At 53.4% G+C, this 230686-nt stretch carries 177 protein-coding genes (2 of these 177 only partly in view); 83 read left to right on the top strand and 94 right to left on the bottom strand.

The window, feature by feature from the left end; translation table 11 throughout:
* Together FH871_RS10780 and FH871_RS10775 are read right to left on the bottom strand one after the other, a co-directional pair.
* A protein-coding gene (locus tag FH871_RS10780; protein WP_171062819.1) for a gliding motility-associated C-terminal domain-containing protein crosses the window boundary here: on the bottom strand, nucleotides 1-13 show its start. It extends 872 nt beyond the left edge of the window; the window shows 13 of its 885 coding nt (coding positions 1-13); it begins with the start codon at nucleotides 11-13; its stop codon lies off the left edge, out of view.
* A 547-nt stretch (nucleotides 14-560) separates the two neighbouring features.
* Nucleotides 561-2030, bottom strand: coding sequence for a class A beta-lactamase-related serine hydrolase (locus FH871_RS10775; protein WP_229317189.1), 1470 nt, complete (start codon nucleotides 2028-2030; stop codon nucleotides 561-563).
* A 241-nt stretch (nucleotides 2031-2271) separates the two neighbouring features.
* Between FH871_RS10775 and FH871_RS10770 the strand changes: the two genes are divergently transcribed.
* Nucleotides 2272-3207 (top strand): ring-cleaving dioxygenase, encoded by a 936-nt coding sequence (locus tag FH871_RS10770; protein WP_138991430.1) that lies wholly within the window; start codon nucleotides 2272-2274, stop codon nucleotides 3205-3207.
* On the opposite strand, the gene FH871_RS10765 is transcribed toward FH871_RS10770, so the two are convergent.
* From FH871_RS10765 to kdpB, 7 genes are all read right to left on the bottom strand, one after another.
* Nucleotides 3202-3930: an esterase family protein gene (locus FH871_RS10765; RefSeq protein WP_114408390.1), complete on the bottom strand. Its 729-nt coding sequence runs from the start codon at nucleotides 3928-3930 to the stop codon at nucleotides 3202-3204. The genes FH871_RS10770 and FH871_RS10765 overlap by 6 nt on opposite strands.
* A gap of 72 nt (nucleotides 3931-4002) precedes the next feature.
* Complete coding sequence (locus FH871_RS10760) at nucleotides 4003-4596, bottom strand: SGNH/GDSL hydrolase family protein (RefSeq protein ID WP_138991429.1); 594 nt, start codon at nucleotides 4594-4596, stop codon at nucleotides 4003-4005.
* Nucleotides 4597-4655: 59 nt separating this feature from the next.
* Nucleotides 4656-6395: an ATP-binding protein gene (locus tag FH871_RS10755; RefSeq protein ID WP_138991428.1), complete on the bottom strand. Its 1740-nt coding sequence runs from the start codon at nucleotides 6393-6395 to the stop codon at nucleotides 4656-4658.
* Nucleotides 6392-7519 carry a sensor protein KdpD gene (locus FH871_RS10750; protein WP_138991427.1) on the bottom strand — a complete coding sequence of 376 codons (1128 nt, stop codon included), beginning with the start codon at nucleotides 7517-7519 and terminating at the stop codon, nucleotides 6392-6394. The genes FH871_RS10755 and FH871_RS10750 overlap by 4 nt, the downstream gene beginning before the upstream one ends.
* 99 nt (nucleotides 7520-7618) lie before the next feature.
* Nucleotides 7619-8758 carry a porin gene (locus FH871_RS10745; RefSeq protein ID WP_138991426.1) on the bottom strand — a complete coding sequence of 380 codons (1140 nt, stop codon included), beginning with the start codon at nucleotides 8756-8758 and terminating at the stop codon, nucleotides 7619-7621.
* A gap of 56 nt (nucleotides 8759-8814) precedes the next feature.
* Nucleotides 8815-9378 carry a K(+)-transporting ATPase subunit C gene (locus tag FH871_RS10740; protein WP_138991425.1) on the bottom strand — a complete coding sequence of 188 codons (564 nt, stop codon included), beginning with the start codon at nucleotides 9376-9378 and terminating at the stop codon, nucleotides 8815-8817.
* Between the two features lie 12 nt (nucleotides 9379-9390).
* Nucleotides 9391-11454 (bottom strand): potassium-transporting ATPase subunit KdpB, encoded by a 2064-nt coding sequence (gene kdpB, locus FH871_RS10735; protein WP_138991424.1) that lies wholly within the window; start codon nucleotides 11452-11454, stop codon nucleotides 9391-9393.
* A 31-nt stretch (nucleotides 11455-11485) separates the two neighbouring features.
* Between kdpB and FH871_RS10730 the strand changes: the two genes are divergently transcribed.
* Complete coding sequence (locus FH871_RS10730) at nucleotides 11486-11794, top strand: hypothetical protein (protein ID WP_138991423.1); 309 nt, start codon at nucleotides 11486-11488, stop codon at nucleotides 11792-11794.
* Nucleotides 11781-12137, top strand: a complete 357-nt coding sequence (locus FH871_RS10725) for a DUF6516 family protein (protein ID WP_138991422.1) — start codon at nucleotides 11781-11783, stop codon at nucleotides 12135-12137. The genes FH871_RS10730 and FH871_RS10725 overlap by 14 nt, the downstream gene beginning before the upstream one ends.
* Here FH871_RS10725 and kdpA read toward each other — a convergent pair.
* The 6 genes from kdpA to FH871_RS10695 form a co-directional block, all read right to left on the bottom strand.
* Nucleotides 12126-13841, bottom strand: a complete 1716-nt coding sequence (gene kdpA, locus FH871_RS10720) for a potassium-transporting ATPase subunit KdpA (RefSeq protein WP_138991421.1) — start codon at nucleotides 13839-13841, stop codon at nucleotides 12126-12128. The two genes, FH871_RS10725 and kdpA, sit on opposite strands and share 12 nt — an antisense overlap.
* Nucleotides 13842-13852: 11 nt before the next feature.
* Complete coding sequence (locus FH871_RS10715) at nucleotides 13853-13933, bottom strand: potassium-transporting ATPase subunit F (protein WP_138991478.1); 81 nt, start codon at nucleotides 13931-13933, stop codon at nucleotides 13853-13855.
* Between the two features lie 444 nt (nucleotides 13934-14377).
* Nucleotides 14378-14719 carry an L-rhamnose mutarotase gene (locus FH871_RS10710; protein ID WP_138991420.1) on the bottom strand — a complete coding sequence of 114 codons (342 nt, stop codon included), beginning with the start codon at nucleotides 14717-14719 and terminating at the stop codon, nucleotides 14378-14380.
* A 115-nt stretch (nucleotides 14720-14834) separates the two neighbouring features.
* Nucleotides 14835-15647, bottom strand: a complete 813-nt coding sequence (locus FH871_RS10705) for a sugar phosphate isomerase/epimerase family protein (RefSeq protein WP_138991419.1) — start codon at nucleotides 15645-15647, stop codon at nucleotides 14835-14837.
* Entirely contained in the window at nucleotides 15647-16684 is a 1038-nt protein-coding gene (locus FH871_RS10700) for a zinc-binding alcohol dehydrogenase family protein (protein WP_138991418.1), read from the bottom strand. The genes FH871_RS10705 and FH871_RS10700 overlap by 1 nt, the downstream gene beginning before the upstream one ends.
* Nucleotides 16677-17633, bottom strand: a complete 957-nt coding sequence (locus FH871_RS10695) for an aldo/keto reductase (RefSeq protein WP_138991417.1) — start codon at nucleotides 17631-17633, stop codon at nucleotides 16677-16679. Before FH871_RS10695 ends, FH871_RS10700 begins: the two co-directional genes overlap by 8 nt.
* A gap of 245 nt (nucleotides 17634-17878) precedes the next feature.
* On the opposite strand from FH871_RS10695, the gene FH871_RS10690 reads away from it, so the two are divergent.
* From FH871_RS10690 to FH871_RS10620, 15 genes are all read left to right on the top strand, one after another.
* The gene (locus tag FH871_RS10690; RefSeq protein ID WP_138991416.1) at nucleotides 17879-18502 is read left to right on the top strand and encodes a TetR/AcrR family transcriptional regulator; all 624 of its coding nucleotides are present in this window, start codon (nucleotides 17879-17881) and stop codon (nucleotides 18500-18502) included.
* Between the two features lie 92 nt (nucleotides 18503-18594).
* Nucleotides 18595-19365, top strand: a complete 771-nt coding sequence (cmoA, locus tag FH871_RS10685) for a carboxy-S-adenosyl-L-methionine synthase CmoA (protein ID WP_138991415.1) — start codon at nucleotides 18595-18597, stop codon at nucleotides 19363-19365.
* On the top strand, nucleotides 19362-20078 hold the full coding sequence (locus FH871_RS10680) for an isoprenylcysteine carboxylmethyltransferase family protein (protein WP_138991414.1): 717 nt from the start codon (nucleotides 19362-19364) through the stop codon (nucleotides 20076-20078). Before cmoA ends, FH871_RS10680 begins: the two co-directional genes overlap by 4 nt.
* A 155-nt stretch (nucleotides 20079-20233) precedes the next feature.
* On the top strand, nucleotides 20234-20857 hold the full coding sequence (locus tag FH871_RS10675) for a TetR/AcrR family transcriptional regulator (protein WP_138991413.1): 624 nt from the start codon (nucleotides 20234-20236) through the stop codon (nucleotides 20855-20857).
* Between the two features lie 102 nt (nucleotides 20858-20959).
* Complete coding sequence (locus tag FH871_RS10670; RefSeq protein ID WP_138991412.1) at nucleotides 20960-22279, top strand: TolC family protein; 1320 nt, start codon at nucleotides 20960-20962, stop codon at nucleotides 22277-22279.
* Between the two features lie 19 nt (nucleotides 22280-22298).
* The gene (locus tag FH871_RS10665) at nucleotides 22299-23348 is read left to right on the top strand and encodes an efflux RND transporter periplasmic adaptor subunit (RefSeq protein WP_138991411.1); all 1050 of its coding nucleotides are present in this window, start codon (nucleotides 22299-22301) and stop codon (nucleotides 23346-23348) included.
* Nucleotides 23349-23446: 98 nt separating this feature from the next.
* Nucleotides 23447-26593: an efflux RND transporter permease subunit gene (locus FH871_RS10660; RefSeq protein ID WP_138991410.1), complete on the top strand. Its 3147-nt coding sequence runs from the start codon at nucleotides 23447-23449 to the stop codon at nucleotides 26591-26593.
* Nucleotides 26594-26672: 79 nt separating this feature from the next.
* Complete coding sequence (locus FH871_RS10655) at nucleotides 26673-26918, top strand: acyl carrier protein (protein ID WP_114408411.1); 246 nt, start codon at nucleotides 26673-26675, stop codon at nucleotides 26916-26918.
* A gap of 72 nt (nucleotides 26919-26990) precedes the next feature.
* The gene (locus tag FH871_RS10650) at nucleotides 26991-27959 is read left to right on the top strand and encodes an NAD-dependent epimerase/dehydratase family protein (RefSeq protein WP_138991409.1); all 969 of its coding nucleotides are present in this window, start codon (nucleotides 26991-26993) and stop codon (nucleotides 27957-27959) included.
* A 26-nt stretch (nucleotides 27960-27985) separates the two neighbouring features.
* Nucleotides 27986-29527, top strand: a complete 1542-nt coding sequence (locus FH871_RS10645) for a glycosyltransferase family 39 protein (RefSeq protein WP_138991408.1) — start codon at nucleotides 27986-27988, stop codon at nucleotides 29525-29527.
* Between the two features lie 149 nt (nucleotides 29528-29676).
* Nucleotides 29677-32016: a GAF domain-containing protein gene (locus FH871_RS10640; protein ID WP_138991407.1), complete on the top strand. Its 2340-nt coding sequence runs from the start codon at nucleotides 29677-29679 to the stop codon at nucleotides 32014-32016.
* A 10-nt stretch (nucleotides 32017-32026) separates the two neighbouring features.
* Nucleotides 32027-32587 (top strand): Pycsar system effector family protein, encoded by a 561-nt coding sequence (locus tag FH871_RS10635; protein WP_306439232.1) that lies wholly within the window; start codon nucleotides 32027-32029, stop codon nucleotides 32585-32587.
* 125 nt (nucleotides 32588-32712) lie between these two features.
* On the top strand, nucleotides 32713-34971 hold the full coding sequence (locus FH871_RS10630; RefSeq protein ID WP_138991406.1) for a TonB-dependent receptor: 2259 nt from the start codon (nucleotides 32713-32715) through the stop codon (nucleotides 34969-34971).
* Between the two features lie 211 nt (nucleotides 34972-35182).
* Nucleotides 35183-35428 (top strand): hypothetical protein, encoded by a 246-nt coding sequence (locus FH871_RS10625; RefSeq protein WP_138991405.1) that lies wholly within the window; start codon nucleotides 35183-35185, stop codon nucleotides 35426-35428.
* Between the two features lie 245 nt (nucleotides 35429-35673).
* The gene (locus tag FH871_RS10620) at nucleotides 35674-36729 is read left to right on the top strand and encodes a serine hydrolase (RefSeq protein WP_138991404.1); all 1056 of its coding nucleotides are present in this window, start codon (nucleotides 35674-35676) and stop codon (nucleotides 36727-36729) included.
* A 14-nt stretch (nucleotides 36730-36743) separates the two neighbouring features.
* On the opposite strand, the gene FH871_RS10615 is transcribed toward FH871_RS10620, so the two are convergent.
* The gene (locus FH871_RS10615) at nucleotides 36744-38111 is read right to left on the bottom strand and encodes a HAMP domain-containing sensor histidine kinase (protein ID WP_138991403.1); all 1368 of its coding nucleotides are present in this window, start codon (nucleotides 38109-38111) and stop codon (nucleotides 36744-36746) included.
* Complete coding sequence (locus tag FH871_RS10610) at nucleotides 38108-38785, bottom strand: response regulator transcription factor (protein ID WP_138991402.1); 678 nt, start codon at nucleotides 38783-38785, stop codon at nucleotides 38108-38110. The genes FH871_RS10615 and FH871_RS10610 overlap by 4 nt, the downstream gene beginning before the upstream one ends.
* 178 nt (nucleotides 38786-38963) lie before the next feature.
* On the opposite strand from FH871_RS10610, the gene FH871_RS10605 reads away from it, so the two are divergent.
* From FH871_RS10605 to FH871_RS10580, 6 genes are all read left to right on the top strand, one after another.
* On the top strand, nucleotides 38964-40334 hold the full coding sequence (locus tag FH871_RS10605) for a TolC family protein (RefSeq protein ID WP_171062818.1): 1371 nt from the start codon (nucleotides 38964-38966) through the stop codon (nucleotides 40332-40334).
* Between the two features lie 21 nt (nucleotides 40335-40355).
* Nucleotides 40356-43541: an efflux RND transporter permease subunit gene (locus FH871_RS10600; protein ID WP_138991400.1), complete on the top strand. Its 3186-nt coding sequence runs from the start codon at nucleotides 40356-40358 to the stop codon at nucleotides 43539-43541.
* 4 nt (nucleotides 43542-43545) lie between these two features.
* A complete protein-coding gene (locus FH871_RS10595; RefSeq protein WP_171062817.1) occupies nucleotides 43546-44652 on the top strand; it encodes an efflux RND transporter periplasmic adaptor subunit in 1107 nt (368 codons plus the stop codon).
* A gap of 71 nt (nucleotides 44653-44723) precedes the next feature.
* Nucleotides 44724-45008, top strand: coding sequence for a hypothetical protein (locus FH871_RS10590; RefSeq protein ID WP_138991398.1), 285 nt, complete (start codon nucleotides 44724-44726; stop codon nucleotides 45006-45008).
* A gap of 90 nt (nucleotides 45009-45098) precedes the next feature.
* On the top strand, nucleotides 45099-46229 hold the full coding sequence (locus FH871_RS10585; RefSeq protein ID WP_138991397.1) for a sodium:proton exchanger: 1131 nt from the start codon (nucleotides 45099-45101) through the stop codon (nucleotides 46227-46229).
* A 3-nt stretch (nucleotides 46230-46232) separates the two neighbouring features.
* A complete protein-coding gene (locus FH871_RS10580) occupies nucleotides 46233-46649 on the top strand; it encodes a YidH family protein (protein ID WP_212768213.1) in 417 nt (138 codons plus the stop codon).
* A gap of 13 nt (nucleotides 46650-46662) precedes the next feature.
* Here the strand turns inward: FH871_RS10580 and FH871_RS10575 are convergent, their stop codons facing one another.
* Nucleotides 46663-47373: a TetR/AcrR family transcriptional regulator gene (locus FH871_RS10575; protein ID WP_138991396.1), complete on the bottom strand. Its 711-nt coding sequence runs from the start codon at nucleotides 47371-47373 to the stop codon at nucleotides 46663-46665.
* A 116-nt stretch (nucleotides 47374-47489) separates the two neighbouring features.
* Between FH871_RS10575 and FH871_RS10570 the strand changes: the two genes are divergently transcribed.
* The 3 genes from FH871_RS10570 to FH871_RS10560 are packed head-to-tail and all read left to right on the top strand — an operon-like array spanning nucleotide 47490 to nucleotide 51296.
* Nucleotides 47490-48494, top strand: a complete 1005-nt coding sequence (locus FH871_RS10570; protein WP_138991395.1) for an ABC transporter transmembrane domain-containing protein — start codon at nucleotides 47490-47492, stop codon at nucleotides 48492-48494.
* On the top strand, nucleotides 48487-49839 hold the full coding sequence (locus FH871_RS10565; RefSeq protein ID WP_138991394.1) for an HlyD family secretion protein: 1353 nt from the start codon (nucleotides 48487-48489) through the stop codon (nucleotides 49837-49839). Before FH871_RS10570 ends, FH871_RS10565 begins: the two co-directional genes overlap by 8 nt.
* A complete protein-coding gene (locus FH871_RS10560; RefSeq protein ID WP_138991393.1) occupies nucleotides 49836-51296 on the top strand; it encodes a TolC family protein in 1461 nt (486 codons plus the stop codon). Before FH871_RS10565 ends, FH871_RS10560 begins: the two co-directional genes overlap by 4 nt.
* A gap of 210 nt (nucleotides 51297-51506) precedes the next feature.
* Here FH871_RS10560 and FH871_RS10555 read toward each other — a convergent pair whose 3' ends face one another.
* The 7 genes from FH871_RS10555 to FH871_RS10520 form a co-directional block, all read right to left on the bottom strand.
* Nucleotides 51507-54926 (bottom strand): VCBS repeat-containing protein, encoded by a 3420-nt coding sequence (locus tag FH871_RS10555; protein ID WP_138991392.1) that lies wholly within the window; start codon nucleotides 54924-54926, stop codon nucleotides 51507-51509.
* A gap of 111 nt (nucleotides 54927-55037) precedes the next feature.
* Entirely contained in the window at nucleotides 55038-56570 is a 1533-nt protein-coding gene (locus FH871_RS10550) for a RagB/SusD family nutrient uptake outer membrane protein (RefSeq protein WP_138991391.1), read from the bottom strand.
* A 46-nt stretch (nucleotides 56571-56616) separates the two neighbouring features.
* Nucleotides 56617-60138 (bottom strand): SusC/RagA family TonB-linked outer membrane protein, encoded by a 3522-nt coding sequence (locus tag FH871_RS10545; RefSeq protein WP_138991390.1) that lies wholly within the window; start codon nucleotides 60136-60138, stop codon nucleotides 56617-56619.
* 11 nt (nucleotides 60139-60149) lie between these two features.
* The gene (locus tag FH871_RS10540; protein WP_138991389.1) at nucleotides 60150-61142 is read right to left on the bottom strand and encodes a FecR domain-containing protein; all 993 of its coding nucleotides are present in this window, start codon (nucleotides 61140-61142) and stop codon (nucleotides 60150-60152) included.
* A gap of 91 nt (nucleotides 61143-61233) precedes the next feature.
* Nucleotides 61234-61851 carry an RNA polymerase sigma-70 factor gene (locus FH871_RS10535; RefSeq protein ID WP_138991388.1) on the bottom strand — a complete coding sequence of 206 codons (618 nt, stop codon included), beginning with the start codon at nucleotides 61849-61851 and terminating at the stop codon, nucleotides 61234-61236.
* Nucleotides 61852-62193: 342 nt separating this feature from the next.
* A complete protein-coding gene (locus FH871_RS10530) occupies nucleotides 62194-65514 on the bottom strand; it encodes a glycosyl hydrolase (protein WP_138991387.1) in 3321 nt (1106 codons plus the stop codon).
* A 548-nt stretch (nucleotides 65515-66062) separates the two neighbouring features.
* Nucleotides 66063-66758: a lipid-binding SYLF domain-containing protein gene (locus FH871_RS10520; protein ID WP_212768212.1), complete on the bottom strand. Its 696-nt coding sequence runs from the start codon at nucleotides 66756-66758 to the stop codon at nucleotides 66063-66065.
* 303 nt (nucleotides 66759-67061) lie between these two features.
* Between FH871_RS10520 and FH871_RS10515 the strand changes: the two genes are divergently transcribed.
* A complete protein-coding gene (locus FH871_RS10515; RefSeq protein ID WP_138991386.1) occupies nucleotides 67062-70898 on the top strand; it encodes a PVC-type heme-binding CxxCH protein in 3837 nt (1278 codons plus the stop codon).
* Between the two features lie 266 nt (nucleotides 70899-71164).
* On the opposite strand, the gene gatA is transcribed toward FH871_RS10515, so the two are convergent.
* The 3 genes from gatA to FH871_RS10500 form a co-directional block, all read right to left on the bottom strand.
* The gene (gatA, locus tag FH871_RS10510) at nucleotides 71165-72607 is read right to left on the bottom strand and encodes an Asp-tRNA(Asn)/Glu-tRNA(Gln) amidotransferase subunit GatA (protein WP_138991385.1); all 1443 of its coding nucleotides are present in this window, start codon (nucleotides 72605-72607) and stop codon (nucleotides 71165-71167) included.
* Between the two features lie 219 nt (nucleotides 72608-72826).
* On the bottom strand, nucleotides 72827-73036 hold the full coding sequence (locus FH871_RS10505) for a twin-arginine translocase TatA/TatE family subunit (protein WP_114408458.1): 210 nt from the start codon (nucleotides 73034-73036) through the stop codon (nucleotides 72827-72829).
* 85 nt (nucleotides 73037-73121) lie between these two features.
* Entirely contained in the window at nucleotides 73122-73556 is a 435-nt protein-coding gene (locus FH871_RS10500) for a YkvA family protein (protein WP_138991384.1), read from the bottom strand.
* 170 nt (nucleotides 73557-73726) lie between these two features.
* Between FH871_RS10500 and mdh the strand changes: the two genes are divergently transcribed.
* The gene (mdh, locus tag FH871_RS10495; RefSeq protein ID WP_138991383.1) at nucleotides 73727-74662 is read left to right on the top strand and encodes a malate dehydrogenase; all 936 of its coding nucleotides are present in this window, start codon (nucleotides 73727-73729) and stop codon (nucleotides 74660-74662) included.
* A gap of 80 nt (nucleotides 74663-74742) precedes the next feature.
* Here the strand turns inward: mdh and FH871_RS10490 are convergent, their stop codons facing one another.
* The gene (locus FH871_RS10490) at nucleotides 74743-76128 is read right to left on the bottom strand and encodes a sialidase family protein (RefSeq protein WP_138991382.1); all 1386 of its coding nucleotides are present in this window, start codon (nucleotides 76126-76128) and stop codon (nucleotides 74743-74745) included.
* Nucleotides 76129-76371: 243 nt separating this feature from the next.
* Between FH871_RS10490 and FH871_RS10485 the strand changes: the two genes are divergently transcribed.
* Together FH871_RS10485 and FH871_RS10480 are read left to right on the top strand one after the other, a co-directional pair.
* Entirely contained in the window at nucleotides 76372-77385 is a 1014-nt protein-coding gene (locus FH871_RS10485; protein WP_138991381.1) for a two-component regulator propeller domain-containing protein, read from the top strand.
* A gap of 51 nt (nucleotides 77386-77436) precedes the next feature.
* On the top strand, nucleotides 77437-78078 hold the full coding sequence (locus tag FH871_RS10480; protein ID WP_138991380.1) for a YceI family protein: 642 nt from the start codon (nucleotides 77437-77439) through the stop codon (nucleotides 78076-78078).
* A 79-nt stretch (nucleotides 78079-78157) separates the two neighbouring features.
* On the opposite strand, the gene FH871_RS10475 is transcribed toward FH871_RS10480, so the two are convergent.
* The 3 genes from FH871_RS10475 to FH871_RS10465 form a co-directional block, all read right to left on the bottom strand.
* A complete protein-coding gene (locus tag FH871_RS10475) occupies nucleotides 78158-79573 on the bottom strand; it encodes a hypothetical protein (protein WP_229317187.1) in 1416 nt (471 codons plus the stop codon).
* 192 nt (nucleotides 79574-79765) lie between these two features.
* The gene (locus FH871_RS10470) at nucleotides 79766-82249 is read right to left on the bottom strand and encodes a zinc-dependent metalloprotease (RefSeq protein ID WP_138991379.1); all 2484 of its coding nucleotides are present in this window, start codon (nucleotides 82247-82249) and stop codon (nucleotides 79766-79768) included.
* Between the two features lie 112 nt (nucleotides 82250-82361).
* Nucleotides 82362-83078, bottom strand: coding sequence for an SIMPL domain-containing protein (locus FH871_RS10465; RefSeq protein ID WP_138991378.1), 717 nt, complete (start codon nucleotides 83076-83078; stop codon nucleotides 82362-82364).
* A 120-nt stretch (nucleotides 83079-83198) separates the two neighbouring features.
* On the opposite strand from FH871_RS10465, the gene FH871_RS10460 reads away from it, so the two are divergent.
* Nucleotides 83199-83783, top strand: a complete 585-nt coding sequence (locus FH871_RS10460; protein WP_138991377.1) for a hypothetical protein — start codon at nucleotides 83199-83201, stop codon at nucleotides 83781-83783.
* On the opposite strand, the gene FH871_RS10455 is transcribed toward FH871_RS10460, so the two are convergent.
* Nucleotides 83784-84425, bottom strand: a complete 642-nt coding sequence (locus tag FH871_RS10455; RefSeq protein WP_138991376.1) for a peptidoglycan DD-metalloendopeptidase family protein — start codon at nucleotides 84423-84425, stop codon at nucleotides 83784-83786.
* A gap of 137 nt (nucleotides 84426-84562) precedes the next feature.
* On the opposite strand from FH871_RS10455, the gene FH871_RS10450 reads away from it, so the two are divergent.
* Entirely contained in the window at nucleotides 84563-86053 is a 1491-nt protein-coding gene (locus FH871_RS10450; RefSeq protein WP_138991375.1) for a peptide MFS transporter, read from the top strand.
* A gap of 82 nt (nucleotides 86054-86135) precedes the next feature.
* Here FH871_RS10450 and FH871_RS10445 read toward each other — a convergent pair whose 3' ends face one another.
* Together FH871_RS10445 and FH871_RS10440 are read right to left on the bottom strand one after the other, a co-directional pair.
* Nucleotides 86136-86483: a translation initiation factor gene (locus tag FH871_RS10445; RefSeq protein WP_114408469.1), complete on the bottom strand. Its 348-nt coding sequence runs from the start codon at nucleotides 86481-86483 to the stop codon at nucleotides 86136-86138.
* Between the two features lie 111 nt (nucleotides 86484-86594).
* The gene (locus FH871_RS10440) at nucleotides 86595-87470 is read right to left on the bottom strand and encodes a diacylglycerol kinase family protein (protein WP_138991374.1); all 876 of its coding nucleotides are present in this window, start codon (nucleotides 87468-87470) and stop codon (nucleotides 86595-86597) included.
* A gap of 157 nt (nucleotides 87471-87627) precedes the next feature.
* On the opposite strand from FH871_RS10440, the gene FH871_RS10435 reads away from it, so the two are divergent.
* Nucleotides 87628-88059, top strand: a complete 432-nt coding sequence (locus FH871_RS10435; RefSeq protein ID WP_138991373.1) for a DUF4440 domain-containing protein — start codon at nucleotides 87628-87630, stop codon at nucleotides 88057-88059.
* A gap of 16 nt (nucleotides 88060-88075) precedes the next feature.
* The gene (locus FH871_RS10430) at nucleotides 88076-88483 is read left to right on the top strand and encodes a MaoC family dehydratase (RefSeq protein WP_138991372.1); all 408 of its coding nucleotides are present in this window, start codon (nucleotides 88076-88078) and stop codon (nucleotides 88481-88483) included.
* A 79-nt stretch (nucleotides 88484-88562) separates the two neighbouring features.
* On the opposite strand, the gene FH871_RS10425 is transcribed toward FH871_RS10430, so the two are convergent.
* Entirely contained in the window at nucleotides 88563-88742 is a 180-nt protein-coding gene (locus tag FH871_RS10425) for a histone H1 (protein WP_114408473.1), read from the bottom strand.
* A 158-nt stretch (nucleotides 88743-88900) separates the two neighbouring features.
* Nucleotides 88901-90211 carry a pyridoxal phosphate-dependent aminotransferase family protein gene (locus FH871_RS10420; protein ID WP_138991371.1) on the bottom strand — a complete coding sequence of 437 codons (1311 nt, stop codon included), beginning with the start codon at nucleotides 90209-90211 and terminating at the stop codon, nucleotides 88901-88903.
* A 225-nt stretch (nucleotides 90212-90436) separates the two neighbouring features.
* Between FH871_RS10420 and FH871_RS10415 the strand changes: the two genes are divergently transcribed.
* The 6 genes from FH871_RS10415 to meaB all read left to right on the top strand — a co-directional run bounded on the left by FH871_RS10415 (nucleotide 90437) and on the right by meaB (nucleotide 96388).
* Nucleotides 90437-91936: an acetyl/propionyl/methylcrotonyl-CoA carboxylase subunit alpha gene (locus FH871_RS10415; protein WP_138991370.1), complete on the top strand. Its 1500-nt coding sequence runs from the start codon at nucleotides 90437-90439 to the stop codon at nucleotides 91934-91936.
* A gap of 227 nt (nucleotides 91937-92163) precedes the next feature.
* Nucleotides 92164-92832, top strand: coding sequence for a DUF1080 domain-containing protein (locus FH871_RS10410; RefSeq protein WP_138991369.1), 669 nt, complete (start codon nucleotides 92164-92166; stop codon nucleotides 92830-92832).
* Between the two features lie 130 nt (nucleotides 92833-92962).
* Nucleotides 92963-93334, top strand: coding sequence for a hypothetical protein (locus tag FH871_RS10405; protein ID WP_138991368.1), 372 nt, complete (start codon nucleotides 92963-92965; stop codon nucleotides 93332-93334).
* 187 nt (nucleotides 93335-93521) lie between these two features.
* Complete coding sequence (gene queA, locus FH871_RS10400; RefSeq protein WP_138991367.1) at nucleotides 93522-94565, top strand: tRNA preQ1(34) S-adenosylmethionine ribosyltransferase-isomerase QueA; 1044 nt, start codon at nucleotides 93522-93524, stop codon at nucleotides 94563-94565.
* A gap of 82 nt (nucleotides 94566-94647) precedes the next feature.
* Nucleotides 94648-95328, top strand: a complete 681-nt coding sequence (locus tag FH871_RS10395; protein WP_138991366.1) for a 2-C-methyl-D-erythritol 4-phosphate cytidylyltransferase — start codon at nucleotides 94648-94650, stop codon at nucleotides 95326-95328.
* Nucleotides 95329-95413: 85 nt separating this feature from the next.
* Nucleotides 95414-96388, top strand: a complete 975-nt coding sequence (meaB, locus tag FH871_RS10390; protein WP_138991365.1) for a methylmalonyl Co-A mutase-associated GTPase MeaB — start codon at nucleotides 95414-95416, stop codon at nucleotides 96386-96388.
* Here the strand turns inward: meaB and FH871_RS10385 are convergent, their stop codons facing one another.
* Both FH871_RS10385 and FH871_RS10380 read right to left on the bottom strand, forming a co-directional pair.
* Nucleotides 96389-96949: a hypothetical protein gene (locus FH871_RS10385; RefSeq protein ID WP_138991364.1), complete on the bottom strand. Its 561-nt coding sequence runs from the start codon at nucleotides 96947-96949 to the stop codon at nucleotides 96389-96391. It lies immediately after the preceding gene.
* A 118-nt stretch (nucleotides 96950-97067) separates the two neighbouring features.
* A complete protein-coding gene (locus FH871_RS10380; protein ID WP_138991363.1) occupies nucleotides 97068-97682 on the bottom strand; it encodes a hypothetical protein in 615 nt (204 codons plus the stop codon).
* Between the two features lie 170 nt (nucleotides 97683-97852).
* Here FH871_RS10380 and FH871_RS10375 point away from each other — a divergent pair, with 170 nt between their 5' ends.
* A complete protein-coding gene (locus FH871_RS10375; protein WP_138991362.1) occupies nucleotides 97853-98956 on the top strand; it encodes a hypothetical protein in 1104 nt (367 codons plus the stop codon).
* 68 nt (nucleotides 98957-99024) lie between these two features.
* On the opposite strand, the gene FH871_RS10370 is transcribed toward FH871_RS10375, so the two are convergent.
* Complete coding sequence (locus FH871_RS10370) at nucleotides 99025-100800, bottom strand: RagB/SusD family nutrient uptake outer membrane protein (RefSeq protein WP_138991361.1); 1776 nt, start codon at nucleotides 100798-100800, stop codon at nucleotides 99025-99027.
* A gap of 22 nt (nucleotides 100801-100822) precedes the next feature.
* A complete protein-coding gene (locus tag FH871_RS10365) occupies nucleotides 100823-104011 on the bottom strand; it encodes a TonB-dependent receptor (RefSeq protein ID WP_138991360.1) in 3189 nt (1062 codons plus the stop codon).
* A gap of 403 nt (nucleotides 104012-104414) precedes the next feature.
* Here FH871_RS10365 and FH871_RS34075 point away from each other — a divergent pair, with 403 nt between their 5' ends.
* Nucleotides 104415-104999: a collagen-like protein gene (locus FH871_RS34075; RefSeq protein WP_138991359.1), complete on the top strand. Its 585-nt coding sequence runs from the start codon at nucleotides 104415-104417 to the stop codon at nucleotides 104997-104999.
* An 18-nt stretch (nucleotides 105000-105017) separates the two neighbouring features.
* On the opposite strand, the gene FH871_RS10355 is transcribed toward FH871_RS34075, so the two are convergent.
* Nucleotides 105018-105272, bottom strand: coding sequence for a hypothetical protein (locus FH871_RS10355; RefSeq protein ID WP_114410123.1), 255 nt, complete (start codon nucleotides 105270-105272; stop codon nucleotides 105018-105020).
* A gap of 89 nt (nucleotides 105273-105361) precedes the next feature.
* On the opposite strand from FH871_RS10355, the gene FH871_RS10350 reads away from it, so the two are divergent.
* The gene (locus FH871_RS10350; protein ID WP_138991358.1) at nucleotides 105362-107326 is read left to right on the top strand and encodes a sialate O-acetylesterase; all 1965 of its coding nucleotides are present in this window, start codon (nucleotides 105362-105364) and stop codon (nucleotides 107324-107326) included.
* A gap of 8 nt (nucleotides 107327-107334) precedes the next feature.
* Here the strand turns inward: FH871_RS10350 and FH871_RS10345 are convergent, their stop codons facing one another.
* The 6 genes from FH871_RS10345 to FH871_RS10320 form a co-directional block, all read right to left on the bottom strand.
* On the bottom strand, nucleotides 107335-108777 hold the full coding sequence (locus tag FH871_RS10345) for a glycosyl hydrolase (RefSeq protein WP_229317186.1): 1443 nt from the start codon (nucleotides 108775-108777) through the stop codon (nucleotides 107335-107337).
* Nucleotides 108778-108962: 185 nt separating this feature from the next.
* A complete protein-coding gene (locus tag FH871_RS10340; RefSeq protein ID WP_138991357.1) occupies nucleotides 108963-110045 on the bottom strand; it encodes an IPT/TIG domain-containing protein in 1083 nt (360 codons plus the stop codon).
* A gap of 90 nt (nucleotides 110046-110135) precedes the next feature.
* Nucleotides 110136-111704 carry a RagB/SusD family nutrient uptake outer membrane protein gene (locus FH871_RS10335; RefSeq protein WP_138991356.1) on the bottom strand — a complete coding sequence of 523 codons (1569 nt, stop codon included), beginning with the start codon at nucleotides 111702-111704 and terminating at the stop codon, nucleotides 110136-110138.
* A 94-nt stretch (nucleotides 111705-111798) separates the two neighbouring features.
* The gene (locus tag FH871_RS10330; RefSeq protein WP_138991355.1) at nucleotides 111799-115017 is read right to left on the bottom strand and encodes a TonB-dependent receptor; all 3219 of its coding nucleotides are present in this window, start codon (nucleotides 115015-115017) and stop codon (nucleotides 111799-111801) included.
* Nucleotides 115018-115204: 187 nt separating this feature from the next.
* Nucleotides 115205-116968: a sensor histidine kinase gene (locus FH871_RS10325; RefSeq protein WP_229317185.1), complete on the bottom strand. Its 1764-nt coding sequence runs from the start codon at nucleotides 116966-116968 to the stop codon at nucleotides 115205-115207.
* Nucleotides 116969-117051: 83 nt separating this feature from the next.
* A complete protein-coding gene (locus FH871_RS10320; RefSeq protein ID WP_138991353.1) occupies nucleotides 117052-117699 on the bottom strand; it encodes a response regulator transcription factor in 648 nt (215 codons plus the stop codon).
* 410 nt (nucleotides 117700-118109) lie between these two features.
* On the opposite strand from FH871_RS10320, the gene FH871_RS33110 reads away from it, so the two are divergent.
* The 8 genes from FH871_RS33110 to FH871_RS10290 all read left to right on the top strand — a co-directional run bounded on the left by FH871_RS33110 (nucleotide 118110) and on the right by FH871_RS10290 (nucleotide 131346).
* Complete coding sequence (locus FH871_RS33110; protein WP_165841074.1) at nucleotides 118110-118259, top strand: class I lanthipeptide; 150 nt, start codon at nucleotides 118110-118112, stop codon at nucleotides 118257-118259.
* A gap of 145 nt (nucleotides 118260-118404) precedes the next feature.
* The gene (locus tag FH871_RS10315) at nucleotides 118405-119337 is read left to right on the top strand and encodes an LLM class flavin-dependent oxidoreductase (RefSeq protein ID WP_138991352.1); all 933 of its coding nucleotides are present in this window, start codon (nucleotides 118405-118407) and stop codon (nucleotides 119335-119337) included.
* 153 nt (nucleotides 119338-119490) lie between these two features.
* A complete protein-coding gene (locus tag FH871_RS33105) occupies nucleotides 119491-119628 on the top strand; it encodes a class I lanthipeptide (protein ID WP_171062816.1) in 138 nt (45 codons plus the stop codon).
* Between the two features lie 153 nt (nucleotides 119629-119781).
* Nucleotides 119782-122976 carry a lantibiotic dehydratase gene (locus FH871_RS10310; protein WP_138991351.1) on the top strand — a complete coding sequence of 1065 codons (3195 nt, stop codon included), beginning with the start codon at nucleotides 119782-119784 and terminating at the stop codon, nucleotides 122974-122976.
* A 117-nt stretch (nucleotides 122977-123093) separates the two neighbouring features.
* Nucleotides 123094-125328: a peptidase domain-containing ABC transporter gene (locus FH871_RS10305; RefSeq protein WP_138991350.1), complete on the top strand. Its 2235-nt coding sequence runs from the start codon at nucleotides 123094-123096 to the stop codon at nucleotides 125326-125328.
* Between the two features lie 3 nt (nucleotides 125329-125331).
* Nucleotides 125332-126603, top strand: a complete 1272-nt coding sequence (locus FH871_RS10300) for an HlyD family secretion protein (protein ID WP_138991349.1) — start codon at nucleotides 125332-125334, stop codon at nucleotides 126601-126603.
* Nucleotides 126604-126612: 9 nt separating this feature from the next.
* Nucleotides 126613-127818 carry a lanthionine synthetase C family protein gene (locus FH871_RS10295; protein WP_138991348.1) on the top strand — a complete coding sequence of 402 codons (1206 nt, stop codon included), beginning with the start codon at nucleotides 126613-126615 and terminating at the stop codon, nucleotides 127816-127818.
* Nucleotides 127819-127923: 105 nt separating this feature from the next.
* Nucleotides 127924-131346: a HEAT repeat domain-containing protein gene (locus tag FH871_RS10290; RefSeq protein WP_138991347.1), complete on the top strand. Its 3423-nt coding sequence runs from the start codon at nucleotides 127924-127926 to the stop codon at nucleotides 131344-131346.
* A gap of 20 nt (nucleotides 131347-131366) precedes the next feature.
* On the opposite strand, the gene FH871_RS10285 is transcribed toward FH871_RS10290, so the two are convergent.
* Nucleotides 131367-134378, bottom strand: coding sequence for an amidohydrolase family protein (locus FH871_RS10285; RefSeq protein WP_138991346.1), 3012 nt, complete (start codon nucleotides 134376-134378; stop codon nucleotides 131367-131369).
* A 712-nt stretch (nucleotides 134379-135090) separates the two neighbouring features.
* Between FH871_RS10285 and FH871_RS10280 the strand changes: the two genes are divergently transcribed.
* The 8 genes from FH871_RS10280 (at nucleotide 135091) to FH871_RS10245 (ending at nucleotide 148608) form a co-directional block, all read left to right on the top strand.
* On the top strand, nucleotides 135091-138336 hold the full coding sequence (locus FH871_RS10280) for a SusC/RagA family TonB-linked outer membrane protein (protein ID WP_138991345.1): 3246 nt from the start codon (nucleotides 135091-135093) through the stop codon (nucleotides 138334-138336).
* Nucleotides 138337-138393: 57 nt separating this feature from the next.
* Nucleotides 138394-139845 (top strand): SusD/RagB family nutrient-binding outer membrane lipoprotein, encoded by a 1452-nt coding sequence (locus FH871_RS10275; protein ID WP_138991344.1) that lies wholly within the window; start codon nucleotides 138394-138396, stop codon nucleotides 139843-139845.
* 28 nt (nucleotides 139846-139873) lie between these two features.
* Nucleotides 139874-143134: a hypothetical protein gene (locus FH871_RS10270; RefSeq protein WP_138991343.1), complete on the top strand. Its 3261-nt coding sequence runs from the start codon at nucleotides 139874-139876 to the stop codon at nucleotides 143132-143134.
* Between the two features lie 220 nt (nucleotides 143135-143354).
* On the top strand, nucleotides 143355-144260 hold the full coding sequence (locus FH871_RS10265; RefSeq protein WP_138991342.1) for a LysR substrate-binding domain-containing protein: 906 nt from the start codon (nucleotides 143355-143357) through the stop codon (nucleotides 144258-144260).
* 66 nt (nucleotides 144261-144326) lie between these two features.
* Nucleotides 144327-145526 carry a threonine synthase gene (locus FH871_RS10260; protein WP_138991341.1) on the top strand — a complete coding sequence of 400 codons (1200 nt, stop codon included), beginning with the start codon at nucleotides 144327-144329 and terminating at the stop codon, nucleotides 145524-145526.
* Nucleotides 145527-145758: 232 nt separating this feature from the next.
* Nucleotides 145759-146859 (top strand): serine hydrolase, encoded by a 1101-nt coding sequence (locus FH871_RS10255; protein WP_138991340.1) that lies wholly within the window; start codon nucleotides 145759-145761, stop codon nucleotides 146857-146859.
* Nucleotides 146856-147938 carry a sensor histidine kinase gene (locus FH871_RS10250; RefSeq protein WP_138991339.1) on the top strand — a complete coding sequence of 361 codons (1083 nt, stop codon included), beginning with the start codon at nucleotides 146856-146858 and terminating at the stop codon, nucleotides 147936-147938. The genes FH871_RS10255 and FH871_RS10250 overlap by 4 nt, the downstream gene beginning before the upstream one ends.
* Nucleotides 147919-148608 (top strand): LytTR family DNA-binding domain-containing protein, encoded by a 690-nt coding sequence (locus FH871_RS10245; protein ID WP_138991338.1) that lies wholly within the window; start codon nucleotides 147919-147921, stop codon nucleotides 148606-148608. The genes FH871_RS10250 and FH871_RS10245 overlap by 20 nt, the downstream gene beginning before the upstream one ends.
* Nucleotides 148609-148641: 33 nt before the next feature.
* On the opposite strand, the gene FH871_RS10240 is transcribed toward FH871_RS10245, so the two are convergent.
* Nucleotides 148642-152448 (bottom strand): CotH kinase family protein, encoded by a 3807-nt coding sequence (locus FH871_RS10240; RefSeq protein ID WP_138991337.1) that lies wholly within the window; start codon nucleotides 152446-152448, stop codon nucleotides 148642-148644.
* A gap of 323 nt (nucleotides 152449-152771) precedes the next feature.
* On the opposite strand from FH871_RS10240, the gene FH871_RS10235 reads away from it, so the two are divergent.
* Nucleotides 152772-155573, top strand: a complete 2802-nt coding sequence (locus FH871_RS10235) for a DUF1553 domain-containing protein (protein ID WP_138991336.1) — start codon at nucleotides 152772-152774, stop codon at nucleotides 155571-155573.
* Nucleotides 155574-155705: 132 nt separating this feature from the next.
* Here the strand turns inward: FH871_RS10235 and FH871_RS10230 are convergent, their stop codons facing one another.
* Genes FH871_RS10230 through FH871_RS10210 form a run of 5 tightly spaced genes read right to left on the bottom strand, consistent with a single transcriptional unit; the run spans nucleotide 155706 to nucleotide 159585 of the window.
* A complete protein-coding gene (locus FH871_RS10230) occupies nucleotides 155706-156440 on the bottom strand; it encodes a LytTR family DNA-binding domain-containing protein (RefSeq protein ID WP_138991335.1) in 735 nt (244 codons plus the stop codon).
* A gap of 13 nt (nucleotides 156441-156453) precedes the next feature.
* Nucleotides 156454-156963 carry a copper resistance protein NlpE N-terminal domain-containing protein gene (locus tag FH871_RS10225; RefSeq protein ID WP_171062815.1) on the bottom strand — a complete coding sequence of 170 codons (510 nt, stop codon included), beginning with the start codon at nucleotides 156961-156963 and terminating at the stop codon, nucleotides 156454-156456.
* Nucleotides 156964-156974: 11 nt separating this feature from the next.
* Nucleotides 156975-157442, bottom strand: coding sequence for a hypothetical protein (locus tag FH871_RS10220; RefSeq protein ID WP_138991333.1), 468 nt, complete (start codon nucleotides 157440-157442; stop codon nucleotides 156975-156977).
* Nucleotides 157443-157468: 26 nt separating this feature from the next.
* Complete coding sequence (locus tag FH871_RS10215; RefSeq protein ID WP_171062814.1) at nucleotides 157469-158455, bottom strand: hypothetical protein; 987 nt, start codon at nucleotides 158453-158455, stop codon at nucleotides 157469-157471.
* 56 nt (nucleotides 158456-158511) lie between these two features.
* On the bottom strand, nucleotides 158512-159585 hold the full coding sequence (locus FH871_RS10210) for a sensor histidine kinase (protein ID WP_138991331.1): 1074 nt from the start codon (nucleotides 159583-159585) through the stop codon (nucleotides 158512-158514).
* A gap of 249 nt (nucleotides 159586-159834) precedes the next feature.
* On the opposite strand from FH871_RS10210, the gene FH871_RS10205 reads away from it, so the two are divergent.
* Nucleotides 159835-160470 carry an intradiol ring-cleavage dioxygenase gene (locus tag FH871_RS10205; RefSeq protein ID WP_138991330.1) on the top strand — a complete coding sequence of 212 codons (636 nt, stop codon included), beginning with the start codon at nucleotides 159835-159837 and terminating at the stop codon, nucleotides 160468-160470.
* Here the strand turns inward: FH871_RS10205 and FH871_RS10200 are convergent, their stop codons facing one another.
* The 17 genes from FH871_RS10200 to galE all read right to left on the bottom strand — a co-directional run bounded on the left by FH871_RS10200 (nucleotide 160471) and on the right by galE (nucleotide 181780).
* Nucleotides 160471-162279, bottom strand: a complete 1809-nt coding sequence (locus tag FH871_RS10200) for an SGNH/GDSL hydrolase family protein (RefSeq protein WP_138991329.1) — start codon at nucleotides 162277-162279, stop codon at nucleotides 160471-160473.
* A 107-nt stretch (nucleotides 162280-162386) separates the two neighbouring features.
* Complete coding sequence (locus tag FH871_RS10195; protein WP_138991328.1) at nucleotides 162387-163970, bottom strand: carbohydrate-binding domain-containing protein; 1584 nt, start codon at nucleotides 163968-163970, stop codon at nucleotides 162387-162389.
* Between the two features lie 224 nt (nucleotides 163971-164194).
* Nucleotides 164195-165556 carry a M28 family peptidase gene (locus FH871_RS10190; protein ID WP_138991327.1) on the bottom strand — a complete coding sequence of 454 codons (1362 nt, stop codon included), beginning with the start codon at nucleotides 165554-165556 and terminating at the stop codon, nucleotides 164195-164197.
* A 98-nt stretch (nucleotides 165557-165654) separates the two neighbouring features.
* On the bottom strand, nucleotides 165655-166824 hold the full coding sequence (locus FH871_RS10185; protein ID WP_138991326.1) for a DUF4932 domain-containing protein: 1170 nt from the start codon (nucleotides 166822-166824) through the stop codon (nucleotides 165655-165657).
* 139 nt (nucleotides 166825-166963) lie between these two features.
* Nucleotides 166964-168052 (bottom strand): AraC family transcriptional regulator, encoded by a 1089-nt coding sequence (locus tag FH871_RS10180; protein WP_138991325.1) that lies wholly within the window; start codon nucleotides 168050-168052, stop codon nucleotides 166964-166966.
* A complete protein-coding gene (gene lpdA, locus FH871_RS10175; RefSeq protein ID WP_138991324.1) occupies nucleotides 168052-169452 on the bottom strand; it encodes a dihydrolipoyl dehydrogenase in 1401 nt (466 codons plus the stop codon). Before lpdA ends, FH871_RS10180 begins: the two co-directional genes overlap by 1 nt.
* A gap of 124 nt (nucleotides 169453-169576) precedes the next feature.
* Nucleotides 169577-171211, bottom strand: coding sequence for a 2-oxoglutarate dehydrogenase complex dihydrolipoyllysine-residue succinyltransferase (odhB, locus tag FH871_RS10170; RefSeq protein WP_138991323.1), 1635 nt, complete (start codon nucleotides 171209-171211; stop codon nucleotides 169577-169579).
* Between the two features lie 51 nt (nucleotides 171212-171262).
* Complete coding sequence (locus FH871_RS10165; RefSeq protein WP_138991322.1) at nucleotides 171263-174022, bottom strand: 2-oxoglutarate dehydrogenase E1 component; 2760 nt, start codon at nucleotides 174020-174022, stop codon at nucleotides 171263-171265.
* 234 nt (nucleotides 174023-174256) lie between these two features.
* A complete protein-coding gene (locus FH871_RS10160) occupies nucleotides 174257-174925 on the bottom strand; it encodes a response regulator transcription factor (RefSeq protein ID WP_114407305.1) in 669 nt (222 codons plus the stop codon).
* Nucleotides 174926-175035: 110 nt separating this feature from the next.
* Entirely contained in the window at nucleotides 175036-175845 is an 810-nt protein-coding gene (locus tag FH871_RS10155) for a sensor histidine kinase (RefSeq protein WP_114407306.1), read from the bottom strand.
* Nucleotides 175846-175954: 109 nt separating this feature from the next.
* Nucleotides 175955-176404: a hypothetical protein gene (locus FH871_RS10150; protein ID WP_138991321.1), complete on the bottom strand. Its 450-nt coding sequence runs from the start codon at nucleotides 176402-176404 to the stop codon at nucleotides 175955-175957.
* A gap of 260 nt (nucleotides 176405-176664) precedes the next feature.
* On the bottom strand, nucleotides 176665-177051 hold the full coding sequence (locus FH871_RS10145) for a hypothetical protein (RefSeq protein ID WP_138991320.1): 387 nt from the start codon (nucleotides 177049-177051) through the stop codon (nucleotides 176665-176667).
* Between the two features lie 171 nt (nucleotides 177052-177222).
* On the bottom strand, nucleotides 177223-177894 hold the full coding sequence (locus FH871_RS10140; RefSeq protein WP_138991319.1) for a hypothetical protein: 672 nt from the start codon (nucleotides 177892-177894) through the stop codon (nucleotides 177223-177225).
* Nucleotides 177895-177916: 22 nt separating this feature from the next.
* Nucleotides 177917-178321 (bottom strand): hypothetical protein, encoded by a 405-nt coding sequence (locus FH871_RS10135; RefSeq protein WP_138991318.1) that lies wholly within the window; start codon nucleotides 178319-178321, stop codon nucleotides 177917-177919.
* Between the two features lie 395 nt (nucleotides 178322-178716).
* Nucleotides 178717-179577, bottom strand: coding sequence for a glucose-1-phosphate thymidylyltransferase RfbA (rfbA, locus tag FH871_RS10130; RefSeq protein WP_138991317.1), 861 nt, complete (start codon nucleotides 179575-179577; stop codon nucleotides 178717-178719).
* A gap of 103 nt (nucleotides 179578-179680) precedes the next feature.
* Nucleotides 179681-180739 carry a dTDP-glucose 4,6-dehydratase gene (gene rfbB, locus FH871_RS10125; protein ID WP_138991316.1) on the bottom strand — a complete coding sequence of 353 codons (1059 nt, stop codon included), beginning with the start codon at nucleotides 180737-180739 and terminating at the stop codon, nucleotides 179681-179683.
* Nucleotides 180740-180745: 6 nt separating this feature from the next.
* Nucleotides 180746-181780 (bottom strand): UDP-glucose 4-epimerase GalE, encoded by a 1035-nt coding sequence (gene galE / locus FH871_RS10120; protein ID WP_138991315.1) that lies wholly within the window; start codon nucleotides 181778-181780, stop codon nucleotides 180746-180748.
* Between the two features lie 279 nt (nucleotides 181781-182059).
* On the opposite strand from galE, the gene FH871_RS10115 reads away from it, so the two are divergent.
* Together FH871_RS10115 and FH871_RS10110 are read left to right on the top strand one after the other, a co-directional pair.
* On the top strand, nucleotides 182060-182932 hold the full coding sequence (locus tag FH871_RS10115; protein WP_114407449.1) for a transglutaminase-like domain-containing protein: 873 nt from the start codon (nucleotides 182060-182062) through the stop codon (nucleotides 182930-182932).
* 52 nt (nucleotides 182933-182984) lie between these two features.
* The gene (locus tag FH871_RS10110) at nucleotides 182985-183194 is read left to right on the top strand and encodes a DUF4177 domain-containing protein (protein WP_138991314.1); all 210 of its coding nucleotides are present in this window, start codon (nucleotides 182985-182987) and stop codon (nucleotides 183192-183194) included.
* Here the strand turns inward: FH871_RS10110 and FH871_RS10105 are convergent.
* On the bottom strand, nucleotides 183191-183820 hold the full coding sequence (locus FH871_RS10105; RefSeq protein ID WP_138991313.1) for a 4'-phosphopantetheinyl transferase superfamily protein: 630 nt from the start codon (nucleotides 183818-183820) through the stop codon (nucleotides 183191-183193). The two genes, FH871_RS10110 and FH871_RS10105, sit on opposite strands and share 4 nt — an antisense overlap.
* A 147-nt stretch (nucleotides 183821-183967) precedes the next feature.
* Between FH871_RS10105 and FH871_RS10100 the strand changes: the two genes are divergently transcribed.
* From FH871_RS10100 to folB, 3 genes are all read left to right on the top strand, one after another.
* Nucleotides 183968-184870 carry a WD40 repeat domain-containing protein gene (locus FH871_RS10100; RefSeq protein WP_138991312.1) on the top strand — a complete coding sequence of 301 codons (903 nt, stop codon included), beginning with the start codon at nucleotides 183968-183970 and terminating at the stop codon, nucleotides 184868-184870.
* 123 nt (nucleotides 184871-184993) lie between these two features.
* On the top strand, nucleotides 184994-185887 hold the full coding sequence (locus tag FH871_RS10095) for a DivIVA domain-containing protein (protein ID WP_138991311.1): 894 nt from the start codon (nucleotides 184994-184996) through the stop codon (nucleotides 185885-185887).
* 93 nt (nucleotides 185888-185980) lie between these two features.
* The gene (folB, locus tag FH871_RS10090) at nucleotides 185981-186331 is read left to right on the top strand and encodes a dihydroneopterin aldolase (protein WP_114407317.1); all 351 of its coding nucleotides are present in this window, start codon (nucleotides 185981-185983) and stop codon (nucleotides 186329-186331) included.
* Between the two features lie 120 nt (nucleotides 186332-186451).
* Here folB and FH871_RS10085 read toward each other — a convergent pair whose 3' ends face one another.
* Nucleotides 186452-187585: a DUF692 family multinuclear iron-containing protein gene (locus FH871_RS10085; protein ID WP_138991310.1), complete on the bottom strand. Its 1134-nt coding sequence runs from the start codon at nucleotides 187583-187585 to the stop codon at nucleotides 186452-186454.
* Between the two features lie 14 nt (nucleotides 187586-187599).
* Nucleotides 187600-187752, bottom strand: a complete 153-nt coding sequence (locus FH871_RS33100) for a hypothetical protein (RefSeq protein ID WP_171062813.1) — start codon at nucleotides 187750-187752, stop codon at nucleotides 187600-187602.
* 307 nt (nucleotides 187753-188059) lie between these two features.
* On the opposite strand from FH871_RS33100, the gene FH871_RS10080 reads away from it, so the two are divergent.
* From FH871_RS10080 to FH871_RS10045, 8 genes are all read left to right on the top strand, one after another.
* Complete coding sequence (locus FH871_RS10080; RefSeq protein WP_138991309.1) at nucleotides 188060-189319, top strand: MFS transporter; 1260 nt, start codon at nucleotides 188060-188062, stop codon at nucleotides 189317-189319.
* A 140-nt stretch (nucleotides 189320-189459) separates the two neighbouring features.
* Nucleotides 189460-190950, top strand: a complete 1491-nt coding sequence (locus FH871_RS10075; RefSeq protein WP_138991308.1) for an L-fucose/L-arabinose isomerase family protein — start codon at nucleotides 189460-189462, stop codon at nucleotides 190948-190950.
* 37 nt (nucleotides 190951-190987) lie between these two features.
* A complete protein-coding gene (locus FH871_RS10070) occupies nucleotides 190988-194185 on the top strand; it encodes a TonB-dependent receptor (RefSeq protein WP_138991307.1) in 3198 nt (1065 codons plus the stop codon).
* 20 nt (nucleotides 194186-194205) lie between these two features.
* A complete protein-coding gene (locus tag FH871_RS10065) occupies nucleotides 194206-195645 on the top strand; it encodes a RagB/SusD family nutrient uptake outer membrane protein (RefSeq protein WP_138991306.1) in 1440 nt (479 codons plus the stop codon).
* A gap of 109 nt (nucleotides 195646-195754) precedes the next feature.
* Nucleotides 195755-198274: a hypothetical protein gene (locus tag FH871_RS10060; protein WP_138991305.1), complete on the top strand. Its 2520-nt coding sequence runs from the start codon at nucleotides 195755-195757 to the stop codon at nucleotides 198272-198274.
* Nucleotides 198275-198334: 60 nt separating this feature from the next.
* On the top strand, nucleotides 198335-201178 hold the full coding sequence (locus tag FH871_RS10055) for a glycosyl hydrolase (protein ID WP_138991304.1): 2844 nt from the start codon (nucleotides 198335-198337) through the stop codon (nucleotides 201176-201178).
* Between the two features lie 4 nt (nucleotides 201179-201182).
* Nucleotides 201183-204005 (top strand): glycosyl hydrolase, encoded by a 2823-nt coding sequence (locus tag FH871_RS10050; protein ID WP_138991303.1) that lies wholly within the window; start codon nucleotides 201183-201185, stop codon nucleotides 204003-204005.
* Entirely contained in the window at nucleotides 204002-204721 is a 720-nt protein-coding gene (locus FH871_RS10045; protein WP_138991302.1) for a GDSL-type esterase/lipase family protein, read from the top strand. Before FH871_RS10050 ends, FH871_RS10045 begins: the two co-directional genes overlap by 4 nt.
* On the opposite strand, the gene FH871_RS10040 is transcribed toward FH871_RS10045, so the two are convergent.
* The 3 genes from FH871_RS10040 to FH871_RS10030 all read right to left on the bottom strand — a co-directional run bounded on the left by FH871_RS10040 (nucleotide 204711) and on the right by FH871_RS10030 (nucleotide 206398).
* Nucleotides 204711-205475: a GntR family transcriptional regulator gene (locus FH871_RS10040; RefSeq protein WP_138991301.1), complete on the bottom strand. Its 765-nt coding sequence runs from the start codon at nucleotides 205473-205475 to the stop codon at nucleotides 204711-204713. The two genes, FH871_RS10045 and FH871_RS10040, sit on opposite strands and share 11 nt — an antisense overlap.
* Before the next feature lie 219 nt (nucleotides 205476-205694).
* Nucleotides 205695-206033 carry a bacillithiol system redox-active protein YtxJ gene (ytxJ, locus tag FH871_RS10035; RefSeq protein ID WP_138991300.1) on the bottom strand — a complete coding sequence of 113 codons (339 nt, stop codon included), beginning with the start codon at nucleotides 206031-206033 and terminating at the stop codon, nucleotides 205695-205697.
* A 65-nt stretch (nucleotides 206034-206098) separates the two neighbouring features.
* Nucleotides 206099-206398, bottom strand: a complete 300-nt coding sequence (locus tag FH871_RS10030; RefSeq protein ID WP_138991299.1) for a phosphoribosylpyrophosphate synthetase — start codon at nucleotides 206396-206398, stop codon at nucleotides 206099-206101.
* A gap of 66 nt (nucleotides 206399-206464) precedes the next feature.
* Here FH871_RS10030 and FH871_RS10025 point away from each other — a divergent pair, with 66 nt between their 5' ends.
* From FH871_RS10025 to rsgA, 3 genes are all read left to right on the top strand, one after another.
* Nucleotides 206465-207715 carry a 3-deoxy-D-manno-octulosonic acid transferase gene (locus FH871_RS10025; RefSeq protein WP_138991298.1) on the top strand — a complete coding sequence of 417 codons (1251 nt, stop codon included), beginning with the start codon at nucleotides 206465-206467 and terminating at the stop codon, nucleotides 207713-207715.
* 89 nt (nucleotides 207716-207804) lie between these two features.
* Entirely contained in the window at nucleotides 207805-208017 is a 213-nt protein-coding gene (locus tag FH871_RS10020) for a GxxExxY protein (RefSeq protein WP_138991474.1), read from the top strand.
* A gap of 31 nt (nucleotides 208018-208048) precedes the next feature.
* Nucleotides 208049-208975, top strand: coding sequence for a ribosome small subunit-dependent GTPase A (rsgA, locus tag FH871_RS10015; RefSeq protein WP_138991297.1), 927 nt, complete (start codon nucleotides 208049-208051; stop codon nucleotides 208973-208975).
* 82 nt (nucleotides 208976-209057) lie between these two features.
* Here the strand turns inward: rsgA and FH871_RS10010 are convergent, their stop codons facing one another.
* From FH871_RS10010 to mce, 5 genes are all read right to left on the bottom strand, one after another.
* Nucleotides 209058-209987 carry a sugar phosphate isomerase/epimerase gene (locus FH871_RS10010; protein WP_229317184.1) on the bottom strand — a complete coding sequence of 310 codons (930 nt, stop codon included), beginning with the start codon at nucleotides 209985-209987 and terminating at the stop codon, nucleotides 209058-209060.
* A gap of 10 nt (nucleotides 209988-209997) precedes the next feature.
* On the bottom strand, nucleotides 209998-211374 hold the full coding sequence (locus FH871_RS10005; RefSeq protein ID WP_138991296.1) for a cystathionine beta-synthase: 1377 nt from the start codon (nucleotides 211372-211374) through the stop codon (nucleotides 209998-210000).
* Complete coding sequence (locus FH871_RS10000) at nucleotides 211371-211994, bottom strand: DUF4276 family protein (protein WP_138991295.1); 624 nt, start codon at nucleotides 211992-211994, stop codon at nucleotides 211371-211373. Before FH871_RS10000 ends, FH871_RS10005 begins: the two co-directional genes overlap by 4 nt.
* Nucleotides 211991-213109: an AAA family ATPase gene (locus tag FH871_RS09995; RefSeq protein ID WP_138991294.1), complete on the bottom strand. Its 1119-nt coding sequence runs from the start codon at nucleotides 213107-213109 to the stop codon at nucleotides 211991-211993. The genes FH871_RS10000 and FH871_RS09995 overlap by 4 nt, the downstream gene beginning before the upstream one ends.
* A 92-nt stretch (nucleotides 213110-213201) precedes the next feature.
* Nucleotides 213202-213609 carry a methylmalonyl-CoA epimerase gene (gene mce / locus FH871_RS09990; RefSeq protein ID WP_138991293.1) on the bottom strand — a complete coding sequence of 136 codons (408 nt, stop codon included), beginning with the start codon at nucleotides 213607-213609 and terminating at the stop codon, nucleotides 213202-213204.
* Nucleotides 213610-213781: 172 nt separating this feature from the next.
* Here mce and FH871_RS09985 point away from each other — a divergent pair, with 172 nt between their 5' ends.
* Nucleotides 213782-214108, top strand: coding sequence for an iron-sulfur cluster assembly accessory protein (locus FH871_RS09985; RefSeq protein WP_124879477.1), 327 nt, complete (start codon nucleotides 213782-213784; stop codon nucleotides 214106-214108).
* A gap of 68 nt (nucleotides 214109-214176) precedes the next feature.
* Here FH871_RS09985 and FH871_RS09980 read toward each other — a convergent pair whose 3' ends face one another.
* Nucleotides 214177-214590 carry an energy transducer TonB gene (locus tag FH871_RS09980; RefSeq protein ID WP_138991292.1) on the bottom strand — a complete coding sequence of 138 codons (414 nt, stop codon included), beginning with the start codon at nucleotides 214588-214590 and terminating at the stop codon, nucleotides 214177-214179.
* A gap of 41 nt (nucleotides 214591-214631) precedes the next feature.
* On the opposite strand from FH871_RS09980, the gene FH871_RS09975 reads away from it, so the two are divergent.
* On the top strand, nucleotides 214632-215186 hold the full coding sequence (locus tag FH871_RS09975; protein ID WP_138991291.1) for an acyl-CoA thioesterase: 555 nt from the start codon (nucleotides 214632-214634) through the stop codon (nucleotides 215184-215186).
* A 635-nt stretch (nucleotides 215187-215821) separates the two neighbouring features.
* Here FH871_RS09975 and FH871_RS09970 read toward each other — a convergent pair.
* The 3 genes from FH871_RS09970 to FH871_RS09960 form a co-directional block, all read right to left on the bottom strand.
* On the bottom strand, nucleotides 215822-216253 hold the full coding sequence (locus FH871_RS09970; RefSeq protein WP_138991290.1) for a nuclear transport factor 2 family protein: 432 nt from the start codon (nucleotides 216251-216253) through the stop codon (nucleotides 215822-215824).
* A gap of 66 nt (nucleotides 216254-216319) precedes the next feature.
* Complete coding sequence (gene metF / locus FH871_RS09965; RefSeq protein ID WP_138991289.1) at nucleotides 216320-217279, bottom strand: methylenetetrahydrofolate reductase [NAD(P)H]; 960 nt, start codon at nucleotides 217277-217279, stop codon at nucleotides 216320-216322.
* Nucleotides 217280-217405: 126 nt separating this feature from the next.
* Nucleotides 217406-218071, bottom strand: a complete 666-nt coding sequence (locus FH871_RS09960) for a response regulator transcription factor (protein ID WP_229317182.1) — start codon at nucleotides 218069-218071, stop codon at nucleotides 217406-217408.
* Nucleotides 218072-218664: 593 nt separating this feature from the next.
* Here FH871_RS09960 and FH871_RS09955 point away from each other — a divergent pair.
* On the top strand, nucleotides 218665-219765 hold the full coding sequence (locus tag FH871_RS09955) for a ScyD/ScyE family protein (RefSeq protein ID WP_138991288.1): 1101 nt from the start codon (nucleotides 218665-218667) through the stop codon (nucleotides 219763-219765).
* An 89-nt stretch (nucleotides 219766-219854) separates the two neighbouring features.
* Here the strand turns inward: FH871_RS09955 and FH871_RS09950 are convergent, their stop codons facing one another.
* Genes FH871_RS09950 through FH871_RS09935 form a run of 4 tightly spaced genes read right to left on the bottom strand, consistent with a single transcriptional unit; the run spans nucleotide 219855 to nucleotide 224332 of the window.
* On the bottom strand, nucleotides 219855-220604 hold the full coding sequence (locus FH871_RS09950; RefSeq protein ID WP_138991287.1) for a hypothetical protein: 750 nt from the start codon (nucleotides 220602-220604) through the stop codon (nucleotides 219855-219857).
* A gap of 57 nt (nucleotides 220605-220661) precedes the next feature.
* Nucleotides 220662-221822, bottom strand: a complete 1161-nt coding sequence (locus tag FH871_RS09945; RefSeq protein ID WP_138991286.1) for an NAD(P)-binding domain-containing protein — start codon at nucleotides 221820-221822, stop codon at nucleotides 220662-220664.
* Between the two features lie 34 nt (nucleotides 221823-221856).
* Nucleotides 221857-223140 (bottom strand): M20/M25/M40 family metallo-hydrolase, encoded by a 1284-nt coding sequence (locus tag FH871_RS09940; RefSeq protein ID WP_138991285.1) that lies wholly within the window; start codon nucleotides 223138-223140, stop codon nucleotides 221857-221859.
* Nucleotides 223141-223183: 43 nt separating this feature from the next.
* Nucleotides 223184-224332: an acyl-CoA desaturase gene (locus tag FH871_RS09935; RefSeq protein ID WP_138991284.1), complete on the bottom strand. Its 1149-nt coding sequence runs from the start codon at nucleotides 224330-224332 to the stop codon at nucleotides 223184-223186.
* Nucleotides 224333-224660: 328 nt separating this feature from the next.
* Between FH871_RS09935 and FH871_RS09930 the strand changes: the two genes are divergently transcribed.
* Together FH871_RS09930 and FH871_RS09925 are read left to right on the top strand one after the other, a co-directional pair.
* Nucleotides 224661-225680: a zinc-binding alcohol dehydrogenase family protein gene (locus tag FH871_RS09930; protein ID WP_138991283.1), complete on the top strand. Its 1020-nt coding sequence runs from the start codon at nucleotides 224661-224663 to the stop codon at nucleotides 225678-225680.
* Nucleotides 225681-225766: 86 nt separating this feature from the next.
* Nucleotides 225767-226357, top strand: coding sequence for a PepSY-associated TM helix domain-containing protein (locus tag FH871_RS09925; protein ID WP_138991282.1), 591 nt, complete (start codon nucleotides 225767-225769; stop codon nucleotides 226355-226357).
* A 124-nt stretch (nucleotides 226358-226481) separates the two neighbouring features.
* Here FH871_RS09925 and FH871_RS09920 read toward each other — a convergent pair whose 3' ends face one another.
* The 3 genes from FH871_RS09920 to FH871_RS09910 form a co-directional block, all read right to left on the bottom strand.
* Nucleotides 226482-228887: a TonB-dependent receptor gene (locus FH871_RS09920; RefSeq protein ID WP_138991281.1), complete on the bottom strand. Its 2406-nt coding sequence runs from the start codon at nucleotides 228885-228887 to the stop codon at nucleotides 226482-226484.
* Nucleotides 228888-229047: 160 nt separating this feature from the next.
* Nucleotides 229048-229596 (bottom strand): hypothetical protein, encoded by a 549-nt coding sequence (locus FH871_RS09915; protein WP_138991280.1) that lies wholly within the window; start codon nucleotides 229594-229596, stop codon nucleotides 229048-229050.
* A 124-nt stretch (nucleotides 229597-229720) separates the two neighbouring features.
* Nucleotides 229721-230686: the final stretch of a glycosyl hydrolase gene (locus FH871_RS09910; RefSeq protein ID WP_138991279.1), read on the bottom strand. 2106 nt of this gene lie beyond the right edge of the window; only the last 966 of its 3072 coding nucleotides appear in the window; its start codon lies beyond the right edge, outside the window; the stop codon is at nucleotides 229721-229723.

The following is a 230686-nucleotide window of genomic DNA, read 5'->3' as shown; positions in this document are numbered from 1 at the left end:
AAAACCGTTTCATATCCATTGGTTTTACGGAAAATAGAATTCAAACTTCAAAGTTGGATCAAGGAAGGTCCGGTGGCCGAAACCGCTGAACCTTCCATTCATGTCAGTATGGCACTTTGGAATAGCGTCCACTATTTTTCTTCCACAACACGCTGTCGACAAAGTTTACACCGACATCCATGCTGAAGTCGCCATAGCCATACTGATCAAAAATACCGCTCTCGTCCTTCCACAGTTTAGGAAATCGGCTGCGGCATCGGGGTGCCAGACGATGGCCAACACCGCTAACAGAAATTGACCCGCAAGGAGGAAGATTTTTTTTATACTCATCAACGACTCACTACGACAAGTGCTATGACTTCAACTGGTTTTTCAACAATACATTTCATCAAAAACCGGCTCGGCCATGTTTCCGGCCCTTTCGGGATTAACATTCGTTAATGTAGACTTGGTATTGCAGAAAAAGTCACACTAAATATTTGTATGTATACACAATATTTTGCAGGTAAAAACGGCCCTATCCGTCAAGCTTAAAATGAGACCCACAACGGCTTTCCGGCTTACGGCGTTTTCAAAATCCGCTCCAGCATCTGTTTTCCGCCTTGGTTATCGGCATTCAGTTCAATCGATTTCCGGTACATCGCAATGGCTTCTTCTTTCCGGCCATTCCTGAACAGCGCTTCGCCGTAGCTGTCATACACATTCCAGCTTGCCGGAAACAGGGTCACATTGAGTTTAAAAATGCTGAGGGCTTCGGTTAGTTGCCCCCGGCCCATCATCCGATACGCCCAGTCGTTCAGATCGGCTTCAGATGGCTGGAAAGCCGCGTTCTTTGCTTTTTCTTCCTGAAATGCCGCCTGGGCCTGCTCAAAACCGCGTTTCCGCAACTGCATGTGGAGCGTGGTGATGGGATCGGATTTCGGGATTTCCGGGTTGTAAAAACCCGCCAGTTCATCGACAAATTCTTCCGGAGAAGAACCGGCCAGGTTGGTTAAAACAATGATCGCCAGGTCGTCTTCGGGATAAACAAACAAGGCCGAGCGGCCACCACCGGTGGTAATCATGGCCCGGTGGCGGGGTCGCGGTTTGGTTACCCAACCCATCGCCCACTGCGTCGGCGTTCCGTCCTTGTAGTTTCCCGGCGTCCAGAGGGTTGCGAGGGTGGTTGGGGTTCGGAAAAGTTTGCCCTGTTGCAGCGCCATGACCCAATGGGCCAGATCCTCCGCCGTGCTGTTCATGCCCGAAGCCGTCCGGCGGAAGGCCGGAAAAATTTCGTACGAATTGGTGACTTTGCCCTCCGGAAAGGCTTGTCCATCCATTCGGGTCACGTACCCGTACGACTGCGTTTTGTTGGGAATCACATCGCGGGAGTCGCCAAAACCGGTGTTGGGCATCCCTGCCACCTGAAACTGTCGCTCCCGGAAGACCTCCGCGAAGGGTTTCCCCCGGAACTGATCGATGATCTTCCCCAGTAAGGCGTAGTTTGTCTGGTTATACAGAAATTGCGTTCCGGTCGGAAAATCCATGGGCATGGCTTTCGTTTTCGCCCAGGCCGTTTCCTCATCCATCACCCGGCCCATCGGCGCAGACTCGATCACCCGGAGAATGTCCGGCAATCCGGAAACGTGCGTCAGCAGTTGCCGGATCGTGACGGGCTGCCAGCTGGCCGGCAGGTCGGCGAGGTAGCGCGATACCGGAGCCGCCAGGTCCACTTTCCCTTCTTCCACCAACTGCATAATGGCAACACCGGTAAAAGCTTTCGTGCAGGAATTGATCGAAAAAACGCTCTGGCTGGTCACCGGTGTCCCATACTGGAGATTACCGATCCCATACGATTGGAGCAGAACGAGTTTACCCCGCTGAACCACCGCCACCTGAAGACCGGGAATCCGGCGTTCCTGCATTTCGCGCCGGATCAGGGTTTCCACCTGGTCGGTTTGGGCCAGCGAGGCCGTGTTGATGAACAGGCTGATAAGTAGTAAAGTCATGACTGCCATCTGCCGAAGCCAGAGATCAAGTTTGTCGTTCATAGTTTTTGTTGTCTTTTCGTGGGGCGTATCGTTCAACGGTGCAAAGACCAGCGATCCGCCACTGCGTTGCGCGGGAAACTCCCGAAACGACCAAAGGTTACACGCAGATGCCCGTTTTTATGTCCAACGCCCGTGTATTCGGAGATGCCTTCAAGAAAGTGAAATAAAGGAGTCAACGCAGGTGTCAGGCAAACGAGTTTTTCCTAACTTCCCGGCTCGTGCTTTTCAAGACCCTATTCACATGGAAGACCAACTCTTAGGCCTGCACCACATCACAGCCATCGCCGGGAATGCCCAGCGGAATTTCAATTTTTATACGAAAATCCTCGGCCTCCGGTTTATTAAAAAAACCGTCAATTTCGACGATCCGAATACCTATCATTTCTACTTTGGCGACGAAGGAGGTTCGCCGGGAACCATCCTGACGTTCTTTCCGTGGGGAACCGTTCAGCCGGGCCGCAGAGGCACCGGAATGGCAACCGAAATCGGCTATTCCGTTCCCGAAGGAAGCCTGGAATTCTGGCAAAAGCGCTTCATGGATCACAACGTGATTTACAACAAACCGACGCAGCGATTCGGCGAAACCTACCTCCCCTTTCTCGACCCCGATGGCCTGAAACTCGAACTGATCGTTTCCAAAACCGCCGATGACCGGACACCGTGGGAGACGAACGACGTCAGCGCAGCCGTAGCCACGAAAGGATTTCACAACGTGACGCTGACGCTGGAAAACATCAAAGGCACCGCCGATATCTTAACCGATGTCTTTGGTTATCAGCTCATCGACCAGCACGTTAATCGCTACCGGTTTGCCACCGGTGCGGTCGACAATGCCAATCTGGTGGATCTGGTGGAGGTTCCGGGCGAAGCGCGCGGGCATGTGGCCGGTGGCACCATTCACTACGTCGCTTTCCGGGTTAAAGACGAAGCCGTTGAGAAACACTTTCAGGAAAAAATTGCCGCCAGGGGTTTGCAGGTTACCGATCAGATCGACCGGAATTATTTTCATTCCGTCTATTTCCGTGAACCGGGCGGAGTGCTGTTTGAAATCGCAACCGACAACCCCGGTTTTACAGTGGACGAACCGCTGAACGAATTGGGGATGCACCTCAAACTCCCCGCCCAGTATGAACCCCGCCGGGCGCAAATCGAGGGACAGTTGCCAGCTTTGCTATAAATACACCCTCACCATTTGCTGCCAGTATTCGGCCCGGTGTGCCCGGCCTTCCCAGACATACAAATCGTGCGGAATTTGCTTTTCGCCCAGTGAAAAGCTCAAGGCCCGGTTGTTGTCGAAGAAGGGATCCTGCTGACCGATGGCGATCAGGAAATGCATCCGGCGCAGCAACGCCAGCGTACCTTCGTCGTGGAGGTTGGGCAAAAAATGCGTGGGGGTGTTGAAGTAAATGGTTTCGTCGTAGTAGGAATCGAACAATCCGCGAAAGCTCTCCACCGGTGCCGACAAGTCATACCGCCCGCTCAGGGCGACCACTTTCCCGAACCAGGCAGGATGCCGAAGTGCAATGTTCACCGCGTGAAAAGCGCCAAAGCTACAGCCCAGGGCGATCATGAACGGCTGGGGGTTTTTCATCCGGGTGAAGGGCAACACTTCTTCCAGGATGTAATTTTCGTAGTGCAGATGGCGTTGTACACGCTCGTGCGGAGGAATCCACTTGCTGTATAAACTCTCGGCATCGATGCTATCGACGCAAAACAGTTGCAGATTGCCGCTTTCGAGTTTGTCGGCCAGCGCATCGACCAGGCCAATGTTTTCAAACTCGTAGAACCGCCCCCGCCGGGTCGGAAACACCAGTACCCGCGCGCCGGCATGACCAAACACTAAAAGCTCCATGTCGCGGTTCAGCCGGGGGCTAAACCATTTTTGGTATTCGCGATGCATACAACTCCTTTATTCGGCTGGCAAGATGCATCCTTTTTTAGTTACCGAACAGCTTTTTAGTTAAACAATTTGTTAAAAAATCTCAGGATGCTGCAACAACGTCTGTTGCCACAACGCATACCCTTTCCGGTTCAGGTGCAGACCGTCGCTATCGAACAGTTCCCAGCGCGGGCGCCCTCCCCCATCAAGCATCGGTGTGAAGACATCCACAAAGTGATAACCGGGCAGGGTTTCGATCTTCTGCTGAATCAGGTGATTGGCAAACCGGATGCGATCGATGATGTGCCAGCGGGCGGGGCTGGGCTTGATGGCCACAAAGGTAAACGGCGTTTCCGGCATGTATTGCTGCATTTTACTGGTCAGCGCGCAGAAGAACAGATACACTTCCTCCGGATGACGTCCATCGCCCAGATCGTTATCGCCGGCATAAAACACGATGGAACGCGGTTGGACCGGTAGTACCAGCCGTTCAAAAAACCAGCCACAGGCCGCCAGTGTCGAGCCACCAAAACCGATATTCAACACCTGTTCTTCGGAAAAATCGTGGTCCAGCGTTTTCCACAGGCGAATGGAGGAACTGCCGTAAAAAACCGTGCGGTTGGTAACTTCTGCGGTGGATCGAACCTTTTTTTCAAGTTGATGGACTTCTTCTTCGTACCAGAACATAGGGGTTTGGGAAATAGATACGCAAAAATACAGCTTTGAGCTGAACGTACCTACGGACTTCAGGCAATAGCCAGCCGAAAGTAAAAAGCCGCCCCCGGTTCAATTCCATCCTTCAACCCGATTTCTCCTCCCATTGTCTGAATAAATTCCCGGGATATGGCCAGGCCCAGGCCCGTGCCGCTCACCGAACCGTTCTGGCCGGGTGCGCGAAAATACCGGTCGAAAACCCGCGCCCGGTGTTCGGGGCGCAAACCGGGGCCGTAGTCCCGAACCACAAATTCCACCTGATTGCCAAGTTGTTGAGCCGAAATATGAACCACATTTTCTTCGGGACTGTGCCGGATGGCATTCGACAACAGGTTGACCAACACCCAGGTGGCTTTGTCGGGATCGGCTTTGATCGCGGGCAAATCCGAAAAACCCGACACCTCAAAGCGCACCTGCCGCTGCTGAGCCGCCACTTCCAGCGCGCGGGTCGCATACTGAACCAGATCCGACGGATTGACGGCCTTGATCGTCAGTTGAATCTGACCCGATTCCACCTGCGCCAGATTCAACAGCTCGCCGGTGATGTTCAACAACCGGTCGGCGTCGTTGCGAACGTGATCGACCAGTTGTTTTTGTTCTTCGTTCAACGCACCCACCCGCTGATCATCCAGCAGTTTCAAACTCATCTTGATGGCCGAAATCGGCGTTTTCAACTCGTGGGAAACCGTTGCGATGAAATTCGTTTTGGCCAGATCGCGCTCCTGGTAAGCGGTTATGTTTTCCAGCACAATCACCCAACCGGCGGCCACCGGCTGGTCTTCGCCGGTACGCGTCAGGGTGACGACGTGCGTCTGCCGGTTAAAATAGCTTTCTTTTCCTTCGTCGACAATTTTGAGTAAACCACCCGCTACCTGGGGTTCCTTCGCCGTTTCCACCAGATTCTGGAGCAGGGTCCGCAGCAGATCGTTGGTCAGGGCCGCATCCGGCGCGTATTTCCCGATTAGGTCGGCTTCCTGAACGCCCAGCAACCGGCAGGCAACGGGGTTCACAAACCGGATTGTCTTTTTCTCGTCCAGTCCGATAATCCCGTTTTCCATCAATTGAATAAGCGTATCGATGCGCTTCTTTTCAAACAGCACGTCGGCCAGTTTGGTGTGCTCATATTCGTCGAGTTTGTGCGCCATCGAATTGAACGCCCGCGCCAGATCACCAAATTCGTCGTTGGATTTAAAATGCAGTCGTTCCTCAAAATTTCGACTGGCCACTTCCTGAATACCGCGTGTCAGTTCGCGCAGTGGATTGGCGATGTAGCCGGGAAAATTGATGATGAACGAAAACAGAATCAGGAAACTGAAGGTGCCGGTGACAGCCAGCCAGATCAGCGCATCTTTGGCGGTTTGCTCGGCCACGGTATTTTTCCGAAACATGGCCTGCTGGTTGATGGCTCCCAGTTGAAGCAGGTTCTGTTGAATCCGGGCCACCGTCAGGGAGTCATTCCGACTTCCCGATTTCAAGCGGTCGAAGTCCACGCGCACAGATTCCACCAGTTCTTTTTCGCCTTCTTCCGTCAGATTGTTTTCCTGCCGACGCAAAGACGCTTCGAACGCCTTCATGGAATTGGGGTCTGAATTGCGCGTCAGCAACGCTTTCTGCATGCCGCCAACGAATTGAAGGGAGGTGTAATTATCCTTCAGAATGGCCCGGGCGTCGTCCGATAATTGGTTCAGGTAATACATTCCCAAACCGCCCAGCAACAGCATGACGGCAAACAAAAATCCGAGGGCCAGCGATAGTTTTAGTTTAATCGTCATGACAGAATAACTAAATCAATGTCCGATTCCGATAACATAGTAAGCAACCGATTGAACGCATGGGTCCGCAGAATCACCTGAAACAGGTTGAAACGCGGTTTGCCGATGCAGACCGTGGTAATCTTGCGCTTTTCGCACTCCTCGACCAGCGCATTAAAGATACTCGTGTTTTTTACCCGGATCACCTCAGCCCCCAATTCCGTCGCCAGTTTTAAATTATTGATCAAATGCCGTTGCACATCCAGCTTGATGCGGTTGGGATCTTCGGCAGGTGTCTGCACATACAGTACACACCACCGGGCCTGGTAATAAGCCGCCAGCCGGGCGGTTTTGCGTATCACCCGACGGGCCACGACGTGGTTGGTGCTGATGGACGCCATCAGCCGCTCGTGCCGAAACTGGGTGTTGACGGGCAGCGTGGTTTCCACTTTCCGTTCCACCGCTGTCACCACTTCCTTGAGCGCCAGTTCGCGAAGTTGCAGGATTTTTTCGGCCTGAAAGAAGTTTCGCAGGGCGGTTTCTACCTTGGCCGGCTCATAGATTTTCCCTTCTTTCAGGCGCGTAATCAGTTCGTCGGCTGGCAAATCGATGTTCACGACTTCGTCAGCTGCCTGCAACACCCGGTCGGGAACGCGCTCGGCGACCTCGATTCCGGTGATGTCGTGAACCTCGTCATACAGACTTTCGATGTGCTGAATGTTCACGGCGCTGACCACGTTGATACCCGCGTCGAGAATGTCGAGCACATCCTGCCACCGCTTTTCATTTTTCGAACCGGGAATGTTGGTGTGCGCCAGTTCGTCCACAATGACCAGTTCGGGATGTCCGTTCAGAATCGTTTGCAGATCCATTTCTTCCAGCTCGCGACCTTTGTAAAACACCTTCCGTCTTGGAATCATCGGCAAACCCGCGATCAGTGCCTGGGTTTCGGCCCGGTTGTGGGTTTCCACGTACCCGATTTTCACGTCGATTCCTCCCCGCAGCAAGGCGTGCGCTTCCTGCAACATGCGGTAGGTTTTGCCCACGCCCGCACTCATCCCGATGTAAATCTTGAATTTCCCCCGTCTCGACGCCTGGATGAGCCGGAGAAAGTGTTCGGCGGATTGATCGCGGTCGTTTTCCATTGTTTTCTGAGAGGATAGAGGATAGACAAGAGCGTAAAGACGCAATTTCCTCACTAAGAACTTTTGTCTTTACGCTCTTGTCTATCCTCTCACTTCTAATTAAAAACTAATTGCCACTGAGGTTGTCAACGCGTTATTTGTTCGTTTGGCCGGACCGGATGCGGTTTCAGCAAAAATGGCATCCTTGCTGTTGAAACCCCGGTATTCGATTCGCCAGACCGCATTTGGCAGAATCTGGTAGTCATAATTGACCGAATAGCCCCAGGTTTTAAAACCGTTGGGCCGTTCCGCCGATAGCGTATTGATAATCACTCCATTCGGATCATTATAATACTCAACCCGTCCGGCAACGTAGCTTTTTGAACTGGTGGCATACCGGGCAATGATCACCGGCGAATACCAGACGTATCGCTTCAGTATTCCCTCATCTACGAGCGGTTTTCGCTCGGCTCCGATGTCGAAGCCCAGTGTAAGTCCGAACTTGCCGGCTGGGTTGATGATGGCGTAGACGTTATTGAAAAACCGGGGCTGCTTCAACGAATCCGGGCGGTCGGCACCCAGAAACGAACTCCAGTTCAGGACCACTTTTGAACTCGGCTTAAACTGTACCTGCGTACTGAAAGCCGGTTTGGTATAGCCCGGCAAGCGATTGATCCGCTGCCAGCCGTTGAGCACCGACCCCAGCAGCGTCCATTTTCCGTTCGGCGTGTTATATGTCAGCTTGGCTCCGGCCAGGTAATACGGTGAGTTTTCGGCCAACATACTGCGTGTCAGCGTCCAGCAATCCCTGGAAACCGCACTTTCAAAACCAATGTGCGACGAAAAAACACCGGCATCGAGCCACAAATCGCGGTTTTTGCTGAGCTTCACGCCCGCATTCGCTTCGTAAATATTGCGGAGCAGCGGCTGTTCGGCGGCATAATTATACTGGGCATACGTCCCGACCTGGAGGGCCAGATTGGCACGAACCCGCTCATTCACATAAGCCGCCTTGAGGAACGCCAGGTTCACATTGACTTCCCGGTTTCGCTTGTGATTGTACAGAAAACCGGGTCGTTCCTGTGCCCTGGGCTGGTCCAGATCCTGAACGTAATACAGTTCGGCGTATCCGGAAAAAGTCAATTCTGAAACCGGTTTTGCCGTCGTATCTGCCGGTTGGATCAAATTCACTTTGGCGAATGACGGTCCACTGCAAAAGACCATCGTTAAAACCGTGGTCGTTACTAACAACTTTTTCATGTTTGAAGCGACTTTTTGATAGAGCCGCCGTTTTGTTGTACTCACTTTGTTACTTTTTACTTGAGAGCATTCAGCGCGATGTTTAACCGAAGCACATTTACTGTGGCCGGGCCAAAAAGCCCCCAAAGCGGCCCTTCGGTTTGGCTATCAACCAGTTGGTTCAGTTTTTCAACGGTAATCCCGCGTACTTTGGCAATGCGCGCCACCTGAATTTTGGCCGCTGCGGGCGACAGATCCGGGTCAAGACCGGAGCCGGAAGCCGTCACCAGTTCGGCCGGAATGTCGGCTTTCTGAACACCCGGATTATGCACCAGAAACGTATCGATCCGCGCCTGAACGGTTGTCAGATAGTCCGGATTACTCGGGCCTTTGTTGGAACCCGCCGAACCGGCGGCATTGTAATCCACTGCCGACGGGCGGCTGTTGAAATACCGGTCTTCGGTAAACGACTGGCCAATCCGGGAATATCCGACCACTTTTCCGTTGACAACAACGGTTTCACCCTGGCCACCGCCGGGTGCCAACCGGGAAAGACCGGCTACGAGCAAGGGATAAATGACCGTTAACAAAACCAGCATGACGAGGGTCAGTCGAATAGCCGGAGAGAGATGAGTTTTCATTTTTGTGTTTGATTAGACGAATAAACCGACTACTAAATCCAAAGCTTTGATGCCGATAAACGGCGCGACAAGTCCGCCAAAACCGTAGATGAACAGATTCCGCCGAAGCAGCGCACTGGCCCCGATCGGTTTGTATTCGACGCCCCGTAGCGCGAGCGGAATCAGCATCGGGATGATGATGGCGTTGAAAATAACCGCCGACAAAATGGCCGACTCCGCGCTGTGCAACCGCATGATGTTCAGGCTTTGCAGGGCCGGTATCGAAACCGTAAACAAGGCCGGAACGATGGCGAAATATTTGGCGACGTCGTTGGCAATCGAAAACGTCGTCAGCGTTCCACGGGTGATGAGCAACTGTTTGCCAATCTCCACGACCTCGATCAGCTTCGTCGGGTCGTTGTCCAGATCGACCATGTTCCCGGCTTCTTTGGCGGCTTGGGTTCCGCTGTTCATCGCCACGCCCACGTCGGCCTGGGCCAGGGCCGGGGCGTCGTTGGTTCCATCGCCCATCATGGCCACCAACTTACCGCCGGTTTGCTCGTTGCGGATGTAGTTCATTTTGTCCTCCGGTTTGGCTTCGGCGATGTAGTCATCGACCCCCGCCTTATCGGCGATAAACCTGGCCGTCAAGGGGTTATCACCCGTCACCATGACGGTTTTGACGCCCATTTTCCGCAACCGGTCGAAGCGTTCGGCAATGCCGGGTTTGATAATATCCTGCAACTCGATGACGCCCATGACGCTATCGTTTTGCGACACCACCAGGGGCGTTCCGCCGTTTGCCGCAATCTTTTTGGCCTGTTCTTCAATCTCTTCCGGAAACGCATGGCCCGCGCGTCTGACCATCGTCCGAATGGAATCCGTCGCGCCTTTGCGAATCCGAAGCAGGCCGTTGCTGCGATCCGGCAGGTCGATGCCCGACGAGCGGGTTTCAGCCGTAAACTTGATCAGCGTCGCGCCGGTGGTGCTCAGATTACGCGTGACATCGGTTCCGGCCAGTTCCACGATCGACTTCCCTTCCGGCGTTTCATCGGCCAGCGAACTCAGCGCACTTGACCGGATCATATCGGTTTTGGAGACGCCCGGCGCGGGATAAAAGTGGGTAGCCTTCCGGTTTCCAATCGTGATCGTCCCGGTTTTATCGAGCAGCAGTGTATCGATGTCACCCGCCGTTTCAACCGCCCGACCCGACTTCGCAATCACATTGGCCCGCAACGCCCGGTCCATCCCGGCAATCCCGATGGCCGACAGCAACCCGCCAATCGTCGTTGGAATCAGACAGACAAAAAGTGAAATCAGGGCGGCAATCGTGATCGGCGTGTTGGCGTAATCCGCAAACGGTTTCAGGGCGACGCAGACGATGATGAAGATCAGCGTAAAACCGGCCAGCAGAATCGTTAGGGCAATTTCGTTCGGTGTTTTCTGGCGACTGGCGCCTTCCACGAGTGCAATCATTTTGTCCAGAAACGATTCGCCCGGCTGGGTGGTCACCTGCACTTTGATCCGGTCGGAAAGCACTTTCGTACCACCGGTTACGGATGATTTATCCCCACCGGCTTCGCGAATCACCGGCGCCGATTCACCCGTGATGGCCGACTCATCGATGGTGGCCAGGCCTTCAATAATCTCGCCGTCGGACGGAATGATGTCGCCGGTTTCGCAGACAAACACGTCGCCCTTCACCAATTGTGACGACGGAATGGTCTGGACTTCATTGACCTTCATGTTTCCTACGGCGCGGATGACTTTGGCGGGGGTCTCCTGCCGGGTTTTCCGCAGCGATTCGGCCTGGGCTTTCCCCCGCGCTTCGGCAATGGCTTCGGCGAAGTTGGCAAACAGGACGGTGACGAGCAGAATCAGGGTGATGACCAGGTTGTAGCCCAGTGTTCCCTGCGACGTATCGCCCGACAGGGCAATGTAAGCCGTGACCAGCACCATGATCAGCATGCCGATTTCGACGGTAAACATGACCGGGTTCTTGATCAGAACCGCCGGATTTAATTTGATAAACGACTCCCGAATGGCTTTTCCAACGAGCTCGCGCTGAAAGAGGGAGGATTGTTTTGGCTGTGCCATAATGTTATCTTTGAAAAAAATGTCTTGTGTTATGACCGTTCATCAGGCTGCTATTGAATTGGCCGTTCAGGAAATTGGTTATGAGTCTGTTTATGATTACGCTGCTGAAAAGCTTCGGGACTCCTTATTGGCCGAGATAAAGATTAGTTTAGATGCCGTCGCCGTCTTTGAGAAGAAGTATGGGATGGATTATATCCGTTTCCGCTCGCAGTTTTTCGAATTGACTCAGTTTGCTTTGTTCGAACGGGAAGACGATAGTATGGACTGGTCTGCCGAACTGGAACAATTACGTTTACTCGAGAAACGTTTAGCACAACTGCTCCCCAATGCGATTTCCTGATATCTCCTCTTTCCATTCCATTATTAAGAATCAGGAAGTCGTTCAGGTAAAACTGCGCCCGGACCTGGTGCATTTTAAGCTTAAAATCACGTTTATCGACGATTCGATACTTCATGTTCGGGAGAATCATTTACCGGTTTCAAACTGGCATGAATATTCTTACCAGTGGCAAGACGATGTGAATCAGCTCATTCACAGATGGGACAACTCCCATGAACGTCACCTGCTGTCAGTCCCACCCCACCATCAGCACGTTGGTTCTGAAGAAAATATTCAGACTTCGGAACCGATGACGCTGGAAAAGGTGCTTGCGTATATTGCCAGTCAGCTATCACCGCAGTGAAAAATACTCCGCCAGAGGCCCCAGGGCCAGAGCCGGGAAGAACGACAGCGCGGTGATGATGAAAATGACCGCAAAAATCATTAATCCAAACGTGGCCGTATCGACCGGCAAGGTTCCCGAAGATTCGGGGACGTACTTCTTCTTCGCCAGCAAACCGGCAATCGCGACAGGACCGATGATGGGCAAAAACCGGCCCAGCAACAGCACAATTCCCGTTGAATAATTCCAGAAGAAGTTGTTATCGCCCAGCCCTTCGAAGCCCGACCCGTTGTTGGCGTTGGACGAGGTGAATTCGTACAGAATCTCCGAAAAACCGTGAAAACCGGGGTTGTTCAACCAGGCCGAGGGCTGAACGGCCCATTCTGCCGTGCCGTATCTCATAAAAATCCAGGCTCCCAACGCCGTTCCGCCTTTCACCAGCAACGCACTCATCAGGGCCACAATGGAGGCAATCTTGATCTCCCGTGCTTCGACCTTCCGGCCAAACAGTTCGGGCGTCCGGCCCACCATCAGTCCCGACACGAAAACCGCGATGATCAGGAAGTAGTAAAAGTTGAGCAAACCCGCCCCAGCACCACCGTAGAACGCGTTGACCATCATGCCCAGCAGTTGCATCGCGCCCGAAAGCGCCATCGAACTGTCGTGCATCGAATTGACCGAACCGGTGGAAATAATCGTGGTCAAGATGCTCCAGTAGCCTGACGCCAGAGCACCAAACCGAACTTCCTTGCCTTCCATCGCGCCCGTCAGTTGCGAGATGCCCATCCGGGCAATGGCCGGGTTGCCGCCCAGTTCCGAACTGATCGTGGGAATAAGCAGACCGAGCATCCCGATCGTCATGACGCTGTAGACGACCCAGGCGAATTTCCGGCGGTTGATGTAGAACCCCATTGCAAAAATCATCGCGACCGGAATCAGCACCTGCGCGATCATTTCGACCATGTTGGTCAGGTAATTGGGGTTTTCCAGTGGGTGCGCCGAGTTCGCGCCGAAATAGCCGCCCCCGTTGGTTCCCAGGTGCTTAATGGCGATCATAGCAGCCGCCGGTCCCCGCGAAACACCCACGGTGTCGCCCTGCAACGAAACGATGGTGTCTTTGCCATCAAACGAAGCCGGGGTGCCGTTGAACGCCAGAATCAGGGCGACAACCAGCGATCCGGGCAACAATAAGCGCGTGATGGCTTGCGTGAAGAGGACGTAAAAGTTGCCGACGGTTTCGACGCTTTTGGGCATGAAGGAGCGGAACAATAAAACCGCTGCGGCAATTCCGGTGGCCGCAGAAACAAACATCAGGAACAGGATGACACCGATCTGCGTCAGGTAGGTCAGGCCCGTCTCGCCCGAATAGTGCTGCAAGTCGCAGTTCACCAGGAAACTAATGGCAGTATTGAACGCCAGATCCGGGCTTTGCGACGGGTTGCCATCGGGATTGAGCGGGAGGCTCCCCTGATTCAGCAACATCACAAATGCGTACACCAGCCAGACGGCGTTGATCGTCAGCAGGGCTACCAGATTTTCTTTCCAGTTCATGTCCCGATGGGGGTCGATACCGCCCAACCGGTAAATCAAACGCTCCAGCGGAGCCATAAAGTCGAGCCCGGTGGGTTCTCCTTTGAACACCTTGGCAAGGTATTTTCCAAGCGGAATTGCCAGCAAGACGGTCAGTCCGTACATGACAATTACACCGATCCATTCCGTTAACATGGCTGTATGGGTTAAAATTTTTCCGGTTTAATCAGCACGTACAGCATGTACGCGAAAACCAGCAGTGCGACAATGAAAATGAGGGTAATCATGAGTGTGACGATTAGATTTTTTCAAACCATTCGATGGTTTTGTAAAAAATAACAAAGCTCAGGAGTGCGGTAACGATGAGCAAAAGAAGCGTAGCCATACATTGATTAGTTAGTGTTGCTAATCCGTTGGCAAAAAGGTGTCCGGGGGTTTGATAATTTAATTACCACAAGTCAACCATCTGTTATGCAGACACTTGCTATCTGTAAATAGTTTTGCAGCGAAGAATACAGAAAAACAAACCCTACCAAAATGGTATGATTGTTTTTCAGAACGGGAAAGATTAGCAGGCTGCGGAATCAGGGAAGGTCTATGGTCCGATAAACCTAAAATTGGTGAGGGGAATTGATAGTGGGTGGGAATCAATACGTCCTTTTATTCAGGTAAATCTTTCTCTCGTCGAGAGAAAGATTTACCTGAATAGAAGGACGTGTCAACCAAGGTGCTTACTTCTCGAACTGAAAAATCTGATCCATTAAAATCCACTTCTGGCCTTCTTTGGCCCAGGGCAGCGGTTCCTGAAATTTCCACATCAGTTCCTCCCACCGCTGAACGTGCGGGTTGACCGCATCCAGCGCGGCTTTCTTTTCGAAAGTAAAATCATCGTCTGTTTCCAGAATCATCACCATGCGGTTTCCGGTGCGGTAAATTTGCAGATCCAGAATGCCGGATGCCAGGTCATTCGCCCGGACTTCCGCCCAGCCGCGGCCTTTGGCGTGCCACTGTTCGTATTCGGCGATTAATTCGGGGTCATCTTTCAGGTCGAGGGCGAGGCAGAATCGTTGCATGGTTTTTAGATCAGGCTGTCCCCGGATTATATCCGGGGTTATTCATAACAAGCCCTTTGGGCTTTGTTGACAAAGTTATCAATCGTATTCATTTATTACCCATACATCCAAAGCCCTAGCCGAAATACTGCTTAAACGCCGTAATCGTTTGCTTTGCGGCTGCATCGGGGTCGGGCCAGGGGAAGGCTTCGGCAGAAACATAACCTTGATAATCAATAGTTTGCAAAGCAGTTGCAATGGCCGTCATCTCGGTATGCCCCAGGCCAATCGGCCGGCGGTTGCTGTCGGCAAAATGGACGTGGCCGATGTGTGAACCAGCCGACCGGATGCTGTCGGCCAGCGACACCTCTTCGATGTTCATGTGGAAGAGATCGGCCAGCAGCACCACACGCCGGGTTTCCAGCGATTTCAGGAAGGTAACGCCGGTTTCAAGCTGGTTGATCAGGTTGGTTTCGTAGCGGTTTAGCGGTTCGTAAATCAGGTTGACGCCTTGCTCCTCCGCTCGTTTTCCCAGAATGTTCAAACTCTGGGCCAGCCACGCCAGTGCCTGTTCTTTTTCGACGCCCGGAACCGCATTACCCTGCATCGACCCGATAATGGCCGGAGCGCCAAAACGGGCACCGAAGGTTATCAGGTCCGAAATGAACGCAACAGCTTTTGATCGAACCGTTGGATCGGGGTCGGTCAGCGTCAGGCCGTGCAACACTTTCCCGGCTCCGGTGCCGACGGCGGCAATGTCCAGCCCGAATTGATTGCTCAGCGCCATCAGCCGGTCAATGCTGACAGCATCCGCCGAAGGCGTGAACAGTTCGACGGCATCGAATCCCAGATCTGCGGCTTTGGCCATGCTGGTCGATAAATCGTGCCAGTAAATCCAGGGGCCGGTTTGGATCGAAGGAACCAGGGCAATGGTGACGCAGGATTTCATCAATTCACACTGTTATCAAAATCAACCATAATTTTCGTAATCGGCCCCGGATTTTCCGACCAGTCGGCCAGGGCAGCACCGGCTTCGTCCAGCGACACCACCCGGCTGATGACGGCATCGACCGGAAATTTACCCGCTTCCAGGTACGCAATCACATCCGGAAAATCGCCGAGACAGTTGCGGGAACCCAGAATCTCAATTTCTTTCCGGACAAACGTTCCGGTGTTGTAATCGACCGGTTTTTTGGCGTAGCCGATGTACACCACCCGACCAGTGTAGGCTACTTCCTCTACGGCCGCACGATACGTCATGGCATTGCCCACCGCTTCGATGATCACATCCGGGCCATCGCCGTCGGTGATGGCCATCAGAACCTCGTGCAAATCGACCTTTGTGGTGTTAATCGTATGAGCCGCCCCGGCCAGTTTGGCAATCCGCATTTTGGAATCGTCGATGTCGATGGCAATCACCTCGGCCCCGCGGTGGACCGAAGCCGCAATGGCGCCCATCCCGACGATGCCGCAACCGATCACGGCGACTTTCTCACCCGCCGAAACCCGCCCCCGCGCGGCCGCATGAAAACCGACCGTCAGCGGCTCGACCAACGCCAGCTCCCTGACCGACAAGGCCGAAGACGAATGCAGCTTCTGATACGGCACGCTGATAAACCGGGTCATGGCCCCCGGACGACGGACACCCATCGTTTTGTTATCCTGACAGGCATTCGGTCGGCCTTTCCGGCACGAAACGCAATGGCCGCAGTTCAAATAGGGATTGAGCGTCACTTTCATGCCCGGTTTGAATGCGTCGGGAACCCGATTGCCGGTTTCCAGAATGGTGGCTCCCACTTCATGGCCCAGCACATTCGGGTATTCCTGCAACTCGAACAACCCGCGAAAACCGTTCAGGTCGCCCCCGCAGAAGCCGACCATATTGACCTGTAAGAGAACCTCTTCCGGCCCAAAATCCGGTATTTCAATGGCCCGAACTTCCGTTTTTCCGGGTTCGACCAGCACCAGGGCGCGTTGATTAGTCATGTTGAAAAGTGGGCTTAGGAAGGTTGTTTTCCGGTTTTCCCTCAAACCATAGCTGGTTTTTAACCGGGGCCACCAGCGTTTCGATCCGGTGAAGAAGTTCATCGGGAATCGTCAACCCGAGTGCCCGGATGTTCTGTTCCAGTTGCCGCTGCTCCGACATGCCGACGATGGTCGTGGCAATCACCGGATGGCTGACTGCGTATTTCAAGGCCACATCGCTCAGCGCCAGCCCGTATTCCCGGCAAAGGGCCAGGAGTTTCGGCTGCAAATCTTTCACGGCTTGCGGGGAACTTTGCCAGGCCGGAATCGGTGCATCCGACAGAATCCGCTGCATGAGCGGGGCCGCGTTCAGCAAACCAAAGCCCTTTTCCAGCGAAAGCGGCACCAGTTCGTCGTTGATTTCGTCGGCGAGCAGCGTGTAATGGCCCCATGACAAGACGGTATCGGCCTCGACCTCACGGGCGACTTTTGCCAGATACCGAACCGGCAGACCCGAAAATCCGACGTAGCGGGCTTTCCCGCTTTCCTTTATTTTCTGCACCGCCGGAAACGCTTCCCGGATCACCTGATCGTGGTCGCCAAACTCGATGTCGTGGACGGTTAGCAAATCGACATAATCCGTTTGTAGCCGTTCCAGCGATTCGTCGATGCTGCGCAGGATGCGATCATACGAAAAATCGAACACGCCATTTCCGTAGCGACCGCATTTTGTGGCCAGAAAAACCGAATTCCGTTTCGTTTTCAGGGCTTTTCCCAGCCGGGTTTCGGCCAGGGTATCGCCGTAAAACGGGGCGACATCGAAAAAATTAATCCCGTGATCAATGGCCGCGTGAACGGCCCGAAACCCCTCTTCCTCGTTTGTTTCATCAAAAACATTGCCCAACGGCGACGCCCCGAAACTCAGAAGCGAGACGGTTAGATCAGTTTTACCCAGTTTACGATATTCCATAGTTACTTTTACGAACCGCTCTTCCCAACATTGGCGCTTATCTTAAAAGCGTCCAAAACGATCCGAATCCAGCTTCTGTAAGTCCTGAAAGCCCTCTTTCTACTTTTGTATCATCCGAAATGACTCCCATTCAGGCGGTTTTCATTCTCCTATTTTTATTTTAATCAAATGATTAAACTTTTTGATTAACGCATTTGTTTGTTAATTTTACAGAGTCTACATTTGAACCACTAATCAACAGGACAATGAAGTGCATCTCAGAATCAACCGAAGAACGCATCAAGGAAGCGGCCAAAACCGTGTTTCTTGAAAAGGGCTTTGATGGTACGACGACGCGGGATATTGCCAAAGCGGCTGGGATTAACAGTGCGTTGATGAATTATTATTTCCGCAGCAAAGAGAAGCTGTTTCAGTCGATTTTCAATGACATGTGTACGCTGATGTTCGAGGGCATGCTCGATCTGGTCAATCGGCCCATCAGTCTGCGCGATAAAATATCGAAACTGATGGATCACCAGTTTCAGATGATGATGCAGAATCCGAATCTGACCATCTTCATCATGAATGAACTGCACCGGAATCCGGAACGGCTGTATGCCACCGTCGGCATGGCCAAAAAGCTACCGGAGTCGATTTTCCACCAGCAGATTGAAGATGCCATTGCGCAGGGAATCATCACCCCGATCGATTCGCACCACATCATGACGATGATCATTGCCAACATCCAGTTTCTGTTCGTTTCCAAACCGATGACGATGCTGGCGCAGGGACTGGACGAGGCCGGTTTCAACGCTTTTGCCACCCGCCACATGGAATACGTCAAAGACATGATCTGCGAGTATCTTTTCAAACCCGAACTGAGCTCGTAATTTTTTTGTTCGCGCCTTAATCAGATGATTAAACCGGTCGATTTAATCACTCACAAAATCTTTTTTAATCAATGGCTTAACTACCCAATGACATGACACAGGCCAATTCTCATCTACAGGCGTTCAGGCACGACACCGTTTTTAAGGAAGAAATCAGTAAAGTATCCGATTTTAAGTTTGGACAAACCGTAGCGAATGTTTTCGACGACATGGTCAACCGCTCGGTTCCGTTCTACGAAGAAATTCAGCGAATGATCGGTGAACTGGCGGTCGATTATACCCAACCCGGCACTGATGTCTACGACCTCGGTTGTTCGACCGGCACGACGCTCATCAACATGAACCGCCTGATTCCCAACGACATTCGCTTCATCGGCATCGATGATTCGGCGGAGATGCTGAAAAAATGTGCGGTAAAACTCCAGGAACTCGGCATTTCCCGCCCCTATGAGCTTCTGGCTGGCGATATTCAGCAGGATGTTGCCATCAGCAATGCCTCGGTGGTGGTACTGTGTCTGACGCTCCAGTTCATCCGGCCGATTCACCGGCAGAAGGTTCTGAAGAAAATATTCGATGGGCTCGTGCCGGGGGGTGCGCTGATCCTGGTGGAAAAAATCCTCACGGAAGACCACCAGTTTAACCGCGACTACATCACTTATTACTACGACTACAAACGGCGGCAACACTACAGCGACCTGGAAATTTCCCAGAAACGGGAAGCCCTGGAAAACGTTCTGATTCCTTATAAACTGTCGGAAAACCGCCTTCTGTTGCAGGAGACGGGCTTTTCACACGTCGAAACCTTTTTTCAATGGTATAATTTCGCCGGCATCATTGCGGTTAAAAACCAGGCAGCGTCATGATCGGAATCGGAAACTTCTTCTTCAAATACCGGAATCTGATTTTTATTTTTCTGTATTTAGCCCTGTTTATTCCGTCGCCCCCGATTTTTTCGCCGGCGGTTTTTGGCCCCTCATTTTATGTCTGGCCCATCGGTTTGGGCCTGCTCATTACGGTCAGTGGTCAGCTCATTCGGGGCGCCACCATCGGGCTGGCGTACATCGTCCGGGGTGGAAAAGACAAAAAGGTCTACGCCGAAACGCTGGTGACGCAGGGGATCTTCAACCACTGCCGGAATCCGTTGTATGTGGGCAATGTCCTGATGCTGCTGGGCGTTGGCATTCTGGCCAATTCGCTGCTGTTCACGGGCGTTTTCATGCCGCTTTTTCTGTTCATTTACCAGGCCATCGTTATCGCCGAAGAGACTTTTCTGCGCAACAAATTCGGCACCGCGTTCGAGCAATATTCCCACCAGGTCAACCGCTGGATTCCGGACCTGCGCGGCATCGGGCGAACCTTTTCCAGCATGCAGTTCAACTGGGTGCGGTGGATGCTGAAAGAATACAATACCCAGTATGTCTGGCTTACCGGCATCACCCTCATTCTGTTTCTAAAGTACCCCGTTTTATTCCAGACCGATCACCGGTACACCCTGATGGGTTTTCTTCTGTCCTTTTGGCTGGTGTTGTACCTGTTCGTACGGTATTTGAAAAAATCCGGCCGGATGCAGGCCTAGCCCGATGTCGATACGATTTAAACCCGTTAAAAACCGCTCAAGGAAGCCCAAAACCGCTAATCAAGCGTTTTGATCAATTGATTAAATTTTCTGATTAAAATGTTTGCTTATCCCATTTCGGGACTTTACCTTTGACCTGTCATTCTACCAATACCATGAAATGTCTTACTGACTCAACCGAAGAACGCATCAAGGAAGCAGCCAAAATGGTGTTTCTTGAAAAGGGTTTTGATGGTACGACGACGCGGGATATTGCGCAGGCAGCGGGCATTAACAGTGCGCTGATGAACTATTATTTCCGCAGCAAAGAGAAGTTGTTTCAGTCGATTTTCAACGATGTATGTACGCTGATGTTCAAAGGCATGCTCGAACTGATCAACCAGCCCATCAGTCTGCGCGATAAAATATCGAAACTGATGGATCACCAGTTTCAGATGATGATGCAGAATCCGAATCTGACCATTTTCATCATGAATGAACTGCGCCTGAATCCGGAACGGCTTTACGGAACGATCGGGATGGCCAAACAGGTACCGGAATCGATTTTCCACCAGCAAATTGAAGATGCCATTGCGCAGGGGATCATCACCCCGATCGATTCGCACCATATTCTAACCATGATCATTGCCAACATCCAGTTTCTGTTTGTGTCCAAACCGATGACGATGCTGGCGCAGGGACTGGACGAGGCCGGTTTCAACGCTTTTGCCACCCGCCACATGGAATACGTCAAAGACATGATCTGCGAGTATCTTTTTAAACCTGAACCGGTTACCTGATATTTTTTTGCATCGAATTTAATCAATTGATTAAAACAAACAATTTAATCATCCGAAAATCCAGTTTTTAGTTCACCATCCGCTTTACTTACACTTTTTGATATGAAACGCACACCATGGTATCTCGGCCTGATACTCGCTTTCACCAGCACACTCACGCAGGCTCAGGACCTTACACTCCAGCAACTGATCGACAAGGCCCTCACCAGCAACCTCAGCGTGCAGTCGGCCCAGTTTGACGAAACCAAAACGGAAGCCCGCATTGCCGAAGTAAAAGCCGGGGCAAGACCTTCTGTCAACCTGACCGGTGATTACAAACGGTATCTAAAAATTCCGGGACAGGTCGTTCCCACATCGGCCTTCGGTGGCCCCGAGGGTTCATACCAAACCCTGGCATTCGGTCTTCCCTACAACCTTTCAACTTCGGTACAGGCTTCCCAGGCGTTGTATAACCCGTCGGTGATGATTGGGTTGAAAGCCGCCAAAACCAGCCGCGAAGTGTCGGCGCTGCAAACCCGGCAGGTGAAAGAAGACGTCGCCTATAACGTGGCCGCCACGTATTACAACCTGCAAACGACGGCCCAGCAAATGGCTTTTCTGCGCCGGAACATCGTTTCGTCCGACAAGATGATTCAGATTACCGATCTCCAGCGGCAGAATCAACTGGCGAAAGGCGTGGATGTCGACCGGTTGCGGTTGAGCAAAACGGCATCGGAAACGCAGATCGAATCGTTGCAGGCAACCTATAATCAACTGCTGAACCTGCTGAAATACCTGACCGGAACCCCGCAAAGCGAGCCGCTGGCGGTGCTGACCCAGATCGATGAAACAGCGCCGACGGTGACATTCGACGCGCCCGCCATCAACCGCACCGATCTGTTGCTCCTCGACCGTCAGAAAGCCCTCAACGCGTTGGATCTCCAAAACATCAAAGCCGGTTTTTTACCCACGGTTTCGGCTTACGGCGTCGCCAACAGTACGGTGTATGCCATCGGTGGAGATAATTCCTACCTCAAGAATGTGCCGGGGTATTGGGTGGGTCTGCAACTGAACTGGAACGTGTTCGACGGGCTGGCCCGCAAATCCAGAGTGACGCAGAAGAAACTCGACAACCAGAAACTCGAAACCCAACTCCAGCAAACCCGCGAGTCGATTACGATGGACGTGACCAACGCCCAAAACAAACTGCTGGTGGAACAACGGAATCTCACCACCAACCGCGCTCAGGTAACGCTCGCCGAAAAAATCTACACCCAAACGCAACTTCAATTTAAGGAGGGCACGGTGGGCATCAGCGAAGTCATCCAGACGGAAGACGAGCTGCGCAACGCCCAGAACACCTACCTCAGCACGCTGGTCGCCTTTCGGTCGGCCGAACTCGACTGGAAAAAAGCAACCGGAAATCTCATTGTCAATCCATAACACACAACCTGTTAACACCATGAAACGCATCATCATTGTACTGGTTCTCGTTGGCACCCTCGGGCTGACCGCCTGGACGCTCCTCGACAACAAAGAAAAAGTAGAAGCCAAAGTCTATAAACCCGACGCCGACCTGAAAGTGGGCGTGCGGACGGCCGTAGCCGAACTCCGCAACCTGTCGGAAGAAACCCTGTTTCTGGGTTCGTTTCTGCCCAACCGCGAAGTCGAAATCCGGCCCCAGGCCGGTGGCCAAATCACCCAGTTGCCGATTGAAGAAGGCCAACTGGTTGGCGCAAACCGCCTGATTGCCAAACTGGACGACGAACAGCTTCACTACCAGATCGAAGCCCTGCAAGTGACCCTGGAAGGGTATCAGAACGACGTTCGGCGGTATGACGCGCTGGTGAAAGGCGACGCCACCCCGGCCATCAACCTCGAACGGGCGCAACTGAACATCCGGGCCACCGAGGCACAGATCAAGCAACTCAGAAAACAGATTGCCAACACCACCGTCACCGCTCCTTTCTCGGGCATCGTAACCCAGAAAATGGTGGAAAAAGGGTCGGTCGTTTCCGTCGGCTCGCCGATTGCCAAAATCACCGATATTTCGTCGCTGAAACTGGTGGTCGATGTACCGGAAAAAGCCATTAACCAGTTCCGCGTTGGTCAGTCGCTGCCAATTGAAACCGAGGTGTATCCCAACGTCCGGTTTACGGGACGCGTCACGATGATCGGTGCTGAAGGCGATGCCGCTCACAACTACCCGGTTCAGATTACGGTGAACAACTCCGGTGCCAATCCGCTGAAAGCCGGGATGTACGGTTCCATTGCCAACCAGAACAAGCTGAAAACGCAAACGCTGGCCATTCCCCGTCAGGCCATTTTGGGTTCCGCCAAGGCTCCGCAGGTATACGTCATTGAAAACGGCAAAGCGGTTCTCAAAACGGTAGAAATTGGTGCGACCACCAACCAGTATTACGAAATCACAAAGGGTCTCAAAGCCGGCGATCAGGTGGTCACCAGCGGTCAGATCAACTTACAGAACGGCACGTTAGTCAATGCACAATGAGATTATTGAGTGATTTGTGATTGAGCGATTGAGTGAAAAATCACGCATTCGCTCCTCACTCAATCGCTCAATCACTAACTCACTCAATAAAAAAGTCTATGAACTTCTTCGAAACCATCATCAAGCGCCCCTCGATGATTATCGTGCTCTTCGCGATATTGACCATCGGCGGCATATTTTCCTACCGGATGTTGAGTTATGAGTTGTTGCCGGAATTTTCGGTACCCACCATCACCATCACCACGGTTTATCCCGGAGCGGCTCCATCGGAAGTCGAAACGGAAGTCAGCAAAAAGCTGGAAGACGCCATTTCCGGGCTCGATAACCTCGACGATGTAAAGGCCAATTCGTTCGAGAATGCCTCCGTTATTATCGTCGGTTTTAAACCCGGTACCGATGTCGATAAGGCGCTGGAAGACGCCCAGCGGGCCATCAACAAAATGGTGAGCGATTTGCCCGAGGATGTGGAAACCCCCTCGCTGTCGAAAATCTCGCCCAGCGATCAGCCCATCATGCAGTTGCTGGCGACTTCTTCCCTGCCGAACGAAGTATTCTATCAGCAGATGGAAGACAAATACCTGCCGGTGATGCAGCAAATCAAAGGTGTGGCTGAAATTACGATGGTGGGGGGCGAAAAACGGGAAATCCGCGTCAATGTCGATGACGACAAGCTGAATTACTACGGCTTATCGCTGCTGCAAGTCACGCAGGCTATTAACCAGGCCAACCTCGACTTCCCGACGGGAAAGGTAAAAAACACGTCGGAAAACATGACGCTGCGGCTGGCGGGCAAATTCAATTCGCTGGACGACATCCGGAAGCTGGTAATCGTGACGCCCAAAGACGGCAGCCCGATTCGGGTGGGTGATGTCGCCAACGTGACCGACGGTTTGACCGAGACCTCCAGCATCAGCCGCTACAACGGACAGAACGGGATCGGGTTGTTCATTAAGAAACAGTCCGACGCCAATGCGGTTGAGATCAGCCGGTTGATGCAGGAGAAACTGGCGCAGATCGAAAAAGACAACGCCAAAGACAAGGTTCATTTTGCAATTGCCTACGACAGCAGCGTGTTTACGCTCGAATCCGTGGAAGCCGTGACGCACGACTTGATTCTGGCCGTGGGGCTGGTGGCCGTGGTGATGCTGCTCTTCTTGCACAGCTTCCGGAACGCCTTCATCGTCATGGTGTCGGTACCGGCCTCGCTGGTGTCGGCGTTCCTGTTCATGTTCGTGATGGGCTATTCGCTCAATTTGATGACGCTGCTGGCCCTGTCGCTGGTAATCGGGATTCTGGTCGATGACTCGATTGTGGTGCTGGAAAACATCCAGCGACACCTGGAAATGGGCAAAGACCGCTGGCAAGCCACGCTCGACGGCATGAAAGAAATCGGGTTTGCCGCCGTTGCCATCACGCTCGTGATTGTGGTGGTGTTCGTGCCAATTACGTTCGTGGATTCGGTGATCGCCGACCTGCTCCGTCAGTTCTCGCTGACCGTCGCTTTTGCCACCATGACCAGTCTGGTCGCCAGTTTCACGCTGACGCCCTGGATGACGTCCCGAATGGCAAAACTGGAGCACCTGAATCCGAAAAATCCGTTCCAGGCATTTCTGCTCTGGTTTGAAAACGGGTTGACGGGCTTAACCAACTGGTACCACGGCAGCCTGAAATGGGTGCTGACCCACAAGCTGGCCTTCACCGGTATTCTGGTGGCACTGTTCGTTTTCACCGGCTGGGTGATGAGTCTGGGGATTATCGGGTCGCAGTTTGTGGCGCAGGGCGATCAGGGTAAATTCCTGCTAACGATGAAAGTCGACAAGAGTGCGTCGCTGCAACACAACAACCTGACTACCCGGCAGATTGAAGATTACCTCCGTAAAAAACCGGAAGTGGAAACCATTTTCGCCAACGTGGCCGGTGCCAGCACGGGCATGAACAGCACCGGACAAGGCGAAACCAACCGCAGTGAGTTGACCATTCAACTGGCGGAGGCTTCGGAACGGCCCGGTCACCAGCCTACGGAAGCGTACATGATTTCGCTGCGGAAAGAACTGGAACAGCGTTTTCCGGCCATCGAATTCAAATCCTCCGTAGTCGGTATGGTCAATTCCGGTACGGCTCCGATCGAGATTTTCCTGAGTGGCGACAACCTGGATCTTCTGTTGTCGGCAGCCAATGACCTGGGAAACCGCATTCGGAAAACCCCCGGTGCCAACGACGTCAACGTGTCCATCGAATCGGGAAACCCGGAGGTGCGTGTGGAAATCGACCGCGAGAAAATGGCCAAATTAGGGCTTGATATTCAAACCGTTGGAGCCACGTTACAGAACGCCTTCGCGGGGAACGATGACTCCAAATTCCGCGATGGCGGTGAAGATTACGACATCCGTGTGATGCTCGATGCCTTCGACCGGAAAAACCCGGACGATGTCAAAAACATCAATTTTGTCAGTCCACAGGCCGGTCGTACGGTTCGGTTGGCGGAGTTTGCCAACGTGAGCCTGAGCAATGGGCCTTCGCTGCTGGAACGCAAAAACCGCCGGTCGTCCGTGACGGTAACAGCCAACGTGTTAGGCACTGGTTCGGGAACGCTGACGGCTACGATTCAGGCCGATCTGGCGAAAAACCCACTACCCGCTGGCGTAGCGCTCAGTTGGGGTGGCGACGCCAAGAACCAGAGCGAAGGCTTCGGTTCGCTCGGAATCGCGATGCTGGCCGGTTTGATGCTGGTGTATTTTATCATGGTGCTGCTCTACGACAGCTTTATCTACCCGCTGGTGGTATTGACGTCGGTTCCGGTTGCGGTGGTGGGAGCCTTGCTGGCCCTGGCCCTGAGCTCGTCGGACATCGGTATTTTCGCCCTGCTGGGGATGCTGATGCTGATCGGTCTGGTGGTGAAGAACGCCATTCTGATCGTCGACTTTGCCAATCAGCAGAAGGCACAGGGTGTGCCGTACCGGCAGGCGATTCTGCACGCGGGAGAAGAACGGCTGCGCCCGATTCTGATGACGACCATCGCCATGGTGATCGGGATGATTCCGATTGCGATCGCCAGCGGAGCCGGTTCGGAGTGGAAAAACTCGCTGGCCTGGGTGTTGATCGGCGGGCTGACCAGTTCGATGATCCTGACGGTTTTTCTGGTTCCGATGGTTTATTACCTCGTCGACCGGACGCAGGAGTGGTTTTCAAACCGCTTCAGCAAAACCAAAGCGACCAAAGAGGTGGCCGAAACCGCTGTTTACTAATTGCATGACGATTGCCTGCACCGCTCCCAAGGGCGGTGCAAGCACTAAAAAATTGATTTCCTACTTTCCTTTTACAGTTATGATCGCTGAACAAATTGACAACCGCCTGCATGACCTGCTCGTCGGCATGGGCATCAACCAAACCGCGCTGACGGATCACACGAATTTCAGCAAGGATCTGGGGCTGGATTCGCTGGACATTACCGACCTGTTGCTACAGGTCGAAATCAATTTCGGCATTCGCATTCCGGACCAGGAATGGTGGAAGCTTGAAACGTTTGGGCAATTGAAAGAGTACCTGGCTCAGGAAACGCAATTCGACTAGACCCGGCTTGACCACACCATTTTAATTTACGTATAGACCATACCGTCGTCTACCTGTCGGCGATGAAAACCTATGAACATTCTCTTAACCGGTGGAGCGGGTTTTATTGGAACCCATCTCACTAAAAAACTGCTCGATGAAGGGCACATTGTCCTGGCGGTCGACAACTTTGGTTCCAATTACGACCCCGCTTTGAAACGCCGGAACGTGGCCTCTTTCGAAGGCCGACCGGGCTACTACCTGTTTGAAGGCGACATTCGGGAGTCCAGTTTTCTGCATTTGTTGTTCGGCACCTACGCCATCGACGTGGTGGTGCATCTGGCCGGACTGGCCGGAGTGCGCCCGTCGCTGCAACAACCGGCTTCTTATTTCGACACCAACGTAACCGGGACGGTAACGCTGCTGCAAACGATGCGGGATTTCAAGGTCAGCAAAATTGTGTTTGCCTCCTCGTCGTCGGTCTACGGCGAGCGCAACGAAATCCCGTTTCGGGAAACGGATCGTATCGAATCACTGGCTTCTCCCTACGCCATTTCCAAGCGAACCGGCGAGATGCTTCTTCAGAATTACCACCAGCTTTTCGGTCTGAACGCCTATTGCCTGCGGTTTTTTACGGTCTTTGGCCCCAACCAGCGGCCCGATATGGCGATTTCCCGGTTCATCCAGCGGTTGTTCGACGGCGAAAGGATTCAGCTTTTTGGCAACGGACAAAGCCTGCGCGACTATACCTACGTGAACGACATCGTAGCCGGTATTGTGCGGGCCATCGAACGGGTCAAGGGATTTGAAATCATCAACCTGGGCGGTGCCCGCCCCGTTGCCCTGATTGATCTGGTCCGAAAACTCGAACAGTATACCGGCCGCAAAGCCCGGCTCGATTACCGGCCCGAGCAGCCCGGCGACGTCAGCCAAACCGCTGCCGATCTGACCAAAGCTGCGCATTTGCTGGGCTACCAGCCGCGTGTTTCGCTGGAGGAAGGCTTGCAGCGCATGGTGAACTGGTTCCAGGCGGAACATACGTCGTTGCTGGAAGAAAAGTAAAGTACCACACCGTCTAGTCGATAGCCATGTCAACGGCGCCCGTCTTTAATTCCAATCCCTTTCACGCGCTCTACAGCCGCTCACTGGGCATCACCCGGTTCTGGAGTCTGATGGGAATCATTACGCTGGTGAAAGGCGTCTATGTCTATTTTGGCCCTGATCTGTTCACGGAAGAAGCCCAATACTGGCTCTGGTCGCGGCACCTGGACTGGGCCTATTACTCCAAACCGCCCCTGATCGCCTACGTCAACTCCCTCAGTTCGGATCTGTTCGGAATTTCGGCCCCGGTGGTCCGGCTGAATGCGGTTTTGTGCGGACTGGGAATTTCGTATTTCGTTTTCCGGCTGGGTGTCGAGCGTTTTCGCAGCCACCGGGTCGCGGTGCTGGGCGTGGTGTTGCTGAACGTCAGTCCGTTTTTTGTAACCGCAACGCTGTTTTTCACGACAGATTCGTTGCTGATGCTGGCCTGGGCCGGTGCCTTGCGGTATTTTCTGCGCTACGCCGATACGGGTCAGTCCGGCGACGGCTGGCGAACGGCCGCCTTTGTGGTTTTCGGGATGCTCGCCAAACCGACGATGGTGCTTTTCGGCTTCGTGGTGCTGGCGGGCAGTGGCCGGGATATCGCCTTGATTACCCGTCGGTTACTCGCCTTCGCACTACCGGTTTTGGTGGGCCTGCTGCCTTCCCTGATCTGGAACTACCAGCACGATTGGGTGACGTTCCGGCATATTTTCACGCTGGCGGGCGGCTCCGGGGCTTCTTTCCTTCATCGCAACGCCCTTGGTCAACTGCTGGAATTTGTGGGTGGTCAACTGGCCTACGGTTCGATTTTTATCGTCGTCGGCCTGCTGCTGGCCCGACCCTGGAAACTTCCGACGGTCGACCACGCCCGGCTTTTGCCGTTGTGGCTGGCGCCGGCACTGATTCTGTCGGGCTTTGCGGCTCTGTCGGTTCACAAGCGCGTGGAAGTCAACTGGCCGTCGGCCACGCTGGTGGCCTGGCCGCTGGTGGTTTCGTACCTGTTGCACCTGCGCTACCGCCGTTGGTCGGAAACGCCCCGGGTGGCCTGGCCCGTGGGGCTGTCGGCGGCTACGCTCCTGCTGATTCTGCAACCCGGCTGGCTCGATGCCGTTGCCGGACGCCCGGTTTTACCGGTCAAAGCCGATCCGCTGTACCGGCTGGCGGGCTGGCGGCAAATCGGCCAAACCGTCGACGAATTCGTCAAAAACCTGCCGCCGGGTCATTTTGCAATTGTGAGTGACAGTTACCACACGGCGTCCGAACTGGCATTTTACGTCGAAGGGCACCCGGATACCTATTGCCTGCCCAATGAAAACCGACGCATGAACCAGTTTGATTTCTGGCCACCGCCCCCCGTTTCGCAGCGGCAGAACGTCGTGTATGTGAGCGAAGATCCCCTGTCGCCGGACGCCCGGGCGCAGTTGGGGCCGGTGTTGCGGCAGGAGGTCTGGCCGGTATACTACCGAAACGTGCGTGTCCGGACCATGTACCTCTACCACGCGCAGGGGTATTATCCCAGAACCGTCAGAAAACCGGTACTGTATTGAGAATTAATACTGCCACAACGCAACTCACGGATTGGCTTCGTTGTTCAATAAACAAAAACATCCACCTTGCTTTTGCCCTTGCTTTTGCCCTTGGTATCCATCCGAACTCAAGCGTTAAGCGTGCTATTTGCTGAAAATTATACAAAATCATGGAAACGACCCTTTCTGTTTCCCCATCTGTCTCTTTTCCGTTCGAAGTGAAGTTGTCTTTTCAGCCCTTCGTTGCTTTTTTAAAGGCGCAACAGGAAAAAAATGCCACCAATACCGCTCTATCTAGTCTCTACGACCACCTCCTGGAGCAGTTTGAAAACATACCCACGGCAGAGGAAACACCGCTCGAAGAGATCCTCGGACCGGACCGGTTAGCGAACCTTTTTCAGTTGGCGTCGCTGGCGGTGATGCCGTTGTCTGCCACCGGTCAGAACATTGCCTACACCTTTGGTTTGCCCGTGCCGATGAAAATCCTGTACCAGTCGGCCCGGTTTACGCACCTGATCGAACAGTTTCCGGATTTGTTGTCGGAACTGCCCGAGGACATTTGCGCGGAAGACAAGCTCCGCTTTCTGTACCAGCTCGTTCTGGAAAAGTGCTACAAGGTACCGCCTGTCAAAAATGTGAACCCCAGCTTTCGGTTTCAAAAACACAAAAACGGACTCACCCGGTATTTTCGGATCGACATCAACAACACGTTCATTGAGCCGCATCTGAACCGTTCCCTGCCAGCCCTGCAATCGTCCTGGATTGATTTTGCCAACGGAACCGGCCCCTTGCCGGAGGCTGAAGAGCAGTTACCGCTTGGCGAATTTACGTCCGAAGGCTTTGCTTTTTTTGTGGTAGAAGACATTACGGAGGCCGAAACCGTTCAGCAGTTGCAGGCGGTTTTCACCCATTTGCATTCAGACGCCGAACCGGTTATTTACCGTCGTTTCGAAACCGCCCTGCGCAATCTGGTCGGCCAGACCGATCTCCAGATCAGCATCGTTCCGTTTTCGCAGGTGAACGGTTTTTACGTCCATCAACCGGAGGTGAGCGCGCGGAGCGTTTTCTTCCGGCATTCGAGCACGGTCATCGACGGCTACGATCCGGCCACGCAGGCCATCATTCACAACCTGATTCTGAATCCGGCTCCGCTCCTGTTTCCGGATCTGAAAGGACTGCCCGGCAACGAGCAACAGCTCCTGACAAAAAAAGGGATTCGCAGTTTCGCTTTTTACCCGGTCGTCAACGGAAACGAGATGCTGGGCGTACTGGAAATGGCCAGCCCGCATTCGACAGCGTTCGGAAACAACGTTCTGGAGACGATTCAGCGGGTGATTCCGCTCGTGCAGGAATTGCTGCGGTATCAACTGCATCAGTTCAAACAAAATCTGGAACGACTGATCAAAACCAAGTTTACGCCCCTGCAACCCGCCGTTGAATGGAAGTTTAATGAGGTGGCCTGGGAATACCTGCGGCTCGACAACAAGGAGTCGTTCAACAGCGAGGCTACGCAGGTACGGTTTCCGCAGGTCTATCCGCTCTATGGCGCGATCGACATCCGCAATTCGTCGAACGAACGCTACAGGGCTGTGCGCCAGGATTTCGCCGACCAGTTGACGGCCATTCAAACGCTGCTGGGTCAGGCCGATTTACCGGACGAACTGGCCGTGCCGAATCAGCTCCTGGCCAGGGCGTATTCCTGGCAAAACAAACTCACCACCGGGCTGAATCCGGAAGACGAGCTGGGAATTTCGGACTTCCTGGCGCTGGAAGTCAATCCGTATTTGCAACACCTGCGGCTGCATGATCCGCAACTGGAAACGCCGATCCAGCGGTATTTTAAGCGCACGAATGCCACCAACGGGCACTTCAATCAGGCGTTGCAGGTCTACGAGCGAAGCGTCGAATGGCTCAATACCGCCGTCAATACGTTTATCGAAAATGAGGAGAAACAGCTTCAGACCATTTATCCGCATTATTTCGAGCGCTACCGGACCGACGGAATGGAATATACGATCTACGTCGGCCAGTCCATTGCGCCCCAAACGCCCTTCGAACCGGATTTCCTGCGGCATCTGTATGCGTGGCAACTGAAGTCGATGGTGGAACTGGCCTCCCTGACCCACCTGCTGTTGCCCCGCCTGCCCCTGGCGTTGCAAACCACCCAACTGATTCTGGCCCATTCGCAGCCGGTAGACATCAGTTTCCGGCAGGACGAACACCGGTTCGACGTGGAAGGCTCCTACAGCATCCGGTATGAAGTATTGAAAAAGCGGATCGACAAGGCGTATATCGCCGGAACCGAGGAACGGCTGACACAGCCCAATACGATTGCGCTGGTGTATTCCAACCGCCGGGAAGTGGCAGATTATCTGCCATTTATCATGGCTTTGCAGGAGCAGAAGAAGCTGACATCCGAAATCGAATACCTCGATCTCGAACCGTTGCAGGGTGTTGCCCGGCTGAAAGCCATCCGTCTGCACCTCAACTACCCGGAACCGGCCTGTTAACGCTACGAACGTGAAAGACAACCAACCGGTGCGGGGCATTGAAACCATGTTTCGCACTACCTCGGCCAACCACGTCTACCTGAGCGACATTGCCGACAACAAAGCCAACATCCTCATTTCGGTCAACTCGATCATGGTCTCCGTCATTGTTTCGGTGCTGGCCCTTCGGATCGACGAAAACCCGACCCTGCTGGTGCCGATGGTGCTGATTCTGACCACCTCGCTGCTGACCATCGTCTTCGCCATTCTGGCCACCCGTCCCAACGTGACCAAAGGCACGTTCAAGCGGGAAGACATCAAAAGGAAGAAAGGCAACCTGCTCTTTTTCGGTAACTTTCACCGCATGAGTCTGGAAGACTTTGAATGGGGAATGAGCGAACTGATGAAGGACAGTCCCTACCTGTACGGTACCATGACCCGCGACATTTACTACCTCGGGCGCGTGCTCGCTAAAAAATACCGCCGGTTATGGATTGCCTACAACATCTTTATGTTTGGCTTCGGCATTTCGATTCTGGCCTTTTTGATCGTTTTTCTACGAACCATGCTCATTGCCGCCCTGAGTTATTGACCATCCCGGAATGGGTTTCGTCCAGGCGTTTGCAGAAGGCAATTTACGCGATTTCCGACCCAAAAAAGAAGCTTAAATAGCCCGGCCAATACGTTGCAAACGCATCTGATTGCTACTTTTGCGTCATGAAACGAACGCTTTACGCTCTCCTGTTGACCTTCATCAGCCTTCAGACGTTTGCCCATCTCGGCGGCATTTCCGGTACGGTTCTCGACCAGACGACCCGCTTGCCCCTGCGTGGTGTCGTCGTGCAACTCACCGGGTCGGGCAAAGGCACGGTGACAAATGAGTTGGGGCAATACCGTTTCACCGGGCTGGTGGCGGCTCCCTACAAAATCGAAATTTCGCACATCGGTTTTAAGTCACTGGTTCTCACGGTAAGCATCAAAGACGATGAAATGATCACGCTGAATACGGTTTTGAGCCGGTCCGCCATCGAGTTGCGGGAAATCGTCGTTTCTTCCCAGCAGGCGCATGACCAGCCGCTGATCAGCAGTCTCGACATCCGGATGCGGCCCATCACCAACTCGCAGGAAATTCTCCGAATGGTGCCGGGTTTGTTCATCGGCCAGCACGCGGGAGGTGGAAAAGCCGAGCAGATTTTTTTGCGGGGATTCGATATTGACCACGGCACCGACATTCGTCTGACGGTGGACGGGATGCCGGTCAACATGGTTTCGCACGCCCACGGACAGGGTTACGCGGATTTGCACTTCGTCATTCCGGAACTGATCGAAGGCGTCGATTTCAGAAAAGGCCCTTACAACGCAGAAAAAGGCAATTTTACGACGGCAGGCTGGGCCGATTTTCGTACACGCACCACACTCGACAAAAGTTTTGCCAAGCTGGAAGTCGGACAGTTCAACACATACCGGGCTGTCGCCGGGCTGGATCTGCTGGGCGAAAAGGGGCGTACCAAAAATCAGTCGGCTTATCTGGCGTCCGAATATTCGTATTCCGATTCGTACTTCGACCATCCGCAAAACTTCAAGCGGCTGAATGGGGTTGGCAAATACCACGGTCACCTGTCGGATCAGACCAACCTGACGCTGACGGGATCCACGTTCTGGAGCCGGTGGAACCATTCCGGCCAGATTCCCGACCGGGCGGTGGCGTCGGGCTTAGTCGGTTTTTTCGGCTCCGTCGACCCAACCGAAGGGGGCGAAACGAGCCGCACCAACGTCAATGCCGAGCTGGTGACGGTGACACCCAGCCAGTACACCATCAAAAACCAGGTCTTCTACAGCAACTACAACTTCGAGCTGTATTCCAACTTCACTTTTTTCCGGGACGATTCGCTCAACGGCGACCAGATCCGGCAGAAAGAACACCGGAATCTGTTTGGTTACAATGGCAGTGTTTCACGAACGGATTTTGTCGGCAAAACCCGGTTTGTGTCCACGGCGGGTCTCCAATACCGCCAGGATCTGACGCACCACACCGAACTTTCGCACACCCGCAACCGGACCGAAACCCTCGAACGGCGGCAATTTGGCAATATCAATGAACGGAATGCCAGTGCATACGTGGATGAACTCATTCAGTTTTCCGATCATTTCTCGCTCAATGCCGGGATGCGGTTTGATTATTTCCGGAGCCAATACGACGATTTGCTTCTGCCAGCGGACGGTTTGCAACGGGCGAATGCGGCCCTGGTTTCGCCCAAACTCAATCTGTATTACACGGTGAATCCCCGGCTTCAGGTCTATCTCAACACCGGAAAAGGATTTCACTCCAACGACACCCGCGTGGTGGTTCCGCAGAATGGCAGGGAAATTTTACCGCCGGCCTACGGTTCTGATTTAGGGGTCATTTTCAAACCGTTTCCCCGCTTGCTCATCAACGCGGCAGGCTGGTATTTATGGATGCAACAGGAGTTCGTGTATGTTGGGGACGAAGGCGTGGTGGAACCAAGCGGGAAGTCGCGCCGACACGGGGTCGATCTGTCGGTCCGCTACCAGTTGACCCACCACCTGTATGCCGACCTGGATCTGAATACCGCCAAACCCCGCGCCATCGGTGCAGAAGCGGGACAGCGTTACCTGCCACTGGCTCCGACGTTTACATCAACTGGGGGTTTAACGCTCCAGAATGCAGGGCGGTGGAGTGGTTCATGGCGGTATCGCTACCTGGGAAACCGGCCGGCCAACGAAGACAATTCCATTGTGGCCCAATCCTATTTTGTGACGGATTTACAGGTCAATTATACACGGCCCCGCTACCAGGTCGGATTGTCGGTACAGAACCTGCTCAATACGCGCTGGAAAGAAACGCAGTTTGCCACCGAAAGCCGCCTGCGTGGCGAAACCGCTCCGGTCAACGAAATTCACTTTACGCCCGGAACCCCCTTTTTCGCCCGCCTGAGCTGGACTTTTTTCTGGTAAAAAATCACTCCGCTAAACCCCTTTATCTACGCCAACTGGCCTGATATTTGCTATTTTTTTGCCATACCCACATGGGTTAGACAGAATTAACATACAGCCCGGCCAATCGAGTCGGGTTTTGTTTTGACTTTTAGTATACTTGCACAAACATACCCATTGATTGAGTTTTTTTGTAAAAAAGTGAGATGTACCTTTAAAAATAGTTGTGTGTATGACTAACTTATTCAGTAAAACGAGAGAAACCGTCATCGCGGGTCAATTCAAAAGCCACACCACCCTCTTTTCGATGACGCCATCGACCCGGTTCGAGCGGAGATGCCACATCCTGTACGAATCGTACAGCCGCTTTATCGACGATGGCGAAAAACTCCTCGCGGCCGATATTCTGAGCATCATGAAAGACGTGCTCGATGATGAAATCAAGGCCCTGAATACCCCGGCAATTTCCAATAAATAATCCAGGTCGGCGACAGGGGCGGTTTTCCGGAAAACCGTGTTCTACCCTTATCCCTGCGCAATCGATGGGAATAGAAAAGTTTTTTGATTATCGTGAATTTCACTCACCGTCCGGATTGACCGAATCACCCGGCAATCCGGACGGTTTACTTCGTTTTTTCAGTTGACCAGTCCGGCAAACGGTTTCTTTGTTTCGTTCAACCAGACCTTCTGACGTCTGGCTCTTCATCCAACCAAAACGAAACCATGAAAACCGTCTTTCTGCTGAGTGCCATTCTGATCGCCTTTCTGGCCTGTAACGACGCCGTTACGCCCAACACCCCACCCAAAACCTACGATTTTTCGGCTGTAGACAAATACCTTGAGGAGAACCTCGGCGTCTATCAGGATAGCGTACTGGTGCTGGTTTCTCAAAACGGGCAGGTGATTTACCAGAAAGAAGTGAACCTGACCACGGGGACAAACCGGCTGATTGCATCGGCCTCCAAATGGCTGTCGGGCGCGGTGATCATGAGTCTGGTCGACGAAAAGAAACTGGCGTTGACCGATACCGTTGGCAAATTCCTGCCCATTTTTACAAAATACGGCAAGGGTAACATCACCATCCGGCAGTTGTTTTCGCACACCTCCGGTTTTCCGGGCGACTCCCCCGAGAAGTTTGAATACCGGCGCGACCTGACCCTGGCGCAAGCCGTTGATTCGCTGGCGGTCTATACCAAACTGACCAACCCGCCCGGCAAAGCCTTCAATTACGGCAGTGCGAGCATGCACGTTGCCGGACGAATTGCCGAACTGGTTTCCGGCCAATCCTGGCAGGTGCTGTTCAATGAGAAAGTGGCGGTTCCCTGCGGGATGCAGGCGACGTATCTGCTGACAAGCCTGAAAAACCCGCTGATCGCCGGTGGTGCCCGAACCTCCGCCCGCGATTACCTGAATTTTCTGGAAATGATCAACCAGAAAGGGGTGTTCAGAGGCAAGCGGGTTTTGAGCGAGCAAGCCATCACGGAGATGCTCAGCGACCAAACCGCTGGTGCGACGATTCAGGGAACGCCCTACCCCACCAACCCGTATTCGCCCCATCCGACGACCGGCGTTCGCTACGGCATCGGAAACTGGCGGGATGTGGTGGATGCCTCCGGAAAGGCCCTCGAAACCAGCAGCCCCGGCCTGTTTGGCGCGCACCCCTGGCAGGATTCCAAAAACAACGTGACCGGTATTATTTTCACGCGCACCACGACCCGGCAAAGCGCCACCACGAGTTTAAAAATCAGGGAGATGATCCGGACTATTGTTGAGAAATAAAGGAAACCCCGGTTTTAAAACGGCAGCGCAGGCAAACGGACAGAAACCGTGGTACCCTGATGAGGCACGGACTGAATCTGAAGAACGCCCTGGTGCAGGCTGACAATCTTTTCCGCCAGTGTGAGTCCCAGACCAAACCCCTGAATACCGCCCACGTTACCGGCCCGCATCATCGGCAGAAACACATCGGACAACTGCGCTTCGGGAATGCCGATGCCCTGATCGATGACATCGATAACGACCCAGGAAGGCTGGTAGGTCACCTGAACCTGCACCGGCTGGTGGCTGGAATATTTACAGGCGTTGTCGATGATGTTGATCAGGGCCGTGCGGAGCAGGCTGTTGTTGCCGACTACCTTGATCACCGAACTGCTCTCCGTAAAAATATCGGTCAGTTGGAGTTCAATGGCCTGTTCGGGGTATTTTTCCTGGAAATAGGTAACGGTATCTAAAATGGTGTCTACCAGATTGATGTCTTCCAGCAGCCGCGACGGATTCAGTCCTTCCACTTCGGTTAACCGCAGCAGGGAGTTGGCCAGGTCAATGGCACCATCCAATCGAAACAGGGCTTTCTCGATGCTCTGGTGGGTGGCTTCCAGCGTCTGATCATAGGCCAAACTCGTTTCCAGCATGCCTTTGACCACCGTCAGGGGCGTCCGAATTTCGTGGGAAGCATAGCCGATAAAATGCTCGTGGCTCAACGCCAGTTGCTGCAACTGGCTCAACAGGTCGTTGAACGAACCGGCCAGATAGCTGGCTTCGTCGGGCTGGGGTTCGTGAATCAGCCGAAACGAGAAATCATTGACGGTAGCCGCGTTGATCTGGCGAATGAGCTGGTCGAACGGGTACATGGCCCGGCTGGCAAATAAAAAACCGGCCAGCACAATCACCACCAGCGAAAGGAAATTGCCGCCGATCAGGATGGCCACCAGATTCCGGCTGGTCTGCCGCCCGCTCAGGTCATAGGCCGTCACAATGGCAACGTAAACCTGATTTTGATGTCGGAACGAGAGCGCAACCCCTTCCTTCGGGGCCTCCCATTCCGGGCTTTTATAGGTAAAATACACTTCGTCGCGCCGGGCCTCCTCAAGCAATTCGGGCGGTGGCGGGTAATCGTCGGGGCCGGTCGAGGCATAGATCCGCTGGTTTTGGTCGTCAAAAAGCGTTTCGTGCTGCTCGGGTAAGGTCAGGTAGGTCGATTGCTGAAATTCGCTGCGGTTCAGAAAATAGGTTTGAGCCGCCAGGGCCCGGCGCTGCAACCGGGTCTTCATCAGCGAACTCCGGTAGGATTCGTAGGCCTGAAAAATAAACACGGAGAACAGAATGAGCAAAGCCGCCACCAGCAGACCAAACGCAATGGTTATTTTCTGCTTGATGCTCATGGTTCAGCGCCGATCATATACCCGACCCCAAAGACGGTATGCAAAAGCTTCGGTTCTACGGTGTCGATTTTCCGGCGCAGGTAGTTGATGTACACATCCACGACGTTGGTGTTGGTGTTAAAATGCACATCCCAGACATTTTCCTGAATGCTCACCCGGCTCACCACCCGCCCCTGATTGGCGAGCAGATACTCCAGCAGAGCATATTCGCGCGCCGTCAGGCTAATGCGCTGTCCCGCCCGCCAGACCTGGTGCGACTGCGTATCGAGTTCCAGATCCAAAAGTTGAAGCCGCTGGGGCAGCAACGGGCGGGGCGAATTCCGCCGGGCGAGGGCTTTCAGCCGAAAAAGCAGCTCTTTAAATGCGAACGGTTTGGTCAGGTAATCGTCGGCTCCCGATTCAAATCCCAGCACTTTGTTGTCCAGACTCCCCAGCGCCGTTAGCAGAATAACGGGAATGGCCGGCCAGTTCTGCTTTATATACCGGCACAGATCGTAGCCATTCATGCCGGGAATATTGACGTCCAGCACGACCACATCAAACCGGTGTTCGTTGACCAGACTCCGGCCAATAACGCCGTCGAACGCCATCGAAACCGAGATTCCTTCAGACTGCAATCCTTTCTGGATGAACTGCGCCAGTTCAACATCATCTTCTACAAGTAAGACATTCATAGGCTGTCTACCGTCTTTTTTAGGCTAAATGTAGCAACAAAGTAACCAATTCAGGGGGTTGGCCCGGACTCTAACCAAATTCTAATAAGTCACTAATCAGCCTTTAATGGAAGGGGTGGTTATTTTGAAAAGGAATTGTTGCGACCCGTACAGCCTGATTCTTATTTTGAAACGCACTATGATTCAACGTCATCTGCTTGCCTTTGTATTTTTGCTGGGAAGTTCTCCCCAGTTGTTTTCCCAGACGCTCACGCTGGAGGGAGCGGTTGAAGCCTCCTTTGCCCAATATCCCACGCTGGCGGCCCAGCGATCAGCACTGGAAGCCATCCGCGCCAACGTCCGGGTGGTCCGCGACAACCGACTGCCCAATGTCCGGCTGCACGATCAGATCAACATCGGAACGGCCAACGGGATTTCGGGCTCTTATTTTTCCCTGGGTCTGATCGTGCCGACCTCGGGCGGACGCCGGGCCGAAAACCGCCCGGATCTGGCGTCGGGCAATGTGGCGCTGGCCACCGCCGACTGGGAAATCTACAACTTTGGCCGGTTTTCGGCGGAAGACAAGCTCGTTCGCAGCGATGTCGCCGTCAGCGAAGCGAACCTCCAGCGCGAGCAGTTCGGATTGCGCCAGACGGTCATCAGCAGTTACCTCGATTTATACTGGACGGAGCAGAATCTGCTCATCGAAGAGCAGAACCTGGCCCGGGTCGATACCGTGCGCCGGATCATCGTCAACCTGGTTCGCAACGGCGTCAAGCCCGGCCTGGATTCTTCCCTGGCCAACGTCGCGCTTTCCCGCGCCCGGCTCGCCTACCTCCGGATGCAGGAAGAACGCCAGCGCGCGCGGGTTCAACTGGCCACGCTGACGGGTCGACCGGCCGAAGAGGTAAAAATCGATACCGCCTTCCGGGTGGGGCCTTTGCTGGTTCCGCTTTCAACTTCGCTCACCCCGCCGACGCATCCGCTCCTGCGGGTTCAGGAACGACTCGTCACCCGGCAAACCGCCGAAATCGACCTCATTCGAAAATCGGCGCTTCCGCGAATCTCGCTGCTGGCGGCCACCTGGGCGCGGGGTTCCAGTCTGGACGTCGAAAACAACTTTGGCCCGGTGGCGAAAGGGCTGGCCTATAGCCGCACGAACTACCTGCTCGGCATTGCCGGAACAGTCAATCTGATGGATTTCCGACGGGCCTCTCACCGCATCAAGCTCCAGCAATTCCGGATTGAGGAAGCCCGCAACCAGTTGGCCGTTGCGAAGCTGCAACTTCAGAATGCGGTGGGGATTGCCGACGCCCAGCTTTCCGTCGTCCAGAGCGAACTGACCGAACTCCCCTACACGCTGCGCTCGGCCCAGGATGCGTACAACCAGCGGTTTTCGCTCTACAACAATGGACTGGAAACCATTTTGAGCCTGACCGACGCCCTGACGCTGCTCACGGCGGTGGAGAAAGAAGCCGTGCAGACCCGCGCCCAGGCCGTACAACTCCGGTTGCAGCGCGCCCAGGCGACCGACAATTTTGAGGAATTCTATTCGCTGTTCCGGCGCTAACCCAACCTAAATTTTCTGCTTATGTCTTTATTAGCAACGTCGTTGAAACGCCCGATTGCGGTTTTGGTACTTGTTACCGGAGTCGTTGTGTTTTCGATTCTGTCGGCAATGCGGATTCCCATCGATATTTTCCCGCGCCTGAACTCCCCGACCATTTACGTGATCGAACCCTATGGCGGGATGTCACCGGCGCAGATGGAGGGTTTCTTTGCCACCCGGATGCAGGACCAGTTTCTGTACATCGGCGGTATTCGGGAAATTCAGAGCCGCAGTGTGCAGGGGCTAACCATCGTAAAGCTGGCTTTTTATGAAGGTTCCGACATGGCCCAGGCAGCCGCCGAAGTGGCCATCCAGGTAAACCGGGCCATGAAGTTCTTCCCGCCGGGCGCACTGCCCCCGCAGGTGGTGCGCTACGATGCGTCGTCGGTGCCGATCGGCGATCTGGTGTTTTCGAGTAAAACCCGTTCACTCGCGGAAATTCACGAACTGGCCGTAACGCGCATCCGACCCCTCTTTTCCACCGTGCCGGGCCTGACGGCTCCGCCCCCGATTGGAACCAACTCCCGCACGATTGTCATCAACCTGAACCCCGACAAAGTCCGGAGCCTGAACCTCTCGCCCGATGAAGTGGTGGAAGCGCTGGCGGCCAACAACGCCATGACACCTTCCGGCAACATCCGGATCGACAACACGACCTACATCACCACGCTGAATTCGCTGGAAGACCAGGTGGCCGATTTCAGCCGGATTCCGGTCGTGACGCAGGGACACCGCACCGTGTTTCTGGGCGACGTGGCCACCGTGCTCGACGGCTCGGACGTCACGGCCGGGTATGCGCTCGTCAACGGCAGCCGCTCGTCGTACATCCCGGTTGTTAAAACCGCCGATGCCTCGACCTGGGATGTGGTTACGCGGCTGAAGGCCAAACTGCCCGAAATGCGCGGTCTGCTCCCGGACGATATTGAGGTGAATTACGAATTCGATCAGTCTGTGTTTGTAATCAATGCCGTTGAAAGTCTGCTGTTTGAAGGCGGGCTTGGGGCTATTCTGACGGGTCTGATGGTGTTGCTCTTTCTGGGCGACTGGCGCTCGTCGGTCATCGTCATCATCACGATTCCGGTTTCCATCATTGCCGCCGTATTGGGATTAAGTCTGGCCGGACAAACGATCAACATCATGACGTTGTCGGGGCTGGCTTTGGCCATCGGGGTGCTGGTGGATCAGGCCACGGTGACGATTGAGAACATTCACCAGCATTTGGAAATGGGGAAAACCCGCAAGCAGGCGATTTTCGATGCCTGTAAGGAAGTTGCCCTGCCGTTATTGCTGATCCTGCTGTGTATTCTGGCGGTATTTGCCCCCTCGTTCATCATGACGGGCGTTCCCCGGGCCATGTTCCTGCCCCTGTCGCTGTCCATCGGTTTTGCCATGACGGTTTCCTATTTTCTGGCCCAGAGTCTGGTGCCGGTACTGGCCAACTGGCTCATGAAAGACCACGTTCACAAACCGGATCACGAAGCGAAAAAACCTGGCTTTTTCGAGCGGGTTCGTGTCGGTTTCGTGGGGCAGACGGGGCGGCTGCTTCGGCGCAACGGACTCATTCTCACCTTGTATTTCGTCGGCGTTCTGGCCCTGGCCGGCGTCGGTTTCGTATTGATCGGGAAAGACATGCTGCCCGTGACCAACTCCGGCCAGATGGTGATCCGGATGAAAACGCCCGACGGCACCCGGCTCGAACGCACCGAAGAACGCGTGGGTGAACTCCTGGCGCTGGTCGATGAGGTGTCGGGGGGAAACCTGGCGGTTTCGTCGGCTTACGTTGGGGTGGTGCCGACCAACTACGCCACCTCCAACCTCTATGTGAATACCAGCGGAACCAACGATGCGGTTATTAAAGTCGGACTGACCAAGGGCTTTCACACCAACATGCAGGACCTGAAAGAGCGCATCCGGCTGGCGGTTCAGGACCAGCTTCCCGACCTCACACTCTCATTCGAACCCGCCGATCTGACCGAAAAGCTCATGAGCGGGGGCGCCAGCACGCCCATCGAGGTGATGGTGGCCGGGCGTAACATGAAACAAATTGCGGGATATGCCAACCAGTTGGTCGACAGCCTGGCCGAGGTGCCGTATCTGCGCGACGTCCGCATTCTTCAGCCGCTGAAATTTCCGGTCATCAACATCACGCTCGACCGGCAGAAACTGGCCATGATGGGATTGAACCTCCAGCAAGCCGCCCGGTCCATTACCGCGTCTACTTCGTCAAGCCGGTATACCGAAAAAAACCAGTGGCTCGATAAACAGTCGGCGTACACCTACCAGGTGCAGGTACAGATTCCGGAATATGACATGCGCAACATGACGCAGTTGGAGTCAATTCCGCTGGTATCGGGTCAGACACGGCCTGTTCTGGGCGATGTCGCCACGTTTTCCATCGACACCCTGCCCGGCGAATATGACCGCATCGGCCCCCGCCGGTTCGTAACGGTTTCGGCCAATGTACACCACCGCGACCTGGGTACGGCCACGCAGGCCGTGGAAGCCACCATTGCCAAACTGGGCGAAACCCCGAATGGACTCATCACGGAGGTGAAAGGGATGTCGTCGCTGCTGACCGAAACGCTCGACAGCCTGCAACTGGGGTTGGGCATTGCGGTGCTGGTCATCTTTCTGCTGCTGGCGGCCAACTACCAATCCTTCAAGCTGTCGTTTGTGGTACTCAGCACCGTACCTGCCGTCATCGTGGGGTCCATTGGACTGCTGCTGTTGACGGGCAGTACGCTCAACCTGCAATCGTACATGGGCATCATTATGTCGACCGGTATTTCCGTCGCCAACGCCATTCTGATCGTCACCAATGCGGAGCGGCTGCGGTGGGAATACCGCAACGTGACGCGGGCCGCCATCGACAGCGTGGGCCTGCGACTCCGGCCTGTTCTGATGACCTCGTTTGCGATGGTGGCCGGTATGGTGCCCATGGCGATGGGTACGGGCGAGGCTGGGGAGCAGGTGGCTCCGCTGGGCCGGGCCGTGATTGGCGGACTGATCGCATCGACCCTGGCCGCGCTGTACATCGTGCCGCAGGTCTACGTCTGGTTGCAGCGAAACACAAATTATGTTGACCCATCCCTGTTGCCCGACGACACGACTGCCGATCATCCTGACGTTGAGACTCCCGATTTTGAACCCCAAACCGTTCATCCTTAAGCGTATGAAAATCATCGAATATAGTCGTCTGCTGGCCTTGCTGGGCCTTTGTACACTGAGTAGCTGTAACTCGTCGGACTCGGGGCAGACGGTTCTGAAAAAGAAGAAGACCACCAAACCCGTGGCCGAAACCCAATACCGCATTGGTGCCGTGTCGCGGCAGCCGGTGGGGCAAACCGTGCAACTGCCGGGCGAATTTCACCCCTACCAGGAAGTTACCATCTATCCCCGCGCTACGGGTTTTGTGGATCGGGTGCTGGTCGACCGGGGTTCGGCGGTTCGCAAGGGTCAGGTGCTGATGACGATCGATGCGCCTGAAACCGAAGAGCGGCTGGCGGCTACCCGTTCCAATTCGCTCAAGGCCCAGGCCCTGCTGGTGGCCAGTCGTGAGCACTACCGGCGGCTGGTGGCCAGTAACAAGGTCCCCGGTTCCGTATCGGCCCTGGATCTGGAAACCGCCCTGGCGCGGGTGCAGGCCGACAGTGCATCGTTGCTGGGCGAAGAAGCCAATTACCGCGCCATGGCCAAGCTCAAATCCTATCTGACCGTTGCGGCTCCGTTCGATGGGTTCATCACCGAGCGGAACGTTCACCCGGGGGCGTTGGTCGGAACCGGTGCGCGGCAAGACCGGCCCATGCTGGTGCTGCAACAGCAAAACCGCCTGCGGCTGGTTTTCGATGTTCCCGAGACCTACAGCAGCCAGCTTCGGAAAGGTGAAGCGCTGGCGTTTACGGTCAGTGCCATGCCGGGGAAGGTCTTCAAAGGAAAAATCAGCCGCCGGTCGGGTACGATGAATCAACAGTTCCGCTCCGAAACGGTGGAAATCGACGTAGACAACCAAAACCGCCAGCTTCAGCCCGGCATGTTTGCCGACATCAGCCTGTCGGCCACCGGAACGCCCGGTGCGCTGGCGGTTCCCACGTCGGCGGTTGTTGCCTCTACGGAGGGGCAATACGTCATCAAAGTTGAGGACGGCCGGGCCAAGCGCGTAGCGATTCGGCGGGGCCAGAAATCCGGCGACATGATTGAAATTTTTGGTGATTTACGCGACAACGACAAAGTCATTTTCAACGCCCGGGAAACCATCAAAGAGGGAACGGCGATTCAGTAGAATGAGTGGTCCGGCAATTTACCGGACCGACCTACGCCAGCGAATACGGTTTTGGTAAACCTTTTCAGGCCATGATCCTTTTTATCCTTTTAACCACACTGGCCGTAGGCATTTTTTGCTTCATGGTGGGGCAATATTGGGAACGAAAAAGGGATAAACGCCTGAAAAACAAAATCCACCTCGGAAATACCGGGATGGATGCCGGTTACCGCCGAATCAAGAAAGAGCTGGATCAGTTGCTGCAGCTTTATAAACAGGGTGCCCTGTCGGAAGAAGAGTATTTTCTTCGGACGGATGCGTTGATCGATGAACTGGCCCGTTTACTGGACGCCGGTTCAACGTCCAGTCGTCCGTGAGACGGCGTTCAAAATCCAGTCGTTATGCGCAACACGCATTTTATCATTTTACTATGTCTAGCCGTTCTGCTTTCATATGTATTTGACCTGTTGAGCCGCCGATACCGGATTCCGTCGGTGCTGTTGCTGCTCGGCACCGGAATGCTGCTTCGTCAACTGGCCGACTACACCGGTTTCCAGATCCCGTTGCAGAACCGGCTTCTCCCGGTTCTGGGTACGCTGGGATTGATTCTGATCGTGCTGGAAGGGGCGCTGGAACTGGAACTGTCGCCCGACCGGCTGCCCCTGGTTCGGCGGGCGTTTCGGGCCACCGTGCTCACCATCGTAGTTTCTACGCTTGCCATTGGCCTGTTTCTGAGCCAATGGCTTCAGCAACCGCTTGTCAACGGCATTCTGGCCGCCGTTCCCTTTTCGGTCATCAGCAGCGCCGTAGCCATTCCCAGCGTCCGGATCTTCCCGGCATTCAGCCGCGAGTTCGTTATCTACGAATCCTCGTTATCGGACATCATCGGGGTGATGGTTTTTAATTTTATCATCTACAACATTCCGGGGGGCTGGTGGTCGATGCTCGCCTTTGTGAAGGATACGGCCATCATGTGCGGATTGTCGGTGGTCTGCTGTTTTCTGTTGCTGTATCTCATCAGCAAGATCAGCCACCCGGTCAAATATTTCCCCATCGTTGCCTCGCTGGTGCTGTTCTACGCCATTGGCAAACTCTACCACCTTTCGTCCCTCCTGCTGGTACTGGTGTTCGGGCTGTTTATGAACAACACGGAATTATTCGTCCGGGGCCGTCTCAAGCGACTGCTCCACAACGAGTTGTTTGAACAGGAACTGACCCAGATCAAAAACCTGACCGGCGAAACCGCTTTTCTGGTCCGCACCTTTTTCTTCCTCCTGTTTGGCTACGTGACGGATTTGCCTTCGCTCTTCGACACAACGGCCCTGCTGGGCAGTCTGGGCCTGATTACGATCATTTTCAGTCTGCGGTTCTTTCTGTTCAGAACCCTGGGCGATCGACGCCTTTTTGCGGTGATCCCGGTTGCACCCCGGGGCCTGATTACGGTGCTGCTGTTTCTGAGCATTCCGGGATCGCTGCGTCTCAAAGGTCTTCCTCCCGGAATGCTCATGCTAACCGTTATTCTGTCGGTGCTGATGATGACCGGGGGCATGTTGCACTACCACTGGCAGACCGGGAAACCACTCGAACCGAAACTTTAAAAGATGCGTCAGGTTATACGAAGTACGATGGAACAACCCAACAAACTTCCCACCAAAACGCCGGGACCCGCCGATTACCTGGCCAACGAACGAACCTTTCTGGCCTGGATACGGACCAGCGTAGCCCTGATGGGCTTCGGGTTTGTCATTGTCAAATTTGCTCTTTTTATTCGCCAGCTCAGTGTTGCCCTCGGCGAAGGAACGGTTTTGCCTTCAAAAGGGTATTCGGCGGTTATCGGTGTGCTGATGGTAGCTCTGGGGGCCGTCCTGGCACTGCTGGCTTTCTTCCGGTACCGATCGGTCGAAAAACAACTCAACGAAAACGTTTTCTTCCCCTCGCAACGGCTTTCACTCCTGCTGACCCTGAGCATCGTGATCGGGGCGATTCTCCTGATACTGTATCTTTTACCCGGTATTTAACCCCGGCTGCCGTTCAAAACCGGGCAGTGTCCAGCGACGAGAACAACAGGTGCCGCAGAAAGGTCAACAAGGGATCTTTGCTTTCAATCCGGCCAGGCGGCTCAACCCCGAAATCGGTCAGCGCTGGCAGGTGTTGCATAAAAAACGCCTGATAATGAGCGGTTTCAATCAGGGAGCTGGCGCGCGACCGGGCGTAGGGATAGCCGGGACGGTATTCCAGAATGATGCCGGCAATGCGGCTGCATAAATCTTTGTACGGTTTGAACAGTTGCTCCCGGTTGTCTTCCGTCACATGGTGGGTCAGATACGCCTTGCTCGCTTCCTGAATCACGATGCTGTGCAAAGCCGGAATATCCATGTCGTCTACCGCTGTCGATATATGAAGTTGCGACAGGTCTTTCAGCAGCAGCAGCTTCAGAATCCGTTCCAGTTTCTCCCGCGAATCGGTCAGGTTGTTGGTCTGAAACAACACCTGATATTCCAGCCATTGCCAGTACCAGGCCACCAGATAGACCAGCAACCGGTGTTTGTTTTCAAAATACCGGTAAATACTGGACTCTTTGGTGCCGATCCTGTCCGCCAGCTTGCGGAAGGTCATCTCTTCAAACCCAATTTCGGCCATCAACTGAATGCCCTGCCGAACAATCCGGCGACCCAGTTCCGAGCCCTCCGGATCGCGCAGAAAAAGCTTCTCGTTCATCCGAACCACTACAGTATATTCCATTTAGCGCGTCTATTTACTGTGTAACAGAAAATAACTTCACAAAGAAACAAACTTTCAGGAATAAAAGTTATGTTTGCAAGAATGATAGTTTTACTATCAGTTAAGAAAGCAATTTTATGGCAACTATAAATTCATATCAACAACCTCCACCAACCCCCACCCAACGGCTTCTCCGGCTGCTCGGAACTGAAAAAAAAGACATTGGGTACATTTATCTCTATGCCCTGATTACGGGCTTAATCAGCCTTTCCCTGCCGCTCGGTATTCAGGCGGTTTTCAATCTGGTGTCCAGCGGGCTGGTTTTCAGTTCGGTTTATGTCCTGATCGGTCTAGTGGTGGTGGGTGTGCTGGCGGCCGGGCTGCTGGTGGTGGGTCAAATGACGCTGGTGGAAGTGCTGCAACAACGCATTTTTGCCAAAGCAGCTTTTGAGTTTGCCTACCGGCTCCCCCGAATTGAGCCCGAAGCACTCTCGGCTTACTACCCCCCCGAGCTAATGAACCGATTTTTCGATGTGCTGACGCTTCAGAAAGGATTGCCCAAATTATTGATTGACCTGACAGCGGCCGCCATGCAGATTTTGTTCGGGATCATCCTGCTGTCGTTTTACCACCCGGTTTTCCTCGGATTTGGGCTGTTCACCCTGCTGGTCATTTTAGGCGTTAGCTGGATCTACGGCCCCCGGGGCATTCGCACGAGCCTGGATGAATCCAAATACAAATACAAGGTGGTTAGTTGTCTGGAAGAATTCGCCCGCGATCTCCCCCGCTACCGCCACCAGAATGACCCGGAGCCAATCGACCGAATCGACGAATTGGTGGCTAATTATGTATCCAACCGCAATTCACACTTTAGCGTCCTGAAACGGTTCTTTTACAGCGCCATCGCCTTCCGGACGCTGATCACCGGTGGTCTGCTCATTCTGGGAACTTCGCTGGTCATCAGCCGGGAAATGACGCTGGGCCAGTTTGTAGCCGCCGAACTGGTGATCGTCCTGATTTCCGGATCGGTAGAGAAACTGATTTCGGGCATCGACACGGTTTTCGACATGCTGACCGCCGTCGAAAAAATTGCCAACGTAACGGATTTACCACTCGAAACCGAACCCGCGCCCCATGCTTAACTTATCCAACCAGCGGGTTGATGAGGCACTGTTCACCCATTACCCGCTCAAAACCCTCCGAACACTTCCCCAGCCCGACAGCGGTCGGCGGCTGGGTCGCTGGATGCTGGGCATGTTACTCGTAGGCCTGTGCGTCATGTTTCTGCCCTGGCAGCAGAACCTCAACGGCGAAGGAACCGTCACGGCACTGACGCCCCAGGATCGCCCGCAAACCATCCAGAACGCCATCGCCGGCCGGATTGAACGCTGGAAAATTCAGGAAGGCCAGTACGTTAAAAAAGGGGATACGATGCTGGTCATCTCCGAAATCAAAGACGAATATTTCGATCCCAGACTTCCCCAGCGGCTCGACGAACAACTCGACGCCAAACAAGGCAGTCTGGAAGCCACCGATGCCAAAATCTCCGCCCTCGACGGACAGATTACCGCCCTCAAAACCGGGTTACAGGTCAAACTGGCGTCGGCCCGGAACAAGATTCGCCAGAGCGAATTCAAAGTGACCAGCGACAGCACGGACCTGCTCGCCGAACGGAAGAATTACCAGATTGCCCTCGACCGGCTGGAGCGTTACGAGAAAGGTTACAAAAACGGTCTGTTTTCACTCACTGACCTCGAATCCCGGCGGCTGAAAGTGCAGCAGGACTACGCCAAGGTGATTGCGTGGGAGAACAAACTCAACGTCTCGCGGCAGGAACTGGTCAACGCCCGGCTCGACCTGAACACAATTCAGGCCGATTACCAGGAAAAAATTGCCAAAGCCCTCTCGGATCGCAGTTCGGCGGTTTCATACCGGGCTGAAGCCGACGGTGAGATTTCCAAAATCCGGAATAAAATCAGCAGTGTGGACGTTCGGCGGGGGCTCTATGTGGTGCGCGCTCCGCAGGATGGCTACGTGGTTCGCTCGTTGAAATTCGGGATTGGCGAGACCATCAAGGAAGGCGAATCCATTGCCAGTCTGCAACCCGCCAACCCCTCCATCGCCGTCGAACTCTACGTTCGGGCGATGGACGTGCCGCTGATTCAGCGCGGGCGCGAAGTCCGGATTCAGTTCGATGGCTGGCCAGCCATTCAGTTTTCAGGCTGGCCGACGGTGGCCGTCGGTACGTTCGGGGGTGAGGTGGCCGTGATCGATGCCGTCAGCAGTGTCAATGGCAAATACCGCCTGCTGGTGCGGCCCAAAGCCCGGCCCAGCGACCAGCCCTGGCCCAAACAGTTGCGCGTTGGCTCCGGTGTGTATGGCTGGGTGATGCTCGACGACGTACCGATCTGGTATGAAATCTGGCGGCAGCTGAACGGTTTTCCGCCCAGTTTGAAAGAAGAACCTAAAGAGGAAAAGAAGGCATGAAACGTCTCATCCTACTCTATGGGCTCTTGCTGGGTGGCGCGGTGTCCGGCACAACATTCGGGCAAACTCCGACGCCCTCCCCGGATACGACGGTTTTTTCGGCAGCCGATTTCTACCGGGTCGTTTCGCAGCACCACCCGATTGTCCGGCAGGCGGCTTTGCTGAATGAGGAAGCCCGGCAGGAAATCCGCCAGGCGCAGGGTGCGTTCGATCCGAAGCTGTTTTCGGCCTATGACCGCAAGGAATTCGGCAATAATCTGTATTACGACAAGTGGCAGTCCGGGTTGGCGGTACCGATTTTGCCGGGCGGCATCGACGTCAAGATGACCTACGACCGCAACCGGGGGGAGTATCTGAATCCGGAATACCTGGTGCCGTCTTCCGGATTGGCGGCTGTGGGTCTAAGCGTCCCGATCGGGCAGGGTTTGCTGATCGACGCCCGGCGCAATGCCTTGCGTCAGGCGCAGTTGGCGGTCAATCTGGCGGATGCCGATCGGTTGAAACTGATTAACAAAACGCTGTTCGATGCGGCCAAAACCTATTGGGACTGGTATATGACCTATCAGCAGTATCAGTTGATCCGGCAGGGATACCAACTGGCCGACACCCGGTTTCGGGCGATGCGGGAACGGGCCGCCCTGGGCGATGTCGCTCCCATCGATACCACTGAAGCCCTGATTACGGTGCAGGACCGGCTGGTGCAACTCCAACAGGCGGAAGTCGACTGGCAGAACGCCCGCTTGCGGCTGACGGCTTTTCTGTGGATCAGCGATGATGCGAATACCCCGCCCAAACCGGTTGACCTGCCCCTGGCGGTAGTGCCGCAGACCGCTCCGCTTGATCGGACCACCGAAGCCCAACTGCAAAACCTGCTGAGTCGGGCGGCAGAACAGCACCCTGAATTGCTGAGTCTGGCGGCCAAAGGGCAGCAGCTGGCGGTGGAAGAGCGGTTTCGGCGGTCGTTGCTGCAACCCCAGATCACACTGAATGCGAGTCTGTTGAGCCGTACACCTTTGCCGGGACTGGGTTACGATGGCCCCAGCTACTACGCTTTTCGGCCCGAAAACCACAAAATCGGTCTGGATTTGACGTTTCCGCTCTTCCTGCGCAAAGAGCGCGGCAAGCTTCGGCAGGTGCAGATCAAAAGCCAGCAGTTGAACCTCGAACGGCAGCAAACCGGCCGTGACATTGCCAACGATGTACAGGCCGCCTGGAACGAACTGAAAACGCTGGAGGGGCTGATTGCCGTTCAGCAACAGACGGTTACCAACCAGCAAACGTTGGTGCGGGCCGAGCAGCAGAAGTTCGACATCGGTGAAAGTTCGCTGTTTCTGATCAACAGCCGGGAAACCAAACTGATCGATTTGCAGGTCAAACTGGAAGAACTGCGGGCCAAATACCAGAAAGCCGTAGCCGCCCTTTGGTACGCAGCCGGAACCAACTCGGGATCGTTGTAATGATAGATCACGACGGGATTCATTAATTGCGGGTTTGATCAATTTTAGCCCTACAATATGATTCATCCCTACGGGATTGGCCAATCCCGTAGGGATGAATCATATTGTGGCACCCGGTTTCGACCGGGGGAAAGGTTGAAATGACCTTAAGATCAATCCCGTAGGGATGACTCATCTTGTAGCCCCCGGTTATCTACATGAAACGTGAACCTACCGCACATACCGGTTGAACTGCAATCCCTGCCCATACACGGCCGTGACCAGCAATGGGTCCACGCCTTCGCCGGAAAGCACCAGCGATTTCCGGGCGTCGCCGGTAATGCGCAAACCACTTTCGCGGGGCATGAGCGGTTGGAAATTTCCGTGTCCGTCACCCAGCAACACCAGCCCGAACGAAGCATCCTGGCGCCCCATGTTGACTTCGTTCGGGTAAAAATTGCCGGTCAATACCGCATCCAGCTTGCCATCGTGGTTCACATCCTGCGGAATAATTTCAAAAACCGGCGATTGCTGCGCCAGGCGCGGCAGGGGCGTTACTTTAAATTCGCCATTGCCCAGATTCTCGATATAAGCACTTTCCAGATCAGTAGCCTCCACCTGATAAGCTCCGTCGAGGTCGTCGCGGGTCAGTAACTCGTCAAACGTCACCTTCGCATAATCGGCATACCGCTGGTATTTACGCCGGAACTGAATCACCTGCTGGTTGAGCGCGTCGCGGGGAATGGCCGGATATTGAACGCCCTTGATGAAATACCCCATCAGCGGATCGAACGTGCCGTCTTTGTTAAAGTCTTTCGCGATCATCCTGATCGGCTCTTTCTCCGACGCCCGGTAAAGCGTATTCAGCCCTTCGTTGCCGGCCATGTAGTCCAGATCACCGTCGTTGTCGAAATCGCCCTGCGCGAGGGAATTCCACCAGCCGGTACAATGGGTGAATGACGGTCCGCCGTTGCGGTGAATGAGCGAATGAGTGAATGTTTTGCCAGTGCTATTTTTTAACAGAGTTAGGGGCATCCATTCGCCGGAGAGGAGCAGGTCGGGCCACTGGTCGTTGTTGGTGTCGGTCCAGAGGGCGGTGCAGACCAAACCGGCTTTCAGTAAATCGGGGCAAAGCTGGGCGGTGACGTCCGTAAACTTGCCTGAACCGTTTTTGGTGTCGTTGCGGAGCAGATAACTGCGGGCCGGAAGCGGGTACTGACCGGGAATCTGCCGCCCGCCGACGAACAGATCAAGATCGCCATCGCGATCGTAATCAGCCGCCACCACGCAGGAACCGCTGCCCGACACATCCGGCAAAGCAGTCGCCGGGGCCGGGCTGAAACCGCCTTTACCGTCGTTCACGTACAACCGATCCTGGTAAAAGAGTTTGTCGGACGCAGGCCGTTCAGCTCCTCCGCCCACTACGTACAAATCCAGGTCTTTGTCGCCATCAACATCGAACAACAGGGCGGCAGTATCGTCGTGATTGGGGTGAATCGGAAACGTTTTTTTGGTAAAACCGCCGGTCTGGGTCCGAATCAGAAAACAGGCTTCGCTGCCCCGGTAGGTGCCGCCCACAAAGCAATCGTCCAGACCATCGCCGTTGATGTCGCCGGAGGCCAGCGCAAAACCGGTGCGCGACAGCATTTTGTGCAAAGCCGCCGTCTGTTTGAAATCCACAAATCCCGAAGACCGGTGCTGAAAATCCAGCGAAATCTGATCCGTCACGTTCGCAAAAAACGGGTTGCCGGTTTTCGGAGTAGCTTCAATGACGCCTTTTTGGGCCTGACTGAACCGAAGCCTCAGGCGTTGGTTCGCCGGAATCCGGTACTGCTTTTCGGACGAGCCGCCCGGCCATTCCACCAGCAACGAATCGATCATCGCCGATTTTCCGAGTCCAAAATGCAACAGCGGCTCGACGGAGGACTGAAAACCGCGCACCACCGAGAGTTCGGCGTATTGCAGTTGTCCACCCGCCCAAAGCGTTACTTTGGTGCCAATGCCCTGCCGGTTTCCTGGTCGGCCTTCCAGATTGATGGATACATAGTGCGCCGGATTCTGCTGCTGCGCCCGGTTTTGGTAGACCAACGCTTCGGAATCAATGGTGTTGACGACCAGATCCAGATCGCCGTCGCCGTCCAGATCGGCATAAGCCGCGCCGTTGGAATACGACAGATCGGCCAGGCCCCAGGCCTTCGAGACATCTGTAAAGGCCAGATCACCAGCGTTTTGGTACGCGTAATTCGGCACCTTCACCTCCGGCACTTTCTGGATCAATTCCTCGCGTTTGTCCTTCTGAAACTCCGCCGTACCGAATCCGGAAAACTCCTCGGTAAACTGAATAAAATCGCGGTCGGTGACATCCCGGCGGTAGCCGTTGGTAATGTAGAGATCCTTGCGACCGTCGTTGTCATAATCGGCCATCAGCGCGGCCCAGCTCCAGTCGGTTTTGGCAACGCCCGCCAACAGCCCGATTTCACTGAACAGCGGCACCGTATTTTTCCCCGCTTCGCTCCTGTCAACGCCCAGATTCAGTTGCAGTGAATTGCGCATGTACTGCATCTGATACCGGTACGGTTCCGAAATGCTGAGTTCCTTGCGGTCGTAATCCTGCCCGGCCAGCATCGTTTTCTGCCGCGCGTTTTCTTCCGGCAACATGTCGAGCTGGAAAATATCGGGCAAACCGTCGTTGTTAAAATCGGCCACATCGACGCCCATGCCGTACAGGCTCGTATGCGCCGTGGCCTGTCGAATCACATTGGTAAAAGCGGGGTTCCGGGGGGCGGTTTTTCCCGTATTCAGATACAGAATGTCGCTGCTGATGAAGTCGTTTGAACAGTAAATATCGGGATACCCGTCTTTATTGAGGTCGCTGATGGCCAGGCCCAACCCCAGTCCTTCGTAGACAATACCGGCCTCGCGGGAAATATCCTTGAAAACCGGGTGGCCCTGCGGACCACCGCCGTCGTTGCGGTACAGTTTGCCGGTGCTGGGATACGAACCGTCGTTGATGGTGGGCCGCAAATAGTTTGGATTTTGCAGATCGGGGCCGGTATTGAGCAGATAGGCATCGAGATCGCCGTCGAGGTCGTAGTCGAAAAAGGCGGTTTGGGTTGTAAAGTTAGCATCCGCCAGACCGTAGGCTGCGGCCATTTCCCTGAAAACCGGGTGGCCATTCTGAACACCCTGATTGATGAACAGCAGGTTCTCCAAATGCGGCATGGCCGGGTGTTTGGCCACGCTGACGTAGATATCCAGCCAGCCATCGTCATTTACGTCGGCCATGGAAATACCGGTACACCAGCGGTTGGTGGTCAACCCGGCGGCTTCGGTAACATCTTCAAATTTCCAGTCGTGCGTCGTCGAATCGATGCGGTTCAGATACAGCTTGCAACTGACCTGATTGCCGCCGAAAAACACATCCGGTTTGCCGTCGTTATCCACATCGCCGACGCCGACGCCCCCGCCGTTGTAGAAATTGGTGAATGAAAACGCGTTTAACGAATCGGTGGGCTTCAGGGTATTGGCAAAGGAAATCCCGGTCTGACCGGTCGGCATTTGTTCAAAAAGCGTCGGCTCCGACTGTCGGCAGGCCGTACATCCGATGATCAGCAGAAGAAAAAGCCGGTATAAAAGAGAGGAAAAACGCATGGATTTCACGGGCAATAACGACGGGCTGAAAGCGAATAAAGCGAGGAGCAAGCGGTTATTTACCGTTGCCCCCCGCCTTCTATACTACTTCATCAGGTTAACTCTCAAAAATCAATACCCCGGGTTTTGATCAGTTGGCTCAATTTTCGGGTTATTGTCCACTTCCTGCTGCGGAATGGGCAGCAATTCGTGCTTATTTTTCTGGAAATACGTAAATGGCTCGGTTTTCAGTTTACCCGCCTTCCGCCAGCGCAGAATGTCGCGGTTGCGAATTTGCTCACCACTCAGTTCAACGCGTCGTTCGTGCATGATGGCCGCAAAAACCTGATCTTTCGTGCTCACCGGATAAGCCGCCGTCGGATAAGCTGGCATCGCCACACTCTTGCGGGCGCGAACCATGTTCAGGTATTTGACCGCTTCCGTGATGGACCCGATTTCGTTTTCTACCTCGGCCATCGCCAGCAGGGTTTCGGCATAGCGCATGATCCGCTGGTTGATGCCGCCGGTCAGAAACGTCTGATCGGTTTTATACATCAGCGAGAATTTCCGCCAGCTTACCTTCATCGTTTTGCCGTCGACCACCGACGAGTTACCGTTTTGGGCGGCATCCGTCAGCACGTTTTTGTCCAGATTGTACTTGTCACCGGTTACGTAAAACGATTTGGCAAACCGGGGATCGGTTCCGGTAGCGGTTTTCTCGAATTCATTCAACAGGCTGTTGGATGGAATCACGTTCCGCCAGCCGATGGCCGAATACTCCTGCGTCCGCACGGTTTCGGTGCCGGCGGTCGCACCGTTTCCGTCGGCATCCCAGTTGTAGTTTCCACCCGCCGGGAAGAAATTGATTTCGAAGATAGACTCCTTGTTGAACTCGGTTTCCTCGATAAAATTATCCGAAAACTCATCCACCAGACTGTACGTACCTGAGGTGATGACTTTTTGCAGTTCGACCTTCGCATTCGTATAATCAGCCTGTTGCAGATACACCCGGGCCAGCAGCATCTGAGCGGCTCCCTTGGTGGCCCGGCCCTGGTTGTCGGCATTGTAGGTGGCCGGCAGGGCTTCAGCGGCTGCTTTCAGGTCGGCGATGATAAAATCATACACCTCTTTTTCGGTCGAGCGGGGCAAAGAGCCTTCCACCGATGTCACGTAGCTTTTGTACAGTGGAACACCGCCCCACATCGTTACGAGGTCGAAGTATGACCAGGCACGCAGGAAGCGGGCTTCGGCCAGCAACCGGGCTTTGTCGGCCGCCGGGATGTCGGTCACTTTTTCCGACAAATCCAGCACGACGTTGGCCCGGTGAATCAGCCGGTAAAACCCCTGCCAAACCGCTCCCATGACGGAATTGCCGGTATCGTGGCTTCCGAGCAACAACTGGTTGCGGGGCGTTTCGAGTTGGCCGCCACCGGCAGCGACGTCGTCGCTGCGCAAGTCCTGGAGGAAAAACCACTCCCGCGAGGTGAGCGCATTGGCCTTCGCCATGGCATACACGGCGTTGACCGCACTGCTCAGTTCGGCGCCGTTTTTATAGAAGGTGTCGACCGTGACACCATTCGGGTTCAGTTTGTCCAAATCACTTTCCTGACAGCCTGCCATCAGACCCAGAAAAAGCACCCCGGATAAAAGAAATTTATTTTTCATCAGAATCTTTCGTTTAAATCTATTCACTGAAACATCGCCGGTTGGATCAGAAACCGATATTCAAACCGATCAGGAGCGTCCGGGGCTGCGGATACTGGCCGTAGTCGATCCCGTTTGTCAACAACTTGGTATTGTCACCCGCCGTTCCGTTGATCCCGATTTCCGGGTCCAGACCGCTGTATTTGGTAAAGGTCAGCAGGTTGGTCGACGAAACGTAGACCCGGGCTTTTGTCAACGTATTCATGGTGAGTTTACCCAGGATCGTTGCCGGAATGGTATAACCGATGCTGATGTTTTTCACCCGCATGTACGAACCGCTTTCGATAAAACGATCGGATGTCCGGCTGTTATTGTTCGGATCACCACTGATGGCCCGGGGCACATCGGTACCGGTGTTGGTCGGGGTCCAGGCATCCAGCACACCTTTCCCGGCGTTGAACAACCGCAGCATTCCTTCTTCAATCACTTTCGTTCCGTTGTAGATTTTATTCCCCTGAACGCCTTGCAGATAAACCGTTACGTCAAAGTTTTTGTAATTGGCTCCCAGATTGACTCCGTAGCTAAACTTCGGAATGTAACTACCCAGGTAGGTTCGGTCATTGGCATCGATAATTCCATCGCCATTGATGTCCTTAAACCGAATATCACCGGGAGAGGTGTGTTTGGTCGCATCGTATGCTTCCCGGGAGTCGGGACGGTTTTGACGGGGCGCATTGAATACCTCATCGACGGTCTGGAAAATACCGTCAACCTGCCAGCCATAGAACGATTGGATGGGCTGCCCAGCTTCGGTTTTTGTAATATCGAAACCACCAAAATCATCGTTTTTACCGGAATAGAGCGTGGCACTCGGCGTCGCCAGATTGGTGATCTGGTTACGAGTTACGTCCATATTGGCCGATACATTCCAGCGGAAATCACCTTCGTTCTGGCTATAGCCCACCTGGAACTCGTAACCCCAGTTTTTCATGCTCCCGATGTTGGCCAGTGGTGGAGACGAATACCCGATGGAATTGGGAATCGGGACATTCAGCAACAGTCCGTCGGTTTTCCGGTTGTATACTTCCGCCGTGAAGGTCAGTTTGTTGCTCAGCAGACCCAGATCGACCCCAACGTTGGTCATGGTCGTGGTTTCCCACTTCAGGTTTGTGTTGCCCAGAGCACTAAAATACGAACCCAGAACCTTGTTGGCACCAAAGACGTAGTTGGTGTTGTCGGCCGAAATCAGTGATTGCCAGGCGTAACTTCCGATGCCGTTGAAACCGGTCTGCCCGATGCTACCCCGGATTTTTAGTTCCGAGATGGCGGGAACCGATTTCATAAACGCTTCTTCGCTCACCCGCCAGCCCAGGGAAGCCGAAGGGAAGGTACCCCATTTGTTGCCCGGCGCAAAACGCGACGAACCATCCCGCCGAACCGAGGCACTGATCAGGTATTTACCGGCAAAATCGTAATTGACCCGGCCGATGTAGGAAATCAGGCTGCTTTCGTCGCGGGTACTCGTCACACCCGGATTGGAAATACCCTGCAACACATCGATGTCGTTGTTCGGGCGGAAACCGTTTCCGTTCAGATTTGAGCTCCGGAAGTTCTGTTTTTCAGCGACGGCGGTCACGTTGACGTAGTGTTTGCCAAACGTTTTGTCGAAGGTCAACTGGTTGGTCAGGATGGGTGAATAATAGGAAGAGCGATTGTCCTGAATTTCATTTTGGACCCGACTCTTATACCCATCGTTGTAAATCGGAAAGATGTTGGTACCGATATTGGTAACGACATCCGCTCCAAAGCTGAACCGGTATTTCAGGAAACTGGTGAATTTGATTTCCGTAAACAGGGTTCCCAGCAACTTGACGCGCTGCGTATAACTTTTATCCTGCAAGGCAATCCGAACCGGGTTGTCAGGGTCAGTCCCATCGGCCGCGGTTGGCGAACTGTAGCCGCCCACTTTCGTCGGATCAGAAACCGGCCAGTAGGGCAGATTCCGGATGGCCTGCATGATTGCCGTACGACCGCCACCGAATCCCTGCTCACCGCGCATCTTGTCGTAGGAGAACATCAACGTCTGACCAAACGTCAGGAACTTAGTCACCTGGTGATCTGAGTTCAGACGAACATTGGCCCGCTTGTAGTTGGTCCCGATCAGAATCCCTTCCTGATCGAAATACCCGGCGGAAGTAAAGAACCGGGATACATTGTTACCACCCGATACCGAGAGCTGGTGTTGCTGAATCGGTGCCGTACGGAGCAGTACATCCTGCCAGTTGGTGGCCGTTTGAGCAAAAGTCTGTGTTGCGCCCGTATAAATCGGTGTGTTCAGGTTGCTCAGGCGGCTGGGCATGGCAATCCCGGCATTGCCCAACAGTGCCGTGGCATATTGGGTATATTCCTGTGTATTAAGCAGATCGAGTTTTTTCCAGGCGCTCTGGGTCCCAAAATAGGTATCCAGACTCACGTGCAGTTTACCGTCTTTCGAGCCTTTTTTGGTCGAAATGATCACGACCCCGTTCGACGCCCGCGAACCGTAGATGGCCGCAGCACTGGCGTCTTTCAACACTTCCAATGATTCGATGTCTTTCGGGTCGAGGTTGTTCAGATCACCCGATGGCACGCCGTCGATCACATACAACGGCCCGGATGCGTAGTTGATGGAACCGACCCCCCGGATGCGCACGATCGGCGACTGGCCGGGGCTCCCGTTGTTGACGACCCGAACCCCCGGCACCCGGCCCTGCATGGCCGACTCGGCACTGATCACGGGCAAAGCCGTTAGTTCTTTGGGCGTTACAGACGAAACCGCGCCGGTTACCGAAGCCCGTTTCTGAGTTCCGTACCCTACAACGATCACCTCTTCCAGTGCCCGCTCATCCTGCACCAGCGACACATTCAGCATGGTCTGTCCGTTCACCTGCATTTCTTTGGACGCGTACCCGACAAAGCTGAAAACCAGCGTGGCATTGGCGGGGGCATTGATGGAAAATTCACCCTGCCCGTTGGTAGTGGTTCCCCGCGTCGATCCTTTGATCACCACACTCACGCCCGGCAATCCTTCGCCGGCAGCATCCGTCACTTTCCCGCGAATGTCTTCCAAAGCCCGCTCCGCCGAAAGAACCGAATATCCGATTCGCTCCAGCTTGGTGATGTTCAGGTCGGCCGACGTTACGGGTTCTGTACCGGTTTGTGGTTCGAAGACTTTCTTTTCAATCTGATTAATTTTTCGAAAAAACCGGGTACCTTTTTCTTTCGTTGCGACAATGACGTAGAAGTTGGACTGAATCTTCTCGAAAGTCAACCCTTTGTCCGACAGCAAATTCGTTAACGCTTCTTCCACCGTCCGATCCCGCCGGCCGGTCATCACCACCTTCGTATCGACCAGATCCGTCCGGTAGATAAACGAAACCCGGTAGTGCTTTTCCAGTTCCGACAAAGCCGCCTTGAGTGTAACCACCGGCGCGGCAATGTCTTTCTCCTGTTGTCTTACCCGCTGCCCGTTCGATGCAATCAGTTGAGCGTAGGTCGGCAGGGTTCCGACCACTAGCACTCCCCACAGAAACAAGACTATTTTTTTCATGCGTATATAGGTTATTCAATTAGAATATAGTTGGATTTTCGGGTAATTTTTAAGTCAAAGAGGCCGGAAAGCCCTTTCAGAATCGTGTCGGCATTTTGGCCCGGAATGGTGCCGGAAAACTTTTGTTGCAGCAAGTCCCGGTCCCGGATTTCGACCTCCAGACCGTAGGTATCTTTCAGAAGCTGGGCAATTTCGGCCAGGGTGGTTCCGTCAAAAATCAGCTTGCTGGTGCGCCAGGACGACTGGGCCACCGCATTGACGGGCTTTTTATAAAAGTCCTTTGTTTGCGTATCCGCGTAGAACATTTCCCCGGGCTTCATTTCCAGGTGGTTGCCGGGTTTATCAGAAACCCGCATCTCGATACGGCCTTCGTTCAGCACCACCTTCGTCCGTGATTTGCGGGTGTAGACATTGAAACGCGTCCCCAGCACTTCGACGTTCATCTGGCTGGGCAGATGCACCTGAAACCGCTGGTGATTTTGGGTGTGAACGACTTCGAAAAAAGCTTCCCCTTCTACCCAGACTTCGCGGGGGCGGTCGGCCTGCCAGTGGTCGGCAAAGCGGATGGAGGAGTTTCCGTTCATCGTCACGACCGACTGGTCGGGCAACACCACCCGGCGGGTCTGGCCGAAATCGGTATGCAGGGAAAGCAGTTCGGGGGTGGCGGTTTTGCGGTAGAAGAAGAGCGAGCCGGTGGCCAACAGGAGCACGCCAATGGTAGCCGCAGCCATCCAGGTCCAGCGCGGTCTCATTCGGCGAAAGGGGGATTCGGTCCGGGAGCTGGCTGCGTTGCGCTTCGTCGACTGGATCCGGCTAAACAACCGCTGGGCGTCGAGTCGCTCGGCGGCATTGAGCGGAATCGCAGCCGGTTCGGTCAGGTCAGCGTCGAGCAGTTGCTGCAACTGGCGTTGTCCGTTAACTGTTGCCAGATGCAACAAAACGATCCGAGCTTCCTCCGGAGTACACTCATTCCGTACGTACTTCTGTAGAAGTTGTGTATCCATTAAGTATTAATAGCGATTAGGAAATGTTCTATCCATTCCTAATTAGATACACATAAGCAGACCGGAAGTATTACTGATCGGAGAAAAAATATTAATTGAATAAAAGAAAAAGGAAAACCGGAAGAATTCCTTCCAGGTCGGCGTGTTTGTTGAGGTAGTCTTTTAAAAACCGGGTAGCCTGTGTAAATTGCGACTTAACGGTATTAACCGAGATGGATAATTGTCTGGCAACCTGCTCATTGTCCAGGCCACTGAACACCCGCAACCGGAACACTTTTTCCCGTTGGGGCGGTAGTTTCTGCATCCCTTGCTCCAGAATAGTCCCATATTCCTGCAATTGAAACGCGTCGCTGGTGGTATCTTCCCCGTTGAGTTCTTCCATTTCGGCAGAAAGATATTCCCAGATTGACTGGTGGTTGTCGCGAATCACGTTCAGGACGTGGTTCTTCATGGAAACCGACAGGAAGTTTTTAATGGAATACGACTCATTCAGGGTGTCGCGGTGGTCCCAGAGTTTGAGGAAGATGTCCTGAACGGCATCTTCGGCCAGGTCCGGATTCTTCAAAAACTTGATTCCAATCGCGAGCAGGTGTTTGTAATAGCGATAGAAAATTTCCTCAAAAGCATTTTCGTCACCCGTTTTTAACCGAAGGGTGATCTCCTTTTCAGCGTCTTGACCCAACCGGATGGGTAGTTTTCGAATCCGCATGAACTGACCTTTTGGCTATTTTCGATAAAAGAGATGGAATGCTTTGTAACCAATAGCTAAAGTAGGCATTAAAACCGTACTATTCCAATAAAAAATTCTCTTTAAGCCAAGTATATTGTCAATTTAACACTTATTTTTTCAAGAATAATTCAACTGGTAATTACTTAATCGAATAAGCAGGGGTGTGTCTGGAAACGGCACGCCGTGAATGGCATTAAGCCTGAACAGGGCTGGACTTCCTTCCCTCCTTCAAAGGTGGTTTTCAGGCAGAGGAAATCAGGAAGCTTGTCCGAACTGACGGAGCCTTCCTGATAGTCGTTTTGGGTTCCCCAGCGTTTCTCTCTACCGCTTCACCGTTGCAGCGGCCGGCGTTGCTTCCAGCACGCGAACCGGTCCCAGCAGCCCCGACGGCAACAGGGGCGAATCGGCCCGGTAAAAGGGCATGGTCGTGAACGTAATCTTGCTGGTCACAGCGGCTTGAGCCTCACCGATCAGGCGATTTACCCAGAGGTTCGTAACCTTAATCTGTACGGTATTGCGACCGGTTTTCAGCGCCTGCGTGATGTCGATGCGGAACGGTTTTTTCCAGACAGTACCCACGGTTTTGCCGTTAACAATCACCTCGGCGATGTTCTTCACTTCGCCCAGATCCAGGAAGTACGATGCGTTTTTCGTCACTTTCGGCACATCGAATGCGTTTTCGTAGGTCGCCGTACCGGAGAAGTATTTAACGCCCGGATCGGTATTTTCCGTTAACGACGCCAGTGTGTTGAACGTAGCCTGCGCGGGAGCGCCCCGCCCCTCCTGAAAGGCAACTTTCCAGGCACCCGCCACGCTGACAACGGGTGATTCCGTGACGGCGGGTTTGGTGTAAGAAGTTTCCGTCGCCTTGTCGCGGAAAACGATGAAATATGCTTGCCACGACTCGAATTGGAGCGGTACAATGGTACGTCCGTACTTGATCTGGTACGACACTTTTTCCGTTTTGCCCGTCTCGGGATTCCACAATTCCGGCACTTTGCCCGCTATCCGGAAGCTGACGGTGGCCGCGTTCGGGTTGTCGCTGCGGTTGTCGAGCCAGTAGAGGTCAACGTCGGCGGTTTGGCGGTGTACATAGAGAATGCGGGCCCTGGCTCCGGAAATGTCTACATCTTTCGGAACGTTCATCGCGCTTAACACCGCATCCACCGGTTTGGTCGAGACATTCGGATGGGTCCAGATCTGGTTCACCAGCGCGGTAAATTCCGCCGGGTTGTCGCTCAGACTCGGGGAACGCTCGGGCTTGACACCCGCCACGTGCATACCGGCTTTAACCAGTTCACCGAGTTTTTTCAACACGGGCAACGTCATGGTTCTTGCCGACGAATCCAGCACCATCAGGCGGTATGGCTGACCGCTTGGCGTCACCATCTTTCCGCCCTCCACCCGCAGCGCGCTCTTCACCACCGTGGCATTGGCAAAATCAAAGGCATAACCGTCCGGAATGGTGGGCAGTTTCTGGGTACATAGCTGGGTGATGTTGTTGTTCTCGCCATAATAATACAATACATCCACGACCGGTTTACCCTGCTGGAGCAGGAAGCAACTCCGGCCCAGGTACCTCATCCAGACGTTGGCCTGTTCGGCCCAGGTTTCCTGCCGGGTAAAGTATTGCCCGAAAGGCCCGAGCGAAAGGCCGGGCTTTTTATCATCCAGCGGCTGATGCACCGACGTGTGTACCACGAAGCGGTTTAATCCCGACGCCATTTCCAGATCGGCGGTGCGCTTCAGTTTCTCAGGATGCCAGCTAAACGCATTGCCAACGGAGGTCATCGACTCGGCAGCGACCAGATTCTGTCCATAAATATGCGCCACCGAAGCCGCTTCCCGAATGTCAGCTTCGCTGCGAACTTCTTCGTCGGCGCCACCGGCCAGACTACCCGGCGTCCACATGGCCGACATCGGTACCTCGGCTTTACGCTTCACGTCCATGCCGTCGGCTAAATAAATCCGGCCGCCTTCGTGCGACTCGGTATACCGTTTCATGCCCCGGGCTTTCAGCGCTTCGCCAATGACTTCGTAGTGGTTTTCGACGATCAGTTCACCGATGGTTTTCCGGAAATCCCACAGAAATTTCTCGCTGGCTTCGGCACTATTCACCACCCGGCCCGTCAGCACCGGAAGCCAGGGTTTGAGGTCGTATCCGCGTCGTTTCAGAAACTCGTCCGGCATGGCTTTGGTCCAGGTCATGTGACCCGCTTCGTAGCTATCCAGCACCATGTATTGCAGCCCCTGCGCGCCCAGCTGGCCCCCGGTGGCCTCTTTATACATATCCAGATAGGCATCGATGTATTTCCGAACGGCCACGTTGTCGAGCTTGTCCACTTCCAGTCCGGTGGCTTCCGGCGAAGCGGGGTGGTTGTTGCGGCCCGTCAGTGAATAGCCCAGTCGCATGACCACCCAGTCTCCACCGGCCGGAGGGGTCCAGTTCAGCGTTCCGTCGGTACTCATTTTGGCGGTCAGATCCACCACATCCTGGGTCGGAATGGCGTCGGCGTCGGTTTTTATGAGCGAGTGTGTACTTTCTTTCCACGGATAAAAACCGGCTTTTTCTTCAAACAGGTCCACACGGTCGGTGTTGTGCAGCACCAGTTCCGCCACCGGCACCCCCTCCGGTTTACCCGGAGCCGCACTTCCGCCCATCATGGCCGCAAACGGATTGCCCTGCGGTTCCAGGGTTTTAAACGTAACCCGGAAGTACTTGGCAGTGGTGGGCCGAATGTTCATCGTGTTCTGGGGAACCGTACTGCCCCGGATCACCACCACATCCCGGAAATTGACACCGTCGTCGCTTACTTTCAGCGTCCGGTTGTCGGGTGCCCCTCTGAATTCGGCCAATGCTCCCCCGCTGGTAGCGCCCACAATCGTAAACGCCTTGACCGTCTGCAGGCTGTCAAATGCATACTGAATCCACATGTCCTGACCCACTTCCATCGGTGGCAGCATCGTGGTTTTTGCCAGATCACCGTCGGTCAGGTCGGCGAGGCTGAACGTTCCGCCACTGGCGGTGATTTTTGGATTGAGCGAAGCCAACAATTTCTCAGCCGCAGGCAGGCGATAGGCGATAACCGCAGCATCGGCGTAATAGCTTTGCGGTTTTCCCGCCGAACCCCCGAGCATGGCGGCACCGAGCGGTACGTTCTGGAAATTGCCGGTGGTGTTCGGCGGTTGGGGAAGTTTCCCCGAAAAGGGCTGGCCACCCGGAACGCGGGTTTCCGTCCAGACGTATTTTTTCATGCCGTCGCTGGCGGGCACCCACGGGCCACCCGTCACGCTCCAGCCCGGCGAACCGGCAATGGCCATCTCCAACTGGAGTTTCTGGGCCAGATCGGTGGTGTGTTTGAAGGCGTCTTTCCAATCGGGGGTCATGAACACCAGTTTTTTAGGCGTTACAGCGGGCGTAAACAGACTGGCGTCGAAGTTTTGAAAACCGCCGATGCCGACGCGGCTCATCCACTCCAGGTCTTTGGTAATGCCTTCTTTGGTGATGTTGCCATTCATCCAGTGCCACCACACGCGGGGTTTGGCGGTATTGGGCGGGGTTTGAAAGCCTTTTTGGAGCGCTGAAGGCTGCGCAAACGCCAAAGCCGGGAGCAGCCAGGCCAGAACCGTCATTTTTTTCATAGAGATTGGTCGTTGGGTGATCAGGCGGTGAGCCATACGGACTCTTCCCGGTGCGAAAAGTCAACAAGGGTTCATTATTACTTGATCATTTCCAGGACTTTCGCTTTTTGCCCCGTTCCCTTCATTGATAGCGGTTTTGGCGAATCGCCCCCATTGCGTGGTGCAAACTGGCTCCCAGGTGCTTCAGAAACAGCGGTTCCGAAAAGCTGGCGCAGGCACAAAGTGCCCGGGAGTTTATCGAAAAAAATGGTCTCGTTGTTGACGACGACAACTGGCTGTTCGAACGAACGTTGTCGATTGGTTATTTTGCTCTGGTGAATATTGAAAAGGTGTGGCTAGGAACTGGACCAGCAGAATTTTGCAAAAAAGCTCGTGAGTTTGGGGCTGATCAGGAAACGGGCGGAACAGCGGGCTATTGGTCCTCACCGGCATCTGTATCAATTTGAGAAGGAAGCCTATGAGGAGGCCCTGAAACTGGGGATCGTGCATACCTACCAAGAGCGAATGCGCCGGGCGTACGTCCCTTCGCAGGTATGCCGACCGTTTTTTTACTTCAGACTTTTCAGGGTATTTTTCAAATCCTGCACTTCTCTGGACGTATTATCGAAGCGGTTAAACAGGGTGTTGGCGTTTTCAAACTCCTCATAAAAGGCGGTGTTGGCATCCCTATCCACTGATAATGCCGCCCCGTTGAGGGTGATGCCCGCAAACAGCCCTTTGCTGCGTGAATACGAATAGACTTCGGCTTCCAGTTTAGAATCCGTGCTGGCGGTTGAACTTCTTCCCATCGGCCCGGCCGCGACTGACAAATCACCGCCGAGCGTGAAACTCCCGCTGCTCATGTCGAGCAACGTCTTGCTGCTTTTAAAAACCAGCACTAAATCCACCGCCTGAACGCCGATCTGGAAGCCAAAGCTTCCGCCCGTTAAGGTTACAAAAACCGGGTCACTCCAGTCGCCCTGCTTATTCCTGACCAGCGCAATGCCTTTGCCCCTTTTCCCACCCACCACAAAACCGGCATTGATCAGTTTGGGAATAATGACAATTCCTTCCGAAAGGTCCAGAAGTTGCCGGGGTATGGCTTCCTTCATCTGGCTAAATTCCGTTACGATTGTATTGGCCGCTTCGAGTTTGGCGGACTCTTTCTGAGCGGGAGTTCCAGAATTCGGCTGGGCCATCGACGGGATCGATGCGATACTGAACCCACTCATCAAAACGGCGAGAACGGATGCTTTTAAATTCATGATGCTTTCAAGTGTAAAGTTTACGGTTTGCCTTGATCCTGAAACGGATTATCCGGCAACCGATCGGTGGTTGTATACAAAGAGATCCTTTTTTGTAGTCAACGAATCACAACCGGACGCTAGTACCCGGTTTTCTTTTTTAACGGAATTTAAGAACCGAAGTGAGGCCCACTGGTTGATGACCCGGCTGGACGGCAATGGGCAGGTCGGAAGAGAATCTTCGAATTGCTCGCTTATTGTGCAATTTTTAACGGCTTTCGTACTAAATTGGGCCGTTAACTGCCCTGTGGCTCCTAAACCGTCATGAAATCCGTTTTCTTATTCCTAATTCTTATCGTTTTCTCTTCTGCCAGCTTTTTTCAACGATCCCAAACGGGGTCGTCCAGGCAACCGCCCGGCACAGGCAAACCATTGCGCATTAAACAGGATGCCAAATCCGGTACGATTTCTGTTTTTCGAAGCGACGGCCAAAAGCCGATCGTGGTTCAGAATGCGAAGCCCGATTTCCGGCCTTACCTCCACCCCATCACCGCGCCCGATGGCAAAGGCATTCTGACCGAATACAGCCCCGGCCATCACAAGCACCAGACCGGTTTGTACTGGGGCTTTACCCGCGTCAATGGCCGGGATTATTTTCACCACCCGCAGGGCGACTACTGGCGCCGGGTTTCGGCCACGGTGACCAAAGCCACCGGAACCGACGTCAAATGGCAGACGGTGTATGATTTGCTGGACGAAAAAGGCGAAGCCGTTCTGCGGGAAACCCAGAACTGGACAATGCGCGAAAAAAACGGAAAATTTCTGCTGGATCTGGAATGGAAAGGCAAAGCCATCACCGATATTACGATTGGCAAATACGATTACGGCGGGCTGTTTCTGCGGATGCCCTGGCGCGAGGGCATCAAGGGCGAAGTGATTAATGCGGCCCGGCAACGCAACGAAAAAGCGGAAGGCCAGCGCGCCATGTGGGTCGATGCCGGGATGCAGGTGGAAGGCCGGACCGACCTGGCCCACATCGCCATTTTCGACCATCCGGAAAACAAAGGCTATCCCCAAACCTGGCGGGTCGACAACCAACTCGGCATTGGCCCCGCCCGCGCCCGAACCGGCGACTGGAAAATCGAAAAAGGTGATACGGAAACCATCCGCCATCAGGTCGTCGTTTACACCGGTGAACTGAACGATGTGGAACTGACCAAAACCTGGAGTGAGTTCAGCGGCAATACTTCCATGTATAATACCTCGACGTTGTGGGGCCTTGCTCAGAAAGAAGGTCTGGAAGCCAAATTCCTGACTCCGCAGGCAGCGGTCGAAAGCATGACGATGCCGGAAGGATACAAGGCCAACGTCTGGGCGTCGGAGCCGATGATGACCCAACCCATGGCCTTCTGCTGGGATGACCGCGGACGACTCTGGGTGGCCGAAAACCGCGATTACGAATCACGCGGACACGGTTTTTCCAAAGCCGGGAACAGCCGCATTCTGATTCTGGAAGACACCAACGGCGACGGCGTGGCGGATAAACAAAAGGTTTTTCTGGATAGCATCGCGTTTCCCTCAGCCATAGCCGTGGGGTTCGACGGCCTGTTTCTGGGTGCGCCCCCCAACCTGCTCTTTGTGCCGGATCGCAACGGCGACGATCGGGCCGATCAGAAAGACATTGAGGTTCGGCTGACGGGCTGGGGCATCCGCGACCGGCACGAAACGCTGAACAGCCTGCACTGGGGGCCGGACGGCTGGCTCTACGGTTTGCAGGGATTTGCCACCCCGTCGAAGGTTCGGAAACCGAACGGCAAGGGGAAACTGTATAAACACAACGATCCGTTTCCCGAAGACATTCTGGAGGGCGAAGGCGTCGACATCAACGGGGGCGTCTGGCGGTATCACCCCACCAAAGACCGGTTTGAGGTCGTGGCGCACGGCTTCAGCAATCCGTGGGGCATCGACTACGACGCGAAGGGCCAGCTTATTATGACGGCCTGCGTCATTCCGCACCTCTGGCACGTCGTTCCGGGCGGTATTTACCACCGGCAAGGCGGGCAGCATTTCAACCCGTACGTCTACAATGACATCAAAACCATCGCCGACCACAGCCACCGTTCAGCGCACGGCGGGGCGCGGGTGTACCAGTCCGATGCCTTTCCGGCCTCGCAGCAGGGCCGGATTTTCATGGCGAATATCCACGAGCACGCCATTCTGGCGGATGTGCTGGAACCCAAAGGATCGGGCTTCGTCGGGCATCACGGGGCCGATTTTTTGCAGGCCAACAACGCGCAGTGGGTGGGTTTCAGCATGGAAGTCGGACCGGATGGCGGGCTTTATGTGCTGGATTGGCACGATGCAGACATTTGTGGGAAAGAAGTTCTGAACAGCGAAACCGGTCGGATTTTCCGGATTATGCCCAAAAACTCATTGGCTGAAAACTGGACGGGGCGGTATTCGGACCTAACCAAAATGACCGATCAGCAGTTGGTCAATCTACAAACTGTTAAAAGCGACTGGCACGCCCGCCGGGCGCGGGTTATTCTACAAAACCGGGCCGCAAAGGGGAAACTCGACGGGCAAACCCACGCGCAACTTCGCCAGCTCTTCGAGACGAATGCCAACGCCGACTGGCGGCTCCGGGCCCTCTGGTCACTGCACATCACCGGCGGTTTTGATGAAAAAGCACTCACGAAAGTCCTGGACGACAAGGACGCCTACGTTCGGGCCTGGGCCGTTCAGTTGTTGTGCGAAGACAAGGCTCCATCAGCGGGTGTTCAGGACAAAATGGTTCGGATGGCCCGCGAAGACCCATCGGCAGTGGTACGGCTTTATCTGGCGTCGGCCCTGCAACGGGTTGACACGGAATCGCAGTGGAAAATCGCCGGGGAACTGATGGCCCACGGTGAAGACAAGAACGATCACAACCTGCCCAAAATGATCTGGTTCGGTTTTGAACCGCTCGTCAAATCAAATCCGGCCCGGGCGTTAGACCTCGCGGCCCGTTGCGAAATTCCGATGGTGGCCCGGTTTATTGCCCGTCGAATCGTGGATGCCGACCAAACGCCAACGTTGATTACGGCGCTCGGAAAATCGCCCAAAACGCAGGTGAGCCTGCTGGAAGGCATGCGCGACGGTCTGGAAGGACGCACGGATCTGGCAACCCCGGCCAACTGGAAAGCCGTTTACACTAAACTAAAAGCCAACCCTAAAACCGCCCCGCTCGCCCAGCAGGTGGCCCAGCAATTTGGCGATACGGAAACCGCCCGGAAGTCGCTGGTGACGCTGAAAGACCGGAAAGCGCCCCTCGACCAACGGCTCAAAGCCTTGAAATCCATTGCGGGCCAGCAGCGGCCCGAACTCATGGCCGAATTGCCCGCGTTGCTGAACGAGCCAACTCTGCGCAGCGAAACCATCCGGGCCATTGCCGGTTACGACCGCGAACCGCTGGGCGAACTGCTGCTGGCCCGGTATGCGGATTTCAGTCCCGCCGATAAACTTCAGGTGGTACAAACGATGTCGTCCCGCCCGAAATACGGCTGGCAACTGGCGCAGGCGTTGAAAAACAACAAGATTCCGAAACGGGATGTACCGACCTATGCCGCCCGGCAGTTGCTGCGGGTGGTGGGCAGCGGTTTTGTCGAAATCTGGGGACCGATCGAGCAGCACGGTATCGACGAAAAAGCCTATAACCGCTACCAGAAATTGCTGAGTGACCGGGCATTGCTGAGTGCCAACACCGTTAAAGGTCGTCTGGTTTTTCAGCGAACCTGTGGTCCTTGCCACAAGATGTACGGCGAAGGCGGCAGCATTGGGCCGGATATTACGGGCTCAAACCGGGGCAATGTGGATTATCTGCTCAGCAATATTCTCAATCCGAGTGGCGAAATTCAGGACGACTACAAGATGGTGGTGGTGACGACCCGCGACGGGCGCACGTATTCCGGAAATGTGGCCGGCGAAAACGAACGGCAACTCACCCTGCGCGTGGTGGGTCAGGATGCGGTGGTCTTGAACAAATCCGATGTGCAATCGCGCGAAGTGACGCCCAATTCCATGATGCCCACCGGTTTGCTCGATGCCCTGACGGAAGATGAAGTCATCGACCTCGTGGCTTTCCTGCGGACGACCACGCCGGTGAAACAGGCGAAAAAGTAACGTCATCCAGGGGTCCTTCATGGGGTTTTCCAAACGAATGGTTCATTTTATCCCGAAGGGATCAAACAGCGCTGCGTCGGTAGGTAGCGATGGGCATTTCGACCGCTGCGTGCCTTTGGGTACGCGACCGATGTTGGGAATTGTTGCGTGCCCATAGGCACGCGGGGAACGCGGAACAACCTAGCTGGCTACCGACGCTGCGCTGTTCAGCCCCTGACGGGGCAAAATGCCCTGGTTACTAAAAGACGTTACCCGAAAAAAATAGATTACGCTTCGACCGCCTGTAGTTTTGTCAACTGGTTGGCAGCCGCCAGCATATCGACTTCGCGAAAGGGGGCCGCCATGAACTGAAAACCGATGGACAACCCGTTCTCGTCGGTGCCGTTCGGAATGGAAATAGCCGGGCAACCCACGACGTTGGCCTGCACCGTAAAGATGTCGGCCAGGTACATTTGCAGCGGATCGCTGGCTTTCTCCCCAATCCGGAATGCCGTTGTGGGCGTTACGGGGGAAGCGATCAGATCATAATGGGCAAACAGGGCGTCGGTTTCATCCTTGATCAACCGGCGAACCTGCTGGGCTTTGGTGTAATACGCGTCGTAGTAACTGGAACTGAGGGCAAAGGTGCCGAGGATAATCCGGCGACGGACCTCATCGCCAAAACCGTCGGTCCGGGATTTTTTGTAGAGTGACTCCAGATCCGTGACGTCGGGGCTGCGGTAGCCAAACCGGACGCCGTCGAAACGGGAAAGGTTGGAACTGGCCTCGGCGGTGGTCAGAATGTAATACGTAGGCAAAATGTGTTTCAACAGCGGAAAATCCACCGGTTCGACGGTGTGCCCCAGCTCGCGCAAACGATCCAGAGCTTCCTGCGTTTTCTGCCGAATGATGGGATCGACGCCTTCGCTTTCAACCCCTTCACGCAGGTAGCCAATCCGCAGGGTGCGGTTTATCGTCAGTTGCTGGCTATACGCCGGGATGTCATGCCGGCTCACGGTGCTGTCGAAGTCGTCGGCGCCGGCCATGATTTCCAGCAGCAAAGCCGCATCTTCGACGGTATGGGTAATCGGGCCGATGCAATCGAAGGACGACGCGTAGGCAATCAGCCCCCAGCGCGACACCCGGGCGTAGGTGGGTTTCAGCCCCACCGTGCCGCAAAAGGCCGAAGGCTGACGAACCGAACCGCCGGTATCGGACCCCAGCGACGCCAGACACAACCCCGCCTGAACCGCCACCGCCGAACCGCCCGACGAACCACCCGGCACCCGGTCGGGATCATCCGCATTCCGGACCGGCCCAAAGGCCGAATTCTCGTTGGACGAGCCCATGGCAAATTCGTCGCAGTTCTGACGGCCAATGATGATGACGTCCTCGTCGATGACCCGCTGCACGGCAGTGGCCGTAAACTGCGACACAAAACCGTCCAGAATCCGGCTCCCCGCCTGAACACCATGCTGGTTGTAACAGAGTACATCCTTGATGCCCAACACCATGCCGGCCAGCCGACCCGCCTTTCCCTCTTTCAATTTCGCATCTACTTCATCCGCCCGCTGCCGCGCTTCGTCGGCATACACTGCCACAAACGCATTCAGGTGCTGGTGGTCGTCAATTCGCTGGAGGTAATGCTCCACCAATTGGCGGCAGGTAATTGATCCAGTGGCCAGATCGCGCTGGATGTCAGAGAGGGAATCGTACGGTTTTACGGGCATAACAAAGTACGGCTGGTAGAAAAAAAGAGACAACAGAACGACCGTTCAGGCCGAGCTGTTGTCTGAATTTCTTTTGAAATGATAAAAAGGAACGTAAACCGGGTCGCCGGAGCGATATTAAATGATGAATGTAAAATGTAAAAGTAGATTGCATTCCGAAACTTTTACATTCATCATTTAGCATTTTACATTTAAGATTCCTTTACAGGGTACCATTCCTTATTTCACATTCGTATCGCGAAGTCCTTCTTCGATGTTTTCGCGAACGTCTTTGGTAGCGTCTTTAAATTCTTTAATGCCTTTGCCAAGGCCCTTCATCAGGTCAGGAATCCGTTTTGCACCGAAGAATAACAGGATCACCAGACCGATCAAAAGAAGTTCTGTTCCGCCGAGTGAGCCTAAAAATGCATAAATTGTGAGTAATGCCATGATAGTATGAGTTATGAGTGTATGCAGAAACTCTTTACAAAAGTAACGATTATTACGAAATTATTGTGTACTAAAAAAAACGATTTCACCCAATTTTAATCGATGACGCATGATTGCGCTCCCACTCGGTAAACCGGTTGATATCGTCGGATATGGAACTGACCAGCCACAGAATCAGGGCAATGTCGTCGGTCATGCCCAGCACCGGCAACACGTCCGGAATAAAGTCGAGTGGCGACACAAAATACACCAGCACCGCCACCATGCGCAGCAGCGTTTTTCCGGAAATGGCCCGGTATTCGCCTTTGGCATACGCCCGCACCATCCGGACCAGAATGTTGATCTGGTCTTTGGCCGCCGAATAACTGGCCCCTACGCCCAAAACGCGGGTTTTCTCGGCCACACGGTGCAACAAATCTAGCATACTCTTCCCACTTCGGGTATACCGGGACGCTTTTGCGGTGGAGCGCCGGAAGAAAAATGAACTCAGGATGGCCGTTAATAAGCGACGGTTTGCCATAGTTTGATGTTATCTAAAGTCCCTGGATAGCTGGACACCCTAATAACACATTTTCTACCCCAATTGTCTTATTCTGTAAAAAAAAGCTTCTATTTACAGTACCAGTGTCCCCCGGCTCTCCTATTTTTGTACCGTTCAAAACAGTTGTCAGTTAATAAACCATTAACTCTATGAAAATTACCGTAGTAGGTGCCGGGGCCGTCGGAGCGACCTGTGCCGATAACATCGCCCGACGTGAATTAGCCGAGGAGGTTGTGCTCCTGGACATCAAAGAGGGTCTTAGCGAAGGCAAAGGTTTAGACATGCTTCAGGCGTCTACGTTGTTGGACTGTGACGTCAAAATCACCGGTTCCTCCAATAATTACGAATTAACCGCCAATTCGGATGTTGTCGTGATTACATCGGGGATTCCGCGCAAGCCGGGAATGACCCGTGAAGACCTGATTGGTACCAACGCCAACATCGTGAAAGGCGTTACCGAAAATATCTTAAAACACTCTCCAGACGCTATTTTCGTCATCATTTCCAATCCTATGGACACGATGACGTACCTGGCGCTGAAGGCATCCGGACTCCCCAAAAACCGTATAATCGGATTAGGAGGAATTTTGGATTCGGCCCGTTTTAAAACGTATCTGTCGCTGGCGCTGAAGTGTTCGCCCAACGATTTGCAGGGCGTGGTGATCGGCGGACACGGCGATACGACCATGATTCCGCTGACGCGTCTGGCGACGTATTCGGGGGTTCCGGTCAGCCAGTTTCTGGATGCCGAAACGCTGCAAAAAGTAGCCGCCGACACGATGGTGGGCGGAGCGACGCTGACCAAACTGATCGGCACTTCGGCCTGGTATGCACCCGGAGCAGCCGGTGCGGCCCTGGTCGAAAGCATCGTTCGCGACCAGAAACGCGTCATTCCGTGCTGCGTTCTGCTGGAAGGCGAATACGGCCAGTCGGATATCTGCCTCGGTGTGCCGGTGGTCATCGGCCGCAATGGCTGGGAAAGCATCGTGGATTTCGACCTCAACGAAGACGAGCAGGCGGCTTTCAACAAGTCGGCCGACGCTGTTCGGAACATGAACGACATTCTGAAAACGCTGGACCTGTAAAAAATCCCGATAGTCGATATGAAAAAAGGACACCATCACGGGTGTCCTTTTTTCATATCGACTATCGACTTCTGCCAAACTCAGGATTTGATCGTTATTTCCAGGGTACGCCCGACGGCATTTCGCGGGCTTTTTCCCCAGGCTCCCAGGTCATAGGCTACATACACTTTATTATCGGTCTTCATCTCCTCGATGGCCATATAATGGGTGGTCATGACACCGGAGGTCATCCGGACCACGTTAGGCCAGGTTTTTCCATGATCCTGACTGAACGCCAGGTAGTTGCCATTCCAGGAATGCTCCGGGTACTTCCAGCACGCTTTCTGGGGGACGCGAATGCCGAATGCCGCCACCAGCAAGCCACTTCGAAGCTCAATCAGGTCAGGGTCCACCACCGCGCCCCGGAGTTCGTCAGGATTACCCTCATCAAGCGGTTTTCCTTTGGAGTCGGTTTTGTTTCGGAGCCAGTCGACCCAGAGTTCCGTTCGGTAAATATCCAGCCCGGCAAAAATCCGGGGCTGGTGGGGGCTCCAGGTGGCTCCGTTGTCATCCGAAAATGACTCCCGCAGTTCACGACCGGTCCGCATGAAACAGAGCAGTCGCCCGGCATTGGGTCCCTTGCTGATCCGGGCAATGACGGGTTCATCGAGTCCTTCCGTGCCGATGTCGGGGCCAACGGCGATGGTGGCGACCTGTTTCCAATGCTTTCCTTGATCGGTTGAACGCACCAGCAAAACCCGGGTCTTCATCATACTCGGCATGTACGTCGAAGGCGTCCGGTCTTCTTTGGTCCACCCGTAAAAAGTGGTCAGCAGATCCCCGTTGGGCATTTCCAGGATCCGGCGGTGCAGTCGCTGCGCTTCGTGCGGGTGGCCGCCGTCGTCTTTGGAAGCGTAAAAATCAGCGCCGGGCAGATCGAACGGAACATCCACGGGTCCTGTTAGCGTCTGCCAGTCATCCCGGGAGGTATACAGTTGGCCCAGCCCCTGCCCTTCTTTTTTTCCCGGTACAATGTACGTATCCAGCGCGACCAGCGTCCCGTCCTTCAATTGAATACCGCCCCCTTCCAGATTCACCCCATTTTCACCGGGCTTCAGCGGAATGTTCGTCCAGGTTTTGGCGTCATCGCGGGAAATGTACGTTCCCATTGCCCGTTCGTAGTGCATCCGGGGCGAGGGAAACGGTTTTTCCGGCAGTTGCGCCTGAACGATGATCGCGCCGGTTTTGGTCACCAGCATGAATGGCTGCAATCCTTTCGGGACAATCACCTTTTCTTCACCAAAGCTCAGCCGTAACCGACCGTCCGCTTCCACCATTTCCGGGACATTTTCGCCAGGCTCGGCCAGACGAACGGGTTCCGTTTCAGCAGCAGACCGTCCCCATTGCTTCGGCGTTAAAGCGGCCAGCAAAGCGGTTTTTTGCAGAAAATTCCTCCGCGATGAGCTTCCGGTAGCGTTTATTTCCATCGTGTTCGTGTTTCTAAAATGCTTTCATGGACAAAGTTAGATGCCACTCTCTCAGCGTTCTACTACTTTTATTTTCAATTGTGATATTATTCTTCTTTTTTGAATCAGGCCTGTACTGGATAGCTTTTGGGAAGCAGCTCACCAACAACTTTAACATTTCTTTAACCTTCTTTTACAGGCTCTTGACAGACGCCAGGGTAACGGTCTTTAGCTTTGCTGAAATCCTTGAAAACAAGAATAGCAATGACTAAACCCGTATACGTTTGCACTTTATTGATGCTTGTTTTTTGCGCTTCCTGTAAAGGAAAAGACAAAACTGACCTATCAACTGACCTATCAAAAGATACGATCAAATCCGAAACCAAAGACACAGTCACTTCCCGGGTGCCTAATAGTATGGTTCGGAATATAAAGCAAGCTAGAAACGGAGACATTTTGATTGCCTCATGGAAGGGTGTTTTTCGATACGATGGAAAATCATTTACCAATATAACAAGTAACATACCTTCGCCCAGCTTCTGGGATGTCCTGGAAGATCGAAAAGGAAATCTTTGGTTTGCTACCAGAGATTCAGGTGTCTATTATTACGATGGGAAATCCTTTCAGCATTTTACAACAAAGGATGGGCTTGCCAGTAATCAAGCTCTTCATATTTATGAAGATAAAACCGGTAATATTTGGTTCGGAGCAAGCCGTTACGATGGGAAATCCTTTCGAAATCTTACCACAAAAGATGGATTTCCCAGTAACAGTATTCGTTTACTCCTCGAAGACAAAACCGGCAAGCTTTGGTTTGGTGCACAAGGAGAAAACATGTTCGTTTATGATGGAAAAACATTTACCGTTTTAAAAAACAAAGATGGCAAGGCGTTTAACAACGTTTGGTCAATAATCGAAGATAAAAAAGGAAGCATTTGGTTTGGTGACGTTGATGGTCTTTGGCGCTATGACGGCAGAACCTTTACCAAGGTATCGCAGAGGGGGGCTTATGCAATAATCGAAGATAAAAAAGGAAACATCTGGACTACCGGTGAAGTGAATCCGCAGGTCTGGGCACTATCACGTTATGATGCAAAGTCCTTGTACGATAAAGTGCCCACTGTAACCGAAATAGTGTCAGGAGGACCAGCTCTTTTGGGGATTTTGGAGGCTAACGATGGAAGTATTTGGTTTGGCGGTCTGGGGGCCATGAGTGGCGTGTATCGTTATGATGGAAAGACCATCACGGACTTTAAAAGTAAAGAGGATCAGAAATAATGTGTCTTGCTGATTTTAAAATCATTTGTCAATTATTATCATTTCTGGAGTATGAACTACAAGTTATCAATCACTTACTTAGTTTTAAGTATTGCCCCTTTTTTCTTCGGTTGCGGTGGAACTGTAAAAGAGGATAATAAAAACAATGCATCCGTAAGCTCCGTATCCCGGGGACAAAAATATAGTATAGATACGACAGAAAGTGTTATAACATGGAAAGGTTCAATGCTATTTGATATTGACGAAGAACACGTAGGGTATATCCATCTATCAAAAGGAGAGTTGATGATTGAAAACGACCAGCTTATGGGTGGTACAGCTGAAATAGACATGCATTCAATAGAATATAAAGACAAGGCAAGTAAAAACACGCCTGTTAAACACTTAAAATCGCCTGACTATTTTGATGTCGAAAAATTCCCCGTTTCTACAATCGCCATTAGCAGGATTGAATCATTGAGAGGTCACACTATAGTTAAAGGTGATCTGACCATTAAAGGGGTCACACAACCGGTTACTTTTCCGGCCAGAATGGAAGTTCAGGATGGAATTGTAAAAGCGAATGGCAAGTTGATTATTGATCGGACAAATTGGGGTATCCGTTACAGATCAGGAAAGTTTTACGATAATTTAGCGGATCAAACGGTTTCGGATGATATCGAACTCCATATAAAGATCGTAGCACGAAAATAAACACCTGAATCCTTTTTTGCCGTCGCATCAAAAAGAGCGGTCTTTCGAGCCGCTCTTTTTGATTTTTATCCTTGGTCGCTTAAATGAAGACCTGGTATTGCAAAACGAGCTGACCACGCCGTCCCTGCGCGTCGAGCTGGCCGGTGGCCGGAAGCGCGATGTAGTACGGGCGGTTTTGATAGTCGAGCGTGATTTTGGAGTTGTGGCCCTTGATCAGCCAGTTCAGGCCGAGGTTATAAACACCCATGCTTTGGTTCACCCGGTCGTAGTTGCCAATTTGGGCCTGCGCGTAAGGCATCAGCGTTCCGTGGTTGCCCAGCAAATCCTGCCGGAACAGATACCCGACCTGCGAATAAATCACACTACCCGTCCCGAACATCGGAAACGCATTGCCCTGCGTCCCGCCCAATCCGCCAACCGACTGCGTGGTGCCGCTGGCGGGGTTCATGATGCCGTTGTAGCGCAGGTAATTTTTGCCGTAATCGAGGTTGAAATACCCGAGGTACGCACTGATGGCGGAACCCTTCGCGCGATTGACCGGCATGTCCAGAAAAGCTGCTACGGACCACAGATTCAGGTTCTGGTAAACCGTATCGGTCGCCGTGGCGCCGGTATGCCAGACGGCGTTTTTCTGCGAAATAAAACCGGCTTCGAGGTTGACAATTTTCTTTTTCCCTAAATACGTACCCGTCATGTAGCCCGGCGTCTGGTTGGCCTCTTTGTCGAAAAACTGGTACAGCAACAGGCCCTGAAACTGCTTGGTGTGGCCTTTCAGCGCAAAATTGGCGTTGGGCCCCAGCGCCGGAGGTGCCGCCCCGTTGGTCTGAATCGGGAACGGATCGCTGATGGCCACCCGGTAGTCGAACCGACCGACCTGACCCCGGGCGTACAGACTCAGTTTCCGGGCAAACTCGTCGGTTTGATCAACGGTTGCCTGGGCAAAAACCGGCACATCCATCGACAGGATCGAACTGACGCCGGGCTGCGTGAAGCGCGACAAGCCGTTCACAATGGTTAAACCGCCCCCGATTTTCAGGTAATCCCTATCCTTGAAAACCAGGTATTCTGCCACGGCATCGTGAAAAAATGCCTGCACTTTCCGGTTTGAAACCGTTCCGGTGGTGTTGAAAGCGGGAGATGCATTCAGAAAATTGAAGTTGTTCATCCCAAACTGAAAATACACCAGAACCCGGTCGTTGATTTGCCCGAATAGCTGAATCCGGGTCCGGCGCAAGCCAATATCGAACGTCTGGTCTTTGGGGTCACCGACAACCGTCGTGCCGGGGTTGCTCTGGTTAAGCCGCAACCAGGTCTGGTTCAGAAAAGTGACTTTAAAAAAATGGGAACCCGACTCGTTCAGGTTGTATTTCAACTCATTTTTCTCCGGTACCGGTTTGGGTGGGGCGGTTTTGGCCGAAACCAGCGAATCGGCGGATGGTTGGGCGAAAATCGAATGACTGCTTACAAAACAAAGAATAGCTAGTATTTTTCTCATCAGGAGGTGGTGTAAAGGATGTGAGAGCTGAGACAAGAGAGAAAAGACTCTTCTCTGTACTTGGTCTTTTCTCTCTTGTCTCAGCTCTCTTTTCCGAAAAAAACAAAGACCGAACCCCCAAAAGTAGGCGGTTCGGTCTTTAATTTCTGCTAAAATGTGATTTAATACGGCTGAAACCGTACTAAAATGCGTTTAACGCACCCACTCGCAGGCGGGTTCGCCCAGCAACGACTCCAGCCACTCCTGACCGGAATCGATGGGCGCTCCATCCGGCGCAGCCAGGACGGACGGGGCAGGCACCTCCGCTGGGTTCTGCTCATACTGTTGAATCAGGTGCAAGATCAGGCTATAGGAAGTGGCGCTTGTCTGGGCAGGTCTGTCCAGCGTTTTGATGCGCAACACCGACCGATGGGCCAGATCCCGAACCGCTCCGTTGGCCTCTTTGTTCTGGGCCAACGCGATGAGTTGTTCCGCTACCTTCAAACTAGTCATGTGGTTAATTTCTCCAACATAGCCTTTATCAAAGGGTCGTTTGTAAACCGCTTTAAGGAGCTGATCAAGAACCTCTTCCAAACCAAGTTGGGCCGGATCGAAGGCATTCTGGTGAACCAGCCGGGCGCAGCGTTCCGGATTGAGCATCATCCGCAATGTCATTGAAACAGCCGCTTCGGGTGGAGCCAGCGGATCGAATGTCATGCCCGTCCGGCGTTTGAACACCTCCCGCGAATTGGGACTGTACCGGAACGGCCTTGGTGGAATGGATTTTAACAGGAAGGGCGGTACTGACAAAACCTGTGGGTTAAGCGTAGACAGCAGGGCATCCAGCGCCCGGCGTTGTTCGCTCGCCGGAACCACCGACAGAACCGGTTGGCCATCGCCCCGCAACGCATTGGTATACGTTTGTCCACCCAGCACCTTGGCAGTCGCTTCGACCTGGTACCGGTGGAACAGATACATCGGCACAAAAACTTCTTCCAGCGTTGCCATCGGCGTTCCCGCCGGAATTTTCTTTTCGTTAAAATGATCCAGCGCCACCCGCCGAACCTCCATGGTGCGCTTCAGTTCATCGACCGCATTGCCGCCATTGTCCCACAAGTGCGTGGCCGGGTGGGCGCTGCTTTCGGGCCGGGCGTCCTGATCCGTCAGAAATGTCAGCCCTTTGGCGTGCATCTGCTGAACGATTTTGTTCAACTCCTGCTTCTCGTTGGTTCCCGCCGGAAAATCCTGGTAGCCCCAGATGATGCTCCATTTGTCGTAGTCGCCAATGCTCAGCGTGTAGGCATCCGACAGGTCGATGGCCGCGCCTTTCACTTTGGCCACCATCGTTGGATAATCCATCACCGACGCTCGATTTTGGGTGCTGGCAATGTAGTTGTGCGGCAGTCCCAGCGTATGCCCCACTTCGTGGGCGGCCAGTTGCCGCAGCCGGTTGAGCGACATCTGCATCATTTCGGATACGTGCGACGTATCGGTGTCGAAGTTGCCGACCAGTCCCTGCGCAATCAGGTAATCCTGCCGAACCCGCAGCGAGCCCAGCGTCACTTTTCCCTTGATGATTTCACCCGTTCGCGGGTCGATGATGCTCGCTCCGTAAGACCAGCCCCGCGTGGAGCGATGCACCCACTGAATCAGGTTGTAGCGAATGTCCATCGGATCGGCATCGGCCGGCAGCAATTTCACCTGAAACGCATCCTTGTACCCGGCGGCTTCAAACGCCTGATTCCACCAGGCCGTGCCTTCCATCAAGGCCGTGCGGATGGGCTCCGGGGTACCCGGATCGAGGTAATAGACAATAGGCTTAACGGCTTCGCTGACAGCCGCTTTCGGGTCTTTCTTTTCCAGCCGGTGCCGCGAAATATACCGCTTGATGATCGGCTGGCTGACGGGCGTTGCGTAATCGAAATATTCAATACCGCCGTAGCCGATGCGCGGATCGAACTCCCGGGCTTTATAACCCGCTTCCGGCAACTGAACGAAGGAATGGTGCTGCCGCATCGTTACGGCAGTTGGCGTCGGCACCACCGAGCGCAGGTACGCACCGGGCGTGTCGCCGGTCAGCGTAATGGTTACTTCAAACTCGGTATTTTGCGGAAACGATTTGGAATGCGGCAGGTACATCGCGCAACGGCTTGCATCGAGCCGGAAATTTCCCTGGCGGGTCTGGCTGATGGCCTGCACCGCTCCCACCGCATCGAGCATCAGAAACGGCGTCAGATCGACCAGCACCCGCCGACCCGTCGGACCGCTTTCCTCTTCGGCCACAATGTCAAATCCCCAGTGCACCGACTGCGCAAACGACTCTTCGACCGCCCGGCGTTCCAGAGCGTCGCTGGTGATGGCGCGGTATTGGTAATTCGGTTCGACCATCAGCACCTTGGGACCGGTGCGCTGAAATTTGACGATGTGTTCCTGGCCCAGCCGCCCCCGATCGAGACCGATGTCGTTGGAACCGATGCCCGACGCCAGGGTCGGGTAGTAGAGGAGTTCCGTATCGAACTTGTCGATTTCCAGCCAGATCTTCCCTTTTTTGGCATCCCAGTAAAACGTCATAAAACCGGGTTGCTTTTCCATGCCTGATGTATAGGAAGCAATGGTGGGCGGAGTGCCGGTCGAAGCGGTCTGGGCAACCGCCGAAGTAGTGAGGAAAATGGTTAATGCGAGGAGTAGTTTGTTCATAAAGTGCAGGTTCGTATTCTTGCACTAAATATAGAAAAGGGATGGCTCTGAACCCAGAACCACCCCTTTTTTTAACCACTTTATTCAAATACCGGCGATATTTCTCCTTTTTTTACTTCAATTCAAACGTCACTTTCACCTGTGCCGGTATCCGGATCGTCTGAGGAATATCGAGTAAGTTGCCGCCATAACCGACGCGTACAACTTCGTCCATCGCACTAAGTCCAAACCCTCGCTGCAAAACCGGGTCGGTTTCCTCCGTATCGCGCACACTCAAAACCGCGCCCAAGGTCCGTCCGGCTGCTTTGGCCAGAATGACCGCTTTTTCGCGGGCCACTTCAACAGCTTTTTCGAGCACCAGATTTTTGCTGGTCTCCTGTTTGGTCGAACGATAACCGGCCTGAAACCGGTTGAATCCGCCATTGATCAGCGCCAGTTGCAAATCCGGATACCGTTCCGGTTTATTCAACTCAAAAATGATTTGCTGATTGGTGATGACCTCCGGCTTCTGTTGGCCATTCTGGTAGATCGTCACGTCATTTTTCTGAACCTGCAGTAAGGTATACCGAATCTCTTTCTCGTCAATCTGGTAATCTTTCAGTAACTTCACTAGCCGTTTTTCGGCAGCCTGGTGTGCAACATACGCTTTCCGGGCGTCGGACGGGTCCGAAAATTGCAACGTGACCGTGATGCGAACCTGATCGGCCGGTAATTCAAGCTCCGCATCGCCCAACACCACAATCCGGTTTACGGGCAAGTCCGGCGTTTGTGCAACGGCCGAAGAAAAAAGACTCAACACGCTCAATACAAAAAAACTAAGTTTCCGCATGGTTATAAAAGATTACTTGTTGTTAACCGTTTTTGAATAAGTGATCATTTAGTTATTTTTGATTGCCCAAAACCATTCACACCTCACACTCGTTTTAAGATTCTCTGGATCAACCTGGTAATGCGTTATTTTATTCTTTTGATGTTCCTGGGCCTGATTGGTCTGCACGGTTGCAAGGTTCCTTCGGGAAAACCGGATGATCCGACTACGCCCGTCACCACCGTGTACAAAATCAAAGCCGGTGGCAATTACGCCGATCACAACGACTTTTCGTATACCGCCAAAACGACCTTGTCGTTCAGCGTCATTTTCGACAGTTCCGCCGTTTATACCAACAAAATCCCCGAAAACCAGCACGACATCAACAAACTATACGGTTTTTCGGACTGTAATGTTCAACACAACACCTCCAGCGCCCGGTTTGGCTGGAACTGGCGGGACAAAGCCCTCCGGATTTATGCCTATTGCTACCGCAACGGCGAACGCGTTTCGCAGGAACTCGGCACCGCTGAGCTTAACAAGCCTGCTGATTACCAGATTAGCATCGTCGGCGGCAACTATGTCTTCACCTTCAAAGGAAAGGAAACCACCATTGCGCGGGGCTGCAACATTGTGCAAAGCAATCAACGCTACCGGCTCTATCCCTATTTTGGTGGTGACGAACCGGCTCCCCACGACATAATCATTTCAATTACCGAAAAGTAATCATTCCAATCCCGGTATTTGCAGCAAACGGTTCGGATCCGGGCAGATCGCCAGGTACCGTTCCCGATCCGCCAGCGAACAAACACCCGGAAAGTCTCCCGTATGACCCCATAAATCGGTCATCAGTTGGAAGTGCAGGTGCGGAGGCCAGTCGCCGTTCTCCGGATACGGGCCAATTTCAGCGATTTTCTCCCCGGCCCTGACAGGCTTTCCTACCCTTAAACCCCGCAGCGACGAACGGCTGAGATGCCCGTAAAGCGCAAAAAGCGGTTTTTCATCCAGCCGGTGTTCGAGAATGATCGTAGGGCCGTAGTCGCCGAAATGATTGTTATCCTGAAAACTGTGTACCACGCCATCGAGCGGGGCAAAAACCGGCGTTCCGGCTTCGGCCCAGAGGTCGATTCCCAAATGGATGCAGCGGGATGCTTCAGCCTGGTTAAAGTGCGGACTGCGCCGGTAAATAACCCGGTGTTCGTTGTAACCGCCCACGCCCACCACGGCACCCTGTCGGCGAAGTTTCCCAAAAACGTAATCGGTAAAAACCGCCGTATTGGTGAGATCAATACCGTCCAGTTCAGGATTGTAGGCGGTAAAATCCAGAATCAGATACGGATCGGTGCGAAAATCGAAGGGCAGAATCATAGCGCAAAGTTGGTCAGTTTCGGCAATAACCGTACAACTTTTGGGAGATTCCAGCGTATCCTCTATATTTAATGTCCTGAATCCTGAAAAATACCCGATTTTCGTTCTCATACTCACTCATCAACCTAAACCACCGAATGCAAGCCACCGCATCCCCTGCCGCCACCTCCGCCAAACATCCTACGGGCCTGTATGTCCTGTTTTTCACCGAAATGTGGGAGCGGTTTAGCTACTACGGTATGCGGGCCATCCTGCTGCTCTTTTTGATCGACAACGTCCGGGGCGGCATGGGTCTCAGTGAAATGGAAGGAGCGGCCATCTATGGTTTGTACACGGCTTCGGGTTATCTCCTTTCACTCCCCGGTGGCTGGATTGCCGACAACATTCTGGGACAGCGAAAATCCATCTGGTACGGCGGTTTCGTCATCATGTTCGGGCATGTTCTGCTGGCCATTCCGGCCGGGAGTGCCTTGTTTTACATCGGTTTAGCCACGGTTGCCATCGGAACGGGTTTGCTGAAACCCAACATCAGCTCCATCGTTGGTGAACTCTATCCCGAAGGTGGTGCCCGGCGCGATGCGGCTTTTTCCATTTTCTACATGGGCATCAACATGGGCTCGTTTCTGGGAATCACCATCGTGGGTTATCTGGGACAGAAAGTGGGCTGGCACTACGGTTTTGGTGCAGCTGCTGTCGGCATGTTGTTCGGCCTGGTGGTGTTCCGGATTTTCGGTCAGAAATACCTCAGCGACTACGGAAACGTCCCGGTCAAAGCGGAAGCGTCTACCGATACGACCAACCAAAACCGCAGTCTGTTTTTTGTGGTGGGCCTTGCAGCCATCCTCACCCTTTTGCAGTTTACGGGCATTCTGGATCTGACCACCGCACAGGGCCTGGCCAAAGGAGCGGGGGTTATCATTACACTGACGGCGGTCGGCTATTTTCTGTTCATTCTGCTGGCGGGCGGATTGACACTCGTCGAGAAGAAGCGGGTGGGGGTTCTGTTCGTATTCTTCCTGGGTTCTGCCGTCTTTTGGGCGGGTTTTGAACAGCAGGGATCATCGCTCCAGATTTTCTCCGACCGCTATACGGATTTGAATCTTTTTGGCTGGCAAATGCCGTCGAGCTGGTTCCAGAATTTCAATCCGGCGTTCATTCTTATCTTCTCCCCGATTCTGGCCGCGCTCTGGATTTATCTGGGAAACCGCAACCAGAATCCGGCGCCCCACCTCAAGTTTGCCGTCGCGCTGCTTCTGCTGGGACTGGGGTATTTGGTGATGGTGGTAGCTTCTAAAATTGCCTTGACTGGCCAGCTTACCTCCCCCATCTTCCTGACATTTACCTATTTGTTCCATACGCTCGGCGAGCTTTGCCTGAGTCCGGTGGGGCTGAGTTCGTTCACCAAACTGGCTCCCAAACGCTACCTCAGTCAGTTGATGGGCATCTGGTTTGTGGGCACCTCATTGGGCAACCTGATCGCCGGTTTGTTTGCGGGCGGTTTCGACGAAGGGAACGTCCAGCAGATGCCCGAAATGTTCATGAGCGTCGTCTATTTCAGCTTCGGTTTCGCCCTGCTGATCCTGATTTTCTCCCGCCCCCTGAAGAAATGGATGGGTGGAATTCAGTAAAGAATGATGGATTAGGGATGATGAACAATGAATGGGCTGACGCGTACATTCATCGTTCATCATCCCTAATCCATCATTCCTTTTACCCCCCCGCTTTCTTCCCCTTATACCCCTTTGCCGTGAGCCAGGCCAGGACTTTGTCGCGGTGATCGCCCTGAATCAGGATCTCGCCGTCTTTGGCCGAGCCGCCGGAGCCGCATACGGTTTTTAGCTGTTTGGCCACTTCGGTCAGGTCGGCGTCGGTGCCGATGAAGTCCCGGACGGCCGTCACGACCTTCCCGCCCCCCTTGCGATCGAGCCAGATTTTTAGGTTCTGCTGTTCCGGTTTCAGCGTTTTCGCGTTGGAAGCGCCGGATTGGTACGCATAATTCGGGTCCGTCGAATAGACGATTCCGAAGCGGGATTTATCGTTGTTATTTTTCTTACTCATCGTTTTTTTAATCCTTTTTAGTTCGATCGCTACGCGACCGATAGAGGAAATAGAGCTATTTTTCTACAAACATTCGGTCGCTATGCGACCAAAAAGCGAGGACGAAACCGTCTACCGTATCACCAGCAAACTCGACGGCACCACCTGCACCGTTGCTGTGTCGGTGTCCAACAGCAACGGTTCTCCGTCGACATGGATCAACAGCGGCTCTGTTCCTTTCACCACCACCGACCGGGCGGGTCGCAACGTCAGGTAGTTCGACTGGTCGAGGTTTTTGTTAAATAGCCGCCATACCAGCAGGCCCACCGCGCTGCGGGGAAACGGTTTTAGCAGACAGACATCCAGCAACCCGTCAGCGACGTTGGCCTGGGGGGCAATCCAGGCATTGTTGCCAAACTGCCCGGCATTGGCCACAGTCAGGGAGAAGAGCGACTGCGGTTGCCCGTCAATTTCATAAGTCGCCGGCTGGTAGTTCCAGAACGCCCGGTAGGTGGTTCGGATGTAGGTGGGCAACCCCCGAATGGGCTGCCGGGCAAATTCCCGGGCCACATACGCATCGAAACCTATTCCCGTGGTGCAAAAAAAAGCGTGCTCATTGATCCGCCCGCTGTCGATCACCACCGGGCGGCCCTGAATGGCCCGTTCGATGGCTTTTTTCGGATTCAGCGGCAACTTCAAATGCCGCGCCAGCCCGTTTCCCGAACCCACCGGAACGATGCCCAGGGCGGTCTGCGTGTTCAAGAGTGCGCGGGCGGTTTCATTCATCGTGCCATCGCCCCCGATGATCACCACCCGGCGGATGCCCTGCCGGACGGCGTCGGTGGCCAATTCGGTGGCGTGTCCAGGATGCGTTGTAAAACGTGCTTCGGGTGTAAAACCAGCATTGACGGCTATTTTCAACAGAAATTCAATCCATTGCTGCTTTTTATGTACCGAAGCCGTCCCCGACAGGGGATTGACAATCGCCAGCAAAGTTGTTTGCGCCACGGTCAGGAAAAGAAAATAAACAGGATCAGGATGAACACGATGATAAAAATATAATACCAGCCATCCGAAAAGATGTAGGGCTTATATTCCTCGTAAAATTTGCGAATTTTATTCATTAGTATTGGGGAAATTATAGTTCATCAAAGTACGGGATAAAATGAAAAAACTAGTCGGCTTCTTTCTTTTTTTGTTCGTCATCACCGGTTCTCAGGCCCAGACGCCCGCCGACCGCAAAGCGATTCTGGCTATTCTGGATCGCCAAACCGCCGACTGGAATGCCGGTAATACCACGGCTTTCATGAACGGCTACTGGAAATCGGACTCGCTGACATTTATTGGCAAAGTGGGCATTACGTACGGCTACGAGGCTACGCTGAGCAATTACAAACGCCGGTATCCGGACCGGGCGGCCATGGGAACGCTGAAGTTTACCATTCTGAAACTGGAGTTCCAGGCCAGCAATGTGGCCTACGTAATCGGGAAATTTCACCTGACCCGCCCGAAAGTCGGCGATGCGGAAGGACATTTTACGTTACTTTGGCGAAAAATTAAGGGACAATGGGTGATCGTCAGCGACCATTCCAGCTAATCACGTTTTCGTTTTTATGACTCCTTTTGAATTAAACGCCGTTCACCGGCATGCCTTCCGCTTTTCGCAAGCCGACGTCGAAGCGTTTGCGCGCGTTACCGGCGACGATAACCCATTGCACCTCGATGCGGAGTTTGCCAGCCAGACACCCTTCAAACGACCCATTATTCACGGCATGCTGGGTGCCAGCGTGTTCACCAAAATCCTGGGAACGCAATTTCCCGGACATGGTTCGGTGTATTTGAAACAAACACTGGACTTTCTGCGCCCCATGTTTGTCGATACAGACTATGAAGCGGTTTTTACGGTGGTTTCCACCAATCCGGACAAACACATCGCGGAAGTATCGACCGACATTAAAGATGCCCAAACCGGCAAGCTAACGACGCGGGGCGTGGCGACCTTGATGTATAAGAAGTCCTGAATGCCGGATTCATTCCTCTCCAAAAACCAAACAAGCCCGACGAATCGCCGGGCTTGTTTGGTTTGGAGTAAGTTGTTGTTTACTCTTTTGCATTTTTCTGACCTTGCACTTCAGAGCGAATCTCCTGAGCCAGTGTCTTCAGATCCTGCATGCCTTTCCGTACGCGGGTACCGGCAGCCTGATTGCCTTTTTCGTAGAATTTCTCGAAATCGCCTTCCAAAGACATGACCAGATTTTTTATTTCATCGAAACGTGCCATAACAGTTCGTATGGGGGTTAAATAGTTGTGAAAAATGCCCTAAAACGCTCAAAAACCGCGTTTTTGACGAAATATACGCATTCTATGATTCAGCGCAAGAAAACCGTCAAAAAAAACGTTGGAAAAATCCAAATAAAGCACGTTTCCTTACTAAACGGTCATTCTGCCACCGTTTTTGCCACTTCTGAGGGCACCAGGGCAGAATCAATCAGGACCTGATGGGCATTTTCACGATAAAATCCCCGGTTTAGTTTTTCGGACACTTCACTGAAGGCTTTCAGCGTGTACTCAACATCTTCGAGCGAGTGGGCGGCTGTTGGAATGATCCGCAACATGATCACGCCCTTTGGAACCACCGGATAGACAACAATGGAACAGAAGACGCCCATGTTTTCGCGCAGGTCACGAACCAGCACCCCCGCTTCCTGAACACCGCCTTCGCTGTGCAGGAAAACCGGCGTCACCGGCGAGGTCGTATCCCCGATGTTGAGCCCGCGCGCCCGCAGACCGTCCTGCATCGCCCGTACGTTCTGCCACAGTTTTTCGCGGAGTTCCGGTTGGGTTTTGATGAGTTCGAGCCGCTTCATGGCCCCAACGACGTAGGGCATCGGCAAAGCTTTGGCATACGTTTGGGAACGCATGTTATACTTCAGGTACATAATGATATCGTGGTCACCGGCAATGAACGCGCCAATGGCCGCCATCGACTTGGCGAAGGTCGAGAAATACAGGTCGATGCCATCCTGACACCCCTGCAACTCACCCACACCAGCCCCCGTCGGCCCCATGGTTCCGAAACCGTGGGCGTCGTCGACCAGCAATTTAAAATCATATTTTTCCTTGAGAGCCACGATTTCTTTCAGAATGCCGACTTTACCCGACATGCCGAATACGCCTTCGGTAATGACCAGAATACCGCCCCCTTTTTCAGCGGCTTTTTTGGTGGCCCGTTGCAGGTTTTTCTCCAGACTATCGATATCGTTGTGATTGAACTTGTAGTATTCGCCCATCTTGGCCTTATGTAACCGAATACCATCGATCAGACACGCGTGACATTCGGCGTCATAGACGATCACATCCCGGTAATCGACCACGGCTTCGATGGCCGACATCACCCCCTGGTAGCCATAATTGAGCAGGAAAGAGTCTTCCTTGCCGACAAACTCCGCCAATTGTTTCTCCAGTTCTTCGTGCAGATCCGAATTACCCGACATCATCCGGGCACCCATCGGGTACGCAAGACCCCAATCCTTAGCCGCTTCCGCATCGATTTTCCGGACTTCGGGATGGTTGGCCAGACCCAAATAATTATTCAAACTCCAATTGAGCATCTTCCTCCCCCGAAACACCATGTGCGGCCCTAACTCGCCTTCCAGCTTGGGAAATGCAAAATAATGGTGCGCGTTATACTCCCGCGATGACGAACCGATGGGTCCGAGGTTGGTGCGTAATTTCTCAAATAAATCCACTTTATTGCGCTATTTACCGGTTTATAATGAGTTTGTTAACCACATTAGTACAAAAGTAAATTAAAATCTGTCAACCACAAAGCGGGGGTTGGTTTTAGAAATTACCGTCGGAAATTAGGAGCAGGCAGCGAGAAGTATATTTTTGCAGGGGCATTCCTGTTCGGTTATCTGCTGCAACAAGGCCCTTCTGCCACCGAAATCCGAATGACCAACGATTCACATTCAATGGCTAAAATTCAGAAATTACTCGTCGCCAACCGCGGTGAAATTGCCCTGCGAATCATGCGAACCGCCCGCGAAATGGGCATTCGAACCGTAGCCATCTACAGCGAAGCCGACCGCCAGTCGCTCCATGTCCGGTATGCCGACGAAGCCGTGTGTGTGGGGCCGCCCCCCTCCTCCGAGTCGTATCTGCGGGCCGATGCCATCATTGAAGCCTGCCGACAGACCGGCGCGGATGCCATTCACCCGGGCTACGGTTTTTTGTCGGAGAACGCCGGTTTTGCACGCGCCGTCCGCAACGCCGGGCTGATCTTTGTCGGGCCCTCACCGGAATCCATCGAAGTGATGGGCAGTAAGCTGGCGGCCAAAGCCGCCGTAGCTTACTATAATATCCCGATGGTTCCGGGCACGCCCGAAGCCATCACGGATCGCGACGACGCCCGGAAAACGGCCGCCCGGATCGGTTATCCGATTCTGATCAAAGCCAGTGCGGGCGGAGGAGGCAAAGGAATGCGGATCGTGGAAAATGATGAAGAGTTTGACGAAGGCATGAACCGCGCCGTCAGCGAAGCCACATCGGCCTTTGGCGACGGGTCGGTTTTTATCGAAAAATACGTTACGTCACCCCGGCACGTGGAAATTCAGGTGCTGGGCGATCAACACGGCAACATCATTCACCTCTTCGAGCGCGAATGTTCGGTTCAGCGTCGTCACCAGAAAGTGGTGGAAGAAGCACCATCGTCGGTGTTGATACCGGCCATTCGGGCCGAGATGGGGCGTTGCGCGGTCGAAGTGGCGCGGGCCTGTGGCTATTACGGGGCCGGAACGGTGGAATTTATCGTCGACGACCAACTGAATTTCTATTTTCTGGAAATGAACACCCGGCTTCAGGTCGAACACCCCGTGACGGAACAGATTACGGGCATCGATCTGGTGAAACAGATGATTTACATTGCCGAAGGTAAACCGTTGGAAATCAAGCAGGAAGATTTAAAAATCAACGGTCACGCCATCGAAATCCGCGTGTATGCCGAAGATCCGGCCAACAACTTTCTGCCCGATGTCGGAACGCTGGAAACCTACGTGCGCCCCCAAGGCAACGGCGTTCGGGTCGACGACGGTTTCGAACAGGGCATGGCCATTCCGATTTATTATGACCCCATGATTGCCAAACTGGTGACAACGGGCGCCACCCGCGCCGAAGCCATCGAGAAAATGATCCGCGCCATCGACGAATACCGCATTACGGGTGTGCAAACGACGCTGCCGTTTTGCCGGTTTGTGATGCAGCACGACGCCTTCCGGTCGGGGCAGTTCGACACCCATTTTGTCAACCATTATTTTACGCCCGATAAACTGACGCCCGAAACCAGTCTGGAAGAAACCCAACTGGCGGGGGTTTTGGCGGCCTGGCTGTTTCAGAACCGCCAGCCGAAAACCGCCCCGGAGGTTGCTGTCACCGAGCCGAAACGAAGTCAGTGGAAGGAACGTCGGTTGAGATAGACCAGACTTCGGAAATTTCAAATGTTAAATGATGAATGTTAAATGTAAAAGTATTTCGAGAGCGCTTAGCTATTTTTACATTTAACATTCATCATTTTACATTTAAAATTCTTTTCATTTCCTCTTCTGTTTCTAAAAAATCCGAACAATCGCCGGACAGGAAATGAAGTAATTACAACGGTTGTGTAACTTAGCGCAGAAAACTAATTCTTTTTCCAATAAACCCTATGAAAAACCTTTTGGTATTTTGCAGTGCAGTGCTTCTGTTGGGAGCCTGCTCAAAATCATCCATGACCGCGTCCAAATCGGCCTCATCGCCGAAAGCCGAGAAAGGCTGGGTCAGCCTTTTCGATGGAAAAACGTTCGACGGCTGGAAAGTGGGCAAAAATGCCGATTCCTTCAAAATCGAGGATGGAGCCATTGCCGTGAATGGTCCCGTTGGACACCTTTTCTACATGGGGCCGGTGAACGATCACAACTTCAAAAATTTCCAGTTCAAGGCGAAGGTGATGACCCTGCCCGGTTCCAATTCCGGGATGTATTTCCATACGCAGTATCAGGAAGAAAGCTGGCCTAAAAAAGGATTCGAGGTGCAGGTAAACAATTCACACACCGACTGGCGCCGGACCGCCAGCCTGTATGCCATTCAGGATGTGAAAGAGACGTATGTCAAAGACAATGAGTGGTATACCGAAGAAATCATGGTTCAGGGTAAAAAAGTGACCATCAAAATCAACGACAAGGTGGTCAACGAATACACCGAACCGGAAGGCGTCGACCGTCCCAAAGACATGGCCGACCGCAAAATCGGCAGCGGCACCTTCGCCCTGCAGGCCCACGATCCCAAGAGCAAGGTCTATTACAAGGATATTATGGTAAAAGTGTTGCCGGACTAAAAAGAATGATGAATGATGAACGACAGACTGGCGGAAGCACACAATCCATCGTTCATCATTCATAATTCATCATTTAAAAAACATCTTCCGCGCTTCCGGGTTTCTTAGGTATCAAATAACGAGAAACACCATGCATCATTTTGAAACCCTGACGGAAGCGATGGAAAGTCTGCGCGAGCGCGGCTACACGCACGATTTTGAGCCAAAACGCGATTATCTGGAAGAAAGTGGTTCTGGCTTAAAAATAAAAAGCGACGAAATTACCGTCGATGAATTTCACCGTTTTGAAGGCACCTCCGATCCCGGCGATGAAATGACCCTGTACGCCATTTCGACGGCCAACGGTATGAAAGGCGTTTTTGTGTCGCCCCAAGGCACTTATTCCAACGAGGTGACGCCCGAGTTGATGCAAAAATTTTCGCTTACCGAGCGGCCGGAAACCAATCTGGAAGGCTCCGTAAAGCCCATTCATGGGGTCGGACTGGGGTCAAACGGGCAGTAGACAGGAAGCCGTTTACACGATATACTTGCAATCGCCCCCCCGCGCAACGTATATTTGCTGACGACCCGGCGGCATTTATCATATTTTTTTAAAAATAGAGAGCAATCGCAACGGGCTCATCGTCAACTGCTAACTGTTTTTTGCTAATTTTGCGCTCTTTTGAGAGAGATGCTCTTTTCTTGACCGTATGAAGCTGTCCGAATTTAGGTTTGACTTACCCCAAAGTCTTGTTGCCTTGTATCCGCCCGAACGTGGGGAAGCGCGGCTGATGGTTGTTGACCGTAAAACGAAAACCATTGAACACAAACAGTTCTCCGACATCCTGTCCTATTTTGGAGACGGAGATGTGATGGTGATCAACAACACCAAGGTGTTCCCCGCACGGCTTTACGGTAATAAAGAAAAAACCGGTGCTAAAATTGAAGTTTTTCTGCTGCGCGAATTGAACCGTGAAATGCGGTTGTGGGACGTTCTGGTGGATCCGGCCCGGAAAATCCGGGTAGGGAACAAATTATATTTCGGTGATAGTGACCTGGTGGCGGAAGTAATCGACAACACGACTTCCCGTGGCCGAACCATCCGGTTTCTGTTTGAAGGCTCGCACGAAGAATTCATGAAAGCCATTGATGAACTGGGCGAAACACCGTTGCCCCGCGAAATCAAACGCAAAACCGAAGACTCCGACCGCGACCGGTACCAGACGATTTTCGCCCAGCATGTGGGCGCCGTGGCCGCTCCGACGGCCGGTTTGCACTTCACGAAAACCATCATGAAACGGATGGAAATCAAAGGCATCCACTTCGCACCGATTACGCTGCACGTGGGCCTGGGAACCTTCCGGACGGTCGACGTGGAAGATCTGACGAAACACAAAACCGACTCCGAGAACTACGCGATTACGGATTCGGCTGCGAGCATCGTCAACACGGCACTGGACAACAACCGGCGCGTCTGCGCCGTCGGAACCACCTCATTGAAAGCCATCGAGTCGTCGGTGTCGGCCAACGGTCGGCTGAAATCGGTCGAAGGCTGGACAGACCGGTTCATTTTTCCGCCCTACGATTTCAAAATCGCCAATGCCCTGCTGACCAATTTTCATCTGCCGGAATCCATTCTGATCATGATGACCAGCGCTTTTGGCGGATATGATCTGATTAAACAAGCCTACGATGTAGCCATCCAGGAGAAATATAAATTCTTCAGCTACGGCGACGCGATGTTGATTCTTTGATAGACCAGAGACGTGAGACAAGAGAGTAAAGACTTGACAGATAGGTCTTTATGCTCTTGTCTTTTTTCTTTATTCTCGTTCCATGCGTAACCATTACGTCATCATTGTCGCCGGAGGGAGTGGCAGCCGGATGGGCGTGAATATGCCGAAGCAGTTTCTGCCGATTGGCGGTTTGCCCATTCTGATGCACACCATCCGGCGGTTTCGTGTTTATTCTTCTGCTGTACACATTCTGGTGGTTTTACCGGCCGAACAGATTCCGGTTTGGGAAGACCTCTGCCGTCACTATCAATTTGACGAAGCGGTTTTAGTCATTCCGGGCGGAAAGACACGGTTTCAGTCGGTTCGGAACGGGCTGGAACAAATTCGGGCAGCCGACGGTCTGGTGGCCGTTCACGACGGCGTTCGTCCTTTTGTGACGCCAGAACTGATCCGTTCCGGTTTCGAAACCGCCGAACGAACGGGGAGCGCCGTTGCCTGTGTCCCCTTGAAAGATTCGGTTCGGCTGGTTCAGCCCGATGGCAGCAGCCAGGCCGTCGACCGGACGAGTTACCGGCTGATTCAGACGCCCCAAACGTTTCAACTGGCTCTTTTCAGAGACGCTTTCCGGGCCTCGGAACAGTCTTTTTTTACCGACTGCGCCAGTGTGGTGGAGTATGCCGGGTATCCGATTACGCTCATCGACGGTTCTTACGACAACATCAAGATCACAACGCCCGAAGATTTGGAGATTTCAGAACTGAAAATACGCTCAATGGCGTAGACTTGAGACGAAAGACAAGAGAGTAAAGACGCTCTTGTCCGGTTTCTCTCTATTCTCACTTCTCTACTCTTTATACTTTACCACCATGCGCCGACTCCCGCCCGATCACTACATTGCCGGCATTCGCGCTGGCGACCGACTGGTTCTCAGCCGTGCCATTACGCTGGTGGAGAGTCAGTTGGAGAGCGATCAGGCTTTGGCATTGGCAGTTTTGGAGCAGGTGTTGCCGCAAACGGGGCAGTCGGTGCGGATCGGGATTACGGGCGTGCCGGGCGTCGGCAAAAGTACCTTCATCGAAGCCTTTGGCAAGCACCTCACGGATTCCGGTAAAAAAGTGGCGGTTTTGGCCATCGACCCAACCAGTCAACGGTCGCACGGCAGCATTCTGGGCGACAAGACCCGCATGGAAACGCTGTCGATGGACCCACGGGCCTACATCCGTCCGACGCCTTCGGGCGGTTCGCTGGGCGGTGTCGCCAACAAAACCCGGGAGACGATGCTGCTCTGCGAAGCGGCTGGTTTTGAGGTAATTCTGATCGAAACCGTGGGCGTGGGGCAATCCGAGACGCTGGTACACGGCATGGTCGATTTCTTTCTGCTGCTCATGCTGGCCGGTGCGGGCGACGAACTGCAGGGCATGAAACGCGGCATCATGGAACTCGCCGACGCCATTGCGATCACCAAAGCCGACGGCGACAACGCAGCCGCAGCCGAACGCGCCCGACTCGACTACCAGAACGCCCTTCACCTCTTCCCGCCCGCTTCCACCAGTTGGACGCCACCGGTTTTGACCTGTTCAGCCCTCCAGAATCAGGGAATTGCCGACCTCTGGACTATCATCACCGATCATCAAACGCGGCTCACCCAAAACGGCCACCGCGACCAAAACCGGCAACAGCAGAACCTCGACTGGCTGCACAGCACCATCCGCCAGCAGTTGGAAAACCGGTTTTACAACCAGCCGGGGCTGCGTGAACGACTGGCCGACGTGGAAGATGCCGTTCGGAAAGGGGCGGTTTTGCCACTGCAAGGCGCCCGGCTGCTGTTGGATCAACCTTGACTACGCATTCGATTTCCCTCCAAACGTCAGCTTCAAGCCAAAGTCTTTGCCTTTGGAAACATCCGTCAGCGTGATCCGGTTTCCGGCAGCACTCCAGGTTTGCTGAACCGGAGTACCGTATTTTTGGGTGAAATAGGCCGTCAATTCCTTCAGATGCGTATCGACCGACGTCCGGTTATTGAGATAAATGTCGACGTCGATGCGGATGACTTTTTTATCTTTATCCAGAAAATACTGAATATCCGTCGATTCCAGATTCGGATAGTCGAGGGTGTAGCCAACGTGGGCAGCATCTTCTTCGAAAGGCTCCAGCGTTTCCTTTTCTTTCACCACGGACACGGCATCGCCCAGGTTGACGCCCCGAAACAGCCCGTCTTCCGGCCCCACAAGCTTTTCCAGCCAGTCGCTCACCGGCACTTCCAGTTGCGAATCGGCCCGGTTCGGGAGAATTTCGGAGGTATCGGCCGGGGTGGTTGCCTCCGACGTTTGTTGTTGACTCTGACAGGCGTTTAAAGAAAGCACTGTCGCCAACAGCGCACTGTAGATAAACGTTTTTTTCATAGAATTCAGGTTGTGATTCATCAAAGGGAAGAGAGAAAAGACAAGAGAATAGAGACCCCGCAAAAGGAGCATCCGCTTTCTTTATTCTTTTGTCTCTCTTCTTTCCTCGTTTTCCTAATTACGATGACGCTCCGCGTGAACGACCACCGCCGAAAAAGCCGCTGCGGCCACCAGATGGGCGGCTGATTCGCGAGCTGGTTATGGTGCTGCCGACCCGGTTGGCGCGTTCGTAGGTCTGCGGACTGTTGTAGACGCCGGAGCGGTATTGTTGTTCGTTGGAAAACCGGGGCGTCGTCGACCGGCCAAGCATGTAGCCCAGACTGCCCCAGAGCAAGACGCTGGACAAACCGCTGCCGTGGTGGTAGGTCGATGGGTTGTTAAAATACCGGCTCGTCGACGAATCGGACTGTACCAGCCGCTTGGCCGCCTGAACGCTCAGGGTGTCGCGATGACCATCGGCGTAATTGACAATGGCACCGGCCTGTTTCGGATCGACCTGAACCTCATCCGTAATTTTGAAATTACCCGGACTGGTTTCGGTGATATACGTCCGAACGCCTTTTCCGAACTGGTCCGAAGACTCCACCCGGTCGGATTGTTCCGTTTCCGAGTCATTGGAACCACCACAACTTTGCAAAAGCACCGTGCCGTTCAGCAATGCAATGCTCAGAGTGGTGCTGAGGGTGATGTCTTTCACCCGGCGTAAAATGCTGTGTTTTCGAAATGGTGTCATGAGCTGGAAAGCGCTATCGTATAGACGAAACTACGGAGAAGGCCGGGTGGTTGCAAGAAGTTACCGGATGAAAGGAAAAAAGAATGTAAGAGGCTCCTTTTCTGAATTATGAACAGAACCCGAACCATCAGCTCGTAAATTTGATGGGAGTTGCCGTATTTTTGTGAATCATGCCTGACCGCGACGCCCTGATTGAACACCTACTCCACCGGATTTCGGCCCTTCAGTCGGAAAACAATCCGTTTTTTCCACCGGGACTTTTGCCTTCTTACCGGCGAAACCCGCTGCTGATGGGCTACAACCGACCGGATACCAACGTGTTTTTTACGGCCATTACGGTGTTTACCCTGCAACAGATCCGGCCGAAGCTCGCAGCGGTTTCTCAGGAAAAAGTGGACGGCATCGTTCAAGAAGCCATTCAGCACTATCCTGATTTTCAGAACAAAGACGGTTTAAAAACCTACAATTTTTACAAAACACCGAAACGAGGACAACCGTCGGGACACTTTCCCAACGGGCACCTGCTCCACCGCATCGACCACTTCCGGCTGCCCGACGATGCCGACGATACGGCGATGGTCTACCTCACCAGCAATCCGTCGCGCGAGGATTTGCTTTGGCTGAAACACAAACTGACGGAACACGCCAACCTGGCAACCCGGCAAGTGGAAGACACCTACGCCGATTATGTCAACCTCCGGGCCTATTCGACCTGGTTTGGTAAAAATATGCCCGTTGAGTTCGACGCGAGTGTGTTGTGCAACCTGCTTTTCTGCATTTTTCAATACCAGTTGCCGCTCAACCAGCACGATGACGACAGCCTGGCATTCATCCGGTCGGTCATCGAAACGGGGCGGTACCGGCAGGAGCCGTTCCGGTGTTCGCATTCGTATCCGCGCGCCACGCTCATTCTGTACCACGTAGCCGGTTTGCTGGCGGCTTTTCGACCGGAATCGCTGGAGTCGATTCGAGAACCGCTCATTCGGGATGCCTACCAGATGCTGGAAGACGGTTTGCCGGTGATGGATCAGGTCATTGTCTCGACTTCCCTACTGCAACTGGGCGAAAAACCGCCCCGCATCGACGTTCAGACCATTCCCGAAACCGACATCCGGGATTATTCCTTTTTCATTGCCGGGATGTTGACGGCCTCCCAAAACCCGCTTCTCAACCGCATGGCGCAATCCCGGCTGGTTCGGATGGACTGGACCTGTGAAGCGCATTCGCTGGCGTTGCTCATCGAGTATCTGGTCTATTCGGGCGGGAAGGCCTGACGAGCAACCGGCCGGGCGTCTGATCAGACGCCCGGCCGGTTGCTCGTATTGCGATCAAATAAGCCCGCTTACCAGCCCGGATTTTGCTTGATGGCCGGGTTCTGGGCCAGGGTGTTCAGCGGTATGGGCCACAAATAGTGCTTGGTTTCGTCGAAAACCGGGTTGGCCCAATCCGTTCCCTGATACACATCGATGTAGGTTTTTTTGGAGACCGGATCAACGGCGGTTTTGATGTTGGCCTTTGGATAGCGGGCAATCGCGGCAGCGTCCCAGCGGATTCCCAGCGTCGGAATGAGCAGTTTTTTGCCCTGTTTCCAGCGTTTGAGGTCATTGTAGCGGAAGCCTTCCATGAACAGTTCGATGCGCCGTTCCCGCCGGATTTCGGCAATCAGCGGAGAGATTCCGTCCGCCGTGTAACGCGGGTCGACGGGCACTTTTCCCATTTCCAGGTGCGCCATGCCCACACGGTCGCGCAGTTTGTTGATGCTGAGGTCGAGGTCGGCCTGGGTGATTTTCCCCAGTTCGGCCTGGGCTTCGGCGTAGTTCAGCAAGGCTTCGGCAAAACGCAGAATAATGGCGGGCGATTCGGCAGTATCGAACGCTTTTCCGATCATGTCATCCGCATTGTAATGCTTGATGATGTGGTAGCCCGTCGTCGACACATACCCGCCTTCCATGCCCTGAATTCGGGGATACGGACGCCCGTCGGCCAAATGGTATTTGTATTTGGCTGCGTCTTCCGGGTGCAAGACGGTCTGGCGCAGACGCGGGTCCCGGTTTTCGAAAACGTCTTCAATTTTATCGTCGCCTTTGTAGAGCGGAGAGAGCGTGATGGGCAGCCCATCCGTACAGAGATAGTCTTCCACCAGGCTTTTGGTGGCTCCCCCGGCGTATTCAAAATACGACTGCACGTGGTTGGTAAACACCCCCAACTGGTATTTCCGCCAGTACATCACTTCCGGATTGCCCGCCAGATTCAGCACGCGGTGGTAGGCGTTGTAGTCGGTTTGCGGGTTGCCCGTGCTATACAACCGGTACGGGCCTTTGTCCATTAATTCTTTCGACGCATTGGCCGCTTCCTGGAGCCATTTGGTGGGGTCGGTGCCGCCGTGGTATTTGCGCCAGGTGCCTTCGAACAAACAAACCCGCGACTTCACCAGCAACGCACACCAGCGGTTCAGACGACCCGGCGCGTTGCCGTCGCCCCAGCTATCGGGCAGTTTAGTAGAAGCAAAATTGAGGTCTTCCAGCACTTTGTTCATCACCTCTTCGCGGGGTGTTCGGGCGGCATTCAGTTCGGGGGAGTCTACGTTGAGTTCTTTGTCCACAAACGGCGCATCCCCAAATTTCGACACTTTCTCGGCGTAAAACCACCCTCTAAAAAGCCGGGCCTCGGCAATGTAGCGGTCTTTAATCGCCTGAGCAACCGCAGCTTTGTCATAATTGGCCAAACCGACGTTGATGGCCCGCACGAAATTCCAGCCTTTGTAGCCAAACTGCTGGGGGTCGGTCGGAATGGTGTGTTTTCCGGAGCGCACCTGCTGGAAAAGATTGTGCCGGGCATGTCGGGGTGCCATGTTGTCGGCAAATTCATCCTGGAACCAGATGCTCGCCCAGTGGCTGTCGAAGCCGTTGTAATGACCGTGTAAAATCGGGACGTTGTCGTCGTTCCGCGCCAGGTCATACAGGCTGTTGTTGTAGACCCGCAGGTCATTTTCGGTGTTCCAGAACGTCTGGTTCGTGATGCGATCCAGTGGATATCGTTCAAGAAACTCGTCATTGCAACCGCTGAACAGAAAGGCGGCAACCACGAAAAAGCCGGATAAAATGCTATATTTTTTCATATTGATCGTCGTTTATCGGTCATTAAAAGGAAACATTGAGCCCCAGCGTAGAAATGCGCTGCATCGGATATTCGATGGCGGCTGACTGAATCGTCTCGGGATCGAGCGGTTTCCGCATTTTGGTGTATTCCCACAAGTTCATGCCCGTTGCAAAAATCTGGGCCCTCCCAACGCCGATTTTCTTCATCAGGCCCTGGGGTAAATCGTAGCTCAACGTGATGTTTTTCAGACGGACGTAGGCTGCACTTTGCAAATACCGCGACTGCACCTGCACGTTCTTTTTGTCATTGGTCGAAATGTGTGCCGCCGGAAAATACGCATCCCGGTTGTCTTCCGTCCAGGTGTCGGTGATGTAGTATTTCTCAACGTGTCCGGCGTTGTAGGGAAAAAACCAGGTCCAGTTGTCGGACGTTGGCCAGTGGTCTTTTTTGCCAATGCCCTGGAAGAACAGCGTCAGCCGAACGCCCTTGTAACCAATCCCGCCGTTGAGCCCGAACGAATACCGGGGCGTGGTGTTCCCGATCACTTTTCGGTCGCCGGGATCACCGAGTGTATTCTTTCCAAATGTGATGTTGCCGTCGCCGTTCAGATCCTGGTAGCGAATGTCGCCCGGACGCCAGTTGGCCCCGATGTTGGTCTGCTTGGGAGCCTGTGCTACCTCGTCCGTTGTCTGGAAAATACCGGCGGTTTCAAAGCCCCAGATTTCGCCCAGCTTCTGACCGACGTAGTAAATGTTGCTGTTGTTGGGCAGGGCGCCGGTGGGGTTATTGAACCGGGTAATCTCCGCCGTCCAGTCCGACAACGCCAGCGTAACATCGTAGCTCCAGTCGCTTTTGAACTTATCCCGCCAGGTCAGCGACAACTCCCAGCCGTTGGTCCGCAGATCGGCCGCATTTTCTTTCGGGGCCGCGGTTCCCAGAATCGCCGGGTACGACACATCCATCAGCATGTCTTTCGTGTCGCGGGTATACACGTCCAGGGACGCATCCAGCCGTCCGCGTAGCATCGTCACATCCAGACCGATGTTCTTGGAGATAACGGTTTCCCACGTCAGCGACGGGCTGACCAGGCCGGCCGCCGACACAAACGGAATCAGGGCATTGGTAAACATGTACGGCGACTGTCCGGTCCCCATCGTGGCCACATACGGGTAGTAGTTGGTGCCCAGCAACTGATTACCCAGCGTTCCGTATGAAGCGCGCAGTTTCAGGTTGTCGAGCCAGCTTCCGGTTCCGGCCATGAATTTTTCGTTGCTGATCCGCCAGCCCGCCGACACGGAGGGAAAAAAGCCAAACCGGCTGTCTTTCGGAAACCGGGAGGTGCCGTCGTAGCGCCCATTGAATTCGATCAGGTATTTCTCTTTGTAATTGTAATTCAGCCGGTAAAAAGCACCCCGCAAGGCTACGTGCGACTTGCTGCCGAAGGTCTGCTGCGTTCCCGTCGTCGCATTCAGATCAATAACCTGGGGCGTAATCAGGGCCCGGGCCTGCGCTCCGGTGTAGCGGTTGATCCCCCGTTCCTGGTTAAAGCCGACCATCGTCGTCAGGTTGTGATTGGTCGGCAACGGGACTTTGTATTCGGCATACGCGTTGAAGACGTAATACTGGTTGTATTCATTCTCGTTCCGAATCCAGTCGTCACCGCTAAAACCGTTGCTGAGCAGGTTGGCCGCCAGCAGGTTGGCATCCACAATGTCGACCTTGCTCTGTACGTCCTGGTAGTTGCGGCTAAAAATGTTGTAGGAAAAATCGGACCGGATTTTGAGGCCCCGCAAAGGCGTCAGGGTGACGCCCTGGGTCAGCCAGAGATCGTTGTTGGTGAAGGTCGTCCGTCCGCCGTCGAGCAGATACGGAAAGAAGTTGGTCCCTCCGAAATACTTCCCGATGTAGGGTGCGTATTTCTCACGGTCGCCCGGCGTGATGTAATACTCCAGATCGGGAAATTGGATGGCCGCAATGGGGTTGACCCGCGCCAGCGAGTTGATGTTGACGTCCCAGTTGTAGAAGTGCGGTTTGTCGCTGTTTTGGGAGTTGAAGATCACCTTGCTGTCCAGTTTCAGCCACTCGTTGACTTCAAAATCCGCCTTCATCAACATATTGTAGCGTTTGAACTTCTCGTTGTTGTAGCGCAGATACCCGTCTTTGGAAAAGTAGCCGAGCGACACCAGGTACCGCGCCTTGTCCGTACCGCCCGAAACCGACAGATCGTGCTGGCTGGTAGGCGCATAATCGGTCATGATGCTGTTCTGGTAATCATTGTAGCCATAAAACCGGAGAACGCCGTTGACCACTTTCCACTGGGGTGCCGTGGCCGGATTTTCCGAAAAGGCTTTCGTTCCGGCCACCATGTCGTCATCGTAGGCGGGAACCCCGCTTGAACGAATGTTGGCCTGGTTCCGGGCCTGCACAAACTGGTAGGGATCGGTGACGACATCCATGTTAAAAATGGGTTTTGCCAGCGAAAACTGCGTGTTCAGCGAGACATTGATCTTGCCGCTTTTCCCGCTTTTGGTCGTCACCAGCACCACCCCGAAGGCCGCCCGCGCGCCATAAACGGCGGCCGCAGACGCATCTTTCAATACACTGATGCTCTCGATGTCGTTGGGGTTGACCCGGTTCAGGTCCATCGGAACGTTGTCGACCAGGATGAGGGGAGAACCGCCGTTGATCGACTCGTAGCCCCGGATGTTGAAGGTGATGGGCTGGGCCGGGTCGCCATTGCGAACGCCAATGTTCAGGTTGGGAATCACGCCCTGCAACCCCTCACCCACCGAGGCAATCGGCCGGTTTTGAAGCCGTTTGCTGTCGGCAATCCCGACAGCTCCGGTCAGGTTCACTTTTTCCTGCGTACCATACCCCACGACAACCACTTCTTCCAGGGCTTTGGTATCGACTTCCAGGGCAATGTCGAGGGTCGAGCGCCCTCCCACGGCAATTTCCTGTTTGAGGTATCCAATGAAACTCACCACCAGGGTAGCGTTGGCACCGGGCAGTTTGAGGGTGTATTTCCCCGCATTGTCCGTTGTGGTGCCTTGCGTCGTGCCTTTAATCACCACACTGACACCCGGCAGGGCTTCCCCGGTTTCAGTCGCTGTGATGCGCCCCGAAATAGTCTGACTCCTGGCTTCGTTTGCCAAACAAGCCAGTCCGAAAATACCGATAAACAGTATCACGCGCCTGGCCTGACTACTCAATTGTAGAAGCTTGTTCATAAAAAATGGAGATTAGAGATGGTAAAGTGAACGAAATAAAAAAGCTAAGGAGACTTAAAATGAACCAAAAGAATGGTAAAACGACCGAAATAAACCGCTAAAGAATCTGACTACCCGAAACAGGATTTTTCACGCAATAAAATAAAATTTACCCAATGCGCTACTTATTTATTTCATACAACATCAAAGTAAAACCTAATTTAAACCTACTGAATCGGAGCTATATAAATCCGTCGATGCAAAGATTGCCTCCCTTCCTGCTGCCCGTCCACATTTTTTGAATAATTTGCCAGGCGTTGGCTCTATCCGAAACCGGATACCAGCATCCGGTCCGGCTGGCTTCGTCCGACAAAGACCTGCCGGTTTTCCATTTATTCATTCTACAACCTAGTCCGAATTCTGTATGAAAAAAGTTTTGCGCGTGATGACAAAGTTCCTCATGATGGGGTGTGTGGCGATTAGTTCCTGCCAGGGTCTCGAAGGACCCGAGGGACCGCAGGGGCCGCAAGGGGTAGCCGGAGCAACCGGCCCGAAAGGCGATAAGGGAGACACGGGAGCAAAAGGGGCAGACGGCAGTTCGAACGTGCAACAGATCAATTATACCGCCCGCAACCATGAAGGAATGACCGATTTACTGTTGCCGTTGCCCCAGGCCATCAACCGGGACATTGTTGACCGGAGCGTGTTTTATGTCTACGTCAAACAATCGGTTCCGAAAGCCAACAACGAAGAAGACTCCTTCTGGTTTTCCATTCCGGGCGAAACCATCAAAGGCAATGCCTATACGCATTTTGTTTTTCCCGGCAATAGCCAGACACTGGCTGCGGTTTTTCTGCGTCGAACCTCCGACTTCCAGACCGGGAACGAGCACTTTGAAGCTATTCGCGTGGTGATTGTGACGGCCGACAAACAGAGCAACGGCCGAAAAGCCGCCATCGATTACACCAATTACGAAGAAGTCCGGAAAGCGTACGATTTGCCGGAGTGAAAGGGTGGTAGTCGGTAATTACCCCAACTCCGCCAGCAAATCATCCGGCAGCAGGGGCAGGTACGGCGTCAGGGGTTCGGTGGAGGTGAAAGCCGACAAGCGGAGCAGCCGACTGCCCGCAGCATCGTATTGTAACTCGACGTAAAACAAATCCAGGGCGTAGAGGAGGTAGATATTCGTTTCCTCGTAGCGATTGGCCAGCACCGAACCCCGGAACCACAATTGTTCCTGCTGGTGTCCGTGGGGGAGTCTCAGAAAATCTTCTAGCTTCATCAAGGTCAATTGCACGTTGGGCTAAATATCTGTATTTTTCTCGCCTATACAAGTCTTTTGTCAAAAAAACCGTTCCTAAACCTCTTTTTATGCGATTCAAATTTCGTTACGCAGCCGCGATCGGATGTCTCCTGATGGCGCTGCAAACCTGGGCCGATGTCCATTTGCCCAAGATTTTCGGTTCTCATATGGTGTTGCAGCGCCGGAAACCCGTCCCGGTTTGGGGCTGGTCCGACCCGAACGAGAAGATAACGGTCCAGTTCAATAATCAGACCAAAACTACGAAGGCCGACAAATCCGGAAAATGGATGGTCCGGCTGGACCCAACCGAAGCCGGTGGCCCTTTCGCCCTGTCGGTGGCCGGGAAAAAGAATACCGTGGCCTTCGACGACGTGCTGGTGGGCGAAGTCTGGATTTGCTCGGGGCAGTCGAACATGGAATGGGTGGTCAAATCTTCGACCAATGCCGCCCAGGAAATTCAGGAAGCCAACTATCCGCTCATCCGCCATTTCAAGGTGCCGCACGACCTGAGCCTGTCGCCGAAAGACGATGTGCTGGGTGGAACCTGGCAACCTGCCACGCCCGAAACCGTCGGTAATTTTACGGCGGTCGGTTACTTTTTCGCCCGCGAATTGCTGAAAGAACTCAACAACGTACCCATCGGTTTGCTCAACACCTCCTGGGGCGGCACCCAGTCCGAGTCGTGGACCAGCCGGGAAGCGATGGACAGTTTCGAGGAGTTCAAACCCGTTGTCGCCACCATGCCGAAGACGCTCGAAGAGTTTGCCAGCAAACGGCTGGAGCAGTTGCAGAATCAGGTCAAGTCGGCACAGGGTGATTTGCCCGGTGCGGCCGACGTTCAGCAGTGGTCGGGAGCGGATTTCAACGATGCCAACTGGCAGACGCTGCGGTTACCCGACCTGTTCGACCGGAAAGCCCTTCCCGGTTTCGACGGTGTGGTGTGGTTCCGGCGCGAAATGACCGTTCCGGCCGAACTGGCAGGCAAAGAAATGACCTTGACGCTGGGACCGGTTTTCGATGCCGATGAAACCTACCTCAACGGTGTCAAAGTGGGAACTACGACGCAGACGGGTCAGGCCCGAACGTATACCGTTCCGGGCGGCACGTTAAAACCGGGTCGGAACGTCATCGCTGTTCGCGTGGACGACCAGAACGGAACGGGCGGTTTTACGGCCAAAGAAGACCAGTTTAAACTGTCGGGCAATGGACAGGAAATTTCACTGGTCGGCGACTGGAAATACCGCATTGCCGATTACAACCGGAATCCGGCACTGGTGAACCCGAACATGACCGGCACGATTTTGTACAACGCCATGATTCACCCGCTGATTCCCTACGCCATCCAGGGCGCGATCTGGTACCAGGGCGAGTCGAACGCCGGGCGGGCTTACCAGTACCGCAAGACCTTTCCGCTCATGATTACCGACTGGCGAACCCGCTGGGGCCAGGGCGATTTCCCGTTTCTGTTCGTGCAACTCGCCAGTTTCAACGCGGCCAACGGTACCAGTGCCACCGGCAGCACCTGGGGTGAACTCCGTGAAGCCCAAACCATGACGCTGGCTCTGCCCAACACCGGCATGGCCGTGACCTCCGACATTGGCGAGAGCAAGGACATTCACCCAAAAAACAAACAGGACGTGGGCAAACGACTGGCCCTGAATGCCTTAAAAACCGTTTACGGTCAGAACCGCGTGTATTCGGGACCGGTTTTCAAAGCGATGGAAGTAACCGGCAACAAAGCCGTGCTGACGTTCGACCACGTGGGCGGAGGGCTGCAATCGTCCGACAAATACGGGTATCTGAAAGGGTTTGAAGTGGCCGGAGCCGACCAGAAGTTTCACTGGGCCAAAGCCGAAATTCAGGGCGACAAAGTCATCGTGTTCTCCAGCGAAGTCGCAACGCCCGTTTCGGTGCATTACGGCTGGGCCGACGACAATGGCGAAGTCAATCTCTACAACAAAGAGGGGCTTCCGGCGGTGCCGTTCCGAACCGATACCTGGCCGGGAAAAACGGAAGCCGGACGGTTTAAGTAAGGATTGGTTTAGGGAGTCTGTCGCCAGTTGGGCAACTCATCGCGGGTGATGACGTCTTTGTCGGTATAGACCGCCTTGAGTTGTTCCACCGGTTGTTTTTTGATGAAATCGACACCAGTCCAGACGGAAAACCACGACCACCAGGTGCCCAAACTCCGGATCTGATCCGGGTTCGGCAGATTGCCGGTTTCGGACAAAGTGACCAGTTTTTTGCCGGAAAAAGCCCCCTGCGCATGGGTCCAGTTGCCACTCAGCGACGCCGTTGGGTCGGTGTAAATATCGAGCCCGACCACATCGACGTACGAATCGCCGGGATACCAGTCCGGGTGGATCGAGTCGGTGGCGGTATACACCCAGATCAGGTTGTGCAACTGGTGATGGTTCGTCAGTCGGTCATGCAGCAGCCGCCACAGTTCCTTGAATGGCCCGGCACCCCTGGCTCCCCACCAGAACCAGCCGCCGGATGCTTCGTGCAGTGGTCGCCACAACACGGGAATGTCGGCGGTCTGAAACTTTTTGAGTTCACCGGCAATCGCGTCGATGTCCCGGATCAAAAGCTGGTACCGTTCGCCCTGCGGATCGGCCAGGGTGGCCGCCAGATCAAAGGTTGTCGCCCGGGTGTAAAAACCGCTCCACCAGAGCTTATCGGGCGCCTGATCGATCAAATCGGCGGGGGCGTTCCAGTGCCAGAGCAGGCTGATGATGCCGTGCCCCTCCCCTTTCCGCGCCCAGGCCAGGCACGCTTCGCTGGACCGCTGGGGAGTGGCTCCGTGCAGAACCCGGCTCGGCGAATAGTCCATCAGGTCGAAGGAACCGATGGCCGGTTCCTTGCCGGTTTTTTCCAGAATATACTCGACATCGTCCTGCTGCCCCGCAATCACTTTGCTGCCATACTGATCGACCAGATACGAAAACAAGGCTTTGGTTGAAGCCGTCGCCTGCGGATCAACAAGGGTTTTGGACGGTTTCAACGGCAATCCGACGGTCGTCGGTGTCAGTTGCAGGTAATCGATACTGAAATACCCCCAGCCCCGGAAAATAGTTACGGTGTTTCGCCCTTCGCGCACCTGGAATTTACCGGTTTTTGCCAGACCAAAACCGCCATTCTGCGTGAGCGTATTGCTGGCCTTTTCGTCATTTACCTGGAAATCAACCGCTTTATCACCGGAAGGCGCTGAATACCCGATGGACAATTCATACATGCCCGCCGTGGCATTAAACATCAGTGTTAGTTTATCAGTGGCATCATCGAAACCGGTTACGTAGCCGGTTCCCGAAAAACCGGGTAGCGATTTGGCAATTTCCACCCCGGACAGTTGGCCGGATTCCGCTTCGATCTGAATGATTTTCGGCGCAGTTTGGACAGGGACAGGCTCCGGTTTAGACGCCGGGGCACAGCCTAACAAACCGATTAGTAAAAGTGATAGCATCCGTTTGCGTAAACTCAGCATGAGGCAATAACGTAGAGTTCGGCGGGTTATAACATGGTTCATCCCTCCGGGATTTTTGGATTCAATAAATCCGGGAGGGATGAACCCTATTGTAGCCCCCGGTTGAAACCGGGGGTTAGATGAATGAGGTGTTTCTAAAATCCCGTAGGGACGGCCGATAGAATACCCAGAAACTAGTAAGTACGTTATTTAATCAGCATCAGGTCATCGAAATAGAAGGTTTCATCCTTCGCATCCGGCCCCTGAATCCGAAAACCGACCTGCGTCAGCTTCTTGCCCGCCGACCAGAAATCCACATCCGAGAGTTTGATTTTGAAATACGTCCAGACCCCGGCTTTCACGTCGATCTTGTTTTTGTCGTCAAAACCGCCAAAACCGGCTTTGCTGGCGTCGGTAGTCAGGTAGAGCGAATAGTCGGCGGAAGCGCCTTTGATCCAGCCTGAGACGTAGGTATAATCGGCGGAATAGGAAATGGCCGAAGCCGACCAGTTGGCAAAGGCGATCAGGTGCCAGTTGCCTTTCTGGAAGTTTTTGCCAACCGACGCCGTGCCTGATTTAAATTCTTTGGTCGAAACCGCCCCCGCATCTCCCCAGGAACCGTCCTGAAAACCAGCCCCGTAGGCATCTCCAAAAATCATATACGCCTTGTCCACATTGACCAGTTCCTGGGTCGTTCGCAACAGGCCCGTGCTGTTGGTAATATCCAGCGTGGCCCGGTTCACCGTCGTTGCCGGCATTTTAACGACCAGCTTCTTTTTTTCCTTCGAAACGATGGTAGCCGCATCCGGCGTACCAGTCAATTTAACCGAGGTAACATCGTCCAGGTTGTTGCCCGTAATCGTAATTTCCGAGTCCCTGGTAAAGTTATAATTGGAAACTTCCGATACCGTCGGATAGGCCAGCACCCGGAACGGCACCGAAACCGTCCGGCCTTCGCTGTTCGTGAAAATAACGTTCTGTACGCCACCCACCACTTCGTCCGGCACCCGGAAAATGAGTGCCTGGTCGGTGTTTAGGGTGGGCTGAAAACCGGCGGGAACGTTGTCTTTTTCAAACACAATACTCCGCAAATCGCCCAAGCCGGAACCGGTCAGCGTGATGACCGTTCCGCCAGCCGCCGAGTCGGGGGCCAGTTTGGTGGCAACGGGATTTCCCGCCGTATACTGCGGTCGGCCGTCGGTATCTTCTTCGCAGGCGGTCATCGTGAGGCCCGTCAACAGGGTCACGAACGACAGGCCCGCCAGGTGTTTAAATCGATTGAATGTCATTGGAAATGGTTACGTTTAGAAGATAGATGATAGATGTGAGACAAGAGACTATTGACTTTCCTCTCTTGTCTCACATCTCACATCTCTTGTCTAGTTATAATAAGGTACCGGATCTTTACCCAACTCGGGGTCCTGAACAATCTCACCAGCCGGAATCGGCAGGTACATCTTGTCTTCGGTAAAGGTGGTGATGTAACTGGCACCGGTTACCGTTCCACGGTTTTGCTTTTCGATCATCGCTTTCGCTTTGGCAAAACCCTGGCGTTGAATGTCATACCAGTAGTCGCCCTCGAAGGCAAACTCAACCCGGCGTTCGTGCAGGATCTGGTCCAGCGTCAGCGACGTCCGGGGCGACAGACCCGCCCGCGTCCGAACGGCATTCACGGCCTGCAAGGCTTTGGCATCGGAGGTGGAAGCTGCTCCAGCCAGCGTGGCTTCGGCATAAATCAGCAGAATGTCGGCGTAGCGCAACAGCACCACGTTATTGCCCGAATTCTGGCCCAAAACCGGCTCACCACCGAAACTTTTTCCGGGACCGGCAAAGTATTTAACGATGTTGGAACGGGTCGGGCTCAGACTTCCGCCGTCTGCTGCGGGCTGGATCGTGTCGTATTTGAACCCATTGGCCATGAATTCATTGTATTTTGGGGCGTTGACGCGCTGCGGTTTCCAGTTGGGATTGGTCCAGCCGTGTTCCATCACCGACCATTTCCGGCGCAGATCACCAAACTCATATTCTTTTAGCAAGTCCAGTGACGGAATGTACATCTCCCAGGCATCGGCTTCGGCCGTCCGCAGAGCGCTGGCACCACGATCCGGATTTTTCAGGTTGCCGGTTCCCCAGGGGTCCTGGGCCAACTGGTGCTGAATCGAGAATAGGGCTTCCGGGTTGTTGTTCATGCTCATTTTGGTGAACATGCCCGTGTAATCGCTCACCAGGCTGTATTTCCCGGAATTGATCACCTCCTCGGCCTTCGTTTTGGCATTTGCGTAGTCTTTGTTGTACAGATACAACTTGGCCATCATGCCTTTGGCGACATTTTTCGTCAGCCGACCGGGCACGTCGGATTCGGGCAAACCGGCTTCGGCCAGTTGCAGTTCTTCCAGCGCAAACCGCAGCACATCTTTCTGCAAATACCGGGGAATGTTGAAATTACCCGACAGGGCCGTGGCACCCGGATCGGTAATGATCGGCGCAGCACCCCAGGTCCGGGCGATGTAGAAATACAGTGTTCCGCGAATAAAATGGCATTCCGCAATGGCCGGATCGAGGTAGGAAGCCCCACCTCCGGCGGCTTTTTTCTCCTCGAACGTCTTGATCATCACGTTGGAATACCCAATGATTTTATAAAACGCACCCCAGGCGGCACCAATTCGCTCGGAGGCTGAGGAAACCGTGAAGTTCAGGTACTCGACGTCGGTGTAGGTAAACATATTACCGGACATCACATCGCCGATGGCATCCTGCGCCCGGCTTTCGTAATTCCGCCAGGGCAAACCACTGTAGAGCGTGCTGGTTGCGGCCCGCACTTCTTCCGCATTGTTGTAATAATTTCCGGTGGTCGTCCCCGAGAGCGAAGGCCGCTCGATAAAGTCCTCCTTGCAGGAAGCCAGGAGCATCGCCGAAATGGCCAGGGCGTATATGGATTTTCGTTTCATGACTTTTTCTATTGAGTGGTTGAGCGAATTAGCGATTGAGTGAAAAGTGCATAAACCATGTTTCATTCGCTCAATCACGAATGCGCTCAATGATTTAGAATTGTACATTCGCACCGATCGTAAACGTCCGGGGGTTCGGGTAGTGGCCCATATCTACGTTCATGAGCTTGATGCTGTTGTTGAACGAGCCGATTTCGGGGTCGTAACCGGAGTAATTCGTGAACGTTTTGAGGTTCTGGATCGACCCGTAAATCCGCAGGTTCGTCATTTTCACCTTGCTCAACAGCGTTCTCGGAAGCCGGTAACCCAGTGTGATGTTCTGAATCCGCCAGTACGACGCATCTTCCACATAGCGATCCGACATGGCCGTGTTGTTCTTGTTGGTGACCGTAAACCGGGGCAGTGCGCCGTCGGTGTTGGTTTCGGTATAGCGGTCCGTTACGGTTCGCATCTGGTTCGACCACGCATTGTTCAGCCCTTCCAATTGCCAGCGAAGGAAGTTATACGCTTTGGCACCCTGGCTTCCCTGGAGGAACAGCGAGAAGTCAAAATCGCCGTAGTTGAGCGAGTTGGTCAAACCCCAGGTGAATTTCGGGAGCGGACTGCCGATAAAGGTGTAATCCTGCGCGTCGATTTTGCCGTCGCCGTTGATGTCCTTGTAGCGAATGTCGCCCAGCCAGGTTTCGTTCTGGTTCACCTTGTAGCCAAACTGCGGCAGGCTCTTGTCCAGATCTTCCTGCGTGCGGAACAGCCCATCCGTCACCAGCCCCCAGAACGAACCCACCGGATTGCCAGGCGTCGTGTGCGTGATCAGGTAGTTGTTGTAGTACACTTTTCCATCCAGCGCCGAAGCCGCACTGGCCGCCCGGTCGTAGGTGTTATTGAATTGCGTGAACACCAGGTTGGTTTTCCAGGTAAAGTCGCCTTTCTTGATGTTCGTGGTCGTAATCCCGATGTCGATCCCGGTGTTGGTCATCTGCCCCGCATTGCCCAACGGCGCTTTCAGGTCGTCCCACTGGTCGCCCACGCCAATCAGGTTGGGGCCGGTCAGGAAGATGATCATGTCGGACGTCACTTTTTTATAGACGTCGATGGTCGCGTCGATCCGGCCGTTCAGGAAACCGAGGTCAACCCCAACGTTGGTGGTTTTGACAGATTCCCATTTCAGGTTCGGGTTCGGAATCCCGTTGATCATGTTCGAGGAACCGAAGCCCACCGGACCGGAGAAGAACTGTACCGCTCCTACATACGCCGGATTGGGCGCTCCACTCGGGAAATTCTGGTTTCCCACAGTTCCGTAACCGGCTCGCACTTTCATGAAATTCAGCACGTTAGCCACGTTTCCTTTCATGAATTTCTCGTTCGAAACCGTCCAGCCTGCCGACACCCCCGGAAAATTCCCCCAGCGGTTGTTCGGGCCGAAGTTGGACGAACCGTCGGCGCGGAAACTGGCCGACAGCGAATACCGGTCGTCGTAGGTATAGTTGGCGCGGGCAAACCAGGATTCCATTGCCCAGTGGCCTTTGCCACCGCTCAGGCCCCAGGTCGTCTGGTCGGCACTGCCGGTGTTGAGGTCAAAAATGTTGGCCTGCAAATCCACTTTCGTGCCCGACATCGACTGGTAATACGACGATTGCGCCTGATGTCCCACGGTAGCCTGAATCCCGTGTTTGCCGATGTACTTGTTATAATTCAGGTAGTTGGTGATCGAATAGTAGTAGCTATCCGAGCGCGAATCGATCAGTTTGCTCCGAAACGATGTGCCGCCCACATTCCCGGCTTTCTGAAAAGCAACGTTGTTGTCCTGACCCAGAGAATACGAAAGTTCGTTCCGCAAGGTCAGGTCTTTCATCAGTTGCAGTTCGGCATACAGACTCCCGAATACGTTGTTCGAGGTCTTGGTGTTACCCCGGTACTGGCTGTTTCCGACCAGATTGGAGTTGCTGTACTGCACACCGCCGACGGTTTGACCACCGCCCCACGAACCGTCCAGGTTTTTTACGGGAACCAGCGGGCTGGTCACCGCGCCCCACCAGATGGTGCCTTCAGCAGCATCGGCCAGTGATACATTCTGAATGCTGCGGGACACGTTGGCGCTCAGGCCCACTTTGGCCCAGCTTTTCAACTGCGTGTCGAGGCTAAACCGGCTCGAATACCGTTTGAAATCCGAACCCAGCAGAATCCCCTTGTTGTCGAAGTAGTTGAGTGACAGGTAGTACGTTGTTTTCTCGCGTCCGCCCGAAAAACTCAACTGCTGGTTGTTGATCGTTCCGCGCTGGAACATGGCGTCCTGCCAGTCAGTGCCTCTGCCTAGCAAATCCGGGTTTCTGAACTCGTCCGAAACCGGGTTTCCGATGATCGGCAGCACTTCATTCTGATAACGGGCAAAATCCCGCAAATCCATCAGGTCCAGCCGCCGGGCCACTTCCGAAACACCGGTGTACATCTCATAATTGATCTTGCCTTCGCCCGACTTGCCTTTTTTGGTGGTCACCAGAATCACGCCGTTGGCGGCCTGAGAACCGTAAATGGCCTGCGCCGACGCATCTTTCAGGACGTCGATGCTCTCAATATCGTTGGGATTCAGCATCGCCATAACGCTGTTCCCGGTTTGTCCATCGCCCCCGCCCAAACCGGCGTAGCCCGTGCTGTTCGATGTGTTCCCCCCGACAAACGGTACACCGTCGATCACGAACAGGGGGTCGTTGCTGTTGATGGACGTTACCCCGCGTACTTTCACCGAAACGCCACCGCCCGGTTGGCCGCCGTTGCTGGTTACCGTTACCCCGGCTGCTTTGCCTTGTAGTAACTGGTCGATCCCGGCCGCCGGAATGTCTTTCAGCTCGGTGGCTTTGATGGTCGTAATGGACGAGGTAACGTCGGAGCGTTTGGCCGTTCCGTAGCCGATCACCACCACTTCATCCAGCGACTGGTCGTTGGCGAGCAGCGTAATGGTCAGGTTGGTCCGGTTGCCGATCGTTACTTCCTGCGTTTTCATGCCGATGAACGAGATCACGAGCACGTTGGCACCCGCCGGGGTGTTGATCGTAAACCGCCCTTCGGCGTCCGTCGTGGTGCCCTGCGTGGTGCCTTTAACAGACACCGTTGCGCCGGGAAGCGTATTGCCTTTGTCGTCGGAAACCACCCCTTTGATGAGGGCGTTGACATCGGATTTTCCGACGGTTGCATTCTTCAGTGATGCCATCACCACCCGGTTTTTCGCCGGTTCGGCAACGGTACTGATTCGGGTCTGTGCGTGAACTGATGTCCAGTAGCTCAAGACCAAAACCCCCGAAAGCACATGTTTTATCATAGTAAGTAAAATAAAGGGACAAAAAAGCAGCACCTCTCCAAAAAGCTGAGCTTGAGAGTAGTGCGTATTCAATCGGATAAAAGTGAAAATTCAGACCCTTGGCAACTCGGGTGCCCGGTCAGTCAAGTGAAGTTAGTTCGGCATGACCTACAAAATAAAAAGGATGGGTTTAGGTATACTTATCAGACTATAAAACCGCCAGTGTGTTCCTCACCAGTTTCTGCATCGGCAGCGAAATCATGACCGAGGTTCCCTTTCCGGGTTCGCTTTGCCACATCACCTGACCGCCGAGGTACGCAATCCGGGATTTGATATTTGCAATGCCATTGCCTTTCGACGGATTGTTTTCAAAATCGCCACCCCGTCCGTCATCGTCCACACTAATGAGAACCGCTTCATCATTGGTCATCACCTGTACGGTAATCGTCTCGGCTTCAGCGTGTTTCAAGGCGTTGTTCAGCAATTCCTGCACGACCCGGTAAATCATCACCGAAGCTTCGTCGCCCAGATCGGGTACTTCGCCGTAATGTTCCAGTGTCAGCGCGGTTTCGTTCACCAGATTTAACTTCTGCACCAGGTCTTCGAGGGCCGGGATCAGGCCAAAATTCGAGAGCGCATACGGCCGCAAATCACTGGAAATCAATCGCGTTTCCGTGCAGGCTTCGTCCAGAAACTGGTTCAGTGGTTCCTTCACCGACCGGGGCAACAGTTCCTGATGAGCCTCCACAAAGAGTTTGATTCGCGAGAGCTGAATGCCCAGTCCGTCGTGCAAATCCCGCGCAATCCGGCTCCGTTCGCCCTCCTGCCCCTCGATCATGGCCTGCAACGACTTCAGTTCCAGATCCCGGATCTGTTGCTGCGCAATAACGGTCTGCTGGTGCGAAATCAGTTTCTGCTGACGTCGCAGAAACACCAGAGCACCCACCCCCAGCACACTGATTAATAACCCGCCAGCCAACATCGAATTCAGGATGTGCTGGTGTCGGCTTTGCTCCTCAACCAACTGTTTTTCAACCGCCAGTGTCTTCACCTGACTGTCCAGTTCCTGCAACCGGATGCTTTTGGTCTGCTCGGAATAGTAGAACTGGTTCGTAAAATCCAGCGTCTTCAACGACGACCGATAGGCATTTTTGAAGTCGCCCTGGTGCGAATAACTATCGGCGGCATGCCGGGACAATTCCCGCAGCATGGACACGTTTTTCTCCGACTCGGCCAATTTGTAACTCTTCTGATAGGTAGCAATGGCGGCTTCCGGGCGGTTTTTGAATTGCTCGACCAACCCCAGATAAAAGTAGTTCAGGGCAATCATCCAATTGGTCTTCAACTGCCGGGCCATCTCCAGACTCCGGATGGCGAAGTACTGCGCCGAGTCCGGCTCTTTGTTCCGCAAATAGCTGTTGGCCAGCAGATTCATGGCAAAAGCCCGTGAATAATCCTGCTTGTATTGGGCACTCATCCGCTCGGTTTCCCGCAATTCGGTGATCAATTTCTTGGGAATCAACTCGTTTTTCTGCGCCAGATTCGCAAACGCCAGGCGGCATTCGATGATCTTCGGGTGGTTTTGTTGCCGCTTGAAATACTGCAGTGCTTTTCCCAGATACTGCTCCGCGTAGGGCTGCATAAACAGATCCTGCGAATAGTAGTCGCCAATGGCAATGTGGACGTTGTAATACCCCAGCGAATCGCCCTGCAGGTGGTAGTATTTCATCCCGTTGAAATTGGCATCAAGTGTATACTTGTTGTAACCGTATTGCTGGTGGTAGAGCCATCCCAACTCTTCATAGGATTTGGCGGCTTTTCCGTACTGCTTCTCCTGCACCCATTGCCGGATCTGGTCTTTCAGGCTGACAATGGCCGAAGAATCCGATTGCGCCTGTACGTTCTGTCCCAGGCCCAGAAGCCCCAGGAGCAACACCGCACCCAGGCATCGTTGTCGGACTAGCTTACGCACCAGAAAGACCATTGTTGAGTTTGTTAAATTCTATAAAACAGATGAATTGCTCCCTTTATTGTCAGTAAATCTCAAACCGTCTGTCAATCAATACACTGCATTTCCATGGCGGTTTTGATCAGCAAGGCGGTATTGGGAACGCTGAATTTCATGAGCAGACTGCTGCGGTGAAATTCGATGGCTTTGACACTGACGAACAGTTGCGTGGCCATTTGCTGCGTCGTCAACCCCTGGGAAATGAGCGTCAGTACTTCCGATTCGCGGGGCGTCAGGTTGGGTTTCAGGCCCGTTCCGCTGCCCGATTTACGGTTTCGGGGCTCGTCATGCAGCAGAATATTCGTAATAATTTCGTTGAAATACGGTTTTTCGCGGTGAACCGTCCGAATCGCCTGTAACAGCTCAGCCTTGGTCGTATTTTTCAGTAAATACCCTTTTGCCCCTTTTTTCACTACGCGCTTGATCAGACTGGCGTCGTCGTGCATCGTCAGGGCGATCACTTTCGTGGCCGGAAACGTACGCGTGATGTGTTCGCAAAGGGCCAGCCCATCTTCCACCTGCGGAAAGGAAATATCCAGCAAAATGACGTCGATCGGCGCATGATTCAACTGTTCTATCACCGACGACACATCAAAGCAGCGCGCCGTCACTTCAATTTCCGAAGACCCCGAAATCAGCGACTCAATCCCTTCAACAAACACATTGTGGTCATCGGCAATCAGTACTCGTATCATCAATTCGTATGCGTTAACCCGGATGGGCACTCGATGTCTCCGTTGGGGAGTAAACCGGCTGTCGGTGTAACAACGGAACCACATTTTTAATTTAACCCTTTACTGTTTCGATTGTACGAAACGGATAAATTGAATATTGTTTAGCAAAAATAGGACAAAGGAGGTAGGTTATAAAATAGGGGAAACCCCCGTTTTTAGAAAATTAGGGAAAACCCTAGTAAACTGCTTCGAATCTGCTTTCAAGCTATGGCCTCATTTCAGCCTGTTATCAATAAATCGCCACTAGTTACAAGTTACGGTTTCACTATCGTTTCAAAACCCGCCAAGTTTGTATCGGCCAAACAGAAAAGCCGCCGGGGACGCTGAAAACCGAACAGAGTAGGCACACCATCACACCATAATTTACGATCATGAAAAAGCAAATTGCCAAATTGACACTGAAAACCGATCAGATCATTGCCTTATCCAAAACGCAGGCTTCTAACGTCATGGGCGGCCGGCCGAAAGACAAAACGATTGGCGGATGCACCACGGCGGGGTATTGCCCAACGGAACTGTAATCCCTCCGCACACGCTTCCAGGAAGCAAAACCAATACCTACCAATCTCCGGACTCAGCAGCCTTTCTAACCCAGGGCTGTTGAGTCTTCTTTTCTTTGATAAACCCGGCCTGCGGCCTTCGCTTGTCTTTCAACTCCTTGTTATTATGAAATTGGGTCTTCTTGAATTCGGAACCGGATGCGTCAGTCCGATGGATATGGTTGAAAATGTACTGGACTATGCGCAGCAGGCCGAAGAACTGGGCTACACCCGGTTTTGGCTGGGCGAGCATTACGGCACCCCGACGGCCTATCACAACCCCGAAGTGCTGCTGCCGATCATCGCCGGCCTGACGGATCGCATCAAAGTTGGCGTGGCGGGGCTGCTGATGGCGTTCCACAATCCGTACCGCGTGGCGGCTTCGTTCAAGGTCCTCAACAACCTGTTTCCCAACCGCATCGACCTGGGTGTGGCCGGCGGAGGGCTTCCTCCCGAAATCGGGATGCTTCTGGCTCCGGATCTTGATTTGTCCAGTTCTGCCCCTAAAGTGGAACGGTTTGTCGGGAACTGCCGGGCCTTGTACGACTATCTCTATGCGGAGGAAAACGCCAGCCTGATTGCGCCCGTCGGCGGGTATCTGCCCACCTACTGGTCGCTGAGCGCGGGCCTGAAAAACCCGGCGGTTCTGGCCAGCCAGCCGACGTCTCTTTGCAAGTCCCTGTTTCATACCGAAATCACGGATCACAAACGGGATGCGGAGAAAATTCAGGAATACCGGGCATTTTTTTACGAAAAACACGGCCGGAAGCCGGAAATCAATCTTGCCGTGGCCGGTGTCTGCGCCGAAACGGGAGCGAAAGCCCGCCAGATCCGGGAAGCCCTGGAACGCCCGGTCAGCATTCACAATGAATTGATTGGCTCACCGGCTTACATCCTGGATGAAGTGGCGAGGTTGCAGGAAATCTACGGCGTGGAGGAATTCATTTTCCTGAACCTGGCGGAAAAAACCGGTCATAAAAAGGATGGAATCGAAAGACTGGCCCAGGCCCTGCCGCAGTATGCTGAGGCAGCCAGCAACGTTTTTGCCATTTCCTACTAGTTATCAATAAATCCCGACCAGTTACAAGTTCCGATTTCACAATCGTTTCAAAACCCGCCAAGTTTGCATCGGCCAAACCAAAAAAGCCGCCGGGGACGCTGAAAACCGCAACAGAGTAGGCACATCAATCACACCAGTTCAAAACAACAAATCATGAAAAAGCAAGTTTCAAAAATCACGTTGAAGACCGACAAAATCATCTCTCTGTCGAAAAACCAGGCCCTGAATGTCATCGGTGGTCGCTCACACCAAACCGCTTCGGCTTGTACCAGCAAAATTTGCGAACCGTAAGCAAAACCGGCTTGCGATACGCCAGATTGGAGAATAGATCCGATTCTTCTTTCACAAGTTGAATCGTGAAGCGGAACGAAGGGGTGTAAAAGCTCCTTCGTTCTTCCCGTATTACCAGTACCACACCATACACACACGCTATACTTTCTGGTCATGAAGACGACTGCTTTCGAAACCGCTTTTGTTCGGGTTCCCCTTGCCGGTTTTGCCGCCATCGACAATCCGGACTGGGCCAAGCTTAGCCAGCAACTACAGAATCCGGCTTTCCTCGAAGCGTTATACATTGCCTCGCCCGCTTTGTACGTAGAAGCCATTCAGTTCGATTTCAGCCGTCAGCCCGACGAAAAATCCCGGCGGGTACTGTATTCATTGATCAAATATTTGTCCCGCTACGCCACCCGCTGCACACCTTTCGGGTTGTTCGGCGGTTTTGCCACCACACCCATTGAGGCCACCAACTCGAACATCCGTATAGCGGATACCGTTAGCCTGAAACGGGTCGTTCGGCTCGACATGAATTACCTCTGCGCGCTGGCGCAGGATCTGGAAAAACACCCCGATGTGAAGCCATATCTCCGGTTTTTTCCGAATTCGAGCCTATACGAAATCAATGACCAATACCGCTATGTCACGTATCGGTATGACAAGGGACAGCGGGTTCACCACCTGAGCAGCGCCGAAAAAAGCGCATATCTCGCTGCGGTTCTGGAGCAAAGCCGGGCGGGCGTCCGGGCCGAAAGCCTGTCTACGGTTTTAATCAGCGACGAAATCAGTGAAGACGATGCCCGGGATTTCGTTGAATCGGTGATTGATGCCCAGTTGCTGGTGAGCGAACTGGAGCCGTCGCTGACGGGTGAAAATTTTTTGGTACAAATTCTGACCATTCTGCAAACGATTGGCAGCCAGCATCCTTCTGACGAGATCGCGCGAATTGTGGCGTTGTTGCAGGAGGTTACCGTTGATCTGAAAACCCTCGAAAGTGGGGAGCACGAGACTTCAATCGACCTGTTAAGCCAGGTAGAGCACAAACTGAGCCACCTGTCCACCCCGTTCGACCGGAAAGTCCTCTTCCAGATCGACACCTATTTACCCACGCTCTCCGGCCCGTTGAACCGGGGACTTCTCAATAAATTAGTCGCCAAAATTCCAACGCTCCTCAAACTGACTCCCACCAGTGAGGGAGCGTTGGATGACTTCAGAAACCGCTTTACCGAAAAATACGAAGGCGAAGAAATCCCGCTGGTCGTAGCCCTCGACCCGGAAATCGGCATTGGTTTTCCGGCCGATCAGGAACCCTTCGACGATTCCCCGCTGGTGGACGGTGTGACGGCTGGCGCATCGGCCAAAGCCAGGAAGACCTGGACGGTGGCTCCCGAACAGGCATTTCTGTTCCGGAAAGTAGCGGAAGCCCAGCTTCACCGCACCGCCCGGATTGCCATTACGGAAGAGGATCTGTTGGCCATCGAACCCGCCCGGCCCAACCTGCCGCCCACAAATGCCGCCATGTTTTCAGTCATTCGCGAGAACGGGCGGGAAATGCTGGTGCTCAATAGTTTTGGCGGCACCACCGGCACATCATTGCTGGGCCGTTTTGGTCATACCGATCCCACCATTCTGGATTTGATTCAGCAGATCAGCGACGCCGAGGATGCGATCCGGCCCGACGTGATTTTTGCCGACATCATTCACCTGCCCGAAGCCCGAACCGGCAACATCATCATCCGCCCCCAACTGAAAAACTACCAGATTCCGTACCTAGGCAAAGCGTCGGTCGACGCTGAACACCAGATTCCGGTGACGGATTTGATGATTCGGGTGGTGGGAAACCGCGTGGTGTTACGGTCGAAGTCGCTCAACAAAGTCATTGTTCCCCAGCTTTCCAACGCCCATCATTACGCCCAGACCAATTCGCTGGATGTCTATCATTTTCTGTGCGCCTTGCAAAACCAGGCCATTCGGCCGTGGCTGGGTCTGTCGATGGGGCCGGTCAATTCAGTATTTGTCTACATTCCCCGCATTGTGCTGGACAACATCGTTCTGTCGGAAGCCCGCTGGAATTGCCGCGCGCAGCAGGTCAAACCCCTGGTGACGGCTTTTAAAAAAGCCGACTGGTCGCGTCTGAAAACCGAGATTGACCGCTGGCGCGACCAGTACGGCATTCCCCGGCACATCTGTTTGCTGGACTACGACAACGAATTATACGTGGATCTGGAAAATCGGTGGCTGGCCGAAACGTTTGTCAATGAGATCAAATCGCAGGACCAGTTTCAAATCAAGGAGTTTCTGTTCCGCGCCGACAACGCCGTTACGCACTCTCTCGCGGGCTGGCACACGAATCAGTTTGTGGTGGCTTTTAAAAACGAGCCGGATGTTCCCCGAATGGATATTCCCCGAATGGATGTTCCCCGAATGGTGGCAAAACTATCCGCTGACAAACCGAAGCTGGACGTTTCCCGCAAATTCTTCGCCGGTTCCGAATGGCTCTATTACAAGATTTATACCGGCATCAAAACCGCCGATGCGATCCTGACGACGGTGTTGCATCCGCTGGCCGAACGGTTTACCGAGCGCGGCTGGACCGACCAATTTTTCTTTATCCGTTATGGCGATCCGCAGTTTCACATCCGATTCCGCTTCCACATCCTGAATCCGGTTTTTCTGGGGACGATCATTCAGGAATTGCACGATGCGCTGGCACCCTATGTGGCTACGAACGTGATCACCGCCATTAAAAACGATACGTACAACCGCGAACTGGAACGCTACGGGCGTAATTCCATCGACGCCGTGGAGAACTATTTTCACCGGGACAGTCAAACGATTCTGAACTTCCTGAGCTTGATCGAAGGAGCGGAAGGCGAAGAATGCCGGTGGCGGTTTGGCATGAAACTCATCGACACGATGCTGGACGAGATCGGTTTCGACCTGAAACAGAAACTGGATTTTGTGGACGAAAAGGCCGCTCAATTCGGTCAGGAATTTGGCTACAACTCGGTATTGAAAAAGCAACTGGATACGCGGTTTAAGGAAATCGAAACTGCCATCATGGAACTGTGGGCTGAAACCAACGAGGATCACCGGTTTTTCTACGACCTGAACCAACAACATCGGGAAACATTACGGCCCTTTATCCAGACCATTCTTCAACTGAAAGAACAGAATCAACTGGAAATTCCCCTGACATCGTTGTTGGGCAGTCTGATTCACATGACAACCAACCGGTTGTTCCGCACCCGGCAGCGGTTTGTCGAATATTCGCTCTACTACCATCTCCACAAGTACTATCGGACCACGTATGGCCGCACGGTACTGGCTAAGAAAAACACCCTCGTCGAAGCAGTTTTTTGATCTGGAAAACGACATGAATCTGACAATATTTCTGAGTGATGCCCCCGTTTGCAGACCCGCCCGACAGTCTGACTATTCGCTCATTCACTCATTCACTCATTCACTCATTATTTTCAGATGAAAAACGTTTTGAGAACCATTCTGGGCGGCAAAATGAGCCCCTACGCGCTGGTAGACCGGTTTCCGCACCTCGATCAGAGCGCCGGAATGGATTGCGGCCCCACCTGTCTGGCGATGATTTTCAGGCATTACGGCGCGCAGGATGTCCGGCACCAACTGACCAAACTGGCCGAAATCAACACCGAAGGAAGCAGTTTGTACGACCTGATGGAAATTTCGGAAAGCTTCGGTTTTAAGGCAGAAGGCTATGAGCTGGATTACTCCTATTTACAGAAGATTCAACTGCCCTGCATCGCCCATTACGAGGGTCAGCATTTTGTCGTGGTGTATGAAGCCACCGACGAATACGTACGCGTGGCCGATCCGGCTTTTGGCAAGGCCCGGTACGAAAAAGACGAATTTTGCAACAAGTTCAGCGGTATTGTGCTGGAGTTAAAACCGACTGAGAAGTTTTTCGAAAACACGGAACTGGAGGAAGTTGCCAACGAACACAAGGCGAAAAAGGCGTCGGTTTTCCGGCAGTTGTATTTCCCGATTCTGAAAGAAGGCAAGCGTGTGCTGGCCGAAATTTTCCTGTTTTCGCTGGTGCTCGAACTGGTCGGGCTGGTGTTGCCACTGTTCACACAAACCATGCTCGACAACGTGTTGATCAACCAGAACAAAAAGCTGCTGGTCGGGATTCTGGCGGGGTTGATGCTGGTTTTTGTCGTGCAGGTCGTGCTGACCTACGGGCGCAGTATGCTGATGATGCACTACCGGTTTCGCTTCGAAACCGAATTCATGGGCAAATTTTTCGAACGGCTCATCTCACTGAAACAGAAGTATTACGACAGCCGCAAGCGCGAAGAATTCATGTCGCGGTTTCAGGAGGGCATCGGTATCCGGGCGCTGACCAACCCGATCATCATCCAGCAATTTCTGGATGTGTTTTTCATGCTGATTTACTTCCCGATTCTCTTCGGTTTCAACACGCAACTCGCCACCATCGCGCTGGTGTGTTTCGTGGCCTACGGGTTGACGACGGTTTATTTCATCCCGATCATTAAAAACCTGCGGTCGAAAGTCTATCACAAAAATCAGGCGTCACTGGGCGGTTTTCTGGATACGGTTCTGGGCATCAAAACCGTCAAACTGCTGTCGCTGGAAAAATACAAACTCGTTCGCTGGAAACAGCTTCACCGCGAGTCCATCAACTCGGTGATGGCCGACGAGGAAAAGCAGATTCTGATCAACTCGATGCAGCGGCTGATTTTCATTTTCAGCCAGATCGCGGTGTATTGGGTCGGTTCGTACCAGATTTTTACGGGCGAACTGACGATTGGGCAATACATGGCGTTCACAGCCATTTTCATGATTCTGATGAACTCGATCAACAGCGTCAGCATGCTCTGGATGATGGTGACGCAGCTCAGTGTCAGCTTCGGAAAAGTCAACGAGATTTTTCTGGAAGACGAAGAATCCGCGAATGTTCAGGAGCAGGTTTCCCGGTTTTCGGGTAAATCCATTCGCTTCAACAACGTTTCGTTCCGCTACCAGCAGAAAGACGCGAAGTACGTGTTGAAAAACCTGAACTGCGAAATCCGGCAGGGCGAGCGCATCGGAATTGTCGGACGAAACGGCACGGGAAAATCCACCTTCGTCAAATTGCTGATGAACCTTTATCCCGACTACGAAGGTCAGATTTTTTGCGATGATACCGAACTGCGGAAAATTCATCCGAAAACACTCCGTAAACACGTACATCTGTTTCCGCAGGACACCTACGTTTTCAACGATACCATCAAGGAAAACATCCGTTGCGCCAACCTGTCGGCTTCGATGGAGCAAATCGCGGAAGCCGCCCAACTCGCGGATTTGCACCAGTTTGTCAAATCGAATCACCTGGGCTACAACCACATGATCGGCAGTTTTGGCAGCAATCTCTCCGGCGGGCAGGTTTTGAAGATCGGTTTTGCCCGGCTTTTCGTGGCCGATCAACCCGACATCATCATTCTCGATGAAGCCAGCAGCGCACTGGATGTGGAAACGGAACGCCGGATTCTGGACAACATTTACGAGCGGTTTAAAGGTAAGACCATCATTTCCATTGCGCACCGGCTGCACACGCTCAAAAACGTGGACCGGATTCTGGTTTTCGACGGCGGCACCATCGCCGAACAGGGCAACCACGGCGAACTGATTGATAAACAAGGCATTTACTACGATTTCATCAAAACGTATATCGACTATTAAACCATGCACCCGTTGTTAGCTGATCTGGAAATTACCCAGTTCGAGAATTTATACCACGTCGATGATGCGCCCATTGCCGACGTTCGCCAGCGGATTCTGAGTCGTTTGGGCTGGTTTGCCGTCCTGCTGGCTGTGGTCGGTGGCGCGATGGGTTTTGCGATTCAGTTTCCGGACATGATTGCCGTGCCGTTCGTGGTCAAATCCGAAGTGGCCGAAGAAATGTACCGGTTTCCTTCGACGATTTACGTGGAAAAAACCTTCGTCAAACCGGGCCAGACGGTGGCCGCCGGAGCGCCTTTGCTGGAAGTGAGCGCCCCGGATGTGGCCGCGCTGGTGGCCGATTTCTCCGCAGCCAACACGGCGGTGGGTCAATACGAGAAATACCGGACGGTTTCGGCCAGCAAAGAACAGCAGATCATTGAGTTGACGATGGCGCAGATTCGGGAAGACATCCGGCTGAAAGAAACGCAGATCGAAGTGCAAAAAACGAAGTGGGCGTCGGAACTGGTGAAACTGAAGTTTGAGCAGGAAGACGCACAGCGGATTTTCAACATCAACCAGGCGTTGTACCGCACCGGCGACATCAGCAAAAACGACCTGAATGCTTATGAGGCCACGTGGTTGCGGGCGCAATCGGCCTACCAGTCGGGAACGCAGAATTTCGGGCAGGAAGAACGAACGTTGCGCCAGCAGATCGAAAGCAAAAGGCTGGAAATGGTAAGCCTGGAAAAGCAGTTGACCAAAAAAGATACCGACTTCCGGGGCGAAGGCGCGCAGCTCCGCAGTTCGCGGGATGCGATGCAAAAACGCATTGAAGGGCGGTTTGGCCCATTTGAAATTACCGCCAACAACCATTTGATTCTGAAAGCCGAGCGTGCCGGTACGGTTTCGTTTGTCTTCGACGGCGAGAAGGAAGCGGCTGCCAGTGCGATTGTCCTCAAACTGATTTACAGGGAAGCGCCACTGTACGCGTATACGCAGGTGAACTCGTCGCGCATCGGGCAGGTGAAAGTCGGACAACCGGTGATTCTGAAACTGGATGCCTTTCCGGTGTACGAATGGGGAACCGTCCGCGGCCGGGTGAGCCAGGTTTCGATTACGCCCGATGAGAAGGGGCTTTTCAACGTTCAGGTGCAACTCACCGATTATCAGCGACTCGACAAGCGCATCCAGATTGGTATGCAGGGCAATTGCAACATCATTTTCGACGAAAGAACGCTGTATGAGTACACGTTCCGAAATTTCAAAAAAGTAGCCACCGAACTCACGGACTAATTACCAGCCATGAACGCACTGTTGACCGATACCCAAACCCGGATTGAAACGGAGCTCCACCGACTTTACGATACCGTTGCCGCCGAACCGGTGGCCGAAAACCCGTCGCTGCTGTCGGGGCAGGTCGGCTACGCCATTTTTGAAGCGTATTACCAGCGGCAGTTCGGATTAACCGACAACAGCCGGATCTGGGAACGACTCAGTACGGGCATCGACGCCATTCAATCGGGGGCTGTCGATCACACGTTTGCGGGCGGTATTTCCGGCATTGCCTGGGGTTTTCTGCACCTCCACAACCACGGTTTTCTGGCCGACAGTCAGGATGATCCGCAGGAAATTGTGTCCGCCCTTGACGAACCGCTTTTTTTGCTTTCGATGGACGACCTGAGCAAAGGCCGTTTCGATTACTTACACGCCGGTTTAGGAGCTTGTCTGTATTTCCTGGAACGGCCCCGTACGCCCGAAATCGTGTATTATTTGAAGGAAATCGTTGCCCAACTGGATAAAATAGCCATCAAAAAGAACGACGGATCGATCACCTGGCACTTTCGAAATTTTAACAACCCCGCCGATGAGTCGGTATCCTACAACCCGGGGTTGTCGCACGGCACGGCCAGTATCGTTGCTCTCCTGAGTCTGCTGCACCAGCATGGCTACGCCCGGCCGCAAGGCAGCCGCCTGATCGAAGGCGGTTTGCAGTGGCTGTGGAGCGTCCGCAACACGGGCCACCAAGCCGTATTTCCCAGACAATTACTGGATGATCAAACCCGGGAGGAATTCAGCCGGCTGGCGTGGTGTTACGGCGATCCGGGCATCGCGCACACGTTTCAACTGGCGGGTGAAATCTTCGGGAATACCCGCTGGAAACAGATCGCGGAACAGACGATGCTAAAAGCCGCCGTCCGTCGCAGCCGGAAGGAAACACTGGTGTCCGACACGGGTTTCTGCCACGGCTCAAGTGGACTCGGCCACCTGTTTTCCAAATTTGCGCATTGGTATCCGAACCCGGTTTTCGACGAAACCGCCCGGTACTGGCTGGATGCCACCTTGAACCAGGCCCTGCCCTCCCCGGAAATCGACGGGTTGTCGTCCGTTACGCCCCTGCCCAATCGCGGAGAACGCTGTTTGCTGGAAGGCGATGCCAGCGTAGGAATGGTTTTGTTATCACAGCTCGGCGCGAATCCGGCCTGGGAGCGGTTTTTACTGATGCGGTGATTTTCATTGGTTAAGCAGGTAACTGAAAAATAGAAAAACCGGCTACATCATTGATCTTATCCTTTATCTTCGTGGATGAAAACCAGATGAAGGGATACCTACTCAATGATTCAACCCAACCGCTTTCGAACACCGCTGCTCATTTCGGGACTTTTCGCCGTCGCAGTCGTGTCCTGCATGAAAATGAGCCCAACCGGGTCGTCCAAAACCGCCAGCACACCGCTGGTCGTTCAGGAAGATCCGGCGACCGCCCGCACCCGGGCGAAGGAAATCCGGGACAACACCGCCATCAAGCTGGCCGATGGACTCAAAGTCGACCTCTGGGCGTCGGATTCGCTGGCGCCCGATCCGGTTTCCATGTCCATCGACGACCAGGGGCGGGTGTATCTGACCCGAACCAACCGCCAGAAAAACTCCGAATTCGACATTCGCGGCCACCGCGACTGGATGACGCCGTCCATCGCCCTGCAATCCGTTGAAGAACGGCGGGCGTTTCTGCGTAGCACCTTCGCACCCGAAAAAAGCAAGGAAAACGAATGGCTGAAAGACCTGAACGGCGACGGCAGCCACGACTGGAAAGATCTGGCCGTTGAAAAAGACGAAGTCTGGCGGCTGGAAGACACCACCGGCGACGGCATTGCCGACAAAGCAACCCGGATTCTGAACGATTTCTTCGAAGAAGTTTCCGATGTAGCCGGGGGTTTGCTGATTCGGGCCGAAGACGCGTTTGTGGCCATTGCCCCGGATTTGTGGCGGCTGAAAGACACCAACGGCGACGGTATGCTGGATCAGAAAACGTCGATCAGCCACGGCTACGGCGTTCACATCGGTTTTGGCGGCCACGGCATGTCGAATCCGATTGAAGGACCGGATGGCAAAATTTACTGGAACATCGGCGACATCGGTGCCAACATCACCACCGCCGAAGGCGTCAACCACAAACGCCCCAACGAGGGAATCATCGCCCGATCCAACCCGGACGGTTCTGATTTCGAAGTGTTTGCGGGCGGTTTGCGCAATACCCACGAATTTGTCTTTGACGAATACGGCAACCTGATCAGTTCCGACAACGACGGCGATCACCCCGGCGAAAGCGAGCGGCTGGTGCACGTTGTCGAAGGCTCGGACGCAGGCTGGCGGTCCAACTGGCAGTATGGCAAATACACTGATCCGAAGAACAACAGTTACAAGGTCTGGATGGACGAGAAACTGTATACGCCCCGCTGGGAAGGTCAGGCGGCTTACATCATCCCGCCCATCCAGAACTTCCACAACGGCCCGACCGGCATGGTCTACAACCCCGGCACCGCCCTGGGTTCGGCGTGGAAAAACAAATTTTTTCTGGTGGAATTCGTGGGCAATCCGGCCCGGTCGCCCATCTGGTCGTTTGGCCTGAAACCAAAAGGGGCGTCGTTTGTGCTCGATGGCGAGAAAAATATTCTGAACGGGATTCTGCCAACCGGTATCCGGTTCGGCCCCGATGGCGCTTTGTACATCGCCGACTGGATCAACGGCTGGGACGCCAAAAACTACGGACGGGTCTGGAAACTGGATGTAACCGACGACAAAAACGATCTGAAAGCCCTACGCGCTGAAACAAAACGCCTGATGGTGTTGAATTACGGGACGCAAACGGACGACATGCTGTTGTCACTCCTGTCGAACCCCGACATGCGCATCCGGCAGAAATCGCAGTTTGAACTGGTCAAACGCGGAGCCAAAGGAGCCGTTGTGTTGCAGAAAGCCGTGGCGCAAACCGGCAACCAACTGGCCCGGATTCACGGCATCTGGGGCCTGGGGCAACTGGAACGGCAGGACAAATCCTACACGGCTTCCCTCCTACCGTTGCTGAAAGATGCGGATCTCGAAATCGTGGCCCAAACCGCCAAAGTTCTCGGTGACGCGGCTGCGCCGGAAGCCGGGCCGCTGCTGATTCCCTTGCTGACGAGCCAAAACCCGCGCGTAAAATTCTTCGGCGCTCAGGCATTGGGACGCATCAAATACCAGCCCGCCGTCGAACCGCTGCTGGATCTGATCAAGGCCAACAACGACGAGGATGTGTATCTGCGTCACGCTGCGGTTTTGGCCCTGTCGCGCATCGGGCAGGTTGAACCGATGGTGGCGCTGGCCAGCAATCCCAACAAATCCCTGCGCCTGGCTGCGGTGTTGGTGCTGCGCCGGTTGAGCAGCGAAAAAGTTGCGCTGTTTTTGCAGGACAAAGACGAATACATCGCGACGGAAGCCGCCCGCGCCATCAACGACGATTTATCCATCGAAAAGGCGTTACCGGCCCTGGCGGCAACGTTGAAAGACACCCGGTTTACCTCCGAACCGCTCCTGCGCCGGGCCATCAACGCGGCCCTGCGGGTGGGTACCGACGAACAACTGAACACCCTGATTGCCTTTGCCAAACGCAAAGACGTGGACAAGGAACTGCGGGCCGAAGCCCTGGCGACCCTCGGAACCTGGGCCAAACCGTCCCCGCTGGACCGCGTCGACGGACGCTACCGGGGTGTTGTTGAGCGCAATCCGGCGCTGGTGAAAGCCAAAATCCAGGAGCAGGCCGATGTCTTTTTGCAGGAAACCGACCCCACGGTTTTGGTGGCGATTTCGCAGATGGTGAGTAATTTAGGCATCACCGACAAAGCCGCCAGCCTGGCCAAAATCATGGACGAAAGTCAATCCGCCGAGGTTCGGTCGGCCATGCTGACGGCTTTGCACCAGTTGAAATATCCGGCGATTGAGACGGTGATCAGAAAGGGCATGAACGATTCGGATGCGGATGTTCGCACCACGGCCCTGGGTTTGGTCAGTGGCCTGAATCTGTCACCGGAAGCATTAGCGGACGTATCGAAGGCGATTTTTGAGAAGGGAACCGTTCGGGAACAGCAGCAAATGCTGCGGGTTCTGGGCGGTATGCCGGTGGCGAAAACCGAGCCGATTCTGGCCGGTGTCATCGATAAAATGGTCAGCAAGCAACTACCGGCCAGCCTGGCCCTGGAACTCGGTGAAGCCGTGGACTCCACCAAATCAGCGGCCCTGATTGCCAAACTGGCTCCGCTGCGGGGAACCGGAACCGGCGTTGCGGAATACCAGGATGCGCTGTTTGGCGGAAATGCACAGGCGGGTCGCCGAATTTTCAACACCAACTCCACGGCGCAATGCGTTCGCTGTCATGCCATTGGCGGACAGGGCGGAGCTGTCGGACCGTCGCTGACGGGCATTGGTGATGTGCTGACCCGGGAGCAGATTCTGCAGGCGCTCATCGAACCGAGTGCCCGACTGGCCCCCGGTTTCGGCATGGTTTCGCTGACGCTGAAGGATGGACAAACCGTCAGTGGTGTTCTCAACGCCGAAAACGCGCACGAGCTGGTTCTGAAAACGTCCGAAGCCGAACCGCTGAAGGTGCCCGTTGCCCGGATCGATAAACGGGAAAACCTGCCCTCCAGCATGCCGCCGATGGGCTACATTCTGTCCAAACGGGAAATCCGCGATGTAGTCGAGTTTCTGGCGACCTTAAAGAAATAACGGAACGGGTCCACACGGTTTTACGGTTTTTTCAGCAAATCGTCGAGCGTGTGGACCTCTCCATTTTTGACGACGCTCACCACATTCCAGGCATCCCGGATGGTGGTGAGCGGATCGCCGGTAACAATCACCAGATCAGCCAGTTTCCCCGGCTCCAGCGACCCCAGATCTTTGCTTACGCCCACCGCTTCGGCCGCCCAGAGTGTTGCCGAACGCAGGGCTTCGAAGGGCGTCAGACCCGCATCGACAAACGTCTGAAGTTCCGTGTGCAGGCTCATCGCGTACGGTACAAACGGGCTGTCGGTTCCCGTCGTGACGTGTGCCCCCGCAGCCACCAGGGCCTTTATCGTGTTTTGCAGGTTCCGAAAATTAGTCAGGTAGCCCGGATTGATTCGGATAATCTGCGACGCCCCGGCCTGGAGCGAGGTCGTAAACCGTTCCGAATAAAACGCCTTGTACTGCCGGTTTTCAAAGAACGCGGGGTCTTTGCCCGCCATCACGTAAAAACCGCCCTGGAGCGAAGCCGTCGGCGTGATGTTCATGCCCGACTTCGCCAGCAATTGAATCACATCCTGGTAACTCCGATTCATGCCCGTGATTTTGGGCGAATACCCCCGCCGACTGGTTCCGCCAATGTGCTCGACAGCATCGACTTCGTAGCTCATGGCCGGATAGATTTCGTGCGATGAAACCGGCATGCCGTGGGCGTGGGCAAAGGCCGTGATGCGCTTCTGCATGGGGTCCGGCATCCGGACGTAGGTTTTGATGAGGTCGAAATTCAGCCGAACGGCGCGGTTCAGTTCCAGTTCCAGTTGCGCCCCCGACGCAATGCTGGTGGCTAATCCGTAGTAAATCCGGCTCCCATCGGTGAGACCGCCGGTAAAAAACTGGCGTGGTCCGATGCGCCGACCGCTGGCCCAGGCTTCTTTTCGTTCCAGCGCGTCATACGGGTCGGCTCCCGTTTCCCGCAGTGACGTGATCCCGTAGGACAGCCACAAACGGCCCTGCGGTTCGCCGTTCATGGCACTCTGGTGGGTGTGCATTTCGAACAAACCCGGAATAACGGTTTTGTCGGACGCGTCGATCAGTTTACCCGTCCGACCCGCCTGATGGGGAACAATCGCCTTGATCCGGCTGCCTTCGATCAGAATATCCACATTTTTGCGATACGCAGCCGTGCGTCCGTCGAACACCTGCCCGGCATGGATGACCGTCTGGCCCACCGGTTTTTTGATTTGCCAGGTAAAGTGCATCGGAATGGTTTCAATGCGCCCACCGGCCAGAAACACCTGCTTGAGTGTGTCGGTAGCCAGATAAATGATACGCTGCGAATCCCCCGCCCAACTGGGTGAATCGGCCAGTTCATTGGTGAGTCGTTTGGCCGGACCCGTAAAATTCCCCAGCGCATCGACCGGACTGACCCACAGCAAACCGTCGAGGATGTAGGCCATGAACTGGCCGTTTGGCGACCAGGCTGGGCCATTTTTCCCGCGCGTCCCCAGCGACCGATCCGAAACGGGCGACACGTGCCGGTCGCTGTTGCCGTCGGCTTTCCCGTCGATGGTGACCAGTAAGATTTCGGTGACGCCTTCCCGGTAACGCGACGAATAGACATCCAGCGCCGACAAGGCGATGGTCTTGCCCGTTGGTGACCAGCTCGGCTGGCTCGGCACAAAAACCGATTCGTGGTATTTTTCAACCTGCCCGGTTCGAACGTCCACGAGGTTCAAAGTCCCCCGCCCCCAGACGTTGCGCGGGTCACCCTCATAAAAAGCAATCCGGCTACCGTCCGGCGACCAGGCCGGAAAGTTGAGGTCGTCGGACAAATCCACCAGCCGACGGTCTTCACCGGTTTTCAGGTCGCGCACCCAGAGATCCATGTTGCCCTGCCGGTCGGACGTAAAAGCCAGTTTCGTTCCGTCGGGCGACCAGGCCGGATCGGCTTCGACGTAGACATCGCTGGTCAAGGCTTTGGGCTGCGGAACGCCATTTGTCAACAGCCACAAATCCCCCAGGGCGGCAAAAACGATCTGTTTGCCATCGGGCGAAACCGTCGGCCCTTTGATTCCCCGAACGGGTTGCGGAGTGGGCTGGTCAAAATTGTAGCGTTTGCGCTGGTACGTTGTGCGGGCCAGCGAAACCGTCGCCTGAAAGGCAATCTCCCTGGCCGGGGCCTGTTTCAGGCTTTGCTTTTTCAGTTTGCCGTCGGCGGTGTAGAGATAGTCGGTCGCGGAGGCCCAGCTAATCCGGAACGGGAACACGTCTTCGGCGGCTGGAGTCAGAATCTGGCTGTTGCCCGTGGTCACATTCACCACGGCCAGACCGCTCTGGTTGCGGGTCAGGATGTTGTAAAAAACCTGCGAGCCGTCGGGTTGCCAGGCGGGGGCGGCCAGTTTGGCCGGACTGGCCGTCAGCAGGTGTTCTTTGCCCGTTTCATCGATCCGGTAAAGTCCCGGCGAATCGGTTCGTTCGGAGACAAAAGCCACCTGCCGGCCGTCGGGCGAAAAAGCCGGGTTGTAGTCGTTGGCCGAGTTGCGGGTGAGTTGGGTCAACGCACCGGTTTCGAGGGTCAGTTGCCAGATGTCGTAGTTGCCGCTTCGGTCGGACGAAAACACGAGGTGTTTGCCATCAGGCGACCAATGCGGTTCCCGGTCGTCGAACACCCCGAAAGTCAACTGTTTTTTACCCGAACCGTCTTTGTTCACCATCCAGAGGTGGTAGATGCCATCCCAGAAGGCGTGAAACACAATCCAGTTTCCATCCGGCGACCAGGCAGGTTGACGGCAATCGCCCAGGGCATCGGTAACGGGCCGCGCCGTGCCGCCGGTAGCGGGCAAAACCCAGATCGTTCCCTGTAGATCGACGGCGATGGTTTTCTGATCGGGCGAAAGCACGGCGGCCATGTTGGTTCCTTCGGTCACCGTAATTTTCAGCGAATCGGCAGCGGTTCCGGCCCAGACAGCGGGCATTGAAAAAGCACTCACCACCAGCAATAGCCAGACAGAGCGCCTGCATAAGTAGGTATTCTTCATAAGCAAAAACGAAAAAAGGAGTATGCCCGTTGACCGGACGAACAGGAACAAGCGTATTTTAGTATGCAGGAAAGTCGGTAAAATTCAAGCTGGGACGACGGAAGAAAATAGTTCGGGCAACACGCCGATAGATGAGTAATGCCTTCATCGTCAGATTAATATTAGCGCAATAAATCCATACTTGGTAGCGACTTTTGGATAAAGTTTGAAAATTATATTTTGAACGATAAAAAATTATATTTTGATCAATAAAACATAAAACATATAATATTTTGAATAATACGGTATTTTATTGAACTATAAGTAGTATTATAACAAAAATAACAAATTATCTACCGAACCCTATTGACACTTTAAAACTTGCTTCTATATTTGAGTCATCATTACGGAATAATACAATCCGGTTCTTACCCCGTCTGCTTGATTCTGGCCGCACTTGAAGAGAGCAAGTATCAATTATCAGTCATACAATACAAAGAATTTTCTCCGGTAGACTCACCCGTCCACCGGTGGTAAACGTTTGGAACTGATTTCGCCCATTCACCCCGTTCGAATGGAAGCGAACGATCGATAAATACACCACACACCAACTGACGGCCTTTGCTGGTTGCCGCGACCAGCTTGGGAAAACTATTGCCTTTCAAAATCACCGGAATACCCCCTAGTGCCCTATCCAGGAATAAACCAGTTCAACTTTAACTCCTTTCCAACGATGAAAAAAGTACCTTTACTCTGTGTATTGCTTTTTATCTCGTGCCTCTCGAGTCCGCTCTGGGCTCAAACCCGGATTATAAAAGGCGTCGTTACCTCCGGTGAAGACAGTTCCCCGCTTCCTGGCGTCAACGTGGTGCTCAAAGGGACCACCACCGGGGTTTCGACCAACCCCGAAGGAGCCTATTCCTTCGCCATTCCGACCAATCTGGACAAAGATGCCGCGCTGGTTTTCTCGTTCATCGGCATGGTTACGCAGGAAGTCCCGATTGGCAACCAGAGCCTCATTTCAGTCGCCCTCAAACACGAAGCCCTTTCCCTCAGCGAGGTGGTGGTCAGCGCATTAGGCTTTAAAGAAAACGCCGACAAACTCGGCGCTACGGCCGCCAAAATCGATGCGAAAGACATTGTCCGTTCCGGCGAAACCGGGGTAATCAACAGCATGGCCGGCAAAGCCGCAGGGGTGCAGGTGACCCGCTCCGCCGGCGATCCGGGCGCAGGTTCCTACATCCAGATTCGGGGGCAGAACACCATTACCGGCTCCACCCAGCCACTGGTGATTGTCGACGGCATTCCGGTCAGCAACTCCACCCTCGGCGACGGCGTGGCCGGGGTTTCCCAGCAATCCCGTCTAAACGACATCAACCCCGACGACATTGCCTCCATGCAGGTTCTGAAGGGCGCGTCGGCCGCGGCACTCTGGGGATCGCGGGCGGCCAACGGCGTGATTGTGATTACGACCAAAAAAGGAGCCAACAGCAATAAGGTCAACGTGTCGCTCAGTTCGACGGTTTCGTTCGACGAGCCGAACCGCCTGCACCCGATGCAGAGCACGTATGGACAGGGCGCGGGGGGCGTCTACAGCCCCACGGGATCGTTTACCTGGGGCGACCGGATTGCCGACCGGTCGGGAGCCGCCGACGAACTGAATAAGACCGGCCAACGGTTTGAAGCGGAAAATGGCGTGACGTATTATCCGATTCTCAAGAAAAACGCGAAGGAAACGTTCAACGACATCCGCAAAGATCAGGTGTTCCGGACGGGAACCTACCTCGATAACAATGTGAACATCAGTGGGGGAAACGACAAAGGAAACTTCTACCTGAGCATCGGTGATCTGCGTCAGAAAGGCATCCTGAACGGACAAAGTGACTACAAGCGGACGTCGGTTCGGTTCAATACCGAACGGCGGTTCAACGACGTCATCAAAGCCACCACCAACGCTACCTACGCCCGAACGACCTCAAACCGGGTGCAGCGCAGCAATAGCGTCGCCGGCTTGTACATCGGGATGCTTCGGACCCCACCCGATTACGACAACCGGGGGTACAAAGGGAATTATTACGCGACGCCAACGGCCAGCCCGATTCCGAACCGGCAACGCTCCTTCCGAAATTACCTCGGCGCATCGGCCAACCCCGTCTACAACGATCCGTTGTGGGCGATCAACGAAATGACCAACACCACGGAAGTAGACCGGTTTATTCTGAGTTCCGAACTCCTGATTACGCCAGCCAAATGGTTCGACATCACCGCCCGGGGCGGTCTGGATAGTTACACGGATCTGCGGATTACCAACGCGCCGGTGTCTTCCGCCGTAAACAGCGGCCTGGGGAGTTTCGAGGAACAGATGCTCAAGGAAACCGAGATGAACCTGGATGTGATTGGCCGGGTTTTCAAGGATTTTGGCAAGGACATCACCAGCACGCTGATCGTTGGTTTCAACATCAACGACCGGAAATACCTGAGCCTGGGCGGCACGCTGAACACTTTCATCATTCCGGACGCTCCCCCAAACTTTAGCAATGCCCTGGCAACCAACCGGGTTCCGTACAACACCTCGACCCACCGCAGGACCGCCCGCCTGTATTCATCCCTGAACCTGGGTTTTTACGACCAGGTGTTCCTGAACATGTCGCTGGCGGGTGAAGCCGGTTCCACGTTCGGAAGCGAGTCGCAATCGACCTTCTACTATCCCTCAGCCGATGTCGCCTGGCAGTTTACCAAGCTGCCGCTGCTGGCGGGAAACAACGTGTTGTCGTTCGGCAAACTGCGGGCATCGTACGGAACGGTGGGGGTTCAGCCGGATGCCTACCGGAACACCACGACATTTGTCAATGCCTCCTTCGGGAGCTGGGGCGGCCCCGTCAGCGGCACCGGCTACGGCAATGGCGCCTTTGTCCGCAGCAACCGGCAGGGCGACCCCAACCTGCGTCCCGAACGGAAAACCGAGTGGGAACTGGGCACCGACCTGCGCTTTCTGAACGACAAACTTTCCGTCGGTTTTACGTATTACCAGAACAAGATTGTCGACCTGCTGCTGGATGTAGCCGCGGCCGGTTCCACCGGTTTTACGCAGAAATACACCAACGCCGGGAGCATGCAGAACAAGGGTCTGGAACTGGAACTGAACTACAACATCCTGAACCGCAACGCGTTTAGCTGGAATATCTTTGCCAACTGGAGCCGCAACATCAACGAAGTGATCGACCTGGCCGGTACCGACAACATCACCCTGGGCGGTTTCAGCAGTACCTCCAGTACGGTAGCCAAAGTGGGTTACGCGATGTCGTCGCTGTATGGCGGGGTGTATCAACGGACGGAAAACGGCTCGCTGGCACTCAACGCCAACGGTTTTCCGCAAATCGCGTCGTCGTTTGGCGTTCTCGGTAACCCCAATCCCGACTGGCGCGGAGGGTTTGGTACGAATCTGTCTTACAAAGGCGTTTCCCTGAATGTGCTTTTCGAAACCTCGCAGGGCGGTGACTTTTACAACGGAACGCGCGGGGTGATGTATCATTTCGGCACCCACGAAGACGTGGGAACGGATGTGACGCTGACCCAGGATCTGAAAAATTATTCGGGGAAAGTGGTAGCCGCCGGAACGACGGTTCGGGGTAAAATTCAGGATTTTGGAGCCGGGCCGGTGCTGCTCGATGAAGCCTACTACACCTCCATTGGCGGTGGCTTCAGCACGCTGGTCGAGCAGTTCATCAGCGACGGTAGCTGGACGCGGCTGCGGGAAGTTTCACTGGGCTACTCCCTCCATTCGGCCAAATTCCGGCAGAAAACCCGGCTGCAATCCATCGACTTTACGGTCACAGGCCGCAACCCGGTTTTGTGGACAAAGGTGGTGGGAATCGACCCCGAAACCGGCCTGAACGGAACGGGCAACTCGCGCGGGCAGGACTATTTTAACAGCCCCAACACGCGCTCGCTGCTGTTCAGCGTGAAGATCAATTACTGATCGTCCGTGATTTCCTTACGCAGTTTTCCCTTTTCATTCATCTCAACCCGGAAGAAAATGAAGCGAATTTATAAACCGGTTTCCGTTTTTGCCTTTCTGTTCAGCCTCCAGATCGTCTCCTGCAAATCGATTGTCGACGGGCTGAACGTCGACCCCAACAACCCGACCAGCGCCCCCGCCACGCTGGTATTCACCGGTGCCCAACTGGGTAATATTGCCACCCAGGAAGGCATGGCCAGCCGCCTGACCACCATCTGGAGCGGCTACACGACCGGCGCCGACCGCCAGTGGCGGGATTACTTCAACTACAACGTAACCGCCGGGGTCTACGATTCCGACTGGAACCTCGTCTTTCAGGCTACCAACGCCAACGCCCTCATTGCCATTGAGAAAGCCGCCGAGCTGGGCAACCGGAAAATGATCGGGATTGCCAAGATTCTGCGCGCCAACGCCCTGGCAACGGGTACCGAACTGTGGGGGGACATTCCGTTCGACGAAGCTGGCGACATTGTCAAATTCCCCAACCCCAGATTCCAGCCTCAGGCCGAGGTCTACACCAAGCTCATTGCGCTGGTCGACGAAGCCATTGCCGACCTGGATGCGGGCATCGGAACCGTGGGGGCCGAGGACGTTCATTTTGGCGGAGACGCCACCAAATGGAAGCAGGTCGCCTTTACGCTCAAAGCCCGGCTGCTCACGGATACGAAACAGTACGATGCGGCCTACAAGGCAGCCCTGAGCGGCATCAGCACCTTCGCCAACTCGCTGTATGCTCCCCATGGAACCACGACGAGCGTGAACGAAAACCACTATTTTTCCTTTCTGACCAACCAGCGTCTCGGAGATATTTACGCCGTCGGTGCCTACAATGTGAGCCTCATGAATCCGACCAGTGCCGCTTACCGGGGCAATGCCAAAACCGTTGAAACCGCCCGGTTCCGGTTTTATTACCTGGAAAACGGCGTCAACACCCCCGGACGGATCGAACCCAACACGTCCAGCACAGCAACCGCCAGCGGTTTTTTTGCCCGGAATGCCAGTTTCCCGATGATTACGTTCCAGGAAAACAGCCTGACACTGGCCGAAATGGCACTCCGTTCCGGGAAAGGTTTTGCGGTGGCTCTTGACCACCTGAACAAATACCGGGCTTTTCTGAACACGGGTGGCTACATCAGTTCCACCTACCTAACGGCCGGAACCTACAAATACGAACCGTATGTGGCGGCTGACTTTGCCGCCGGTGGCCTTGAAAACAGTGACGGCATTACGGCCGACAACGCCCTGCTCCGGGAGATTTTGCAGGAACGCTACGTCTCGTTTTACGGTCAGCACATCGGCTGGAACGACGAACGCCGGACCCGCAGCGAAGCGTATGGCATCAAGCTGACGCCCAATAACGGCACCCAGCTACCGGGGCGGTTTATCTACTCCCAGAACGAACTGAACTCGAACCCCAACAGCCCGAATCCGGTGCCGGGCACGTTCGATGCTTTGTCCATTTATAAATAATCGACCCTCCTTTTTTATCCTAACGAAAATGAATAAACCAATTCTAACACTCGCCTTCGCCTTTCTGCTGAGTGTTCCGGCCGTTCTGGCCCAGTCGGTTCCGACGGCGGCCCTGAAACAGATGAAAGCCCGCAGCGTGGGACCCGCCGTGATGGGTGGGCGAATTACGGCCATCGATGCCCACGTCAGCAATCCCGATCTGATCTACGTCGGTGCGGCTTCCGGGGGCGTCTGGAAAAGCGAAAACGCTGGCGGCACCTGGACCCCGGTTTTTGACGACCAGCCCACCCTGAACATCGGCTCCGTGGCCATTCAGCAAAGCAATCCCAACGTGGTATGGGTCGGCACGGGCGAAGGCAACCCCCGCAATTCCGTCAACATGGGGGGCGGCATTTTCAAAAGCATCGACGGGGGGCTGACCTGGAAAGCAATGGGGCTCGAAAAAACCATCAACATCCACCGGATCATCATCGACCCCATGAACCCGGACGTCGTGTATGCGGGCGTCATCGGTTTTCCGTTTGGCGAACATCCGGAGCGCGGGGTCTTTAAAACCACCAACGGCGGTCAGACCTGGGAAAAGATTCTGTATACGAACGAAAAATCCGGCGTGGCCGAAATGGTGATGGACCCCGCCAACCCGAGCAAACTGGTGGTCGCCATGTGGCAGCACCGCCGGACGCCCTGGGATTTTACGTCCGGTGGCCCCGGTTCGGGTTTGTACATTACCTACGACGGCGGCAAAACCTGGAAGAAAAAAGGCGAAGCCGACGGACTGCCCAAAGGCGATTTCGGTCGGCTGGGGCTGGCCATCAGCCGGAGTTCGCCGAACAAAATCTACGCCCTGGTTGAAGCCAAAAAGAACGGCCTGTATCGCTCCGACGATGGCGGTGAAAAGTGGACGCTCGTGACCGACGATCCCGCTGTTGCCACCGATCGCCCGTTTTACTACAATGAGATTTACGTAGACCCGAAGGTGGAAACCCGGCTCTACAAACTCAGCGCACCACTCTCGGTCAGCGAAGACGGCGGCAAGTCGTTCAAACCGCTGGCCACGCCCGATCAGGTCCACTCCGATCACCACGCGTTCTGGATCCATCCCGAAAACCCCAACCTGATCATCGAAGGCAACGACGGTGGTCTGGCGATCAGCCGCGACCACGGCAAATCCTGGACGAATCCTGAAGCCATTCCGGTGGGTCAGTTTTACCACATCAACGTCGACAACGAAATTCCGTACAATATTTACGGCGGTTTGCAGGACAACGGTTCCTGGACCGGACCGGCCTATACATTTCATACGGGCGGCATTCGGAACAGCCACTGGCAGGCACTGATTCTGGCGGACGGCTTCGACGTCATTCCCGACCCCGAAGATTCCCGGTACGGATACGCCATGTCGCAGGGCGGCAACATCGTACGCTACGACAAAGTAACCGGTGGTGCCGCCTTTGTGAAACCGATCATTGGCGATATGAACACGCGGTTGCGGTTTAACTGGAACACTGGTTTTGCGCTGGACCCGTTCGACAAAAAGACGATTTATGCGGGAAGCCAGTTTCTGCACAAGTCGACGGATAAAGGCATGACCTGGGAAACCGTCTCACCCGACCTGACGCTCAACGATCCGGCGCACCAGAAGCAGGACGACAGCGGTGGGCTGACCATCGATGCCACGCAGGCCGAAAACCACAACACGGTGTTGACCATCGCGCCCAGCACCCTCCAGCAGGGCGTGATCTGGGTGGGAACAGATGATGGCAACGTGCAACTGACCCGCGACGGCGGCAAGACCTGGACCAACCTCAGCAGCCGGATTCCGGGTTTGCCCAAAGAAGCCTGGATTCCGCAGATTACGGCTTCGCGCCACAAAGCCGGGGAAGCGTTTGTGGTCGCCAACCTCTACCGCATGGGCAGCGACCTGGCTCCCTACATTTACCGCACCACGGACTTCGGACAAACCTGGACCCGCATCATGAGCGAGAAAGAGGCCAAAGGGTACGCCCTCTGTTTTTTGCAGGACCCGACCGAACCCCGGTTGATGTTTGCCGGAACGGAACACGGGTTGTGGGTCAGCATCGACGAGGGGAAAACCTGGGCGCAGTGGGACAACGGGATGCCCGCAGCCACGCCAACGATGGATCTGGCGATTCAGGAACGGGAAGCCGATCTGGTGATCGGAACGTTCGGGCGTTCGCTGTATGTGCTCGACAACATTCGTCCCCTGCGAAAACTGGCCGCTACGGGTGGAAAAATACTGGAACAACCGCTCGTTGCGTTTGAACCCGCACCGGCCTATCAGGCGACCTACCGGGGTCCGCAGGGCTACGGAAAAGACGCCGAAGACCTGTATCAGGCCACAAACCGCCCCGCCGGAGCCACGCTGGATCTGTATCTGAAACCCAAAACCGCCATCGCCAAAGTTGCGGAGCCGGTAGAAACGGCGAAAAAGTCTAAAAAACCGGCGGCTGTGACCGTTCAGACGACGGCACCTGCTCCGGTTCTGGCCAGTGTTCCGAAAGCCGACTCGATCGTGGTGAACTTCTACAACGAAGCCAACAAGCTGGTTCGGACGCTCAAACAGGCGCCGGACACGACGCTGGGCCTGCAACGCATCGGCTGGAATCTGACTGAAACCGCCGTCAACCTGCCGAGCATGCCGGGACCCCGGCGCGGGGGCGGAGCGTCGGGCGGCAGTCCGGCCTTGCCGGGTCGCTACAAGGTGGTTTTTGCATATGCGGGGGCCAAAGACTCGACACTCCTGACCATCCTTCCCGACCCGCGCGTGCCTTACAACAAGGAAGCCGCGCTGGCCCGGCAGGGGTTGCAAAACCGGCTGAACAAAACGATTGCGCAGTTGACGGAAATCACCAACCGGATTCAGGAAGCGACCGACGCAACCGAAGCCGTGAAGTCGCGGCTGAAACAGAAAAAAGGCAAGGAATTTGACGAACTGCGCAAAGCGACGCTCTCGATTCAGGATTCGCTGAAAACCGCCCGGGAAGGCATTGTGGGCAAACGAAGCGACCGGCAGGGCTTCGGTCGGGTGTATATGGTAACCCCGGTTTTGAAGATTCAGGAAGCGAGTTCGTACATCAGCCGCCGAACCGATCCACCAACGAAAACGGAAACCCTGCTGGTGGATCAGGCCGAGATGCTCAGCAACGAGACCATCACGAAAGTGAACGCGTTCTTCAGCAAACAGTGGGCCGACTACTACAAAAAAGTGCAGGCAACACCCCTGGAGTTCATCAAGGAATACCCGCCCATCGCCGGTACGCCCGAGTAAAAAACCGTATGATATTCAGACCCTGTCCCCCGATGAACCCGCTTCGTCGGGGGACTTTTTTTAGCATCGAGCCTCTTTTCTTCCGGTTGTATCCGTACTTTTACCCCCTGGCCGCTTGCTACACCCCAGTTTATACAACCCGGCACATGGATATTTTTAACCACGTTTTTGACCCGTAGACAGCCGCAGCCGGTCCAATTTCGATCAAGCAGAAACCACCATGCTGTCTTTTCGACACGAACTCTTTATGGAAGTGGCCCGGCTGCTGAGCTTCACCAAAGCCAGCCAGACGTTGTTCATCAGCCAATCGGCCCTGAGCAAGCACGTCAAGGCGCTGGAGTTTTTCTATAAAATTGCCCTCTTCGAGCGGCACGGCAACACCATCAGTCTGACCCGCGCGGGCCAGATTCTGTACGGTAAACTACTGGAAGCGGGGGCTTTGCAAAACGAACTGCACCAGGAACTCCAGCTTGTCAACGAAAATTTCCAGCCGCCCACCACGCTCGCCATCGGCGCCAGCACCACCATTACCCTGTATGTATTGCCCCCGGTTTTGTCGGCGTATCTGCGGAAACATCCTGCGATCCGGATCAATGTCCTGAACCGCAATTCGGACAACATTCAGAAGGCCCTGCTCGAACACGAGATCGACGTGGGCATTGTGGAAAGCCTGACCCGCGTGACCACGCTGACGTACGTTCCCTTCATGACCGATGAAGTGCTGGCGGTTTGCTCCCGAAACAGTCCGCTGCGCGAACAAACCCTCACCGTTCAGGACCTGCCCGCCATTCCGCTGGCGTTGCGCGAAAGCGGTTCGGGCACGCTGGCCGTGGTGGAAAAAGCGTTGAGCCGGAAAGGAATTCGGCTGTCGGACCTGCGCATTCTGATTCGGCTGGGCGGAACGGAAGCGCTGAAAAACTTCGTGCTGGCCGACACCTGCCTGGCCTTCATGCCCAAACGGGCGATTGTCCGGGAACTGGCGGTGGGTGACCTGGTTGAAGTTCCGATCCGGGATCTGACGGTTCAGCGGACGTTTCATTTCATTCAGCGGAAAGGTACTGAAAACAACCGGCTGGTAAACGAGTTTATTCGTTTTACGCAACGCCATTATTCCCCGGTGGAATAACCCATCTCAAAACGTCGTTTGCTTCATCCGGGACCGGCTTTCAACTTGCAGAAAAGTTAGCCCATCATGCAAACCGTCACCACTTCATCGCTTCTCCATCACCTGCAGTGTTCGAACTGCGGCCATTCCTTTGATCCGCTGCCGGGCCAGACTCTATCCGTTTGTTGCCAGGCCCCGCTCCTGTGCCGGTATGATCTTGCCGAAAACCGCTTTTCGAAAAGGGAGTTGTCAGCCGGAGTCCAATCCCTCTGGCGGTATGAAAAACTGTTACCGGTTTTTCAGGCGCAAAACCGGGTCAGTCTGGGCGAAGGGTGGACACCCCTGTTGCCCCTTCCCCGTCTGGCGGCCGACTACGGCTTGCAACATCTGACGCTGAAAGACGAGGGCCTGAATCCAACGGGCTCATTCAAAGCCCGGGGGTTGTGTCTCGCCATTTCGAAGGCGAAGGAAAACGGCGAAGAAGCCTGCATCATTCCGACGGCGGGCAATGCGGGCGTTGCGATGGCGGCCTACTGCGCCCGGGCGGGGCTGGAAGCGGTGGTGGTGATGCCGCGCCACACACCCGACGCCTTCAAGGAAGAGTGTCTGGCCTACCACGCGCGGCTGATTCTGGTGGATGGACTGATCAACGACTGTGCCGCTAAAGTACAGGAACTGAACCAGAAAGGCGGTTATTTCGACGTTTCGACCCTGAAAGAACCGTATCGGCTGGAAGGCAAAAAAACGATGGGCTATGAAATTGCCGAGCAGTTGGCCTGGCAATTGCCTGACGTCATCCTGTATCCGACGGGCGGAGGAACCGGCCTGATCGGCATCTGGAAGGCTTTTCACGAAATGAAGGCGCTGGGCTGGCTCTCCGAACACCAGCAGTTTCCGCGGATGGTGGCGGTTCAGGCCGAAAACTGCCGCCCGGTTGTCGATACATTTCACGGAAAACAGGCGAATAGCAAACAGTACATCGGGCAACCGACCCTGGCAAACGGCCTGGCCGTACCGCGTCCGATTGGCGAACCGCTGATGCTGACGGTCTTACGGGAATCCGGCGGAACGGCCCTGGCGGTTTCGGAGGATGACATGATTGAAGGCGTGAGCGAACTGAGTCGCCGGGAAGGCATTTTTGTGGCTCCCGAAGGTGGGGCGCTCTGGGCCGCCACGAAGCAATTGCTTCGGCAGGGCTGGATTCGACCGGAGGAGCAGGTGCTGTTGCTGAACACCGGCTCGGGGCAGAAATACCTGGATAATCTGAAAGGAAAATGGCGGTCGTAAAGCGATAGTAATTGGTAAATATTAAATGTAAAATGATGAATGCTAAATGTAAAAGTGAAGAGCGCAAAGCTACTTTTACATTTAGCGTTTAGCATTTTACATTTAAAATTTTCGATCCCTTTACTGAAACCGGTATTTGGCAGGCAAATTACCCCGGTTGGCAGAACTATTTTTGAGCCAGCGCGGAGTTCTTCCAATTTTGATGCAAGTTTAAAACCAGACTGTTTGCATCATGAAAAAGCTCCTCTTCTTCGTTTTCCTGCTCTCCCTCCCCCCGGTTTTTGGACAGCCCAAAGGCCCCATCAAAGACCAGGCCTACCGGCAGGCCATCCAGCGGGCCGAACACTTTGTCGATTCGTTGCGAAAACGGCAGGACATTCCGGGACTCTCGGTGGCGGTCGGCACGGGCGGCCAAATTCTGTGGGCGGAAGGCTTCGGTTTGGCCGATCTGGAAGCGCGGTTGCCCGTGACGATCGACACAAAATTTCGCATGGGTTCGGTCTCGAAATCCATCACTTCGCTCGCGGTGGGAAAACTGGTGGAGGATGGCAAACTGGATCTCGACGCGCCCGTTCAGCAGTATGTGCCGACTTTTCCGGCGAAAAAATACCCCTTCACCAGCCGACACCTGGCAACGCACACCGCCGGTATCCGGCATTACCGGAACAGCGATCCACTGGCTTGCCCCAAACGGTATGCCACGGTGCAGGAAGGCTTGTCGATCTTTGATCAGGATAGTCTTTTGTTCAAACCGGGGACGGCCTATAACTACTCGACCTACGGTTATTCGCTGCTGAGTGCGGTGATCGAAGGCGCGAGCCAGACGGATTATTTGGCGTACATGCAGACGGCGGTTTTCAACCCGCTGGCGATGACCAGCACCGGTGCCGATTACAGCGACAGCATCGTGACCAACCGGGTGCGGTTTTACGAACACCGGAACAAGAAGCTGGTTCATGCTGCGGCCGTAGACAACAGCTACAAATGGGCCGGTGGCGGGCTTCTGTCGACGCCCGTCGATCTGGTGAAACTGGGCGCAGGACTGATCCGGAATACTTTGCTTCGGAAAGAAACGGTGGCCTTGCTCTTTGCTCCGCAACACCTGCTGGATGGAAAAAACACGCAGTACGGTCTGGGCTGGCGCAATGGCACCGACCAGCAGAACCGGAAGCTCATTCACCACGGCGGACTGATCGACGGCGGCCGGACGTTTCTGCTGCTGTATCCGGAAAACGATCTGATTGTAGCCATTACCGCGAATATGAGTGGTGTCAGCATCAATCTGCCCGAAGCCGAAGCCATTGCGGGGTATTTTTTCGCCACAAAGCGATGAGAAAGTCAACGGTTATTCTCCTGCACGCGGGCTACTGGCTCCTCTACGCGGTGGTGGTTTCGTTGCTTTTTGTACTATCCAACGAGACGCCCGAATTGGCTTTCAGGGAGTGGGAGGACTGGCTGACCATCCTGGCGATTTCGCTGCTAACCGGATCAATCAGTTTCTACGCGTTTTATTCGTGGCTGGTTCCCCGTTATCTGACGACCCAGAAGATTCAGAAATTCATCCGTTGGGGGCTGGTGGTTACGATTGCCATCACCGGGGGAATTATAGCGTTAATTGCGGTGGCCCTTTCGGTTCTGCTTTCGGTGGTCTTTGAAAACTTTTTCCTCATCAGGCTCTCCGTGAGTGATCTGCAAATCCTGTTTATCATCCTCTCGTTAATTGCTCTGGTCAACGGCATTCTGGGCACAACCATCCGGGGTTTCATTACCTGGTATACCGACATTCATATCCGGGAAACACTGGCGAACAAGACGTTACGCACCGAACTGGCTTTACTGAAAGCCCAGATCAACCCCCATTTTCTGTTCAATACCCTGAACAACATCGACATCCTGATCGAACACGACGCGCCCAGGGCCTCGCTGTATCTCAATAAACTCTCTGGTCTGCTGCGGTTTGTGTTGTATGAAACCCAGGCCGACCTGATTCCGTTGACGCAGGAACTGGACTACATCCGAAAGTACATCGACTTGCAGAAAATCCGAACCACCAATGAACACTTTGTGAAACTGCAAATCGACGGCCCAACCGACGGCCTGCTCATTGCGCCGATGCTTTTTGTGCCGTACCTTGAAAATGCGTTCAAGTATGCGACCAACAAGAAGGTCAGCGACGCGATCTGCATTCAGATTTCGATTGACGAAACGCAGATCCGGTTCCAGTGCGTCAACGTCATCGACCCCGGCAAAACCGGGTTGGATACGCCCGGCGGTCTGGGCAATGACCTGATCCGGCAGCGGTTAAGCCTGCTATACCAGGATCACTATACGTTGACGATTCAGGCGACGGAAAATGAATACCGCGTTACCCTGTTGTTACCCGTAAAAGCGCATGAACTGTCTGCTCATTGAAGATGAACCCCTGGCGATGCTGCGGCTCAAAGCGTACGTGCAACGAGTGCCGTTTCTAACCCTTAGCCATGCCGTCGACAATGGACTGGAGGCCATTCCGATCCTGCAACGGGAACCCATCGATCTGGTCTTTCTGGATATTGAAATGGACGGTTTTTCGGGAATCCAGTTGCTGGAAGCCCTGCCAAAACGCCCCGCCGTAATTCTGACCACGGCTTTCGATCATTACGCACTCAAGGCCTTTGACTTGCAAGTCGTTGATTACCTGCTAAAACCGTATACATTCGACCGGTTTTTGCAGGCCGTCACCCGCGCACAGGAGGGATTGAAAACCGCCCCAATCGAAAACCACCCGCCGTTTCTGTTTGTCAAAACCGAATACCGGCTCCAGAAACTGGCCTTTGATGACATTCTGTACATTGAAGGCATGCGCGACTACCGGCGCATTCACCTGCGGACCGGGAAAATCATGACGCTGGAAACCTTCAGCGATCTGGAGCGACACCTGCCCCGACACCGGTTTTGCCGGGTGCATAAATCCTGGCTCGTCGCCCTCGACAAGATCGAATCCATCGAACGCGACCGCATCACCATTGAGCAGGCCCTCATTCCGGTTTCGGATACCTACCGCGACCGGTTTTATCAGCTCATTGGGCGGGCAACGGGGTAAACCGGTTTTCGCATCCGGTTTACCCCCTGCAACTTACCGGCGAATCAGGAGCCGTCTGCTGCGAACCTTCGTTCCCTGCCGCAACACCACGAAATAGAATCCTTTTGCACCCAACAGATGCACTCTTTGCCGCTGAAGGCCGGTGCCTTTCAGGGTCTTGCTATACCACGACCGGCCCAGTTCATCGACCACCGACAACTCACTTTCGGTGGTCGTTTCGGTATAAAAACGCACCTCGAACTCCCCCTGAGCGGGGTTTGGCGTTACGAACAGCCCTTCCGCGCCGATACTTTCATCTTCTGCCGACACCACGCTCAACCGCGCTGCGGGCGCACAGCTCAGCGGTTTGAGCGATCCTTTCAGGGTATACGTGCTGTTCTTTACACTGGCACTCATCTGAAAAGTCTGCCCGGTTTTCACGACATCGGGCGTGGTGAATTGGTAGACGTGGGCACCATTGCCTTTACCAGCCGTCAGCAGATCCTGCCGGAACATATCCGCTTTCGCGGTACCGATCGAGAGGCCGTTGGCAAAAAACTCGACGGTCAGCGGTTCGTTGGGTTTCCGGCGATCCCAGACCCACCCCCGAATCGTGCCGCACTCCACTTTATCCAGAAACCCTTCAAAATCGCCGGTTACGGGGGTAGCCGGTTGCTCAACGATCAGCGAAACCGTCGTTGCGGTCGTGTTCACGCCGTCGCTGGCCACATAACTCAGGCTCCAGGTTCCGGTGGCGGTGGGCGTTCCGCTCAGGGTTCGCGTATCGGCCGCAAAGCCTAGACCGCCGGGCAAACCCGTCAGCGTGTAGGTCAGCGAAGGGGAATCCGGATCGGTAAAAACCGGCAGGGTGACCGAAAAAGCAACAGAAACGGTCGCCAGCAGGGGAGCCACGGAAACCGGCGGCAAAGGGGGCTGGTTGACTCTGGGGCAGGTCAGCGATTTAGGCGATTCCTTCAAGGTGTAGGTGCTATTTCGCACGATGGCACTGATCGAAACCGTCTGCCCGGTTTTGGCCTCGTTGGGTGTAGTGAATTGGTAAACGTGATAGCCGTTGCCTTTGCCGGCCGTCAGTAAATCCTGCCGGAAAATGTTGGCATCCGTCGTCCCAATCGGCTGCCCGTTGGCAAAAAACTCGACGGTCAGCGGCTCGTTGGGCCGGTTACGATCCCAGACCCACCCCCGAATCGTCCCGCATTCCACCTTGTCCAGATAGCCCTCAAAATTCCCGGTTACGGGAGACGACGATTGGGCTTCCACCACAAGGGAGACGGTCATGACCGTCGTGTTCGCGCCATCGCTGGCGGCATAGGTCAGGCTGCGGGTTCCGGTGGTAGTGGGCATTCCGCCCAGGGTTCGCGTAGCGGCATCGAAGCTCAAACCGGCGGGCAGACCCGTCAGTGTGTAGGTCAGCACCGGCGAATCCGGGTCGTAGAAGGTCGGCAAAATGGTGCTAAAAGGTGCATTGACCGTCGCAGACAGGGGCGCAACCACGGGAGCCGCCGGAGCCTGGGCGTCAGCAGAAAGGGGCACCTTTGCTTCACAGATCAAACGCTTCGGCGAATCCCTCAGCACATACGACGTTCCGTGAATCCGGACGCTGATTTGATGCGGTTTGTTGTCTTTCACGGTTTCAGGAACCGCAAAAATGTAACTATGGCTTCCGTTTCCTTTCCCGTTGTCTTTCAAATCCTGCCGATAAATACCGGCAATTGTGGTCCCGATCACCTGCTGCCCGTCCAGGATGTCGACCGAAACCGGCGTGTTGGGTTCGGTCTTATCCCAGGCCCAGCCCCGGATAAAACCGCAATCGATCTGTCCCAGATACCCTTCGTAATTGCCGGGAAGCGCATTGGCCGCAAACACACTGACGGACGTTGAAGCCGAAGACGCGCTTTCGCATCCGGCAGCCTGGCGGCACTTCGCACTGTAGCCGGCCGTTTCGGTGGGTTTGATCACCACGACCGTACCGGTTTGTCCGGTATTCCACACGACGGTATGGTCACAGCCGCTGGCCGTCAGCACCACCGACTGGCCGTTGGTCACCTCCGTCAGACTGGCCTCGACGGATGGAGCCGCCGGTGGGGTCGGGCAACTGTTCGCTCCAATCTGGAGGAAGGCGGTATGCGTAAAACCGTTCCCGGTCACGATTTTCAGCCGGTAATAGGCCCGGGAAGCGCTGTTCGAATGCGTGAACTGGTAGGGTTCATTCGGGCTGTTTCCCGCTGCCAGACCCACATAACTGAAACTGGTGCCGTTGGTGCTGTGTTCCACCTCGACTTTCTGAACCCCTTCGGCCTGTTGAAAAGACCAGCTGAGTTTCTTGCTGTTTCCGATAGCTTCTCCCTGAAAATAAGCCAGTTGAATGCCGGTCGTCTCCTCCGGGAAGAGGGCAAAATAGTCATCCAGAAAAGCCACCCGGTTTTCGATCCAGGTGTTCACCTTCGGAAAATCATCCGGTCTGACGGTTCCCGGCCACTTCATGCCTTCACGCGCATACGCGCCTTCGGAAGTCAACAGATTGAAATTGCCCGAAATCGTTGTTTTCAGGGCTTGTAGCGACAGCGTCGTTTGTCGTAAAGCAAACCACCTTTTCCGCATTTTACTTTTAAAACCGTTGGGGTCCAGGGCTAATAAGCGGTCAAAAAGGCCATTGCTATTGATCCGCCGGGTCTCTTCGGATCGGGAACCCGTGGGCGTATAACCGAAGGTGCCATCCAGATCCCAGGGAATTAAAAAGTAAGGTTCGTTCTCTTTATAACGGGCGACAAACTGGTTATTTCCCCAGTGATCGGTGGCGTAAATCAGGTTTAAAAAAATGAAATAATCGATCAGATTATCGACTTTAAACTTTTCAGAAAGCTTGGCCCGGAACTCATTCGCGGGCGACTTCACAGCGTAATTCAAGAGGTCATACAGGTTGTTCCAATACGGATCCGGATAATCCATTTCGAAGAGATCCCACACCTCCGCATCAGGATTGGTCGGCGGAGCGGGCAGGGCATTAAATGCCGTTGCTTCCGATGCACCGGCGGTTTTATACAACTCCCCTTTTATCTCACCCTTGGAACCCGTCTTTTTTAATTTAAGCTGTTTTCGATCCAGATCTTCGGCAAGCATATAAATACCGGCGTAGGAATCGTTGATAAAAACATCGCAGTAGTTGGTGCGAATGGCAGAATTAGCATCCGGTTCTTTGTCTATATAATAGAGCTTATGCAGGTTGAGCCAAAGTTTTTGCGATGCCGCATTGTGGAGTCGCAACGGCTCGTTATACATCGCCATCAAGAGCCATTTACTGTCTTCCCGCAGGTTTAACAGCGATTTTTCCAGATCGTCATCGCCATTCGGGTCTTTCCAGAGATTGATATTATATTGCTTTTTCGGAAAAAGGCGCGACGCATTTCCTCTGATTCGAATGCCCATTGAAGCCGAAAACAGAGGATCATTTCCGTTGGTAAGGGTAAAGTTTCCCTTGGTTCGGGCGTCGGTGTTACTAATCGCCTGCTTCCCGACTGTGCTCAGTTTAATAAGCGGTAAATTCGTAAAAAACAGGGTGTATTCGGCATTGCCATTCTTTATTTTATACGCTTGACCGACCTCAAAAGAAGTAACCGTCTGGGTAAAAGTATAGTCTTTATCAAACCGAATAACCGGCTGCGATTGACCGGCAGGAAATACCGGTGTCCTGTGACAAATAATCAACTTCAGACCCGCATCGACCTGGTAACGTTCCGGGGAAATTATAACCGATTGTGCCTGACCAAAGGAAACCGATAAAACAAAAAACAGGAAAACAGTGATAATCGGGAAAAGACGGGAGAGGACGGAAATGTGCTTCATAGTGTCGGTGGAAGTTACTATTAGACTGAAATCAGTAACACAAATAACAGGAATTTTTATCAAATTTTATTCCAATTTATTCGCCTTATTAGCCTAATTTTGACCGCATTCTAACTTTTTGGATAGTTAGCGATCAGCACCAATGAACACCGGAGCCGAGGTCTCCTATTTTTACGTTCGGATCTTCACAGACCGTTATGCCCCAACGGTCTGGAACCCGCCCAAAACCGGCAATAAAATCGCATCCTTCAGGTTTAGTTAGTATTTTCCGACGGTTTTTGTCTTTTCTGAAAAAAGCACGAAGCGCAATACTTTCTCGATTTATGAAACCACTCTTCCGGCTAGGTATTGCCCTCGTTGTCCTGCTCACCCTGTCCTCCGTGGTCTGGCTGACCGTCCGGGAAGATCGCGTCGATTTTAACACGCAAATCAAACCGCTGCTCAACAAAAATTGCATTGCCTGCCACGGAGGTGTCAAGAAAGCGTCTAATTTTAGTCTCCTCTTCGAACACGAAGCCCTCGCAGCCGCCAAATCCGGCAAACACGCCATTGTTCCCGGCAATGCCGACGCCAGCGAGCTGATTCGCCGGCTCACGCTCACCGACCCGGACGAACGGATGCCGCTGGAAGCGCCCCCGCTGAAAGAGGAAGAAATTGAATTGCTCCGCGACTGGATCGATCAGGGGGCCGAATGGGGCAACCACTGGGCGTATCAACCCATTGAGAAACCGGAAGTACCCCAAATCGGAACGTTCTGGTCGAGACTCGGACTGGTTGAAAACGATGAGGTAAAGTGGGCGAAAAACGAAATCGACCACTTTGTGCTGGCTAAAATTTCGCAGGATAAAGAGCAGGTTCCCGCTCTGAAACCGTCTCCCGAAGCCGACCGCGCCACACTCATCCGCCGGGTGTCGCTCGATCTGACCGGCCTGCCGCCGACGGAGCAGGAAGTAGCTGACTTTCTGAAGGATACTTCACCGAATGCCTACGAAAAAATGGTGGATCGCACGCTGAAATCCCCGGCTTACGGCGAACGCTGGACCGGCATGTGGCTCGATCTGGCCCGCTATGCCGACACCAAAGGTTACGAGGCCGATCTGGCACGGCCCATGTGGCGGTATCGCGACTGGCTCATCAAAGCTTTCAACGAAGACAAACCGTTCGACCAGTTTACCATCGAACAACTGGCGGGCGATTTGTTACCGGACCCCACCGGAAAAACCGGCAATAACGAATCGGTAATTGATAATCCGTTGATTGCGACTGCTTTTCACCGCAACACGATGACCAACGACGAAGGTGGAACGCAGGATGAAGAGTTTCGCGTGGCTGCGGTTCTGGACCGGGTCAACACGACCTGGGATGTCTGGCAGGGCACCACCTTTGGCTGCGTGCAGTGCCACAGCCACCCCTACGATCCGTTTACGCACGAGGAGTATTACAAATACCTGGCGTTTTTCAACAACACCCGCGACGAAGACGTGCCCAGCGATACGCCGACTTTGCGGTTTTACAAGGAAGCCGATTCCATCAAAGTGCAGGAATTAAACGCCTGGGTCAGTCAACACGCGACGAATCCGCAGCAGATAAAAACCGCCAATCGACTCACGCGGCTCACCGAACCCAAAGTCAATTCGCACAGTTTCGATCAATACGTCAAGGCGTCGCTGATGGGTGCGATGTATACCGCCATTCAGGACGGCGGTTCGGCCCGGATCAAAAACATGGACCTGAACGGAAAAAACCGCCTGATTCTGGCGTGGGGCACCAAGGCCGAAAAGGCCGTGATGACCATTCGTCAGGACAGCGTGAACGGGCCGGTTCTGACCCAACAGCCGGTTCCAAAAACCGGAAGTCCGTGGAGAGACACCACGCTGGTCTTCGCGCTGCCCAAAGTGTCGGGGCGGCATCACCTGTTCCTGACGCTCAGCAGTCCGAAAAACCCGAAAGAATGGGTGATGGTCAAGTGGGTCTCGGTGCAGCCCGCCCTGCCGGGCCAGCCGGAAACCGCCCTGGGCGAGATGGATCACAAACTGACCGAAATTCTGAATGCCAAAGCCGAACTGGTTCCGGTGATGCAGGAGGGCGTTGGCGATCAGGTGCGGGAAACCTTCGTTTTCGAGCGCGGGAACTGGCTGGTAAAGGGGAAGAAAGTGCGTGCCGACGTGCCGAAATCGCTACCCCCGATGTCCGCCGATTTGCCCCGAAACCGCCTGGGGCTGGCCCGCTGGATGGTGAGTCGTCAGCACCCGCTGACGGCGCGGGTGGCCGTCAACCGCTTCTGGGAGCAGTTGTTCGGAACCGGGATTGTCGAAACCGTCGAGGACATCGGCACGCAGGGCATACCTCCCTCCCACCGCGAGTTGCTCGACTGGCTGGCCGTGGAGTTCATGGAAACCGATCACTGGAGCGTCAAGAAACTGCTCCGGCGCATCGTTCTTTCCGCCACGTATCGCCAACGATCCAGCGTTTCGCCCGAAGCCCTGGCCCTGGACCCCTGGAACAAAATGCTGATGCGGGGGCCCCGCGTTCGGCTGACGGCGGAGCAGGTGCGCGATCAGGCGCTGGCAACCACCGGGTTACTGAGCAAAAAGCAGTTTGGCCCCAGCGTCATGCCCATCCAGCCCGACGGCATCTGGCAATCGCCCTACAGCCCGGAAAGCTGGAAACTGAGTCAGGGTGAAGACCGCTACCGCCGGGCCTTGTATACCTACTGGAAACGGACGGCACCGTATCCCTCGATGATTACCTTCGACAGTCCCAGCCGGGAATTCTGCCAGTTGCGCCGGTTGCGCACCAACACGCCCCTGCAGGCGCTGGTGACGCTCAACGACCCGGTGTATGTGGAAGCCGCCCAGCATCTGGCCGACTGGATGCGGTACCAGGGAAAAACACCGGAACAGCAGATTCAGGCCGGTTTTCAGCGCATCATGCTCCGCCCTCTTTCCCCTGCCAAACTGGCCGTGCTGACGCAGTTGTACCGCACAACAAAAACGCACTACCAGCAGCAGCCCGAAGAAGCCCGGAAGTTGCTGGCCTGCACCGACGGCACCCCCGAACTGGCGGCTTTGGCAGTCACGGCCAACACGATGCTGAATCTGGATGAGGTGGTGACGAAAGAGTGAGAACAGACGTGAGAGCAAAGACAAGAGAGTAAAGAGAAGAGAGCAAAGACAAGAGAGTAAAGACCGAAGATCAGGGATGCTTCGATAGTCTCTATTCTCTTGTCTCTGCTCTTTTCTCTTGTCTCTACTCTTTCATCTTTTTCGATTCAACAGCACCTGCTCCACTTCCTCCTTGTAATTTCGCCCGACGGGAATCTGATTGCCGTTCACCACCAACCGGTTCCGTTCAATCCGGGAGATTCTCGAAACAGCCACGATAAACGATTTGTGGATCCGCAGAAACCGGTTTTTCGGGAAAATGTCATGCATGAATTTGATGGAGCCTTTCAGGACGATTTTGCCGGTATTGGTGTAAATGATGGCGTAATCTTTCAAACCCTGGATGTGGGTCACCTCGTCAAAATTCAGCTTGATCCGTTGCACCCCGCTTTTCACAAAAACCGAACCCGGCGGGGCTTCTGCCGGGTTTTCTTCAATATTAGCGTTTTGGTCTTTCAGGGCCAGAAAGTCCCGGATTTTTTCCATCGCCAGCAAAAACCGGGGGTACGAAATGGGTTTCAGCAGAAAGTCGATGACGCCCAACTCGAAGCCTTCGAACGCGTAGTCGCGGTAGGCCGTCGTAAAAACCGTGATGGGCGGGTGGGGCAAGGCCGCATCGGCGATCCGGTTCAGAAACTCGATGCCGTTCATTTCGGGCATTTCAATATCCAGAAACAGCACATCGGCTTCGTGGTTTTTAAAGTACGCCAGCGCGGCCCGGGCCGTGTCGAAGGGGTGGATCGATCCGACGAAAGGCAACCGGCGAAGGTAATCTTCCAGAATGCCGCGCGCCAGCGGCTCATCGTCGATCACTACACAGTTCAGCATAAGGCGTTGTCAATCAATTCACAACCCGGTTCAGGGTATAGCTCAAATACGAATCACCAACCCTGAAATTTCGTTCCTGATCCAGCACGAACAACACATTCTCATCGCCTTTCAACAGATAAACCGATACCGCCGGTTTATCCGAATCCAGTTGAAACACAACCGCGTCCGGGTCGGTTTTCGTGCCGTGTACCAGCGCCCATTTTCCCTCCCGAGCCGCCGACCGGTCTAAGGTTCCGCGGAGTTTGTAGGTGGTTGGCTGGCCGGTTTTCGGATTCTGGAACAGGGTGAGGCTCCATTTTACTTTCGTACAGTCCGGACCAACGGTCACCTTCCAGTCTTTCGCAATTTCAGCGCAGGGAAACCGGCCATCGAACCGTCCGTACACCCCCGGTCCGCTGTCCACCGGGCTGCGAACACGCGCTTTGGTCGGCACGTTGGTGGCCCGAGTCTCCTGAGCAATGACGCGGTTGGGCTGGCCTGCAAAGCCAAGCAGAAACAACAATAAAACTTTGATTTTCATACCCTTAACGATCATTTCCTGTTTAGTGTATAACTCCAGCCCGCGTGTCCGATCATCAACTTTCCCTCCTGATCCAGCAAGTGAAGCAGCCTGTCATCCAGCTTTATCAGAGAGATGGGAGCACCGGGCGCGGCCGATGTCAACCGGTACAGCTCCCGGTTTTTGCTATCCTTCACCAGGCTCCATTGGCCCTCTTTCACGCCACGGGTTCCGTCATTCATAAGGGCCTGCGTCGAGGGTTTCGACATTCCGAATGCGTAGCTGAGTTTGTAAAACGTGGGTGCCTGATTGCGCGGATCCCGCTGAAGAGCCAGGTTCCATTGGATCATTTCACAGTCGGCCGTAGCCGGAATCGACAACCACATTCGGGGCATCCCGTCGCAGGGGGTAGTGGCGAAATAAACCGCCGGTTCCGGTGAGGTCGCCTGCATAAAACCGGCCGCCAGTACGAGCAGAATACTCTTTTTCAGGGTTTTCATCAGAAATGTGTTTCCGTTTATTTTCACTATTCAGATCCTCTTACAGTCAATTCCCAGACATCATTGCTATACACAAATTCAGGCTGGCGGGTGTTGGGGCCACCGTATTTACCGCCCGTCATGTAGATTTTTCCGCGATGGACACAGGCGGCAATGCCTCCGCGCGGGGACCAGGGCGCATCCTCTTCCTGCCAGTTTTTGCCATCTCCGCTGACGAGTACGTTACTGGTAAATTGTCCGTTGCGGTTGCAGCCCAGCAGCCAGATCCGGTCGTCCAGCACCACGGCAGTATACCCAAAAATCGCAACACCCTTTTTAATCTCGGGCGTGACCAGTTTCCAATTCAGGCCGTCGTCGGAAGACCAGACATCATTATTCAGCAGATATAATTTGTTTTTTAACTGAACCACCTGACTGCCGCTGCGTTGGCCAAACGGCAGGTTATCCTTGACTTTTTTCCAGACAATACCGTCGGCCGAATTCCAGCAATCGGCAAACCGGGTTTGGCTGTCTTCTCCACCGATGATCCAGAGTTTGTGCTGAAACACAAACGGGTGGTAGAAAAACCGCCGGGGCAAATTGCTCTGCCGGGCCAGCGCTGGTCCGGCAATCCGACTCCAATGCTTTAGGTCCTTAGTCTGGTAAATCACCGGCTGAAAGGCATAGTTTTCGATGTTTCCCTCAAAATGACCCAGGCCAATGATGGTGTTGTTAAACTGGACATAATCCAGAAAAGCCAGGTTCTGAATCGCGTTCGGCAGGGGGGATTTTTGCCAGTTTCTTCCCGTAACCGAAAACCAGGTTCCGTCGGGGTGGAAAACCCACAGCGTATCATGGTGGCTGAATAGCTGGAAGTTATAGCTCTTTTTCCAGGGTCCGCTTTCCAGCGTTTGCGTCCACGAATGGTTTCGCCCGGTTCGATCCGAATCGTCACCGGATCGATCAGAGGTGCCGGACGGAATGCCCAGCTCCAGCAAAAAAGCCAGCAGGATATACTGAATCTGCGTGTTCATGACTTTTGACATTTAATGACTCCAAACCACCCCTGCAAGGTGTTCGAAAATCCTGTTCATACGCTTGCAGAAAATACAATACGCAGTGATGCCTTGTAGCTCTCCGGTCCATCTTCGGTGTGAAACGTGTACCGACCGGGGTACAGCAGTTCCAGTCGTTTGCGAAGGTTGGCCAGACCAATGCCGCCTTTTTCGGCTTTTGGACTGGCCGCCGGTTTGCTGTTCTCCACCGTAAATTGCACTTCGGACTGATTGACGTACAGCGTGCTGTGCAAACGAGCGTTTGCGGCCTGTTTGCCCACACCGTGTTTGATGGCATTTTCGACCAGGGGCAACAGCAACAGCGGGGCGATTTCCTGACCGTCGGTGTTGCCGTCGATTTTCAGGCTGATATCCGAATAATCACGGTACCGGATGCGTTCCAGATTGATGTAACTCTGCAAATAGCTGATTTCCTTTTCCAGCGGCACGTAGGCGTTGTCGCTGTCATAAAGCATGTATTCCATCATTTCAGACAGTTTCAGCACCATTTCCGGGGCCAGCTCGGATTTCTTGAGCGTCAGGGCGTACAGATTATTCAGGATGTTGAACAGAAAATGCGGGTTCACCTGCGACCGCAGAAAGTTGACCTCGGCCTGTAGTTTCTCGACCGCGATCCGCTGCAACATCCGTTGCTGTTCATACCAGTCGATGCTCAGTTTCAGCGCCACCATAAGGCCCAGATACCAGAGTGTACTGAAAAAATTGTAGGACAGCGTTTCCACCCAATTGCTGTTGCGCATCGGCCCGAGCACGTAGCCGTAGAGGTAATAGTCGAAAAGCCCCTGAAAAATCAGGTAGCCGAGGATGGAGAGCAACACCATCGAGAAATACCGGGCATAGCGTTTTTTCAGCAAATAGCGGGGCAGGAAATAGTGCAGGTTCAGATACGCGATTCCAATCAGCATCCCGATGCGGACCACGACGCAAAGGGCAAAATACGACAGACTGGCTTTGTAGATCAGGTACCTTTTTTCGTAGAGAAAAAAACCGGTAATCAGGATCCAGTACCCCGTATGAACCAGCGCATATTTCACCGGAACCGTTCGGTTGGAAAGCGGTATCCTGATGGATCGTTCCAGAAAGTCCATGATAAAAAACGGTTATTGACGTGAGACCGCCGGGTGGTAGTCGACTGTAAATGAATACAAAAGGCGAGTAGATTAAAAATTATATCGACCAACGACCCAAAAAGTAGAGGAAAGGATTGGAGCCTGCGGTTTATCTACTTTCCCGGTCGTTGCTCTACTATTTTTTAGAATGACGAATTTATCGGGTTGGTTTGTGGCAGAGTCCCAAAAAATCATCACAACTCCGGTTTTCCTTTATCCGAAAAGACCATGAAAAAGCTGCATTTCCCCGTATTTATTCCCCTTCTTTTCAGCGTTTTGAACGCGTTCAGTCAAACGGCCCAGGTGGGTGGCCCCTGCGAAGGCTGCGAAGCGATTTACGAAAATCCGGTGCCGCTTGAAAAACTCGAAAGTGTTGTCAAACTCCCCGACGCGAGCTGGGAGGGCAAAAAACCGCTGGGAATTAACGGAACGGTTTACAAAGCTGACGGCAAAACCCCGGCTCCGGGGGTCATTCTGTACGTTTACCATACTGACGAAACCGGTCATTATCCAAAAAAAGGAAATGAAAAAGGATGGGCAAAACGTCACGGGTACCTTCGCGGCTGGATGCGCACCGACGAAAAAGGGACTTACAAATTTGTCACGCTCCGGCCTGCTCCCTATCCTGGAGCCACTGACCCGGCGCATATCCATATCTTTCTGAAAGAACCGGGCCTGAACGAGTATTACATCGACGAATTTCTGTTTTCCGATGATCCGCTGTTAACGGCCGAAAAACGCCAAAAGCTCGAAAACCGGGGCGGCAGCGGTATCGTAAAACTGGTTGATGTCGGTAACATGTACAAAGGCGAACGTAACATCTACCTCGGAAAAAACATCCCGAACTATCCGGTGACTCCCTAATCACCGACTGGCTTTCTTCGTTTTCAAAACGGGTTCCGGGGCTTTCAGCAAAGGCTGGAGTTTGGCCGCAAACTGCCGGTAGCCTTCCGCATTGGGATGCAACCCATCACTGAAAAGCGCTTCGTCGATTTTACCGTCCGGTTTCAGGAAAACCAGACCGGGCTGGGCAAACTGAATGTTGGCTTCCCCGGCCATCTGCGCCAGTTCCTCGTTGAGAACCGTGAGTCGTTTTTCCTCATTCCGGCGCGGCAAAATCCCGATCAGTAGAATGTCGGCTGTGGGTTGCCGTACTTTGATGGCCTGCACCAGAAACTTCAGACCGGCGGTGATCTCCGCATCCGAGTTGTGCTGCAGGTTATTCGTCCCGATCATCAGCACCACCTGGGCGGCCGAATAGCCATCCAGTTCGCCGTGGTATACCCGCCACAGCACATTTTCAATGCGATCCCAGCCGTAGCCCATGTTCTGAACCCCCAGCGGTTCCAACACGCCTTTCCAGGAGTCAGCACCTGCCGCACGGGGCGCTAGGGGTTCACCACCCCAATAGTGCGTGATGGAGTTGCCCAGATAAACGATTCGGGGCGGGTGGGTTTTCAGCCGGGCCAGAATTTCGTGGTGTCGGGTCTGCCAGTCGTAAATCCGGGAATCGCGGGACTGGGTGCGCGGTTTCGTGGTCGAAACCGTTCCGGACGGTTCATTGAGAATACTGCGCAGACTGCGCTCGTAGGCTTCGGCGTATTGCTGCATACCCAGATCAGACGGATGCGTGCCGTCCACCATTGCGTCAGAATCCAGGTTGATTTGTGATTTAGTCAACAGATACAACTGACCGAAGCCTTCTCCTTTCAACTGCGTGAAGGCCCTGCGCATCACCTCATTGACGTCCGTGTAATATTTCCGGCGGAGCGGACTGACGCCCCCGTCGGTGTAGCCCGCGTGTTCGACCAGTAAGATGGGCGTCGTCGGCTGCTTGCTCCGCAGGTTTTTAACGGCGTCCACAATGAGCGTATAAACGTCTTCCAGCTTGCTGGCCACCAGGTTGGGCAGGCAATCCAGGATGTAGATTTTGGCCTCGATCTGCGCCACCCGGTCTACTACTTCTTTCTCCAGCCGACCGTTGCCGGAAAAGGCCAGATTGATCAGGGGCCGGTCCATTTTACGCCCTAAAATAGACGTCCAGGCCATACCGGCCCGCGAGGCACAACCGCCCTGCGCAATGGAGGTTCCGTAGACCACGATGGGTTTATCGACCCGTACGGGCAGGGGCGTGAGCGTGACGCCTTTCGGAACACCGATTTCGAGCCACTGAACGGAATTGTAAAGCGGCAGATACAGGCGGTATTCGCGGCCTTTCTGGTGGTAGGCATCATTCGGTTCCAGGTTGGCAAACTGATACTGGATCGTATCGCCAAACGCATATTTTCCGTTGCACCACAGCCAGTCGCCGTCGCTGTTACCAGCATACAGATCGACGCCACTGACGCCGGTTGCGGGCATATGCGGCATGCTCTGTTTTCCCTTGACAATGTAGCGAACCGTGATCCGGTCGGTGCTGGCCCGGAAGCGGATCATCAGCCCGGCAGCATTTCGCGACAAATCCCAGACGGCCTTCCGAACACTTTTTTCGGCTTCAGCGGGTAAGCGGTCGTAGGGACTCTGGATGTCTTTTCCCCGCCAGGCCTGTCCTTCAATGACCGGAAAATCGGATTGGGCGGGGTTCCACCAGACGTAATCGACCGGCGTTTGGGCCAAACCCTTAACGCCAGGCAGGGAAGCAAACAAGCAAACGAAAAGAAGCCATTTTTTCATAAAAGGTCGGGGTGTGCGCCAAGGCAACGGAAGGGTGAAATCTTCCAAAAATACGCAGGAAGTTGACAAAATAAACACCCCGACCCCAGTTATGATACAGCGACCGGCTACGGTCCGACGCTTCCGCCAACCCTCGTCACCATACTGCTCGTGGTGAAGGTGGTGGATTGCGTTCCCAGCGTGTAGGTTCCGCTCGTATACAACCCGTTCACGTTGGTACCACCGGCTACGCTCCCGCCCGAATACACCTTGTACGACTGCCCGGTTTTTAGTTTCGGACTTGAAAACAGCATCGTCGTGTAGGTTTTCGGAATCAGGAAGGTCAACACTTCGGCGCCCTCGCCCGACTGAATGTGCATCAACTGGTTGGCCGTTCCTCCGCCCAGCAAAACCGAAGGCTGGGTGCTGACACTCGCCGTTGGCGTACTCGTTGCACCGGCCACACCGACCGCAATACCGCCGGTTATTTTGAACGTATTCCGGTCACAGTCAAACCCTTCTTCGGGAGCAGAAGCACCCACCGATACGGTTTTGCCACCCGTGATGGTGATTTTCCCGTTCGAGTCGATACCGTCATTCGAGCTGCTGTAGGCATATACCGTGCCGCCGTTGATGTAGATGAACGTTCCGGCATTGATGCCATCGTCCTTCGTTTTGGCAATGATGTTTCCGTTATTGATCGTCAGCACACTCTTGCTCTCAATCCCCTCTCCGGCCGATGAGTTGATCGTAATGGTACCGCCGTTGATGGTTAGATACGGATCAATCGTTGTGTCGGTGTCGTACGAAGCCGCGATGCCTTTATCCACCACATTGATCGTGAACGTGCCACCGTTGATGACGATGTAGCCTTCTTCGCACTGTATTCCATCGCCCTGCGTGGTCATGGTAACCGTGCCGCCGTCGGCAATAAAGGCGTCATTGGTATGAATTCCGTCGGATGCGGCACTGGTGACGGTAATGGTTCCGCTGATCAGCCGGATGTAATCGTCGCTGGCAATCGCGTGTTTGTAATTCCCTTTCAGGCTCAGGCTTCCGTTGCCGCTGAAGATCATCTGCCCTTCACTGAACAGTGTCGCTTTCATGTCTTCCGTTCCGCTGGCCGCATACGTTGCGCCGTCCGTCAGCGAGTTGGTGGTATTGTCGGCCAGCACAATGAAGGCTCTTTTCTCCGACTGGATGTTGATGGCGGGGCCGTCGGCATTCGTGATGTTGACGCCGTTCAGCGTCAGTTTGAATTTCTTATCGGAGTAAATTTTGACCGACCCGTTCGTTGTCGTTCCGGCCAGCACAAAGTCGACGCCCGTCGCAGTGGAGGTGATGACCACATCGCCGTTGGTTTGCTCAATCGATACGCCATTGCCCGCCAGGGGATTGGAAATGCTGGCCGTCGTGCCAAACGTGACGCTAACGGTGGACGGAAACGTCGAGTTCGCCAGCAAATCATCGGCATTGGCAGCCTTGTCGGTATTGCCTTCCGGGGTGGCGGAGGAGGTAGTCGTACTATCGATGGCAACGGAGCTGCCGGTGGTGGTGGTTCCGGAAGTGCCGGTTCCGGTGGGCGTCAGGTCATCGCTTTCTTTGGAGCAGGCCAGCAGCAGGGCCATCAATACAAGTTTGGAACCCAGGCCGACGACGCGTTTTACAGAGGGTATCTCTAAAATTCCTTTTAAAATGGGTTGGTGTCTCATTCGTGTGATTGTGTAGTGGAATACTCACTACCAACCGTTACGCGGATCGTTTCCCAAACGTTGCCACAACGAACACTTTTGAGGTGAACAGGCCGAATGTGTCGGTTTTATCGACACAAGTTATTACACAGGGTTTATCAGAGTTAATCAAAGAACCCTCTGTGTAACCGCCGGGCGGCCCCGTCTGATTTCCTCTGATAAACCCTGTGTAACAACGCTCAAACTCACAATCCGTAGTAATCCAGCAAGTACACCAACGCCGTCATCGAAGCTGCTCCCAGTTCCAGTTCCCGCTTGTTGATCGCTTCAAAATTGTCGGTTCCCGTGTGGTGAAAATCGAAATACCGCTGGGAATCCGGCTTGAAACCGAACAAAACCGTCCCCAGTTGCGCCAGGGGACCGATGTCTGCCCCTCCCGAACCCGCACCGATTTCGTGCAGTCCGTAGGGCGCAAATAGGGGTTTCCAGGGCATGACTTTGGCCCGTTGCTGGGCCGTTCCGACGATGCCGAAACCCCGGGGTGTAAAACCGCCGTTGTCGGACTCGACGGCGGCAATGTGTTTCTCGTTGTTCTTTTTGGCGTAATCCGCATAGCCGACTCCGCCCCGCAATCCGTTTTCCTCGTTCATGAACATCACCGCCCGAAGCGTTCGTTTGGGTTTAATTCCCAGCGCCTTGAAAGTCCGCAACACGTCGATGGACTGCACACAGCCCGAGCCGTCGTCGTGCGCACCCTGGGCCAGATCCCAGGAATCCAGGTGGCCGCCCACGACGATGATTTCATCCGGTTTTTCCGAGCCTTTAATTTCCCCCACAACGTTGTAGGATTTGGCGTCGGGCAGGGTTTCACAATTCTGTTTAAAATAAAACGTCAGGTTTGCATTCTCTTTCAGCGACTTACTGAGCAACTCGGCTCCGTTGGTGCTGATGGCTGCCGTCGGAATTAGCGGCACCCCCGTCGCGTAGCGCATCCCGCCCGTGTGCGGATTATCGTCCAGTACAGTGGTCATCGAACGAACAATGGCCCCCACTGCGCCGAGTTTTCCGGCTTCGTTAGCACCGTTGGCCCGTTGCTCAACCGCCCCGGCGTAGGCTTCGAAGGTATTCAGTTTGGTCGGGTCCATCGGGCGGTTGTAAAACACGATCTTGCCTTTCACCTTTTCCGGTCCCAGATCCCGCAATTCCTGAAAGCTCTTTACCTCAATCACCTGGGCTTCAACGCCTTTCGGAGCCGTGGCTACCGAACCGCCCAGAGCCGCAACCGGTACGGTTATTTTTTGTTTCCCATTCCGGATATACGCCACTTCTTTGGCCCCGCGAACCCAGTGCGGCACCATCACTTCCTGCAAAAACACCCGGTCGAATCCCTCTTTTTCCATCAGTTGCTTCGACCAGTCGACGGCTTTCTGTGCGCCTTCCGAACCGCTCAGGCGCGGACCAATCTTCTGGGTCAATTCACGCAGCCATTCGTACGACGGGCTATTGGTCAGGATTTCGTTGTAGATTTTGCGAATCGTAACGGAGTCGGTCGACTGCGCATGAACACCGGTTGCGAACAGGCAAAAAGCAAGGAGTAGTTTTTTCATCTCGGATCGGGGTATCTCCTAAAAAAAGAAAACCCGGCCTGATTTCCAAAGCCGGGTTAAAAGTTATGCAATTCGTCCAATTGGTTATCCGGGAATTGCTATTCGGTTGACTTTTTAGGAACGGTTTTTAATAACTTCCTCATCACGGTTTCTACCACCTGCTGGTAAGAGCGCGTTCGCGTCTTGTTGTACGATTCCAACTCTTCCACGATCGCAGGCAGGTAAATAAATTTTCGATCTTCTATGTAATGGGTTTTTAACCGTTGCGCATCGGCATGATTGCCAAGGTTTTGAGCGATTACTATCTCCCCGGCCCGTACAAAGTGTTCGTATAAACAGGCCTTCCAACGGGTATAGCCTTGGTTGGCCATATCACTCTTAATGGGTATGAAAAGGGTTTCGGTTCCATTAATGAGTTCCTGGGGGAGCTGGTCGATAGCAGGGTTGACAAAAGAATGACCAAACTCATGGGTACTGAGTTCTAACAGGTGTTTTCTGTCGTCAAAGCCCATATCTAAATTGGATTCATTACTAAAACTTTGAAGTCCAAAAGGACCAAAAACATGAAAAATTGGGGTTTTATCCTCTAAAGTATAGCTGACTCCAAATCCCATACCCGTAGGAATGGTAAGGCTCGGTACTAAGGTGTACCGATCAAAACGTTGCCCATAGAAATCTTCCAGTGCGGGAATGAACCGTTTATCCGGCAGGCCCTTTTCCACCTGAGCCAAAGCGTTTGCATACTTGCTTTGACTCTTCCGGAAGTAGGTATCAAAATCTACTTCCCGATAGAGTTGGTTCATCGCTTCAATAAAAAGAGCAACGTTCTTTCTGGCTTCTTCCGGGTCTCTTTTTGCGGAAAACCGGAGATAAGCACTTGCTCTTATCTCGTCTTTCAGTTTGGCATGGGGAAAATCATCCAGTTGGATCAACAGATGAATTAAATAATCCAGCCAAATGTTCTCGGCAAAAGCAACCACAACAGCCAGGTGTTTGCTGGTCTCGTAGGTTTTGTATTGTCGATATAGACTAAGCCCGTAGCCATACCAGTCTCTTTTTCGGATCGCGCGTCCTCGCAAATAGGTATCGTTATTTTCCAACTGACGGCCTTCATAGCCCAGGAAGTACGCAAATCCCAACAGCTCCACATTCCGATTGGTGTGTATTTGAATGGTGGGAACGGGGCGGTCAGGGACCCTCTCGGACTGCTGACCAAAAACAAAGGGCGACCAGAAGAAGGCCGCCAGAAAGAACACGAACTTTTGCATGACTGAAGATTGAACCGTGAAGCACAAATCAACTCAGTCCAGCGTCGTCATGCGCTCGGAAACGGTTTTCCGGACGTCCGGAATCATGTTTCCGGACGTTAGGTCCCTAACATAAAGCCCATAAGGCGGTTGACTATCCTTATTTTTTTACCAGCAGGAAGTGTGAGGGCGCTTGTCCGGTGTGGTGTTTAAATACCTGATTGAACGTTGATTTCGAATTAAATCCCGCTTCAAGGGCCAGGGCTAATAAGGTTTTGTGGTGTTCTGCCGGATCGTTCAGTTTTTGAATGATGGCTTCCACTCGAAAGCCATTGACAAAATGAGTGAAGTTCGTAGCACACCGGGTATTGATCAGATACGACACATACCGGGGCGGTAGCTGGAGCCGTTTGGCCACGTCATCCACTGTCAATTTCGATTGCGTGTAGAGGGCGTCCTGCCGGAACAGCGTCTGCAACCGTTCTAATTGTTTCGTATCGTCATAGTGTAGAAATTCTGGCTTTTCCGGCGATTTTACAGTAGGGAGAACAGGCAGGGTGAAAAAGGCGGGATTGGCATACCCGATATAGCCGAAGGCAAACAGAAACAGGGTCAGCACGATTTCCAGACCCGCAAAAACCGGCCATTTCAACAGTACCCCAGCGGCCCAGATAACCGTCGTAAGCAGTAGAAAACAAAACAGGCTATACAGTTTCATGAACAGACCGAATGACAACCGGAATGCGTGCTCTTTTAACGATCGGTGAAAAAAGATCAGTTTCCGACCGTAAAACCAGAGGGCGATGGCGGTGCCAAAAATCGGCAGGAGTTCCGTAACGAGAAACCAGCCTGGATTATCGAGCAGCGAAGGCAATGACGCCCCGGTGGAACGGCGGTAGAAACTCCAGCCAGACCGCACGAGTACTTCCACACCCGCAGGCAAGAAAAAGAGCCAGTCTTTTTGCCGAAAGGCATACCCAGGCGTCGTTGTTAATTGGGCAAAGAACCAGACCGACGGGGGCAGTAACAGGTACGATTGCAGATTCCAAAACGGAATAGAATCAGGCGAACTATGATACCGCACCTGCATACCCCAGGCGTTAAGCAGTTCGAGCGCAAGGACATAAAGAATCAGGCCCAGGAACAGGTTCGACCGTTCCTGGCGCAATCCTTTCACCACCAATGCCAAACTGAGCAGTAACCCTTGCCCGGAGGCCAGAAGAAAGGCAATCGCTTTCCCGGTTTCCATCACATATGAATCGCCCGGTTATCCGTCGCAGCCAGACAGGCTTCCTTGATGGCTTCCGTATAGGTCGGGTGGGCGTGTGAAATCCGGGCGATGTCCTCCGCCGAGGCCCGGTATTCCATTGCTACGACGCATTCGGCAATCATGTCGGCCGCGCGGGCACCGATGATGTGCATGCCCAGAATTTCGTCGGTTTGCTTGTCGGCCAATACTTTCACCAGACCGTCTACATCCATCGAAGCACGGGCGCGACCCAGGGCTTTATACGGAAACGAGCCCACTTTATAGGCCTTGCCTTCCTGCTTCAATTCTTCTTCGGTGAAGCCCACACTGGCGACTTCCGGCCAGGTATAGACCACGCCCGGAATCAGGCGGTAATTGATGTGCGGTTTTTGTCCGGCCAGGGTTTCGGCTACGAACACACCTTCTTCTTCGGCCTTATGCGCCAGCATCGCCCCCCGAATGACGTCACCGATGGCGTAAATGTTCGGGACTTTGGTTTGCAGATGGTCGTTCACTTCGATGCGCCCCCGGTTGTCGGCGGCTAATCCGGCGGCTTCAAGGTTCAGGCCGTCGGTATACGGACGGCGGCCCACCGAAACCAGGCAATAATCGCCTTCGAGCGTAATCTGTTCCCCTTTGGGCGTATCGGCTTTTACGATCACACCTTCACCGGTATTTTCAACGCTGGTAACTTTATGGCTGAAGTAGAAATCGGCACCCAGCTTTTTGACGGCTTTTTGCAGTTCTTTCCCCATCGTTTTGTCCATCGTCGGAATCATCGAATCGGCGAACTCCACGAACGACACTTTCGAACCGATGCGGGCATACACCGAACCCAGTTCGGCCCCAATTACCCCCGCCCCGATCACGATGAGGTGTTTCGGCACTTCCTGCAACGTCAGGGCTTCGGTCGAACTGATGATGCGCTTTTTGTCGATCTGCATCGACGGAAACGAAGTCGGTTTGGAACCGGTCGCAATGATAAAATTCTTTCCGGTAATCTGCTCTTCGCTGCCATCGTCTTTCTTGACTTTCAGCGTACTGGCATCGACAAACGACCCGAATCCCTGATGAACCGTGATCTTGTTTTTCTTCATCAGAAACGAAATTCCGGTCACATTGGCTTCCACGACACCGGCCTTCCGCTTGATCATCTGGGGCAGATCAACCTGCAGATCCGCCAGTTTAATCCCGTGTTCGGCGAAGGTGTGAGCGGCATTGTAGAAATGCTCCGAAGAGTCGAGCAGGGCTTTCGACGGGATACAGCCGACGTTGAGGCACGTACCGCCCAGTGTCTTGTATTTTTCCACGATGGCCGTTTTCATACCCAACTGGGCGCAGCGAATCGCGGCCACATAGCCGCCCGGCCCGGAGCCAATGACGATGACGTCGTATTGCATAAATTTACAGATCTATTTGCAGGAATATTATCTCTATACAAATGTAGGACGGAGTGTAAACCGCTCTGCCAACGAGCATATTCTGGCTCGAAAGGCGGTTTTACAATCCGTCCTACTGGTATTCTTATACGCCCAGTAAAATCCGCGCCGGGTCTTCCAGCAACTGTTTTACGCGAACGAGGAAGCTCACAGAGTCTTTGCCGTCAATGATGCGGTGATCGTACGAGAGGGCCACGTACATGATCGGGCGCACTACGATTTCGCCATTGACCACCACGGCCCGTTCCACGATGTTGTGCATGCCCAAAATCGCCGACTGGGGGGCATTGATGATCGGCGTCGACAACATCGAGCCGAAAATACCGCCGTTGGTGATCGTGAACGTACCACCGGTCATCTGCTCGATCGTCAGCTTGTTATCCCGGGCCAGACCAGCCAGCCGGATAATTTCCTTCTCAATACCGGCAAAATCCATGCTCTCGGCGTTCCGGATCACCGGCACCACCAGACCACGTTCCGTCGAAACCGCGATGGAAATATCACAGTAATCGTTGTAGACAATCGAATCACCGTCGATGGTGGCATTCACATTCGGGAAGTCCTGCAAGGCAATGCAAATCGCTTTGGTGAAGAACGACATGAAGCCCAGACCAACCGCGTTTTTGTCCTTGAACTTATCCTTGTATTTAGCCCGCAAATCCATGATCGGCTTCATGTCGACCTCGTTGAAGGTCGTCAGCATGGCCGTTTCATTTTTCACGGCCACCAACCGGCGGGCGATGGTTTTCCGCAACGAACTCATGCGTTCGCGCCGTTGTCCCCGGTTTCCACCAGCGGGGGCGGGAGCCGAAGCGGCCGGAGCCGGTGCGGGTTTGGGGGCTGGAGCGGCCGCCGGTTGCGGAGCGGGTGCTGGGGCAGCCGGTTTTTCGGCTTTCACCGCATCTTCCTTCATAATCCGGCCACCGATACCGGTGCCGTTGACTTCTTTCGGGTCGATGCCTTTTTCGGCCAGTATCTTGGCGGCCACCGGCGACGGGTGATTGGCCGCGTAGCCATCGGCCGGAGCGGCTGCAGGCTGGGCGGCTGGCTGAGATGCCGGAGCAGGTGCAGGTTGGGCAGCGGGTTGAGCAACGGCGGCTCCCACTTCAATCCGGCAGATCACGGCACCAATGGCCAGGGTGGCACCAGCTTCGGCCACAATCCGGAGGGTTCCGGCGGCTTCGGACGGTAATTCAAACGTAGCCTTATCGGATTCGAGTTCGCAAAGAACCTCGTCCAAAGCGACTTGATCACCGTCTTTTTTATTCCAGGAAGCAATCGTCACTTCCGTGATCGACTCGCCAACCGGAGGCACTTTCATTTCAATGCTTTTCGAGGCTGCGGCAGCAGCGGGTTCAGGAGCCGGTTGGGAGGCAGGTTCCGGTTTAGGCGCTTCGGGCTGCGGAGCCGGAGCCGCTTGTTCAGCCGGTTTGGGGGCCGGAGCTTCCGCTTTGGGAGCCGCCGGAGCCGCGCCATTGGACGCCCCCGCAGCTTCGATGGTACACAAAACCGCACCGATGGGCAACACATCGCCTTCCTGCGCCATGATGTGCAACACACCGTCGGCTTCGGCCGGAAACTCAAACGATGCCTTATCCGATTCCAGTTCACACAACACTTCGTCTCTCTTCACCGAATCGCCCTCTTTCTTATGCCATGCCCCAACGGTTACTTCCGTAATGGACTCCCCAACCGGGGGTACTTTCATTTCTATTGCCATTTTCTCTTAGTTTTCAGTTGTCAGTTACCCGCGATTGGGAACCGTAAACTCTTATTCAAACGCCCGGCGGATGATGTCGGCCTGTTCCTGAGCGTGGACTTTGGAATACCCGGTTGCGGGCGACGCGCTGTTTTTCCGCGTAATACCGCGCAGTTTCAAATCCAGGGCCGAACGCAGCAAGAAGGTCCAGGCCCCCATGTTCGACGGTTCTTCCTGTACCCAAACCAGTTCAGCGGTTTTGCTGTATTCAGCCAGGATCGCGTCCAGTTGCTTCTGCGGGAACGGATGCAATTGTTCCAGCCGAATGATGGCCACATCTTCCCGCTTATCCGCCTGCTGTTTTTCGAGCAATTCGTAATAAATTTTACCGGTACAGAGCAGAATCCGTTTCACTTTCTTGCCCGTGGCAAAACCGTCGGGCAGCACTTCCTTGAAACTCCCCTTGGTAAGATCTTCCAGGGGCGAAACTACTTGCGGGTGGCGCAATAATGATTTGGGTGACATCACGACCAGCGGTTTCCGGAACGGCCAGGTCAACTGACGGCGCATCAGGTGGAAGAAGTTAGCCGGCGTGGTCACGTTAGCCACCACCATGTTGTATTCCGCCGAAAGTTGCAGATAGCGTTCCGGGCGGGCGTTGGAGTGTTCCGGTCCCTGACCTTCGTAGCCGTGCGGCAACAACATTACCAGACCATTCATCAATCCCCATTTCGATTCACCAGACGATATAAACTGGTCGATGATCACCTGGGCACCGTTGGAGAAATCACCAAACTGGGCCTCCCAGATCACCAGCGCATGGGGTGTGGCCATGGCATAGCCAAACTCGAAGCCCAGCACACCGTATTCCGACAACAGGGAGTTGTAAATCTGCATTTTCTGCTGCCCATCCTGAATGTGATCCAGCAAGCTATACGACTGGTTGGTTTCTGAATCGTGCAGAACGGCATGGCGGTGCGAAAATGTTCCGCGCTGCACATCCTGACCACTCAAACGAACCACCTTGTTTTCAAGCAGAATGGACCCGTAGGCCAGCAATTCCGCCGTACCCCAGTTGACCTGCTTATTCTCAAAAACCATCTGCCGACGGTCTTTCAGGAGTTTATCGATTTGCTTGAGCGGTTTGAAACCGGTCGGAATTGTGACGAGGGCGTTGCCAATTTTTTCGAGCGTCTCCATCGGCACACCCGTTTCGGGCGACCGTTCGAAATCCTCCGGCGTACTCACCCGCAATTCGGCCCACTCCCGATCCAACCGCAGCGGTTTGTACGGAATTTCGGCCTTTTGCTTCACCATATCGAGCCGATCCTGCAATTCTTTTTTGAACTCAACATCCATGTTAGACGCCAGTTCTGCATCGACCTCGCCCCGTTCAATCAGGCTTTTGTTATAAATTTCGCGCGGATTGGCGTGTTTTTCGATGATGTTATACATCGTTGGCTGCGTAAACTTGGGCTCGTCCGATTCGTTGTGCCCGTAGCGTCGGTAACAGACCATGTCGATAATGACATCCCGGTTGAATTTTTCCCGGAATTCGACCGCCAGCTTGGCACAGAAAACCACCGCTTCCGGATCGTCGCCGTTGACGTGAAAAACCGGCGCATCGATGATTTTGGCAACATCCGAGCAATAAATCGATGACCGCGCATCTTCAAAATCAGTCGTAAAACCAACCTGGTTGTTGATCACAAAATGGAGCGTTCCACCGGTTTGGTAACCGGCCAGTTTCGCCATCTGGGTCACTTCATACACAATGCCCTGACCCGCCACAGCCGCATCACCGTGGATCAGGATCGGCATAATCTTGTCGAAATTGCCCGCGTATTCTTCATCGGCCTGCGCCCGTACGAACCCTTCGATGATCGGATTAACCGCTTCCAGGTGCGACGGATTCGGGGCCAGTTTCAGGCTGATCTGCTTGCCCGTCGACGATTCGATCAGGCTCGAATAGCCCAGGTGGTATTTTACGTCACCGTCGCCAAACACCTGGTCGGGAACGTTGCCTTCAAAACCGCTGAAAACGCTTTCGTAGGATTTGCCCAGGATATTGACGAGCACGTTCAGACGGCCCCGGTGCGCCATCCCGATCATGACCTCTTCAACACCCAGTTCTGACGCGTAGTTGATGATGGCGTCCAAAGCCGGAATGGTGGTTTCTCCCCCTTCAAGCGAGAACCGTTTCTGGCCTAAATATTTGGTATGCAGGAAGTTCTCAAAAACCGTTGCTTCATTCAGTTTTTTCAGAATCCGTTTTTTCTCCTCAATCGTTGGGTCAAAAACCAGCGCTTCTTTCTCGATTTTGTTCCGAAGCCAGTTCTTGACGTCAATCTCGCGGATGTACATATACTCGAAACCGATGGTTCCGGCATAAATTTTCTCCAGCGATTCCATGATTTTCCGCAGCGAACTCGGCCCGATTCCCAGCAGTGTCCCGGCATCAAAAACCGTGTCGAGGTCGGCTTCGGTCAGGGCATAATCTTCCAGGCCAATCCGCGGACTGCGGTCTTTCCGGCTCCGGATGGGGTTGGTTTTGGCCAAAAGGTGCCCGCGCGAGCGATAGGCCTTTATCAGACTGGCTACCGATACTTCCTTTTCTGCGTGTTTGGTGTCAATGACCGGTTTTGCAGTCGTTTGGTCGGCGTTGCTGTGGCCGTTGCCATTTCCATTTTCGCCATACGATTGGGAAAATTCAAAACCTTCAAAAAATTTTTGCCAGCTTCCATCCACTGAGCCGGGGTCTTGTTTATAAGCCCGGTATAAATCGTCGATGTAGGCTGCTTCTGAGTTAGCTATATACGAGAATCTGTCCATAATTCGGGATCACCCATGTTCGAATGGCAAAGTTAAACGATCAAATAGAAAGATGTCTTCTATTTATTCAATTCTTTATGAATAGATAGGCAGTTTTGTTTTGGTAACAAGAGCCGCTCGAAATAAGTTAAAAAAAAGGAAGAAAGCAGGAAACGAAGCCCGGATAAAGGGGCCTCTAACGGCCGCCTGATCCACGCTTCGATTCCTGCTTTCTTCCTTTTTTCTTTTTCCTGCTTATACCAGATTATTCTTGAAGGCGTAGGCCACCATCCCCGCCGTGTTTTTCGTACCGGTTTTTTCCAGAATCCGCAGGCGGTGGCCTTCGACCGTGCGCGGACTGAGGAAGATTTTCTCACTGATTTCGGCCGTCGACAGCCCCTCGCAAATCAGTTTAAGCACTTCTTTTTCGCGCTCCGACAGCAGCACCTTGCTATTATAGAGTGTCGAGGTGGAGGTTTGCTTGATGACGGTGGTGGGTTTGTTCACCATTTTCCGGTGCATGACCTTGGAAACGAAGTCGTTCAGGTACACGCCGTCGTCCATCACCCGGTGAACGGCCTTTTCCACTTCGTCCAGATCCGCATCTTTGAGGACGTATCCGCTCACGCCTTTTTCGAGCAGGTGGAGCACAAACCGATCTTCATCGTGCATGGTCAGCATGATGATTTTGACGTCGGGGTGGTTTTCCCGGATGTATTCAGTGGTGGCAATGCCATCCATCACCGGCATTTCCAGATCGAGCAACACCACGTCGGGCATTCGGCGGGTCAATTTGTCAATCAATTCCTGTCCGTTGCTGGCTTCGAGCACCAATTCAAAATCAGGCACCTGGCTCAACACGGAAGCCATTCCTTTCCGGAATAAATTATGATCGTCAGCTAACGCAATCTTGATCTTTTTCATGGTTAGGGTTATGGTTAAAGGTGGTTGAAATAGCGGGATGGTTAAAAATGGTTAATTGGCAAGCCATGCTTTTAACCATTTTAACCATCCAACCATTTCAACCATCTATTCTATACCGCTTCCACTTCAACCTCTACTTCCGGCTTCAAATTTTTAACCTGGATGTGTATCCGGGAACCGCGGCCTTCTTCCACGTCGAACGTAACATGTCCGTCGATGACGTTCAGGCGGCTTTCGATATTTCGCAGACCCAGCCCGCGCTTTTTGTCTTTCAGAATTTCGTCCAGATCAAACCCGCGCCCGTCGTCGATCACCGACAGCAAAATTCCGGTGGGCTGGCAGTGCAGATCGATGATTATATTCTCGGCATTGGCGTGCTTGATGGCATTGTTGATCAATTCCTGCGCAATGCGAAACAACGTCAGATCCAGTTGCGGAAGCAAGGTCGGCATTTTATCCGAACACGACAACTCGACGTGGACTTCGCCGTTGCTGGCTTTTTCGGCCAGTTCTTCGAGGGCCGAAACGAGGCCGAAACGTTCAAGGGTGGTGGGCACCAGGTCGCGGCTGATGCGCCGGACGTTGGCAATGGTTTCGTCGAGAAGCGAGCGGGTTTTCTGCACCAATACCGTCGAACCGGGGTCATTGTGTTCAACGGTTCGGCCCAATTGATTCAGGCTCAACTTGGTGACCGACAACATCGTACCGATCTCGTCGTGCAAATCCTGCGCAATCCGACGACGTTCGTGTTCCTGCGCCTGAAGGGTGGCAGCCAGGAGACCTTTGCGGTATTTCTCCTGCCATTCCTTCAGAATCAGTTGCTGACGGATTTGTTTTTGTTGGTAATAGGCGACAAATACGATGATGAAAATCGCCATCACCAGCAAAACGGCCGTTCCTACGGCAATATATAATTTCATGTCCTCGTTCACAGCGAGCCCGAAGCGAAGTGCGTTCCCATACACGGGGAATGATTAAACCAATTTGCGAAATATAAAACTCTGGCACCAGAACCGCAAGAACGATGTATTAAACGGTCAGCCGGTCCGTCACCCGAAATTCCCGTCGGCGGAGCCAGAAACTGACCAGCAGGACCAGGTAGAAAAAAGCCGAGAACGTTCGGACAATGGTAATGTATAAATAGTAACTGCCGTTTGAACTCAGGTCTCCCAACGTCACCTTGACGAACAGAAAAACAAACAGCGTGCCAGCCGCGTGGACAATGGCCCCGGCGCTCACCCAGAACATGGAATGAATCAATAAATTCTGGATCTGCATCTTTGTCAGGATGTAATGAAAATACAGCAGTGCATACAAAATCATGATGATTCGTTGAACACCGAGGGCAACACCGGCAATGTTGGTCCAGCTAAAGTCGTACAGAAATACCAGTACATACACGACAAAACCGCTTATGATCAGCGTCCGGTTTCGGCGGGATTTTAGCTCGATCCAGTACGCTGCGGCAAAGCCGCTCATCTCAACGAGCGAATTTAAATTGTATAAATATGTGTTATTATGGCGATAGGCCGCATCGTGGATCTGGATCAAACTGATTACGAATGAAAAAACTAACATTCGTAATAGCCATCGATTTGACTTGTCCAGAAAAAAATAATTCACCAGACCTGTTCCGATGGCTAGCAAGAGGAACAGATCTGGTAAAAATGAATCCGGGTACTTGAGTATTAACTTGACGTAAGGATGATCAATCATCGTTTCAACAGACTTCTATTTCCCTACGGATTACACTCCGGCGGACATATCGGCCCGTCGGCCAACTGCCCTTCCCGACCAGACGGCATATCTTTCATTCCGGCTTCGGCAGGAACGGTCAGTTCCAGAATTTCCCGGCCACTTTTGTCGATCCCCACCAACACAACGCGCGGCACCAGGTGTTCATTTCCGTTGACGGTTTCCCGGCGTTTGGCGTGATAAACCCGGATCCCGATGCAGCCCGGCTGGGCCAGAATCTGCTGCAAATTATCGCTGCCAAAAAACTCGGAGCGAACCGTGTCGGCCTGCGGAATCTGCTGCTGTTTTTTGCGTTCCTGGTAAGCGCCTTTGAACTGATCGGCTTCATCCTTGGAAATAAAGCGTCCCGCACCGGGGTTTATATTACTCATGATAAAAAGAGGTTTTAATGGACTTGTGATGTTTCAAATCATTTCCCAAAGTTGCACAGGCTTGTTGTGGAAAGCAATCAGCTTTGAGTGAACGGAAAACGATGGAACGACTCTTTCTGGTGGTTTTCTATCTTCCGACCCTGCTTCTTAATGGGTTATAAACCAGGAAACTCAGGTATAATTTTCTTTATCGTATTTGCTAACCCAAAAACCGATAGTTGAGAAAAGGCAAAAAACCATATACATCCCTTGATTTACATTCCAGTATAAATTAAATAGATCAGATTCCGTATTGCTGGAAAGTGCGTAATTAGCGAAAAGATATACAAAAAAAGTACCAGTAAATTGAATAATTAGTCCACTGCTGATCCAAAAAATCGAATGTTTCAAGATATTTTTAACATTCATATCCTGGATTAATTGATTAAAATATATGAGAACCACTAACAATGCGTAAGCTCTGGATAGCGTTAGTATTCCGGCGGACAATTCACTATTTTCCCAGAAAAACAGACTGAGAAATAGTGTAATTGCAGCCCCAATAGTAACAATTCGTTTAACAACAGGCTTATGTATTTCGAAAGAGAAAAGTAATGCAACGAATATTATTTCAGCAAATGCTGATGAATTATACAGAAATAGGTTATTTATTTTTTTTATAGCATAAATATTAGAAGTAAAGTCTCTACCAATTATAATAAAGAAATATAAAGGCAAAAACCTCACTCCTTTTCTCAAAAATTTTAAATGAGAAATACCAATTGTAAAAGGAAGGAAGCTGATTAGCTCGGCAATTAAGTCTATAGGGTGATTGACAAAAATATCGTATAACCTTTGGAGCATTTGCTCTTTAAATGTTTAACACTTAGCAATGTTGTGGACACGGTACACCATCCGCCAGCGCATCACCATCTCCCCGATCTTTCAATCCTTCGGTATCTTCGAAAATATCGGAACCGTCGGCGCGGACACCCACCAACACCAGCCGGGGTTTGAGTTCGCCTTTGTCTTTGGTGGTGGGGTCGCCATCGGCATCTTCGTAGCGTTTGCCATAATACACCCGAATGCCGACACAATCCTTGCGACCCATCAGTTTGTTGATGCGGTTAATGCCGAAAAACTCCGCTTTCGTAACTTCTTCGGGCTTGAGTCCCAGCTTCTCTTCTTCGTGAACACGGTGCAGGCGGGTACGGCCTTTGGCGTCGGCAGCCGTAATGAAGGAGCCAACATCGCCGTGAAATTTGTCGGAGGGTTTACGCGGTTCTTGCATGGTAGAGCAGATTAATTTGCTTTACCAAGTTAAAATGAATTCGATTGGGATGGGTGGAGGGCCGGGAAAATCAGGTATAAATACGTAACCATTCAGGGAATATCCCGTACTTTTCCGGGTTTTGTCACCATCTGGTAAAAAAAAGTATTTCTTCTTCCCCGTTCCTGTATTTCTTCTCTACCATTCTTATTATCTTCCCTGCACATTTGCAGAGAGTTGGTGCGTCCTGTCTCCGATAGGATGAGCTGATTTTCTCATCTCATAGGTTAGGTTTGGAAAAGGCCAGGACGTTGTCCAGGCTTTTTTTTTAAGGAAAAAGGGAGTGAAGACTTGACGAATGATTTAAAAATCATTCGTCAAGTCTTCACTCCCCGGGTCTCAACCAATCTTTTTGGCTATTTCAGCAGATTCAATAGATACTGTCCATAGCCGCTCTTCACCAGCGGTTGGGCAATGGCTTTTAGTTGTTCCGCGTCGATGTAGCCCATCCGGTAGGCCACCTCCTCAATCGAACCGATTTTCATCCCCTGCCGCTCTTCGATGACCTGCACAAACTGACCCGCCTGCATCAGCGATACGAACGTGCCCGTGTCCAGCCACGCCGTCCCCCGATCCAGAATTCCCACTTTCAGCTTCTGACGCTCCAGATACACCTTGTTGACATCCGTGATCTCGTATTCGCCCCGCGGACTGGGGGCCAGTTCTTTGGCGATCTTGACCACCTCATTGTCATAAAAATACAAGCCCGGCACGGCGTAGTTCGACTTCGGCTGTTCCGGTTTTTCTTCGATCGACAACGCCTTGTTCTCCGCATCGAACTCCACCACCCCATACCGCTCGGGATCGTTCACCTTGTAGGCAAACACCACCCCACCGTCGGGATCGTTGTTAGCCTGCAGCAACTTCGACAGCCCCGAACCGTAGAATATGTTGTCGCCCAGAATCAGCGCCACCTTGTCATCGCCGATAAACTCCTCGCCGATCACAAAAGCCTGTGCCAGCCCGTTCGGCAGCGGTTGCTCGGCATAGGCGAACGAACAACCTACCTGCGAGCCATCCCCCAGCAGTTTTTTGAAGTGCGGCAGATCGTGCGGAGTGGAGATGATCAGAATTTCGCGGATACCCGCCAGCAGCAGAATCGACAACGGATAATAGATCATCGGTTTGTCGTAAACCGGCATGAGTTGCTTGCTGACGGCCAGCGTCAACGGGTGCAGTCGCGTACCGGAGCCCCCGGCCAGAATGATGCCTTTCATAGTTTTAATGAGTGAATGAGCGAATGAGCGAATGAGTGAATAAACAGGACAAGGATCCCTCTCTTTTATTCACTCATTCGCTCATTCACTCATTCACAATTGATTATCGGTTTTCGTACATGGAATCGTAATACTTCTGGTAAGCCCCCGAGGTGACGTTTTCGAGCCAGTCCTGGTTGGCGAGAAACCAGTCGACGGTTTTTTCCAGGCCTTCTTCAAATTGCAGCGAAGGTTCCCAGCCCAGCTCGTTCATCAGCTTGTGGGCGTCGATGGCGTAGCGCAGGTCATGGCCGGCGCGGTCGGTCACGTAGGTGATCAACTGGGCGGAGGTGCCTTCGGCCTGGCCCAGTTTGCGATCCATGATGCTGCACAACAGATGAACCAGATCGATGTTTTTCCACTCGTTGAAACCGCCGATGTTGTAGGTTTCCCCGGTTTTGCCGTTGTGGTAAATCGTGTCGATGGCCCGCGCGTGGTCGATGACGTACAACCAGTCCCGCACATTCTCGCCTTTGCCATAGACCGGCAACGGTTTGTTGGTCTGGATGTTATGGATCATCAACGGGATGAGCTTCTCGGGGAAGTGATTGGGGCCGTAGTTGTTGGAGCAGTTCGACAGCACGATGGGCAGGCCGTAGGTATTGCCATAGGCGCGCACGAAGTGATCCGAAGCCGCTTTGGACGCCGAATAGGGCGACTGCGGATCGTAGGAGGTGGTTTCGGTGAAAAAATCTTCGGGATTGTGCAGCGATCCGTAGACCTCATCGGTCGAGACGTGATAGAAGCGTTTGCCGGTGAAGTCGGCCTTCCAGCTATTTTTGGCCGCATTCAGCAGGTTGACGGTTCCCACGACGTTGGTCAGCACGAATGCCATCGGGTCGGTAATCGACCGGTCGACGTGCGATTCGGCCGCTAGGTGGATAACCCCATCGAATTGATGATCCTGAAACAGTTGCTCCAGAAACGATGCCTCCGTAATATCTCCTTTGACGAAGGTATAATTCGGCGCATTTTCAATGTCCGTGAGGTTGGCGAGATTACCGGCATAAGTCAGTTTATCCAGATTAACAATCTGATAATCTGGATATTTTGTCACAAACAGCCGAACGACGTGTGAACCAATGAAGCCGGCTCCGCCGGTAATCAGAATCTTTTTAGACATACGTTTTTACTCCGAAACGATTGAGTTTTTCAATTGCAAATTTTGTTCCCAGCGCCACGCGTCCTGTAGCCCTTCGGCCAGGGTTTTTTCGGCGCGCCAGCCCATCACATTATTGACTTTATCGACCTGTGCGTAGATTTTCTCCACATCGCCCGGACGGCGCGGACCAATCGAATAATTCAGCTTGATGTTGTTCACTTTTTCAAACGTCTGGATCAGTTCCAGAACGGTTTGCCCGTTGCCCGTCCCTACGTTAAAAACATCGTAATAACTGGTTTCCTCCCGCGAATCGAGCAACCGCAGCGCCTGAACGTGCGCTTTAGCCAGATCGACCACGTGAATGTAATCCCGGATGCAAGTCCCGTCGACGGTGTTATAATCCCCCCCGTGAACCGTCAGTTTCTCGCGAATACCGGCGGCTGTCTGGGTAATAAACGGCACCAGATTGCCCGGCACACCCAACGGCAATTCGCCGATCAGCCCGGACGGATGCGCGCCCATCGGGTTGAAATACCGCAGCGCAATCGATTTGACAGGCACGCCCGCCTTGACGGTGTCCCGGATGATGTCTTCGCAAATGGCCTTGGTATTGCCGTAGGGCGACTGCGCCGGTAGCCGGGGGGTTTCCTCCGTCACGGGCAGGTGTTCGGGTTGCCCATACACCGTACACGACGATGAAAAAACCAGGTTCGGAACGCCATACCGCTGCATGGTTTCCAGTAACAACAAAGTTGAGTCGAGGTTGTTGCGGTAATACATCAGCGGTTTTGCCACCGATTCGCCAACTGCCTTGTGAGCCGCGAAGTGAATCACCCCCCGAAAATTCTCTTTTTCAAAGATTGCGTCGAGCGCTTCGGCATCGTTGCAATCCGCTTCGTAAAACGGAACATCGTGGTTCAGAATCTGGCGCAGGCCCGCCAGTGCCGAGCGATTCGAGTTGGAAAAATTGTCGATAATGACGGGTTCGAATCCCGCGTTCAGCAGTTCTACGACCGTGTGCGAACCAATAAAACCGGCTCCGCCAGTGACTAAGATTTTCATGAGGGCAATTGCATTTAAGGCGTTATTTCAAACGTTGAGTACGGTATTGAATAGAGCAAAAAACCTGCCGCTATGGTTGAATGATTCGGATTGCGGCCCACGCCGGACAAGAAAATCATTTTTTGTAAAATCGTGTTAAGAATTCGGATACAGCCTGTTTCTTGCGGGGCAAAAGTATAAAATTCAGTAGGTTTCTAAAAATAAGTTTTTATCTTCGGGTTATAGCGTTGCAGCACCGGCCCGGTAAAACCCCGGACCGCAACCCATTGGAGTGGCATGATAAACGACAACGAAATAAAAGCCCTGATTTCTTTGCTGGACGATGAAGACCAGGAAATCACCGAACACGTTGAACAAAAAATCCGCGAATTGGGCGGCCAGTTGATCCCATATTTGGAAAGTGAATGGGAAGATAGTTTTAGTCCTATTCATCAGAAGAAAATTGAGGAGTTAATTCACGATTTGCAGTACCAGTCCGTTCTGGACCGAATTAGACTCTGGAAAGAAACCGGTGGAATCGACCTGCTGGAGGGATTATGGATTGTGGCTACGTATCAATACCCGGATTTGTCGCTCGATAAAATCCGGCTTGAAATCAAGCAACTCTACCTGGATGTGTGGCTGGAAGGCAAGTCCGAAATGCACCCCATCGACCAGATCAAAACCTTAAATACCGTTTTTTTTAACAAACTGAAATTTGCCGCCAACACCAAACATTTTCATTCCCCTTCCAATTCAATGATCAATGTGGTGCTGGAAAGCAGACGCGGCAACCCCATTTCACTGTGTGTCATTTACATGCTGATCGCCCAGCAACTTGATTTGCCCGTCTACGGCGTGAACCTGCCCAGTTTGTTTGTGCTGACGTATAAAAAGGACCATACGCAGTTTTACATCAACGTCTTTAACCGCGGGCTGGTGTTCTCAAAGTCGGACATCGATCACTACATCGGGCAGTTGAACCTCAAACCCGCCGACACCTACTACCAGCCCTGCACGAACCTGGATATTATCCGGCGCGTATTGCGGAATCTGATGCTGGCGTTCGAGAAAATTGGTGATACCGGTCGCGTGAAGGAAGTTGAGCAATTGCTGGATGCGGTTTACGATGAAGATGCTACCCCGCCCTTGTCGGATTATACGAATAAGTGACGAATAGCCTCTTCTTACGTCTTAGTTGAGAAAAGCTCGTCCAAACGTAATCATGAAGAAATTCGAATATCAGATTCTGGAAGTCGAAGCAACCGGTTTTTGGAGCGGTGGCAAGATTGATAGCCAGGAATTGACGACCAGACTGAATGAATTGGGTGAAGAAGGTTGGGAACTTACGTCTTCTTTTGCGACCAATAAATACGAAGGCCAGTCACGCGCTGCCATTCTAATTCTGAAACGCGAATTGGTTGAACCGGTCTAAAACGCTATGGCCAACATTCCCGGCCCGGTTTCGAAATAATGAATGGTTAACGCCCGCACATCGTCGGGCAGGCGCACGTGGCCCGTCAGAAGCCCCGCGCCGTCGGCAAACGGGTCGATGTGCAGGTGTTCGCGAAACGTGAGCTGGCGTTTGCCGTAGAGCTTGTAAAGGGCCTCCTTGGCGCACCAGTACACCGCCAGCCGGTGCAGATCGCCGTTGGCGTGGCTGATTTCTGCGTCGGACAACACGCGCGGCACCACCCGGATGAACTGCTCCCGAAACGGCTCGATGTCAATGCCTACGGTTTTGGTATGGTGCAACACCGCAGCCGCCCACCCGGAGGTATGCGAAATCGAAACATGCGCAGCCAGGCCAATCAGATGCGGTTTTCCGTATTCGTCCTTGTACAACCCTGAATAGGTCCAGTGTGCCTGAACCAGCGCCCGAACCGCTGCCCGACAGGCCAGCCACTCCACGCGCTGCGCCGGGTGTGTGATCTCGACCAGTTCCAGTTGCTCGGGCATCGTCAGCGTCAGCAGCGCGCGCAGTTCGTCTTCACTTTCTTCAATTTTCCACAACACCGCCGTACAGTCGGCCCCCAGTCGATGGGTTTGATAAACGGACATACATTAAATTTAGAATGTAATGATAAATGGAAAATTTCAAATCCTAAATGGAAAAGTATTCGTCCGGCATTCACTTTTCCATTCGACATTCATCATTTTACATTTATCATTCAATATTTTCCCTTTATCATTGCAGAAACTATAGCAATGCAAGTCCATAAAATTGACACTTTTGCCGGCCACCGCGACTGCGTGTATACGCTGGATGCCGGGGCCTCGCCGACCGAGTTTTTTTCGGCCGGGGCCGATGGGCTGGTGGTTCGCTGGCAGTTGGACAAACCGGATCTGGGTTCGCTCCTGGCCCGCATTCCGGCTTCCGTCTATGCCCTGGCGTTCGATCCGGAACGGAAACAGCTCTGGGTGGGGCAAAATTACGACGGTATTCACATCATCGATCCCATTCAGAAACAGGAAGTTCGCTCGGCCCAGATCACCCCGGCGGCTATCTTCGACATCAAAATCAGCGAAGGAACGGCCTGGATTGCCTTGTCCGATGGCGTTCTGGTGGTGATGGACGTGGCGGAGTTTGTCGTTAAAAAACACCTGAAAGTAAGCGATAAAAGCGCGCGGGCCATTGCCATCAATCCGAAAACCCGGGAGGTGGCCGTGGGCTACAGCGACAACGGCATCCGGATTTTTGACCAGGATGGCCTGACGCTCAAATACGTCATTCCGGCGCATACAAACTCCGTTTTTACCGTTCAATATTCGCCCGACGGGCGGTATCTGCTCTCGGCGGGGCGCGACGCCCACCTGAAAATCTGGGATGTTACCGACCGATACAGCCAAAAAAATGATATTGCGGCCCATTTATTCGCCGTCAATCACATCTGCTACAGTCCGGATGGCGCGTTATTTGCTACAGCCAGCATGGATAAAGCCATCAAAGTGTGGGATGCGGAGACATTCCGGCTGCTGAAAGTCATCGACCGGGCCCGACACGCCGGACACGGGACGTCGATCAACAAATTACTCTGGAGTCCGTATCAGCACCAACTCATTTCGGCCAGCGACGACCGCCTGATCTCCGTCTGGGAAATTACCCGCTAGGTAAATGATTTGGTTACTTTTCGGATTTTTGACAAATTTCAAACTAAAAAATTGATATTTTCGGTCGGATAACTTTACTTTTAGCAGACAAGCGACCATTTGTCACCATTAACCCTTTCAGTTATGAAAATTACGCCCATCGAGATACGGCAGCATACATTTGAAAAAAAGGGATTCGGCGGCTACCGCCCCGACGAAGTCGATGCCTTTCTGGCGTCACTTTCGCAGGAATGGGAACGCGTTACGAGTGAAGGGAAAATGCTGAAGATGCAGCTCGAACTGGCCGAAAAAGAACTCAGCAAGTTCAAAGACATCGAAATGACGTTATTCAAAACGTTGAAAACCGCCGACGACACCAGCACCCAAATTACCGATCAGGCCAACAAAGCCGCTGAAAAATACCTCGGCGAATCGAAACAGAAAGCCGATGAAATCCTGGCCGATGCCCGCAAACGTTCAACGCTGATGGTGCAGGACGCCGAAAACCAGGCCCGGTTTATCAAAGAAAATATCCTGAACGACCTGAAGTCGATGGAACACGACTTCAAGGCGATGGAGAAATACAAAGAAGGGCTCATCAAACAAATTCGCACGCTGGCGGGCAATGCCATCGAAAGCGTCGACCGGTTTGAGAAGAAATTCAACCAGCAGTCATTACAGGCCAAAATCGATGAAGTAACCGCTCAACACACCGAAGATGAGCCGGTGGCAACCACCGAAGCCGAAACTCATCCTTCCGATACGGAATTGGTAGACCCGGAAACGCTGCACGTCGAAACCACGGACGATGCGCTGCAACACGCGGCTGAAGCGACCGAAACACCAGCCGACGAAGCCATTGAAGATCCCGTTGCCGCCCAGGGCGACGAAGCCGCCGAAGCCGGATTGCCCGCTACCGAGCCCATTGCCGAGAAAGAATCCGAAGATGAAGAGACCACCGAGCCCCAGGCCGTTCACGAGGATTCGGATTCGGGCGAAAAGAAAAAAAGCTCCGGATCATTCTTTGATCAGATTTAACACAAAGCGGACGTCGAGTCCGCTTTTTTGTTCTACTTTTGGGCGAAAATCTAACCGGTTGGAAAGACGGCAAAAACCGTCTGGCCCCTCTTTATGGGAACTATTGCGCTCGAAGGTCTCGAATTTTTCGCCTATCACGGCTTCTACGACGAAGAACAGAAGATTGGCAACAAGTACTCGGTCGATATCACGGTCGTGGCCGATCTGTCCGAAGCCGCCCGCGTCGACAAGCTGAGCACCACCGTCAACTACGGCGAATTGTACCGCATCGCCCACGAAGCCATGCAGCGCCCCGCCCGGCTGCTGGAACACATTTCCCACAACATCATCACCGAAATCCGCAAACGCTACCCCAACGTCGATTCGGTCGAAGTGAGCGTCTCCAAATTCAATCCACCCATCGGGGGCGTTTGCCACCGGGCGAAGATCACGCTACGCGGCTAAATGCTATCGTCAGCAAAGAGAAAACCGCTCATTCAACTGGTTTGAACCGGCTGCTCAAATTGGGTTTTTATTAGAGGTGCCCCTGGCGTGTCAGCCGAAGTCATGACTGACGGGGATTTATTAACTGAAACCCTTTCTCCATTTTTGAGCGATTGCGATAGCGGTTTCTAACATGCCAGGTTGCCATTTTTCCGCTAACCAGTCAGAACCAGCCAGATTTGAAGATGCCAGCAATTGTCGGGCATGCTGATAATCATTCGCAGATTCTAATATCGTAGCTAATTGTCGCTGTTGGGCAAATAACTCAGCATCCTCAACTGGTAGTTCATTGATTACAATCGGTTCACCGGGCAAAAATGTATTGAGTTTAGAAGGCAACCCGTTGCTTTTACCTTTTACAATCGCCTTCATTTGCCTGAAGTCTCTGGCAAAACCCTGACGCGCCTGCTCTGTACGCAGACCACTACCTACCTGCTCTAAAACCACATATTTCAGGTTGGGGCACTGATCAATAGCCTTTTCTAACCAGCCAAATAACTCCGTGGGGACTGCTTCGTCGTGTGTATCGCGCCTGACAGTTCGTCCGGGCTCACTCGTTGCAGGCTCCCAACTTCCTCCAGAAAGATGGATTTCTCGTACCCGGTCAAGTGGGTATAGTCTGAGCAATTGCTCATAACCTAATCTAAAATTGTGGCTCTGGCAGTAGAGGTTGTGTAAATCTAAAATCAGAAAGCCATTTACAGGATAAATTAGTTGGTGCAGAAAATCACCTTGTCGTTTTACATCGTCCAAAGAATAGGCAAACGCCAAGTTTTCCAGCCCTACAGGACAGCGAGCTGCCTCCTGAATCCGTTTTAGCCGGTCTTTCCCTATCGAAAGCGTTGAAGAATTTAGCGGCACACTCAAAGGCGCACCGGTATGAAAATCCGCGCCCGTCATGAAACCAAAATGTTCGGTGACGTGGTCAAAACGGTAGTGGGATGACAAAATTTTCAGGTGCTTAAGCCAAGCCTGCTGATCAGCCGTCCAATGTCCCGAAAATAACGAGAAGAATACACCATGCCCCACTAACCGTCCTGCGTCGCTGTAGATTCGCAGTAATTGGTCAAACCAATCGGGTAGCTTGTTCGTCCGATAGAGCGTATCAAATGCCCATTCAATGGCATCGACTTGCTCAGCTTCCAATAAAGGCAAGCTGGCCTGCAATATGTTTGCATCTAAATTGCAGGCCAGTGCTGAATGGAGATTTGCCATACCTGGTCCCTTTCTTACCCTAAGCCGCATCCCGGACAATCATACGGCTGGCGCTTTTCGGGTTCTTTTTTCTTGGGCTTTACATCATCCAAACCACAAGATGAACTGACCGTTGAAACCGTTATGGCAACGGCAATGGTCTGAAGCAAGACTTTAGAAATCTTCATCGGCTCTTATCGTCAGCGTGCAAGCCTTCGCTGATCAATTCAGATGAGTTCATTTGGTATCAAAGGGTTGGAATGAAGTTGCAATTACTTCTGCAATCATGTTCTGGTTGGATTCCTGCAATTTATTTAAAAAAAAGTACCACGAGCGCTTGATTTATTCGCGTTGGAACTTCTATCTTTGCGAACACCAACTTAGTGCGTTAAGTTGTCATAGACACGGGTTGAAAGACAGGAGATATCAGACCGGTTTCTCCAATGATGATCGAGCTAGGTCTCTATTCTTTCTTCTAACTTCTTTGCTCTGAAAATGAAAACAAACCTCCGCTGGCTGATTGTCTTTCTGCTTTTCATCGCAACCGGTCTGAGTTTTCTGGATCGGCAGGTGCTTTCCATCGCGATTCTGAAGATTCAGGAAGAGTTCAAGATCACGGATGTGCAATACGGCATGATCAATACCAGCTTCCTGATCAGCTACGCGGTCATGTTTACGCTGGGAGGCTGGCTCATCGACCGGATTGGCGGGAAAATGGGATTGGCTCTTTCGGTCGGCCTGTGGTCGATTGCCAACAGTTTGCACGCCGTGATGACCAGTTTCACGCAGTTGCTGACGTTCCGGTTTTTGCTCGGCATGGGCGAAGGCGGCTGTTTTCCCGGCGCGGCCTGGACGGTTTACCGCTGGTTTGACAAAAAAGAGCGCGCACTGGCCAACGGCATCGCCATTGGCGGTTCGGCCATCGGAGCCGTCGTGGCTCCTCCACTAACGATCTGGTTATCGACGCATTACGGCTGGCGGGGCGGTTTTCTGATTCCCGGTTTGATCGGGATTGCCTGGGTCGTTATCTGGCTGCTGATTCCCTGGAAGAAAGAAAATCTGATTACCGAATCGCCGACGCTTCCTGAAAAAAAGGAAACCGTATCGTTTCTGGAATTGCTCAGAAACCGCCCGACCTGGGTGTTTATCCTGGTGCGTTTTCTGCTCGACCCGGTTTTTTACTTCATGATGTTCTGGATTCCGAAATACCTAAGTTCGGTACGGAACGTGTCTTTTGAGCGAATTGGCAGCCTTTTCTGGATACCTTTTCTGGCCCTGGGCCTTTCCAACATCATCGGCGGCTGGCTTTCGGGGCAACTCATTGCCCGTGGCTACTCCGTAAACAAGGCCCGGAAAACCGTCATGGGCATCGCAGCCGGATTAACCCTTTTGACCCCGGCCATCGAATGGGTGTCGTCGGTGGAAGTGGCGATTGCGCTGATGGCGTTATTCATGTTTGCCCATGGTTTCTGGATCACCAACTACATCACGTCGATTTCCGACATGTTCGGCCAGAAAGCGACCTCGACGGTGGTGGGTTTATCGGGAACGGCGGGGGCGGTTTCGGGTCTGTTGCTCAATCCGTTGATGGGTGTCGTGATTCAGCAATACTCCTACCGCCCGCTCTGGATCGCATCAGGACTATTATATCCCCTGGCATTCATACTGTTTATCTGGCTGATTCCCAGGATTAAACCGTTGTTCGGAGAGTCTCAACCGGCTCCCGTTGTTCCGGAAGGCATTCGGGCGGAATAATGAAATTTCACCGGGCCGTTTTACAATAAACGCCTTTTGATGCTTGCCCTGCTTCGCAACGAAAACCGTGCGATTTCTACAATTTGCCAAAATCAACTTAGTGCGTTAACTAAATAGAAAGAAGATACAACTTAGCAACTATGGAAAACGAATCGCTCAACCACGTGGCTTCCGTACAGACGGGTTTTGAAAAACGAAACAAAACGCGCCCCCGGATCGGGGTCTTTGGCGTAGGCTATTTCAAATACTGGGGTCAGTTTGATGGCTTGCTGGATGACTTACTGAAAAAACAGGCGGTTTTTATCGACCGCATCGAAGCCCTCGATAGCGTGGACATTGTCGATTTTGGACTGGTTGATGACGTGACGAAAGCCTACGAGATCGTCCCGAAACTCCAGGCCGCCAACCTGGATTTGATTTTCTGCGACATGCTGACCTACGCCACTTCCAGCACATTCGGCGTCATTATCAAAAGCATCGATACCCCGATCGTGCTCGTCGCCCTGCAACCCGATAAAGCGATGGATTACAGCCGGGCCTCCACTTATCTGCAACTCTACAATGACGACATCTGTGCCTTGCCGGAATTTGCCGGTGTGGCCGTTCGGATGGGTAAAAAAGTGCCGCAAATGGTGATCGGTACGCTGTATGACGATCCGGCTGCGGAAGCTGAAATTGCAGAGTATTGCCGGATTGCCGCCGTTCTGCACGACCTCAAAACGGCCAAAATCGGGCACATCGGCCACCCCATCGAGGCTATGCTCGACATGCATTCCGACTCGACGATGCTGACGGCGCACTTCGGTGCACACATTGTGCAGTGTGAAGCCCACGAAATCGTTACGCAGTATCAGCAGGCCACGGAAGAAGAGATTGAAGTTGTCCAGGATCGGATTCTGGCTTTTTTCGACACGCCTGACCCGGTTTCGGACCCCATTTCTGAAAAACTGCGGGACTCGGATCTGCGCATTGCCGCCCAGGTGACGGTGGCCCTCGAAAAATTTGTCAAGGCGAAAAAACTGGACGGACTGGCCTATTACTACGACGGCCCCGATGGCAGCGACACGCGGGTGGTGATGTCGAACCTGATTGTGGGGAATTCACTGCTCCAGGGCGCGGGCTTCCCGATGTGTGGCGAGTCGGACCTGAAAACCTGCATTGCCATGCTAATCATGGAACGGCTGGGCATCGGCGGCAGTTTCGCGGAGTTTCACCCGGTCGATTTCAAGGAAGATTTTGTGCTGGTGGGTCACGACGGACCGCACAACATCACCATCGCCGACGGCCAGCCCATTCTGCGGAGCCTGAAAAAATACCACGGCAAACCCGGTTTTGGCGCGGGCGTCGAGTTCAAGATCAAACAGGGACCGATTACGATGCTGAGCATCAACTCGACGTACGAGGGAAAAATGAAGTTCATCATTGCCGAAGGCGAATCGCTCGCCGGACCCATTCCGCCGACGGGAAACACCAACACACGCGGTTTTTTCAAACCGGATGTCCGGACGTTCCTGAAACGCTGGATCAAAGAAGGCCCCACGCACCATTTTGCGCTGGGCGTCGGCCACCACGCCGAAACGATCCAAAAAATTGCCGATTACCTCAAAATCGAATCCGTCATTATCAATTGATAACATCCGGTAAATCAGCGTACTAAACCCTCTTCCTATGAATCCTAATCTCTTCCATCGTCTGCGACTGCTGCTGGTCAGCGTGTTCGCTATTGTGGTCGTCAGTAGCGTTGCCCTGGCCCAGTCGGGCAAGGTAACCATTGGTGGCAAAATAACCGCCGAAGAAGACGGTCAGCCGTTGATTGGCGCCACCGTTACGGAAAAAGGCACGACCAACGGAACGACATCCGACACCGAAGGCGCTTTCAGACTGTCGGTGTCGCCCAGTGCCACGGTTGTCGTTAGTTTCATTGGCTATACGCCCCAGGAAATAGCGGTCAAAAACCGGTCGTCCATCAACATCACGCTGAAAACCGATCAGCAGCAATTGCAGGATGTGGTGGTGGTGGGTTACGGAACCCAGCGGAAAAAGGATCTGACGGGTTCCATCGTCAACCTGTCCAGCAAGGACCTCGTCCCGGTTCCATCGGCCACGAGCGTCGATCAGATGATGCAGGGGAAAGTCGCGGGGGTACAGATTACGCAAACCTCGGGCGCACCGGGCGGGAACGTCAACGTCGTCATCCGGGGGATCAGCTCGATCACCGGCGGAAATTCACCCCTGTACGTGGTCGACGGCTACGCCATCGGAACGGGCGGTGGTGGCTCCGATCTGAGCAGTTTCAGCTCCAGTTCCTATTCAGCCAGCAACATTGCCAGCAGCAGCGGAACCAACCGGATCAACCCACTCAGCACGATCAACCCGTCCGACATCGAATCCATTCAGGTCCTGAAAGATGCCTCGGCCACCGCCATTTACGGTTCCCGGGGAGCCAACGGGGTGGTGATCATTACGACCAAGCGCGGCAAGCAGGGCAAAACCACGATTAACTTCGAACACTCGACCGGGATTCAGCAACTGGCCAAAAAACTGGACCTGCTGACGCCCCGCGAGTATGCCGAATACGTGGCCGAAGGGCGCGACAACGCCTGGGTGTTTGCCGGCGGAAAAGCCACAGACCCCAACAACCTCCGCAGCACGGCCACGCAGGTAAAACCAGGTTTCCGGACGCCGGACCAGTTTGCCAACTCCGGGTATGGCACCGACTGGCAGGACATTATCTTCCAGCAGGGTCTGGTGCAGAACTACCAACTGGCCGCCAGCGGTACCAGCAAAGACGTCAGCTATTACGTCTCCGGCGGTTATTTCGACCAGAAGGGCATCATCATCGGCTCCGATTTCAAGAAGTTCACCCTCCGTACCAACATCGACGCCCAACTGACTCCGCGTCTGAAACTGGGCGCGTCGTTTTCGGGCGCGCATTCGTACGGTGATTTTGCCCGCGCCGAAGGTCACCTGCAACACCGGGGGCTGATTTCGGCGGCTTTGGCCAGCGATCCGACCATTCCGGTTTATGATGCGAACGGTAATTACTACTCCGAGTTTTCCGACCCGACGGGCATCCCGGTCGAACACCCGCTGATCATTGCGGCTGAGTTCACCGATAAACGGAACAATACCAACGTTTTCACCAACAATTACCTGCAATACGAAATTGCGAACGGCCTGATCTTCAAAACATCGGTGGGGGTCAATTATTCCAACAACATCACCCGCCTGTGGAAATCGTCGAAAGTGGGGCTGGCCACCAGCCGGACCGGCGCGGCTACGGCCGGGGTGACAGAAAGCAAGAGCCTGAACTGGCTCAACGAGAACACCCTGAATTACCGGCACCGGTTTGGCGAAAAACACGATCTCGATGCGCTGGTCGGTTATACCGTTCAGAAAAATACGGATGATATTCTGCAAGCGGGGGCGTCCGATTTCCCGACCGATGATGTACCGTATCTGGCCGCCGGGGCGGTTACGTCCGGAACGAATTACAAAAGTGAATGGTCGATGATGTCGTGGCTGGCCCGCGTCAATTACACGCTGGCCGGAAAATATATGTTTACGGCTACGATCCGGCAGGATGGCAGTTCGCGGTTTGGCCGTGAAAACCGCTGGGGGACATTTCCCTCCTTTTCGGCGGCTTACCGCCTGTCCGACGAATCGTTCATGAAGCCGGTCAGCTTCATCAGCGATCTGAAAATCCGGGCGAGCTACGGGATTTCCGGAAACAACCTGATTCCGAATTACGCCAGCCAGGGCCTGCTGGGCATCTCGCGGAACATTTCCAACGGTCAGGTCATTTCGGGGGTGGTGCCCAGCAGTCTGGCCAATACGGTTTTGACCTGGGAACAATCGGTGCAAACCAACATCGGTCTTGATCTCTCGTTGTTCCAGAACCGCCTGTCGTTTATCGTGGATGCCTACCGAACCCACAAAAAAGACCTTCTGCTGAACGTGATTCTACCCGCAGCCTCCGGTTTCAGCAGTTCTCTGCAAAACATTGGCGAAGTGGAGAACAAAGGGATTGAGCTGACGATCAATTCCGAAAACATCCGCAAAGGCGCTTTCCAGTGGAGTACGGACTTTAACATCAGCTGGAACCGCAACAAGGTGCTGGCCCTCAACTCCGAAACCGCCCGGATTCAAACGTCTGATTATCAGGTAGCGCAGGTGGGTTACCCCATTTCCAGCTTCCGGCTGCTCAACATTCTGGGTGTATTCCAGACGCAGGAAGAAGTGAACGCCAGTCCGAAACAACACCCCCGGGTACAGCCCGGCGATTACCGGTATCAGGACGCCGACGGCAATGGAACCATCACCCAGAACGACCGGACCATCGTGGGTAATCCCTGGCCGGATTTCACCTGGGGCCTGGGCAACCGCTTCACCTACAAAGGCTTGACCCTGAACATCAGCGTGAACGGTTCGCAGGGGAACGAGATCTATTTTCAGGGGGGTGAAGTGTCGCTGAACGGTGCCGGGGTGCAGAATCAACTGGGCATCATGGCCGATCGCTGGAAATCACCGACGGACCCCGGAGCGGGAACGATGTCGCGCGCCATTCGGAACGACTACGCCTTCGGATTCAGCGCCGGTACGACCAAGTATCTGTTCGACGGCTCGTTTGTCCGCATCCGGAACGTCAATCTGGCCTACGCGCTTCCCCAAACGGTGGTGAGCAAGCTGAAGTTACAGGCGCTCTCGGTCTATGTCGACGCGACGAACCTCTACACCTTTACCAAGTACCCCGGTTATGACCCCGAAGGAAGCACGACGGGCGACAACATTGCCCGCAGTGGGATCGACTTTTTTGCGTATCCCAACCCCCGGACGTACACGATCGGCTTGCGGGTAACCTTCTAATCCTGTTTCCAGATACTGCCATGAAAAAGAACCTATTAGTCTTCCTGCTCCTGCTCGTTACGGCCACCTCCTGCAAGGATTTCCTGGCCCTGACGCCTGAATACCAGATCAGTGACCAAACGTTTTACAAAAATCAAAACGATTTCGAGACAGCGCTGACGGGCGTCTACAGCACCTTTCGCGGTCTGTTCAACACCAGCAACGTGATGTATCTCGCGGACCTGACGACGGACAACACCGAGATCCAGTGGTCGTCGCCCTCGGTCAACGAGATGCAGCTCGACCAGAATGCCGTGGTTTCGACCAACACGAACATTCAGGCGGCCTGGAACACGTGTTTATACACCATCTCCCGCAGCAATGCGATCATCAACCGCATCGACGGTGTGAACTTCGACCAGACCATCAAAGACCGCATCAAGGGAGAAGCCCAGTTCCTGCGGGCTTACAGCTATTTTTACCTTGTCAGACTGTTCGGGAATGTGCCGCTCATCAGCCAGGAGTTCAGCAGCCCGGCGGAGGTGGCGGCTGCCGATCTGGCCCTGAAACCAGCCGCGCAGGTGTACGAAGTCATCCTGGCGGATCTGGCAAGCGCCGAAACACTGTTGCCGGCTACACTCAATTCCGACCGGACGAAGGCATCCCGCCCGACGGTCAAAGCCCTGCTGGGAAAAGTCTACCTGACGCTGAAAAACTACGACCTGGCCGCAACCAAACTCAAAGAAGTGATCGACGCCAAAACGTATTCGCTGGTGCCCGATTACCGGACGCTGTTTACGAACGGCAACAACAACCTGGCCGAGTCGATTTTCGAAATTGAATACGTCGCGGGGCGCAGCATGGGCAACAACTATTCGGCCCTGTTTACCCCAGCCATTACCAGCATGGCAATTTTTCCGGGCAACCTGCAAGGCTCCGGGCGCATTGTGCCGACGCTGGATTTGATCAGAGCCTACGAAACCGGTGATGCCCGCAAAGCCATCTCGGTCAACGATTCGGTTTTGCTGATCAATGGCCGGAAATCCTACAGCCGTCATGGTCTGAAATTCGTGGACTTCAAAGCCATCGACCTGTCCGACGGCACCATTACATTCACCCAACTCCGGTATGCCGATGTGCTGCTGATGTATGCAGAAGTATTGAACGAACAGGGTAAAACCGCCGAGGCACTGCCCTTTATCAATCAGGTGCGGACGCGGGCGAAATTGCCGGCCTTAACCGGTCTGACCCAGGCCGGACTGCGGACGGCTATCGAAAAAGAACGCCGGGTCGAGTTCCTGTACGAAGGCCAGCGCTGGTTCGATCTGGTGCGGACGGGCCGGGCACAAACCGTGCTGAACGCCCATTACGCCAGCCTGAATCTGTCCTTTAAAGTGGACGATTTCGAGCTAATTTTCCCGATTCCGCAGAACGAAGTCGACCTGAACCCGACGCTCATCAAGCAGAATCCGGGGTATTGATGCTAACTATTACAGAGAGTTAATCAGAGAGGATCAGAGTTAAAAAGAGAAAAACTTTGATAAACTCTGATCCTCTCTGGTTAACTCTGTGTAACAACTCATTCAAAACATGCGCCTAGCGATCTTACTAACCCTCCTCCTGTTCGGCTTCATTCCCACGGAAACCCCGAATCTCGACAATTCGACCTTGCGCGGAAAACCGTTCAACAACATCACGCTGGAAGCCTCACTCAAGCCTTTCAAGAAAAACGACAAGGCGTATATTCAGCAGGTGGCGACGGAACTCTTTACCCAGTGGCAGTCGCTTCTGCGGCATACCGACACGGTTTCGGTGATGCTCTGGACGTCGGACGGGTCGGAGATCCTGGACTACAAAGGCGACCTGAAACAGCCGCTGGAGTGGGCGCGGTACATCGGCAATCCCAACACGCAGCACGAAGTCGGGTCGGGGCCGAAGGAATTGTCGCTTCACGAACGGGCCTACCTGTACATGGAAAACCCGCCCCGGTTTACCTACGGCGATTTGAAATTCATCATCCAGACGTTGAAAGAAACCGGGCAAAAAATAACCGGCAAACCCGTGATGATTGGGGCCACGTTCGACCCCGGACCGGAATTTGCCAAGTCGGAGTTCAAGTACAAAAAACACCCGGAAATTCTGGGCGGCAATGCGATGGGCCACAAAACGATGGTCAGTTGTTATTCAACACTCAATGCGGACTCCGACTCCTACGCCGGTTTTCCGAAAGGCATTCCGGCCAATACGCCGTTCGGCACGTTTTTAGGTCGCCAGAGTCAGCACTTTCTGACCGATCTGGGCTACGATTACATCTGGCTCAGCAACGGTTTTGGCTTTGGCGTCGAAGGCTGGTCGTCCACGGGTGCGACGTTTACGGGCAAAGCATTTTTGCCGGAAAAACTGGCGACTACGAAAGAACTGATTGCCGGTTTCTGGAACCTGTTTCGGAAAGAATGCCCGAACTTCCAGATCCAGACGCGCGGCACGAACCTCTCCACCGGCGCGGATCTGGCGCGTGACGGCGTCGATCTGAAACAGATTTATGGTGGAAAATACAACATGCTGCCGCCACCCAATTCGCCCTGGGCGGCTCTGGATGGTGATTTTGGGCTGGAAATGGTCGGGTACATGTCGCGTATGGCCGAACTGCCCGACGAGCGGTATCTGTTCCGGTATTACACCCACGATCCGTGGTGGGTCAACAGCCCGTGGCTGGATCGGTACGGGCAGGAACCGCACGACATTTACCTGCCGCTCTCGGTGGCCCGCATCAACGCCAAAGGCGAAATCCGGCTGCCGACGCACCTGAATTTTCTGACTGCCGACAACTCTTACGGCGAAATGCCCGCGCAGGTGCCCGACGAGGTGACGCCCCACATTCTGAAAGCCCGCTACGATTCGCCGACGGCGCCGGGGCCGCTGGTGTGGGTTTATCCGTTCGAGGAATACCACACCTGGGCCTACAAACAACCGGATCGACTGCCGGAAATCTACTACGGCGACTGGCTCATCCGGCAAGCCATCAACAACGGTTTTCCGCTTAACACGATCATCTCGACCACTTCTTTCCAGAAAGTCGTTACCGAAAAACCGGCCTATTTTGATGAGTCGGTTCTGGTGTCCATCGTGCCGGAAGCCGGTTCGTCGCTCGAAAAAAAGCTGATCGATTTTGTGCAGAACGGTGGTAAACTCCTCGTTTACGGACCCGCCGACCACGCCGGAGCGGCTTTTCTAACCCTGCTGAATCTTCAGAATACGAAGGCGCTCGAAGGCGAATTTCAGGTTAAATCAAGCATCACACTGGATCAACTGACCAAACCGTACCCCGACAAGATCGTTCACCAGGCGTTGTTTTCGGGGGGCGGGGTCGCTACGCAGGTCAAAAACAAAACCGATGCCGGAACCAGAGTGCTGGCAAAAATGACCCAGACCGGCAGCGAACGCGACGTGGTTTGGGTGCGCGAAAACCAGGCGTGGAAAGGCGGAAAAGTGGCCTACGTGCGCGGTACCAATTCGAGCAAGTTTACGGGCGGAAAACTGTTGACCCCCGACAATCCCGAGGAGCTGTTCACGGGCCCGTTGCTGATGCGGTATGTGCTGAACGAATTTGGGATCGACTACCGCGTTGACAAGCGGAACCCGGCGGTAAAAAACCCGGTATTGACCATTTCACGCAGCAGCAACGGTTTTATGTTCTCCGGCTATTGCCCGAACACGACCATCACCCACCGGTTTAAGCTGCCGCAGGGCGCACCCATCCTGACGGGTTACGAAACCGAACTGGCCAATGGCCATTCCGTGTATGCGATGCCCAAAGCCTGGCACCGCGAAAGCCGCTTTTTTGTCGATCAGGCCGAGGGCATGGTTTCGTGTCAGGAGATGACGTCGGGCGTACAACACATGAAACGCTGCGTGCGGTTGACAGGTCTGAAAAATGCCACGGTGCGGATTTACCCGGACGACGAAGTAACGGAACAAGGTCTGAATGTCTACACGAATGCCAGTTATCCCTGGAAAAAAGGAAAAACCGCCTTCAAATCCGGCGATAAAAAGTACGGCAAACACTACGTCGTTGAAAACGTAAGCGGTGATTTAGTCGCATTCTGGTAGGCTGGTCGGGATTTGCAATCCGGATTCACTTATTCCTAAACCCTTAACTACTTCCTCCCGATGAAATTCACCTCCTGCCTGCTGGGGATTGGGCTTTTCGTTTCACTGGTTTCCTGCAACAAAACCGCATCCGAAACCGAAGCGATCAGCTATTCGACCTTAAAAGAAGGCTTCAAAAATCCGCCCATTCAGGCCCGGCCCAAAGTCTACTGGTGGTGGCTGAACGGTTACGTCGATACCCTCCGGTTGAAGGAAGAGTTACTTGCCATCAAAAACGCCGGAATGGGGGGTGTCGATCTGTTCGAAATCGGCCTGCCGCCCGCCAGCGACCCCAACCAGCTCATTCCCGCCGGGCCAGCTTTCATGAGCGAGGAGTCGGTCAAAAACATCCAACTGGCGATTCGGGAAGCGGGCAAGCTGGACCTGGAAGTGGGTCTGAATCTGGCCAGTAGCTGGAACGCCGGTGGCAGTTGGGTTCAGCCCCAACACGCGGCAAAAACCATTTACTTCTCCAAAACGACGGTACAAGGCGCGGGCGAGCAGGCTATCAAATTGCCCTTTCCAGCCATTACACCCGACAAAAAAGGAAACCCAAGACCCATCCCATACGGAGCCGATGGCAAACCGGCTTACCACGAGGAAGTGGCCGTCATTGCCCTGCCCGCCGGTCAGACGTCCCAGCTGGATACCTCGAAAGTGATCAACGTGTCGGCCTATTTCGATGCCAAAACCGAACAACTGACCTGGAAAGCTCCGGCGGGTGCTTGGGACGTTTACCGGTATGTCTGCTCCAATTCCGGCGAGCAGTTGATCCGCCCCACGCCCAATTCGGTCGGCCCGATCATTGACCACTTCGACTCCACGGCGACGCGGATGCACGTGATGTATTTCATCGACCGACTGAAACCCGGGATCGGCGACTTCAGCAAATCAGCGTTAAAAAACTTGTATCTAGCCAGTTACGAAGCCAAGGAGTTTACCTGGACGCCCACCTTACCGGCGGCTTTCCGCAACCTTCACGGCTACGACCTCTATAAATTTCTGCCCGCGATCTACAACAAGGAATGGTATCAGCCGGAAGTGGCCAACAATTTTCAGTTCGATTTTAACAAAACCCTGTCTGAACTGATGATCAACAACCACTACCGGAAAGCCAAAGAAATCTGCAACAGCCACGGCTTACAAATCATTTCGGAATCGGGCGGACCGGGGCACCTACACCACATCCCGGTCGAATCGCTGAAGGCACTCGGGGCGCTGGATGTGCCGCGCGGGGAATACTGGTACAACCGCGAATTTTTCATGGAAAACGACAAGGACAGTCTGGTGGACAAGATCTGGCTCGTGAAAGAGATTGCAGCCGCTTCGCACATATACAAACGCGGGATCGTTGAAGAAGAGTCGTTTACGAGTTACTGGGACTGGCAGGAAGGCCCGTCGGATCTAAAAGTCATCGCCGACCGCGCGTTCTGCGAGGGCATGAACCGGCTGGTGATTCACGGTTTTCCGCACAATCCGGCGGAAATGGGTCATCCGGGCATCGCCTATTTTGCCGGTACGCACTACAACGACCGAACGACGTACTGGCCGAAAGTCAAACCGTTCAACGACTACCTGAGCCGGATTTCATACATCTTGCAAAAAACCGCTTTCGTTGCCGATGTGCTGCATTATTACGGCGACAACGTCCCGAACCTGATTCCGCCCAAAAACACCTGGTTTTCGGTTGGGCCGGGCTACGATTACGAAGTCGTAAACACGGAAGTGCTGATGCGGGATCTGACCGTCGAAAACGGCGAGTGGGTGCTGCCGGGCGTCGGCCGCTACAAGGTGTTGAGCATCGGAACGGAAGGGCGAATTCCGGCTGATGTTCGGGCAAAACTGAAAAAGCTGGCGGAACAGGGCGGCCGTTTGGTCGATCAAAAACCGGCACTGCCCGCCCTGACCGAGCTAAAAATCATGCCGGATTTCAGCTACGCCGACCAGAAAACCGACCAGCGCGAAACGCCACTGGATCACATTCACTACCGAAATGGCGAGGTAGATTTTTACCTGATCCGCAACACCACGAATCAGTGGGTTTCCCGCACCTGTTTTTTCCGTCAGGCGGACAGAACGCCCGAAATCTGGGACCCGCTCTCCGGCGAAATCGCGCCGGTGTCGGTGTATAAGCAGGCGGATGGGCGCATTCAACTGCCGGTTTCACTGCCGCCGTACGGAACGTATTTTGTCGTCTTTTCCAAAGAACCCGTACTGGCTCACTACAACGAAGTGACGGGTTCTGAGCCCCATCCACCGCATCTGGCGTTTACGCCCAACGGCCTGGCGTTTTTGCAGGCGGGGGCTTTCGAGGTAAAAAAAGAGTCCGGTTTTGAGCAAATTGACAACACCCAACCCGCCACAACACTCACAGGCCCGTGGCAACTCCGCTTTCCCAAGGGCTGGGGAGCGCCCGAATCCGCGACGTTTCCGAAACTCATTTCCTGGACCGAATCCGATCAGAAAGGCATCCGGTATTTTTCAGGAACCGGCACCTATCAAACATTTTTTTCGTACAAACCCGCTTCCAATATCGCTCAGAATCAGCGGATTTACCTCGACCTGGGACGGTTGGCGAAAGTTGGTGAAGTCTGGCTAAACGATAAACCGCTGGGCATTGTCTGGACGCCCCCCTACCGCTTTGATATTACCGAGGTGGTCAAAACCGGTGAAAACACGCTAAAAGTCGAAGTGGCCAACACCTGGTCGAACCGGCTGACGGGCGACGCGCTCACCGGCGAAAAGTTCACCAAAACCAATATCACCAAAGCCAACAAAAACCTGGTTCCGTGGGGCGAATTGCCCCTGATCGAGTCAGGTTTGCTGGGGCCGGTAACGATTCAGACGGTCAAAACCATTCGCTAACAGCATGAAAATCCTACTCTTCCTCTGTGCCTTAAGTCTGATAACCTTCCCGCTAAAGGGGCAGCATGCCACGCGCCAATCCATCCGGGAAGGCTTCAAAAACCCGCCCCCGCAGGCCCGGCCCAAAACCTACTGGTGGTGGCTGAACGGCAACGTCGATACGACCCGGTTAAAGGAAGAACTGAGGGCCATGAAAACCGCCGGGATCGGGGGCATGGACATCTTTGAAATTGGCGTTCCGGCTTACAACAACCCTAACGGCATGGTGAAGGCTGGACCGGCTTTTATGGGGACCGAATCGCTGAAAGCCATCGAAATCGCCATTCGGGAAGCGACCCGATTAAACCTGGAAGTCGGTCTGAATCTGGCCAGTAGCTGGAACGCGGGTGGTAGCTGGACATCGCCCCAACACGCGGCCAAGTCGATTTATGTTTCGAAGCTGACGGTGGATGGGGCCGCGCAAAAACCGATTAAACTTCCCTTTCCGGTCATTGCCAAAACCGATGCCAAAGGCAAACCGCTGCTCATCGAATTTGGCGCGGATGGCAAGCCGGTTTTTCACCAAGAAATCGCCGTGGTCGCCCTGCCGGTCCGTGACAAAGCTGGCTTTCTGGACACCACCCAAATCATTCCGCTTTCCGGGTATTTCGACGCCAGAAGTGAAACGTTGAACTGGTCGGTTCCACCCGGAAAATGGGAAATCCACCGCTACGTTTGTTCCAATTCGGGCGAGCCGTTAAAACTGCCCAGTCCCAACTCCACCGGCCCCATTATCGACCATTTTGATTCGACGGCCACCCGCGCCCATTTTCAGTATTTTATCGACCGACTGAAACCGATCTTCGGGGATTTTTCAAAAACCGCCCTGAAGACCTTGTATCTGGCGAGTTATGAAGCCACCGGTTTTGTCTGGACGCCTTCGTTACCGAATAAATTCCGCCAGCTAAACGGCTACTCGATCGATAAATTTCTGCCGGTATTGTTCGACAAGACGCTGTTCAGTCCGGAACGAACCGCTCATTTTCAGCAGGATTATAACCGGACGTTATCCGAACTGATGATCCAGAATCATTACCGGAAAGCCAAAGAAATTGCGAATCAGTATGGCCTGCAAATCGCGTCGGAAGCGGGCGGCCCCGGCCCTCCGCTGCACAACGTGCCGGTCGAAACGTTGAAGGCGCTGGGGTCGCTGGATGTGCCGCGCGGGGAGTTCTGGAGCCGGTATCACTATTACGACGCCGACAGTGTGGACATCATGTGGCTGGTGAAGGAAGTGGCCGCTGCGGCCCATATCTACAAACGCCGGATGGTGGAAGAGGAATCCTTCACGAGTTTTCACCACTGGCAGGAAGGGCCGTTCGACCTGAAATCCATTGCCGACCGTGCTTTTTGCGAAGGCATGAATCGCGTTGTTATTCACGGCTTTAGCCACAATCCGGAAGGCACCGGTTTTCCCGGTATCGTCTACGGGGCCGGCACGCACTTCAACACCAAACAGACGTGGTGGTCGAAAGTAAAACCGTTTACGGATTACCTCGGCCGGATTTCGCACGTATTGCAAAACACGGATTTCGTGGCCGATGTGGTGTATTATTACGGCGATAAAGTCCCGAATTTTGTGCCGCCCAAAAACACCCGGTTTTCGGTAGGGCCGGGCTACGATTACGAGATTATCAACACGGATATTCTGCTCAATGATCTGACCGTAAAAAACGGAAAACTGGCGCTATCGAATGGCGCAACGTTCAGCGTGCTGGCGTTGGGCGACGTGGAAAATCTATCGCCAAAAATCCGGGCCAAACTCCGGGCGCTGGCGAAAAAAGGTGCGGTGATCAGTGGAAAGGATTTTTCCGGCGAAACCGCTTTGACTTTGCTTAAAAAACGTACCATTGGCCCGGATTTCAGTGCTATCAATGCATCATCAAGTGCCTTTGATTTCATTCATTACCGCCACCAGACTACGGATTATTACCTGATTCGAAACACGACCAATCAGCCTCTTTCGGCCAACGTTTCATTTCGGCAAACGGGTAAAACACCGGAAATCTGGCACCCGGTTACGGGCGAAATCGTGCCGGTTTCTGTTTTTAAGCAGGAAAAACAACAGCTCCGGTTGCCATTGAGTTTACCGGCGTATGGCTCCTGTTTTATCGTATTCAATACGTCCGTTTCCAAACCGCCGTATACCGGTTTTGCTTCGGTTGATCCGCTGCCGCTGTTTGAATACACACCCAACGGTTTGCGGTTTTTGCAACCGGGAACGGTCGAACTGGCAGAGGCTAAAGCCGCCATGAAGCGGATCAACACTGACATCAGAACGCAGGAACTAACGGGAGCCTGGCGGCTTGGTTTTGCAAAAAACTGGGGAGCGCCGGAGTCGGTCACGTTGCCAAAACTCATCTCCTGGACGGAATCCGACCAACCCGGCATCCGGTATTTTTCGGGCATCGGCACCTACGAGAAAACCTTTCAATTTTCCCCGGCTTTTGATTCGTCACGAAACGAGCGGGTCATTTTAAATCTGGGAAAATTGTCGGAACTAGCGGATGTTTGGCTGAACGGTCAGCATCTGGGCATCACTTGGGCCGAACCGCACCGTTTTGACATTACGAATTTTGTAAAAACCGGTGAGAATACGCTGAAAGTCGAGGTGGCCAACACCTGGTCGAACCGGCTGACGGGCGACGCCATCACCGGCGAAAAATTTACGAACACCAACATGGCCATTGGGTACAAAGGAACGCCCTGGAAACAGGTACCTTTAATTGAATCCGGATTACTGGGGCCGGTTACGATCCAAACCATCAAAACACAAGCCGTAAAATGAGAAAAGTGACGGGTTTTCTTTTCGCTCTCCTACTGAGTTTCGCCGGTGTTTCTAAAGCGCAAAACCCGGCTATCGCCGATCCGGCGACGTATTTAGCCGATTTACAAAAGGAAATGGTGATCGAGTGGCCGAAAAACCGGACGATCAATCTGGTCTTCCACGGCCATTCGGTACCCGCCGGATACTGGCACAACCATGAAGTCCACACGCTGGAATCATATCCGAACCTGGTGCTGGCAAAACTGAAAGAACGTTATCCGTATGCCGTGATCAATGTGATCGTAACGGCGATCGGTGGCGAAAATTCAGTGAAGGGCCAGGAGCGGTTTGAACGGGATGTGCTGGTGCATAAACCGGATGTTCTGTTTATTGACTACGCCCTGAACGACCGGGGAGCCGGATTGGAAAAGGCGAAAGAAGCCTGGGAGAAAATGATCCAGTCGGCGCTTTCCAAAAATATAAAAATCATTTTACTGACGCCTTCACCCGATCAGCGGGTCGATATGCTGGCCGCCGGAAATCCGCTGGAACAGCACACCCAGCAGATTATAAAACTGGCTGAAACGCACCACATCGGTCTGGCCGATTCGTATGCCCAATTCAAAAAAGTGGCTGCGAAAGGTGATTTAGTCAAGTACATGTCGCACGTCAATCACCCCAATCTGGAAGGGCATCAACTGATTGCCAACGAACTGGTCAAATGGTTTATGAAGTGATCGGTTTGGCGGGCCGGTAGTCGTGTTCGGGGCTGGCAATGACGGCGAATTTGTATTTATCACCGTGGTAATAGGAGCGTTCAATTTCAACCACTTTCTCGCCCGTACAGATCACCGCACTGTCGAGCACAAAAGCGGGAGTGGGTTTACTGATCTCAAAATTATTGGTATTGGGCTGCATAATCGTCACGCCCAACGTTTGCTGCACTTCGTTGATTTTCAGGTGGTAGCTATTTTCGTAAACTTTGAAATACGAAATTTCCGTCGGCATTTTATTGATCTTCGGACACAAGGTAAGCGAAATGTATTTCACTTCATCCTTGATCAATAAATCATCCGCATAGCGGAGTTGGTGCAGTTTTAAAACCGGACCGTCGATGATAAAATGCCGCCCGTTTATTTCGGAAGAAATTCCATCGTCCAGAATGGTTTTTTCCAGAACGATATTTTTAGGCGTAAAACCTTCCGCAATTAAACTGTCGTGAAAGCCACGCCGGGTTGCATAGATGGACCCCAGCGTGCGGATTAAATGGTGGTCGTCGGTGCGGTTTAATACGTACGTTCCCTTGCCTTTTATTCGCTTCGCCCAGCCTTTCGATTCAATTTCAAGCAGGGCTTTCCGCGCCGTTGTATTGCTGATACTAAAATATTTAATCAACTCATTTTCGGACGGAATCTGATCCCCCGGCTGCAACTCGCCGGTTTTAATTTTCTCGATAATGCTATCGCTGATTGCAATGAATTTTGATTTCATTTCTGCTGGTAACTATAAAAACTATTCACTGCCCGATTGCTGAGAAGGAGACTCTGCCCTAAAAAGTAGTGTTTCACGACCGAAATTACGGTAGTCTTGCCCAAAGTGCAAAATGTCCGGTTATCTATTGCAACAGAACGGTCCGGTTTGGAGCCGGTCGCATAAAAAAAGCGCCATCTTCCAGGGAAGCGGGCGCTTGTCAATTCGATCGGAATTGGATTATGCCGATACGACCTGTTGCTTCAGGTCGTCGAACGAAATTTCAAAATGCGAAGCATCGTAAATACATTCGCCGTTCTGAATCAACAGAACCTGAGGGGATTGATGATCGACTCCGAACTCCTCGGCCACCTGGCCCGACACGGAACGGAATGCAATCAGGTCCAAATAATACGGTTTAATGCCAGCCGAATCGCTCCAGTTGCGTTCCATTCGGCTTAAAGCCGTCGAACTGATGGAGCAGCGGGTGCTGTGTTTGAAAATCAAAACCGGCTGTTCGGCCGACTCTTGTTTGATTTGGGCTAATTGGGCGTTGTCTTGCAGTTTGTTCCAGTTCATGATGCTTGTTCACACGTAACTACGTGCTTATAAGCCCTATTGGGTCGGAAAAGTTTCTTTCGGAATCAGTGAATCTTTAATTTTTCCATCATTTCGTTCGACACTTCGTCTGCGTAGGCCCCATAAGCGCTGACCAACGTTCCTTTCATGCCATCGGTCGACTCGATCACGTACAGAATCGAACTGTCGTCCGGGTTGCTCATGCCTTCGAAACGGAACACGTCCACAATGTGAAACTGCTCGGGCCGAAGCTGGACATTCGGCGTATGGCAAATCAGGCAGTCGTCGGCAATATTAAAGTCGTGCGTGTAGCCTTTTTTAGTGAGGTCGTCGAGGGCTTCGACGAGGGTATCGTACGATTGCATGGGCTGATGAGTTAAAATATACCGATTGAGTTTGTAGTTTTACAGATCGAACCAACGAACATCCGCTTGCTTTCTGCACTGTATACGACCTCCATCCGACTTTATCAGGCCGCGCTTCAGGTTGCGGCCCGGTTTCACCCCAAAGCCCGGCTGGCGGTGGAGGGGCGACGTGGATGGCTGGAACAAATAAACACAAAATTGGCTGATAATACAGCACCGATTGCCTGGTTTCATGCGGCTTCGCTGGGTGAATTTGAGCAGGGACGACCGGTGATGGAGGCTTTTCGGCAACAGTATCCCCGGTATAAAATCCTGCTGACGTTCTTCTCGCCGTCGGGTTATGAGGTTCGGAAAAATTACGCGGGGGCTGATTATATCGTTTATCTTCCCTTCGATACGGCCGCCAACGCCCGGCAGTTTGTCGAGCGCGTCAACCCGGCGATTGCGTTTTTTATCAAGTATGAATTCTGGTATCACTACCTGCGGGAACTGAAAGCCCGGCAGATTCCGATTTTTTCGTTTTCGGCGATTTTCCGGCCCGACCAGATCTTTTTCAAACCCTACGGCGGTTTTTATCGCTCCTTTTTGCGGTTTTTCAACCACATTCTGGTGCAGAATCAGGAGTCGGTCGATCTGTTGAAAAGGATCGGCGTGACCAACGTGACGCTGGCGGGCGACACGCGATTCGACCGGGTGAAACAGGTGGCCGATGCCAAAAAGGACATTCCGGTGGCCCGGCTGTTCAAAGCCGATACGCCCCTGCTGGTGGTTGGTAGCGCGTGGCAGGCCGATATAGATGTGCTGATTCCGTTTTTGAACCGCTTCGAAAAACCGCTGAAAGTCATCATTGCGCCCCACGAAATTCACGACGACGAAATCGAACGCTGGCGCAGCCAGCTCCCCGGCCAAACCCTCCGGTTTTCGGAAGCGCAATTTCTTAACCATCAAACCATTAAACCCTTTAGCACTTTGATCATCGACAACGTCGGTATGCTTTCGTCGCTTTACCAGTATGGCGACTTTGCGTACATCGGTGGCGCATTTGGGAAGGGGTTGCATAACATTCTGGAAGCCGCGACCTTCCGGATGCCACTGTTTTTCGGGCCAAACTACGGCAAGTTTCAGGAAGCGGTGGATCTGGTGAAGGCGGGGGCAGCTTTTCCGGTTTCCAACTCCGCTGAACTGGAGACGGTTTTTCGACGGCTTTATGAGGATTCTTCAGCGGCTTCCGCTATCTCCGGTGACTACGTTACTCTGAATACCGGTGCTACGTCTAAAGTGATGGAAATTGTAGCAAAGGTTGTTACACAGAGTTAATCAGGGATTATCAGAGGAAATCAGAGGATACTTTTGAATCAAATTTCTCAGAAAGTATTGCAGTGTTCGATCGAGGTTCACCGGGCCGGATGGATTTATTGGTGGAAAGGGAAGTTGTCGTGGAACTCAAAACCGTTGAACAATTAACGGATGTGCATCTTGCCCAGATCCTGACTTACCTAAAATTGGGCCATTTTCACTTAGGTTTACTAATCAATTTTCACGTTACTTTGTTAAAATATGGAGTGCGTCGAGTAGTCAATCCAGCCTTTAAACCTCTGATCGACTCTGATAATCCCTGATTAACCCTGTGTAACAATTCCAAAAATAACCTTGCAAAACGGCTTAATCCTACGCTCCACCGGCTCCTGGTACGAAGTCCGCAACAACGACGGACACATCTACCGCGCCCGGCTGAAAGGCAAATTCAAGATTCAGGGCCTGAAGGTCACTAATCCGATTGCCGTGGGCGACCGCGTGCGCTTCGACCTGGAAGATGAACTCGAAAATACCGTGGTCATCACCGACATCGAGCCCCGCGACAATTACATCATCCGTAAATCCGTCCACAAAACCGGCCACGGACACATTCTGGCCGCCAACCTCGATCAGGCGGTTTTGATCGTCACGCTGGCCTTTCCCCGAACGTCGCTGGGTTTCATCGACCGGTTTCTGGTCACCTCCGAATCGTTCCGCATTCCGACCACGCTGGTTTTCAACAAAGCTGATATTCTGAAAGACGAGGCCCTGGACTACCAGCGCGAAATCATCGACTTATACGAAAACATTGGCTATCGCTGTCTGGAAACTTCGGCCACCGAAGGCGAAAACGTCGACGTGTTCCGGCATCTGCTGAACCAGAAAATCAGCCTGCTGGCGGGTCATTCGGGCGTTGGAAAATCCTCTTTGGTCAATGCCGTCGCCCCCGACCTGCACCTCCGTACCAGCGAGGTGTCGACTTTTGCCAACAAGGGCGTTCACACCACAACCTTCGCCGAGATGTTCGAGATTGCGCCCGACACCTACATCATCGACACGCCCGGTATCAAGGAGTTGGGATTGGCCGATATGGCGAAAGAAGAAATCAGCCACTATTTCCCCGAAATGCGCGACCGCCTGAATCAGTGCCGGTTTCACAACTGCCTGCACATCAACGAACCGGGTTGCGCCATCAAGGCAGCCGTCGGTACCGAAGAAATTGCCGAAAGCCGCTACTGGAGCTACCTGGGGATGGTTTCGGGAGATGACAACCGAAGATGAGTTAAGAATTAAGAGTGATGAGTTAAGAGTTGGCTGACGCATGATTTAAGCCAGTCTTGTTGTAATTCTTAACTCATCACTCTTAACTCTTGAGGGCTTTTTTAACTTTTTCGTAAAAGACGGGGACTTTCGTTCGGGGGTCGCTTTTGCCTAGTGTTTCGATGGGGAGATAGCCCCGGTAGCCCGATTGTCGGACAATCTGCATGATTTTGGACAAGTCAGTCACGGTTTCCTGTCCGTTGACAAACAGGTTTTCCTTGATCTGCCACGTTGCCGCATGGGGTGCGACACTGGCAATCTGCGCATACGGATCACCGATTTTAAAGCTGCCAATATCCAGATTAACCGCCAGCCAGTCCGAGTTCACCCGTTTGACGATGTCGAGAACATGATCCGCTGTCTGAATAAAATCCGCATGATTTTGCAGGACAATGATTATGCCCTGCCGGGATGCAAACTCGACACATTCCTGAAGCGCGTCCACAACCCAGGTCGTGACTTCCTCGCGGTTATACCCGGCTTTGAGTTCCTTGCCAACTCCCGAGAAAACCCGCAAGACGGGCGCGCCGAACCGGGCGGCAAAGCCCACCCATTTTTTGACCAGCTCGATTTCGGCTTTCCGGCGGGTTGGATCGGGTAAGGTAAAGTCGTTCCGAACACCGGTCCCGCTGATGTCGAGGCCCAGCCGAAACGCTTTTCGCTTGATCTCGTAAAGATAACTATCGTCTGGTAAAGCCGGGTAGCCGGGGAAGTAATAGGCAGTCGGATCAACCGCGTCGAAGCCCAGTTCCGCACAAAAAGTCAGCACCTGTTCCAGCGTCATCTGCCCGCTCATCAGCGGCTCATTGAACGAGTAGAGATTGCAACTGAGTCGAACCCGTTCCGGTGTGCCCGCTACCAAAGGAGTTGCCAGAGGTGCTTCACCAACCAGAAGCGGCAGACCCACAACGGCGGTTTTGAGAAAATTTCTGCGCCCCGATTGCGGCTTCTCCATCCATCGTTCATCATTCATAACTCATCGTTCAATTGGTGATCGCTGCCAGCAAATCCGCCTGCGTGATGATGTGAACCTGCTGGTTTTCGTCACGCACCAGCAACGCCTTGTTGTCGCGGTCAATGAGTGACGACAGCACATCGACGGTGTTGTCGAGCGCCACAAACTTGAACGGTTTGTCCATCACCTCGCCGACAGTGAGGTCTTTCACGGCGGGGTCTTCAATGAGTTTGCTCAGAATGGTCGAGTCGGTGAGGCTGCCGACGATGTCGCCGTTGGTTTCCGTCACCGGAATCTGCGAAATGCTGTGTTGGTTCAACAGCCGGATGGCGTCGCCCACTTTCAATTCCCGGTCGACGGTCGTCAACACGCCCTTTCCGTTTTTGCTGCGGACAATGTCGCGGGCCGTCGAAAACTCACGGGATTCCAGAAAACCGTGGTCCTTCATCCAGGTATCGTTGTAGATTTTGCCGAGGTAGCGCGTGCCGTGGTCGGGCAGCAGAATAATCAGCACATCGTCGTCGGTCAGGTGTTCCCGCGCCCATTCCAATGCCCCGTGCACCGCCGAACCGGTCGACCAGCCAACAAAAAGCCCTTCCTCCTTCGACAACCGCCGGGCCATAATGGCCGCGTCTTTGTCGGTCACTTTCACGAAATGGTCGATCAGGCTGAAATCGACGTTTTGCGGCAAAATGTCCTCGCCGATGCCTTCCGTCAGATACGGATACACCTCGCGCTGGTCGAAAATGCCGGTTTCCTTGTATTTTTTGAACACCGAGCCGTAGGTATCGATGCCGACGGTCACCACATTCGGATTCTGTTCTTTCAGAAATTTGGCGGTTCCGCAAATCGTACCGCCCGTTCCGACGCCCGCGGCAAAGTGTGTGATTTTGCCTTCGGTATCGCGCCAGATTTCGGGACCGGTGGTGTCGTAATGGGCCGCCGTGTTCGAGAGGTTGTCGTATTGGTTGGGGTAAATCGAGTTCGGAATTTCGCGGTTCAGGCGTTTGGCCACGGAGTAGTACGAGCGCGGATCGTCGGGCTCCACGTTGGTCGGGCACACCACCACATCGGCGCCCACCGCCCGCAGAATGTCGATTTTCTCCTTCGACTGTTTATCGGCCATCGTGAAAATGCACTTATAGCCCTTCGCAATGGCCGCCAGCGCCAGCCCGAAACCGGTATTACCGCTCGTGCCTTCGATGATGGTGCCGCCCGGCTGGATGATTCCGGCCTTCTCCGCGTCCTCGATCATCCGAACGGCGATGCGGTCTTTCACCGAGTTGCCGGGATTGAAATACTCGACTTTCGCCAGAACCGTCCCCCGGATGCCTTTGGTCACCTTATTCAGCTTCACCAGGGGCGTGTCGCCGATGGTATCTATGATGGAGTTGTAGTATTTCATGGTTTTGTGGTGTTGTTGTACGACGCCAGAAAAGTAACGATTTGTTTATGAAAATGGTCAAACGAACGGGATTGTTTCGCGAGTTCGTCGAAATCGGCTTTTTCAGCAACGGTCTGCGCGACTTCCTCTATTTTCCATTGTTTTGCTTTCTTGTCTCCATAAACAAACGCCTTTAAATCATCCTGATGTCTTTTTTCAAGACTATTATTGGCAGGTCTTTTTCCAGCATCCAGTCTGTATTTTTGATAAGCCAACCAATGTTCGATTGCCTGAATAGGCACATAAAGCTTAATCTGGTGACCGTATTTCTTCAAGATTGACTTAACGGCATTCTCAAGTTTTTTTAACTCTGCTGTATGATCGCTTTGTTCGGGTGTCTGATCGGGTCGGTCTAAATCAACGCCAATTAAGCACAAAACAGCACCATCCTGAAAAGCACTTTGCCCTAACTTGGCAGCTTCGGTATAGACTTTGGATTTACTTGGTTGTTTTTTCAGCAGGTCAATTTTACTTCTTTTAACTTGCAATCCAAGTGACGAAGTCATGCGCTGGAGGTAAACCGGAATAAACTTGTATTCGGAATATCCCTCAGCGATCAAAGCATACTTTAGTGATTTCATAGTTCTTCGGTGGGAACTCCTCCTAATAATCCATACATCCAGTTTTTGCCTAGATCATCTGTAAAATCGATTTCTTCTAATCCTTCTTGTCTACTACGCTCATGCGAAGGATCAATAATATCACTTTTTAAATTGTGGACATACGTTGCTCCTTCTTCATCTTTATTAAAGACAAAAACCGCTTCGGGCATAGATGTAAATTCGTTCAATACATTTTCGTTATGCGTTGTCAGAATAATCTGAATGTCTTTTTCATCAGCCAAACGAAAAATGAAATTCATGATTTCATGAATCCGACGCGGGTGAATACCTTTTTCGGGTTCTTCGAGGAGGAGAAGTTTGGGTGGATTGGGTTGATGAATAATACAGAGCAAGGCAAGAAAATAAAGAACTCCTTCCGAGACCTCATTTGCCCAAAAGCCATTTTCCTCTTTATCAAAAAATCTAAGTCCAATTAAACTTTCGTTACCTGTCTTTACTGGAGGTGTCGTGAAATATGAAATTTCAGGAATGCATTTTGACAAATCACCTTGAATATTCTTTGCGACCTTTTTTAGATTATTTTCCAGATAGAAATAAAAAGAAATAAGATTGGAGCAATCAGCTAATAAATGAACTTCATCTGCTGAAAATTTAACTGGCTGGACAAGCTTTAACGGATCTGGCCTAAAAACTTTAGTTGACATATAGTCAAAGAATTCCCTTCTATCCCCTCCAAAAGTTTGAATATCTGATTTCTCATCGTGCTCATCAACAAACCAATCGTCATTTTTTGGGTCTACATAAATAAAGTCATCACCAACTTTTACTTCTAAAACCTGAACATAATGATATTTTTCTCTCCCTTCCTTTCCATAAGTCTGGGCCATATACTCATCTGGGTTAGGAACAAAAACGAATTCATATTTTATATTTACCCTCTTATGTTTATACGAAACAGACTCTAATTCTGTGATCTTTTGAGAACCTAAACCGCCGAGTGAAAAAAACTCCAGGGCCTTCAAAAAATTCGTCTTCCCCGAATTATTCGGGCCAATCAACAGATTAACTTTCTGAAGATCGAGCGTAACGTCTTTCAGGCTTTTGAAATTCTGGATAGAAACGCGCTTTAGCATATTCGTATGAGCTAAACCGTTGAAACGGTTTTTATTGAACGGGTTGATTTTGGTCTACACCCACGACTGAAGTCATGGGCTGTATTTTTTCTTCACTCTTTCACTTCCTGACACAACTCCACCAACACGCCGTTCGTTTCTTTCGGGTGCAGGAAGCAAACCAGCTTGTTGTCGGCACCCCGTTTGGGGGTTTCGTTCAGGGGCGTAAATCCTTCGGTTTTCAGTCGCTCAATTTCGGCGTAAATGTCCGAGACTTCGAAAGCGATGTGGTGGATGCCTTCGCCCTTTTTTTCCAGAAACTTCGCAATCGGGCTGTCGGGGCGGGTGGCTTCCAGGAGTTCGATCTTGGTCTGGTTTACTTTGAAAAACGAGGTCGTCACCCCCTCCGACTCCACGGCTTCGGCCTTATACGGTTTTTTGCCCAACAACTTCGTAAACAAGGCATTGGAAGCCGTCAGGCTCTTCACCGCAATCCCGATATGCTCTACATTCGTCAACATGCCCTGATTACCTCTGATGTTCTCTGATTAGCTCTGTGTAACAACTCGCCCCAAGTTAAAAGTTATTCCACAGAGTTTATCAGAGAACATCAGAGGTAATCAGAGAATTGAAGAGAAACTTTTCTTTTCCGTACACGGTTTTTACCTTAGCGTCCAACTACTCCGTAAGATTATGGTTTCGGTAACTGATAAAGCCAAAGATAAAATTGTTGAACTCCGCCAGAAAGATGGCCTGAACGATAACTATGCCATCCGCGTGGCGGTGCAGGGCGGGGGCTGCTCCGGTCTGATGTACGATCTGCAATTCGATACGGCGCAGCAACCCAACGACCACATCGTCGAAGACAAAGGCATTAAAATTTACGTCGACCGGAAGAGCTTGCTCTATCTGGCCGGCACCGAGCTGGATTTTTCCGACGGACTGAACGGCAAAGGATTCCAGTTCAAAAACCCCAACGCCAGCCGGACCTGCGGTTGCGGAGAAAGCTTCTCCGTCTAAACAGCGACTGACGCGATTCTTGATTAGGTTTGTTAAAGGCACCGTCGGCTTCCACGCGGTGCCTTTTTTTAGGGCTTTGGCGGAAACAACACGGGAATGTTATACTTGATCGATACGGGTTTTCCCAGAACGGTTCCCGGTTTCCAGCGCGCCATGTTTCGTACCAAACGGACGGCTTCCTCGTCACAGCCGTAGCCAATCCCTCTCAATACCCGAACACTCGAATCCGGAATAGAACCTAACGAATCGATGAGGAAATTGACCAGGACGCGGCCTTTGATTCCGTTTTGGCGAGCCTCCTGCGGATACCGTGTATTTTTCCTAAAATAAGGCTCTATGCCTCCCGGATACTCAGGACTCGTCTCAACCGGCCCGAATGTCCTGTCTTTTGCATCCTTAATTTTGACTTCCACCCTTTGCTGCTGCCCATACGCACTTCCGATCAGCCCCCAAAATCCGAGAATCAGCACCAATTTTTTCATTGCTATCGTATATCGGTTAATTTGCCACAAAATACTCAAAAATGGCTCCAAAATCCGTCAACTCCTCCCGCACTACGCTCACTGAGCTGATGATTCCTTCCTACGCCAACTTCGGTGGTAAAATTCACGGCGGTATTCTGCTGTCTCTGATGGACAAAGTGGCCTTTGCCTGCGCTTCCAAACATTCGAGGGCTTACTGCGTGACGGTTTCGGTGGATGGCGTCGATTTCAAGCAGGCCGTTGAAGTGGGGGAACTCGTTTCGCTGATGGCATCGGTCAATTACGTGGGCCGGACGTCAATGGTCATTGGCATCAAAGTGATTGCCGAAAACGTCCGCATCGGAACCGTCAAACACACCAATACGTCGTACATCACGATGGTTGCCACCGACGACAACAACAAGCCGACCGAAGTGCCACCCCTCCTGCTCGAAAATCCGGAAGACATCCGGCGGTTTATGGAAGCGATGAAACGAAAAGAACTCAAGGAGAATTTCAGGGAAAGCTTCAACAAAGAAAAATCCCGGATGCGCGTCGAAGACGGCAATCTGGACATCCTGAAAAACGAACGCTGTGTTATTAAGAGTTATGAGTGAAGAGTTAAAAGTTGGCTGACGCATGCTTCACTCATAACTCTTAACTCTCAATTCTTAACTCTCAATTCTTAACTCTCAATTCTTAACTCTCAATTCTTAACTCTCAATTCTTAACTCTCAATTCTTAACTCTCAATTCTTAACTCTCAATTCTTAACTCTCAATTCTTAACTCTCAATTCTTAACTCTCAATTCTTAACTCTCAATTCTTAACTCTCAATTCTTAACTCTCAATTCTTAACTCTCAATTCTTAACTCTCAATTCTTAACTCTCAATTCTTAACTCTCAATTCTTAACTCTCAATTCTTAACTCTCAATTCTTAACTCTCAATTCTTAACTCTCAATTCTTAACTCTCAATTCTTAACTCTCAATTCTTAACTCTCAATTCTTAACTCTCAATTCTTAACTCTCAATTCTTAACTCTCAATTCTTAACTCTCAATTCTTAACTCTCAATTCTTAACTCTCAATTCTTAACTCTCAATTCTTAACTCTCAATTCTTAACTCTCAATTCTTAACTCTCAATTCTTAACTCTCAATTCTTAACTCTCAATTCTTAACTCTCAATTCTTAACTCTCAATTCTTAACTCTCAATTCTTAACTCTCAATTCTTAACTCTCAATTCTTAACTCTCAATTCGCCAGGCGGAGCGATTGCCAGGCGACCATCTGCCACTGCGGGCCTTTCTTGACGTAAACATCCGTGTAGCGCAGTTTGGTGTTGATGGTTTGCCCGTTGTTGGCAGCCTTGATTTGACAAATACCGCTCACTACCGCCGTATTGCCATACAGTAGCACTTTGCTCTCCAGCATTTCGATCGCATCGTAGCTTTGTTTCCCGTCTCGGATCGATTGGATGAACGACTGTTTGGTATCCTGATTGCCGTTGGAATGGTTGTAAATCAGATCGTCGCCCAGCACTTTTTCCAGAACCGCGTAGTTTTTCGTGACTTGTGCCTCAAAGCGCTGTTTCTCAATGGCCAGAACCGCTTTTTCACCCGGGGAGGATTGGGCATAGGCAAAGGAAGAGATCAATACCCCGCAAAAAAATAGGAAGGATTTCATAGAAAGAAGAGTTTGGTTTAGGAAGAAGTAGGGTCCGACGAATGCCCCCTTCATGCGGCCAGTCGGTCAGAATATTTCCCGGGCAATTTTAACGATATTATCCGATTTTCCCATCGTGTAAAAATGGAGTCCCGGCACCCCGGCTTTCGTCAGTTCGCGGCACTGCTGAATGCACCACTCGATGCCGACCTGCCGGGCCTGCTTGTCGTCCTCACAGGCTTCCACGGCTTGCACAAAATCGGCCGGCATTTCGAGGTGAAACAGCCGGGGCAACACCTGCAACTGTTTGCGCGTGCTCAGCGGTTTCAGGCCCGGAATGATCGGAACCGTAATGCCCGCTTCCCGACAACGCCGGACAAAATCAAAATATTTCTGGTTGTCGAAAAACATCTGCGTCACAATGTAATCGGCCCCTTTGTCGATTTTCAGTTTCAGGTACCTGAAATCGGTATCGTGGTCGATCGCTTCGAAGTGTTTTTCGGGATAAGCCGCCACACCAATGCAAAAATTGCTGGGGGTCATGGCGTGCGAACCTTCGTGCAAGTACACGCCCCGGTTCATATTGGCCACCTGCGTCACCAGTTCACTGGCGTAGGCATAGCCATTCGTTTTGGGCTTGAAGGTATCGAACGGTTTGGCCGGATCGCCCCGCAAAACCAGCACGTTGTCGATGCCCAGGTAATGCAGATCGATCAGAAAATCTTCGGTTTCTTCCTTCGTAAAACCGCCACAAAGCACGTGCGGCACCGGATCGACCCCAAATTTGTGCATAATGGCCGAACAGATGCCCACCGTTCCGGGGCGTTTTCGGGTGATGATTTTTTTAACCGTTCCGTCGGGTTCGACCCGTTCGATGTACTCCTCGCGGTGGTACGTCACGTCGATAAACGGAGGGTTGAACTCCATCAGTGGCTCGATATTGTCTAAGAGATTTTTAAGATTGTCGCCTTTGATCGGTGGGATAACTTCAATTGAAAAGATCGTCTTTCCGTTCGCCTGACGGATGTGATCAGAAACTTTAGCCATGTGCTTTTATCTGGAACAGTAGAACGATACCGGTCACCCGGCACCGACAATAAACCCGGCAAGGCTGTAGTTACCACCCAGACTTGCGTTGGCACAAAAGTACGGGAAAAATCGGAGATAACCGGCTTATAGCTGAACCAAACCCCATCGGATGGCTTCAAGCACCATACCGACGCGGGTTTTCACCTGCATTTTCAGAAAAACCGACTCCCGGTAGCCATCGACGGTTCGGGCACTAACGCACATTTTGTCGGCAATTTCGACGTACGTCAGCTCGCTGCACGCCAATTTTAGAAACGTGAGTTCGCGGTCGTTGAGGTTAAAAAGGGCGGCCGGGGGTCCGTTTTCGGAGGGATTCAGGCTCCGGACGAGTTGGGTGGTCATGAACTCGGAATAATGATAGCCTTTAGTGCGCAGGTCGTCGAGCGCCAGACGCAGTTCGGCGGGTCGGCAACCTTTGAGGAGATAGCCCCGAACGCCATTCCGAATCATCCGCACGATGTTCTCTTCGCGGTCCATCATTGAGAGGGCCAGCACTTTACAGGTCGGGCAATGTTCTTTCAAATACGCTGCGGTTTCAAAACCGTCCATCTCGGGCATGTTGATGTCCAGCAAAACGATGTCAGGACAGTTGCCCTGACCAAGGTGCCGGATCAGATCACGGCCATTTTCGGCCACAATGCATACTTCGTAGTTGTCGAATTTCTGAATCAGGTCAGCCAGGGCCTGAGCCAGCAGGCGGTGGTCATCGACAATAGCAATGGAGGTTTTTAAGGCGATAGAGGTTTCCACAGAGATAGCGTTTAGTCAACGGCCTGAAATTAAGGCAAATCCGCACTCCATGCAAATCGTCTTAACCAATTATCAGACCGTATTTTTACTTATCGTTCAACGGTCGGTGGCTATCCGTCCGGCGATTAGGTTTCAACGTGAACCATTTTGCCGTTAACTAAAATCTTTGCCCGGTTATTCAAACGAAACCGCCCTCAATACGCCCAGCCGCTGGCCAACAACCCCAAATAAGCGGGCGATTTTACGGGAATTTTCCGACTAAATACGGGAATTTCCCCCTCTTCGTTTCTTCGATTCTGTCCCCTCAACCTCCTTCTTGTTCGTTGATAGCGGCCCAGGGGTACAACTACCTACCGTACCACCGATTCCCCGGTAAAATTCAGTTACGTTCTGAAGCCAACACAACCTCTCCTCCAAGCCAACGAAAAACCGGTTGATTGACCAAAAATGCGGTTCTACGCTCGAAAAAAGTCACCAGATAATAAATTAGCGTTACATTAACTCTATTCTCAGACTAACTTGCAGCTCTTGCAGTTTTTGTCCGAGTTCTACTTAGTTCGATTCTTTTTTTCAATTCCTAACCATTTTTACGCATGAATACCAGACGTTTTACACTCCAATCCCTGCTGGCACTGCTGGTGGTCAGTACGCTGATTTTTGGCGTTACGAGTTGCTTCCAGCAGATTCAGGATCACCAGTTCCCGAATCCGACTACGTTCTCAGCCGTTCAAGGCCCGCCAGTAGCCGCCAACCTGAGTTCGCCGATTGGCATGGCGGAAGATAACAAAGGCTATCTGTGGGTTACCGAAGCCGGCAGCGGAACCGCCAGCCCCGCCAGTGGCCGGGTTTCAGTCATCACACCGGGAGGTACCTTTACCGCCATCACCGGTTTTCTCTCCGCCGAAAGCCCGGAAGGCTCGCCCGAAGGGCTCAACCACCTGGCCTATAGAGATGGCAAGCTGTACATTTTGCACGGCGTCGATGATGCGCTATACATTGCCGATGTTTCGTCGTTCGTTCCGGGCGTGACGCCCTCCCTTTCGGCCAGTTCATTGACCAAAATTGATATTGGAACGTTTGTTCGCAATGCGCATCCAAATGCTCCCGACCCGAAAGATTCGAACCCTTATAATTTGACCTTTGGACCGGATGGCGATCTGTTTATTACCGATGCTGGTGGAAACGCCATCGTACGTCGGGACAAGGATACCGGAGACTTGAGTATCTACGCGATTTTCCCGGATGTGCCGAATCCTATTTTTGACCCGCTAAATCCAGTAACCGGCCCTCCGACCATCGACCCCGTACCGACCGGGATTGTCTTCAACGGAACCGACTTCCTCGTTACCACCCTGGTGGGCTATCCTTTTCCGGCCAATCTTTCAACCATTTACAAAGTAAGTGCCATGGGTACCGCTCCGATTACCCCAGTCGCTTATAAAACCAAATTCTCGGCCCTGACCGACATCGCGCTGACGTCGGGAGGCAAAGCGCTGGTGACGGAATTCGGATTTTCAACCACTCCCCGGGTTGCCAACGGCGATGTGGATGGTGACAGTCCTGGTGGAACCCTGTTCTCTGGCGCTGCTCCGTATGTAACTCCAGTTGATGTGCTGGTAAGTAATAAAGCGGATACGTATTATGTGTTGTATTATGGTCCCGGCATCATTTTTAAATTTACCGGCGGCAACTAGGTTAAAGGCATTCTTCAAACAAAAGCGGCAATCCCGGATGATGGGATTGCCGCTTTTGTTTGGTAGAGATTACTCCGAACAGCACGGGTTTACAACGTCAGCAGCACGCCCGCCGACGCATAATTGATCCAGGTAAAGGTGTAAATTTCGTCCGTATCGGCTCCGCCCTCGACGACCCGATAGCCCAGTTTAAAACCCAGTTTCGGGCTGGCTTTGTAGACCGCTCCCAGAAAAACATCTTCGGCCCGACCCGCCTTTGCCCCCAGCGCGTCGCCCTCCAGCAGCACGCTCCAGCGGTTGCCGGGCGAATAGGCCGCGTAGAAATTCAGCAAGGGCACAAAGCCCACGTTGTCATAATTGGCCTTGCTCACTTCATTTTCAAACCGCGTGTCGGCATCCCGGATTTTGGCCGTAAAACCTGCGCCCACCCGCCAGCGATCGTTGGCAACAAAATCGTAGCGGTAGGTAAGCCGATACGAGTTGAATTTGTAGTAGGCCGTCGTCGGTTGGTTGGCCGGAAACAGGACGTTGTTAAAAGTAACATCCTGATCGAAATTTCCCTGATAACGAACGGTCAGGGGCGCATACAAAGCCGAAATCGTGTGCCGGTTGGCAATCGTATATCCCAATCGGACGCGGTAAAAAACCTGGGGTTCTGCGCTTAGCTGCTTCGCTAAATCAACCAGCGTGCCGCCCTGATTGGGAATCCGCACGTCGGTGTAATTCGTTCCGAGGACCAGCCCCGATTCAAGATCAACTCGTAACTGAGCCTTCAAGGGCAACGTCATCAGCAGCAATAAAACCGGGGCAAGCGCCCGCGAAAAAGAAAGAAAGTTCATAGCGTTGAGCATGTGGATACAAGCTAAACCCTTCACGAACCAAATGGTTTTGTCGATTTATACGGGCGTCGGTTCGTTTCGGTTCAGTGCGTCCCCAACCAGGCGGGACGCTGCCCGAACGCCAATGGTGAACCCAAAATAAGGCCCGAAGGCCAACCCGGCCGGGAAACTGGTAACGTACAAACCCGGTACGCTGCTCTGAAAAGCCTCGTCCAGCACCGGAAAACCGTTGCTGACAGCCAGCTCGTCCAGCAGCGACTCATCCAGAAAGGGCAACCGCCGAATGTCGACCTGGTAGCCCGTTGCGGCAATAACCGTATCCACTTCCAGTTCTTCGCCCGAATCCAGGGTTATGCCTAAACCATCCGGTTTTTCGGTCACGGCCGTCACCTGCGTCCGGGGATGGAGGCCAACTTCCGGCTGGAAAATCCGGTCAGCGAGCCAGGGTTCCAGCTTTAACCGCCCCTCCGTCCACAGATTCAGGCGATGAATTTCCTGCTCCTCGGCCGACAGGTTCCGGAACCAGCCGGGCTGATCGACCATGCCTTCGACCAGCGTTTCGACCCACGACCAGTCCGATGGAATGAATTGGGGTGTATCGTGCCGGTAACTAAGATCGATCCGGGCGGCACCGGCTTCGCGCAGGAGGGCCGCCCACTCGAACCCACTCTGGCGACCACCCACGATCAGCACCCGTTTACCCTCATAACCAGCCATATCCACCGCATCGCGGGTGTGTCGGAGCCGGTCCGAAGGAATCAGGTTCGACAACGGGGCCGGAACATGGCTGTAGGAATAAAATCCGGTCGCAATTACCACCTGCCGGGCTTCCACCGTCGAGCCGTCGTCCAGCACCGCCCGAAAATGGCCGTTGTCCCGACTCAGTTGCGTCACATAGGCCGTCTGCACCGGAATTTCCGTTCTTTCCAGAAACCAGTCCGTATACGCCAGATAGCATTCCCGCGAGAGCGGTTTTTCCGGCTTGGGCGATTCTCCACGTTCGGCCAGAAACCGTTCGATGGTCCACTGCCCGTCGGGGTCCAGGTGCCATTCGACACCCGAGCGCAGCAGCATTCCGGCGGGCATGTGCCGTTTCCAGAATTCCATCGGGTGCCCAATCACCCGGAAATCGTGCTGCCGGTTTTGCAGATAGGATGCCAGGCCCAGCCCAAACGGGCCGGCCCCAATGATCAGGGTTTCAGGAGAAGGGTTCATCATGATTCAAAGAGGTCGCAGGGTTTTGGGGGATGCGTCAGCGCGTCAGACGGTACAGCAGCAAAGCCGCCCGCTGAATCAGAAACGGGTATTCTTTCAGGTTGATGTTTTCCTCGATGCTGTGCGCGCCTTTTCCCGACGCGCCAAGTCCGTCCAGACACGGCAGGTATTCCGCGACGAACGAAACGTCCCCCGCTCCCCGCGACCCCGGATCGCCCGCCAGCACCGGCCCCAGGCCCATATCGCGGCTGATCTGATCCACCACTTTCCGCAGGTTTTCGTTCTTTTCCGACGGTTCCATCGCCGGAATGCCGTCCTGAAACGTGATCGTCGCTTTGGTCAGTGGCAGGCTTTTTTCCACAATGTCGCGCATCCGGGCGCGGGCACTTTCTTTCTGTTTTTCTGAAATAAACCGCAGATCCCCTTTCACCAGCGCCGACGGGGCTACAATGTTGGTTTTTCCGGTGGTTTCGCCTTGGGCGGATTTGTTGTCATACCGCACTTCCGAACCGCCGATCATCAATCCCGGATTGAATGTCAGGTATTGCTCCTGCCCCAGCGTGCGCCGAAATTCGTTCAGAATCCGGGCGGTTTCAAAAATGGCACCGTAGCCCAGATCACTGAAAATCCGCGATGAATGCCCCGTTCGGGCCACCACCTTGAGCGTCCAGCTACTCGAACCGCGTCGACCGGTGGTGACGTGGGTCAGTCCCTGCGCTCCTTCGAACGCCAGGGCCAGGTCGCATTTTCTGGCCCGTTCGATGAAATCGCGCCTGCTTTCGGGGCCGCCACTGCTTTCTTCGTCGCCCGTAAAATAAGCCGTTATCGACACGTCGTCCAGCAATTTCTGGGCGTGCAATGCTTTTAATGCCGCCAGAATGAGCACGTTACCGCCTTTGATGTCGTTGGCACCCTGACCCGTAGCCGTCGAATCGTTCACCCGCGTAAAGGGATCGAAGGGAAGACTTTTTTCAAAAACCGTATCCAGGTGCCCGATCAGAAACAGCTTTTTTCCGCGTTTGCCCTGCCGGGTAGCCACCAGATGCCCGGCGCGGTTGAGGGAATCGGGCAGCGTTATCCATTCGGTTTTGAAGCCCAGCTTTTCAAATTCATCGGCCAGCAGTTTGCCGTTTTCCCGGACACCTTCCAGATTGAGCGTTCCGCTGTTGATGTTGACGGTTTTTTCCAGAAACTTCTCCGTTTCGGGATGAATTTGCCGGACGGTTTCGATCACTTTTTTTTCAACGGGCGAAAGCGATTGGCCCCAAACACCTTGGGCAATGCCCAGCAGCAGGAGTGCCTTGATGTAGAATTTTGTCATGATAGAGAATCATCAGGTTGATTCTCAAATTTAGCAGAAAATTTCAGACCTGCTGCGAACTGGCAACGGGTTGCGGAGCACAGACGACACGCGGGGCGACAACGGTTTGCCGGGCGTGCCGTCCCAGGTTTTTCAGCATGTTGACGTGCGAACCCAGCGCATCCAACAACGAGGTTTTCTGGTAATATGGAAGTCCGAATTCCTGGGCCGTGGCCTGCACGATGGGCGCAATGGCCGGGTAATGCACGTGGCCGATCGACGGAAACAAGTGGTGTTCGATCTGGTAATTCAACCCGCCGATGAACCAGGACAAAACCCGGGAAACCGAGAAATTGGCGGTGCTTTCCAGTTGGTGAATGGCCCAGGCATTTTCAATATTGCCCTGGTCGTTCCGAATCGGCGAGTGAACTTCCTCAATGATGTGCGCCAACTGAAAAATAACGCTCAGAACGAAGCCCGCGACAAAGTTCATCAGCAGAAAACCGAGCGCCCATTGTCCGAACGTGATGTCGGTTAATACGAGCGGCAGTACGCCGACAAAAACCACGTAAAACAGCTTGCCCGCCAGCAAAATCAGGATTTCGCGCGATGAAAACGGCTTGGTCAGTTTCGATTTGGATTTCCGGTTGAACTCCCCGATCTGCTTAAAATCTTTTACCAGAAAGGAGAAGGTCATCAAACCGTACAGCAAAAAGGCGTAAATGTGCTGGTAGCGGTGCATTTTTTGCAGGCGTTGCTGGTCGCACAGCCGCAGAAACGGTTTTCCCGTAATGTCGCTGTCCAACTGGTCGATGTTGGTGTAGGTATGGTGCAGGGTATTGTGCTGAACTTTCCAGTTGTAGACGTTGCCGCCGAGCAGATACAGACTGCCGCTGAACAGATGATTGACCCAGGGTGAGGTTGAAAACGAACCGTGGTTGGCGTCGTGCATGACCGACATGCCTACCCCGGCAATCCCGATTCCCATGATGCCCGACAGGATGAGCATGGCCCAGGCTGGAAATAAATTGGTCAGAATCAGGATGTAAGGAACCAGATACAGGCTGAGCATAAAAATCGCTTTACCCACCATCGGCGAACCACCCGCTTTGCAAATGGCGTTTTCCTGGAAGTACTGCTCAATTCTCGTACGGAGTACCGGAAAAAAAGTAGACTTGTCTTTGTTCAGAAATTTTACGTTTGTAGTCGTCATGTTTAACTTCCTGGGTTACTAGGTACCTGTCAACCGGTTATCCACTGACGACTGTATCGCTCCCCTGCTTCTAAATTGTGCGTTTTGCTGCTTTTGCTAACAATGTATATCTTATAACGATGAAAACCGTATTTTATACTGTGTCTATGATATATATATATTAATACCCCTTCCGGTTTCGTCCTCCGTTCGGTTCACCCAATGCGTTCAATCGCTGCCTGTATGATAAAATAGCATACGAATCGGGTATTAAAACAGAACCGATCTTCAACTATTTGCTTTTCCTTTGCAGTGGAAATGAAAGCGGGACGATTGCCCCCGACAAAATATGGAAACACTCGTATGCACCACGCCCGGCCAGTTTGAATACCGTTCCGGCGTAAAACCGGAACTGACCCCGGGCCACGCCATCGTAAAAATTCAGCGCATCGGCATCTGCGGAACCGACCTGCACGCCTTTGAAGGAACGCAACCGTTTTTCGAATACCCCCGGATTCTGGGTCACGAACTGGCGGGAGAACTGGTCGATTTCGACGATGCGCCCGGTTTTCAGAAAGGCGAACGGATTACGTTCATGCCCTATTTCTACTGCGGAACCTGCGTGGCCTGCCGCGTGGGAAAAACCAATTGCTGCGCCCAGCTTCGGGTTTCGGGCGTTCACATCGACGGCGGCATGGTCGAATACCTGAGCGTTCCGAGTTATTCGCTGATTCACGGTGACGGCCTGAGCCTGGACGAACTGGCCCTGGCCGAACCGCTGTCCATCGGTGCCCACGGCATTCGCCGGGCGGATGTGCAGCCCGGTGAGTTTGTGCTGGTGGTGGGTGCCGGGCCGATCGGTCTGGGGGTCATGGAGTTTGCGCGCATCGCGGGTGGTCAGGTCATTGCGATGGATGTCAACGAATCCCGGCTGGCATTTTGCCGGGAGAAACTCCGGGTGCCCTACACGATCGACGCCCGCTCGGCCGATGTGGCTGAACAACTCCGCGAAATGACCAACGGCGACATGCCGACCGTGATCGTCGACGCCACCGGCAACCGGACGGCCATCAACAATGCTTTCCCATATATGGCCCACGGCGGGCGGTATGTCCTGGTCGGTTTGCAACGGGGCGAGGTCTGTCTGAGCCATCCGGAATTTCACAAACGCGAAGCCACGTTGATGAGCAGCCGGAATGCCACCCGGCAGGATTTCGAACACGTTCTGGCCTGTCAGAAAAAAGGGCTGATCGATCCGGTTACCTACATTACGCACCGGGTTCAGTTTGGTCAGGTCAGGGACGAATTCGCCAGTTGGCTGGATCCGGCCAACGGCGTGATCAAAGCGATGGTAGAACTCAACAACTGATCCGGCAGCGTTTGCAGCCTAACAAGCCGGTTTTTGCGGAAAAACAATAGGGTTCCCGCGCTGAATTTGGTATCTTGCTTTTACATATGAAAGACATTAAAGACCGTTCGCGCAGGCTTCGATTCTACCGAAAAATTCACGGTGTATTGGGCGGAACCCTCTTCTTCTTTTTCTTAATCATTGCGGTAACGGGGCTGCTGCTGGGTTGGAAAAAACATTCCGGCGGGGTATTGCTGGCCAAATCGTATAAAGGTATTTCGGCCGATCCGAAAACCTGGCTGCCCGTCGATTCGCTCCAGAAAATTGCGTTCAACACCCTGCGGGACTCGGTTTCCGCCGAACTGTCGACGGAACTGGACCGGATCGACATTCGTCCCCAGAAAGGCATGGTGAAATTCGTTTTTGCCGATCACTACGCGGGCATTCAACTGGATTGCACCACCGGCCAGGTCTTACACATCGAAACCCGCCGGTCTGATTTCATCGAAAAACTGCACGACGGTTCCTACCTCGACGCCCTGGTCAAACTGGATGAACAACCGTTCAAACTCCTCTACACCAGCGTCATGGGTATCGCGCTGATCCTGTTTTCAGTCACCGGTTTTTACCTCTACTACGGCCCGAAACGGATTCGCCAGGAGAAGCTGACGCGGTCAGCCAAAGCGGTGATTCAGTAACGGTTTTCGGTATACGGTTTTCAGTTTACGGTGGCTGACGCATGCTACCCAGCGCATTCAGGGAAACGCGTCATGAAGCGCGCGTCAGCCACCGTAAACTGAAAACCGTATACCGAAAACCGCCCTAAAACCTCGCCCGGAGCGAAACGATGACGTTCCGGCCCGGGGCCACGATTCCCGAGCTGTAGGGACGATACCGCTGATCGGTGAAGTTTTCCACGCCCGCGTTGATCGACAACAGATCCGTGAGTTGGTAGTGCGCCTTGAAATTCAGGGTGTACCAGCCCGGTGAATATGGTTTTCCGTCGGCGTCGATGGCGTACATGTAATCCTTGCCCTGCTCTTCCTGCGCCAATTCTCCATTCGTCACCTTGTCGTTGTACATCCCGTAGAGTTCCAGCCGCAGTTTTTTGGCCGTGTAGCTCAGCCGCGTGACGCCAAACCAGGGAGCCGCGTGACGCAGCGGGCTGGTGGTGCCGTCGTCCAGTTCTTCGTCACCCTTCTGGTAGGTAAAGTGCGACGACAGGCCGAACCCGGCGGGGAGCTTGATTTCCAAACCTGCCTGAATCCCGTAGACCGTCGCTTTGGCCGCATTCTGAATCGCCTGAACCTGACTCAATTCGCCATTGTACTGAATGCTGTCCCGACCGTTCAGCGTGAAATTCCGCCGAACCAGCGCGTTGTCCAGATAGGTGTAATAGGCCGTCAGGTCGGCTTTCACCCGGTTTCCAAAGACTTTGGCAACACCCACTTCCGCATTGTAGGCATACTCCGCCTTGAGATTCGGATTGGGAATGACCACCGAACCCGGCTCCGATTCAAACACCTTTCCGACATCATCGACGTTGGGCGAGCGAAAACCGGTGGACAAATTCGCACTCAAACTCCAGGTGCTGGCCGGGTGATAAACCATTCCCGCGCTGCCGGTCAGGGCGCCGTTGTTGAGTTTGGCGGTGGTAAACGGGAACGGGTAAAACGTGGTTTCGAACTTCGAATTCAGGACAAACTGGTTGTAACGGGCTCCGGCCTGAAACGTCACTTTGTCGCTGGCTTTCAGTTGGTACGTCAGGTAAGCCGCATACGACGCCCAGTTCGATTTGGGGTATCGCGGGGCACCCGGCACGGACACATTCGTGACAATATCCAGATTGGTAGCGGTCGAAACCACATCGTTGTAGATCGCTTCCAGCCCGTAAAACAGCTTCTGCTTGTCGTTCAGTTGCTTGCTGAAATCGACACTACCCGAAAATGCATTCACTTTTTCGAGCGTCGTCCGCCGTTCCGAGTCGTTCAGATCGCGGTCGATGCGGCTTTCTTCGAAAAACTGGTGGGCCAGCCGGATGCTCATCTGGTCGTACAATCCTCCGCTTGCGGTATTCGTAATCGTCAGGTTGTTCATCATCCATTCCTGCGGGCCGTAGTTCCATTCCGCACTGCGCGGCAGATTCCGGCGGTAGCGCAAAAGCCGGTCGTAGCGCGCGTAGTTGGACGTAGTCGAATACTGAAAACCGTAGTTGAAATCCCAGCGGTCGTTCGGTTTGAACCGAATTTTCTGCATCAGATTGATCTGCGAATAGCCCGTCGGACGCTGCACCCGCTGATCCTGGTTCTGAATCACCCGGTCTTCGCTGTCGATCCGCTCAACGTATTCCTTGCGCAGGTATTCGTCCGGCCCGTGCGAACCCATGCGCAAATCGCCGAAATTGTTGTGGGAAATGCTGGTGGCAATTCCCCACTTTTTCCAGCCGACACTGACGTCGGCGTGGCCCGTCAGCTCGCTGTTGGCCGACGAATACCGCCCCACCGCCGAACCCGACACCAGCGGTTTTGCACTGTCCGACAATTTGGGCATCAACGTGTAGAAACTCATCACACCCCCAATCGCATCACTGCCGTACATAACCGAACCCGGCCCGAAAACCACCTCCGTATTTTCGATGGAAAACGGATCGAGCGAAATCACATTCTGCAGGTTCCCACTCCGAAAAATAGCGGTGTTCATCCGCACGCCATCGACCGTAATCAGCAGACGATTGGTCGAAAAACCGCGAATCATCGGGCTTCCTCCGCCCTGCTGGCTTTTCTGGATGAACACTTCGCCGGATTGGCCCAGCAAATCGGCGGCTGTCTGCGGATTCTGAAACGCCACGTCTTTGGCCGAGATCGTCGTAATTTTGACCGGCACATCCCGGCTCGACTGATGCCAGCGGTTGGCCGTCACCACCACCTGATCCAGCGACAGCGACGACGGTTTGAGATACAGCGACAACCCTGCTTTCGCCAGTTCGTCGTAACTGACGGTTTGGGTCTGGTAGCCAACGGATCGGATTTCGATCCGGTCAGCGCCTTTAAAAGCGGTGATGTCTACCTTGCCTTTGGCCCCCGATAGGAGCAAAACCGTCGGATCCTGGCTCGAAAGCGTCACCAGTTCGAGCGGCCGGGAATCTTCCCGGTCTTTGATGGCAATCACCTGGGCGTAGCTTTCCGCGTAGCCCCCGAGCAACGCCCAGAGAATTATAGTTTTTTTCATAGCTTACCGGTTAGGAAGACACGAAAGACCGGAGAAGAGAGACAACCCTTTGATCATCAAGGGCGTGCTCTTTTGTCTTTGTTCTCTTGTCTTCGGCATTCGTTTCACATTCATTCAGACACACGCATTCAAAGCTGACGGGAAATGGTCAGCCCGGAAATCAAACGTACACGATGTGAAACGACCGTTCAGGCGGAAGCTGCGGAGGGCTGAGTGCCACGTAGAGGGCAAACTGGTTGATAAAACCGCCGACCCTCTGTTCAGGAAACCAGTTGGTCGGGGGAGATATCCAGGAAAGCAGTTCCTGACAGAAAAGCGGTTGTAAAAAGGGGGAGGCTTCGGTCGATTCTTCTTCCTGCTGCGCGTCTTTTTCGAGCGCTTCCAGCGACGCCAGTTGCCGGTTCAGGCGGGTTTCTTCTTTGTCCCACCAGCACTCGTAAAATACACTGTCGCCGACCACCGTCGTTGCGACCAGGTCATACATCTGCCCCTGGTATTCGAATTCGCGGTCGTGTTCCCAGCGCAGGGCGGTTTTGATTTCGGAAACCGCCAGTTTCAGCGTCACCCGCTGCGATTCCGTACGGCCCTCTTCCAGACGGTTTTCCACGTCTTTCCTGACCCGGTATTTTTGGGATTGCAGGAGCGTATAGGTTCCCCAGAAAGGCAAACCCAGCGTCATCAGGAGCAGTATGAGTATCGACGTCCTCAATCCGGCCAATGGGTAAAAGTTAGAGCAAGCGGAACACGGGTTGGTTTCAAACGAAAAAACAGGAACCAGCTAACCGGAACTTGCGTCCCGATTAGCTGGTGGTGGGCAGGGTTCGTTAGTCAGTTTACAAACTCTTGACGGTTTTGGTCTTCAGAATCGACTCCAGTTCGCCCAGGTGCTGATTCAGTTCGGCCGACAGTTCTTCGTACACTTTATACGAGCCATCGGTCGGTTTGGCATCCCCGGTTTCAACGCTCCGCCACAACGACGCCAGGCGGTTGTTGAGCTTGATCGGGAAGTTCAGCGGATCCTGACCACTCTGGTTGCGAATCTGATACAGGTTTTCTTCCACGACGCTCAGTTGTTCGATGATCTTTTTGTTGGCCGGGCTGTTGGTTTTGCCCAGTTTTTCTTTCAAATCCCGAATCTGAACCACCGCGTCATTGGCCTTGCTGGTCTGGTCACGGAGTTTGATGGCCAACTGAAACTGTTCCTGAACATCGGCATCGGTTACGCCCTTCAAACGCGGATCGAGCTTGATTTCAAACGGTTGCGTGAGGGTTTTGCCAGCAGTCGTGAGCCGAATCTGGTATTTTCCCGAAGGAGCCAGCGGTCCCATCGTGGGCCGCGCACTCCAGACAATCATCCCCTTGAACTCGGTGGCTCCCGGATACCGCATGTCCCACTCGAAGCGGTTCAGACCGGCATTTTTCGTTGGCGGTTTTACGCGTGGAGCGCGTGGGTTGTCCTCTTCCATCTCAGCCGCCGGTGCTTTTTCACCTCCGGCCGGTGCATCGACGCTTTCAAAACTGCGAACCAGATTGCCTTTCGAATCCAGAATTTCAATTTTCACCTTGTCGGACGGTTTCGCCAGGTAGTACTGGAAAACCGCATTCTGAACGCGACGGACGGCACTATACGGTTTGAAAAAATGCACGTCGGCTTTGGCAACTTCGGGCGAAAACTCCCGAATCGGTGCCACATCGTCCAGCACATACATCGAACGACCGTGGGTACCGATCACCAGGTCTTTTTCGGTTACGATCAGATCGGAGATTTGGGTGTCGGGCAAACCCAGTTGCATCGGCTG

The sequence above is a fragment of the Larkinella sp. C7 genome (assembly GCF_006149005.1).
Lineage (GTDB): Bacteria > Bacteroidota > Bacteroidia > Cytophagales > Spirosomataceae > Larkinella.
This window is presented reverse-complemented; position numbering and strand designations above follow the sequence as displayed.

Coding starts and splice junctions, on each gene's coding strand:
- FH871_RS10655 (WP_114408411.1), top strand. CDS start 26,673: ATGATCGCTGAACAAATTGACAACCGCCTGCATGACCTGCTCGTCGGC.
- FH871_RS10180 (WP_138991325.1), bottom strand. CDS start 168,052: ATGGAAACCGGGAAAGCGATTGCCTTTCTTCTGGCCTCCGGGCAAGGG.
- FH871_RS09980 (WP_138991292.1), bottom strand. CDS start 214,590: ATGAAAAAATTGGTGCTGATTCTCGGATTTTGGGGGCTGATCGGAAGT.
- FH871_RS10030 (WP_138991299.1), bottom strand. CDS start 206,398: ATGCAATCGTACGATACCCTCGTCGAAGCCCTCGACGACCTCACTAAA.
- ytxJ (WP_138991300.1), bottom strand. CDS start 206,033: ATGAACTGGAACAAACTGCAAGACAACGCCCAATTAGCCCAAATCAAA.
- FH871_RS10505 (WP_114408458.1), bottom strand. CDS start 73,036: ATGGCATTACTCACAATTTATGCATTTTTAGGCTCACTCGGCGGAACA.
- FH871_RS10140 (WP_138991319.1), bottom strand. CDS start 177,894: ATGCTCCAAAGGTTATACGATATTTTTGTCAATCACCCTATAGACTTA.
- FH871_RS10555 (WP_138991392.1), bottom strand. CDS start 54,926: ATGCGTTTTTCCTCTCTTTTATACCGGCTTTTTCTTCTGCTGATCATC.
- FH871_RS10740 (WP_138991425.1), bottom strand. CDS start 9,378: ATGAAAACTCATCTCTCTCCGGCTATTCGACTGACCCTCGTCATGCTG.
- FH871_RS10645 (WP_138991408.1), top strand. CDS start 27,986: ATGTCAACGGCGCCCGTCTTTAATTCCAATCCCTTTCACGCGCTCTAC.
- FH871_RS10370 (WP_138991361.1), bottom strand. CDS start 100,800: ATGAAAAAATATAGCATTTTATCCGGCTTTTTCGTGGTTGCCGCCTTT.
- FH871_RS10465 (WP_138991378.1), bottom strand. CDS start 83,078: ATGCGGAAACTTAGTTTTTTTGTATTGAGCGTGTTGAGTCTTTTTTCT.
- FH871_RS10760 (WP_138991429.1), bottom strand. CDS start 4,596: ATGTTCTGGTACGAAGAAGAAGTCCATCAACTTGAAAAAAAGGTTCGA.
- FH871_RS10240 (WP_138991337.1), bottom strand. CDS start 152,448: ATGAAGCACATTTCCGTCCTCTCCCGTCTTTTCCCGATTATCACTGTT.
- FH871_RS09995 (WP_138991294.1), bottom strand. CDS start 213,109: ATGCTAAAGCGCGTTTCTATCCAGAATTTCAAAAGCCTGAAAGACGTT.
- FH871_RS10530 (WP_138991387.1), bottom strand. CDS start 65,514: ATGAAAAAAATGACGGTTCTGGCCTGGCTGCTCCCGGCTTTGGCGTTT.
- FH871_RS10565 (WP_138991394.1), top strand. CDS start 48,487: ATGCTTAACTTATCCAACCAGCGGGTTGATGAGGCACTGTTCACCCAT.
- FH871_RS09930 (WP_138991283.1), top strand. CDS start 224,661: ATGGAAACACTCGTATGCACCACGCCCGGCCAGTTTGAATACCGTTCC.
- FH871_RS09950 (WP_138991287.1), bottom strand. CDS start 220,604: ATGAACTTTCTTTCTTTTTCGCGGGCGCTTGCCCCGGTTTTATTGCTG.
- FH871_RS10765 (WP_114408390.1), bottom strand. CDS start 3,930: ATGCATCGCGAATACCAAAAATGGTTTAGCCCCCGGCTGAACCGCGAC.
- FH871_RS10210 (WP_138991331.1), bottom strand. CDS start 159,585: ATGGACTTTCTGGAACGATCCATCAGGATACCGCTTTCCAACCGAACG.
- FH871_RS10100 (WP_138991312.1), top strand. CDS start 183,968: ATGCAAGTCCATAAAATTGACACTTTTGCCGGCCACCGCGACTGCGTG.
- FH871_RS10620 (WP_138991404.1), top strand. CDS start 35,674: ATGAAAACCGTCTTTCTGCTGAGTGCCATTCTGATCGCCTTTCTGGCC.
- FH871_RS10615 (WP_138991403.1), bottom strand. CDS start 38,111: ATGAGCATCAAGCAGAAAATAACCATTGCGTTTGGTCTGCTGGTGGCG.
- FH871_RS10160 (WP_114407305.1), bottom strand. CDS start 174,925: ATGAAAAAGATCAAGATTGCGTTAGCTGACGATCATAATTTATTCCGG.
- FH871_RS10040 (WP_138991301.1), bottom strand. CDS start 205,475: ATGAAATCAAAATTCATTGCAATCAGCGATAGCATTATCGAGAAAATT.
- kdpA (WP_138991421.1), bottom strand. CDS start 13,841: ATGTTAACGGAATGGATCGGTGTAATTGTCATGTACGGACTGACCGTC.
- FH871_RS09945 (WP_138991286.1), bottom strand. CDS start 221,822: ATGATGAACCCTTCTCCTGAAACCCTGATCATTGGGGCCGGCCCGTTT.
- FH871_RS10375 (WP_138991362.1), top strand. CDS start 97,853: ATGCCTGACCGCGACGCCCTGATTGAACACCTACTCCACCGGATTTCG.
- FH871_RS10250 (WP_138991339.1), top strand. CDS start 146,856: ATGAGAAAGTCAACGGTTATTCTCCTGCACGCGGGCTACTGGCTCCTC.
- FH871_RS10385 (WP_138991364.1), bottom strand. CDS start 96,949: ATGAAAAAAACGTTTATCTACAGTGCGCTGTTGGCGACAGTGCTTTCT.
- FH871_RS10350 (WP_138991358.1), top strand. CDS start 105,362: ATGCGATTCAAATTTCGTTACGCAGCCGCGATCGGATGTCTCCTGATG.
- FH871_RS10380 (WP_138991363.1), bottom strand. CDS start 97,682: ATGACACCATTTCGAAAACACAGCATTTTACGCCGGGTGAAAGACATC.
- FH871_RS10460 (WP_138991377.1), top strand. CDS start 83,199: ATGCGTTATTTTATTCTTTTGATGTTCCTGGGCCTGATTGGTCTGCAC.
- queA (WP_138991367.1), top strand. CDS start 93,522: ATGAAGCTGTCCGAATTTAGGTTTGACTTACCCCAAAGTCTTGTTGCC.
- mce (WP_138991293.1), bottom strand. CDS start 213,609: ATGTTGACGAATGTAGAGCATATCGGGATTGCGGTGAAGAGCCTGACG.
- FH871_RS10575 (WP_138991396.1), bottom strand. CDS start 47,373: ATGGAATATACTGTAGTGGTTCGGATGAACGAGAAGCTTTTTCTGCGC.
- FH871_RS10060 (WP_138991305.1), top strand. CDS start 195,755: ATGCGCCTAGCGATCTTACTAACCCTCCTCCTGTTCGGCTTCATTCCC.
- FH871_RS10755 (WP_138991428.1), bottom strand. CDS start 6,395: ATGACGATTAAACTAAAACTATCGCTGGCCCTCGGATTTTTGTTTGCC.
- FH871_RS10710 (WP_138991420.1), bottom strand. CDS start 14,719: ATGCAACGATTCTGCCTCGCCCTCGACCTGAAAGATGACCCCGAATTA.
- FH871_RS10220 (WP_138991333.1), bottom strand. CDS start 157,442: ATGAAAACCCTGAAAAAGAGTATTCTGCTCGTACTGGCGGCCGGTTTT.
- FH871_RS10675 (WP_138991413.1), top strand. CDS start 20,234: ATGAAATGTCTTACTGACTCAACCGAAGAACGCATCAAGGAAGCAGCC.
- FH871_RS10085 (WP_138991310.1), bottom strand. CDS start 187,585: ATGGCAAATCTCCATTCAGCACTGGCCTGCAATTTAGATGCAAACATA.
- FH871_RS10670 (WP_138991412.1), top strand. CDS start 20,960: ATGAAACGCACACCATGGTATCTCGGCCTGATACTCGCTTTCACCAGC.
- FH871_RS10450 (WP_138991375.1), top strand. CDS start 84,563: ATGCAAGCCACCGCATCCCCTGCCGCCACCTCCGCCAAACATCCTACG.
- FH871_RS33105 (WP_171062816.1), top strand. CDS start 119,491: ATGAAAAAGCAAGTTTCAAAAATCACGTTGAAGACCGACAAAATCATC.
- FH871_RS10280 (WP_138991345.1), top strand. CDS start 135,091: ATGAAAAAAGTACCTTTACTCTGTGTATTGCTTTTTATCTCGTGCCTC.
- FH871_RS10775 (WP_229317189.1), bottom strand. CDS start 2,030: ATGAACGACAAACTTGATCTCTGGCTTCGGCAGATGGCAGTCATGACT.
- FH871_RS10155 (WP_114407306.1), bottom strand. CDS start 175,845: ATGAAATTATATATTGCCGTAGGAACGGCCGTTTTGCTGGTGATGGCG.
- odhB (WP_138991323.1), bottom strand. CDS start 171,211: ATGGCAATAGAAATGAAAGTACCCCCGGTTGGGGAGTCCATTACGGAA.
- FH871_RS10660 (WP_138991410.1), top strand. CDS start 23,447: ATGAACTTCTTCGAAACCATCATCAAGCGCCCCTCGATGATTATCGTG.
- FH871_RS10475 (WP_229317187.1), bottom strand. CDS start 79,573: ATGAGAAAAATACTAGCTATTCTTTGTTTTGTAAGCAGTCATTCGATT.
- FH871_RS10195 (WP_138991328.1), bottom strand. CDS start 163,970: ATGAGACACCAACCCATTTTAAAAGGAATTTTAGAGATACCCTCTGTA.
- FH871_RS10410 (WP_138991369.1), top strand. CDS start 92,164: ATGAAAAACCTTTTGGTATTTTGCAGTGCAGTGCTTCTGTTGGGAGCC.
- FH871_RS10405 (WP_138991368.1), top strand. CDS start 92,963: ATGCATCATTTTGAAACCCTGACGGAAGCGATGGAAAGTCTGCGCGAG.
- cmoA (WP_138991415.1), top strand. CDS start 18,595: ATGACACAGGCCAATTCTCATCTACAGGCGTTCAGGCACGACACCGTT.
- FH871_RS10080 (WP_138991309.1), top strand. CDS start 188,060: ATGAAAACAAACCTCCGCTGGCTGATTGTCTTTCTGCTTTTCATCGCA.
- FH871_RS10435 (WP_138991373.1), top strand. CDS start 87,628: ATGAAAAAACTAGTCGGCTTCTTTCTTTTTTTGTTCGTCATCACCGGT.
- FH871_RS10540 (WP_138991389.1), bottom strand. CDS start 61,142: ATGGATACACAACTTCTACAGAAGTACGTACGGAATGAGTGTACTCCG.
- meaB (WP_138991365.1), top strand. CDS start 95,414: ATGCGCCGACTCCCGCCCGATCACTACATTGCCGGCATTCGCGCTGGC.
- FH871_RS10295 (WP_138991348.1), top strand. CDS start 126,613: ATGAACGCACTGTTGACCGATACCCAAACCCGGATTGAAACGGAGCTC.
- FH871_RS10770 (WP_138991430.1), top strand. CDS start 2,272: ATGGAAGACCAACTCTTAGGCCTGCACCACATCACAGCCATCGCCGGG.
- FH871_RS10490 (WP_138991382.1), bottom strand. CDS start 76,128: ATGGAAATAAACGCTACCGGAAGCTCATCGCGGAGGAATTTTCTGCAA.
- FH871_RS10310 (WP_138991351.1), top strand. CDS start 119,782: ATGAAGACGACTGCTTTCGAAACCGCTTTTGTTCGGGTTCCCCTTGCC.
- FH871_RS09970 (WP_138991290.1), bottom strand. CDS start 216,253: ATGAAATCCTTCCTATTTTTTTGCGGGGTATTGATCTCTTCCTTTGCC.
- FH871_RS10255 (WP_138991340.1), top strand. CDS start 145,759: ATGAAAAAGCTCCTCTTCTTCGTTTTCCTGCTCTCCCTCCCCCCGGTT.
- FH871_RS10315 (WP_138991352.1), top strand. CDS start 118,405: ATGAAATTGGGTCTTCTTGAATTCGGAACCGGATGCGTCAGTCCGATG.
- folB (WP_114407317.1), top strand. CDS start 185,981: ATGGGAACTATTGCGCTCGAAGGTCTCGAATTTTTCGCCTATCACGGC.
- FH871_RS10185 (WP_138991326.1), bottom strand. CDS start 166,824: ATGCAAAAGTTCGTGTTCTTTCTGGCGGCCTTCTTCTGGTCGCCCTTT.
- FH871_RS10345 (WP_229317186.1), bottom strand. CDS start 108,777: ATGCTGAGTTTACGCAAACGGATGCTATCACTTTTACTAATCGGTTTG.
- kdpB (WP_138991424.1), bottom strand. CDS start 11,454: ATGGCACAGCCAAAACAATCCTCCCTCTTTCAGCGCGAGCTCGTTGGA.
- FH871_RS10520 (WP_212768212.1), bottom strand. CDS start 66,758: ATGAATTTAAAAGCATCCGTTCTCGCCGTTTTGATGAGTGGGTTCAGT.
- FH871_RS10705 (WP_138991419.1), bottom strand. CDS start 15,647: ATGAAATCCTGCGTCACCATTGCCCTGGTTCCTTCGATCCAAACCGGC.
- FH871_RS10305 (WP_138991350.1), top strand. CDS start 123,094: ATGAAAAACGTTTTGAGAACCATTCTGGGCGGCAAAATGAGCCCCTAC.
- FH871_RS33100 (WP_171062813.1), bottom strand. CDS start 187,752: ATGAAGATTTCTAAAGTCTTGCTTCAGACCATTGCCGTTGCCATAACG.
- FH871_RS10600 (WP_138991400.1), top strand. CDS start 40,356: ATGTCTTTATTAGCAACGTCGTTGAAACGCCCGATTGCGGTTTTGGTA.
- FH871_RS10335 (WP_138991356.1), bottom strand. CDS start 111,704: ATGAAACGAAAATCCATATACGCCCTGGCCATTTCGGCGATGCTCCTG.
- FH871_RS33110 (WP_165841074.1), top strand. CDS start 118,110: ATGAAAAAGCAAATTGCCAAATTGACACTGAAAACCGATCAGATCATT.
- FH871_RS10470 (WP_138991379.1), bottom strand. CDS start 82,249: ATGAACAAACTACTCCTCGCATTAACCATTTTCCTCACTACTTCGGCG.
- FH871_RS09985 (WP_124879477.1), top strand. CDS start 213,782: ATGGTTTCGGTAACTGATAAAGCCAAAGATAAAATTGTTGAACTCCGC.
- FH871_RS10290 (WP_138991347.1), top strand. CDS start 127,924: ATGATTCAACCCAACCGCTTTCGAACACCGCTGCTCATTTCGGGACTT.
- FH871_RS10285 (WP_138991346.1), bottom strand. CDS start 134,378: ATGAAGAATACCTACTTATGCAGGCGCTCTGTCTGGCTATTGCTGGTG.
- FH871_RS10695 (WP_138991417.1), bottom strand. CDS start 17,633: ATGGAATATCGTAAACTGGGTAAAACTGATCTAACCGTCTCGCTTCTG.
- FH871_RS10570 (WP_138991395.1), top strand. CDS start 47,490: ATGGCAACTATAAATTCATATCAACAACCTCCACCAACCCCCACCCAA.
- FH871_RS10480 (WP_138991380.1), top strand. CDS start 77,437: ATGAACTACAAGTTATCAATCACTTACTTAGTTTTAAGTATTGCCCCT.
- FH871_RS10560 (WP_138991393.1), top strand. CDS start 49,836: ATGAAACGTCTCATCCTACTCTATGGGCTCTTGCTGGGTGGCGCGGTG.
- FH871_RS09935 (WP_138991284.1), bottom strand. CDS start 224,332: ATGACGACTACAAACGTAAAATTTCTGAACAAAGACAAGTCTACTTTT.
- FH871_RS10200 (WP_138991329.1), bottom strand. CDS start 162,279: ATGAAAAAATGGCTTCTTTTCGTTTGCTTGTTTGCTTCCCTGCCTGGC.
- gatA (WP_138991385.1), bottom strand. CDS start 72,607: ATGCCCGTAAAACCGTACGATTCCCTCTCTGACATCCAGCGCGATCTG.
- FH871_RS10145 (WP_138991320.1), bottom strand. CDS start 177,051: ATGAGTAATATAAACCCCGGTGCGGGACGCTTTATTTCCAAGGATGAA.
- FH871_RS10595 (WP_171062817.1), top strand. CDS start 43,546: ATGAAAATCATCGAATATAGTCGTCTGCTGGCCTTGCTGGGCCTTTGT.
- FH871_RS10625 (WP_138991405.1), top strand. CDS start 35,183: ATGACTAACTTATTCAGTAAAACGAGAGAAACCGTCATCGCGGGTCAA.
- FH871_RS10320 (WP_138991353.1), bottom strand. CDS start 117,699: ATGATACGAGTACTGATTGCCGATGACCACAATGTGTTTGTTGAAGGG.
- FH871_RS10205 (WP_138991330.1), top strand. CDS start 159,835: ATGAAAAAGCTGCATTTCCCCGTATTTATTCCCCTTCTTTTCAGCGTT.
- FH871_RS10630 (WP_138991406.1), top strand. CDS start 32,713: ATGAAACGAACGCTTTACGCTCTCCTGTTGACCTTCATCAGCCTTCAG.
- FH871_RS10640 (WP_138991407.1), top strand. CDS start 29,677: ATGGAAACGACCCTTTCTGTTTCCCCATCTGTCTCTTTTCCGTTCGAA.
- FH871_RS10095 (WP_138991311.1), top strand. CDS start 184,994: ATGAAAATTACGCCCATCGAGATACGGCAGCATACATTTGAAAAAAAG.
- FH871_RS10665 (WP_138991411.1), top strand. CDS start 22,299: ATGAAACGCATCATCATTGTACTGGTTCTCGTTGGCACCCTCGGGCTG.
- FH871_RS10365 (WP_138991360.1), bottom strand. CDS start 104,011: ATGAACAAGCTTCTACAATTGAGTAGTCAGGCCAGGCGCGTGATACTG.
- FH871_RS10535 (WP_138991388.1), bottom strand. CDS start 61,851: ATGCGGATTCGAAAACTACCCATCCGGTTGGGTCAAGACGCTGAAAAG.
- FH871_RS10680 (WP_138991414.1), top strand. CDS start 19,362: ATGATCGGAATCGGAAACTTCTTCTTCAAATACCGGAATCTGATTTTT.
- FH871_RS10500 (WP_138991384.1), bottom strand. CDS start 73,556: ATGGCAAACCGTCGCTTATTAACGGCCATCCTGAGTTCATTTTTCTTC.
- FH871_RS10515 (WP_138991386.1), top strand. CDS start 67,062: ATGAAATCCGTTTTCTTATTCCTAATTCTTATCGTTTTCTCTTCTGCC.
- FH871_RS09940 (WP_138991285.1), bottom strand. CDS start 223,140: ATGACAAAATTCTACATCAAGGCACTCCTGCTGCTGGGCATTGCCCAA.
- FH871_RS10415 (WP_138991370.1), top strand. CDS start 90,437: ATGGCTAAAATTCAGAAATTACTCGTCGCCAACCGCGGTGAAATTGCC.
- FH871_RS10230 (WP_138991335.1), bottom strand. CDS start 156,440: ATGCTGAACTGTGTAGTGATCGACGATGAGCCGCTGGCGCGCGGCATT.
- FH871_RS10455 (WP_138991376.1), bottom strand. CDS start 84,425: ATGATTCTGCCCTTCGATTTTCGCACCGATCCGTATCTGATTCTGGAT.
- FH871_RS10725 (WP_138991422.1), top strand. CDS start 11,781: ATGCGATTTCCTGATATCTCCTCTTTCCATTCCATTATTAAGAATCAG.
- FH871_RS10135 (WP_138991318.1), bottom strand. CDS start 178,321: ATGCAAGAACCGCGTAAACCCTCCGACAAATTTCACGGCGATGTTGGC.
- FH871_RS10045 (WP_138991302.1), top strand. CDS start 204,002: ATGAGAAAAGTGACGGGTTTTCTTTTCGCTCTCCTACTGAGTTTCGCC.
- lpdA (WP_138991324.1), bottom strand. CDS start 169,452: ATGCAATACGACGTCATCGTCATTGGCTCCGGGCCGGGCGGCTATGTG.
- galE (WP_138991315.1), bottom strand. CDS start 181,780: ATGAAAATCTTAGTCACTGGCGGAGCCGGTTTTATTGGTTCGCACACG.
- FH871_RS10700 (WP_138991418.1), bottom strand. CDS start 16,684: ATGACTAATCAACGCGCCCTGGTGCTGGTCGAACCCGGAAAAACGGAA.
- FH871_RS10430 (WP_138991372.1), top strand. CDS start 88,076: ATGACTCCTTTTGAATTAAACGCCGTTCACCGGCATGCCTTCCGCTTT.
- FH871_RS10550 (WP_138991391.1), bottom strand. CDS start 56,570: ATGAAAAATAAATTTCTTTTATCCGGGGTGCTTTTTCTGGGTCTGATG.
- FH871_RS34075 (WP_138991359.1), top strand. CDS start 104,415: ATGAAAAAAGTTTTGCGCGTGATGACAAAGTTCCTCATGATGGGGTGT.
- FH871_RS10225 (WP_171062815.1), bottom strand. CDS start 156,963: ATGAAAATCAAAGTTTTATTGTTGTTTCTGCTTGGCTTTGCAGGCCAG.
- rfbB (WP_138991316.1), bottom strand. CDS start 180,739: ATGTCTAAAAAGATTCTGATTACCGGCGGAGCCGGCTTCATTGGTTCA.
- FH871_RS09975 (WP_138991291.1), top strand. CDS start 214,632: ATGGCTCCAAAATCCGTCAACTCCTCCCGCACTACGCTCACTGAGCTG.
- mdh (WP_138991383.1), top strand. CDS start 73,727: ATGAAAATTACCGTAGTAGGTGCCGGGGCCGTCGGAGCGACCTGTGCC.
- FH871_RS10215 (WP_171062814.1), bottom strand. CDS start 158,455: ATGAACACGCAGATTCAGTATATCCTGCTGGCTTTTTTGCTGGAGCTG.
- FH871_RS10070 (WP_138991307.1), top strand. CDS start 190,988: ATGAATCCTAATCTCTTCCATCGTCTGCGACTGCTGCTGGTCAGCGTG.
- FH871_RS10075 (WP_138991308.1), top strand. CDS start 189,460: ATGGAAAACGAATCGCTCAACCACGTGGCTTCCGTACAGACGGGTTTT.
- FH871_RS10055 (WP_138991304.1), top strand. CDS start 198,335: ATGAAATTCACCTCCTGCCTGCTGGGGATTGGGCTTTTCGTTTCACTG.
- FH871_RS10110 (WP_138991314.1), top strand. CDS start 182,985: ATGAAGAAATTCGAATATCAGATTCTGGAAGTCGAAGCAACCGGTTTT.
- FH871_RS10000 (WP_138991295.1), bottom strand. CDS start 211,994: ATGAAATCACTAAAGTATGCTTTGATCGCTGAGGGATATTCCGAATAC.
- FH871_RS10715 (WP_138991478.1), bottom strand. CDS start 13,933: ATGATTACCCTCATTTTCATTGTCGCACTGCTGGTTTTCGCGTACATG.
- FH871_RS10425 (WP_114408473.1), bottom strand. CDS start 88,742: ATGGCACGTTTCGATGAAATAAAAAATCTGGTCATGTCTTTGGAAGGC.
- FH871_RS10485 (WP_138991381.1), top strand. CDS start 76,372: ATGACTAAACCCGTATACGTTTGCACTTTATTGATGCTTGTTTTTTGC.
- FH871_RS10245 (WP_138991338.1), top strand. CDS start 147,919: ATGAACTGTCTGCTCATTGAAGATGAACCCCTGGCGATGCTGCGGCTC.
- FH871_RS10010 (WP_229317184.1), bottom strand. CDS start 209,987: ATGAATGATGAACGATGGATGGAGAAGCCGCAATCGGGGCGCAGAAAT.
- FH871_RS10270 (WP_138991343.1), top strand. CDS start 139,874: ATGAATAAACCAATTCTAACACTCGCCTTCGCCTTTCTGCTGAGTGTT.
- FH871_RS10545 (WP_138991390.1), bottom strand. CDS start 60,138: ATGAAAAAAATAGTCTTGTTTCTGTGGGGAGTGCTAGTGGTCGGAACC.
- FH871_RS10330 (WP_138991355.1), bottom strand. CDS start 115,017: ATGATAAAACATGTGCTTTCGGGGGTTTTGGTCTTGAGCTACTGGACA.
- FH871_RS10395 (WP_138991366.1), top strand. CDS start 94,648: ATGCGTAACCATTACGTCATCATTGTCGCCGGAGGGAGTGGCAGCCGG.
- metF (WP_138991289.1), bottom strand. CDS start 217,279: ATGGCTAAAGTTTCTGATCACATCCGTCAGGCGAACGGAAAGACGATC.
- rfbA (WP_138991317.1), bottom strand. CDS start 179,577: ATGAAAGGCATCATTCTGGCCGGGGGCTCCGGTACGCGACTGCACCCG.
- FH871_RS10730 (WP_138991423.1), top strand. CDS start 11,486: ATGACCGTTCATCAGGCTGCTATTGAATTGGCCGTTCAGGAAATTGGT.
- FH871_RS10650 (WP_138991409.1), top strand. CDS start 26,991: ATGAACATTCTCTTAACCGGTGGAGCGGGTTTTATTGGAACCCATCTC.
- FH871_RS10610 (WP_138991402.1), bottom strand. CDS start 38,785: ATGAATGTCTTACTTGTAGAAGATGATGTTGAACTGGCGCAGTTCATC.
- FH871_RS10005 (WP_138991296.1), bottom strand. CDS start 211,374: ATGAAATACTACAACTCCATCATAGATACCATCGGCGACACGCCCCTG.
- FH871_RS10445 (WP_114408469.1), bottom strand. CDS start 86,483: ATGAGTAAGAAAAATAACAACGATAAATCCCGCTTCGGAATCGTCTAT.
- FH871_RS10580 (WP_212768213.1), top strand. CDS start 46,233: ATGCGTCAGGTTATACGAAGTACGATGGAACAACCCAACAAACTTCCC.
- FH871_RS10275 (WP_138991344.1), top strand. CDS start 138,394: ATGAAGCGAATTTATAAACCGGTTTCCGTTTTTGCCTTTCTGTTCAGC.
- FH871_RS10105 (WP_138991313.1), bottom strand. CDS start 183,820: ATGTCCGTTTATCAAACCCATCGACTGGGGGCCGACTGTACGGCGGTG.
- FH871_RS09920 (WP_138991281.1), bottom strand. CDS start 228,887: ATGAAAAAAACTATAATTCTCTGGGCGTTGCTCGGGGGCTACGCGGAA.
- FH871_RS10165 (WP_138991322.1), bottom strand. CDS start 174,022: ATGGACAGATTCTCGTATATAGCTAACTCAGAAGCAGCCTACATCGAC.
- FH871_RS10690 (WP_138991416.1), top strand. CDS start 17,879: ATGAAGTGCATCTCAGAATCAACCGAAGAACGCATCAAGGAAGCGGCC.
- FH871_RS10065 (WP_138991306.1), top strand. CDS start 194,206: ATGAAAAAGAACCTATTAGTCTTCCTGCTCCTGCTCGTTACGGCCACC.
- FH871_RS10605 (WP_171062818.1), top strand. CDS start 38,964: ATGATTCAACGTCATCTGCTTGCCTTTGTATTTTTGCTGGGAAGTTCT.
- FH871_RS10750 (WP_138991427.1), bottom strand. CDS start 7,519: ATGGAAAACGACCGCGATCAATCCGCCGAACACTTTCTCCGGCTCATC.
- FH871_RS10050 (WP_138991303.1), top strand. CDS start 201,183: ATGAAAATCCTACTCTTCCTCTGTGCCTTAAGTCTGATAACCTTCCCG.
- FH871_RS10340 (WP_138991357.1), bottom strand. CDS start 110,045: ATGACATTCAATCGATTTAAACACCTGGCGGGCCTGTCGTTCGTGACC.
- FH871_RS10590 (WP_138991398.1), top strand. CDS start 44,724: ATGATCCTTTTTATCCTTTTAACCACACTGGCCGTAGGCATTTTTTGC.
- FH871_RS10260 (WP_138991341.1), top strand. CDS start 144,327: ATGCAAACCGTCACCACTTCATCGCTTCTCCATCACCTGCAGTGTTCG.
- FH871_RS10150 (WP_138991321.1), bottom strand. CDS start 176,404: ATGAGCGGCTTTGCCGCAGCGTACTGGATCGAGCTAAAATCCCGCCGA.
- FH871_RS10300 (WP_138991349.1), top strand. CDS start 125,332: ATGCACCCGTTGTTAGCTGATCTGGAAATTACCCAGTTCGAGAATTTA.
- FH871_RS10020 (WP_138991474.1), top strand. CDS start 207,805: ATGGATTTATTGGTGGAAAGGGAAGTTGTCGTGGAACTCAAAACCGTT.
- FH871_RS10190 (WP_138991327.1), bottom strand. CDS start 165,556: ATGAAAAAACTACTCCTTGCTTTTTGCCTGTTCGCAACCGGTGTTCAT.
- FH871_RS09955 (WP_138991288.1), top strand. CDS start 218,665: ATGAATACCAGACGTTTTACACTCCAATCCCTGCTGGCACTGCTGGTG.
- FH871_RS09925 (WP_138991282.1), top strand. CDS start 225,767: ATGAAAGACATTAAAGACCGTTCGCGCAGGCTTCGATTCTACCGAAAA.
- FH871_RS10235 (WP_138991336.1), top strand. CDS start 152,772: ATGAAACCACTCTTCCGGCTAGGTATTGCCCTCGTTGTCCTGCTCACC.
- FH871_RS10355 (WP_114410123.1), bottom strand. CDS start 105,272: ATGAAGCTAGAAGATTTTCTGAGACTCCCCCACGGACACCAGCAGGAA.
- FH871_RS10745 (WP_138991426.1), bottom strand. CDS start 8,758: ATGAAAAAGTTGTTAGTAACGACCACGGTTTTAACGATGGTCTTTTGC.
- FH871_RS10265 (WP_138991342.1), top strand. CDS start 143,355: ATGCTGTCTTTTCGACACGAACTCTTTATGGAAGTGGCCCGGCTGCTG.